At 67.7% G+C, this 228,018-nt stretch carries 198 protein-coding genes, 1 other RNA gene, 1 pseudogene and 2 riboswitches (2 of these 202 cut by a window edge); of the genes and pseudogenes, 82 read left to right on the top strand and 118 right to left on the bottom strand.

What is annotated here, in order from left to right; all coding sequences use genetic code 11:
* On the bottom strand, positions 1-46 hold the 5' end (the start) of the coding sequence (gene msrA / locus BAY15_RS04430) for a peptide-methionine (S)-S-oxide reductase MsrA (protein ID WP_068854551.1). 605 nt of this gene lie to the left of the window's left edge; the window shows 46 of its 651 coding nt (coding positions 1-46); the start codon lies at positions 44-46; its stop codon lies off the left edge, out of view.
* A gap of 30 nt (positions 47-76) precedes the next feature.
* Complete coding sequence (locus BAY15_RS04425) at positions 77-343, bottom strand: DUF2007 domain-containing protein (protein ID WP_068849355.1); 267 nt, start codon at positions 341-343, stop codon at positions 77-79.
* A 73-nt stretch (positions 344-416) separates the two neighbouring features.
* Here BAY15_RS04425 and BAY15_RS04420 point away from each other — a divergent pair, with 73 nt between their 5' ends.
* From BAY15_RS04420 to rlmM, 3 genes are read left to right on the top strand one after another with little or no spacing between them, the layout of a single operon-like run.
* Positions 417-2,165, top strand: a complete 1,749-nt coding sequence (locus BAY15_RS04420) for a glutamine--tRNA ligase/YqeY domain fusion protein (RefSeq protein WP_068849354.1) — start codon at positions 417-419, stop codon at positions 2,163-2,165.
* A 28-nt stretch (positions 2,166-2,193) separates the two neighbouring features.
* A complete protein-coding gene (locus BAY15_RS04415) occupies positions 2,194-2,754 on the top strand; it encodes a nucleoside deaminase (protein ID WP_068849352.1) in 561 nt (186 codons plus the stop codon).
* Positions 2,755-2,778: 24 nt separating this feature from the next.
* Positions 2,779-3,825, top strand: a complete 1,047-nt coding sequence (rlmM, locus tag BAY15_RS04410) for a 23S rRNA (cytidine(2498)-2'-O)-methyltransferase RlmM (protein WP_068849350.1) — start codon at positions 2,779-2,781, stop codon at positions 3,823-3,825.
* A 39-nt stretch (positions 3,826-3,864) separates the two neighbouring features.
* Here rlmM and BAY15_RS04405 read toward each other — a convergent pair whose 3' ends face one another.
* The 4 genes from BAY15_RS04405 to ubiH all read right to left on the bottom strand — a co-directional run bounded on the left by BAY15_RS04405 (position 3,865) and on the right by ubiH (position 7,256).
* Positions 3,865-4,290: a hypothetical protein gene (locus BAY15_RS04405; RefSeq protein ID WP_068849348.1), complete on the bottom strand. Its 426-nt coding sequence runs from the start codon at positions 4,288-4,290 to the stop codon at positions 3,865-3,867.
* Between the two features lie 156 nt (positions 4,291-4,446).
* Positions 4,447-4,761: a hypothetical protein gene (locus BAY15_RS04400; RefSeq protein ID WP_141236301.1), complete on the bottom strand. Its 315-nt coding sequence runs from the start codon at positions 4,759-4,761 to the stop codon at positions 4,447-4,449.
* Between the two features lie 117 nt (positions 4,762-4,878).
* Positions 4,879-6,054, bottom strand: a complete 1,176-nt coding sequence (locus BAY15_RS04395) for a UbiH/UbiF family hydroxylase (protein ID WP_068849344.1) — start codon at positions 6,052-6,054, stop codon at positions 4,879-4,881.
* Complete coding sequence (gene ubiH / locus BAY15_RS04390; RefSeq protein ID WP_068854550.1) at positions 6,051-7,256, bottom strand: 2-octaprenyl-6-methoxyphenyl hydroxylase; 1,206 nt, start codon at positions 7,254-7,256, stop codon at positions 6,051-6,053. The genes BAY15_RS04395 and ubiH overlap by 4 nt, the downstream gene beginning before the upstream one ends.
* Positions 7,257-7,342: 86 nt before the next feature.
* Between ubiH and BAY15_RS04385 the strand changes: the two genes are divergently transcribed.
* The 9 genes from BAY15_RS04385 to BAY15_RS04345 all read left to right on the top strand — a co-directional run bounded on the left by BAY15_RS04385 (position 7,343) and on the right by BAY15_RS04345 (position 16,558).
* Complete coding sequence (locus tag BAY15_RS04385; protein ID WP_068849342.1) at positions 7,343-7,927, top strand: hypothetical protein; 585 nt, start codon at positions 7,343-7,345, stop codon at positions 7,925-7,927.
* A gap of 11 nt (positions 7,928-7,938) precedes the next feature.
* A complete protein-coding gene (locus tag BAY15_RS04380) occupies positions 7,939-8,493 on the top strand; it encodes a cob(I)yrinic acid a,c-diamide adenosyltransferase (RefSeq protein ID WP_068849340.1) in 555 nt (184 codons plus the stop codon).
* 28 nt (positions 8,494-8,521) lie between these two features.
* On the top strand, positions 8,522-9,433 hold the full coding sequence (locus BAY15_RS04375; RefSeq protein ID WP_068849338.1) for a histone deacetylase family protein: 912 nt from the start codon (positions 8,522-8,524) through the stop codon (positions 9,431-9,433).
* Positions 9,434-9,529: 96 nt separating this feature from the next.
* Positions 9,530-11,989: an LPS-assembly protein LptD gene (gene lptD, locus BAY15_RS04370; protein WP_068849336.1), complete on the top strand. Its 2,460-nt coding sequence runs from the start codon at positions 9,530-9,532 to the stop codon at positions 11,987-11,989.
* Complete coding sequence (locus BAY15_RS04365; RefSeq protein WP_068849334.1) at positions 11,986-13,338, top strand: peptidylprolyl isomerase; 1,353 nt, start codon at positions 11,986-11,988, stop codon at positions 13,336-13,338. Before lptD ends, BAY15_RS04365 begins: the two co-directional genes overlap by 4 nt.
* Positions 13,339-13,348: 10 nt before the next feature.
* Positions 13,349-14,329, top strand: coding sequence for a 4-hydroxythreonine-4-phosphate dehydrogenase PdxA (gene pdxA, locus BAY15_RS04360; protein WP_068849332.1), 981 nt, complete (start codon positions 13,349-13,351; stop codon positions 14,327-14,329).
* The gene (rsmA, locus tag BAY15_RS04355) at positions 14,326-15,141 is read left to right on the top strand and encodes a 16S rRNA (adenine(1518)-N(6)/adenine(1519)-N(6))-dimethyltransferase RsmA (protein WP_068849330.1); all 816 of its coding nucleotides are present in this window, start codon (positions 14,326-14,328) and stop codon (positions 15,139-15,141) included. Before pdxA ends, rsmA begins: the two co-directional genes overlap by 4 nt.
* A 21-nt stretch (positions 15,142-15,162) precedes the next feature.
* On the top strand, positions 15,163-15,546 hold the full coding sequence (gene apaG, locus BAY15_RS04350) for a Co2+/Mg2+ efflux protein ApaG (RefSeq protein ID WP_068849328.1): 384 nt from the start codon (positions 15,163-15,165) through the stop codon (positions 15,544-15,546).
* A 13-nt stretch (positions 15,547-15,559) separates the two neighbouring features.
* A complete protein-coding gene (locus tag BAY15_RS04345; protein ID WP_068849326.1) occupies positions 15,560-16,558 on the top strand; it encodes a symmetrical bis(5'-nucleosyl)-tetraphosphatase in 999 nt (332 codons plus the stop codon).
* A 528-nt stretch (positions 16,559-17,086) separates the two neighbouring features.
* On the opposite strand, the gene BAY15_RS04340 is transcribed toward BAY15_RS04345, so the two are convergent.
* From BAY15_RS04340 to BAY15_RS04300, 9 genes are all read right to left on the bottom strand, one after another.
* Positions 17,087-17,581: a dihydrofolate reductase gene (locus tag BAY15_RS04340; protein ID WP_068849324.1), complete on the bottom strand. Its 495-nt coding sequence runs from the start codon at positions 17,579-17,581 to the stop codon at positions 17,087-17,089.
* Complete coding sequence (locus tag BAY15_RS04335; protein ID WP_068849322.1) at positions 17,578-18,138, bottom strand: hypothetical protein; 561 nt, start codon at positions 18,136-18,138, stop codon at positions 17,578-17,580. Before BAY15_RS04335 ends, BAY15_RS04340 begins: the two co-directional genes overlap by 4 nt.
* Positions 18,135-18,929 (bottom strand): thymidylate synthase, encoded by a 795-nt coding sequence (locus BAY15_RS04330; protein ID WP_068849320.1) that lies wholly within the window; start codon positions 18,927-18,929, stop codon positions 18,135-18,137. Before BAY15_RS04330 ends, BAY15_RS04335 begins: the two co-directional genes overlap by 4 nt.
* Positions 18,926-19,822 carry a prolipoprotein diacylglyceryl transferase gene (lgt, locus tag BAY15_RS04325; protein ID WP_068849318.1) on the bottom strand — a complete coding sequence of 299 codons (897 nt, stop codon included), beginning with the start codon at positions 19,820-19,822 and terminating at the stop codon, positions 18,926-18,928. The genes BAY15_RS04330 and lgt overlap by 4 nt, the downstream gene beginning before the upstream one ends.
* Positions 19,823-19,873: 51 nt before the next feature.
* Complete coding sequence (locus BAY15_RS04320) at positions 19,874-20,362, bottom strand: TPM domain-containing protein (RefSeq protein ID WP_068849316.1); 489 nt, start codon at positions 20,360-20,362, stop codon at positions 19,874-19,876.
* Positions 20,362-21,243 (bottom strand): TPM domain-containing protein, encoded by an 882-nt coding sequence (locus BAY15_RS04315; RefSeq protein WP_068854549.1) that lies wholly within the window; start codon positions 21,241-21,243, stop codon positions 20,362-20,364. Before BAY15_RS04315 ends, BAY15_RS04320 begins: the two co-directional genes overlap by 1 nt.
* Positions 21,244-21,261: 18 nt before the next feature.
* Positions 21,262-21,903, bottom strand: a complete 642-nt coding sequence (locus BAY15_RS04310; RefSeq protein WP_068854548.1) for a LemA family protein — start codon at positions 21,901-21,903, stop codon at positions 21,262-21,264.
* A gap of 147 nt (positions 21,904-22,050) precedes the next feature.
* The gene (locus tag BAY15_RS04305) at positions 22,051-22,800 is read right to left on the bottom strand and encodes a TerC family protein (RefSeq protein ID WP_068849314.1); all 750 of its coding nucleotides are present in this window, start codon (positions 22,798-22,800) and stop codon (positions 22,051-22,053) included.
* A 39-nt stretch (positions 22,801-22,839) separates the two neighbouring features.
* Positions 22,840-23,220, bottom strand: a complete 381-nt coding sequence (locus BAY15_RS04300; RefSeq protein ID WP_068849312.1) for a diacylglycerol kinase — start codon at positions 23,218-23,220, stop codon at positions 22,840-22,842.
* 189 nt (positions 23,221-23,409) lie between these two features.
* Between BAY15_RS04300 and BAY15_RS04295 the strand changes: the two genes are divergently transcribed.
* Positions 23,410-24,138, top strand: a complete 729-nt coding sequence (locus tag BAY15_RS04295; RefSeq protein WP_068849310.1) for an SGNH/GDSL hydrolase family protein — start codon at positions 23,410-23,412, stop codon at positions 24,136-24,138.
* 249 nt (positions 24,139-24,387) lie between these two features.
* Here the strand turns inward: BAY15_RS04295 and BAY15_RS04290 are convergent, their stop codons facing one another.
* The 3 genes from BAY15_RS04290 to BAY15_RS04280 all read right to left on the bottom strand — a co-directional run bounded on the left by BAY15_RS04290 (position 24,388) and on the right by BAY15_RS04280 (position 27,260).
* A complete protein-coding gene (locus BAY15_RS04290) occupies positions 24,388-25,659 on the bottom strand; it encodes a sensor histidine kinase (RefSeq protein ID WP_068849308.1) in 1,272 nt (423 codons plus the stop codon).
* Between the two features lie 148 nt (positions 25,660-25,807).
* Positions 25,808-26,521 (bottom strand): response regulator transcription factor, encoded by a 714-nt coding sequence (locus BAY15_RS04285; protein WP_019182442.1) that lies wholly within the window; start codon positions 26,519-26,521, stop codon positions 25,808-25,810.
* Between the two features lie 73 nt (positions 26,522-26,594).
* Entirely contained in the window at positions 26,595-27,260 is a 666-nt protein-coding gene (locus tag BAY15_RS04280) for an arylesterase (RefSeq protein ID WP_068849306.1), read from the bottom strand.
* Between the two features lie 120 nt (positions 27,261-27,380).
* On the opposite strand from BAY15_RS04280, the gene BAY15_RS04275 reads away from it, so the two are divergent.
* The 3 genes from BAY15_RS04275 to BAY15_RS04265 all read left to right on the top strand — a co-directional run bounded on the left by BAY15_RS04275 (position 27,381) and on the right by BAY15_RS04265 (position 30,886).
* On the top strand, positions 27,381-27,980 hold the full coding sequence (locus BAY15_RS04275) for an ABC transporter ATP-binding protein (protein WP_068849304.1): 600 nt from the start codon (positions 27,381-27,383) through the stop codon (positions 27,978-27,980).
* A complete protein-coding gene (locus tag BAY15_RS04270) occupies positions 27,977-30,460 on the top strand; it encodes an ABC transporter permease (protein ID WP_068849302.1) in 2,484 nt (827 codons plus the stop codon). Before BAY15_RS04275 ends, BAY15_RS04270 begins: the two co-directional genes overlap by 4 nt.
* A 72-nt stretch (positions 30,461-30,532) precedes the next feature.
* The gene (locus tag BAY15_RS04265) at positions 30,533-30,886 is read left to right on the top strand and encodes a DMT family protein (RefSeq protein WP_068849300.1); all 354 of its coding nucleotides are present in this window, start codon (positions 30,533-30,535) and stop codon (positions 30,884-30,886) included.
* 11 nt (positions 30,887-30,897) lie between these two features.
* Here BAY15_RS04265 and BAY15_RS04260 read toward each other — a convergent pair whose 3' ends face one another.
* The 5 genes from BAY15_RS04260 to BAY15_RS04240 all read right to left on the bottom strand — a co-directional run bounded on the left by BAY15_RS04260 (position 30,898) and on the right by BAY15_RS04240 (position 36,150).
* Positions 30,898-31,821, bottom strand: coding sequence for a DUF6607 family protein (locus BAY15_RS04260; RefSeq protein WP_068849298.1), 924 nt, complete (start codon positions 31,819-31,821; stop codon positions 30,898-30,900).
* Positions 31,822-31,834: 13 nt separating this feature from the next.
* Positions 31,835-32,404: a Hemin transport protein gene (locus BAY15_RS04255; RefSeq protein ID WP_068849297.1), complete on the bottom strand. Its 570-nt coding sequence runs from the start codon at positions 32,402-32,404 to the stop codon at positions 31,835-31,837.
* Between the two features lie 5 nt (positions 32,405-32,409).
* Positions 32,410-34,611, bottom strand: a complete 2,202-nt coding sequence (locus tag BAY15_RS04250; protein WP_428999278.1) for a TonB-dependent hemoglobin/transferrin/lactoferrin family receptor — start codon at positions 34,609-34,611, stop codon at positions 32,410-32,412.
* A 160-nt stretch (positions 34,612-34,771) separates the two neighbouring features.
* Entirely contained in the window at positions 34,772-34,969 is a 198-nt protein-coding gene (gene hemP / locus BAY15_RS04245; protein ID WP_068849295.1) for a hemin uptake protein HemP, read from the bottom strand.
* A 206-nt stretch (positions 34,970-35,175) separates the two neighbouring features.
* Positions 35,176-36,150 (bottom strand): potassium channel beta subunit family protein, encoded by a 975-nt coding sequence (locus BAY15_RS04240; protein ID WP_068849293.1) that lies wholly within the window; start codon positions 36,148-36,150, stop codon positions 35,176-35,178.
* Between the two features lie 203 nt (positions 36,151-36,353).
* Here BAY15_RS04240 and BAY15_RS04235 point away from each other — a divergent pair, with 203 nt between their 5' ends.
* From BAY15_RS04235 to BAY15_RS04220, 4 genes are all read left to right on the top strand, one after another.
* The gene (locus tag BAY15_RS04235) at positions 36,354-37,652 is read left to right on the top strand and encodes a NupC/NupG family nucleoside CNT transporter (RefSeq protein ID WP_068849291.1); all 1,299 of its coding nucleotides are present in this window, start codon (positions 36,354-36,356) and stop codon (positions 37,650-37,652) included.
* Between the two features lie 25 nt (positions 37,653-37,677).
* Positions 37,678-38,634 (top strand): ribokinase, encoded by a 957-nt coding sequence (locus BAY15_RS04230; protein ID WP_068849289.1) that lies wholly within the window; start codon positions 37,678-37,680, stop codon positions 38,632-38,634.
* A gap of 423 nt (positions 38,635-39,057) precedes the next feature.
* The gene (gene dusB, locus BAY15_RS04225; protein WP_068854546.1) at positions 39,058-40,050 is read left to right on the top strand and encodes a tRNA dihydrouridine synthase DusB; all 993 of its coding nucleotides are present in this window, start codon (positions 39,058-39,060) and stop codon (positions 40,048-40,050) included.
* A 19-nt stretch (positions 40,051-40,069) separates the two neighbouring features.
* Complete coding sequence (locus tag BAY15_RS04220) at positions 40,070-40,894, top strand: methyltransferase domain-containing protein (RefSeq protein ID WP_068849287.1); 825 nt, start codon at positions 40,070-40,072, stop codon at positions 40,892-40,894.
* A 101-nt stretch (positions 40,895-40,995) separates the two neighbouring features.
* Here BAY15_RS04220 and BAY15_RS04215 read toward each other — a convergent pair whose 3' ends face one another.
* Entirely contained in the window at positions 40,996-42,039 is a 1,044-nt protein-coding gene (locus BAY15_RS04215; protein WP_068849285.1) for a metal-dependent hydrolase, read from the bottom strand.
* 257 nt (positions 42,040-42,296) lie between these two features.
* Here BAY15_RS04215 and metK point away from each other — a divergent pair, with 257 nt between their 5' ends.
* Positions 42,297-43,508 (top strand): methionine adenosyltransferase, encoded by a 1,212-nt coding sequence (gene metK / locus BAY15_RS04210; protein WP_068849283.1) that lies wholly within the window; start codon positions 42,297-42,299, stop codon positions 43,506-43,508.
* Positions 43,509-43,579: 71 nt separating this feature from the next.
* Entirely contained in the window at positions 43,580-44,083 is a 504-nt protein-coding gene (locus tag BAY15_RS04205) for an acyl-CoA thioesterase (RefSeq protein WP_068849281.1), read from the top strand.
* 161 nt (positions 44,084-44,244) lie between these two features.
* Here the strand turns inward: BAY15_RS04205 and ppc are convergent, their stop codons facing one another.
* Both ppc and BAY15_RS04195 read right to left on the bottom strand, forming a co-directional pair.
* A complete protein-coding gene (gene ppc / locus BAY15_RS04200) occupies positions 44,245-46,953 on the bottom strand; it encodes a phosphoenolpyruvate carboxylase (protein ID WP_068849278.1) in 2,709 nt (902 codons plus the stop codon).
* Between the two features lie 124 nt (positions 46,954-47,077).
* The gene (locus BAY15_RS04195; RefSeq protein ID WP_068849273.1) at positions 47,078-49,600 is read right to left on the bottom strand and encodes a S9 family peptidase; all 2,523 of its coding nucleotides are present in this window, start codon (positions 49,598-49,600) and stop codon (positions 47,078-47,080) included.
* A 126-nt stretch (positions 49,601-49,726) separates the two neighbouring features.
* A riboswitch (S-adenosyl-L-homocysteine riboswitch) is annotated at positions 49,727-49,814 on the top strand.
* A 32-nt stretch (positions 49,815-49,846) separates the two neighbouring features.
* Between BAY15_RS04195 and ahcY the strand changes: the two genes are divergently transcribed.
* From ahcY to ybaK, 3 genes are all read left to right on the top strand, one after another.
* Positions 49,847-51,292, top strand: coding sequence for an adenosylhomocysteinase (ahcY, locus tag BAY15_RS04190; protein ID WP_068849268.1), 1,446 nt, complete (start codon positions 49,847-49,849; stop codon positions 51,290-51,292).
* A gap of 140 nt (positions 51,293-51,432) precedes the next feature.
* Positions 51,433-51,960: a hypothetical protein gene (locus tag BAY15_RS04185; RefSeq protein ID WP_157771691.1), complete on the top strand. Its 528-nt coding sequence runs from the start codon at positions 51,433-51,435 to the stop codon at positions 51,958-51,960.
* A gap of 140 nt (positions 51,961-52,100) precedes the next feature.
* Entirely contained in the window at positions 52,101-52,571 is a 471-nt protein-coding gene (gene ybaK / locus BAY15_RS04180) for a Cys-tRNA(Pro) deacylase (RefSeq protein ID WP_068849264.1), read from the top strand.
* 2 nt (positions 52,572-52,573) lie between these two features.
* On the opposite strand, the gene BAY15_RS04175 is transcribed toward ybaK, so the two are convergent.
* Together BAY15_RS04175 and BAY15_RS04170 are read right to left on the bottom strand one after the other, a co-directional pair.
* Complete coding sequence (locus BAY15_RS04175) at positions 52,574-53,131, bottom strand: DUF3228 family protein (protein WP_068849262.1); 558 nt, start codon at positions 53,129-53,131, stop codon at positions 52,574-52,576.
* Between the two features lie 40 nt (positions 53,132-53,171).
* Positions 53,172-54,050 carry a TIGR01777 family oxidoreductase gene (locus BAY15_RS04170; RefSeq protein ID WP_068849260.1) on the bottom strand — a complete coding sequence of 293 codons (879 nt, stop codon included), beginning with the start codon at positions 54,048-54,050 and terminating at the stop codon, positions 53,172-53,174.
* Between the two features lie 120 nt (positions 54,051-54,170).
* Between BAY15_RS04170 and metF the strand changes: the two genes are divergently transcribed.
* Together metF and BAY15_RS04160 are read left to right on the top strand one after the other, a co-directional pair.
* The gene (gene metF / locus BAY15_RS04165) at positions 54,171-54,998 is read left to right on the top strand and encodes a methylenetetrahydrofolate reductase [NAD(P)H] (RefSeq protein WP_068854545.1); all 828 of its coding nucleotides are present in this window, start codon (positions 54,171-54,173) and stop codon (positions 54,996-54,998) included.
* A 53-nt stretch (positions 54,999-55,051) separates the two neighbouring features.
* Positions 55,052-55,639 carry a DUF4124 domain-containing protein gene (locus tag BAY15_RS04160; RefSeq protein WP_068849258.1) on the top strand — a complete coding sequence of 196 codons (588 nt, stop codon included), beginning with the start codon at positions 55,052-55,054 and terminating at the stop codon, positions 55,637-55,639.
* Here BAY15_RS04160 and BAY15_RS04155 read toward each other — a convergent pair.
* The 4 genes from BAY15_RS04155 to BAY15_RS04140 form a co-directional block, all read right to left on the bottom strand.
* On the bottom strand, positions 55,629-56,585 hold the full coding sequence (locus BAY15_RS04155) for a Nudix family hydrolase (protein WP_068849256.1): 957 nt from the start codon (positions 56,583-56,585) through the stop codon (positions 55,629-55,631). The two genes, BAY15_RS04160 and BAY15_RS04155, sit on opposite strands and share 11 nt — an antisense overlap.
* 95 nt (positions 56,586-56,680) lie before the next feature.
* A complete protein-coding gene (locus tag BAY15_RS19640; RefSeq protein WP_068849254.1) occupies positions 56,681-60,340 on the bottom strand; it encodes an autotransporter domain-containing protein in 3,660 nt (1,219 codons plus the stop codon).
* Between the two features lie 301 nt (positions 60,341-60,641).
* A complete protein-coding gene (gene secA, locus BAY15_RS04145; protein ID WP_068849252.1) occupies positions 60,642-63,377 on the bottom strand; it encodes a preprotein translocase subunit SecA in 2,736 nt (911 codons plus the stop codon).
* 164 nt (positions 63,378-63,541) lie between these two features.
* Entirely contained in the window at positions 63,542-64,492 is a 951-nt protein-coding gene (locus tag BAY15_RS04140) for a M23 family metallopeptidase (RefSeq protein ID WP_068849249.1), read from the bottom strand.
* A gap of 12 nt (positions 64,493-64,504) precedes the next feature.
* Between BAY15_RS04140 and BAY15_RS18780 the strand changes: the two genes are divergently transcribed.
* Entirely contained in the window at positions 64,505-64,945 is a 441-nt protein-coding gene (locus BAY15_RS18780; RefSeq protein ID WP_083214065.1) for a DUF721 domain-containing protein, read from the top strand.
* A 268-nt stretch (positions 64,946-65,213) separates the two neighbouring features.
* Here the strand turns inward: BAY15_RS18780 and lpxC are convergent, their stop codons facing one another.
* The 15 genes from lpxC to BAY15_RS04055 all read right to left on the bottom strand — a co-directional run bounded on the left by lpxC (position 65,214) and on the right by BAY15_RS04055 (position 81,937).
* A complete protein-coding gene (gene lpxC / locus BAY15_RS04125) occupies positions 65,214-66,125 on the bottom strand; it encodes a UDP-3-O-acyl-N-acetylglucosamine deacetylase (protein ID WP_068849244.1) in 912 nt (303 codons plus the stop codon).
* Positions 66,126-66,298: 173 nt separating this feature from the next.
* The gene (gene ftsZ / locus BAY15_RS04120; RefSeq protein ID WP_068849242.1) at positions 66,299-67,525 is read right to left on the bottom strand and encodes a cell division protein FtsZ; all 1,227 of its coding nucleotides are present in this window, start codon (positions 67,523-67,525) and stop codon (positions 66,299-66,301) included.
* Positions 67,526-67,686: 161 nt separating this feature from the next.
* Positions 67,687-68,922 carry a cell division protein FtsA gene (gene ftsA, locus BAY15_RS04115; protein WP_068849240.1) on the bottom strand — a complete coding sequence of 412 codons (1,236 nt, stop codon included), beginning with the start codon at positions 68,920-68,922 and terminating at the stop codon, positions 67,687-67,689.
* Complete coding sequence (locus BAY15_RS04110; protein ID WP_068849238.1) at positions 68,919-69,665, bottom strand: cell division protein FtsQ/DivIB; 747 nt, start codon at positions 69,663-69,665, stop codon at positions 68,919-68,921. The genes ftsA and BAY15_RS04110 overlap by 4 nt, the downstream gene beginning before the upstream one ends.
* The gene (locus BAY15_RS04105; protein WP_068849236.1) at positions 69,662-70,645 is read right to left on the bottom strand and encodes a D-alanine--D-alanine ligase; all 984 of its coding nucleotides are present in this window, start codon (positions 70,643-70,645) and stop codon (positions 69,662-69,664) included. The genes BAY15_RS04110 and BAY15_RS04105 overlap by 4 nt, the downstream gene beginning before the upstream one ends.
* Positions 70,642-72,078 (bottom strand): UDP-N-acetylmuramate--L-alanine ligase, encoded by a 1,437-nt coding sequence (gene murC / locus BAY15_RS04100; protein ID WP_068849234.1) that lies wholly within the window; start codon positions 72,076-72,078, stop codon positions 70,642-70,644. The genes BAY15_RS04105 and murC overlap by 4 nt, the downstream gene beginning before the upstream one ends.
* A 22-nt stretch (positions 72,079-72,100) precedes the next feature.
* A complete protein-coding gene (gene murG / locus BAY15_RS04095; RefSeq protein WP_068849232.1) occupies positions 72,101-73,186 on the bottom strand; it encodes an undecaprenyldiphospho-muramoylpentapeptide beta-N-acetylglucosaminyltransferase in 1,086 nt (361 codons plus the stop codon).
* Positions 73,183-74,508, bottom strand: a complete 1,326-nt coding sequence (gene ftsW, locus BAY15_RS04090) for a putative lipid II flippase FtsW (RefSeq protein WP_068849230.1) — start codon at positions 74,506-74,508, stop codon at positions 73,183-73,185. Before ftsW ends, murG begins: the two co-directional genes overlap by 4 nt.
* Positions 74,508-75,593 (bottom strand): phospho-N-acetylmuramoyl-pentapeptide-transferase, encoded by a 1,086-nt coding sequence (gene mraY, locus BAY15_RS04085; RefSeq protein ID WP_068849228.1) that lies wholly within the window; start codon positions 75,591-75,593, stop codon positions 74,508-74,510. The genes ftsW and mraY overlap by 1 nt, the downstream gene beginning before the upstream one ends.
* Positions 75,583-76,977 (bottom strand): UDP-N-acetylmuramoyl-tripeptide--D-alanyl-D-alanine ligase, encoded by a 1,395-nt coding sequence (locus tag BAY15_RS04080; protein WP_068849227.1) that lies wholly within the window; start codon positions 76,975-76,977, stop codon positions 75,583-75,585. The genes mraY and BAY15_RS04080 overlap by 11 nt, the downstream gene beginning before the upstream one ends.
* The gene (locus BAY15_RS04075) at positions 76,974-78,452 is read right to left on the bottom strand and encodes a UDP-N-acetylmuramoyl-L-alanyl-D-glutamate--2,6-diaminopimelate ligase (RefSeq protein WP_068849225.1); all 1,479 of its coding nucleotides are present in this window, start codon (positions 78,450-78,452) and stop codon (positions 76,974-76,976) included. The genes BAY15_RS04080 and BAY15_RS04075 overlap by 4 nt, the downstream gene beginning before the upstream one ends.
* Positions 78,449-80,296 (bottom strand): peptidoglycan D,D-transpeptidase FtsI family protein, encoded by a 1,848-nt coding sequence (locus tag BAY15_RS04070; protein ID WP_068849223.1) that lies wholly within the window; start codon positions 80,294-80,296, stop codon positions 78,449-78,451. The genes BAY15_RS04075 and BAY15_RS04070 overlap by 4 nt, the downstream gene beginning before the upstream one ends.
* Positions 80,293-80,556, bottom strand: coding sequence for a cell division protein FtsL (gene ftsL, locus BAY15_RS04065; RefSeq protein ID WP_068849221.1), 264 nt, complete (start codon positions 80,554-80,556; stop codon positions 80,293-80,295). The genes BAY15_RS04070 and ftsL overlap by 4 nt, the downstream gene beginning before the upstream one ends.
* Complete coding sequence (gene rsmH / locus BAY15_RS04060) at positions 80,556-81,521, bottom strand: 16S rRNA (cytosine(1402)-N(4))-methyltransferase RsmH (RefSeq protein ID WP_068849219.1); 966 nt, start codon at positions 81,519-81,521, stop codon at positions 80,556-80,558. The genes ftsL and rsmH overlap by 1 nt, the downstream gene beginning before the upstream one ends.
* 14 nt (positions 81,522-81,535) lie before the next feature.
* A complete protein-coding gene (locus tag BAY15_RS04055) occupies positions 81,536-81,937 on the bottom strand; it encodes a division/cell wall cluster transcriptional repressor MraZ (RefSeq protein WP_221414335.1) in 402 nt (133 codons plus the stop codon).
* 370 nt (positions 81,938-82,307) lie between these two features.
* Here BAY15_RS04055 and BAY15_RS04050 point away from each other — a divergent pair, with 370 nt between their 5' ends.
* Complete coding sequence (locus tag BAY15_RS04050) at positions 82,308-83,099, top strand: NRDE family protein (RefSeq protein ID WP_068854544.1); 792 nt, start codon at positions 82,308-82,310, stop codon at positions 83,097-83,099.
* Between the two features lie 90 nt (positions 83,100-83,189).
* Complete coding sequence (locus BAY15_RS04045; RefSeq protein WP_068849215.1) at positions 83,190-83,678, top strand: DM13 domain-containing protein; 489 nt, start codon at positions 83,190-83,192, stop codon at positions 83,676-83,678.
* Between the two features lie 53 nt (positions 83,679-83,731).
* Here the strand turns inward: BAY15_RS04045 and rnpB are convergent.
* Positions 83,732-84,083, bottom strand: an RNA gene (gene rnpB / locus BAY15_RS04040) — RNase P RNA component class A.
* A gap of 321 nt (positions 84,084-84,404) precedes the next feature.
* Positions 84,405-85,226 carry a 16S rRNA (cytidine(1402)-2'-O)-methyltransferase gene (gene rsmI / locus BAY15_RS04035; protein WP_068849214.1) on the bottom strand — a complete coding sequence of 274 codons (822 nt, stop codon included), beginning with the start codon at positions 85,224-85,226 and terminating at the stop codon, positions 84,405-84,407.
* Positions 85,227-85,294: 68 nt separating this feature from the next.
* Here rsmI and BAY15_RS04030 point away from each other — a divergent pair, with 68 nt between their 5' ends.
* From BAY15_RS04030 to BAY15_RS04015, 4 genes are all read left to right on the top strand, one after another.
* Positions 85,295-87,013 carry a penicillin-binding protein activator gene (locus BAY15_RS04030; RefSeq protein WP_068854543.1) on the top strand — a complete coding sequence of 573 codons (1,719 nt, stop codon included), beginning with the start codon at positions 85,295-85,297 and terminating at the stop codon, positions 87,011-87,013.
* Between the two features lie 4 nt (positions 87,014-87,017).
* Complete coding sequence (locus BAY15_RS04025; RefSeq protein WP_068849211.1) at positions 87,018-87,398, top strand: YraN family protein; 381 nt, start codon at positions 87,018-87,020, stop codon at positions 87,396-87,398.
* A gap of 42 nt (positions 87,399-87,440) precedes the next feature.
* Positions 87,441-88,826, top strand: a complete 1,386-nt coding sequence (locus tag BAY15_RS04020; RefSeq protein ID WP_068849209.1) for an FAD-binding oxidoreductase — start codon at positions 87,441-87,443, stop codon at positions 88,824-88,826.
* A 260-nt stretch (positions 88,827-89,086) separates the two neighbouring features.
* Entirely contained in the window at positions 89,087-91,519 is a 2,433-nt protein-coding gene (locus BAY15_RS04015) for an autotransporter outer membrane beta-barrel domain-containing protein (RefSeq protein WP_068849207.1), read from the top strand.
* A 16-nt stretch (positions 91,520-91,535) separates the two neighbouring features.
* On the opposite strand, the gene thiL is transcribed toward BAY15_RS04015, so the two are convergent.
* The 5 genes from thiL to BAY15_RS03990 all read right to left on the bottom strand — a co-directional run bounded on the left by thiL (position 91,536) and on the right by BAY15_RS03990 (position 95,377).
* Entirely contained in the window at positions 91,536-92,507 is a 972-nt protein-coding gene (gene thiL / locus BAY15_RS04010) for a thiamine-phosphate kinase (RefSeq protein ID WP_068849206.1), read from the bottom strand.
* Between the two features lie 19 nt (positions 92,508-92,526).
* Positions 92,527-93,006 (bottom strand): transcription antitermination factor NusB, encoded by a 480-nt coding sequence (gene nusB / locus BAY15_RS04005; RefSeq protein WP_068849204.1) that lies wholly within the window; start codon positions 93,004-93,006, stop codon positions 92,527-92,529.
* Positions 93,003-93,470 (bottom strand): 6,7-dimethyl-8-ribityllumazine synthase, encoded by a 468-nt coding sequence (ribH, locus tag BAY15_RS04000; protein ID WP_068854542.1) that lies wholly within the window; start codon positions 93,468-93,470, stop codon positions 93,003-93,005. The genes nusB and ribH overlap by 4 nt, the downstream gene beginning before the upstream one ends.
* Positions 93,471-93,653: 183 nt before the next feature.
* On the bottom strand, positions 93,654-94,769 hold the full coding sequence (gene ribB, locus BAY15_RS03995) for a 3,4-dihydroxy-2-butanone-4-phosphate synthase (RefSeq protein WP_068849203.1): 1,116 nt from the start codon (positions 94,767-94,769) through the stop codon (positions 93,654-93,656).
* Positions 94,766-95,377, bottom strand: a complete 612-nt coding sequence (locus BAY15_RS03990; RefSeq protein ID WP_068849201.1) for a riboflavin synthase — start codon at positions 95,375-95,377, stop codon at positions 94,766-94,768. The genes ribB and BAY15_RS03990 overlap by 4 nt, the downstream gene beginning before the upstream one ends.
* A 76-nt stretch (positions 95,378-95,453) precedes the next feature.
* A riboswitch (FMN riboswitch) is annotated at positions 95,454-95,598 on the bottom strand.
* A gap of 154 nt (positions 95,599-95,752) precedes the next feature.
* Here BAY15_RS03990 and BAY15_RS03985 point away from each other — a divergent pair.
* From BAY15_RS03985 to BAY15_RS03975, 3 genes are all read left to right on the top strand, one after another.
* A complete protein-coding gene (locus tag BAY15_RS03985; RefSeq protein ID WP_068849199.1) occupies positions 95,753-96,385 on the top strand; it encodes an outer membrane beta-barrel protein in 633 nt (210 codons plus the stop codon).
* Between the two features lie 209 nt (positions 96,386-96,594).
* Positions 96,595-96,861: a hypothetical protein gene (locus BAY15_RS03980; RefSeq protein ID WP_068849197.1), complete on the top strand. Its 267-nt coding sequence runs from the start codon at positions 96,595-96,597 to the stop codon at positions 96,859-96,861.
* Positions 96,861-97,190, top strand: coding sequence for a helix-turn-helix domain-containing protein (locus tag BAY15_RS03975; RefSeq protein ID WP_068849195.1), 330 nt, complete (start codon positions 96,861-96,863; stop codon positions 97,188-97,190). Before BAY15_RS03980 ends, BAY15_RS03975 begins: the two co-directional genes overlap by 1 nt.
* Positions 97,191-97,281: 91 nt before the next feature.
* Here BAY15_RS03975 and ribD read toward each other — a convergent pair whose 3' ends face one another.
* The 5 genes from ribD to BAY15_RS03950 form a co-directional block, all read right to left on the bottom strand.
* Complete coding sequence (gene ribD, locus BAY15_RS03970) at positions 97,282-98,364, bottom strand: bifunctional diaminohydroxyphosphoribosylaminopyrimidine deaminase/5-amino-6-(5-phosphoribosylamino)uracil reductase RibD (protein ID WP_083214064.1); 1,083 nt, start codon at positions 98,362-98,364, stop codon at positions 97,282-97,284.
* Positions 98,365-98,471: 107 nt separating this feature from the next.
* Positions 98,472-98,993 (bottom strand): transcriptional regulator NrdR, encoded by a 522-nt coding sequence (gene nrdR, locus BAY15_RS03965; protein WP_068849191.1) that lies wholly within the window; start codon positions 98,991-98,993, stop codon positions 98,472-98,474.
* 93 nt (positions 98,994-99,086) lie between these two features.
* A complete protein-coding gene (locus BAY15_RS03960) occupies positions 99,087-99,530 on the bottom strand; it encodes a hypothetical protein (protein WP_068849189.1) in 444 nt (147 codons plus the stop codon).
* Positions 99,530-100,783, bottom strand: a complete 1,254-nt coding sequence (glyA, locus tag BAY15_RS03955; RefSeq protein WP_068849187.1) for a serine hydroxymethyltransferase — start codon at positions 100,781-100,783, stop codon at positions 99,530-99,532. Before glyA ends, BAY15_RS03960 begins: the two co-directional genes overlap by 1 nt.
* 119 nt (positions 100,784-100,902) lie before the next feature.
* Positions 100,903-101,367, bottom strand: a complete 465-nt coding sequence (locus tag BAY15_RS03950) for an RcnB family protein (RefSeq protein ID WP_068849185.1) — start codon at positions 101,365-101,367, stop codon at positions 100,903-100,905.
* 233 nt (positions 101,368-101,600) lie between these two features.
* Between BAY15_RS03950 and ettA the strand changes: the two genes are divergently transcribed.
* Positions 101,601-103,265, top strand: a complete 1,665-nt coding sequence (ettA, locus tag BAY15_RS03945; RefSeq protein ID WP_068849183.1) for an energy-dependent translational throttle protein EttA — start codon at positions 101,601-101,603, stop codon at positions 103,263-103,265.
* Between the two features lie 460 nt (positions 103,266-103,725).
* Complete coding sequence (locus BAY15_RS03940) at positions 103,726-105,042, top strand: NCS2 family permease (protein ID WP_068849181.1); 1,317 nt, start codon at positions 103,726-103,728, stop codon at positions 105,040-105,042.
* 34 nt (positions 105,043-105,076) lie between these two features.
* On the opposite strand, the gene pncB is transcribed toward BAY15_RS03940, so the two are convergent.
* From pncB to purL, 17 genes are all read right to left on the bottom strand, one after another.
* Positions 105,077-106,252 carry a nicotinate phosphoribosyltransferase gene (pncB, locus tag BAY15_RS03935; RefSeq protein WP_068849179.1) on the bottom strand — a complete coding sequence of 392 codons (1,176 nt, stop codon included), beginning with the start codon at positions 106,250-106,252 and terminating at the stop codon, positions 105,077-105,079.
* A 124-nt stretch (positions 106,253-106,376) separates the two neighbouring features.
* Entirely contained in the window at positions 106,377-107,213 is an 837-nt protein-coding gene (locus BAY15_RS03930; protein WP_068849177.1) for a glycosyltransferase family 2 protein, read from the bottom strand.
* Positions 107,210-108,070: a glycosyltransferase family 2 protein gene (locus BAY15_RS03925; RefSeq protein ID WP_068849175.1), complete on the bottom strand. Its 861-nt coding sequence runs from the start codon at positions 108,068-108,070 to the stop codon at positions 107,210-107,212. Before BAY15_RS03925 ends, BAY15_RS03930 begins: the two co-directional genes overlap by 4 nt.
* Before the next feature lie 43 nt (positions 108,071-108,113).
* A complete protein-coding gene (gene gspD, locus BAY15_RS03920) occupies positions 108,114-110,321 on the bottom strand; it encodes a type II secretion system secretin GspD (protein ID WP_068849173.1) in 2,208 nt (735 codons plus the stop codon).
* 9 nt (positions 110,322-110,330) lie between these two features.
* Positions 110,331-111,149 carry a general secretion pathway protein GspN gene (locus BAY15_RS03915; protein WP_068849170.1) on the bottom strand — a complete coding sequence of 273 codons (819 nt, stop codon included), beginning with the start codon at positions 111,147-111,149 and terminating at the stop codon, positions 110,331-110,333.
* Positions 111,139-111,867, bottom strand: coding sequence for a type II secretion system protein GspM (gene gspM, locus BAY15_RS03910; protein WP_068849168.1), 729 nt, complete (start codon positions 111,865-111,867; stop codon positions 111,139-111,141). The genes BAY15_RS03915 and gspM overlap by 11 nt, the downstream gene beginning before the upstream one ends.
* The gene (locus tag BAY15_RS03905) at positions 111,842-112,999 is read right to left on the bottom strand and encodes a PilN domain-containing protein (RefSeq protein WP_068849165.1); all 1,158 of its coding nucleotides are present in this window, start codon (positions 112,997-112,999) and stop codon (positions 111,842-111,844) included. Before BAY15_RS03905 ends, gspM begins: the two co-directional genes overlap by 26 nt.
* Complete coding sequence (locus tag BAY15_RS03900) at positions 112,996-113,856, bottom strand: general secretion pathway protein GspK (protein WP_068854541.1); 861 nt, start codon at positions 113,854-113,856, stop codon at positions 112,996-112,998. The genes BAY15_RS03905 and BAY15_RS03900 overlap by 4 nt, the downstream gene beginning before the upstream one ends.
* Entirely contained in the window at positions 113,853-114,485 is a 633-nt protein-coding gene (locus BAY15_RS03895) for a type II secretion system protein J (protein ID WP_068849163.1), read from the bottom strand. Before BAY15_RS03895 ends, BAY15_RS03900 begins: the two co-directional genes overlap by 4 nt.
* On the bottom strand, positions 114,482-114,904 hold the full coding sequence (xpsI, locus tag BAY15_RS03890) for a type II secretion system protein XpsI (protein ID WP_068849161.1): 423 nt from the start codon (positions 114,902-114,904) through the stop codon (positions 114,482-114,484). The genes BAY15_RS03895 and xpsI overlap by 4 nt, the downstream gene beginning before the upstream one ends.
* Positions 114,901-115,404, bottom strand: coding sequence for a type II secretion system protein XpsH (xpsH, locus tag BAY15_RS03885; protein ID WP_237334314.1), 504 nt, complete (start codon positions 115,402-115,404; stop codon positions 114,901-114,903). Before xpsH ends, xpsI begins: the two co-directional genes overlap by 4 nt.
* Positions 115,405-115,416: 12 nt before the next feature.
* On the bottom strand, positions 115,417-115,851 hold the full coding sequence (gene gspG / locus BAY15_RS03880; RefSeq protein ID WP_068849158.1) for a type II secretion system major pseudopilin GspG: 435 nt from the start codon (positions 115,849-115,851) through the stop codon (positions 115,417-115,419).
* Positions 115,852-115,894: 43 nt separating this feature from the next.
* Positions 115,895-117,115, bottom strand: coding sequence for a type II secretion system protein XpsF (xpsF, locus tag BAY15_RS03875; protein ID WP_068849157.1), 1,221 nt, complete (start codon positions 117,113-117,115; stop codon positions 115,895-115,897).
* A 2-nt stretch (positions 117,116-117,117) separates the two neighbouring features.
* On the bottom strand, positions 117,118-118,851 hold the full coding sequence (gene gspE / locus BAY15_RS03870) for a type II secretion system ATPase GspE (protein WP_068849155.1): 1,734 nt from the start codon (positions 118,849-118,851) through the stop codon (positions 117,118-117,120).
* 117 nt (positions 118,852-118,968) lie between these two features.
* Positions 118,969-120,822 carry a S8 family peptidase gene (locus BAY15_RS03865; RefSeq protein ID WP_068854540.1) on the bottom strand — a complete coding sequence of 618 codons (1,854 nt, stop codon included), beginning with the start codon at positions 120,820-120,822 and terminating at the stop codon, positions 118,969-118,971.
* Between the two features lie 128 nt (positions 120,823-120,950).
* Complete coding sequence (locus tag BAY15_RS03860) at positions 120,951-129,596, bottom strand: ESPR-type extended signal peptide-containing protein (protein WP_068849153.1); 8,646 nt, start codon at positions 129,594-129,596, stop codon at positions 120,951-120,953.
* A gap of 460 nt (positions 129,597-130,056) precedes the next feature.
* A complete protein-coding gene (purL, locus tag BAY15_RS03855; RefSeq protein ID WP_068849151.1) occupies positions 130,057-133,941 on the bottom strand; it encodes a phosphoribosylformylglycinamidine synthase in 3,885 nt (1,294 codons plus the stop codon).
* A 310-nt stretch (positions 133,942-134,251) separates the two neighbouring features.
* Between purL and BAY15_RS19655 the strand changes: the two genes are divergently transcribed.
* The 3 genes from BAY15_RS19655 (at position 134,252) to BAY15_RS19105 (ending at position 138,121) form a co-directional block, all read left to right on the top strand.
* Positions 134,252-136,354, top strand: coding sequence for a glycosyl hydrolase family 18 protein (locus tag BAY15_RS19655; RefSeq protein WP_068849149.1), 2,103 nt, complete (start codon positions 134,252-134,254; stop codon positions 136,352-136,354).
* Positions 136,355-136,631: 277 nt separating this feature from the next.
* Positions 136,632-136,874, top strand: coding sequence for a hypothetical protein (locus tag BAY15_RS03845; protein ID WP_068849147.1), 243 nt, complete (start codon positions 136,632-136,634; stop codon positions 136,872-136,874).
* A gap of 107 nt (positions 136,875-136,981) precedes the next feature.
* Complete coding sequence (locus BAY15_RS19105) at positions 136,982-138,121, top strand: hypothetical protein (RefSeq protein WP_157771690.1); 1,140 nt, start codon at positions 136,982-136,984, stop codon at positions 138,119-138,121.
* Between the two features lie 42 nt (positions 138,122-138,163).
* On the opposite strand, the gene BAY15_RS03830 is transcribed toward BAY15_RS19105, so the two are convergent.
* Complete coding sequence (locus BAY15_RS03830; protein ID WP_068854539.1) at positions 138,164-138,940, bottom strand: DsbC family protein; 777 nt, start codon at positions 138,938-138,940, stop codon at positions 138,164-138,166.
* Between the two features lie 167 nt (positions 138,941-139,107).
* Between BAY15_RS03830 and BAY15_RS03825 the strand changes: the two genes are divergently transcribed.
* A complete protein-coding gene (locus tag BAY15_RS03825) occupies positions 139,108-139,908 on the top strand; it encodes a hypothetical protein (protein WP_068849141.1) in 801 nt (266 codons plus the stop codon).
* Between the two features lie 21 nt (positions 139,909-139,929).
* Here BAY15_RS03825 and xerD read toward each other — a convergent pair whose 3' ends face one another.
* Positions 139,930-140,904 carry a site-specific tyrosine recombinase XerD gene (gene xerD, locus BAY15_RS03820; RefSeq protein ID WP_068849139.1) on the bottom strand — a complete coding sequence of 325 codons (975 nt, stop codon included), beginning with the start codon at positions 140,902-140,904 and terminating at the stop codon, positions 139,930-139,932.
* Between the two features lie 70 nt (positions 140,905-140,974).
* Here xerD and BAY15_RS03815 point away from each other — a divergent pair, with 70 nt between their 5' ends.
* Positions 140,975-141,448, top strand: coding sequence for an RDD family protein (locus tag BAY15_RS03815; protein WP_068849137.1), 474 nt, complete (start codon positions 140,975-140,977; stop codon positions 141,446-141,448).
* Between the two features lie 306 nt (positions 141,449-141,754).
* Here the strand turns inward: BAY15_RS03815 and lptG are convergent, their stop codons facing one another.
* Both lptG and lptF read right to left on the bottom strand, forming a co-directional pair.
* On the bottom strand, positions 141,755-142,861 hold the full coding sequence (gene lptG / locus BAY15_RS03810) for an LPS export ABC transporter permease LptG (RefSeq protein ID WP_068849135.1): 1,107 nt from the start codon (positions 142,859-142,861) through the stop codon (positions 141,755-141,757).
* On the bottom strand, positions 142,858-143,937 hold the full coding sequence (lptF, locus tag BAY15_RS03805; protein ID WP_068849134.1) for an LPS export ABC transporter permease LptF: 1,080 nt from the start codon (positions 143,935-143,937) through the stop codon (positions 142,858-142,860). The genes lptG and lptF overlap by 4 nt, the downstream gene beginning before the upstream one ends.
* A 104-nt stretch (positions 143,938-144,041) precedes the next feature.
* Here lptF and BAY15_RS03800 point away from each other — a divergent pair, with 104 nt between their 5' ends.
* The 3 genes from BAY15_RS03800 (at position 144,042) to BAY15_RS03790 (ending at position 148,843) form a co-directional block, all read left to right on the top strand.
* Positions 144,042-145,532, top strand: a complete 1,491-nt coding sequence (locus tag BAY15_RS03800; protein ID WP_068849132.1) for a leucyl aminopeptidase — start codon at positions 144,042-144,044, stop codon at positions 145,530-145,532.
* Entirely contained in the window at positions 145,519-145,944 is a 426-nt protein-coding gene (locus BAY15_RS03795) for a DNA polymerase III subunit chi (protein ID WP_068849130.1), read from the top strand. The genes BAY15_RS03800 and BAY15_RS03795 overlap by 14 nt, the downstream gene beginning before the upstream one ends.
* Positions 145,945-146,017: 73 nt before the next feature.
* Positions 146,018-148,843, top strand: coding sequence for a valine--tRNA ligase (locus BAY15_RS03790; RefSeq protein WP_068849128.1), 2,826 nt, complete (start codon positions 146,018-146,020; stop codon positions 148,841-148,843).
* A gap of 69 nt (positions 148,844-148,912) precedes the next feature.
* Here BAY15_RS03790 and rimI read toward each other — a convergent pair whose 3' ends face one another.
* From rimI to pssA, 3 genes are read right to left on the bottom strand one after another with little or no spacing between them, the layout of a single operon-like run.
* The gene (rimI, locus tag BAY15_RS03785) at positions 148,913-149,410 is read right to left on the bottom strand and encodes a ribosomal protein S18-alanine N-acetyltransferase (RefSeq protein WP_068849126.1); all 498 of its coding nucleotides are present in this window, start codon (positions 149,408-149,410) and stop codon (positions 148,913-148,915) included.
* Complete coding sequence (locus BAY15_RS03780) at positions 149,407-149,892, bottom strand: hypothetical protein (protein WP_068854538.1); 486 nt, start codon at positions 149,890-149,892, stop codon at positions 149,407-149,409. The genes rimI and BAY15_RS03780 overlap by 4 nt, the downstream gene beginning before the upstream one ends.
* A gap of 5 nt (positions 149,893-149,897) precedes the next feature.
* On the bottom strand, positions 149,898-150,677 hold the full coding sequence (gene pssA / locus BAY15_RS03775; RefSeq protein ID WP_068849124.1) for a CDP-diacylglycerol--serine O-phosphatidyltransferase: 780 nt from the start codon (positions 150,675-150,677) through the stop codon (positions 149,898-149,900).
* A 101-nt stretch (positions 150,678-150,778) separates the two neighbouring features.
* Between pssA and BAY15_RS03770 the strand changes: the two genes are divergently transcribed.
* From BAY15_RS03770 to BAY15_RS03760, 3 genes and pseudogenes are all read left to right on the top strand, one after another.
* Positions 150,779-151,159 carry a DUF4124 domain-containing protein gene (locus BAY15_RS03770; RefSeq protein ID WP_068849122.1) on the top strand — a complete coding sequence of 127 codons (381 nt, stop codon included), beginning with the start codon at positions 150,779-150,781 and terminating at the stop codon, positions 151,157-151,159.
* Positions 151,160-151,282: 123 nt separating this feature from the next.
* A complete protein-coding gene (locus BAY15_RS03765) occupies positions 151,283-152,974 on the top strand; it encodes a proline--tRNA ligase (RefSeq protein WP_068849120.1) in 1,692 nt (563 codons plus the stop codon).
* Between the two features lie 154 nt (positions 152,975-153,128).
* A pseudogene (locus tag BAY15_RS03760) lies at positions 153,129-153,500 on the top strand (H-NS family nucleoid-associated regulatory protein); the annotation flags it as partial.
* 99 nt (positions 153,501-153,599) lie between these two features.
* Here the strand turns inward: BAY15_RS03760 and BAY15_RS03755 are convergent.
* Positions 153,600-154,859 (bottom strand): threonine/serine ThrE exporter family protein, encoded by a 1,260-nt coding sequence (locus BAY15_RS03755; RefSeq protein ID WP_068849116.1) that lies wholly within the window; start codon positions 154,857-154,859, stop codon positions 153,600-153,602.
* 81 nt (positions 154,860-154,940) lie between these two features.
* On the opposite strand from BAY15_RS03755, the gene BAY15_RS03750 reads away from it, so the two are divergent.
* The 4 genes from BAY15_RS03750 to BAY15_RS03735 are packed head-to-tail and all read left to right on the top strand — an operon-like array spanning position 154,941 to position 158,487.
* Positions 154,941-156,053: an ABC transporter permease gene (locus tag BAY15_RS03750; protein ID WP_068849114.1), complete on the top strand. Its 1,113-nt coding sequence runs from the start codon at positions 154,941-154,943 to the stop codon at positions 156,051-156,053.
* Complete coding sequence (locus tag BAY15_RS03745) at positions 156,053-156,883, top strand: ABC transporter ATP-binding protein (protein WP_068849112.1); 831 nt, start codon at positions 156,053-156,055, stop codon at positions 156,881-156,883. Before BAY15_RS03750 ends, BAY15_RS03745 begins: the two co-directional genes overlap by 1 nt.
* Positions 156,884-156,886: 3 nt before the next feature.
* The gene (locus BAY15_RS03740; RefSeq protein ID WP_068849110.1) at positions 156,887-157,813 is read left to right on the top strand and encodes an MlaD family protein; all 927 of its coding nucleotides are present in this window, start codon (positions 156,887-156,889) and stop codon (positions 157,811-157,813) included.
* Positions 157,810-158,487 carry an ABC-type transport auxiliary lipoprotein family protein gene (locus tag BAY15_RS03735; protein WP_068849108.1) on the top strand — a complete coding sequence of 226 codons (678 nt, stop codon included), beginning with the start codon at positions 157,810-157,812 and terminating at the stop codon, positions 158,485-158,487. Before BAY15_RS03740 ends, BAY15_RS03735 begins: the two co-directional genes overlap by 4 nt.
* On the opposite strand, the gene BAY15_RS03730 is transcribed toward BAY15_RS03735, so the two are convergent.
* Entirely contained in the window at positions 158,465-159,055 is a 591-nt protein-coding gene (locus BAY15_RS03730; RefSeq protein ID WP_068849106.1) for an alpha-ketoglutarate-dependent dioxygenase AlkB family protein, read from the bottom strand. The genes BAY15_RS03735 and BAY15_RS03730 overlap by 23 nt on opposite strands.
* A 33-nt stretch (positions 159,056-159,088) precedes the next feature.
* Between BAY15_RS03730 and BAY15_RS03725 the strand changes: the two genes are divergently transcribed.
* The 3 genes from BAY15_RS03725 (at position 159,089) to BAY15_RS03715 (ending at position 163,317) form a co-directional block, all read left to right on the top strand.
* Entirely contained in the window at positions 159,089-160,141 is a 1,053-nt protein-coding gene (locus tag BAY15_RS03725) for a DUF4034 domain-containing protein (protein ID WP_157771689.1), read from the top strand.
* Positions 160,142-160,252: 111 nt separating this feature from the next.
* A complete protein-coding gene (locus BAY15_RS03720) occupies positions 160,253-162,313 on the top strand; it encodes a glycoside hydrolase family 99-like domain-containing protein (protein ID WP_068849102.1) in 2,061 nt (686 codons plus the stop codon).
* Between the two features lie 38 nt (positions 162,314-162,351).
* Positions 162,352-163,317 carry a UDP-glucuronic acid decarboxylase family protein gene (locus tag BAY15_RS03715; RefSeq protein ID WP_068849100.1) on the top strand — a complete coding sequence of 322 codons (966 nt, stop codon included), beginning with the start codon at positions 162,352-162,354 and terminating at the stop codon, positions 163,315-163,317.
* Positions 163,318-163,408: 91 nt separating this feature from the next.
* Here the strand turns inward: BAY15_RS03715 and BAY15_RS03710 are convergent, their stop codons facing one another.
* The 7 genes from BAY15_RS03710 to BAY15_RS03680 all read right to left on the bottom strand — a co-directional run bounded on the left by BAY15_RS03710 (position 163,409) and on the right by BAY15_RS03680 (position 168,437).
* Positions 163,409-164,023 carry a hypothetical protein gene (locus tag BAY15_RS03710; RefSeq protein ID WP_068849098.1) on the bottom strand — a complete coding sequence of 205 codons (615 nt, stop codon included), beginning with the start codon at positions 164,021-164,023 and terminating at the stop codon, positions 163,409-163,411.
* The gene (locus BAY15_RS03705; RefSeq protein ID WP_068849096.1) at positions 164,020-164,412 is read right to left on the bottom strand and encodes a GtrA family protein; all 393 of its coding nucleotides are present in this window, start codon (positions 164,410-164,412) and stop codon (positions 164,020-164,022) included. Before BAY15_RS03705 ends, BAY15_RS03710 begins: the two co-directional genes overlap by 4 nt.
* On the bottom strand, positions 164,396-165,358 hold the full coding sequence (locus BAY15_RS03700; RefSeq protein WP_068849094.1) for a glycosyltransferase: 963 nt from the start codon (positions 165,356-165,358) through the stop codon (positions 164,396-164,398). Before BAY15_RS03700 ends, BAY15_RS03705 begins: the two co-directional genes overlap by 17 nt.
* Positions 165,342-166,577, bottom strand: a complete 1,236-nt coding sequence (locus BAY15_RS03695; protein ID WP_068849092.1) for a hypothetical protein — start codon at positions 166,575-166,577, stop codon at positions 165,342-165,344. Before BAY15_RS03695 ends, BAY15_RS03700 begins: the two co-directional genes overlap by 17 nt.
* Positions 166,546-166,962: a hypothetical protein gene (locus BAY15_RS03690; RefSeq protein ID WP_068849090.1), complete on the bottom strand. Its 417-nt coding sequence runs from the start codon at positions 166,960-166,962 to the stop codon at positions 166,546-166,548. Before BAY15_RS03690 ends, BAY15_RS03695 begins: the two co-directional genes overlap by 32 nt.
* 115 nt (positions 166,963-167,077) lie before the next feature.
* Entirely contained in the window at positions 167,078-167,704 is a 627-nt protein-coding gene (locus tag BAY15_RS03685; RefSeq protein ID WP_068849088.1) for a CoA transferase subunit B, read from the bottom strand.
* Position 167,705: 1 nt separating this feature from the next.
* The gene (locus BAY15_RS03680; protein ID WP_068849086.1) at positions 167,706-168,437 is read right to left on the bottom strand and encodes a CoA transferase subunit A; all 732 of its coding nucleotides are present in this window, start codon (positions 168,435-168,437) and stop codon (positions 167,706-167,708) included.
* Between the two features lie 124 nt (positions 168,438-168,561).
* On the opposite strand from BAY15_RS03680, the gene BAY15_RS03675 reads away from it, so the two are divergent.
* Both BAY15_RS03675 and BAY15_RS03670 read left to right on the top strand, forming a co-directional pair.
* Positions 168,562-169,911, top strand: a complete 1,350-nt coding sequence (locus BAY15_RS03675) for a phosphomannomutase/phosphoglucomutase (protein WP_068849084.1) — start codon at positions 168,562-168,564, stop codon at positions 169,909-169,911.
* A gap of 11 nt (positions 169,912-169,922) precedes the next feature.
* Complete coding sequence (locus tag BAY15_RS03670) at positions 169,923-171,326, top strand: mannose-1-phosphate guanylyltransferase/mannose-6-phosphate isomerase (protein ID WP_068849082.1); 1,404 nt, start codon at positions 169,923-169,925, stop codon at positions 171,324-171,326.
* A 19-nt stretch (positions 171,327-171,345) separates the two neighbouring features.
* Here the strand turns inward: BAY15_RS03670 and BAY15_RS03665 are convergent, their stop codons facing one another.
* Genes BAY15_RS03665 through rfbB form a run of 5 tightly spaced genes read right to left on the bottom strand, consistent with a single transcriptional unit; the run spans position 171,346 to position 176,154 of the window.
* Complete coding sequence (locus BAY15_RS03665; protein ID WP_068849080.1) at positions 171,346-172,713, bottom strand: hypothetical protein; 1,368 nt, start codon at positions 172,711-172,713, stop codon at positions 171,346-171,348.
* A 22-nt stretch (positions 172,714-172,735) separates the two neighbouring features.
* The gene (gene rfbD / locus BAY15_RS03660) at positions 172,736-173,650 is read right to left on the bottom strand and encodes a dTDP-4-dehydrorhamnose reductase (protein ID WP_068849078.1); all 915 of its coding nucleotides are present in this window, start codon (positions 173,648-173,650) and stop codon (positions 172,736-172,738) included.
* Positions 173,647-174,204, bottom strand: coding sequence for a dTDP-4-dehydrorhamnose 3,5-epimerase (gene rfbC / locus BAY15_RS03655; RefSeq protein WP_068849076.1), 558 nt, complete (start codon positions 174,202-174,204; stop codon positions 173,647-173,649). Before rfbC ends, rfbD begins: the two co-directional genes overlap by 4 nt.
* Positions 174,201-175,088 (bottom strand): glucose-1-phosphate thymidylyltransferase RfbA, encoded by an 888-nt coding sequence (gene rfbA / locus BAY15_RS03650; protein WP_068849074.1) that lies wholly within the window; start codon positions 175,086-175,088, stop codon positions 174,201-174,203. The genes rfbC and rfbA overlap by 4 nt, the downstream gene beginning before the upstream one ends.
* A 10-nt stretch (positions 175,089-175,098) precedes the next feature.
* Entirely contained in the window at positions 175,099-176,154 is a 1,056-nt protein-coding gene (gene rfbB / locus BAY15_RS03645) for a dTDP-glucose 4,6-dehydratase (protein WP_068849072.1), read from the bottom strand.
* Positions 176,155-176,407: 253 nt separating this feature from the next.
* Here rfbB and BAY15_RS03640 point away from each other — a divergent pair, with 253 nt between their 5' ends.
* The 14 genes from BAY15_RS03640 to BAY15_RS03575 all read left to right on the top strand — a co-directional run bounded on the left by BAY15_RS03640 (position 176,408) and on the right by BAY15_RS03575 (position 191,464).
* The gene (locus BAY15_RS03640) at positions 176,408-177,154 is read left to right on the top strand and encodes an electron transfer flavoprotein subunit beta/FixA family protein (RefSeq protein WP_068849070.1); all 747 of its coding nucleotides are present in this window, start codon (positions 176,408-176,410) and stop codon (positions 177,152-177,154) included.
* On the top strand, positions 177,154-178,092 hold the full coding sequence (locus tag BAY15_RS03635; protein WP_068849068.1) for an electron transfer flavoprotein subunit alpha/FixB family protein: 939 nt from the start codon (positions 177,154-177,156) through the stop codon (positions 178,090-178,092). Before BAY15_RS03640 ends, BAY15_RS03635 begins: the two co-directional genes overlap by 1 nt.
* Positions 178,093-179,061: a lysylphosphatidylglycerol synthase transmembrane domain-containing protein gene (locus tag BAY15_RS03630; protein WP_068849067.1), complete on the top strand. Its 969-nt coding sequence runs from the start codon at positions 178,093-178,095 to the stop codon at positions 179,059-179,061.
* A gap of 124 nt (positions 179,062-179,185) precedes the next feature.
* A complete protein-coding gene (locus BAY15_RS03625) occupies positions 179,186-180,604 on the top strand; it encodes a UbiA family prenyltransferase (RefSeq protein WP_068849065.1) in 1,419 nt (472 codons plus the stop codon).
* A complete protein-coding gene (locus tag BAY15_RS03620; protein WP_068849063.1) occupies positions 180,601-181,908 on the top strand; it encodes an FAD-binding oxidoreductase in 1,308 nt (435 codons plus the stop codon). Before BAY15_RS03625 ends, BAY15_RS03620 begins: the two co-directional genes overlap by 4 nt.
* A gap of 2 nt (positions 181,909-181,910) precedes the next feature.
* Positions 181,911-182,642 carry an SDR family oxidoreductase gene (locus BAY15_RS03615; protein WP_068849062.1) on the top strand — a complete coding sequence of 244 codons (732 nt, stop codon included), beginning with the start codon at positions 181,911-181,913 and terminating at the stop codon, positions 182,640-182,642.
* 1 nt (position 182,643) lies between these two features.
* Positions 182,644-183,588, top strand: a complete 945-nt coding sequence (locus BAY15_RS03610; RefSeq protein ID WP_068849060.1) for an NAD-dependent epimerase/dehydratase family protein — start codon at positions 182,644-182,646, stop codon at positions 183,586-183,588.
* A gap of 29 nt (positions 183,589-183,617) precedes the next feature.
* A complete protein-coding gene (locus BAY15_RS03605) occupies positions 183,618-185,753 on the top strand; it encodes a hypothetical protein (RefSeq protein WP_068849058.1) in 2,136 nt (711 codons plus the stop codon).
* A complete protein-coding gene (locus tag BAY15_RS03600; RefSeq protein ID WP_237334313.1) occupies positions 185,711-187,111 on the top strand; it encodes an NAD(P)/FAD-dependent oxidoreductase in 1,401 nt (466 codons plus the stop codon). The genes BAY15_RS03605 and BAY15_RS03600 overlap by 43 nt, the downstream gene beginning before the upstream one ends.
* Before the next feature lie 5 nt (positions 187,112-187,116).
* Positions 187,117-187,506, top strand: coding sequence for a GtrA family protein (locus tag BAY15_RS03595; protein ID WP_068849054.1), 390 nt, complete (start codon positions 187,117-187,119; stop codon positions 187,504-187,506).
* A 25-nt stretch (positions 187,507-187,531) separates the two neighbouring features.
* Entirely contained in the window at positions 187,532-188,650 is a 1,119-nt protein-coding gene (locus BAY15_RS03590; protein WP_068849052.1) for a glycosyltransferase, read from the top strand.
* Positions 188,647-189,600 (top strand): lysylphosphatidylglycerol synthase domain-containing protein, encoded by a 954-nt coding sequence (locus BAY15_RS03585; RefSeq protein ID WP_068849050.1) that lies wholly within the window; start codon positions 188,647-188,649, stop codon positions 189,598-189,600. Before BAY15_RS03590 ends, BAY15_RS03585 begins: the two co-directional genes overlap by 4 nt.
* Positions 189,601-189,618: 18 nt before the next feature.
* The gene (locus BAY15_RS03580) at positions 189,619-190,428 is read left to right on the top strand and encodes a class I SAM-dependent methyltransferase (RefSeq protein WP_157771688.1); all 810 of its coding nucleotides are present in this window, start codon (positions 189,619-189,621) and stop codon (positions 190,426-190,428) included.
* A gap of 43 nt (positions 190,429-190,471) precedes the next feature.
* Positions 190,472-191,464 carry a glycosyltransferase family 2 protein gene (locus BAY15_RS03575; RefSeq protein ID WP_068849046.1) on the top strand — a complete coding sequence of 331 codons (993 nt, stop codon included), beginning with the start codon at positions 190,472-190,474 and terminating at the stop codon, positions 191,462-191,464.
* Positions 191,465-191,475: 11 nt separating this feature from the next.
* On the opposite strand, the gene BAY15_RS03570 is transcribed toward BAY15_RS03575, so the two are convergent.
* The 12 genes from BAY15_RS03570 to BAY15_RS03515 all read right to left on the bottom strand — a co-directional run bounded on the left by BAY15_RS03570 (position 191,476) and on the right by BAY15_RS03515 (position 206,146).
* Positions 191,476-193,962: a hypothetical protein gene (locus BAY15_RS03570; protein WP_068849044.1), complete on the bottom strand. Its 2,487-nt coding sequence runs from the start codon at positions 193,960-193,962 to the stop codon at positions 191,476-191,478.
* Between the two features lie 45 nt (positions 193,963-194,007).
* The gene (locus BAY15_RS03565; RefSeq protein ID WP_141236281.1) at positions 194,008-195,147 is read right to left on the bottom strand and encodes a glycosyl transferase; all 1,140 of its coding nucleotides are present in this window, start codon (positions 195,145-195,147) and stop codon (positions 194,008-194,010) included.
* A 5-nt stretch (positions 195,148-195,152) separates the two neighbouring features.
* Positions 195,153-196,019 (bottom strand): hypothetical protein, encoded by an 867-nt coding sequence (locus BAY15_RS03560; protein ID WP_068849040.1) that lies wholly within the window; start codon positions 196,017-196,019, stop codon positions 195,153-195,155.
* On the bottom strand, positions 196,016-198,286 hold the full coding sequence (locus tag BAY15_RS03555; RefSeq protein WP_068849039.1) for a glycosyltransferase: 2,271 nt from the start codon (positions 198,284-198,286) through the stop codon (positions 196,016-196,018). The genes BAY15_RS03560 and BAY15_RS03555 overlap by 4 nt, the downstream gene beginning before the upstream one ends.
* An 89-nt stretch (positions 198,287-198,375) precedes the next feature.
* Positions 198,376-199,134, bottom strand: a complete 759-nt coding sequence (locus BAY15_RS03550; protein ID WP_068849037.1) for a class I SAM-dependent methyltransferase — start codon at positions 199,132-199,134, stop codon at positions 198,376-198,378.
* Positions 199,124-200,461 carry an ABC transporter ATP-binding protein gene (locus BAY15_RS03545; protein ID WP_068849036.1) on the bottom strand — a complete coding sequence of 446 codons (1,338 nt, stop codon included), beginning with the start codon at positions 200,459-200,461 and terminating at the stop codon, positions 199,124-199,126. Before BAY15_RS03545 ends, BAY15_RS03550 begins: the two co-directional genes overlap by 11 nt.
* Positions 200,451-201,239, bottom strand: a complete 789-nt coding sequence (locus tag BAY15_RS03540; protein WP_068849034.1) for an ABC transporter permease — start codon at positions 201,237-201,239, stop codon at positions 200,451-200,453. The genes BAY15_RS03545 and BAY15_RS03540 overlap by 11 nt, the downstream gene beginning before the upstream one ends.
* Positions 201,240-201,308: 69 nt before the next feature.
* A complete protein-coding gene (locus BAY15_RS03535) occupies positions 201,309-202,490 on the bottom strand; it encodes a cystathionine gamma-synthase (RefSeq protein ID WP_068849032.1) in 1,182 nt (393 codons plus the stop codon).
* A gap of 130 nt (positions 202,491-202,620) precedes the next feature.
* On the bottom strand, positions 202,621-203,991 hold the full coding sequence (locus BAY15_RS03530; protein ID WP_068849030.1) for a pyridoxal-phosphate dependent enzyme: 1,371 nt from the start codon (positions 203,989-203,991) through the stop codon (positions 202,621-202,623).
* Between the two features lie 210 nt (positions 203,992-204,201).
* Positions 204,202-204,426, bottom strand: coding sequence for a YdcH family protein (locus BAY15_RS03525; RefSeq protein ID WP_068849028.1), 225 nt, complete (start codon positions 204,424-204,426; stop codon positions 204,202-204,204).
* Between the two features lie 425 nt (positions 204,427-204,851).
* The gene (locus tag BAY15_RS03520) at positions 204,852-205,748 is read right to left on the bottom strand and encodes a hypothetical protein (protein WP_068849026.1); all 897 of its coding nucleotides are present in this window, start codon (positions 205,746-205,748) and stop codon (positions 204,852-204,854) included.
* A complete protein-coding gene (locus tag BAY15_RS03515) occupies positions 205,745-206,146 on the bottom strand; it encodes a DUF4398 domain-containing protein (protein WP_068849024.1) in 402 nt (133 codons plus the stop codon). The genes BAY15_RS03520 and BAY15_RS03515 overlap by 4 nt, the downstream gene beginning before the upstream one ends.
* A gap of 98 nt (positions 206,147-206,244) precedes the next feature.
* Between BAY15_RS03515 and BAY15_RS03510 the strand changes: the two genes are divergently transcribed.
* Complete coding sequence (locus tag BAY15_RS03510; RefSeq protein WP_068849022.1) at positions 206,245-207,375, top strand: PilT/PilU family type 4a pilus ATPase; 1,131 nt, start codon at positions 206,245-206,247, stop codon at positions 207,373-207,375.
* A gap of 239 nt (positions 207,376-207,614) precedes the next feature.
* Here the strand turns inward: BAY15_RS03510 and maiA are convergent, their stop codons facing one another.
* Together maiA and BAY15_RS03500 are read right to left on the bottom strand one after the other, a co-directional pair.
* Positions 207,615-208,283: a maleylacetoacetate isomerase gene (maiA, locus tag BAY15_RS03505; RefSeq protein WP_068849020.1), complete on the bottom strand. Its 669-nt coding sequence runs from the start codon at positions 208,281-208,283 to the stop codon at positions 207,615-207,617.
* Positions 208,280-209,269 (bottom strand): fumarylacetoacetate hydrolase family protein, encoded by a 990-nt coding sequence (locus tag BAY15_RS03500; protein ID WP_068849018.1) that lies wholly within the window; start codon positions 209,267-209,269, stop codon positions 208,280-208,282. Before BAY15_RS03500 ends, maiA begins: the two co-directional genes overlap by 4 nt.
* A gap of 491 nt (positions 209,270-209,760) precedes the next feature.
* On the opposite strand from BAY15_RS03500, the gene BAY15_RS03495 reads away from it, so the two are divergent.
* Positions 209,761-211,182: a DEAD/DEAH box helicase gene (locus tag BAY15_RS03495; protein WP_068849017.1), complete on the top strand. Its 1,422-nt coding sequence runs from the start codon at positions 209,761-209,763 to the stop codon at positions 211,180-211,182.
* Between the two features lie 54 nt (positions 211,183-211,236).
* Here the strand turns inward: BAY15_RS03495 and BAY15_RS03490 are convergent, their stop codons facing one another.
* Together BAY15_RS03490 and BAY15_RS03485 are read right to left on the bottom strand one after the other, a co-directional pair.
* Entirely contained in the window at positions 211,237-213,801 is a 2,565-nt protein-coding gene (locus tag BAY15_RS03490) for a M14 family zinc carboxypeptidase (protein WP_068854537.1), read from the bottom strand.
* Between the two features lie 30 nt (positions 213,802-213,831).
* Complete coding sequence (locus tag BAY15_RS03485) at positions 213,832-216,498, bottom strand: TonB-dependent receptor (protein WP_068849015.1); 2,667 nt, start codon at positions 216,496-216,498, stop codon at positions 213,832-213,834.
* A 152-nt stretch (positions 216,499-216,650) separates the two neighbouring features.
* Between BAY15_RS03485 and queD the strand changes: the two genes are divergently transcribed.
* Entirely contained in the window at positions 216,651-217,004 is a 354-nt protein-coding gene (queD, locus tag BAY15_RS03480) for a 6-carboxytetrahydropterin synthase QueD (RefSeq protein ID WP_068849013.1), read from the top strand.
* A 458-nt stretch (positions 217,005-217,462) separates the two neighbouring features.
* On the opposite strand, the gene BAY15_RS03475 is transcribed toward queD, so the two are convergent.
* From BAY15_RS03475 to BAY15_RS03465, 3 genes are all read right to left on the bottom strand, one after another.
* Positions 217,463-218,551 carry an alpha/beta fold hydrolase gene (locus BAY15_RS03475; protein WP_068849012.1) on the bottom strand — a complete coding sequence of 363 codons (1,089 nt, stop codon included), beginning with the start codon at positions 218,549-218,551 and terminating at the stop codon, positions 217,463-217,465.
* Between the two features lie 392 nt (positions 218,552-218,943).
* Complete coding sequence (locus BAY15_RS03470; protein ID WP_068849010.1) at positions 218,944-220,443, bottom strand: sensor histidine kinase; 1,500 nt, start codon at positions 220,441-220,443, stop codon at positions 218,944-218,946.
* Positions 220,440-221,162: a response regulator transcription factor gene (locus BAY15_RS03465; protein WP_068849008.1), complete on the bottom strand. Its 723-nt coding sequence runs from the start codon at positions 221,160-221,162 to the stop codon at positions 220,440-220,442. Before BAY15_RS03465 ends, BAY15_RS03470 begins: the two co-directional genes overlap by 4 nt.
* 146 nt (positions 221,163-221,308) lie before the next feature.
* Between BAY15_RS03465 and msrB the strand changes: the two genes are divergently transcribed.
* The 4 genes from msrB to BAY15_RS03445 all read left to right on the top strand — a co-directional run bounded on the left by msrB (position 221,309) and on the right by BAY15_RS03445 (position 225,978).
* Positions 221,309-221,848 carry a peptide-methionine (R)-S-oxide reductase MsrB gene (msrB, locus tag BAY15_RS03460; RefSeq protein ID WP_068849006.1) on the top strand — a complete coding sequence of 180 codons (540 nt, stop codon included), beginning with the start codon at positions 221,309-221,311 and terminating at the stop codon, positions 221,846-221,848.
* 52 nt (positions 221,849-221,900) lie between these two features.
* Positions 221,901-223,679 carry a cytochrome c biogenesis protein DipZ gene (locus BAY15_RS03455; protein ID WP_068849004.1) on the top strand — a complete coding sequence of 593 codons (1,779 nt, stop codon included), beginning with the start codon at positions 221,901-221,903 and terminating at the stop codon, positions 223,677-223,679.
* A gap of 14 nt (positions 223,680-223,693) precedes the next feature.
* Entirely contained in the window at positions 223,694-224,431 is a 738-nt protein-coding gene (gene msrA, locus BAY15_RS03450; RefSeq protein ID WP_068849002.1) for a peptide-methionine (S)-S-oxide reductase MsrA, read from the top strand.
* A gap of 116 nt (positions 224,432-224,547) precedes the next feature.
* Complete coding sequence (locus BAY15_RS03445) at positions 224,548-225,978, top strand: PLP-dependent aminotransferase family protein (RefSeq protein WP_428999277.1); 1,431 nt, start codon at positions 224,548-224,550, stop codon at positions 225,976-225,978.
* A gap of 3 nt (positions 225,979-225,981) precedes the next feature.
* Here the strand turns inward: BAY15_RS03445 and bioD are convergent, their stop codons facing one another.
* A complete protein-coding gene (gene bioD / locus BAY15_RS03440; protein WP_068849000.1) occupies positions 225,982-226,665 on the bottom strand; it encodes a dethiobiotin synthase in 684 nt (227 codons plus the stop codon).
* 86 nt (positions 226,666-226,751) lie between these two features.
* On the opposite strand from bioD, the gene BAY15_RS03435 reads away from it, so the two are divergent.
* Together BAY15_RS03435 and BAY15_RS03430 are read left to right on the top strand one after the other, a co-directional pair.
* On the top strand, positions 226,752-227,234 hold the full coding sequence (locus tag BAY15_RS03435; protein WP_068848998.1) for a GAF domain-containing protein: 483 nt from the start codon (positions 226,752-226,754) through the stop codon (positions 227,232-227,234).
* Positions 227,231-227,596, top strand: coding sequence for a TfoX/Sxy family protein (locus BAY15_RS03430; RefSeq protein WP_068848996.1), 366 nt, complete (start codon positions 227,231-227,233; stop codon positions 227,594-227,596). The genes BAY15_RS03435 and BAY15_RS03430 overlap by 4 nt, the downstream gene beginning before the upstream one ends.
* Here BAY15_RS03430 and BAY15_RS03425 read toward each other — a convergent pair.
* Positions 227,593-228,018 carry the 3' portion of a histidine phosphatase family protein gene (locus BAY15_RS03425; protein WP_068848994.1) on the bottom strand. It continues 159 nt past the right edge of the window, so only the last 426 of its 585 coding nucleotides appear in the window; its start codon lies off the right edge, out of view; the stop codon is at positions 227,593-227,595. The two genes, BAY15_RS03430 and BAY15_RS03425, sit on opposite strands and share 4 nt — an antisense overlap.

The raw sequence follows: 228,018 nt of genomic DNA, 5'->3' as shown, positions 1-228,018 counted from the left end.
CTTCCGGGCGCGGCAGGCGCTGCTTGAACGCCCCGATACTCAACAGGCCCTTGGCAATCCCCAACATGGCGCTCTCCTAGGCCGGCAACAGGCCGGCGCTTTCGTCACCGTCGAATATGGGGTCATCCTGAGGCCCGCCCAAGTCCAGCCCGGCCACGATCTGCTCCGCCTCCGGGCGGGCCAGGTCCGGAACGCAGACCCGCAGCACCCCGAACAGCGGCAGCTCGCCCATCCCGCCCAGCAGCGACTCACCGAAAACGAAGGCCGGAATCCCGGCCGCCTCCAGCGCGTGCTTGACCAGATGGGCGTCGAACAGGTTGTCGGCCTGGTAGATCACGTGCATGGGGCGCCTCCCGGGGGGTTCTGGGGGCAGCATACGTTAGACTGGCAATCTTTCTGCCTTCTGCCTGCGCATCATGTCCGAGCCTACTGCCGCCCCCATCGACGCCCTTCCGGAAACCCACGAAAAGCGGGATTTCATCCGTCAGATCGTCCGCGAGGACCTGGCCGCCGGCAAGCATGCCGCGATCAAGACGCGCTTCCCGCCCGAGCCCAACGGCTACCTGCACATCGGCCATGCCAAGTCGATCTGCCTGAACTTCGGCATCGCCGGTGAGTTCGCCGGCGTCTGCAACCTGCGCTTCGACGATACCAACCCGGCCAAGGAAGACCCCGAGTACGTGGCTGCCATCCAGGATGACGTGCGCTGGCTGGGCTTCACCTGGAACGAACTGCGGCATGCCTCCGACTACTTCGACGCCTACTACCTGGCCGCCGAAAAGCTGATCCGCGACGGCAAGGCCTATGTCTGCGACCTGTCGGCTGAGGAAGTGCGCGCCTACCGCGGCACCCTGACCGAACCCGGCCGCCCCTCGCCCTGGCGCGACCGCAGCGTGGACGAAAACCTGGACCTGTTCCGCCGCATGCGCGCCGGTGAGTTCCCCGACGGCGCGCGCACCGTGCGCGCCAAGATCGACATGGCCAGCGGCAACATCAACCTGCGCGATCCCGCGCTGTACCGCATCAAGCACGTCGAGCACCAGAACACCGGCAACGCCTGGCCGATCTACCCGATGTACGACTTCGCCCATGCCCTGGGCGATTCCATCGAAGGCATCACCCACTCGCTGTGCACCCTGGAATTCGAAGACCACCGCCCGCTGTACGACTGGTGCGTGGACAACGTCGACTTCGCCCATGACGATGCGCTGACCGCGCCGCTGGTCGAACGCGGCCTGCCGCGCGAAGCTGCCAAGCCGCGCCAGATCGAATTCTCGCGTTTGAACATCAACTACACCGTGATGAGCAAGCGCAAGCTGATGGCGCTGGTCACCGAACAGCTCGTCGATGGCTGGGAAGACCCGCGCATGCCGACCCTGCAGGGCCTGCGCCGCCGTGGCTACACCCCGGCCGCGATGCGCCTGTTCGCCGAACGCGTGGGCATCAGCAAGCAGAACTCGATGATCGACTTCAGCGTGCTCGAAGGCGCGCTGCGCGAAGACCTCGACAGTGCCGCCGCGCGCCGCATGGCCGTGGTCGACCCGGTCAAGCTGGTGCTGACCAACCTGCCCGAGGGCCATGCCGAAACGCTGACCTTCTCCAACCACCCCAAGGACGACGCCTTCGGAATCCGCGAAGTGCCGTTCGCGCGCGAACTGTGGATCGAGCGCGAAGACTTCGCCGAGGTGCCGCCCAAGGGCTGGAAGCGCCTGGTGCCCGGTGGCGAAGTGCGCCTGCGCGGCGCCGGCATCATCCGCTGCGATGAAGTGATCAAGGATGCCGACGGCACCATCACCGAACTGCGCGGCTGGCTGGATCCCGAATCGCGTCCCGGCATGGAAGGCGCCAACCGTAAGGTCAAGGGCACCATCCACTGGGTCAGCGCCGTGCACGCCGTGCCGGCCGAAATCCGCCTGTACGACCGCCTGTTCTCCGTGCCCAACCCGGACGATGAGTCCGAAGGCAAGACCTACCGCGACTACCTCAACCCCGAGTCGCGCCGCACCGTCACCGGCTACGTCGAACCGGCCGCGGCCACCGCCGCGCCTGAACAGTCGTTCCAGTTCGAGCGCACCGGCTACTTCGTCGCCGACCGCCGCGACCACACCGCCGCCGCCCCCGTGTTCAACCGCAGCGTCACCCTGCGCGACACCTGGTCGGCGTAAGCCCCACCGCATTCGAAAGGTTTGTCCCATGCTGTACGCGCAAGTCCACCTCACCCTGCCCGCCTGGATCCATGACCAGATCGACCTGGCCCGTGCGTATCCCGGCGATGCCGCCAAGGTCGCCCTGGCGATCGAACTGTCGCGGCTGAACGTCGAGGCGGAAACCGGTGGCCCGTTCGGCGCCGTGGTGTTTGGTCCGGACGACCGCGTCATCGCGGCCGGCGTCAACCGCGTGGTGCCGCACAGCACCTCGCTGGCGCATGCCGAGAACATGGCTTACATGCTCGCCCAGCAGCGCCTGCAGAGCCCGCGCCTGAACGACGTGCTGTCGCCGATCACCCTGGCCACCTCCTCGCAGCCGTGCTGCCAGTGCTATGGCGCCACCATCTGGGCCGGCATCGACCGGCTGCTGATCGGCGCCAGCGCGCAGGATGTGGAAGAACTGACCCCGTTCGATGAAGGTCCGCTGCCGGCCGACTGGATCGGCGAACTCAACAAGCGCGGCATCGAGGTCGTGCGCGACATCGAACGCGACGCGGCGCGCGCAGTGCTGCGCCAGTACGGGGAGATCAACGGTGCGCATTACTGATACCCACGCCATGGGCGTGCGTCGATGAGTGGCCTGCTGTGCCTGTGCCGGCAGGGCTTCGAGCCCGAACTTGCCGGTGAACTTGCCGAGCGTGCCGCCTACGCCAACATCGCCGGTTACGCCCGTACCCAGCGCAACGATGGCTACGTGCTGTTCGCCACCGACGAGGGCGCCGCGCTGTCCAAGGCGTTGCCCTGGCGTTCGCTGATCTTCGCCCGCCAGAAACTGGTGGTGCTGGCCGAGCTGCGCGAGCTGGATCCAACCGACCGGATCACCCCGATCCTGGCCGCGCTGGACGGCCAGCAACGCTTCGGCGACATGTGGGTGGAACATCCCGATTCGGACGAAGGCAAGCCGCTGGCCGGCCTGGCCCGCGCCTTCGGCAATGCCCTGCGCCCGGCGCTGCGCAAGGCCGGCCTGCTCACCGACAAGCCCAACACCAGCCTGCCACGCGTGCATGTCGTATTCGTTGACGGTCGCCATGCGTTTGTGTGCGTGGCCGATACCCGCGACAGCGCTCCCTGGGCACTGGGCATACCACGCCTGAAGCTGTTGCCCGACGCGCCGTCGCGCTCGGCGCTGAAGCTGGACGAAGCGCTGCTGACCCTGATGAGCCCTGAAGAGCGCGAGCAGCTGGTCAAGCCCGGCATGCGCTCGGCCGACCTGGGCGCCGCCCCGGGCGGCTGGACCTGGGTGCTCACCCGCCAGCACATGCACGTGATCAGCGTGGACAACGGCCCGCTGCGCGAGCACGTGCTGGAAACCGGCCTGGTCGAACACCTGCGCGCCGATGGGTTCCACTGGCAGCCCGAGGCGCCGCTGGACTGGATGGTCTGCGACATGGTCGAGCAGCCGCGCCGCGTGGCCGAGCGCATGGCCACCTGGTTCCGCGAGGGCTGGTGCCGGCACGCGATCTTCAACCTCAAGCTGCCGATGAAGAAGCGCTGGGACGAAACCCGGCTGTGCCTGGAGCTGTTCGAAGCGCAGGCCGGGCGACCGCTCACCCTGCGCGCCAAGCAGCTCTACCACGACCGTGAGGAAATCACGGTACTGGCGTGGACCGGGCGATGAAGGACGCGCGGCAGCGCTGGCTGCTGCGCTGAGAAGGGCTCAGCCCCTGGCGGGCCCCCGGAAGTGCTGCAGGCTGCGGGTCAGTTCCAGCGCTTTGTTCAACTGATTCAGGCGGTCATTGTTCCAGCTGTCATGTGGCCCAGAGGCCAACCGGGCGGGACCGCGCTGGCGCTCGAGGTCGCGCTGCAGGGATTTGAGGCTGTTCAGCAGGAGCTTGGCCTGGCCCTCGGTCGGCGCGGCGGCGCCCTTGGAGCGGGCAAATTTGTCCAGGTTCACCTGGGCCCGAAGGCCATCCTCGCCCCGGCAGCCGATGCCGTACTGGTGGCACCTGTTGTTGATGTGCGTGATCAGTCCATTGAAATCCCTGGCGGCCGCCTCGGGATGGGCAACGATCGCGCGCACGGTCTTTTCAGCGTTGAACGACGCCGGCCGGAAAAGCTGGTTGAGAACCTCGGCAATGCTCATGATTCTTCCTCGAGAAGGGGAGCGACGCGTCCGCACCCGTTACGGTGGAACGCCTCCAGACCCGTTCAGTCTGCTGAAACGCAGGGGCCACCCACTTTCAAGAATCAATCATCCCGGGCTCGTCGCGCCAACGCGGGGGCCTCACCGCCGCACGCATCAGCCCTGGCGACGCCGGTTCAACGCGAGGCACTGCTTGACCGGGATACCCTGCTTGTGGGACAGCAACAGCTTCACGAAGTACTGGCAACTGTCGCGATCGACGTCGTCCTGCCGCACGGCCGCCACCGTGTGGACCTCACCGCCGACCGCGCGGGCCTCCGGGATGTCACGCAGCGGCTTCGACGCCACACCACGGTTGTGTATGGTGGTGAGCTGCAAGCCAAGCCTGCCAGAGACGCCTTGCGGAGCGCGGCCGAACATGCGGTTCGCCGACGACGGCTGTTGGGTACGATCAAGGGGCGAAAGTGCCATGGGGGAGTTCCGGAAGATGGGAAGCGCGACGCGCTGTCGAGGCCGGACAGCGCCAGCCGCGCCACAGTCTGCGCAGTGGCAGCCCAGCCCACTTCCAGATTTCGATCTCCCCGGGACCTACAGCCCCGCCGCGCGCTTCCACAGTGCCGACACCAGTGGCGGCAGGCGGCCCACGCCGCCCAGCGCGCAGCCACGCGCCAGCGTCAAATGCATCTCGTCGTTGGAGAAAATGGTGTTGATCGCGTCAAAGCCATAGGCCGACACCGTGTTCTCGCTGCGGCGTTCGCGTGCCCAGCGCTGCAGGCGGTCGGGCGAAGCCCAGTCCTGGCGTCGCTGCTGCGCACGCAGCACCGTGGCATGCAGCGCCGCCACATCGCGCAGGCCCAGGTTCACGCCCTGCCCGGCCAGCGGATGCACCACATGCGCGGCATCGCCCAGCGCCAGCACGCGGCCTGCCACGTAGGCACTGGCCAGCTGGCGGCGCAGCGGGAAGGCGGCGCGCCGCGAGGCCAGGGTCATCGCGCCCAGCCGGGCGCCGAAGGCGCGGGTCAGCTCGGCGTTGAAGGCGGCCTCGTCCAGCCCCAGCACGCGTTCGGCCTCCGCATCAGGGAGCGTCCACACGATGGAGTTGCGGTGCGTGCCGGCCGGCAGCACCGCCAGCGGCCCGGTGGTCAGGAAGCGCTGCCAGGCCGTGGCCTGGTTGTCCTGTTCGGTATCGATGTAGGCGACCACGCCGCGCTGCGCGTACTCCTGGCGGCTGACCTGCACGCCGGCCAGGCGGCGCAGGGTCGAGTCCGCGCCGTCGGCGGCGATGGCCAGCGCGGCGTCCAGCCGGCGCCCGTCCTCCAGCCGCACGCGCACGCCGTCGGCATCCTGTTCGAGCCCTTCCACCCGTGCCGGGCAGCACAGCTGCACACCCGCCGCCGGCAGGGCCGCCCACAGCCGGTCCACCAGCAGGTCGTTTTCCACGATCCAGCCCAGCTGCTCACGGCCCAGGCGGTCGGCATCGAACTGCAGTTCTTCACCGCCGGCGGCGTCCCAGACTCGCATGCGCCGGTACGCGCAGGCGCGCGCGGCCAGCACCGCCGGCCATACGCCGAGCGTACGCAGCAGCTTCGCGTTGTCAGGCGCGAACGCATACACCCGCAGGTCCGGCTGCTGCGGCTGCCACGCTGGCGGTTCGCGGCCTTCGACCAGGGCGACCTCCAGCCCGGCATCGGCCAGCGCCAGCGCGCAGGCGGCGCCCACCACGCCGCCGCCCACCACGATCACATCGCGCGCGCGCCGGCTCATGCGCCGGCTCCCCGGCACAACGCCGGGACCTCGCCGCGGAAGCCCATGGCACCGCCGACCAGCATCGACTGCATCGAGGTCGCCTGCGCTGCCAGCAGCCCGAGACTGCGCAGCGGGCGCATCAACGGCGCGGGATTGCTGGTCAGCCGTGCCAGCCCGCCGGAGAAGGCGATGGTCTGGCGGCGATCCTCGTCCCGGCGCGCGACATGCGCCTGCAGCAGCGCATCGCTGCCCACGTCGTCGGCCGTTTCGATCAGCTCGGCCAGGGTCAGCGCGTCGCGCAGGCCCAGGTTGAAGCCCTGCGCGCCCAGCGGATGGATGGTCTGCGCCGCATTGCCCAGCAGCACCGCGCGCTCGCCCACCAGTCCCTGCGCCAACACCTGCACCAGCGGGTAGGCACTGCGCGGGCCGCTTTCCAGCAGCCGCCCCGCGCGCCAGCCGATGGCCTGCTGCAGGCGCGCCAGCCAGGCCGCGTCGTCCAGTGCCAGCACCGCATCGGCCTGGTCGCGGGCCACGCTGTGCACCGCCCCGTAATGGCGGTCGCCCCGCGGCAGCAGGGCGGTCGGGCCGGTATCGGTAAACCGTTCGAACGCGGTGCCGTCCGGCGCGCGCGCCGAGCGGACGCGGGCCACGAACAGGGTCTGCTGGAAATCATGTTCGTCCACGCCGATGCCCAGCCCCTCGCGCACGCCACTGCGGGTGCCATCGGCGCCCACCACCAGCCGCGCCAGCAGGGTGCGCTCACCGGCATCGTCTGCGATCACCACTTCGCGGCAGCCATCGATCGTGGCGCCCAGCCGCACGAACCGCGCTGGCCGGTACCGGGTGAGGCGGCGCAGGCCCTGCAGGCGGGTTTCCAGTGCCTGGCCGAAATCGCGCGCCACCACCACCTGGCCGAACCACGGGCGATCGTACTGCGCAGCGTCCATCTGGACCCGGCCGAAATCACCGGCGCGGGTGACCTGGATGCGGGTGATCGGCCCCACCGCCGAGCCCAGCAGCGGCATCACCCCCAGCGCGGTCAAGGCATTGACCGTGGCGGCGGCAAAACTGAGGTTGCGCTGGTCGAACACCGGCGGCAGCGCGCCGGGCGGCGCGATCTCGACCAGCCCGACATCGCGGCCGGCCCGGTCCAGGGCAATGGCCAGGCTGGCCCCGACCAGGCCGCCGCCCACGATCACTACGTCATGACGTTCACTCATGCCGCCCATGATAGTGCGTGCGGCCCGGCTACGCCCCGTGGCGGCAGGCGCTAGAATGAACGCTGGACTCCCGACGCCTGCCCCCCATGACCCCTACCGCCCAACGCGCCTTCATCCTGCTCGTGCTCGTGCTGCTGATGGCGGCGACCCGGGTCAATCACTTCGCGGCGATCCCCGACGCGTCGTGGGCGGTGTTCTTCATTGCAGGCTTCCACCTGCGCAGCTGGACGCGCTGGGCCTTCCCGCTGCTGATGGTGCTGGCGATCGTGATCGACGTGCTGGTGATCCGCGCCAGCGGCATCGGCTACTGGCAGCACTACTGCGTCTCGCCGGGGACCGCACTGCTGGTGCCGGCCTACTTCGCGATGTGGGCCGGTGGCGCGCTGCTGCGCCAGGGCTACCACGGCGCGGACTGGACCGCGCTGGCCAAGGGCTCCGTGCTGCTGCTGGCGGCGGTGGCGGTGTGCCACCTGTTCGCGCAGAGCGGCTTCTACTGGACCAGCGACGTGGTCGCCGCCCCCACGCTGCAGGGCTGGGCACGCAACTATGCGGACTGGTTCCTGCCCTACCTGCGCACCGCCGCGATCTACGTCGGCCTGGCCGCCGCGCTGCAGCTGGCCACCGAACAGGTGGTCAAGCTGCTGCACGCCCGCCGCGACGCGCTGCACTGAGCCCGGCACGCATGGGCAACCGGCTGTCGCGCATCTACACCCGCACTGGCGATGACGGCAGCACCGGCCTGGGCGACGGCAGCCGGGTCGCCAAGGATGCGGCACGGGTCAACGCCTTCGGCAGCGTGGACGAGGCCAATTCGGCGCTCGGCGTGCTGCTGGCGGTGGCGCTGCCCGATGACGTGCGCGCCCTGCTCACCACCGTGCAGCACCAGCTGTTCGACCTGGGTGGCGAGCTGTGCATTCCCGGCCATGCGGCAATCCAGGCGGGCGACGTCGCGGCACTGGAGCGCCACCTGGACCACTACAACGCCGACCTGCCCGCGTTGAAGGAATTCATCCTGCCCGGTGGCGGCGAAGCCGCCGCACGCTGCCATCTGGCCCGCACCATCGTGCGCCGCGCCGAGCGCGAAACCGTCACCCTGGCCCGCCAGGAGCCGGTGCGCGCCGAAGCGCTGCACTACCTCAACCGGCTGTCGGACCTGCTGTTCGTGCTGGCCCGCGTGCTCGCCCGCGCCGACGGCCACGGCGAGGTCCTCTGGCAGCATACCCGCCGCCACGGCTGAGCCGCCCCCGCCCCGGAACCCCGTCCGCATGCTGGTTTTCACCCACCCCGCCTGTCTGCAACACGATCCCGGGCGCGGCCACCCCGAATGCCCCGAACGCCTGCAGGTCGTGCTCGATGCCCTGCGTGCCAGCTACCCCGACCAGCTGGACTGGCGCCAGGCGCCGCCGGCCAAGTTCGGCGAGCTGGCGCGCGTGCACGACAGCGCGCTGATCGACCTGGTGCTGGCGCCACAGACCGAACCGCTGCGCCTGATCGACATGGACACGATGACCTCGCCCGGTTCGGCCAGCGCCGCGCTGCATGCCGCCGGCGCCGGCGTGGCCGCGGTGGATGCCGTGATGCTGGGCGGGGATCCGGTGGCGTTCTGCGCGGTGCGCCCGCCCGGCCACCACGCCACCGCGACCACGGCGATGGGGTTCTGCCTCTTCAACAACATCGCTATCGCGGCCGCGTACGCGCGCGACCGCTATGGGCTGGAGCGGATCGCGGTGGTCGATTTCGACGTCCACCACGGCAACGGCACCCAGGACATCTTCGTGGCCGACCCGCGCGTGGCCTACTACAGCACCCACCAGGCCGGGCTGTTCCCCAACTCGGGCCTGCGCCGCGACCGTGGCGCGGGCAACCTGCTCAACATCCTGCTGCCACCGGGCAGCGGCAGCTTCCGCTTCCGCAACACCTGGGCCGACGAGATGCTGCCGGCCATCGACGATTTCCGCCCGCAGCTGCTGCTGGTCTCGGCGGGTTTCGATGCCCACCTGCGCGACCCGCAGGCCGACCTGATGCTGGAAACCGAGGATTTCGCCTGGATCACCGCCGAGCTCCGCCGCCTGGCCCGTCGCCATGGCGGCGGCCGCATGGTCTCCATGCTGGAGGGCGGATACGACCTGCAGGCGCTTGCCGAATGCTCCGTCGCGCACGTAGGCGCGCTGCTGTGAGATGAACCTGAACCCTTGGCTGCAGCAAGCCTTCATTGCCCCTATGCAAGGGATGGGGCAAGCTACGATCCGTTTTCGTCCGAATCCGAATCCCGCGTGCGCCGAGCCCTCCGCCTGCTGCCTCTCCCCCTGAGCATCGCCATCTGCCTGCCGGCCATGGCCGACGACAAACCGGTGAACTGGGGCTTGTGCCCGGTGACCGATGTCCTGCCCGCCTTCCAGGACGCCCCTGTGGCGGACAAGGCCGCGGCCGAAACCCGCGACCAGCAACCCACCGATATCGAAGGCGACGCGCTTAGCGGTACCAGCACCGTGCCGCAATACCAGGGCAACGTGGCGCTGAAGCGTGGCGACCAGTTCCTGGGCACCGACCACCTGAGCTTCGACACCGAAAGTGGCAACTACATCGCCGAAGGCAATGTGCGCTACCAGGATTCGTCGATCCGGATGACGGCCAAGCGCGCCGAAGGCAACCAGGAATCGGACACGCACAAGATCAGCGACATCCAGTACCAGCTGGTGGACCGGCGCGGCCATGGCGGCGCAGACTCGATCGACCTGCAGGGTTCGGTGGGCCAGATGCACCGCTCGACCTATACCACCTGCGACCCCTCGCAGCCGGTGTGGAAACTGTCCGCGCCGCAGATCGACGTGGACAATGACGAAGGCTTCGGCACCGCCCGCAACGCGGTGCTGCGCATCGGCAACGTGCCGGTGCTGTGGGCGCCGTACTTCAAGTTCCCGATCGACGACCGTCGCCAGACCGGCCTGCTCTACCCGCAGCTGGGCATGTCCGGCCGCAACGGCTTCGATTATGCCCAGCCGATCTACTTCAACCTGGCGCCGAACTACGACGACACCCTGACCCCGCGCTACATGAGCAAGCGCGGCCTGATGCTCGACAACGAGTTCCGCTATCTGTACGACGGCGGCCGTGGCGAACTGCAGACCGCCTACCTGCCCAATGACAAGCTGCGCGACCGCGACCGCGGCCAGGTCGAATACCAGGGTTACCACAACATCGACCCGCACTGGCAGGCCCGCGCCAACATCGCCTGGGTCAGTGACGAGCGGTACACCGAGGACTTCTCCAGCAAGCTTCTGGGGGTGACCACCTCGAGCCTGCAGAGCCAGGTCGGCATCTACGGTACCGGTGAAAACTGGACGGCCGGGCTGATGGCCGACTACTGGCAGAACACCGATTACACGCTGACCGACGCGTCGCTGCCCTACTCCCGCCAGCCGCGCCTGTTCGCCACATGGGACAAGCCGCTGCTGCCGTGGCTGGAAGTGGGGGTGTACGCCGAGGCGGTGCACTTCACCCATGACGACGTCGACCAGAAGGTCGTGGATGCTGACGGCGAATACATCCGCAATGGCGTGGTCACCCCGTACTTCAACGGTTCGCGGCTGGATGTAAAGCCTTACGTCACCTTCCCGTTCGCCGGCGCATCCTGGTATGTCACCCCGACCCTGGCGTACCGCTACACCGGGTATGAGCTGGACCGTGGACTGGCCGACCAGACCCGGTTGCAGGCATTGACCGACGCAAATGTCGATCTGGGCACGCTCACCCCCGACCAGCTGCGTGGCAACACCTCGCCGCACCGCGGCGTGCCGATCGCCAGTCTCGACGCAGGCATGTTCTTCGACCGCGAGACCACCATCGGCGGCACCTCGTACCTGCACACGCTGGAGCCGCGCCTGTTCTACCTGCGCACGCCCTACCGCGACCAGAGCGATCTGCCCATCTTCGATACGCGCGACTTCACCTTCAGCTGGGGCCAGCTGTTCCGCGATTCGCGCTACACCGGTGCTGACCGCCAGAACGACGCCAACCAGCTGACCATGGCGCTGAGTACCCGCTTCATCAACCAGGAAACGGGCCGCGAGCGCTTCTCCGCCAGCATCGGCCAGATCCTGTATTTCGACGATTCGCGGGTGACCCTGCCGGGCACCACCTCGCAGGTGGAACAGGGCAAGTCGGCCTGGATCGCCGATACCAATTACGCCATCAACGACCGTTGGAACCTGGGCGCCACCTACCAGTGGGATCCCAAATACAAGCGCGAGGACCTGGCCAGCGTGCGCGCGCGCTACCTGATGTCCAACGACGGCATCATCAACCTGACCTACCGCCACCGTCTCAACACGGCCGCCCCGGCGACGGCGACCAAGGAAGAACGCACCCTGCTGGAGCAGGTGGACCTGTCCTTCCTGTACCCGATCAACCAGACCTGGAGCCTGGTGGGGCGCTACTACTACTCCATCGAAGACAAGGCGCCGCTGGAAATCATCGGTGGCGTGCAATGGGACAGCTGCTGCCTGGCGGTCCGCGCACTGGCCCGCCGGTACGTGCGCAACCGCGAAGGTGAGCTGAACAATTCCTTCCAGATCGAGTTCGTGCTGAAGGGCCTGAGCTCCATCGGCCAGAACACGGACCGCACTTTGCGCCGTGCTATTCTCGGGTACTACCGAGACGACCTCTATCTCGTGCCGCCCGCCAACACGGGCGCCCCCACGCGCGAAGACTACGATCCCAATCTGATCCCATGACCAAGACCTTCCCCGTCCTACTCGCCTCCCTGATCGCGGTCAGCACCGTTTCCGCGCCGCTGCAGGTGCTGGCCCAGCAGAGCCAGTCGCTGGACCGCATCGCCGCCATCGTCGACGAGGATGTCGTGCTGCAGAGCGAGCTGGACCGCGCCATCGTGAACATCAAGGCCCAGTACGCCGGCCGCGAAGGCCAGCTGCCGCCGGATGACGTGCTCAGCCGCCAGGTGCTCGAGCGCCTGGTGCTGGTCAAGCTGCAGGTCACGCGCGCCGAAGGCAGTGGCATCAAGGTCAGCGACCAGGAGCTCAACCAGGCCCTGAACGCGATTGCCCAGCAGAACGGGTCCAACCTGGACGCCCTGCGCCAGCGCCTGGCCGCCGATGGCGTGGATTTCAACGACTTCCGCAGCTCGGTCCGCGATGAAATCACCGTGCAGCGCCTGCGCCAGAGTTTCGCCCAGAGCCGCATCAGCGTCAGCGAGGGTGAAGTGGATGCCGCGCTGAAGCAGGAAGCCACGGCAGGCACCCAGTACCACCTGGCCCACATCCTGATCGCCCTCCCCGAAGGCGCAACCGCCGAGCAGATCGCCACCGGCCAGCAGAAGGTCGACGGCGTGAAGGGCCTGCTGGACAAGGGCGAGCTGGACTTCAACGCGGCCGCCGTCCGGTACTCGGACAGCCCCAACGCGCTGGAAGGCGGCGACCTGGGCTGGCGTTCCCTGGATGAGATTCCCGGCGCGTTCGCGAAGATGATGAGCGGCATGAAGGCCGGCGACGTTGTCGGCCCGCTGCGCGGCCCGAGCGGTTTCCAGCTGCTCAAGTTGGTGGAAGTGCGCGACGCCAGTGCCGCCACCACCGGCCAGACCATCACCGAATACCACGGCCGGCACATCCTGATCCGGGTCAACGACCAGCAGGACAACGCCACCGCCAAGGCCAAGATCGACTCGATCCGTGCACGCATCGCCGGCGGCGCCGAGTTCGAGGCCGAAGCCAAGGCCTCGTCCGAGGACACCAACAGCAAGGGCCAGGGCGGCGATCTGGGCTGGTTCCCGGCTGACGCGTTCGGCCCGGACTTCGGCAAGCAGGTCACCGGCCTGAGCGACGGTGGCGTCAGCCAGCCGTTCCGCACCGACGCCGGCTGGCACATCGTGCAGCGCGTGGCGACCCGCCAGACCGATTCGGGCACCGACAACAAGCGCGCCCAGATCCGCGAGACGATCGGCCGCCGCAAGCTGGAAGAAGAGTACAACCGCTACCTGCAGGAACTGCGCGGCGAAGCCTACGTGGACCTGCGCACCCCGGCAGCGGCCCCGGCCACTGCTCCGGCCCCGGCCGCGACCAAGCCCTGAGGCACTGGCAATGATCCCGCAGCTCGCTCTGGTACCGGGCGAGCCCGCCGGGATCGGTCCTGAACTCTGTCTTCGCCTGATCCAGCAGCCGCGCACCGATTGCCGGCTGCTGGCCTTCGCCGACCCGGATACCTTGCGGGCGGCCGCAGCGGCGCTGTCGCTGCCATTGAACCTGCTTCCTGAAGATGCCATCGCCCGCCAGCCGGGCGATCTGCCGTTGCGCGAGGTCCGCAATGCGGCCCCCTCACGCTTCGGCCAGGCCGACCCGGCCAACGCCGGCGCGGTGATCGGCGCCCTGCTGCAAGCGGGCAAGGCCTGCCTGGACGGCCACCTGCACGGGGTGGTCACCGGCCCGGTGCACAAGGCGGTCATCAACCAGGGCGGGATCGCCTACAGCGGCACCACCGAACTGTTGGCCGACCAGGCCGGGGTGGAGGTGGTGATGATGCTGGCCAACGACATCGTCCGCGTGGCGCTGGCCACCACCCACCTGCCGCTCCGCGCGGTGGCCGATGCGATCACTGCGGACGGCCTGGCGCGTACGCTGCGGATCGTGCACGGTGCGCTGCGTGGGGCATTCGGCATTGCCGCGCCGCGGATCGCCGTGCTCGGGCTGAACCCGCACGCGGGCGAAGACGGGCACCTGGGCCGTGAAGAACTGGACCTGGTGATTCCGCTGCTGGCGCGGCTGCGCGCTGAAGGGATGGACCTGATCGGCCCGCTGCCGGCCGATACTGCCTTCCTGCCGCAGAAGCTGACCGGGTTCGACACGGTGCTGGCGATGTACCACGACCAGGGCCTGCCGGTGCTCAAGTACAGCGGTTTCGAGCAGGCAGTGAACATCACCCTGGGCCTGCCCTACCCGCGCGTGGCGGTTGACCACGGCACCGCGCTGGACCTGGCCGGGCGCGGCACCGCCGACCCGTCCAGCCTGCTCGCCGCCACGCAGTGGTGTGCCCGGCTGGCGCGCCAACGTACACTGGTGCCATGACTTCCCCGCATTCCCCCTCGGCCGCCGGGTTTACCGCGCCGGCCAAAAAGCAGCTGGGCCAGCACTTCCTGGCCGATCGCACTTACATCGACAAGATCGTCCTGGCAGTCAACCCGAAAGACGACGACCGCCTGGTCGAGATCGGCCCGGGCCAGGGCGCCATCACCCTGCCGTTGCTGCGCCGCCACCCGCGCCTGACCGTGATCGAATTCGATCGCGACCTGATCGCGCCGTTGACCGCCGCCGCTGAGCCGCTGGGCGAACTCACCATCATCCACCGCGACGTGCTGCAGGTGAACTTCACCGAACTGGCCGGCGACGGCCAGATCCGGCTGGTAGGCAACCTGCCCTACAACATCTCGTCACCGATCCTGTTCCACGCGATGGACCATGCGGCGGCGATCCGCGACATGCACTTCATGCTGCAGAAGGAAGTGGTGGACCGCATGGCCGCTGCGCCGGGCAGCAAGGTCTACGGCCGGCTCAGCGTGATGCTGCAGGCGTGGTGCAAGGTGACCTCGCTGTTCGTGGTGCCGCCGGGCGCGTTCCGTCCGCCGCCGAAGGTCGATTCGGCCGTGGTCCGGCTGGTGCCGCGCGATCCCGACACGGTGGGCATCATCGACCGCCGTCGCTTCGCGGACGTGGTTCGTGCCGCCTTCGGCCAGCGCCGCAAGACGCTGCGCAACGCACTGAATGGGGTGGTGACGCCCGAGCAGTTCGAAGCGGCCGGGGTGCGCAGCGATGCGCGCGCCGAGCAGCTGGAAGTGGCGCAGTTCATCGCGTTGGCGAACGTGCCGCGCGCGGAAGATTGAAACTCCCTCTAAACTGCCTGCATGAACGACGCTGCACACTATGCGATCTCGGTCGAGGTCGCCCCGCGCTTCCTCGATGACCAGTCCACGCCCGAGGACGGGCGTTTTGCGTTTGCCTACACGATCCGCATCCATAACGCCGGCCGCGTGGCCGCGCGGTTGGTGGCCCGCCACTGGCGGATCACCGACGGCAACGGCCGGGTGGAGCATGTGGACGGCGATGGGGTAATCGGCGAGCAGCCGCGGCTGCGCCCGGGTGAAGACTTCCGTTACACCTCCGGTGTCATGCTGGAAACCGAACACGGCACGATGCAGGGGCATTACGACATGGTGGCCGACGATGGCACCGAGTTCGCTGCCCCGATCGCGCCCTTCGTGTTGACCATTCCGCGCACGCTGCACTGATGGAGGCGCACGCATGAGTGTCTGGGCCATCGGCGACCTGCAGGGCTGTTACGACGTCACCCAGCGTCTGCTGGAAAAGATCCGCTTCGACCCGGCGGTGGACAAACTGTGGTTCTGCGGCGACCTGGTCAACCGGGGCGGCCAGTCGCTGGAAACGCTGCGACTGGTGCATTCGCTGCGCGATCAGAGCGTGGTGGTGCTGGGCAACCATGATCTGTCGTTGCTGGCCGTCGGTGCGCGCACCGAGGAAGAGCAGCGCAAGGTCAATCCGGACCTGCTGCGGATCGTGCAGGCCGAGGACCGCGACGTACTCCTGGAATGGCTGCGACTGCAGAAGCTGGTGCACGTGGACCGTGAGCTGGGCTGGATGATGGTGCACGCGGGCCTGGCCCCGAAGTGGACCACGCAGCTGGCCGAGAAGCACGCACGCGAGGTGGAGGTGCAGCTGCACGGCAGCGGCTACCGCAAGCTGTTCCGCAACATGTACGGCGACAAGCCGGGCTGGTCGCCCGGGCTGGCCGGTTACGACCGTTCGCGGGCGATCATCAACCTGCTCACGCGCATGCGCTACTGCACGCCGCGCGGGCGGATCGGGATCGAGGACAAGGGCACGCCGGGCACGCAGGAGCAGGGGCTGTATCCCTGGTTCGAGGTACCGGGCCGGGTCGAGCGCGATCTGAAGATCGTGTGCGGCCACTGGTCGGCGCTGGGCCTGACGATCACCCAGGGCGTGCATGCGATCGATACCGGTGCAGTGTGGGGCGGCAAGCTCACGGCACTGCAGCTGGACACCGAAGAACTGCGCGTGGTGCAGGTGCCGGGCCGCGATGTGCCCAAGCCGGTTGCACCGCCGCGTCCGCAAGCACGGCGTCCGGCCGGCGAAGGTAATCCGGGCAACGGCAACAGCAACGGCCGGCCGCCGCGTGGTCCGCGCCAGAATCACCAGCAGCAGCCGCGTCGTGCGCGTGAGCCGGCTGGGAATGCGGGCGACGGTAGCCCGACTCCCGCGTAAAGCCAAAGCCCTGGTCTGCGAACGTATCTGCGCTGGGCCGGCGGTGGCGGGGGTACGGGGGGCGCCGTGAACCCCCCTCCGGGGTCCGGCCCAGCCGCCAGCGGCTGTGCGTTCAGTCGCACGCGAGGCAGTGCCTCGCAAGCAGTGCGCCTTCACCCATGGGGGCTCTTGCGAAACATCCATGTTTCGCAAAGCCCCCGTACCCCCGCCCCCGCCGACCCATTGACGGTTGGTTGGTGGCCTGGGGAGATCAACGGCGGATTCGATCATTTCCATGCGTTACCGCGCGTTGATCTGTTCACGGCAGTCGTTCGGGAACCGACCCTACGTGCATCGCGCGCTTCGCTTTTTCTGTGGTCACCTGCCAACTGTCGAAGGCCGGCGGCGGTGGGTTTGCGGGAGCGTAGAGCGCCATGGATGGCGCGAACGAGCCCCCATGGATGGGTTCACGGCGTCTCCCGCAAACCCACCGGCGCCGGCCAAGCCAGACACCCTCGCAGGCGAAGGCTGTTGCTGTTGCCGTTGGCTTTACGCCTTCCGCGCGTAATCCACGAAATCGAACGCAAATGCATGTCGCGCATCAGCGGCATGATGCTCGCGCGCTGTTTCAACCCACAGCTGCGGGTCGACCGGCGGGAAGTGGGTGTCGGCCTGGACGCGGGTATCCACCCAGGTCAGGTGCAGGTCGGTGGCCTGCGCCATGGCGAGGCGGTAGATTTCGCCGCCGCCGATCACGCACAGTTCGTCTGCGCCGGCAGCGGCCGCGAACTGCAGTGCTTCGTCGATGGTGGCCACCGCCTGCATGCCCTCGAACGGTACCTGGCCCGAACGGGTCAGGACCAGGTTCGGGCGTCCCGGCAACGCGCGGCCCAGCGACTGCGCGGTCTTGCGGCCCATCAGGATCGGCTTGCCGATCGTCAGCGCCTTGAAACGCTTGAGGTCGTCCGGCAGCTGCCAGGGCAGCTGGTTGGCATGGCCGATGCCGTGGTCGTGGTCGAGTGCCGCAACAAGAGACAGCTTCACGTGCCAGCCTCCGGTTCCATCCGCGCCGCGTCGCAGTGTTGCTGCGCGCTGTTCACTTCGGCCAGTGCCTTCTGCAGGCCCGGGTCGGCGTCCATCATGCTGTCGGCCGCTTGGGTGAGCCGGGCCATGTGCGCGTCCTGCGCCGCCTGCAGGCCGGGGGCCGACATCACCTCGGCGTTCAGCACGCCGAGCTCCTCGTCCCCGCTTCGGTCCAGGAAGGCCTGCAGCTGCTGCGCCGACCAGGCACTGCCGAGCAGTTGCTCGAAGCCGCGCTGGTAGGCAGGGTCGTTGAATGTTTCCTGCATGAAGCGCACCAGCGCGGTCGACATGCTGGCCACCGCCGCGCGCGTTGCCGGCTCGCATGCGGCCGGCAGATCGCCGGGCAGGAACCCCGCACCCAACCCGTCCGCCATCATCGCAACATTGTTGTTGACCTGGCGCAGCACGATCTGCGCATTGACCTGTGCGGCCAGGTTCCCGGGGGAATCGGCTGCGGCCTGTGCCAGTACCGGCAACAGCAACAGCATCAGCAGGGCGACCCGAAGCGCCCGCCTCATACCGCCACCGGCGCCTTGATCGCCGGGTGCGGGTGGTAGCCGTCGATGCGGATGTCATCGAACTGGAAGCCGAACAGATCGGTCACCTCCGGATTCAGCCACAGCGTGGGCAGCGCGCGCGGTTCGCGCGCGAGCTGCTCGCGGGCCTGTTCGTAATGATTGGAATACAGGTGCGCGTCGCCCAGCGTGTGCACGAAATCGCCCACGCCCAGCCCGGTGGCCTGCGCCACCATGTGGGTCAGCAGTGCGTAGCTGGCGATGTTGAACGGCACGCCCAGGAAGATGTCGCCGCTGCGCTGGTAGAGCTGGCAGCTCAGCTTGCCGTCCACCACGTAGAACTGGAACAGGTTGTGGCAGGGCATCAACGCCATCTGCGAGAGCTCGCTCACGTTCCAGGCGCTCACCACCAGCCGCCGCGAATCCGGGTTGCGCTTGATCTCGTCCACCAGCCACTGCATCTGGTCGATGCTGCCGCCGTCGGCGGTGGCCCAGCTGCGCCACTGCTTGCCGTAGACCGGGCCGAGGTCGCCGTTCTCGTCGGCCCACTCGTCCCAGATCCGCACCTGGTTGTCCTTCAGGTAGCCGATGTTGGTGTCGCCCTTCAGGAACCACAGCAGCTCGTGGATGATCGAGCGCAGGTGCAGTTTCTTGGTGGTGACCAACGGGAAACCGTCGTTGAGGTTGAAGCGCATCTGCCAGCCGAACACGCTGCGCGTGCCGGTGCCGGTGCGGTCCGATTTTTCCGTGCCGTGTTCGAGCACATGCTCGAGCAGGTCCAGGTAGGCTTTCATGCCTTGCTCCCAGCCGTGGCGGGGGTGACCGGCAGCACCGGCTGCAGCACCGGCGCGCGGCGCGACAGGGCCAGCAGCACCAGGCCCAGCACCACCAGCGGCAGGCTCAGCAGCTGGCCGCGGGTGAACCAGTCAAAGGCCAGGTACACGCCGTTGTCGGGCATGCGCACGAATTCCACCGCGAAGCGGAACACGCCATACATCAGCGCGAACAGGCCCGAGACCAGGTAGCGGTGGCGCGGCGTGGCCGACACCGCCCACAGCACCACGAACATCACCAGCCCTTCCAGCAGCGCTTCGTACAACTGCGAGGGGTGACGGGCGAACTGATTGAGTGCGCCGGTGGCGAACTGCTCGCGCAGCGCCGGCATGTCCAGCTGGTTCAGCGGTGACGGCAGGCCGGAGGGAAACACCACGCCCCAGGTGCCGTCGGTGTACTTGCCCCACAGCTCGGCGCCGATGAAGTTGCCGATGCGGCCGAAGCCAAGGCCCAGCGGTACCAGCGGCGCCATGAAGTCGATGGTGTCACCCAGGTGCAGGCGGTGTTTGCGCGACCAGTACCACGAGGCGAACAACACGCCCAGCAGGCCGCCGTGGAAGCTCATGCCGCCATCCCACACCTTGAACAGCAGCAGCGGGTTGTGCAGGAAATCGCCCAGCGCGTAGAACAGCATGTACCCCACGCGGCCACCCACCACCACGCCGAGCATGGCGTAGAACAGCAGGTCGGAGAAGCCGTTGGCATCCACGCCCGGCAGCCGCCCCGCCGCGATGCGCCGCCGCCCCAGCCACCAGGCCGCGGTGAAGCCGAGCAGGTACATGATGCCGTACCAGTGCACCTTGACCGGCCCAAGCGAGATGGCGATGGGGTCGATGTCGTGGAGATAGATCATGGGCAATGCCTTGCAGGTAAGCGGCTATTCTCGGGCCAGCGCCGCCGTACCTCAACCAAGGAACTGCGGGGTATTGGGCAGGGCGTCATCCTTGGACCCGCTGCCGGGTGGATAGTGCCCCGCCAGTATGTCCGATACCTCGGCAATGGCCAGCAGCACCGCGTCCTGCAGGGCGCCCTCGCGCAACTGCTGCTGCATGTGCGCACACACCGCCTGCCACTGCGCTTCGCCCACCCTGCCGCGCAGGCCGCGGTCGGCTACCAGCTCGATGGCGTGGTCGGCCAGCAGCAGGTAGACCAGCACGCCGTTATTGTTCTCGGTATCCCAGGTGCGCAGCTGCGCAAAGGCATGCTCGGCCCGCTGCCGGGGCGTAACGCCCTGCCACAGCGCGGTCATGGGCAAATCCGCTTCCACCGCGAACATGACCTGGCCGCCGTGGCGGCGCTCGCCGCCGGCAATGGCGTCCGTGATGGCCTGCAGCGCGTCCGGCGGGAAGGTCCGCTGCAGCGAAGGTGCGAACAGATGGCGCCAGACGCGCATCACCATCCTCCCGAGGCGCCACCGCCTCCGGATCGTCCACCCCCACCGCCCCAGCCGCCACCGCCACCGCCGAAGCCACCGCCTCCACCACCCCAGCCTCCTCCGCCGCCAAAGCCACCGCCGCCCCAGCCGCTGTTGCGGGCGAAGCGGCCGACCCGGCCGGAGGAGAAGCCCACGAACAGGCCGATCAGCCCGGCCAGGCCACTGGCCAGCCACAGCGAAGTGAACAGGAAGGCAGCCACCGCTGCGCCGCCACCGCCCAGCAGCGCGCGCACCGGGCGCGGCAGCCAGCCCAGCAGGGCGCGGGCGAAGGTGCCCACGAAGAAGCCGATCACCAGTGCCAGCGTGAAGCCATCGCCGCCACTGCCACGGGGTTCACGGTGGGCACTCACCGGCGCCGGCAGTTCCTCACCGTCGATCAGCTTCACCAATGCGGCGCTGCCGTCGACCAGCCCGCCGGCGTAGTCGCCGCTGCGGAAGCGCGGGGCCAGGTATTCTTGGATCACCCGGTTGGCGATGGCATCGGGAATGGCGCCTTCCAGCCCGTAGCCGGGCTCGATCCGCACCCGGCGGTCATCCTTGGCCACCACCAGCAGCACGCCATCGTCCACGCCGCTGCGGCCGATCTTCCACTGCTCGAACACCCGCTGGGTGTACTGCTCGATGGTTTCCGGCTGGGTGCTGGGCACCATCAGGATCTGCAGCTGGCTGCCCTTGCGCTGCTGCAACGCCAGCGCCTGGGCCTCCAGCGCCTGTTTCTGCGCGGCATCCAGGGTGCCGGTGGTGTCCACTACCGGCGAGGTCATCGGCGGAATCGCCGCGTCAGCCTGCGCCCAGGCCGGCACGGCCAGGCACAGGCACAGCAGCAACCAAGCGCGCAGTAGCGGGGTGTTCACCGGTTACTGGGCCGGTGCCGGAGCCTGCTGCGGCGGCGGCGCGGGCGCCGGGGCCGCTGGCTGCGCACCGAACTTCACCGCAGGCGGCTGCGAGATCTGCGCTTCATTTTCCACCGTGAAGTTCGGCTTTTCCTTGTAGCCGAACAGCTTGGCGGTGATCAGCTGCGGGAACGAGCGGACGTAGGTGTTGTAGTCCTGCACCTGCTGGATGTAGCGGCCGCGCGCCACGGTGATCCGGTTCTCGGTGCCTTCCAGTTGCGCCTGCAGGTCGCGGAAGCCCTGGTCGGATTTCAGGTTCGGGTAGTTCTCGGTCACCACCAGCAGCCGCGACAGCGCGCCACTGAGCTCGCCCTGCGCCTGCTGGAACTGCTTGAGCGACTCGGCGTCATCGGCATTCACGTTGACCTGGCCCACCCGCGCGCGGGCATTGGTCACGTCAGTGAGCACCTGGCGCTCCTGGTTGGCATAGCCTTCCACGGTCTGCACCAGGTTGGGGATCAGATCGGCGCGGCGCTTGTACTGGTTGAGCACCTCGGCCCAGCCGGCCTTGACCTGCTCATCCTTCTGCTGGATCGAGTTATAGCCACAACCTGACAACAGGCTGGCCAGCAGGGCCAGCAGGATCAGTCGGGGAGAAATACGCATGGCCGGCTCCGGATCGGGGTGGACGCGGCCGGAGAATGGCATGAATAGGGGTTAATTCCCCGTTAGTGTGTCCGGGAGTGACGACCAACGGTCGTCACCTGCCGGGTGGGTCCGCGCACCCATTGCCGGTGGATCCGCAGGCCGGTTTCACCAATTGCCGGCGCCCGGCACGTGGTGGGCCACCGCGCGGCGGCGCATCAGCAGGTTCAGCCACTCCACCAGCACCGAGAAGCCCATGGCGGCATAGATGTAGGGCTTGGGCACGTGCACGTCCAGGCCGTCCAGGATCAGCACCGCACCGATCAGCAGGATGAAGGCCAGGGCCAGCATCTTCACGGTCGGGTTGGCGTCGATGAAGCGGCCCAGCGGGTTGGCCGCCAGCAGCATGACCGCCACCGACAGCAGGATGGCCGCGACCATCACCGGCACGTGGTCGGCGATGCCGACCGCAGTGATCACCGAATCCAGCGAGAACACGATGTCGATGATGGCGATCTGCGCGATCACCATGCCGAACACGGCCGAGGCCTTGGTGGTGGTGGGATCTTCGTCTTCGCCGCCGGTGATCAGCTCGCGGATTTCCATGCCGCCCTTGATGATCAGGAACAGGCCGCCGAGGATCAGCACCAGGTCGCGGATGGAGATGCCCATGCCGGCCACGGTGAACAGATTGGCCTGCATGTGCGCCAGGTAGGCCAGCGACACCAGCAGCAGGATGCGGGTGATGCACGCCACCGCGATGCCCAGCTTGCGCGCGAACGGACGACGCGATTCCGGCAGTTTGCTCACGGCAATGGAAATGAACACCAGGTTGTCGATGCCGAGCACGATTTCCAGCGCGCTCAGGGTCAGCAGGGTCAACCAGACGTTCGGGTCGGACAGCAGTTCAAGCAACATGGACCTGGATCCTTACTAAGGGGAAGAACGGGGGGCGCGTCAGAGCACGCGCGGCGCCAGGACCAGGCCCCAGCACAGCAGAACATTCATCATCAGCACGAACACCGCCGCCGAGCCCATGTCCTTGGCGCGGCCGGCCAGCTCGTGGAATTCGGCGCCGTAGCGCTCGATCACCGCTTCAATCGCCGAATTGGCCAGCTCCATGGCCAGTACCAGCAGCATCGAACCGATCATCAGCGCGCGCTCGACCGGGGTCTGCCCCAGCCACAGCGCCAGCGGTGCCAGCACGACCAGCAGGTAGACCTCCAGCCGGAACGACGACTCGTGCAGCCAGGCCGCCCGCAGGCCCTGCCAGGACCACACCGCCGCCTTGAAGATGCGCTTGGGGCCGCGCGGCATGTGCCCGGTTTCATCAGCCACGCAGGGTCACCCCATAGCGGAAAACAAGGCAGGACGGCAGGTGCGGGGCACGACAAGGGGTCATGGGCAGCGCGGGAAGCGGTGGACAATCCGCCATTTTGCCACAAGGGTGGCGGCGCCACCCGGCCGTGCCGGGCGTTGGCCGGCCCACCCGGCCTAGAATGACCCTACGCATCAAAGGAGTCGTTCATGTCCCAGCGTTTCGCCCGCCCCCTGCTGCTCGCCCTGGCGCTCACCGCCAGCCTGCCCGCCCTGGCCCTCACGCCCGCCCCGGTGCCGGCCCCGCCGCAGGTCCCCGAACAGGTCTCCAACGTGGCCTGGGCCGGCGACATGGCCGCCTTCGCCAAGGCCGACGCCGCCAGCCCGCCCCCACGCGGCGGCATCGAGTTCATCGGCAGTTCCTCGATCCGGATGTGGGAAAGCCTGGCGGCCGACTTCCCCGGCCAGAACGTCTTCAACCGCGGCTTCGGCGGCTCAGAAGTGCGCGACAGTACCTGGTACGCCGACCAGATCGTGATTCCGTACGCGCCGTGCAAAGTGTTCTTCTACGCCGGCGACAACGACCTCAACAGCGGCCGCACACCGACCCAGGTCCGCGACGACGTGGTGGCGTTCGTGCAGCGCGTGCACCGCGACCTGCCGAAGACCACCGTGGAGGTCATCTCGATCAAGCCCAGCCCGTCGCGCGCGCAGCTGCTGCCGGCGGTGGTGGAAGCGAACGGATTGATCCAGCAGGCGCTGGCGAAGCTGCCGAACACCGGCTACACCGACATCTACACCCCGATGCTGGGCGAGGACGGGCAGCCACGCGCGGCGCTGTTCCGCGAAGACATGCTGCATATGAAGCCGGAGGGGTATGCGATCTGGCGGAAGGCATTGGCAAGCAAGGTGCAGTGTGGTGCAACGGTAAAGCGGTAACAGCGCACGTTGTTTTGAGGTCATGCGTTAAAGGGCCGATCAGCAGAGTCGGCAGTCGTTTGGGAACCGACCCTACCGCGCTCGCACACCATCGAGGGGAGTGGCGGGGGTGGGTTTGCGGGGGTGTGAGCCGCATGGATGCGGCGACCAAGCCCCCAAGGATGGGTTAACGGCGCCCCCCGCGGGCCCACCCCCGCCGCTCACCTGCACGCGGGCAATGGAAACGCCGTTGCTCTGCGCTTTTACGCGTCAGCGATAGATGATCGTGGCCTGGGTGCCGACCCCGGGTTCGCTGGTCAGGGCGATCTTCCAGCCGAAGCGGTCGCACAGGCGGCGCACGATCGACAGGCCCAGGCCGGTACCCTGCGGGCGGCTGGGTTCGGCGCGGTAGAACGGCTCGAACGCGCGCGACAGCGCTTCGGCCGACATGCCGATGCCGGTGTCGCGCACCACCACCCGGTCGTCCAGCACGTCCACGTCGATACGGCCTTCGTCGGTGTAGCTGCACGCGTTGCGCAGCAGGTTGCTGACCACCACCTGCAGTACCCGCGGTGGCGCGTGCAGGTGCACCGGTGCCTCGCTGTGCAGGTGGATCTCCACCGGCCGGCCCGCGATCAGCTCGCGCGCGTTGTCCACTTCGTAGCGCACGATCTCGTTGACGTCGAACAGTTCGATCTGCGGCTCCACGTCCGCCTCGCGTGCCAGGATCAGGAACGCATCGATCACCGCCTCCATGTCGCGGCCCGCGCGCTGGATGCGGTGCAACCCGCGACGCAGCCGCGGCGTCATGTCCTGGTCGCCCAGCGCCATGTCGCTGGCCACCCGGATCACGGTCAGCGGCGTGCGCAGTTCATGGCTCGCATCGCGGGTGAAGTTGCGTTCGCGTGCCACGTGCGCGGTGACCCGCGTGGCCAGCGAATGCAGGGCCGCCGCCAGCTGCCGCGTTTCGCCCTGCATGTCCGCCGGCAGCTTGTCCGGTGCCAGGTCCGACGCCTCCGGATGGCCCGGGTTCCAGCGCGACACCCGCCGCGCCAGCCAGTTCACCGGCGAGACCAATCGCTTCGACGCCCGGTAGGTGATCCACGACGCGCCATACACCGCCAGCAGCGTCAGCAGCACCGGCACGATGCCGAACCAGAACGCCAGCATCTCCGCGCGCGAACGCAGGAACACCAGGTACAGCTGCCCTTCCGGGCGCGCATCGACCAACACCAGCTGGTCGTCTGCCTTCAACTCGTGGAAGCCCGGCGCCAGCGTGCGCAGGTTGGGCGGCAGGCTCAGCGCCGATTGCCCGGCCTCCAGCAGGTAACCGCGGATGTTGCGCGTGTTCGGCGGCGGCTGCGCGGGCGAGGCCGCGTGCAGGTCCCAGAAATATGTCGCTTCTTCCTGCAGCGCGCTGCTGACCAGGCTGTGCTTGATCACCAGCGAGACCAGCCACGCGCCCAGCAGGATGCCCAGGCTGGCCAGTACGGCCTGCAGGATGAAGACAATGCGGATCTTGCGCGGCAGACCGTGCGGCATTACGAAGTCCAGGTCGAGTCGCCGCGATTATAGGAAAGCGCGCCGTTATTCCATCGTGCAAGCAACGGCGATGCCCCGGCAAGTGCCGGGGCATCGTGTACATCGGGGCCGCAAGCCCCCACCATCGTGCGCCCTGCGCTGTGGCGCATCAGCTCATCGGCTGGGCGATATCGGCAATACGGTAGCCGGCGCTCTGCACGGTGTGCAGCAGCGGACGGTCGAACGGCTTGTCGATGATCTTGCGCAGGTTGTACAGATGGCTGCGCAGCGTGTCCGAATCCGGCAGCCCGTTGCCCCAGATCTCGCGCTCGATTTCCTGGCGGGTCACCACGCGCGGCGATTCGCGCATCAGGATGGTGAGCAGGCGCAGGCCGATGGGCGACAGCTGCAGCTCGGTGCCCGCACGCGTGGCGCGCATGCTGACCGGGTCCAGCACCAGGTCGGCGACCTTGAGCACTTCCGATCCCACCTGGCGGCGTTCGCGCCGGATCAGCGCGCGCAGGCGGGCTTCCAGCTCCTGGATCGCAAACGGCTTGGTCAGGTAATCGTCGGCGCCGAAGCCCAGGCCGGTGAGCTTGTCGTCGAGCGTATCGCGCGCGGTCAACATCAGCACCGGCGTCGACTTGCGCGCATCGTTGCGCAGCCGGCGGCAGACTTCGATGCCGTCCAGACGCGGCAGCATCAGGTCCAGCACCACCACGTCGTAACTGTTTTCAGCCGCCAGACGATAACCGTCCAGCCCGTCCTGGGCGTAGTCCACTTCGAACCCGCGGCCTTCCAGGTATTCCCCGATCATCTCGGAGATATTGCGGTTGTCTTCGACCACCAGCACCAGGCCGGAGGTTTCCTTTGTCTGACGCATGGGAGTCCCTCTTTCTTCAGCTTTGTGAAACATGCCGGATCGTCGGTGGAGGCGATGTGAAGCCGCTCACGGATCAGTTCGGCGGCTCATTCAACAGGGGTTTGAGCAGCGGCCAGACGTTGTCCAGCACCTTCGGCTGGGCCTTGGCGGTGGGGTGCAGCCCGTCGCCCTGCATCAGCCCGGGCTGCAGGGCCACACCCTCCAGCAGGAACGGCAGCAGCGCCACCTTGTACTGGCTGGCCAGGCCCGCATACACCTGGCGCAGGCGGTCGCGATAGGCCGGGCCGTAGTTGGGTGGTACATCGATGCCCAGCAGCAGCACCTTGGCGCCGGCCTTCTGGCTGGCCACGATCATCTTTTCCAGGTTGCCGCGCAGCTGCGCCGGGCTCAGCCCGCGCAGCGCGTCATTGCCGCCCAGTTCGATCACCACCACCGACGGCCGATGCTTCTCCAGCAGGGCCGGCAGCCGGGTCAGTGCGCCGGCCGTGGTTTCGCCGCTGATGCTGGCATTGATGACCGTCGGCGGCGGCGTGATCTGCTGGCTAACCCGCTGCTGAAGCAGGTTCACCCAGCCCGATGCGGCCGGGATATTGTGGGCGGCACTGAGGCTGTCGCCGACCACCAGCACCGCGTGCCGGGTGTTGGCACCTTTGGCACATGCCAGCGCAGGCAGCAGCAGCAACCCTGCCAGCAGCAAGAACACCTGGGCCGCCCGGCCCGCCCATTTTGCTCGGTACATTGGAGAATCCTCATCGACAGCCTGTCCCCCCGCAGCGCGCCCGTCGCCATCGCCGCCCACAACGTGGGCAAGTCCGCACGTGGCCCGGAGGGTGAAGTCCACATACTGGACAACATTGACATGACCGTCCATGAAGGCGAGAGCGTCGCCATCGTCGGCGCGTCTGGATCGGGCAAGACCACCCTGCTCGGGCTGCTGGCCGGACTCGACCTGCCCAGCCGCGGCGACATCGCCCTGGCCGGGGCCACGCTCGGCGCGCTGGATGAGGAAGCCCGCGCGCAGCTGCGCGCGCGCGAGGTCGGCTTCGTGTTCCAGAGCTTCCACCTGCTGCCGGCGCTGACCGCTGAAGAAAACATCGCGTTGCCGCTGGAACTGGCCGGGCGCGAGGATGCGGCGCGGGTGCGCGAGGTGCTGGCGCAGGTCGGGCTGACCCACCGCGCCCGCCATTACCCGCGCCAACTGTCCGGCGGCGAGCAGCAGCGCGTGGCGCTGGCGCGTGCGTTCGTGGCACGGCCGCGCATCCTGTTTGCCGATGAGCCCACCGGCAGCCTGGACCAGGCCACCGGGCAGCAGATCAGCGACCTGCTGTTCGCGCTCAACGCCACCAGCGATACCACGCTGGTGCTGGTGACCCATGACCTGCGCCTGGCCCAGCGCTGCGAGCGCATCTACCGGCTCGACGGCGGCCGCCTGGTCGATGCCGGCGGAATCACCGCATGAACGTGCTGCGCCATGCCGGGCGTGCGCTGCGCCGGGAATTCCTCGCCGGCGACCTGCTGACCGTGTTCGCCGCGCTGGTGCTGGGCGTGGCGGTGATGACGGCGGTGGGCACGCTGGTCAACCGGGTGACGTTGGCGCTGACCAGCAGCGCGGCGGAAATGCTCGGTGGCGACCTCGGGCTGGGCGGCCGCGAGGACGTGCCACAGGCCTTCGCCGACGAGGCGCGCGCGCGTGGGCTGGCCAGCACGCGCATGGTCAGCTTCCCCAGCGTGCTGTTCCATGGCGATGAAAGCCAGATGGCCAACATCAAGGCGGTCAGCGACGGTTATCCGCTGCGCGGCGAACTGCGGGTCAGCCGCGCCCCGGGCGGCGCCGGCGAAGTGGCCGGCACCCCGGCGGCAGGCGAGGCCTATGCCGACCCGCGCCTGATGCAGGCGCTGGGGCTGAAGGTGGGCGACGCCCTCGAATTCGGCGCCGGCACGCTCACCGTGACCCGCGTGCTGCAGGCCGAACCGGATACCTCCGGCGAGCTGATGCAGCTGTCGCCGCCGCTGCTGGTCAACCGCATCGACGTGGACCGTGCCGGCCTCCTCGGCCCGGGCAGCCGCGCGTCGTACCGGATGATGTTCGCCGGCGACACGGCCGCCATTGCCGATTTCCGCGGCTGGCTGCAGCCGCGCGCCAAGGGCCTGCGCATCGTCGGCATTGCCGATGCCCAGCGTGGCGTGCGCGGCGCATTCGACCTGGCCGGCCGCTTCCTGTCGCTGGCTGCGCTGCTGGCGGTGCTGCTGGCGGGCGTGGCCACCGCGCTGGCCGCCAACCGCTTCGCGCTGCGCCGGATCGACCAGGTGGCGGTGCTGCGCTGCCTGGGCGCGCGCAATCGCGACATCCTCACCGCCATGGCGCTGCAGCTGGTGCTGCTGGCCATCCCGGCCTGCCTGGTCGGGATCGGGCTGGGCATGGCCGCGCAGGCCGGGCTGGTGCAGGCGCTGGGCGGGCTGATTCCGGGCCGGCTGCCGTTGCCGCAGGCCGCGCCGGCGCTGAGCGGGGCGGGGATCGGGCTGGTGCTGCTGCTGGGTTTCGGCCTGCCGCCGCTGTTGCGGCTGCGCAAGGTGCCGCCGATGCGCGTACTCAACCGCAGCTTTGCTACCCTGCCGCCCAGTTCCCTGCTGGTGTATGCCGCCGCGCTGGCGGCCACCGTGGCGCTCACCGTGCAGGCCACCGGCGATGTGCGGCTGGCCGCCTGGGTGCTGGGCGGGCTGGCCGCGCTGGCGTTGCTGGCAGGTGCGGCCGGGGCCACCCTGCTGTGGCTGCTGCGCGGGCTGCAGCCGCGCCTGCGCGGGCGCTGGAAGCTGGGTCTCGCCGCCCTGACCCGCCGCCGCGGGCTGGCGGTGATGCAGCTGGTGGGACTCTCGCTGTCGCTGTGCGCCCTGTTGCTGCTGTCGGTGATCGGCCCGGGGTTGTTGGCGCAGTGGCGCGACCGCCTGCCCAGCGATACCCCGAACTATTTCCTGATGAACATCCAGCCCGAACAGCGCCAGGCGGTGCTGGCCGCGCTGGACGGCCTGGGCGTGGATTCGCCCGGGATCGAGCCGTTCAGCACCGGCCGGCTGCTGGCCGTCAACGACAGGCCACCGCAGCGTCAGGAACGCGAGGACAACAACAACGACGATGACGATGCCAACCGCCCGGTCAACTTCTCCTGGCGGCATGATTTCCCGCCGGCCAATACCCTGTTGAGCGGCCGGTATTGGGCCGCAGGGAGCACCGCTGCCGAAGCTTCGATCGAACAGGGCTGGGCCGAACGCTACGGGATGAAGCTGGGCGACACGGTTACCCTGCAGATGGGCGAGCAGGAACGGCGCTTCACCGTGACCAGCATCCGCAAGGCCGACTGGGACTCGTTCCGGGTCAATTTCTTCCTGCTGCTCAATGAAGGGGCGGTGGGCGACGCGCCGTACAACCTGATCACCGCCTTCCACCTGCCGCGCGAACAGGCCCCGGCCCTGGCCGGGCTGACCCGCCAGTACCCGAACATCTCACTGCTGGATATCGACAGCATCCTGCAGCGGGTGCGCGAGGTGGTGGACCGGGTCAGCCAGGCCGTGCAGCTGGTGATGGGCTTCAGCCTGCTGGCCGGAGTGCTGGTATTGCTGGCCGCGTTGCAGGCCACCGCCGGTGAACGCCGTTACGACAGCGCGGTGCTGCGCACGCTGGGCGCCACCCGCACCCAGCTGCGCGGCGCGGTGCTGGTGGAATTCGGCGCGCTGGGTCTGCTGTCTTCGCTGCTGGCGGTGGGCACGGCGGCACTGCTGGGCAGCGTCGTGGCCCGCCAGGTATTCGAACTGCAGCTCAGCCCGCCGTGGGGCCCGCTGCTGGCCGGAGGGGCACTGGGCGTGGCGCTGAGCATGCTGGCCGGCTGGTGGGGCACCCGACGGATCCTGCACACCCCGCCGGCGCTGGCCCTTCGCGAGGCATGAACGCGATTGATGACACCGGCAGGGGTCGGCGCTAGGTATGCTGCCCGCCCCTGCCCCCTGAGAATGCCCGCGATGCCCGGCACGTCGTTCACCGCTTACCTGTACCCCGTGTTGCTGCTGCTGGGCAGCAACATCTTCATGACCTTCGCCTGGTACGGCCACCTCAAGTACAAGAGCGCCCCACTGATGATGGTGATCCTGGTCAGCTGGGGCATCGCCTTCTTCGAGTACTGCCTGCAGGTGCCCGGCAACCGGCTGGGCAGCGCGGTGTACTCGGCCCCTCAGCTGAAGGGCATGCAGGAAGTGATCACGCTGGTGGTGTTCGCGGTGTTCTCCGCGTTCTACCTGGACCAGCCGTTGAAGTGGAACCATTACGCCGCGTTCGGATTGATCGTGGTGGCCGCGTTCCTGATGTTCAAGGAATGACGGCGCAGCCGTCATTTGGTTTCCACCCACTGCCTGAACACCGCGTCGATCTGCGCGTCCTTGACCTGCTTGCCGTCCTGCAGGTCCTGCGCCTGGGTGAACAGCGGAATGATCATCGCCATGCCATCCGGCTTGGTCTTGAGGTGTACGCCCGGCGCCTGGCCGAGGAAGCCGTCCCAGCGGGCGCGCACCTTGGCCCAGTAGTCCGCCGTTGCGGCCCAGTAGTCGTAGGCCGGCTTGAAATCGACCTCGGTGGTGCGGTTGTAGTCGTTGAAGCCGAACTCACGCGCGATCTCCTGCTGGCTGCCGTCGGCGCCGCGCAGGATCTTGGTGTTGAACTGTTCGTGGGTCCAGCCGTTGGGGGTGAGCGTGTGCCGGTTGATCACCGCCAGCGCGTTGTAATCGCTGCGGCGGGTGTATTCGCGGCGCGGCAGTGGCCGCCAGCTGAGGTCGCTGGTCCAGGTGGCCACGCCGTTGCGGTAGTCCCACCGGCCGGTGCCGCAGTAGCGCGGGGCATCGCTGACTTCATACACGCACTGGGTCCACGCGCCGGCGTTCACCGCCGGATCGATCGCACGCACCTGCCAGGTCTGGTCGGCGCTGAACTCGAACCGGTTCGGCGCCTCGTACACCCAGTCCTGCCGCCAATGCTTGGTCACGTGGCCGCTCTTGCCGTCCACCAGCAGGTGCTGGAGCACGATCCGCTTCGGGCTGTCCTCGACCACGATCACCACTTCGTTGCCGCCGCTGCGCACGGCCGGCGCGCGCTCATAACCGGGCTTGAGCAGCACGGTTTCATCGAAGGCGAAATCGACGATGTACTCGCCCTTCATGGCCAGGATGCTGGCGTGGTCGCGCTGCAGGTCGGAGGGCTGGGCGTGGGCGATGCCGCTGGCGGCAAGCAGCAGCCACGCGCTGGCTGTCTGGAATGTCATCGACGAAGGTCCCTCAGGAAGGTCGGGTGGAAGAAAGTTGGACAAGCGGTACGACGTTGGACGCATCGACCCACAGCTCGCCGTCGGCGCCCTCGACCCGCGCGATGCGCCGCGCGGCGGTAGCGCCCAGCACCGAAAGCGAGGCCACGCTGGCGGCCAGTGCCTGGCCGTTGCGCGCGTGCAGGCGCAGCGCGCACATGCGCCAGGGCTCGCCGCCGAGGCGCGTGGCCAGCCGGCGCCACAGGCGCTCGGCCACGCCGCCCTCATTGGCCGGCTCCGGGCGCGCCGGGAACGCCGATACCAGGCGGTCCCAGGCCAGGAAATCGCTGTCGGGCAGCAGGTACAGCCGCCAGCAACAGCGTCCGCGCGCATCGGAGAAGCACAGGCTTTCGCGGATGCCTTCGCTGTCCATGCCCTGGCAGGCATGGGCCGAAACGGCATGTTTCCAGCCGCCCAGCTCGCTGCTTTCGGGGCGGTACAGACACAGCACCGTGCCCAGTGCCGCCAGCTGTTCCGGGGATGGCAGCTGGCCAGGGCGCAGGTACCGGTCTGAGGTTCGCAGTGCGGAAAGGGCTCGGCTCATGATGGCTACCAGCTCACGGCAAGGCTGGCCGAGACGTTCCGGCCAGGGTTGGTGTAACGGTCGATCACCGTGCTGCTGGAGGCCAGCGCGGAGGTGATCGCGGAGTAATCGATGTAGGTGCGGTCGCCGAGGTTGAACACGCCTACGTTGACCTTGGCGCCGGGGGCGAAGTCCCAGTGCGCCACCAGGTCCAGCACCCCATAGCCGGCCGGGCGGAACGCGGTGGCGCTGGCCATGCGGTCCTTGCGCCTGGCGAACGTGCCCAGCAGCTCCACGCCCCACGCATCTCGGTCGAAGGCGACGCCGAGCGTGCCGCGCAGCGGATCGATCGACTCCAGCGGCACGTCTTCGGTCTTGTCCTGCCCGCGCGACCACGCCACCGCGCCGTTCAACGACCAGCCGGCCAGCGCGGTGCTGAGTTCGCCGAACTCGACCCCCGCCTTCAGTTCAGTCCCGAAGATTTCCGCGTCGGCGATGTTCTGCGACTGGAACACGATCAGCCCCTGCGGGTTGATGCCGACCTGGCGCTGCGACTCGATGAAGTCCTTGTAGTCGTTGTAGTAGCCGCTCAGGCTGACGTACGCGGCCTTGCTGACATAGCGCAGACCCAGTTCCAGGCCATCACTGGTTTCAGGCTTGAGGTCGGGGTTGGGAATGGCGGTGTAACCGAACATCACGTTGGTGAAGCCCAGATTGACGTCGTTGTACGGCGGCGAACGGAAACCGTGCGAGTAGCCGGCGAACAGCGACCAGTCATCGGCGAAGCGCCACACCATGCCCAGCTTCGGCGACACGCTGGTCTTGGTCAGGTCCGATACCGGCATGCCCGGGTTGTCGGCGGCGAAGATCGGGTCCACGTCCGGGCGCAGTTCGTAGTGGTCCACGCGCACGCCCGGCACCAGCGAGAAGCGGCCATCGGCAAAGCGCATTTCGTCCTGCACGTACAGGCCGAGCTCGGTGGTTCTGCTGATGGGGAAATCGCGCACGGGGAACGCATCGGGCAGGATCGTGGTGCTGGTCTGGCCGTTGGCCAGGACCTGGTAGCCGTCGCGCTTCTGCCGCGTTTCGGTCCAGGCACCATCGAAGCCATAGGTCAGCGCGTGCTCGACCGTGCCGGTCTGCAACGCCTTGTGGAAGACCGCCTGCAGGCCGTACACGCGCTGGTCGAAGTTGAATTCACGGTGGCGCGTGCTGCGGTTGGCGCGCTGCTCATCGGTGCGCTGAGTGGTTTCGCTGTCCTGCCGGTACAGCTGCCAGGACAGGCTGTCGGCGAAGCCGGCGGCCAGGTTGTCCATCTCGTGCGCAAACGACACCCGCGCGCGGGTCTGGTGGTCGCGCGCCTGCATGCCGGTGGTGGTGGTGTGGTCGATGGCCGACAGCACGTCGGTGTCCACGCTGTCTTCGTTGCCTTCCACCGTCAGCCGGAAGCGCTGGTCTTCGCTCGGCGCATAGACCAGCTTGCCGAGCACGCTGCGGCCATCGCGGTCCTGCGGGTTGGCGGCGGTGCGGGTGCGGTCGCTGCTGCGCACATCGCCCATGCTTTCGGTTTCCTGGCCCTGGCGATGGTTGACGTTCACCATGCCGCTCCAATGGTCGCCGCCAAAGGCGGTGGTGACGCTGCCCAGCAGGCCGTTCCATTCGCCGTCATAGCCGAATTTCAGGCCGACGTAGCTGTTCTTGCCGTCCTTCAGGTAATCGGCCGGGTCCTTGGTGACGAAGGCCACCACCCCGCCCAGTGCATCGGAGCCGTACAGCGCGCTGGCCGGGCCGCGCACGATCTCGACCCGCTTGAGCGTTTCCAGGTCGGTGAAGTTGCGGTTGGCGTCGGAGAAGCTGCCGATGCTGAAGGCCTTGGGCATGGCGATGCCGTCGGTCTGGATCAGTACGCGGTTGCCATCCAGCCCGCGGATGCGGAACCCGCCCAGGCCGAAGCGGGCCGGGCTGCTGGTCACCGAGATGCCCGGCTCGTAGCGGACCAGGTCCTTGATGCTGCGCACAAGGTGGTCATCCAGCTGCTCGCGGTCGATCACATCAACGGTGGCGGCGACGTCGCTGAGCGCACGTTCGGTGCGGGTAGCGGTGACCTGCACGCGGTCGAAGTCGCGCGCGTCGGCACCGGCATCGGGGGTGGCAGGGGCAGCAGCGTGGGCGGCGGCCATGGGCAGCGCCAGCCACAAGGCAAGGCTCAGGGCGGTAGGACGGGTCATGTGGGTGGGCAGGGTCGGCTGGACGCGGAAAGAGACCCCCGACAGACGCCAGGGACCAAGCGGTCGCAGGCGACGTGCCGAGGGGGAGAGAGCAGTGCAGGGGAGTTCGCGCGGACCCGCGCGGTGACAGGGACCGCCTGGAGCCGGCCAGCGGCCGGCGCTACTTGGTCAAAATGAGCTTGTCGTTGCTGGTGTGGCGCAGACGATAGAAGCGGTCGCCGTGCTGGATCAGGATTTCGCGGCGACCCTTGAGCAGGGCCTCGCTGTCGATCACTTCTTCGGCCGGAACGGCGCGGACCGGGCGGTCGCGCAGGGTCAGCGTTTCGGGGCGCAGCAGTACAGCGGCTTGAGTGTTCATTGTCTGGACTCGTGCGAGGGACGAGTTAGATGATAATGATTCTCAGTTCACAATCAACAACCATTCTCATGTTGATTGATGAAATTAATGATCGATTTTTGGAAATCGATTGATGCTGCCTATCGGCAGGGCCCCTCCCTGCCCGGCTGTACGTGGGCATCAGGCACCTCGGAGCCACGCAGGGCGGGGCTCTACCGGCCGTCAGGTCAGGGCGCGAAGAGCGCCTCCACCCTGCTCCAGTCCGCTTCGGCCACCTGTTCCAGCACCTCGAGGGCGCCCAGGTTCTGCTCCAGCTGGCTCACCCGGCTGGCGCCGAGGATCACGCTGGAGACGTTCGGGTTGCGCAGGCACCAGGCGATGGCCAGCTGCGCCGGCGACTGGCCCAGCTCGGCAGCCAGCGCGCTGTAGGCGCGCACCTTTTCCAGCCGGGCCTCGGCCGAATCGCCCAGCACCAGCTCGCGGAGCCAGCCCATCTGGGCCTGGCCCAGCCGCGAATCCGGATCGAACCCGCTGTTGTACTTGCCGCTCAGCAGCCCCGAGGCCAGCGGCGAGAAGATCGTGGTGCCCAGCCCCGGGTCGGCGTACAGCGGCGCGTACTCGCGCTCGACCCGTTCGCGGTGCAGCAGGTTGTACTGCGGCTGCTCCATCGTCGGCAGGTGCAGGTGGTGGCGGCGCGCCACGTCCACCGCTTCCTGGATCTGCGCGGCCGACCACTCCGACGTACCCCAGTACAGCACCTTGCCCTGCCGGATCAGCGTGTCCATGGCCAGCACGGTCTCGGCGATCGGGGTGTCCGGATCCGGCCGGTGGCAGTAATACAGGTCCAGGTAGTCCACTCGAAGGCGCTTGAGCGCGGCGTGGCAGGCATCGGTCACGTGCTTGCGCGAGAGGCCGTGCTGGGTCGGCCGGGGCTCGTCCACCGCGCCGAAGAACACCTTGCTGGACACGCACACCCCATCGCGGGGCAGGCGCAGGTCGGCGATCACATCGCCCATCACCTGCTCGGCGCGGCCGCGCGCATAGCCCTCGGCGTTGTCGAAGAAGTTGATCCCGTGGTCCCAGGCACAGGCAACCAGGTTGCGGGCCTCGTCACGGCTGATCTGGTCGCCGAAGGTGACCCAGGCCCCGAAGGACAAGGCCGACAGCTTCAGCCCGGACGAGCCCAGGCGGCGGTAGTGCATGCGTTTTCTCCTGCTGGATGGCTGCGCCAGGACACCGGGGCGCGGCCGGAATGAGTCGCATCAGTGTATCGCCCGGCGGGCCCGAACCCCTGTGGATACTTGCCCGATCGCGGCCGATCGGCCCCCGCACGCTGCTTTTCCTTGCCCCGCCCCTGCCGCTGCTCTAGGCTTCCCGTTTTTCGCGGCGCCCTAGGGGAAGTCTGATGGTCGAAGGTTTGGGCAGGATTGGCTTCGGCCTGTTCGGGTTGGCAGTGCTGATCGGCATCGCCTGGCTGTTCTCGAACAACAAGCGTTCCGTCGACTGGCGGCTGGTGATCACCGGTATCACCCTGCAGATCGCCTTCGCCGCGGTGGTGCTGCTGATGCCCGGTGGGCGCGAAGCGTTCTCCCTGCTCGGCGACGGCTTCGTCAAGGTGCTCAGCTTCGTCAACGAAGGCTCGCGCTTCATCTTCGGCAGCCTGATGGACACCAACCAGTTCGGCTTCATCTTCGCCTTCCAGGTGCTGCCGACGATCATCTTCTTCTCGGCGCTGATGGGGGTCATGTACCACCTCAACGTGATGCAGCTGATCGTGCGCGGCATGGCCTGGGCGATCACCAAGGTGATGCGCGTGTCCGGCGCCGAAACCACCAGCGTCTGCGCCAGCGTGTTCATCGGCCAGACCGAAGCGCCGCTGACCGTGCGCCCGTACATCGCCAAGATGACCCAGTCCGAGCTGATCACCATGATGATCGGCGGCATGGCGCACATCGCCGGCGGCGTGCTGGCCGCCTACGTCGGCATGCTGGGCGGCAACGACCCGGTGCAGCAGGCCTTCTACGCCAAGCACCTGCTGGCCGCCAGCATCATGGCCGCCCCGGCCACCCTGGTGGTGGCCAAGCTGCTGGTGCCCGAAACCGGCACCCCGCTGACCCGTGGCACCGTCAAGATGGAAGTGGAGAAGACCTCCAGCAACATCATCGACGCCGCCGCCGCAGGCGCTGGCGACGGCCTCAAGCTGGCCCTGAACATCGGCGCCATGCTGCTTGCCTTCATCGCCCTGATCGCCCTGCTCAACGCCCCGCTGACCTGGTTCGGCGAAATCACCGGCCTGCAGGCCATGATCGGCCGCCCGACCGACCTGTCGACCATCTTCGGCTACCTGCTGGCCCCGATCGCCTGGGTGATCGGCACCCCGTGGGCCGATGCCACCACCGTCGGCTCGCTGATCGGCCAGAAAGTGGTCATCAACGAGTTTGTCGCCTATTCCAAGCTCTCCGAAATCGTCAACGGCCAGGTCCCCGGCGTGTCGCTGTCGGCTGAAGGCCGCCTGATCGCCACCTACGCCCTGTGCGGTTTCGCCAATTTCAGCTCGATCGCCATCCAGATCGGTGGTATTGGTGGGCTGGCACCGGAACGCCGCCACGACTTGGCCAAGTTCGGCCTGCGGGCCGTGCTGGGCGGTACCATTGCCACCTTCATGACGGCGACCATCGCCGGCGTGCTGACGCATTTCAGCTGATATCCGTTCCCGAGAAACAGTCTTTATGAGTAGCAGTGTCGTCGTTGTCGGTTCCTTCAACGTGGATCATGTGTGGCGTTGCGAATCGCTCCCGGCCCCGGGTGCGACCATCGCCGGCCGCTACAGCACCGGCCCCGGCGGCAAGGGTTTCAACCAGGCCGTGGCCGCCCGCCGTGCCGGCGCCCCGACCACGTTCCTGTGCGCCCTCGGCGATGACGCCGGCGGCGCCATGGCCCGTGGCCTGGCCGAACAGGACGGCTTCGCCCTGAGCGCCGAAGCCAGCACCGAGCCCACCGGCACCGGCGGCATCTACGTCGACAGCCGCGGCCGCAACACCATCGTGATCGGCCCCGGCGCCAACGCCGCGCTCAGCACCGCCTACATCGACCAGCAGCGCGCGCTGCTGGCCGGGGCCAAGGTCGTGCTGGCCCAGCTCGAATCCCCGGTCGAAACCATCGAAGCGGCCCTGGCCATCGCCCGCGAAGCCGGTGCCACCACCGTCCTGAACGCCGCCCCGGCCGACGCGCCCTCCAGCATCGGCCTGCTCAAGCTTGCCGACGTGCTGACCCCCAACGAAACCGAATTCGCCGCCCTGCTCGGCCGCCATGTCGGCGAACGCGTCGACGCCGACGACGTTGCCGCCCTCGACGGCGCCAGCCTGCACGCCCTGTGCCGCAAGCTGGTCGGCAACGGTACCGTCGTGGTCACCCTCGGCGCCGTCGGCGTATTCGTCTCGCACGCCGAAGAGAACCTGCGCGGCGACACCCAGCCCTACTACCGTGTAGGCGCCGAACAGGTCCAGGTGCTCGATACCACCGGCGCCGGCGACGCCTTCAACGGCGCCCTGGTCGCCTCCCTGGCCCAGGACCCGGACGCCGCCTTCGCCCGCCATGTCCGCTTCGCCAACCAGTTCGCCGGCCGCTCCACCGAAAAGGAAGGCGCCGCCGTAGCCATGCCGCATTACACGCCGGCGGACGTGTAAGACGGCACGACCAACGGTCGTGCTCTACCAAAAACCGGCGCCAAGGCGCCGGTTTTTTTTTGCCTCTGCATTTGACGTTCGTACCGTCACCGACAATGTCTCAAAGGCAGGTCGGGGTGGGTTTGCGGGGGTGTGAGCGGCATGGATGCCGCGACCAAGCCCCCAAGGATGGGTTCACGGCGTCCCCCGCAAACCCACACCGACCTGCCAAGCCGTGGGACCCGGCAGAGCCGACGCCGTTGATCTTGCTTATTGCCACAGGTAACCCCCAACGATCCCGCAGCCATGGGGGCGCGGGAAGCAACCGTCAAGCATCTGCTCATGCCCGTACGGCATCAGGGCCTTCCGGATCGGCCTGAATGTGGGGCCGGATCACAGGGGTCTGCTTGGTTGCCGGCCATGAGCCGGCACTACAATGCCCGCATGCAGATTGGTCCCTACAACATCCAGCCCAACGTGGTGCTCGCCCCCATGGCCGGCGTCACCGACAAACCGTTCCGGCTGCTGTGCAAGCGCCTGGGCGCGGGTCTGGCTGCCTCGGAAATGACCATCTCCGATCCGCGCTTCTGGACCACCCGCAAATCCATTCACCGCATGGACCATGCTGGCGAACCCGACCCCATCAGCGTCCAGATCGCCGGCACCGAACCCCAGCAGCTCGCTGACGCCGCCCGCTACAACGTCGACCACGGCGCCCAGATCATCGACATCAACATGGGCTGCCCCGCCAAGAAGGTGTGCAACGCCTGGGCCGGCTCCGCCCTGATGCGCGACGAAGACCTCGTCGCCCGCATCCTCAGCGCCGTCGTCGGCGCCGTCGATGTCCCCGTCACCCTCAAGATCCGCACCGGCTGGGACTGCGACCACCGCAACGGCCCGCGCATCGCCCACATCGCCGAAGACAGCGGCATTGCCGCGCTTGCCGTGCATGGCCGCACCCGCGACCAGCATTACACGGGCAGCGCCGAGTACGAGACCATCGCCGCCATCAAGGCCGCCCTGCGCATCCCCGTGATCGCCAACGGCGACATCGACTCCCCGCAGAAAGCCGCCCACGTGCTCGCCCAGACCGGCGTCGACGCCGTCATGATCGGCCGCGCCGCACAGGGCCGCCCCTGGATTTTCCGCGAAATCGCCCACTACCTCGCCACCGGCACCCTGCTACCGCCGCCCAGCCTGCACGAAGTGCGCGACATCCTGCTCGGCCACCTGCATGCCCTGCACGACTTCTACGGCGAACCCCAGGGTGTGCGCATCGCCCGCAAGCACCTTGGCTGGTACGCCAAGGACCGCCCCGAGAATGCCGCCTTCCGCGCCGTCGTCAACCGCGCCGAAGACGCTGCAGGCCAGATCGCCTTGACCACCGACTACTTCACCGCACTGGCCGCCGGCGAACCGCTGTCCTCCGCGGCCTGATCCACCCCAAGTGACCGCCATGACCCCGATTGCCGCCCCCACCTACCTGCACGGCTTTTCCAGCACCGAACAGCATCGCCTGGTCACCCAGGCCCGCCTGCTGGAATCGTCCATCTTCAACAACATCGACTACAGCGGCGCCCAGCGCCTGCTTGAAGTCGGCAGCGGCGTTGGCGCGCAGACCGAAATCCTGCTGCGCCGCTTCCCCGAACTGCACGTCACCGGCGTGGACCTCAGCGAAACCCAGCTGGCCACCGCCCGCCAGAACCTCGAGAAAACCCCATGGTGCAGCGAGCGCTACACCCTGCTGCAGGCCGACGCCGGCAACCTGCCGTTCGGCGCGCGCGAATTCGATTCGGCCTTCCTGTGCTGGGTGCTCGAACACGTGCCCTCGCCGGCCCGCGTGCTCAACGAAGTGCGCCGCGTGCTGGTGCCTGGCTCGCCCGTCTACGTCACCGAAGTGATGAACGCCTCGTTCCTGCTCGACCCGTACTCGCCGCACATCTGGCGCTACTGGATGGCCTTCAACGACTTCCAGTACGACCATGGCGGCGACCCGTTCGTCGGCGCCAAGCTCGGCAACCTGCTGCTGGCCGGCGGCTTCCGCGACGTCCACACCGAGATCAAGACCATCCACCTGGACAACCGGGAACCGGCCCGGCGCAAGACCATGATCGCCTTCTGGGAACAGCTGCTGCTGTCGGCCGCCGACCCGCTGCTGGAAGCCGGCCTGGTCGACCAGGAAACCGTGGACGGCATGCGCCGCGAGTTCAGCCTGGTGCAGAACGACCCCAACGCCGTGTTCTTCTTCTCGTTCGTGCAGGCCCGCGCGACGGTTTACTGAAAGAATGGCGGGTGCTGCTGACGGTGGTAGAGCCGACTGTCAGTCGGCTGCTCGCCGGCGCGCTACGCGCAGCCGACTAACAGTCGGCTCTACCCGTTGGCTTACCGGCCCTGCGTCTGCGGGGCGTGCCAGATGCGTTGCCACATCGCCCCGAGGCGGCGCTTGGCGCGGGCCCGGCCCTGCTCGCCGTCGTACGCCGGGCGCAGCTGCCCGGGTGGGATCGCCACCCAACGCTCGCCCTCCGCACGCGCCACCGCGAAGGTGAAGGTGTAATCCGGTTCCAGCCCCATGCGCAGATCACTCAGCTGCAGCTGGCCATCGACCACCTGCGCGCGCATGAAGCCCCGGTTGAACCAGTTCAATCGGGCAACGGCGGGAATGTGCGCGGCCTGGCGCAGCGCCTGCACGTTCGAGGGGAAGCCGCGGAACGTCATCGAGCCCCTGTCGGCCGCCAGCGAACGCTCGCCGATCACATAGCCGCTGGGCGTCATCGCCACCACCTGCCACAGCAGCGTGTTGAACGGCGTGGCGACCGAGAACCGGGGTGCATCGCCCAGCCCCATCGCCGCCAGCGCACGGTCGGCTTCGCGGTCGACCTGGTGCTTGGCCAGCAGCGACCAGCCCAGGTACCCGGTGCTCAGCACCAGCCCCGCCAGCAGCGCCTTCTGCGCCAAGGGGCGGCTGCGCGCAAACCATGCCACCGCGCAGCCCAGCAGCAACCACACCGTGTACAGCGGGTCGATGATGAAGACGCTGGACCACATCGTCGGCGGCGGGGTGAACGGCCACCACAGCTGGGTGCCGTACACCGTGAACGCATCGAGGAGGGGATGGGTGATCAGCGCCAGCAGGATCGCCCAGAACCAGCGCGCGGGTGCCTGCGCCACCCGGCCGTGGCCAAAGCGCTTGAAACCCCACCAGATCAACAGCGCCACCCACGGCAGCACCAGCAGCGAGTGGCTGTAGCTGCGGTGCTCGGTCATCAGCGCCACCGGGTCGGTGGCGGTGAAGGCCAGCAGCAGGGCATCCAGGTCCGGCAGGGTGCCCAGTGCGGCGCCGGCAAGCAGCGCGGCGCGGCGGTGGCCGGCAGGGGCGATGGCGGCGGCTACGGCGCCGCCCAAGACTATCTGGCTTAGGGAATCCATCCGGCGATGGTACGGGACGGCGGCGGGTTTACGGGTGCAGCCGGGCGCAGGGGCATGGCGCGCGGGCTGGGCGGCGTTGTCACGCTGGTGGAACACTGGGCCCCGAGGCTGGGGGTCAATCGCGCTGCGGCGGCCTTTCACGGTGGGCACGCCGGCTTAACCACGGGCAACCCCCGCTGGGCCACAATGCAATGGCGCGACTTGCCGTGTATCATTCGCGCCCATCTTTCCATCCGAATCAAAGGATATTACGCCTGATGTCCAGCTACCTGTTCACCTCCGAATCGGTCTCCGAAGGCCATCCGGACAAGATTGCCGACCAGATCTCCGATGCGGTGCTGGACGCGATCCTTGCCCAGGACCAGCGCGCCCGCGTGGCCTGCGAAACCATGGTCAAGACCGGCGTGGCGATCGTGGCCGGTGAAATCACCACCTCCGCCTGGATCGACCTGGAAGCGGTGACCCGCAAGGTGATCCTGGACATCGGCTACGACAGCTCCGACGTCGGCTTCGACGGCGCCACCTGTGGCGTGCTGAACCTGATCGGCAAGCAGTCGCCGCACATCGCCCAGGGCGTGGACCGCAAGAAGCCCGAAGAAATGGGCGCTGGCGACCAGGGCCTGATGTTCGGCTATGCGACCAACGAAACCGACAGCTACATGCCGGCCGCGATCCACCTGTCGCACCGCCTGGTCGAGCAGCAGGCCAAGATCCGCAAAAAGAAGAACTCGCCGCTGTCGTGGCTGCGCCCGGACGCCAAGAGCCAGGTCACCCTGCGCTATGAAAACGGCGAAGTGTCCGCCATCGACGCCGTCGTGCTGTCGACCCAGCATGCCCCGGGCATCAAGCAGAAGGACCTCATCGAGGCCGTCCGCGAAGAAATCATCAAGCCGGTGCTGCCGGCCAAGTGGCTGCACAAGGGCACCAAGTTCCACATCAACCCGACCGGCAAGTTCGAGATCGGCGGCCCGGTGGGCGACTGCGGCCTGACCGGCCGCAAGATCATCGTCGACACCTACGGCGGCTGGGCCCGTCACGGTGGTGGCGCGTTCTCGGGCAAGGATCCGTCCAAGGTCGATCGTTCGGCGGCTTACGCGGCCCGTTACGTGGCCAAGAACGTCGTGGCCGCCGGCCTGGCCGACCGTTGCGAAGTGCAGGTCTCCTACGCCATCGGCGTGGCCGAGCCGACCTCGATTTCGGTCACCACCTTCGGCACCGGCAAGATCAGCGATGACAAGATCGAAAAGCTGATCCGCAAGCATTTCGACCTGCGCCCGTACGGCATCATCAAGATGCTGGACCTGATCCACCCGATGTACCAGCAGACGGCGGCCTACGGTCACTTCGGCCGCAAGCCGAAGGACTTCAGCTACCTCAACGCTGCCGGTGAAACGGTGAACGCAACGGCCTTCTCCTGGGAGAAGACCGACCGCGCCGCCGCCCTGCGCGCCGATGCGAAGCTGAAATAAGGGCCCCCCGCCCGCGCAGCATGTGGAACCGACGGCCCGCGAATGCGGGCCGTCGTCGTTACAATCCCTGCATGCCTACCGATATCAAATCCCACCAGCTGACCATGACCGTGCTGATGTCGCCGGAAATGGCCAACTTCTCCGGCAAGGTCCACGGCGGGGCGATCCTGCGCCTGCTCGACCAGGTCGCCTATGCCTGCGCCAGCCGCTATGCCGGTCGCTACGTGGTCACCCTGTCGGTGGACCAGGTGACGTTCCGCGAACCGATCGCGGTGGGCGAACTGGTCACCTTCCTGGCCTCGGTGAATTACACCGGCACTTCGTCGATGGAAGTCGGGGTGAAAGTGGTGGCCGAGGATATCCTCAAGCGCAGCGTGCGCCACGCCAACAGCTGCTTCTTCACCATGGTGGCCGTCGATGACGACGGCAAGCCGACCCCGGTACCGCCGTTGCAGCTGGAAACGAGCGACCAGCGCCGCCGCCAGGCTGCCGCGCTGCTGCGCCGGCAGCTGCGCGCGGAGATGGAGCAGCGCCAGCGTGAGTTGCTGGCGTCCAATCCGCCGTCGCCCGAGTAAGCGTCACGACCAACGGTCGTGACCTACCGGCGGTCGCGTATCTGACCACTGCGCGATCCTGGTAGGTATCGCAAGGAACGGCGAGCCGTTCCTAACGTCGCTTGCGACGGCCCGAAGGGTGCCCGCCCAACGGGTGGGCATACCGTTGGTCGATACGTGCGTTACCCGGTGTTCTGGACGCCCTGGGAGACGCCGTTGACGCACGCCACCAGCGCGCGCAGCACTTCGTCATCCTCGCCGCCGCTGTCGCGCCAGCGCCGCAGCAGGTCCACCTGCAGCACGCTGATCGGGTCGATGTAGGGATTGCGCAGGCGGATCGACAGCGCCAGGCGCTGGTCGTGCTGCAGCAGTTCGTCCTGCCCGGTGATGGCCAGGATCTGCCTGCCGGTGAGCGCCAGTTCGTGCTGGATCTGCGGGAAGAACCGGTCGTGCAGCGGTCCGGCCAGCTGCGAGAACTGCTCGGCGATGGTGATGTCGCCCTTGGACAGCACCATCGCGATATCGTCCAGGAAGGTGCTGAAGAACGGCCAGTCGCGCGCCATCTCCTGCAGCGTATCCGCATGCCCGGCATCGATCGCCGCCTGCAGTCCGCTGCCCACGCCATACCAGCCCGGAATCACCGCACGCGCCTGGCTCCAGGCGAACACCCACGGAATCGCGCGCAGGTTGGTCAGCGCCGCGTCCTGGCCGAGCCGCCGCGAGGGCCGGGAGCCCAGCGTCATCCGCTCGATCACGTCGATCGGGGTGGCCTGGCGGAAGTACTGCATGAAATCGGGCTGGCCGACGAATGCCCGATAGGCCTCCGCGCTTTTCCGCGCGACCAGGTCCATCACCGGGCGCCACTGCGCCTCGCGCGGTTCGGGTGCACGCGGGCGCAGGCTGGAGCGCAGCACCGCACCGGTGGACTGTTCCAGCGAGCGCAGCGCCAGCGCGCGGATGCCGTACTTGCGGTGGATCACTTCGCCCTGTTCGGTCACGCGCAGGCGGCCATCGATGCTGCCACGCGGTGATGCATCCACCGCATCGGTGGTCTTGCCACCGCCGCGGCTGATCGAGCCGCCACGGCCATGGAAGAAGGTCAGCCGGATACCGCTCTCCGCGGCCACCTCCAGCAGCTCCACCTGGGCCCGCTGCAGGCCCCAGCGCGAGGCGGCGATGCCGCCGTCCTTGCCGCTGTCCGAATAGCCCAGCATCACCATCTGCACATCGTCGCGCGCGGCCAGGTGCGCGCGGTACACCGGATCGGCCAGCAGGTCGCGAAGCGTATCCGTGCCGCGCTGCAGGTCGTCCACGGTTTCGAACAGCGGCGCGATATCCAGCGGCACCGCACCGGCGTCGTCCACCAGTCCGCCACGTCGCGCCAGCGCCAGTACGGCCAGTACATCGCTGCGGTCATGCGCCATGGAAATGATGTAGCTGCCCAACGCATCGGCGCCGTGGCGGCGGCGGGCATCGGCCAGTGCGGCGAACACCGCATCAAGGCGTTGACCGCCCTCTTCGGTGCTGGCGGGTAGTGCCTGCTCACCGCTGGCGAACGGCGACAACCGCTGCGCGCGCGCGATCGCATCGGCCGCGTCCCAGGCGTCCTGGCCGTCCAGTACGCTGGCCAGCGCGCGCCCATGCACGCTCGACTCCTGGCGCACGTCCAGCCGCGCGAGATGGAAGCCGAAGGTGCGTACCCGCCACAACAGCCGGCGCACCGCGAAGCCACCGGCGTGGTCGCCCTTGTTGGCATGCAGGCTGTCGAGGATGAGGGTGATGTCCTCCTCCAGTTCCTGCGGCGAGGCGTAAGCGCCCTCGGTATCTTCCAGCGTGGCCTGCACCCGCGCGCGCATGCGGTCGTTGAGCAGGCGGTAGGGCATGTCGGCATGCCGCGGGCGCGAAACCACCTTCGGCAGCAGCTGCTGGTAGTGCGCCACCCGAGCCTCCAGCGCGTCACTGACCGCCACCCGCTCGGTGGACTGGCTGAGCAGGCTGGCCAGCTGCAGCAGGTCCTTCTGGTAACGGCCCAGCACGGCCTGGCGCTGCGCATCGAGGGTGTTGCGGATGGTGCCGGCATCCACGTTCGGGTTGCCGTCCATGTCGCCGCCCACCCAGGTGCCGAAGCGCAGCAACCGGGGCAGCGGCACGCTGTCGCCGTAGGTATCGAGCAATGCCTGCTGCAGCGATTCGTACAGCACCGGGATTACCCGGTACAGCACTTGCACCAGGTAGAAGCCGACGTGTTCGCGCTCGTCGTCCACGGTGGGACGCACCGGTGAGGAATCGGTGGTCTGCCAGGACGCGGTGAGTGCCATGCGGAAGCGCGCCGCATCGGCCGCGGCTTCGCCTGGGGTGCGCTGGCCGTCGAGGTTGTCGACCAGGCTGGCCACCATCAGCTGTTCTTTTTCCAGCAGTGCGCGGCGCACCGCTTCGGTCGGGTGCGCGGTGAACACCGGCTCGATGTCGATGCGCGGCAGCCAGCTGGCCAGCTCCTCCAGGGTGACGCCCTGCGCCTTGAGCTGCTGGAGTGCATCCTGCAGGCCATCGGGCTGCGGCGCGGTACCGGCGCGCTGGTAATCGCGGCGTCGGCGGATGCGGTGCACCCGCTCGGCGATGTTGACCACCTGGAAGTAGGTGCTGAACGCACGCACCATCGCTTCGGCGCGTTCGGGCGGCAGCCCGGTCAATGCATCGTTGAGGTCGGACAGCGGCGCCTCGCTTTCACGGCGCGCGATGGCGCGGGTGCGCACCTGTTCCACATCATCGAAGAACTGCGTGGAGACCTGCTCGGCAAGCAGGTCGCCGACCAGTGCGCCGAGTCGGCGCACGTCGTCACGCAGGGGAATGTCGGGGGTGGCAAAGACGATGCTGCTGCGGTACTCGTTCATCTGCGACGCACTGGCCTCGGGAACGGAATCGCATCAAGCCTAACCCAGATTGCGCGGCAATCCCTGCCGCGCAAATGGTTTCAATTGCATGTGTTGCAGCCGCCGGGCAACGCCCGGCGCGGCATCATTTGATCTTCATGCCCGGCCCGATGGTCTGCTCCAACCACCGCTCGCTTTCCGCCAGCATGGTCATCAGCGACTCACGCGCGCGGTAATGGTGCGACTCGTTGGGCAGCATCACCAGCCGCGCCGTACCGCCCAGCCCCTTCACCGCCGCGAACATGCGCTCGCTCTGGATCGGGAACGTACCGGAATTGTTGTCGTCCCCGCCATGGATGAAGAGGATCGGATCCTTGATCCTGTCGGCGAAGTTGAACGGCGACATCTTCAGGTACACGTCCTGCGCCTGCCAGAAGTTGCGCTCCTCGGCCTGGAACCCGAACGGGGTGAGCGTGCGGTTGTACGCACCGCTGCGCGCGATACCGGCCTTGAACAGCCGCGTATGCGCCAGCAGGTTCGCGGTCATGAACGCCCCGTACGAATGCCCGCCAATGGCGATGTGCTCGCGGTCGGTCACCCCTCGCCGCACCACTTCATCCACCGCCGCTTCGGCGTTGGCCACCAGCTGGGGCAGGTAGGTATCATTGGGTTCCTTGTCGCCTTCGCCGATGATCGGCATCGACGGACTCACCAGCACCGCATAGCCCTTGGCCAAAAACGCCTGCGGGCCCCAATAACCGATGGCGTTGAAACGATAGGGCGAATCGGTCACCTGGCTGGCCGCCGCAGCGGTCTTGAACTCACCCGGGTAGGCCCACATCAGCATCGGCAACGGGCCGTCCTTCCTGGCGTTGTAGCCCGGCGGCAGCATCAGCGTCGCGGTCAGGTCGACACCGTCGTTGCGCTTGTAGCGGATCTGTTCCTTGCTCACCCCGCGCAGCTGCGGCAGCGGATGCTCGAAACGGGTCAGCGCGCGCGGCGCGGCGGTGGCATCGGCCAGCGACTGTACGAAGTAGTTGGCCGGCGTATCGGGCGACTCGCGGGTGAGCAGCACCGAGGTGCCTTCCTGGTCGAGCAGTGCCTGCGGCAGCGAATAGGTCGGCGCCTGCGAATGGAACAGACGGGTGGCGGTGCGGCTCTCGAGGTCGAAGCGGTCCACGAACGGTCGGTCGCCTTCCGGCGAAGCACCCTGGCCGATCAGGAAGATGCCGCGCCCATCGGCGGTGATCTGCAGGCGCGAACGCCCGTTCACATCGCGCACCAGCGCCGGCTTGCCGGGATCGTTGTAGCGGTCCTGCGATGAACGCTCGGACAGCAGCTGCGGGGCCTGGTCGAGCTGGTCCGGCGCGATTCGCCACTGCTTGACCACGCGCGATTTCCACCACGACTCGTTGAGCAGCGCCAGGTCGCCCCGGCCCCACTGGATACCGGCATAGCGGCTGCCCAGCTGCGCCAGCGTCACTGGCGGCGCCTCGAACGGCGCGGCCTGCATCAGCACCGCATCGCGCACCTTGGAATCGCGGGCCGGATCGCCGCCGTCCTGCGCTTCAGCCCAGACCAGCGTGGCCGGCGCATCGGCGCGCCAACTCACCTCGCGCACCCCGGTCGGCACCGCGTCGTTGCCGGTGGGCAGGCCCTCCACCAGCGGCAGGGTGGCCACGGTGTGCTGCAGCCGGCCATCGGCGGCGGACAGCACTTCGATGCGGCGCGGGAAATCATCGGCCGGCACCAGGTAGGAATACGGACGCTGCACGCGCTGGGCCAGCACATGCTGGCCGTCGGGCGAGATGCTGACGTCCAGGTAGACGCCGGCGCTGGACAGCGGCGCGGTCACGCCATTGAGCGCCACGCGGACCGGCTGCGAGCTGGCGTAATGATCGAACAGGCGCGCATCGGCTTCGTTGCTGAGCAGGTCCTGGTAGGTGCGGATCGCACGCACGCCGGCGTCGGCCTGGGTCTGCTGGATCGCCGGGCCGGTCGGGATGCCACCGGCGGCGGGCGCCGGGCCCTGGCCCTTGACCTGCTGGGTGACCACCAGCCCGCGGCTGTCGGGCAGCCAGTCGTAGCCGCTGCCGAACACGGTGTTGAGATCGGCCAGCAGGCGGCGCGCCGTGCCGCTGGCCACGTCGATGATCCACAGCTCATTGGCACCGCTGGCGGCATGCACCTGGTTGAAGGCCAGGTACTGCTGGTCCGGCGACCATGCCAGCGAGGCCACCGACAGCGGCTGCGGCAGGCCGGTGACCTGGCGCTCCTTGCCGTCGGCGATGTTCATCAGCCACAGCTTGTCGGCGAAGGTGAAGGTGCTGGCCGAATACGTGGCCGGGTTGATCCGCACGCCGGCCAGCTTCAGCTCGGGCTGGGCCACCTCGTTGATCGAAGGCAGCGGCGGGGTCTGCAGCAGGGCGGCGATATCGCGGCGCGGCGACAGGCTGAGGGTGGGCGCCCGCGGGGCGTTGGCCACCGCCTGCAGCGCCGCCGACGGCAGCTGGTAACCCTGCCCGGCCGGGGCCGCAGTGGCCTGGGGCGCCTTTTTGCCGGCCGTGGGCGTTGCCGCCAGCGCCAGCGGCGCCACCGCCAGCAGTGCCATGCCCACCATCAGCCGGCTGCTCCAGCGCGCGCGGCGCGTACGGTCAGTGCCTGTCATCTTCCCACCCCATCCTGTGCAAACCTTGGACCTTAACAGCGGGGCGCGATTTGCCCCCCTGCCGATGGTTGGGGGCGTACGCCGATTCATGCCCGGGCGGTGCGCCGGGATATAATGGGCATCCCCTCCACCGAGGGGCGCTGCGACCGCTGCCGGACCTGTTCCGCACGGCCAGGCTCGGTGGCAGGGCTGGTTCCAACGGCGCCCGGCGAAGACGAGCCATTCGTCCATTACCGGAGCTTTTGCATGAACGCTGTTGCCAAGACCTTCTCCACCGAAGGTGATTACAAGATTGCCGATATCTCGCTGGCCGACTGGGGCCGCAAGGAACTGGATATCGCCGAGCACGAAATGCCGGGCCTGATGTCGATCCGCCGCAAGCACGCCGCCACCCTGCCGCTGAAGGGCGTGCGCGTGACCGGCTCGCTGCACATGACCATCCAGACCGCCGTGCTCATCGAAACGCTGAAGGACATCGGCGCCGACGTGCGCTGGGCTTCGTGCAACATCTTCTCCACCCAGGACCATGCCGCTGCGGCGATCGCCGCGTCGGGCACCCCGGTGTTCGCCTGGAAGGGCGAGTCGCTGGAAGAGTACTGGGACTGCACCCTGGACGCGCTGACCTTCACCCTGCCCGACGGCACCCTGACCGGCCCCGAACTGGTGGTCGATGACGGTGGCGATGTCACCCTGCTGATCCACAAGGGCTATGAGCTCGAGAACGGCAGCACCTGGGTCGACGAAAAAGCGGCCTCGCACGAAGAACAGGTCATCAAGGACCTGCTCAAGCGCGTGGCCAAGGAACGCCCGGGCTACTGGGCCCGCGTGGTCAAGGACTGGAAGGGTGTGTCGGAAGAAACCACCACCGGCGTGCACCGCCTGTACCAGCTGGCCCAGGCCGGCACCCTGCTGATCCCGGCGATCAACGTCAACGACTCGGTCACCAAGTCCAAGTTCGACAACCTGTACGGCTGCCGCGAGTCGCTGGCCGATGGCCTCAAGCGCGCGATGGACGTGATGCTGGCCGGCAAGGTCGCCGTGGTCTGCGGCTACGGTGACGTGGGCAAGGGCTGCGCCGCGTCGCTGCGTGCCTACGGCGCGCGCGTGGTGGTGACCGAAATCGATCCGATCTGCGCCCTGCAGGCGGCGATGGAAGGCTTCGAGGTCAACACCATCGAATCCACCCTGGGCCGTGCGGACCTGTATGTCACCACCACCGGCAACAAGGACATCATCCGCATCGAGCACCTGAGCGCGATGAAGGACCAGGCCATCGTCTGCAACATCGGCCACTTCGACAACGAAATCCAGGTCGATGCGCTGGTGGGCTTCCCGGGCGTGCAGCACATCAACATCAAGCCGCAGGTGGACAAGTACGTGTTCCCGAACGGCAACGCGATCTTCCTGCTGGCCGAAGGCCGCCTGGTCAACCTGGGCTGCGCCACCGGCCACCCGAGCTTCGTGATGTCCAACTCGTTCGCCAACCAGACCCTGGCCCAGATCGACCTGTGGGCGAACAAGGACAGCTACGAGAAGAAGGTGTACCTGCTGCCGAAGAAGCTGGACGAGGAAGTGGCGCGCCTGCACCTGGAAAAGATCGGCGTGAAGCTGACCACCCTCACCAAGGAACAGGCCGATTACATCGGCGTGCCGGTGGAAGGTCCGTTCAAGCCGGAGCATTACCGCTACTGATCGGACGGTTGCCGACTGACAGTCGGCACTACCGGATACCACGGGCGCCTTCGGGCGCCCGTTTTCGTCATGCGAGCTTCACATCCGCGCCGGGATCATCAGCGCGCGGGGGAATATCTGGGTGCATTCCGGAGATTTCCATGAATATCAAGTTCCTAGTTCCCGCACTGCTGGTGCTGTGCGGTGCCGCTTGCATGTCCCCCGTCCACGCCGCCGACTATCGGTGCATGGTGTTTTCCGGTGCAGATGGCAAAACGCCGGAAGCGAGCTCCAACGCGGACGGGAAATACGCCATCAAGGCGGCCGACCTGAAAGCAGCGGAGGCCGGTGCGCTGGCTGCCGCCACGCGCTACAAGAAGAACAGCGTCACGCTGACCAAGGCCCAATGCGATGCGGTGGCAGGGGCATCGAGCACGGCAACGTCGGCACCGGCCACGACAACCGATCCGACGCCAACGGCTCCATCTGCCCCAGCGACAGGTGCAACCAAGGACTACCGGTGTGCCGTGCACGATGCGGATGGCAATGTGCTCAAGGGCGAGGCGGAGGGTTACTTCCAGGTCGCTGCCAGCAACGGTGACGTGGCCGATGGCTTGGCAAAAACCAAGGCGGAAGCGAAGTACGGGGCCGGGAAGGTCGACCATGTCGATTGCGCGCCCATGGGTTGAGGTTGCATTCCTGCTGCTGGCGGCCCCAGTGCCGGCAGCAGCGGGATAGACCCCTACCTGGAACCGCCCCCGATAGTCCGGGTCAAGATTCTGCGGTCGCGCCCACGCTAAGGTAGTGCGACCACGCCAGCTGCATGACCATGACCCCGGCCATCAATCTGCTCAAGAAGCACGGTATCGCCCACCGCGTGCTTGCCTACCACCATGATGCCAACGCCGCCTCCTATGGCGGCGAAGCGGCGGAGCAGCTGGGGCTGGACCCCGCACTGGTGTTCAAGACCCTGCTGGCCAGAACCGAAAAGCACGAGCTGCTGGTGGCGATCGTGCCGGTCAGCGGCACGCTGGACCTGAAGGCGCTGGCCGAGGCGGCGGGCTGTAGAAAGTGCGAGATGGCGGCGGTGGACGCGGCACAGCGCGCCACCGGCTACCTGGTCGGCGGAATCAGTCCGCTGGGCCAGAAGAAGAAGCACCGCACCTTCATCGATGCCAGCGCGCAGGCGCTGCCGGTGATGCACGTCAGCGCCGGCCGACGCGGGCTCGAGGTGGCGTTGGCGCCGGCCGATCTGGTCGCGCTGACCGAAGCAGAAATGGCGGGTATCGGTCGGCCGTAACCTTACGGCCGCCAGTTCGCGTGGCTTTCCCAGTACGCCACGGCGCGCTTGTAAGCCTCACGATCCAGCGGCACACCGGAGCCGCCCTCTTCCACCCCCAGCGCATTGCGCATCATGGTGATGGGCGCCATCGGCACTTCTTCCGGTTCGGCGGTGTAGATGCAGCCGACGATGCCCCAGTCCGCTTCGATCGGCGAGCCTTCCTTCGCCAGTTGTTCGGCGCTGTACAGGATGACCACCAGGTAGTTCGCGCGCGGCGACTGCACGCCCTCGAACCAGCGCACCAGCACCGGCAGTTCGTCGCGGTTGCGCGCCTCATAGGCGCTGCGCAGCTGGTGGCGGTTGGCATCGGTGACCGGCACGGTCAGGCAGCGCGTGGACGTCCAGTTCTCATACACGAACAGCTTGCAGAACGGCGCGTAGCCATCGAGCACCTTGAACGGCGCGTGCGCGTTGAGGTGCGCCTGGAACTGCTCGGCGGTGCAGTCCTGGATGGTGTTGCCACGGGGCACGCGCGGGAACAGACGGGGGCGGGCGAATTCGGTAAGGACAATCGACATGGCGTACGCAGCTGGAGACAGGCGCACAGGGTAACCGCCCTCAGCCGAGGATCGCGCGCAGGGCCGCTTCCAGTGTCGGGTACCGGAACCGGTAGCCTTCCTGCAGCGCGCGCGCCGGCACCACGTTCTGCCCGGTCAGCAGCAGGCCCGCCATCTCGCCGAAGGCCAGTTTCAATGCGAATGCCGGCGTCCGCACCCACGCTGGCCGCTTCAGCACATGCGCCAGGGTGCGGACGAATTCCGCATTGGTGACCGCCGCCGGCGCGGTGCCGTTGCAGGCGCCACGTGTTTCGGGATCGGCCAGCAGCCACAGGATCAGCCCCACCAGGTCGTCGCGATGGATCCAGCTCATCCACTGCATGCCATCGCCCATCGGCCCACCCGCGCCGATCCGGAACGGCGGCAGCATGCGCGCCAGCGCACCGCCCTCGCGGTCGAGCACAATGCCGGTGCGCAGCAGGCAGGTGCGCACGCCCAGGTCTTCGGCCTTCAGTGCCTCGGCCTCCCACCGCCGGCACAGCATGGCGGCGAAGTCATGCCCCGGCGAGGCCGCTTCATCCAGCGGGGTGGCATCACGCGGCCCGTAGTAGCCGATCGCCGAGCCGGACACCAGCACCTGCGGGCGGGTCGGCAACCCGCGCATCCAGTCCAGCAGGGCCCGGGTGGTGCCGATGCGTGACTCGAGCATGGCCTGCTTGCGCGCCGCGTTCCAGCGGCCTTCCACCAGCGGTTCACCCGCCAGGTTCACCACCGCATGGACCGGGCCCACATCGCCCAGTGCACCGACGTACTGCACCCCGGCTTGGCCGGGCCGACCCGGGCTGCGGGTCAGCACCGTGACCCGGTGCCCGGCCGCCAGCAGCCGCTGGCACAGGCGCTGGCCGATGAAGCCGGTGCCGCCGGTGATCAGGATGTCCATGCGTGCTCTCCTTGGGGAAGGCCACTTTACCCGCCCGGGTGTAAACGCAACGCCCGCCACCTTTTACATTCATCGCGATGAAGCGATATGATGGACCCACATCCGCTGCCGCCGCCGCCCATGACCGCCCTCAGCTTCGAGTTCTACCCACCCAAGACCGACGACCAGCGCGCCCAGCTTGACCGTACCGCGGCCAAGCTCAAGGCGTACGCGCCGGAATACGTGTCCTGCACGTTCGGCGCCGGCGGCTCGACCCTGAGCTACACCTCCGAAACGGTGCGACACCTCAAGCAGCACCACGGCTTCGAGGCCGCGCCGCACCTGTCCTGCGTGGGCGGCAGCCGCGAGGAGATCCGCGAACTGCTCAAGCTGTACCGGGCCATCGGCTGCAGGCGGATCGTGGCGCTGCGCGGCGACCTGCCCTCGGGCATGGGCCATCCCGGCGACCTGCGCTACGCGTCGGAACTGATCGCCTTCATCCGCGCCGAGCACGGCGACGCCTTCCACATCGAGGTCGGCGCCTACCCGGAAACGCACCCGCAATCGGACGACGCGCTGCGCGACCTGAGGTACTTCAAGGCCAAGATCGACGCCGGTGCCGATGCGGCCATCACCCAGTACTTCTTCAATGCCGACGCCTATTTCCACTTCGTGGACGCGGTGCGCAAGCTGGGCGTGCAGGTGCCGATCGTGCCGGGCATCATGCCGATCTCCAACTTCAGCCAGCTGCGCCGCTTTTCCGAACAGTGCGGTGCCGAGATCCCGCGCTGGATCGGCAAGCGCATGCAGGCCTACGGCGACGACGCCGATGCGGTGCGCGCCTTCGGTGCCGAAGTGGTCGCCCAGCTGTGCGAGCGGCTGGTGGCCGGCGGCGCACCGGGCCTGCATTTCTACACCCTCAACCTGGCCAAGCCCACCACCCAGGTATTGAAGCTGCTGGGCCGCTGAACATCGCGCACGCCATTGCTTGCAGATAACGCGCGTCCCGCTACCCTGCTGCGATGAGACCGGTCGTTCCGTTGCTGCTGTCGCTGTGCATGCTGTGCTGGGCCCCCTGGGCGCAGGCACAGGCGCAGCGCGTGAACCGTTGCACCACTGCACAGGGCGAAACGGTGTTCACCGACCGCAGCTGCGATGCGCTGGGCGCGACGGCGCGGATGCCGCCGCGTGGTGATTCGGTGGGCAATACCGGCATCTACCGCGCCGGCTGCGCGCGCCGGTTGAGCGAGCTGACCGGGCAGATCCGCGATGCGGTGAGCCTGCAGGACGTCAACCGGCTGTCGTCGATCTACCTGTGGGGCAACGTCTCCAATGCCGCCGCCAACCAGATCATCGGGCGACTGGAATCGGTGGTGCAGCGGCCCCTGCTGGATATCGCCCCGGTATACCCGGAGGTCGCCGCGCCGACGCCGCTGCCGGTCGACCCGAACGCGACCCTGGTCGAGGCAGTGGAAGCGGCCGCGCCGCAGGCCAGCCGGCCGCGGCCGATCGGGCTGCGGCTGGAGCAGACACTCGGTACGACGGCCACGCCGGCGCGGACGGTGTTTGGACTGCGCCGTCAGTACGGCTGTTTCTGGATCACCCTGTAGGCCACAACGCGCGGATGGCGGCGATGCCCTGCGCGCCGTGGCGGCGCGCCTGGGTGATGTCGTCCGGGTGCAGGCCGCCCAGCGCGTACAACGGCAGCGAGACCTGTGCGCGCAGGGTTTCAAAGGCGTCCCAGCCCATCGGCACGCTGCCGGGGTGGCTGTCGGTGGCCTGGACCGGGCCGAGCACGGCGAAGTCACAGCCCAGTCGTTGCGCGGCCTGCAGCTGGGCCAGGTCGTGGCAGGACGCGGCCACCAGCTGGTCGGCCGGCAACGGCCGCGCCTCCAGCTGCAGCAACTGCTCGCCGCCCAGGTGCACGCCCACGCCAAGCCGGCGGGCCAGTTCGATATCGCGATTCAGCAGCCACTGCACCCCGCCGCGGTGCCGGGCCACGGCCTGTTCGGCCAAGGCGATGCGGGCCTGGCTGTTTGGCGTGCGCAGCTGCACGCGGCGCACGCCCGCCTCCAGCGCACGCGCCAGCCGTGCGTACCAGTCCTGGTGCGCGGCATCCTCGTCGGTGTCCGGTTCGGGGGTGATCAGGTAGCGGTCCGGGTGGCGCAGCGCGGCCACCACCGGCAGATCGGCCGGCGGCATCGAATAGCGCGACAGCTTGTCCGGCGCCACCCAGGTGATGGCCTGGCCTTCGCGGCCGCGAGGTGAGCCCTTCCAGCTGCGGATGTGCCGCACTTCCAGGCGCAGGTGCTTGTCCGGGTAGAGCTGCGGTACGTCCATGATCCAGTCGCCGACCTCGGCCTCGATCCCCAGCTCCTCGCGCAGTTCGCGCACCAGCGCCTGCTCGGAGCTCTCGCCCTCTTCGCGCTTGCCGCCCGGGAATTCCCACAGGCCGGCCATGTCGCGGTTCTCGGTACGGCGGTTGAGCAGGATGCGGCCGCGGGCGTCGGTGATGACGCCGGCCACGACGTGGATCGATCGTTTGGGGGATGGCATGCGACCAGAATGCCCAATCGGCCCGTGCATGCGCAATGCCGTACAGACGAAGGGCCCCATGCGGGGCCCTTCGGGTGGATCAGGCGGTGGGTCGATCAGAACACCACGTTCCAGTTCAGCTGGGCGCCCACTTCACGCTGGCCATCGCCGGCACGGCCCTGCGCGAACATCGACAGGCGGCTGTTGTCCGACGTGTTCAACGACACGCCCAGTTCGGCGATGCCCACGTTGCGCGCCAGCGGCAGGCCGCTGACGGTGAAGCTGTCACTGCCGGCCACGAAGCGGTTGCGCGAGTCGGCACGCAGTTCGCCGGCCGCGTTCTGCCAGGCCAGGCCGGCCTCCAGGCGGGCGCCGTCGGTCTGGCCACCGCTGATGTCCCACGCGGCGCGGATGCCGGCCGTGGTGGTCCAGACCTCATCCTTGCTGGATGCCACCGACAGGGCTGCGGTGCCGCCGGTTTCCGTGGCGGCCTCGCTCGACAGGCGGGTGTAGGCCACGGCCAGGTACGGGCTCAGGGTCAGCGCACTGAGCTGGATGTCCCAACCCCCTTCAGCAAACGCCTGTACCGAATGAGCGTCATGCTGGCTGCCCAGGCTCTGTTCCCAGGACGTGCCGGCACCCAGTTCACGGCGGGTATCCACCTCGTAGTCGGCGTAGCTGGCGCCGCCGTTGATCCAGGCCTGCTCGCCACGGAAGCCGGCGTACAGGCCACCGTGCACCGCGTCGACCTCGGTGATCGCGTTGCGGTCGCGGATCTGCTGGCGCAGCGATTCCGGGCCACCGGCCACGCCGACGGTCCAGCGGTCGCCGAAGGTCCAGTCGTAGCCCACCATCAGGCCCTGGCGGGTTTCCTGGGTGCGCGAGGCGGTGCCATCGCTGTCCTGGCGCTTGGAGGCGCCGCTGCCGGCCACCCACACCGAGGAGCCGTTGAGCTTGGTGTCCGGCGCCGGGCGCAGGCGCTGGAAGATCCCTTCACGCAGGAAGCGGTCATCCAGCAGCAGCGCACGGTTGCTGGCGTGCAGTTCGCCGCCGAGGTCATCGAAGGCAACCAGCGCACCGGCCTCATCGAGCATCAGCAGGCCGTTGTAGAGCGCCAGCGCGTCGCCGGACTGCTGCAGCGAATCCAGCGCCGCGGCGGTGGCGCGCTGGTTGCCGGTGACGGCGACGGCGCCGAAGACGATCGGTGGGGTCACGCCCGGGGTGCCGGGGAAGCCCGGATCCACTGGCGTGCCGGGATCGACCGGGGTGCCCGGATCGACGGGCGTGCCCGGATCAACCGGGGTACCCGGGTCGACCGGATCCACCGGGGTCACCGGCGTGTTGACCGCGATGGTCAGCACGACCTGGTTGCCGGTCTGGGTCAGGGTTGGGGTGATGAAGGCCGAGCGCGAGATCACATCGTCGAAGCCGCCATTGATGCCGCCGGCCACGTCGAGGATCGCGTAGGTCTGGCCGTTCTGGTAGCTGGCATTCGGGTCCAGCCCGGTCACGCGCACGCCGGTGGCACCGGTGCTGCCGGCGATGCCGACGCCATGGCCGATGTAGGCCTTGCCGGTGACGGCAACCCGGTCGGACTGGCCGTTGCCAAGCAGGTCCACGTCGTAGAAGGCCTTGTCGGCCACGCTTTCGGGCACCGCGCCCGCGGCATTGATGTACAGGTCACCGTTGATGGTGAGCGTGCCGATGCCGGCATCACCCGGCGACAGCACGCCGCCATTGAAGACCTGGGTGGTGCCCACGGTCGCATTGCCGGCGAGCATGCCGCCATTGCGCACCATCACGTTCGAGCTGCGCACCACGCCGGTACTGCTGCCGTAGTTGATGGTCTGGTCGAAGCCGGAGTTGCCGTTGAGCACCAGGGTGCCGCCGGTGACCTCGATCTGCTGTGCAGCAGCCTGGCTGGTACCGGTATAGCTGCGCCCGGTGTACATGTCGCCATCGATGCGCAGCGTGCCGCCGTTGACCGTGACCTTGCCCCCGAAGTCGGCCAGGTCGCCGGTCAAGGTGGTGGTGCCGGCCACGCTGGTCACGCCGCCGGTGGTGCCATTGGTACTGCTGACGGTGTTGGCCAGGCTGATGTCGCCGGTGTGGTTGAACACCAGCGCGCTGAGCGCACCGTCCATGACGATATCGGCCGCGCCCAGTTCGCCGGCCGCTTCGGCCGCCGCCCAGGTCGGGGCGCCGTCGGCGACCGACCAGGTATCCAGGCCGCCGCCCACCACGACAAAGCCCAGGGTGCCCAGCTTGAGGTCCCCGCCGGCGGCAACACGGCCGCCATTGGCCACGTTGAGGATGCCGAACGGTTCGCCGACCAGGTGGCTGCCCACCGTGACGTCGCCGGTGGCCTCAATGGCCGAACCCGCGCCGCTGACGCGGACCTGCTCATCGACCGCGCCGATCTTGAAGGTCATGGTGTTGGCGCCGCCGGACACCAGCAGCGTGTCGGTGCCGATCACCGCACCGTCCAGCACGTCCACGCCGGTGCGGATGTCCAGCTCGCCCTGGTTGGTCCAGCGGCTGCCGGCACCGGTGAGGGTGGCGGTACCGGTAGCGCTGAGCGAGTCGCGGATGCGCGCGGTGTTGGACTGGATCTGGCCGCCGTTCTCCACCAGCAGCTGGGTGCTTGCAATGATCCGGTCGCCGCTCAGTACCGAACCGGCGCCGGTCACTTCAATGCGGCCGGTGCGTGCGGCGGTGCTCGGCAGGCCCTGGTTGTCTTCGGCGGTCACGTTGCCGGTCACGGCCACCAGCGCGCCATCTTCGATGCGCAGCAGACCGTCGCCGTTGCCGGACACCCGCAGGGTATCGGTGGTGACCGTCGAACCTGCGCCGCTCACCAGAAGCGAGCCGCTGGCCTCCTGTGCTTCACCGATGCTGACCAGCTGCGACGCCAAGGTGCCGCTGTTGCGGACAATGACTTCGCCCTTGCCACTGGCGGCAGCACCGATGAGCACGTCGCGCCCGGCGGTCACGCCACCATTGTTGATGAACAGCGCGCCGGTACCGCCCTCACCGACGCGCAGGTCATTGCCGGTGACCAGCAGCTGGCCGCCACTGGTGACGTTGATGGTGCCCGTGCTGCCGACCTCGGTACCCACGCTCATGCCAAACGAATCGCCGATAGGCGGTGCCTGCAGCGTGGTCTCCACGCGGGCACCATTGCGGATGGTGAGCATGCCACTGCCTTCGCGACCGACCAGAATCTGGCGGGCGGTAAGCAGTGCGTCGGTGCCATCGACCTGGCCGATGCCGCTGGAACCGGCTGCATAGCCGAACGACAGCGTCGAGCCCAGGGTGGCCTTTGCGCCATCGTAAAGACGCAACGCGCCGGTGCCTGCTTCACCCACGCGCACGACGGCGCTGTTGACGGTCAGCGACGAGGTCGGCCCGAAGATCTGCAGTTCGCCATTGCTGCCGGCAAGCGTACCCAGCGAGACCAGGCCGTTGGAGGTGAACGTGCCGCCGTTGCGCAGCTGGACTTCCACCGCGCCGTTCGGGCCGACGCGGAAACCATCGACATAAGCGCGCGGATCGGTGACGGTCTCGCTCGCATCGAAGTCATACACCGCCGCGAAGGCGGTAGGCAGCGAGGCGGCCGACAGGCCGAGCGCAACCAGCATGGCAGCGCTCAGCGGCGAACGCCGGCGGCGGCTGTCGGTCGCGGGAGAGGAGGAAGAGGGGGACGTGGCGAGTTCGGACGCGACCTGCATCAGGCCGGTGGTGCGGTTGAACACCAGGCGATAAATCCTGTTCATGAAACTCCATGGATGGCGACTCAGGGGAAACGCGACGCTGCCGCAGCCTGCGGAGCGCAATGCGCGTCGAGCCTGCCCCGAATGCAATGCATTCGCGACAGTGCTGAACACGTTAACCCTCTGTCGTATATCCACACGTGGGTCGCATCTGACACTCGCGTGGGGATGCACCACGCTTCCGTGTCAGTTTTCTCTGAAAGGTCCACATCGGGGACTTCGGTCACAGATCGATGCCAACAATCGCTTGCGTCCTGCGAACAGAGATCAAAAAAAACCCCGCTTCCGCGGGGCTTTTTTCTGATCAGCTCAACTGGCCGTGGCAGTGCTTGTACTTCTTGCCGCTGCCGCAGGGGCATGGATCGTTGCGGCCGACCTTGGGCTCTTCGCGGGTCACCTGGCCGACGACGCCGCTGCGCTGGGCTTCCACGTCCGCCGCCTCTTCGTCGGCGCCGTAGCCGCCCACGTTCTGGTGCTGGAACTGCGACTGCAGCAGGCGCGCTTCGGCCTGCTGGCGTTCGGCTGCTTCCAGCGCCGCCACTTCTTCCTCGCTGCGGATGCGCACGCGCGCCAGCAGGGTCACCACTTCGCGCTTGACGTTCTCCAGCATTTCCGAGAACAGCTCGAAGGCTTCCTTCTTGTATTCCTGCTTGGGCTGCTTCTGTGCGTAACCGCGCAGGTAGATGCCCTGGCGCAGGTAATCCATGCGGGCCAGGTGCTCCTTCCAGCTCTGGTCGAGCACGGTTAGCATGACGTGCTTCTCCAGCGCGCGCATGGTCTCTTCGCCGACGCCGGCTTCCTTCTGCTCGAAGTGCTCGTCCACGCGGGCCTGCACCTTGTTGGCGATGGCTTCGGCGTCGAGTTCTTCGTGTTGCTTGACCATGCCGGTGACGTCCATCTGCACGCCCAGGTCGGAGGCCAGGGTGGCTTCCAGGCCCGGCAGGTCCCACTGTTCGTCAATCGAGTTCGGCGGCACGAAGCGGGCCACGATGTCGTAGATCACATCGCCGCGGATGCCGTCGACGTTGTCCTTCACCGACTCGGCGTCCAGCAGCTCATCGCGCTGGGCGTAGATCACCTTGCGCTGGTCGTTGTTGACGTCGTCGAAGTCCAGCAGGTTCTTGCGGATGTCGAAGTTGTGCGCTTCGACCTTGCGCTGCGCCTTTTCGATCTGGCGGCTGACCAGGCGGTCTTCGATGACGTCGTCTTCCTTCATGCCCATCATGCGCATCGCCTTCTGGACCCAGTCCGAGGCGAAGATGCGCATCAGGTTGTCTTCCAGCGACAGGTAGAAGCGGGACGAACCCGGGTCACCCTGGCGGCCGGAACGGCCACGCAGCTGGTTGTCGATACGGCGCGATTCGTGGCGCTCGGTGCCCACGATGTGCAGGCCGCCGGCGGCCTTGACCTGGTCGTGGCGGACCTGCCAGTCGGCCTTGACCTTGGCGCGCTGCTCGGCGGTGGCATCTTCGCCCAGCGCGTGCAGCTCCGCTTCGTGCGAACCGCCCAGCACGATGTCGGTACCACGGCCGGCCATGTTGGTGGCGATGGTCACCGCACCGGGCATGCCGGCGTTGGCGATGATGGTCGCTTCGCGGTCATGCTGCTTGGCGTTGAGCACTTCGTGGTGCACGCCGGCCTTGCGCAGGTGCTCGGACAGCATTTCCGAGGTTTCGATCGAGGTGGTGCCGACCAGCACGGGCTGGCCGCGCTTGTTGCATTCCTGGATGTCGGCCAGCACGGCGTTGAACTTGCCGTTGCGGTTGAGGAACACCTGGTCCGGCGAGTCCTTGCGGATGGTCGGGCGGTTGGTCGGGATGACCACCACTTCCAGGCCGTAGATGCTCTGGAATTCGTAGGCTTCGGTGTCGGCCGTACCGGTCATGCCGGACAGCTTCTTGTACATGCGGAACAGGTTCTGGAAGGTGATGCTCGCCAGCGTCTGGTTCTCGCGCTGGACCGGCACGCCTTCCTTCGCTTCCACCGCCTGGTGCAGGCCATCGGACCAGCGGCGGCCGGCCAGGGTACGGCCGGTGAATTCGTCCACGATCACCACTTCGCCATCACGCACGATGTAATCGACGTCGCGCTGGTAGATGGCATGCGCGCGCAGGGCGGCATTGAGGTGGTGGACCACGGTGAGGTTCTGCGCCGCGTACAGGCCTTCGGTTTCGGCGCTGAGGATGCCGGCTTCGACCAGCAGCTGCTCGGCGTGCTCCATGCCCGCTTCGGACAGGTGCACCTGCTTGCCCTTCTCATCGACCCAGAAATCGCCCTCGCCTTCTTCGGCTTCCTGGCGGATCAGGCTGGGCACCACGCGGTTGACGCGGATGTACAGCTCCGGGGAATCGTCGGCCGGGCCGGAGATGATCAGCGGGGTACGCGCTTCGTCGATCAGGATCGAGTCGACTTCGTCGACGATGGCGTAGTGCAGGCCACGCTGGTAACGGTCGGCCCGCGAGAGCGCCATGTTGTCGCGCAGGTAGTCGAAGCCGAATTCGTTGTTGGTGCCGTAGGTGATGTCGCTGGCATAGGCCTCGCGCTTGTCGCTGTGCGGCATGCCCGGGTAGACCACGCCGACGCTCATGCCCAGCCAGTTGTACAGCTTGCCCATCTGCGCCGAGTCGCGGCGGGCCAGGTAGTCGTTCACGGTGACCACGTGGACGCCCTTGCCTTCCAGCGCGTTCAGGTACACCGGCAGCGTCGCCACCAGGGTCTTGCCTTCACCGGTGCGCATTTCGGCGATCTTGCCCAGGTGCAGGACCATGCCGCCGATCAGCTGGACGTCGTAGTGGCGCATGCCGAGCACGCGGCGGCTGGCTTCACGGCAGACCGCAAAGGCTTCCGGGAGCACCTTGTCCAGGGCTTCACCGTCGGCGATGCGCTGCTTGAACTCCGGGGTCTTGGCCTTGAGCTGCTCGTCGGAGAGCTTTTCGATGTCCGGCTCCAACGCATTGATCTTGGCGACGATGCGGTTGAGCTGGCGCAGCTGGCGTTCGTTACGACTGCCAAAGACGCGGGTAAGCAGGCTGTTGATCATTGAAGGAACCGGTTGGAATGAGACGCCCCAACGGCGACGCTCCCTCGGGAGCCGCCCGCCGCAAACGAAACAGGGCGCATCGCGCCCTGTCTATGGCAACACCCATTGTAGCTTGGGACGAGGGCACTTGGTTTCAAGCGCCCGCGATCCGCCAGATGGCGCCCTCAGCCGCGGGAAACCCGCCCGACCGGGGTGTTGCCGCCATCGCCCAGGAACTTGCGCGGGTTGACCACCTGGCCGCGTTCCCAGACCTCGAAGTGCACGTGGGCACCGGTGGAACGGCCCGTGGAACCGGCCTTGGCCACTTCCTGGCCGGCCCGCACCAGGTCGCCCGGCTTCACCACCAGGCGCGAATTGTGCGCATAGCGGGTCACATAGCCATTGCCGTGGTCCACGTCGACCACGTTGCCGTAGCCGCCCTTCACGCCGGCGAAGCTGACCACGCCATCGGCCACGGCCATCACCGGGTCGCCGACCTTGGCATGGAAGTCGATGCCCTTGTGGTTGCCGCGACCGCGACCGAACGGGTCGTTGCGACCACCAAAGCTGGAGGTGATGTAGCTGTTGCGGATCGGCATGCGACCCGGCACGGCGTCCTGCTCCAGCTGGTGGTCGAACATCAGCGATTCCATCACCGACAACTGGCGGCCTGAAGCAGCGAAGCGCTGCTCCAGCACCTGTAAGTCGGCGTTGACCGCGCTGACCGGGATGTCCTGGGTCGGGCCAGGCTCGCCTTCACCGAGGCCGGGGGTCTCGTTGAAGTCGAACTCGCCGTCTTCCAGCTTGCCCATCTGGGTGAGCCGTTCGCCCAGCGCATTGAGCCGGGTCGCCTGCGCCTGCAGCTCGCCCATGCGGGCGGCCAGGGCGTTGACCTGGGTCTGGGCGTCCTTGCGGGCCTGCGCCAGGTCGCGTTCCTGCTGGGCGACCTTGGCGTGGAGCCGGGAATCGTTGAACATGCTGCCACCCAGACCGGCACCGAAGCCGATCAGGCAGCCCAGCCCGAGTACGCTGCCCAGCAGGGCGCGGGGCCTGTCCTCGAAGTAGAAACGCAAACGCGCCAGCGGCGTCTTGGCCTGTCCTTCACGCGTTTTGATTACGATCTTTTTGAATGCCATCAGTGAGTTTTCATGTCTGAGCCGAAATCCAGTGCCCGTCCTGCGTCAACGCCGAAGCCGGCGCTGGATGCAGTCATGGGTGACAAAGCTGGCAATCCGCTGCGTCGTGCCCTGTGGCTCGATGCGCTGGACCGTCAGTTGCGCCCCCATTTGCCGCCCACCCTGGCCACCCGTTGCCGGTTGGCGAATGTGAACGGCGAACACCTCGTTTTTCTCGTCGAATCCCCTGTCTGGCACGCCAAAGTGCGGCTTGCCGAGGCTCAGTTGATCGACGCGGCCCGGTCCATCGGGCTGAAGGTCACCAAGGTGACCGTCAAAACCGCGGCTGCCGCTCCTCCACGCTCCCCAGCGATCGATAACAGGAATGGCCCCCACGCAGTTTCAGCCGCCACGCACAAAGGGCTACGCGACGCGTTGGCCTGTCTAAAGGACGTGGATTCGACCAGGTCCTGAAGCCATCGGGGCATCCCGCCCCTTCCCTACCGTCGTCACGATCACGTGAATCTGGTTGGGAGCCGGCGGCCATCGTAGCCGTGCTGGGTCGTCCAGTCGTTAGTCTTTTATTAAAAGTTCGTTAAATTCAGCTCGAAACCGGATCGGGTTCACAAAAACGTGACCCAGGTACGTACACGGTTCATTGACGTCAACATCACGCCGCGCACACCGCCGAAAACGACGAACGGCGCCCAAGGCGCCATTCTTTTCCAATCATTTCAACGAGTTAAGCGTATGCGGGGGCGCCGTAGACGACCGGCACCACGCTGCTGGGTGCGTCATAGCTCACCCACTCCCAGGCGGTGGCATCGGCCAGCAGGGCCCGCACCAGCTTGTTGTTGAGCGCGTGGCCGGACTTGAAGCCCTCGTAGGCGCCCAGCACCTGGCCGCCGGCCAGGTACAGGTCACCGATCGCGTCGAGGATCTTGTGGCGCACGAATTCGTCGGCGTAACGCAGGCCGTCGTCGTTGAGCACGCGGAATTCGTCGAGCACGATGGCGTTGTCCATCGAACCGCCCAGGCCCAGGTTGCGCTCGCGCATGTACTCCAGGTCACGCATGAACCCGAAGGTGCGCGCGCGGGAGATTTCCTTGGTGTAGGCGGCGGTGGAGAACTCGATCTCGGCGCGCGACTGCTTGGCCGGGATCATCGGGTGGTCGAACTGGATCGTGAAACCGAGCTTGTAGCCTTCATACGGCTCGAAGCGGGCGACCTTGTCGCCTTCGGTGACTTCCACGGTCTTGAGAATGCGGATGAAACGCTTGGGCGCGTCCTGTTCGGCGATGCCTGCCGACTGCAGCAGGAACACGAACGGGCCCGAGGAACCGTCCATGATCGGCAGCTCGGCCGAGGACAGCTCCACGATGATGTTGTCCACACCCAGGCCGGCCAGGGCCGACATCAGGTGTTCGACGGTCTGGATCTTGGCGTCGTTGCACGTCAGCCCGGTGCACAGGGTTACTTCGGTGACCAGGTCCGCACGGGCCGGCACTTCCACCACCGGGTCCAGGTCCACGCGCCGGAACACGATGCCATGGTTGACCGGTGCCGGGCGCAGGGTCATGTAGACCTTGTCACCGCTGTGCAGGCCAACGCCGGTGGCGCGGATCGTGTTCTTGAGGGTGCGTTGCGGAATCATGGGGGCCAGCCGGGGGAAAGCGCGCAGTCAACGCGACAGTGACAAACAAGAATAACACGCACTACCACCGCTCCTTTCTGAACCGGGGGCGGCAGACTGCCGGGCCTATCCTGGCCCGGCAGCAAGGGACATGGAGGCGCTTACCGGGGAGGACAAGACCCCGGCCGCGTTCCTCAGTCCGCCTGGCGGCGCAGGAACGCCGGGATGTCCAGGTAATCGTTGGGCAGCTCAGCCGCGGCCGGACCCGAGGCCGACGGTGCGGACGGGGCCACGGTGTCGGCGCTCGGACGGCGCAGGCCCAGGCCCATGCCGCCGACCGCCTTGGACACGGCATCGCCGCCGTTGTCGAAATCGCCGAACTCCGGCTGGCCGGTGGTGGCGTTGCGGACCAGCTTGATCGGCGCGCGCTCGCCCGGACGCTGGGACTTGGCGGCCACGGCACGGTTCAGGCCGGTCGCAACCACGGTCACGCGGACTTCGTCCTGCATGTCCGGATCCAGCACGGTACCGACCACCACGGTGGCGTCTTCGGAGGCGAAGCCATCGATGGTACGGCCGATCTCGTCGAACTCGGCCATGGTGAAGTCGGCGCCGGCGGTGATGTTGACCAGGATGCCGTTGGCACCGGCCAGGTTCACATCGTCCAGCAGCGGGTTCTGGATGGCGGCTTCGGCGGCGGCCTGGGCGCGGTCATCGCCACGGGCGGTGCCGGTACCCATCATCGCCAGGCCCATTTCGGACATGACGGTGCGCACGTCGGCGAAGTCGACGTTGATCAGGCCCGGGCGCACGATCAGGTCGGCGATGCCCTGCACGGCGCCCTGGAGGACGTCGTTGGCGGCACGGAAGGCCTGGATCATGGTGGCGTTGCGGCCCAGCACGGTGATCAGCTTTTCGTTCGGGATGGTGATCAGCGAGTCGCAGTGCTGGCTCAGTTCCTCGATGCCCTTCAGCGCGACCTGCATGCGGCGGCGGCCTTCGAACGGGAACGGCTTGGTGACCACGGCGACGGTCAGGATGCCCATCTCCTTGGCCAGTTGTGCCACCACCGGTGCAGCGCCGGTGCCGGTACCACCGCCCATGCCGGCGGTGATGAACACCATGTCCGCACCCTGCAGGGCGTCCATGATGCGTTCGCGGTCTTCCAGCGCGGCCTGGCGGCCCACTTCCGGATTCGCGCCTGCGCCCAGGCCCTTGGTGACGTTGGTACCCAGCTGCAGCTGCAGCTTGGCACCGCAATTCTTGATGGCCTGCGAGTCGGTGTTGGCGGTGATGAATTCCACGCCGTCCACGCTGGTGCTGACCATGTGCGCCACGGCGTTGCCGCCGCCGCCGCCCACGCCGATCACCTTGATCACCGCATTGGGTGCCATCTTCTCAATCAGTTCGAAATGCGCCATGTCCGTGTCCTCGTTGTATCCGCTTGTGGTTGGCATGGGCGTGTTGGCGTCCTGCCTTCGCGCTGCATGTTGCCGTTGCGGCTGTGTGGGTTGTGTGTTGCTTTTCTGTTGCGCCGGCGGGGGCCGGTTTGAAACACGCGTCGCCGCGTTGAGGTGCCGCGTCAGAACTCGCCGCGGAACCAGGTTTTCAATTTGTTGAACATGCTGCCTGCGCGCCCGGTGGGCAGCGACGGGCGGCGCGGGTGTTCGATCTGGCTGCCCATCAGCAGCAGGCCCACGCCGGTGGCATGCACCGGGTTGCCGACCACTTCGCCCAGCCCCGTGACATGCTGCGGAATGCCTACGCGTACCGGCATCTGCAGCATTTCCTCGGCCAGTTCGACCACGCCTTCCATCTTCGAGGCACCGCCGGTGAGCACCATGCCGGCGCGTACCAGTTCCTCGAAGCCGGAACGGCGCAGTTCGGCCTGCACCATCTCGAAGATTTCCTCGTAACGGCCCTGCACTGCCTGCGCCAGCGCGTGGCGCGGCATGCGGCGCGGCGGACGGTCGCCCACGCTGGGCACCTGGATGCTTTCCTCGGCGGTGGCCAGCTGGGCCAGCGCGCACGCGTAGCGCACCTTGATCTGCTCGGCTTCCGGGGTCGGCGTGCGCAGCATGTGCGCGATGTCGTTGGTGACGTGGTCGCCGGCGATCGGCAGCGAGGCGGTGTGGCAGATCGCGCCCTGCACGAACACGGCCAGGTCGGTGGTGCCGGCGCCCATGTCGACCAGCACCACGCCCAGTTCGCGCTCGTCGGCGGTCAGCACGGCCACGCTGGAGGCCAGCGAGGACAGGACCAGGTCATCCACCTGCAGGCCGCAGCGCTGCACGCACTTGCTGATGTTGGCCGCGGCCGACTGCGCGCATACCACCAGGTGCGCATGCACCTCCAGGCGCACGCCGGTCATGCCGACCGGGTTGCGGATGCCTTCCTGGGAATCGTCCAGCACGTATTCGCGCGGAATCGCGTGCAGGATCTTCTGGTCGGCCGGGATCGCCACGGCCTTGGCCGCGTCAAGCACGCGGTCCAGGTCGCCCCAGGTCACCTCACCGTCGCGGATCGGCACGATCCCCGGCGAGTTCTTGCACTGCACATGGTTGCCGGAGATGGAGGCATACACCGAGCGGATCTCGCAGCCGGCCATCAGCTCGGCTTCTTCCACCGCGCGCTGGATCGACTGCACGGTCGATTCGATGTCCACCACCACGCCGCGCTTGAGCCCGCGCGACTCATGCGAACCGATGCCGATCACCTCGATGGGATTGCCCGGCGAGTACTCGCCGACCAGCGCCACCACCTTGGAGGTGCCGATATCGAGCCCGACGATCAGCGATTTGTCACCCTTGCGATTCATGTCCTGTCCTGCGTGCGTTGCGCCACATTGGCCGGCGCGGCCGGGGCCGGGGGAGTACCCCAGCTCAGCGTGAAACCATTGGTGTAACGGAGGTCGGCGCGTTCGATCGGCGCCTGCTGGTTGGCCAGCTGCGGCAGCACGCGCACGAAGCGCTGCAGGCGCGAGCGCGCGTCATCGCGGCCGACCACCACTTCGGTGCCGTTGCTCAGCTGCAGCGACCAGCTGCCGCGCGCATCCATGCTGACCCGGGTGACATCCACCCCGGCCGGCGCGAACAGCGCGCGTGCGTCGTTGTACAGCGCCACTACTTCTTCGGTCTGCGTGTCCGGGCCATCCAGGTCGGGCAATGCCAGGTCTTGCAGCTTCTGGGGGGTGGCGAACAGCTTGCCCTGCTCGGACAGCAGCCGGTCCTTGCCCCAGCGCGCGAACGGCTTGTGCTCGACCAGGGTGATTTCCAGCACGTCGGGCCACTGCTTGCGCACCTGCGCGCTTTCCACCCACGGCAGCTTTTCGATGGCGTCCTGCGCGTCCTGCAGCTTTACCGCGAAGAAGCCGGACTTCGCATACGGCAGCACCACCTGCTGCAGCTGCTCGGCCGGCACCCGCTTGAATTCACCGTGCACGCGCAGCTTGGCCAACGGCCAGCGTTCGGCGCCGACCCAGCCGTTGAGCACCGCCACCACGGGCAGCGCTACCAGCGACAGGGCCAGCAGCCAGACGAAGATGCGCAGCACCGCGTTCATGCGTAGGTGGCCTCCGAGGTGCCGAAGCCTTGCGGCAACGTCTGTTCCAGCACGCGCCAGACCAGCTCTTCAAACCCGATGCCAGCCTGGCCAGCCGCCTTGGGCACCAGCGAATGGCTGGTCATGCCCGGCGCGGTGTTCACTTCGAGCAGGTAGAACGCGCCGCTGCTGCGGTCGCGCATCACGTCAACGCGACCCCAGCCACGGCAGCCGGCGGCACGGAACGCAGCCAGCGCGATCCGGCGGATCTCCGCTTCGTCGTCGCCTTCCAGGCCCGGGCACAGGTACTGGGTGTCTTCCGCAATGTACTTGGCGTTGTAGTCGTACCACTGGCCCTTGGGCACGATGCGGATCGACGGCAGCGCCTGGTCGCCGAGGATGCCCACGGTGAGTTCGTCGCCGACCACCATCTGCTCCATCAGCAGCTGGCCGTCGTAGCGGGCCGCCAGTGCGACCGCCTCATCCAGGCCAGCCTCGTCGGTGACCCGGCTGATGCCGACGCTGGAGCCTTCGTTGGCCGGCTTGACCACCACCGGCAGGCCGAGTTCGGCCGCCAGCGCATGGACATTGGTGCTGTCCACCTTCCGGTACTGCGGGGTGGGCAGGCCCAGCGACAGCCACACCTGCTTGGTGCGGATCTTGTCCATGCCCAGTGCCGAACCGAGCACGTCCGAACCGGTATACGGCACGCCGAAGGCTTCCATCAGCCCCTGCACGATGCCGTCCTCACCGCCGCCGTTGTGGCCGTGCAGGATGTTGAAGACGCGGTCGAAGCGCTTTTCCACCAGCGCCAGGGCCAGGGCCGGAATGCCGTCCACCGCGGTGGCGTTGACACCGCGCGCGCGCAGCGCCTCGATCACGTTGCGGCCGGAATCCAGCGACACTTCGCGTTCGCTGGAGGTGCCGCCCAGCAGCACGGCAACGCGGCCGAACACGGCCGGGTCGGTGGTGCGCAGCGGCGGGAAGGTCAGCGTGCTCATGCGGCGGGTGCCTCGCTGAAGCCATCGGTGGCGACCAGGTGGGCAACGTGGCCGATGTCGCCCGCGCCCATCATCAGCAGCAGGTCGCCGTCCTGCAGCACGTCAGGCAGCACGTGCTGCAGTTCGGCCGCCTGGCCGACCACGACCGGTTCGCTGCGGCCGCGCGCGCGGATGGCGCGGGCCAGCGAGCGCGAATCGGCACCGGGAATCGGCGCTTCGCCGGCCGGGTAGACCTCGCTCAGCACCAGGGCGTCCACTTCGGACAGCACCGCGGCGAACGCGTCGAACTGGTCACGGGTACGGCTGTAGCGGTGCGGCTGGAACGCCACCACCAGGCGCTGCGACGGCCAGCCGCCACGCGCGGCGGCGAACACCGCAGCCAGCTCACGAGGGTGATGGCCGTAGTCGTCGATCACGCGCACCTTGGCGCCGGTGCGGGTGGTGACGATGCCCAGGTCGTTGAAGCGGCGACCGATGCCGGCGAAGCTTTCCAGCGCGCGGGCGATCGCATCCGGGGCGACGCCCAGCTGCCAGCCCACCGCAGCGGCGGCCAGCGCGTTGAGCACGTTGTGCGTGCCCGGCAGCGCCAGGGTCACCGGGTAGCTGCTGCCTTCGGGCAGACGCAGGGTGAAGCGCATGCGCGGCCCATCCTGGACCACGTCTTCGGCGCGCACGTCCGCATTGCTGCTCATGCCGTAGCTCATGACATGGCGCGGGGTCTGTGCGGCCAGCGCGGCCACTTCCGGGTCGTCGATGCACAGCACCGCCAACCCATAGAACGGCAGGCGCTGCAGGAATTCGGCAAAGGCGGCCTGCACGCGGGAGAAGTCGTTGCCGTAGTTCTCCAGGTGGTCCGCATCAATGTTGGTGATCACCGACACCAGCGGATTCAGGCGCAGGAAGCTGCCATCGCTTTCGTCGGCTTCGGCCACCAGCCACTGGCCACTGCCAAGCTTGGCGTTGGCACCGGCGGCCAGCAGCTGGCCACCGATCACGAACGTCGGGTCCAGCCCGCCTTCGCTCAGCACCGCCGCGGTCAGGCTGGTGGTGGTGGTCTTCCCGTGCGTGCCGGCCACGGCGATGCCGCGGCGGAAGCGCATCAGTTCGGCCAGCATGGCCGCGCGCGGCATGATCGGAATGCGCTGGCTGCGCGCTTCCATCAGTTCGGGGTTGTCCTCGCGGATCGCGCTGGACACCACCACGCAGTCGGTGCCCAGCACATTGGCGGCCGAATGGCCGCGCATCACGCGCGCGCCCAGCCCCGCCAGGCGACGGGTGGCGGCGTTGTCGGCATTGTCCGAACCGGACACCTCATACCCCAGCGTCAGCATCACTTCGGCGATGCCGCTCATGCCGGTGCCACCGATGCCGACGAAGTGCACGCGCGGGAAGGCGCGCACGAGGTCATTGGTGTCGTGCAGGCGGCGGATCATGCGCGGCCTCGCGTAACGGTGTTCATTTGGATTCCTCGAGAATGATGTCGGCGATGCGCTCGGCGGCATCGACCTTGGCCAGGGCACGCGCGGCGGTTGCCATCTGCATGCGGCGGGCGGAATTTTCGGACAGATCGCGCAGTACGTCCTGCAGGCGCGTGGCCAGCATTTCGTCCTGCTTCAGCAACACGGCCGCACCACGTTCGACCAGGTACTCCGCGTTGCGGGTCTGGTGATCGTCGACGGCCGCCGCGAACGGCACCAGCACGCTGCCCACGCCGACCGCGCACAGCTCGGCCAGGGTGGACGCGCCGGAGCGGCAGACCACCAGGTCGGCCCAGGCGAACGCTTCGGCCATGTCGGCGATGAACGGCTCGACGCGCGCAGTGACACCGGCATCCTGGTACGCCTGCAGCGCTTCGGCGTGCAGCTTTTCACCGCTCTGGTGGCGCACGTCGACCGCGATGCGACCGACCAGTGCGGCGAGTGCCTGGGGCACGGCGTTGTTGAGGGCACGCGCACCTTGGCTGCCACCGAGCACCAGCACCCGCAGCGGGCCTTCGCGACCGGCGAGGCGCTGTTCGGGTCCGGCAATGGCGGCAATCTCGGCCCGCACCGGGTTACCGACCGCTTCTTCGCGCTGGGCGAAGCTGCCCGGGAACCCGGTCAGCACGCGGCGTGCGAAGCGCGACAGCACGCGGTTGGTCAAGCCCGGCGCGCGGTTCTGTTCGTGCACCAGCAGCGGCAGGCCGTGCAGGCGTGCGGCCAGGCCCCCGGGACCGGAGGCGAAGCCGCCGAAGGCGATCACCGCGCGCGGCTGGCGGTCGCGGATCAGGAAGCCGGCCGAGCGCACGGCGCGCAGCAGGCGGCCAGGCGCGGTCAGCAGCGCCAGCTTGCCCTTGCCACGCAGGCCGCTGATCGCCAGCGTGTCGATATGAATGTCGTGCTGCGGCACCAGGCGCGTTTCCATGCCGCCGATGCTGCCCAGCCAGGTCACTGGAATGCCGCGTTCGCGCAGCACCTTGGCCACGGCCAGGCCGGGGAAGATGTGGCCGCCGGTACCGCCGGCCATGATCATCACCGGACGCGGGGAATGCTGGGCGTTCATCCCATCCTCCCCAGGGTCGGCTCGATCCGCTGCTGCATGCGGCTGGTCCCACGCGGGGCGCTGTCGCGCTGCGCGGAGGCACGTGCGTTGCTTTCCTGCATGGCAGCGGCCACGGCGCTGGCACGGGCCGGCGCATCGACCGGCGCGGCATCATCCAGTTCCGCCGCGCCCATGCGCACGGCCTGGCGGCGCTCGGCACGGTCCAGTTCGTAGGACACGCGCAGCAGCAGGCCCATCGCCACGCAGGTCATCAGGATGCTCGAACCGCCAGACGAAATCAGCGGCAGGGTCAGGCCCTTGGTCGGCAGGATGCCCAGGTTCACGCCGATCGAGACGAAACTCTGCATGCTCACCCACAGGCCGATGCCGAAGGCGATGTAGCCGGAGAAGTGGCGCTTCATTTCCACGCAGCGCATGCCGATCCAGAACGCGCGGCCGGCCAGCAGCGCGTACAGCGCCACGATCAGGCAGGTGCCGACGAAACCCAGTTCTTCGGCGGTGACCGAAAAGATGAAGTCGGTGTGTGCTTCCGGCAGGTAGTACAGCTTCTGCACCGAATTGCCCAGGCCCACGCCGGTCCACTCGCCACGGCCCACCGCCATCAGCGCGTTGGACAGCTGGTAGCCGTCGCCCTGCTGGTCGGCCCACGGGTCCCAGAACGAGGTGATGCGGCGCATGCGGTACGGTTCGATGATCGCCAGCGCGCTCATCGCCACCAGGCCGAACACGATCGGCATCGACATGCGCGGCAGGTTCACCCCGCCCAGCACCAGCATGCCGGCGGTGATCGCCAGCAGCAGGGTGGAGGAACCGAAGTCGGGCTGCAGCAGCAGCAGCACCACCAGCGCGCCGGCCACGCCCAGCGGCTTGAGCATCGCCGGCCAGGTCGCGTTGACCTCGTCACGGAAGCGCACCAGGTAGCTGGACAGCCACACGATGTAGAGCACCTTCACTGCTTCGACGGTCTGGAACTTGGAGAAACCGAGGTTGATCCAGCGCCGGGCGCCGTTGACGCTGCTGCCCAGGCCGGGAATGAACACCACCACCAGCAGCGCGAAGCAGCCCAGCAGCAGCATCTGGTTGTACTGCTCGATGCTCTTGAGCTCGGTGCGCATGGCCAGCCCGGCCAGCACGATGCCCACCGCCAGGAAGATCAGATGGCGGTTGAGGTAGTAGAACGGGCTGCTCATCAGGGCGATCGAGCTCGACGCGACCATCACCACGCCCAGCCCGGTGAGCGTGATGATCGCGCCCAGCAGCCACTTGTCGAAGTGGCCTCCGATGGCTTCAAGGCGGGTTGCCTGGCGCGACAGGTCGTTCATCAGCGGACCTTCAACGTGGCCAGGCCGATCAGCACCAGCACCACCGAGATGATCCAGAAGCGCACGATCACGCGCGGCTCCGGCCAGCCCTTGAGTTCGAAGTGGTGGTGGATCGGCGCCATGCGGAACACGCGCTTGCCGGTCAGCTTGAACGAGGCGACCTGGATCATCACCGACAGCGTTTCAATCACGAACACGCCGCCCATGATCACCAGCACCAGTTCCTGGCGGGTGATCACCGCGATGGTACCCAGCACCGCGCCCAGCGCCAGCGCGCCGATGTCGCCCATGAACACCATGGCCGGGTAGGTGTTGAACCACAGGAAGCCCAGGCCCGCGCCGGCGATCGCCGCGCAGATGATCACCAGTTCGCCCGCCCCGGGGATCTGCGGGATCTGCAGGTAGTTGGAGAACACCACGTTGCCCGAGGCATAGGCGAACACGCCCAGCGCGCAGGCCACCAGCACCGTGGGCATGATCGCCAACCCATCCAGGCCGTCGGTCAGGTTGACCGCGTTGGAGAAGCCGACGATCCAGAAGTAGGCAATGGCCACGAAGCTGATGCCCGCCAGCGGCAGCGCCACCGACTTGAACATCGGGATGTAGAAGGTCAGCGCGGCCGGCACGTCGGCGGTGTAGAACAGGAACAGGCCGGCGGCCAGGCCGAAGATCGACTGCAGCAGGTACTTCCAGCGCGACTTCAGGCCGTTCGGGTCGCGGCGCACGATCTTGATCCAGTCGTCGTACCAGCCGATGGCGCCGAAGCACAGCATCACCGCCAGCACCACCCACACATATCGGTTGCGCAGGTCCGCCCACAGCAGCACCGACAGGGTGATGGTGAGCAGGATCAGCGAACCGCCCATGGTCGGCGTGCCGGCCTTGGAGAAGTGGGTCTGCGGGCCGTCGGTACGGATCGGCTGGCCGCCCTTGAACTGGGCCAGCTTGCGGATCATCGCCGGGCCCAGCCACAGCGACAGGAACAGCGCGGTAAGCGCGGCCAGGATGCCTCGCAGAGTCAGGTAGCCGAACAGCCCGAACAGGCTCTCCAACTGCTGCAACCATCGGGCCAGTTCAAGCAACATGGGGGGTTTCCTCTCCTCGCGCCAGCAGCGCTTTTACAATCTTGTCCATGGCGCTGCCGCGCGAGCCCTTGACCAGGCAGCGCACGCCAGCATGCAGTTCGTCGGCCAGCGCGGCAGCCAGCGCGTCGTGGCTCTGGAAATGACGGCCACCGTCGCCGAACGCCTGCGATGCCGCCGCGCTCAGCGTGCCCAGCGTGTACAGCCGCTTCAGGCCGGCGTCGCGGGCACGGCGCCCGGCCTGCGCATGCAGTGCCTCGCCATCCGGGCCGAGTTCGCGCATGTCACCCAGCACCAGCCAGGCCTCGTCCTTCGACGCGGCGAGCGCATCGATGGCAGCGGCCAGCGAACCGGGGTTGGCGTTGTAGCTGTCATCGATCAGCACGGCGCCATTGGGCAGCCGGTGCGCGATCTGGCGGCCCGGTACCGGTTCGGCACGGGCCAGGCCGGCAGCAATCGAAGCCAGGCCGATGCCCGCCGCCAGCGCCAGCGATGCGGCGGCCAGGGCGTTGCTGACGTTGTGGCGGCCCGGCAGCGCCAAGGCGATATCCACGCTGCCGGCCGGGCTGACCAGCAGGAACCGGCTGCCGTCTGCGGTGGCGCGGATGTCCTGCGCGGTCACGTCGGCGCTGTGGTCCAGGCCATAACGCAGCACGCGGCTGCGCGGCGGCTGGCCGACGATGTGCTGTTCAAACCAGATGCCGAAGGCGTCATCGGCATTGATCACCGCTACGCCATCGGCCGGCAGTGCGGCGTAGATGGCGCCCTTGGTGCTGGCCACGCCCTGCAGGCTGCCCATCCGCTCCAGGTGGGCCGGGGCGATGTTGTTGACCAGCGCGTACTGCGGGCGCGCGATGTCGGTGAGGTAGGCGATGTCACCCGGCTTGCCGGCGCCCATCTCGTAGATGGCGTAATCGGCATCTTCCGGCGCATCGATCACCGCCAGCGGCAGGCCGATCTCGTTGTTGCGGTTGCCGGGGTTGGCATACACCACCGCGCGCTGCTCGCGCGCGACCTGCTGCAGGATCGCCAGCAGCAGGCTCTTGACGCTGGTCTTGCCGTTGCTGCCGGTGATGGCGAACACGCGTGCGGCGCGGTCGCGCTGCATGCCGGTCGCGATCCGGCCAAGCGCATGCTCGCTGTCGCCGACCACGATCTGCGGCACGGCCACGTCGAGCAGGCGTTCGACCAGCATCGCGCTGGCGCCACGGGCGACCGCGTCGGCAGCGAAATCATGGCCGTCGAAGCGCTCGCCACGCAGTGCCACGTACAGGCTGCCCGGCGCCAACGTGCGGGTGTCGTTGCTGATGGCGTCGATGGCGGTGTCATCGCCATGGATGTCACCCCCGGCCCAATGGGCGATCAGCGAGAGCGGCGTGCGCTTCACAGGATGGCCTCCTTGGCGCTGAGCGCGGCAGCGGCCACCAGGGTGTCGTCGAAGTCGTGCTTGACCCCGCGCACTTCCTGATAGGGCTCATGGCCCTTGCCGGCCAGCAGCACGATGTCGCCAGGGCCGGCCAGCTTCACCGCCAGGCCGATCGCGCGCGCGCGGTTGCGCTGCACGGTGACCGCGTCGGGGGCAGTGAAACCAGCCAGGATGTCGGCGACGATGGCGTCACCATCCTCGCCGCGCGGGTTGTCGTCGGTGACGATCACCTGCTGGGCCAGGCGTTCGGCGATGGCCGCCATCTGCGGGCGCTTGCCCGCGTCGCGTTCGCCGCCGCAGCCGAACACGCAGAACAGCCTGCCCTGCAGGTGGCCCTGCAGGCTCTGCAGGGCCTGCTCCAATGCATCGGGGGTATGCGCGTAATCGACCACCACGGTCGGCAGGCCGCGTTCGCCGCCGAGGCGGTTCATGCGCCCGGCGATCGGCTGCAGCTGCGACACCAGCGCGGCGATCGCCTCGGGGGCATGGCCCAGCGCATGCAGCACACCGGCCACGGCCAGCAGGTTGTCCACGTTGAAGCGGCCCAGCAGCGGCGACTGCACCGGGTGGCGTGCACCGTCGACCACCAGGTCGAAGGCGATGCCACGGCCATCGAGCTTGAGCGAGTCGGCGCGCAGCGTGGCCTGCTGCGCACCGCGCGAGCTGACCCCGATCCGGGCGACGCCGGCATCGACCGTGCGCAGCATTTCGCTGCCGAAGCTGTCATCCAGGTTCACCACCGCGGCCTTCAGGCCGGCACGGTGGAACAGCTTGGCCTTGGCCGCGCCGTACTGCGCCATGTCGCCGTGGTAATCGAGATGGTCGCGGGTGAGGTTGGTGAACACCGCCACGTCGTAGTGCACGGCATCCACGCGGCCCTGGTCGAGCGCATGCGAGCTCACTTCCATGGCCACCGCCCTGGCGCCCTGGTCACGCAGCTGCGCCAGCACTTCATGCATCTGCAGCACCAGCGGCGTGGTGAAGCCGGTCGGCACCACATCGCCGTACAGACCCACGCCCAAGGTGCCGATGCTGCCACTGGCGGTGCCGAGCAGGTGCCAGGCCTGGGCCAGCAGCTGCACGGTGGAGGTTTTTCCGTTGGTGCCGGTCACGCCGACCATGGTCATCGCGCGCGAGGGCTGGCCATGGAACTGGTCGGCCATGGCGCCCATGCGCGTGCGCAGGCCCGGCACGGCAATGGCATCGGCCGGTGCCGGCAGCTCCGCCGGGGCCGGCGGTTCGAACAGGATCGCGGCCGCACCGGCGGCGCGGGCCTGGTCGACAAAGCCCAGCCCGTGCGCGCCGAAGCCGGCGATCGCGACAAAGGCATTACCGGGGCGCACCGCGCGGCTGTCCAGCACCAGGCCGGTGATGGAGGGGTCGTGGCTCAGCACCACATCGGGAAGCAACTGCGAAAGCAACATCATCTGGCTCATTGCGTGCCTCCCTGCGCGGGCGGCAACGTGGCGTGCGCGCTGGGCAGCGCGGCATCGAATTCGGCGGCGGCGTCCGGGGCAACGACCGCCTCGGCCGGCGGCGGGGTCGGCAGCGAGGAGGCGGCGTGGCCCATCTTTCCGGACTGCTGGGCCGCCAGCCAGGAATCGATGTCGTCCGGCGGCACGTCCATCAGGCGCAGCGCGCCTTCCATGACGTTGTGGAACACCGGGGCGGACACCAGGCCGCCGTAGTACTTGCCGGCCTGCGGGTCGTTGATGACGATCACCGTGGCAAAGCGCGGGTTGCTGGCCGGCACCACGCCGGCGAACAGCGCGTTGTAGTGGCCACGCTCGTAGCCGCCAGGGCCAGCCTTGCGCGCGGTACCGGTTTTGCCGGCCACGTGGTAACCCAGCACCGCCGCCTGCTTGGCGCCGCCCTGGGTGACCACCGTTTCCATCATCGCCACGACCTCTTTGGCGATGTTCTCGTCGATGATCTGCTTGCCTTCGTTGCGCTGGCCCTTGACGAAGGTCGGCGCGATCAGCTTGCCGCCGTTGCCCAGCGCCGAGTACGCCGTGGCGATCTGCAGCGGGGTGACATTCAGGCCATAGCCGTAGGACATGGTGGTCTTTGACGACCCGCTCCAGCGCGCCGGGCGCGGCAGCACGCCGGCCGATTCGCCGGGGAAACCGCTGTGCGGGGCACTGCCATAGCCGAAGCTGTGGACGTGGTCGTAGAACACCTGGTCGGGCATCTTGGCCGCGATCTTGGCCGCGCCGATGTTCGAGCTGCGGGTGATCACGCCGGTGACGTTGAGCACGCCGTTGTTCCGCGGCACGTCCTTGATGGTGTAGCGGCCGATCGCCATGTAGCCCGGGTTGGTATCGACCGTGGTGTCCTTGGTGACCACGCCGGACTGCAGCGCCGAGGCGATGGTCAGCGGCTTCATGGTCGAACCCGGCTCGACCAGGTCGGTCACGGCGCGGTTGCGGCGGGTGTCCGGCGCCGCGCCGCCCACCGCATTGGGGTTGTAGGTCGGCAGGTTGACCATGGCCAGCACTTCGCCGGTGGCCACGTCCATGATCACCATCGAACCGCCCGCGGCCTTGTTCTCGATCAGCGCGTTGCGCAGTTCCTTGAACGCCAGGAACTGGATGCGACGGTCGATGCTCAGGGTCAGGTCCTTGCCCGGTTCGGCGGCGCGCAGCAGGTCGCTTTCGACGGTCTCGCCCTTGCGGTTGCGGATCACCCGCTTGGCGCCGGCCTTGCCGCGCAGCCATTCGTCGAAGGCCAGCTCCAGCCCTTCCTGGCCGCGGTCGTCGATGTTGGTGAAGCCGAGCACGTGCGCCATCGCTTCACCCTGCGGGTAGAAGCGGCGGAACTCGCGCTGCGAGGCCACGCCCGGGATCTTCAGGGCAACCACCTTCTCGGCGTCGTCGGGATTGATCCGGCGGCGCAGGTACATGAATTCCTTGTCCGCCTTCTGGCTCAGCTTCGAGGTCAGCTCGTCCAGCGGCATGCCCAGCGCGGTGGCCAGTTCCGGAATGCGGTCGGGCGAGCGCATCAGCTCCTGCGGGTTGACCCAGATCGAGGCAACCGGGGTGGACACCGCCACCGGTTCGCCGTTGCGGTCGGTGATCATGCCGCGCGAGGTGTTGATTGGCAGCTCGCGCAGGTAGCGGGCTTCGCCCTGGCGCTGGTAGAAATCGCTGTTGATGATCTGCACGTAGGCGGCGCGGCCGACCAGCGACACCGAGCACAGGCCCAGCGCCAGGCCGACCCACTTCAGGCGCTGGCGCAGGTTGAAGGCGTTGCGGGTGCGGTTGCGGCCGGTCTTGTTCATGGCCGTACCACCACGACATCGGCCGCTTCGGGGAACTTCATGCCCAGCCGCTCGCGGGCCACGCGGTCAACCCGGGTGGCTTCGGCCAGGGTGGCCTGTTCCAGCTGCAGGCGGCCGAATTCAATGTTCAGTTCGTCGCGGGCGCGCTCCACGCGCGACAGCTCCACGAAGGTCTGCCGGTGGCGGTGGCGCATGAACACCACCCCGATCGCCGAGGCGATTGTGCAGGCCAGCAGCACGACCAGCAGCAGGCGGCTCATCACACCACCCCGCGCTTTTCGGCCACGCGCAGCACGGCGCTGCGCGAGCGCGGGTTGACCGCCAGCTCGTCGTCCTCCGCCTTGATGGCGCCGCCGATCAGGTCCAGCGTCGGCACGAACGCCGCCAGCTCGGGCAACCGGCGATTGGTCGGCGGGGCCTTGGCGTGGCGGTTCATGAACTGTTTGACGATGCGGTCTTCCAGCGAATGGAAGCTGATCACCGCCAGCCGGCCACCCGGCTTGAGGCGCGCCATCGCCGCGTCCAGGCCAGCTTCAAGATCGGCCAGTTCGCGGTTGATGTGGATGCGGATGGCCTGGAAGCTGCGCGTGGCCGGGTGGATCTTGTCTTTGCCACGCGGCATCACCGAAGCAATCAGTTCGGCCAGCTCGCCGGTGCGGGTGAACGGCTGCTTGTCGCGGCGGGCGATGATCGCCCGGGCGATGCGGCGCCCCTGGCGTTCTTCGCCATAGGTCCACAGCACATCCATCAGCTCGCGTTCTTCGACACGGTTGAGCCACTGCGCCGCGCTTTCGCCACTGTCCGGGTCCATGCGCATGTCCAGCGGGCCGTCCTTGCCGAAGCTGAAACCGCGCTCGGCCACGTCCAGCTGCGGCGAGGACACGCCGAGGTCGAACAGCACCCCGTCCAGGCCGTCGGCGGTTGCGTTCCAGTGCAGCAGGTCGGCGAAACTGCCACGGAAGATCGAGACGCGCGGGTCCGGCGCGAAATCACGCTCGGCTACCGCGATTGCCTCCGGATCCTTGTCCATGACCAGCAGCCGGCCTCCAGGACCGAGTTGCTCGAGCACGCCGCGGGCGTGACCGCCACGACCAAACGTGCCATCGAGATACGTTCCGTTTTCGATCACCCTCAGGCCGTCCAGGACCTGCGTGTACAGCACCGGCAGATGGCCCGCCGGCGACTGCGACACCGGAAGGTGACCGGCCTGCGCGCCTCCGCGCACCCGGGCACCCCGGGTCACAACTTCAGGTCGAGCAACCCATCGCCCAGATCCTCGTCAGACAACGTCTGCTGGATCAGTGCGCGATGAGCCTGCTCGCTCCACAATTCGAATTTGTCGCCCATGCCGAGCAACACCGCCTTCTTTTCAATGCCAACAGCGTTGCGGTGGCTTGCCGGGATACTGATGCGGCCGTTGCCATCCAGCTCCAGATGCGCGGCCGAACCGACCAGCTTCTGTTGCAGCAGGCGCACGACGCGCTGTGTGTTGGGCTTGGACATGACGTCGTCGCGGACCCGTTCCCACTCCTGCTCGGCATACAGCCACAGGCAGCCGGACTCGAAAGGGTTGTAGGTCAGGACCAGGCGGTTGTTGCTCACACGCGCGACGAGGTCGCGATGCGCGGTGGGAACCGCCATGCGTCCTTTATCGTCAACCGTGATGGCCGTCTCGCCCTGAAACACGACGCGTACACCTTTCCTTCGCCTGGATGAAACATTGAACCACGAAAAACCACAAAAAACCCGGTTTCCCCTCTGTTGCCCACCTTAGCAGTGCCGATTGGGTTGTCAACAGTTTTGCGAAGGGGAAATCACCTTGGACATCAAGGGCTTGCAGCAATGTTTAGAGACTTGTTCAAGGCTTATCCACAAGTTGCTGTTTCGTCTCATTTTTTGAGATTGGGGCGAAGTTCAGGGGTGTGGAGGTGGCGTGAAACATCCCCGCGCATTCATCCGCCCCCATGTCCCAAGCGACCCGTTGCTGCGCAAAACCGGCACAATGCCGGGCATGTGTCTGCTTGCCTTGGCCTGGAAGGTCCACCCCCGCTGGCAGTTGCTGATGGCCGGCAACCGCGATGAATTCCATGCACGCCCCACCGCCGGGTTGGCGGCGTGGCCCGCACCGGACCTGGGCGTGCTGGCCGGGCGAGACCTGCGTTCGGGCGGCACCTGGGCCGGCGTTGGCCTGGATGGCCGGATGGCGGTGGTGACCAACGTGCGCGACCCGCTGGCCCGGCAGACCGGCCCGTCTCGCGGTGCACTGGTGGCCGACTACCTGCGCGGTACCGGGTCTGCGGCCGCCTTTGCCGACGCGCTGGCCGGCAACGCCCCGGCCTTTGCTCCGTTCAACCTGCTGCTGGCCGATCGGGACAGCTGCCAGTTCCTGGGCAACCACCCGCTGCTGCGGCAGACCCTGGCGCCGGGTATCCACGGCATGTCCAACGGCCCGCTGGACGCGCCATGGCCCAAGACCCTGGCCTTGAATGCCGCCCTGCAGGACTGGGTGGACGCCGGCCGCGAGGACCTGGCGCCGCTGTGGGCGGCACTGGCCGACGAGAACCGCGCTGCCGACGCCCGCCTGCCCGACACCGGCATTGGCCTGGAGCGGGAGCGCTGGCTGTCGGCCGCCTTCATCCGCAGCCCGGAGTACGGCACCCGGGCCAGCACCGTGATCGCACTGGATGCGCAGGGCCAGGGCTTCATCCGCGAGCGTCGGTTCGACCCGTCGGGCGCGTGCGTGGGGGAAACCGCGCTCACGGTCGGCCCGCCCGGGCCGCTGCCCCGCCCCGCTGCAGGGTGAATGAAGCGGGGCACGGCCCGGATCGATCCGGCCCGCTCGTCGCTCTTGTCTGGTACCGGCGCAGTTGGCGCCCTCCAGCCGAGACCCTTGATGAATCGACGACTTAGCCTTTTCCTGGCCACCCACGTGCTGACCCTGGCAGCAGGCTTCGGCAGCGGGGTATACCTGTTGCCCATCCTTACCGCACCGGATGGGCCCAGCGCGTCCAGCGTTGCCGAGGCGATGGCCAACAGCACCCATGAAGCCCGCTTCCGCCGCGACCTCAAGGGCAGTGACGCGGTGCATTGGGCCGACGGCAAGGTCAGCGTGAGCCACAGCCAGATCGCCTTCGATGGCCGCATGGCCCCCGGCCCGGATTACAAGGTGTACCTGTCGCGCGAATACGTCGACACCCGCGGCGATTTCCTGCGGATCAAGCAGGACGCCACGCTGATCGGTGACGTAAAGACCTTCAACCGCTTCCTGCTGGAGGTGCCCGACCACGTCGACATCGACGACTACACCACCGTGGTGGTGTGGTGCGAAGCGTTCAGCCAGTTCATCTCGGCGGCCCAGTATCGAATGGGCCCGCAAGCCTGACGAACGAGGAGCCCCCTTTGCTGAGGGGGCTTCTTCGCCGTCGGCGGAAAAAGCGGCAGAGCCGGCCGATAAGCCGGGTTTTGTCGTGGACAGTCATTCTTCTAGGCGCCACGTCACCGTGGCGCTCAAGCAACCTACCCGGTCCCGACGCGGGCCGCGCCATGAGGACCCTATTTGGTCTTGCTCCAGGTGGGGTTTGCCGTGCCGGTCTGTTGCCAGACTCGCGGTGCGCTCTTACCGCACCATTTCACCCTTACCGGCTCCCCGAAGGGAACGTAGGCGGTATCTTTCTGTTGCACTTTCCGTCGGCTCGCGCCGCCCAGGCGTTACCTGGCACCTTGCCCTGCGGAGCCCGGACTTTCCTCGGCATTCCCGAAGGAATGACGCGACTGTCTGGCCGGCTCTGCCGTGGGTAGTCTACCACCGTAACGGATGCTGGCCCCTGGTTGATTGATACCGATCCCAATGGGCCCGTATCAATTCGTAGCGCCGGCCGTTGGCCGGCTGCTCTTCGTGCCGGCGTCATGAACCCTGACCGGCGGCTTCGGAACCTTTGAACGCCGGGGCGTTGGCCGCAGTTGTTGCGTTACCGTCTCCGGGCGCTTGAGCCGCGCTGCGCGCGGTGTCCGGCCAACGGCCGGGGCTACGACGTGTTACGTAACGTCCGCAGGTCGGGATCAATCAGCCAGCCGCCCGGAAATTTCCACGAATCCATTGCGATGCCGTTTACGAGCCGTACAACGCTTTTCGCGGGGCGCCGGTGAGTTCGGCGGCGAGTTTGGCGGCTGTCGACGGCGGCAGGTGTTCGCTGAGCTTGGCGTACAGGCGGCGGCCCTGCGCGAGCTGGGCTTCTTCGTCGTTGGCCGCGCCCTGCACCATCACCACGAATTCGCCTTTGCGCTGGTTGTCGTCGGCTTCGACCTGCTGCAGCAGGCTGGCCAGGTCGCCGTCGAGCACAGTCTCGAACAGCTTGGTCAGTTCGCGCGCCAACACTGCAGGCCGTGTCGGGCCGAATGCGGCAACCATGTCTGCAAGCGACTCCGCGATGCGGTGTGAGGATTCGTAGAACACCAGCGTGCGGGTTTCCCCCGCCAGCGCCTGCAGGCGTTCGCGTCGGCCGGACCCCTTGGACGGCAGGAAGCCTTCGAAGGTGAAGCGGTCGCTGGGCAGCCCGGCCACGCTGAGCGCGGCAATGGCCGCACAGGCGCCGGGAACCGGACTGACCCGGATGCCGGCCTCGCGCGCGGCACGGACCAGCCGGTAGCCGGGGTCGCTGACCAGCGGCGTGCCGGCATCACTGACCAGCGCCAGCGATTCGCCCGCCTGCAGCCGCGCCACGATGCGCTGGGCCAGCACCTCTTCATTGTGGTCGTGCAGCGCCACCAGCGGCTGCTGGATGCCGAAGTGGGCCAGCAGCTGGCCGCTGCGGCGGGTGTCCTCGGCGCAGATCGCGGCCACCGAACGCAGCACCTCCTGCGCCCGCGGCGTCAGGTCGGACAGATTGCCGATCGGGGTGGCAACGACATACAGCGTGGGGACAGCACTCATCGCAACGGCACTCACAGGTCAAGGGTAGAATCCTAACGTGTACGAGCCACCCTCGAATGGACCTGATGATGAACAAGCCCGCCGCACGCATCTCCGCCCTGTCGTTGTCGCTGCTGCTGCTTGCCGGCTGCGCCACGACCAGCCTGACCAGCGCCCCGGAATCGCCGGCGCAGAGCCAGGCGCTGGCGCTGATCGACCAGGGCAAGCCGCGTGACGCCGCCGTACAGCTGGAGGCGCTGGCCAACACCCTGCGCGGCAACGCCCGTGGCGCCGCGCTGGCCGATGCGGCCTTCGCCTGGCGCGAGGCCGGCGACAACGCCCGCGCGCGCAGCCTGCTGGCCCAGGTCACCGCGCGCCAGCTCAGCGGCGCCAGCCTGCAGCGCTTCCAGCTGACCAGCGCCGAGCTGGCCCTGGCCGACAAGCAGCCGGCCCAGGCACTGGCGTTCCTGAACGAATCCTCCGACACCGTCTCCGCGCCGCTGCGCACGCGCTGGCAGCTGGCGCGCGCCAACGCGCTGCAGGCCACCGGCGATGCAATGGGTGCGGCCACCGAACGCGCCCGGGCGCACGCCGCGCTGACCGGCCAGGCACGCACCGACAACCAGCAGGCCATTGCCGGCCTGCTCGGCACGCTGGACGATGCCACCCTGCGTGCCCGCGCGGCCGCGCTGCCGGCCAACGAGCCGCTGTACAACTTTGCCGGCCGCGCCCTGATCGCACGTGGGCTGCCGCTGCCGCGCCCGTTCGACCGTGATGGCGTGGCCCAGTTCGACACCAGCAAGCGTCCCGCGGCGATGAGCGATGGCTACCGCCCGCCGGTGAAGATGGCCGTGCTGCTGCCGCTCAGCGGCCGCCTGGCCACCGCCGCCCAGCCCGTGCGCGATGGCCTGCTCAGCGGCTACTACGGTGAAAGCCGGCAGCGCCCGGATATCCAGTTCATCGATACCGCCGGTACCCCGGCCGGCGCCGTGGCCGCGTATGACAAGGCCGTCGTTGCCGGCGTGGACTTCATCGTCGGGCCGCTGGGCCGCGATGAAGTGGACGCCGTGTTCGGCCGTACCGAACTGCCGGTGCCGGTGCTGGCACTGAACCGCGGCAAGAGCAGTCCGCCGGCCGGCAGCGCCGGTTTTTCGCTGGCGCCGGAAGACGACGGCATCATCGCCGCCGAGTACCTGCGCAGCCGCGAACGCAGCAAGGTGCTGGTGCTTCACAGCAACGACGACAACGGCCGCCGTACCGCCGCCGCCTTCCGCGAGCGCTTCACCCAGCGCGGCGGCCAGGTGCTGGCCACCGTGGGTGTGAACGACACCGTGGGCGACATCGGCGCGCAGGTACGTGCCGCCGGCGCGGTGGACGGCGTGCTGATGGCGGTGAAGGCACCGCAGGCGCGCGCGCTGGCCCCGCAGCTGGCGCTGGCCGGCGTGGGCGGCGCCACCCGCGTGGGCACCTCGCAGCTGACCCTGGGCACCGGCAAGCCGGAAGAAGACATGGCGCTGGACGGCATCGTCTACCCGAACGAAGCCTGGAACGTGCGCAGCGTGGCCGGCCTGCCCTCGGCCGCGACCGCCGGGCAGATCCTGCCGACTGCGCGCGGCGCGGCCGGTCGCCTGTTCGCGTTCGGTTTCGACGCCTGGAAGATCAGCGCCTACCTGGACAAGGTCGCTACCGAGGGCGGCCTGGCCGGTGCCACCGGCACCCTGTTCCTGGACAGCAACGGCAACGTGCTGCGGGTGCCGGCGTGGTCGACCTTCAGCGGCGGCCGGCCGATGCCGGTGAGCAACAACTAAGGCCATGCCCACCCAGCGGGCGCAGCGCGGGGCGGCGGTGGAAACCGCCGCGCTGGCGCACCTGCGGCGCGCCGGGCTTGTTCCGGTTGCGCGCAACGTCCGCTACAAGGGCGGTGAGTTGGACCTGGTGATGCGCGATGGCGACACCACTGTGTTCGTGGAAGTGCGCTATCGCGCCACCGCCGATTTTGGGGGTGGCGCTGCCTCGGTGGACCTGCGCAAGCGACGTAAACTGGTGTTGGCCGCACAGCTGTTCCTGCAGTCGCATCCCACGCTGGCGCAGGGACCCTGCCGTTTCGACGTGATTGATGCCAGTGGCGACCCACCCCGCCTGGACTGGCTGCGCGACGCCTTCCGTCTGGAAGACTGCGGTTTCGATCGATGACTATGAGGGCCGCCCAACGGGCGGCGCTACCGGATGGCTGCAATGACGACGACCCTGCCTGCTGAATTCTCCGCCACCCTGCAGGCGCTGCTCGGTGAGGATGGCTGGCGCACCGATGCCACCACGCTGGCTGCGCATGCACAGGACAACTCCTGGCGGCATGCGCTGCCCAACGGCGTGGCGCTGCCGCGCAACCGCGACCAAGTGCTGCAGATCGTGCGCGCCTGCCGCGCACACGGGGTGCCGGTGGTGGCGCGCGGCGCCGGTACCGGCACCACCGGTGCGGCCGTACCGGTCAACGGCAGCATCGTGCTGTCGTTCGCGCGCATGGACCGCATCCTCGACATCCAGCCGGGCAACCGCTGCGCGGTGGTGGAACCGGGCGTGCTCAACGGCGACCTGCAGCACGCCCTGGTCGGGCACGGGCTGTTCTGGGCACCGGATCCGTCCAGCGCCGATATCTGCAGCATCGGTGGCAACCTGGCCTGCAACGCGGGCGGCCCACGCGCGGTGAAGTACGGTACCAGCCGCGACAACGTGCTTGGGCTGGTTGCGGTCACCGGCGCCGGTGAACTGATCCAGTGCGGCGGCGCCTATACCAAGGACGCCACCGGCTACGACCTGACCCACCTGCTGGTGGGCAGCGAAGGCACCTTGGCGCTGATCGTGGAAGCCACCTTGAAGCTGACCCCGTTGCCGGTGGCCCAGGCCGGGCTGCGGGTGCTGTACCGCGACGCGAACGCGGCGGCGGCGGCGGTGTCGCGGCTGATGGGGCAGCCGGTGGTGCCGACCCGGCTGGAGTTCATGGATGCGCGCAGCCTGGAGCTGCTGCGCCGCAATGGCGCGGAGGTGCCGGAGGCCGGCGCGATGCTGCTGGTCGAAGCCGATGGAGACCACGACACCCTGCCCTACCTGCTGCAGGCCTTGGCCACGGCCGCCGAAGGCGACGGCATGCTGGCGCTGGACGTGGCAATGGAAGGCAGCGCACGCGAGAAGCTGTGGGCGGCGCGCAAAGCGCTGTCACCCGCGCTGCGCAGCATCGCGCCGGGCAAGATCAACGAAGACGTGGTGGTGCCTGTGTCGCGCATTCCGGACCTGGTGGCCGGTGTGCAGGCACTGGCGCAGCAGTACACGCTGACCATCGTCACCTTCGGCCATGCCGGCAACGGCAACCTGCACGTGAACATCCTGTACCACCCCGACGACGCGGACGAGAACGCGCGTGCGCAGGCGGCGTTACCGAAGATCTTCGAACTCACCCTGGCGCTGGGCGGCACGCTGTCGGGCGAGCATGGCATCGGATTGGCCAAACGCGACTTCATGACGCAGGCATTTACGCCGGCTACGTTGGCGGCGATGCGCGCGATCAAGCACGCGCTCGACCCGGACGACATCCTCAATCCGGGCAAGGTCCTGCCGCCGCTGTAACCGACGACGTTTTCGCCACGTCGTCGCAAAGGGCGGAGCGCGTCACGCGCAACGTGTGATGCTTTGCAATTCCTTGCATGGGCCACGCGCGCATCGCTGCGCATTCTTGTCGCCCCTTGGACACCCGGCCCGCGCAGCAGCGTGCTACGCGACCGGCCTGCCTGCATTCCAACGCCGTGCCGATGGTCGGGTGTCCCTCTGCCCTCCGACCAGAACGCCCGACGATCATGCCAAACCGCCCCTCCTCCGCCCGTGTTTCGATGCGCCCGCTCGCATCCTCCCTGATGCTGGCCCTGCTGATGCTCCCACCGAACGATGCCAGCGCGCGCGAAATCGACGGCGAAGCGCACGAAGTCACGCAGGGCGATCCCCAGGAATGGTGGCAGCTGACCAACGGCGCGGACCTTCTGGTCAATGGAGGCAGTACGTACAGCATCAGCGCACGGGACGGCAGCACGGTCAGGCTGGAGACTGCACAGGTCGAGCGCGGCCATTCCAACCCTGAAGCCATCGAACTTCGTGGTGGCTCCACGCTGCTGGCCAGTGCTTCGCGCATCGACGACGGCGGCATCCGCTCGTGGGACAGCTCCACCGTGTACCTGGGCTACAGCCGTCTCTCCATTGGCGAGGAGGCCCCCGAGTCCGTCCCGACGGTCGGCATCATGATGATCGACAGCACCGCCGACGCCCGGGTGACGCTGGATGCCTCGACCCTCCGCGTGGTGGACAGGCCGGACGACGCGCATTACGCCACCGGCATCGGCATTCGCCACGGCGCGGGCGTGGTGGAACTGCTGAACGGATCGCACATCGATGCGGGCAACGTCGGGGTGATGCTTCACGACAGCCGTGGCGACGGCCGCTTGATCGTCGAGGATTCGACGATCCTTTCCCGCCGCGGTGCGGCGATCGAGGTCCTGGATGCCAATCACACCTATGACGTGCGCATTGCCAACGACGCCCGCCTCACCGGTGGCGACGGTCATCTGCTGCGCGTGCGCAACTCGGCCGATGCTGCAGGTGCCGGCCAACCGCATGTCAACGTGGTGGTCGACAACGCACGTCTGCAGGGTGACATCACCCTCGATGACAGCGCCGCCGGCGGGCGTATAGACCTGCTGCTGGAGAACAACGCGCGCATCGAGGGCCGCCTGTCCAACGTGACCTCGGCGGGCATCGGCAGCGGCAGCACTTGGCTGCTGACCGGCGACAGCAGCGTCGGCCACCTGCAGCTCGAGGGTGCCGGCACGGTTGCGCTGGGCAGTGGCGCCGCATTCAACACGCTGAGCGTGGACGAATTCGTGGGCAACGGCGGCACCCTGGCCTTCAACACCATGCTCGGGGACGACGCCTCAAGCACGGACCGACTGGTCATCAGCGGCAACGCCAGCGGCCAGGCCAACGTGCGCGTGCTCAATGTGGGCGGCGCGGGAGCGAAGACGGACCGTGGCATCGCGCTGATCAACATCGGCGGCGAATCCAACGCGCAGTTCGACCTGATCGGGCGTGCCGTCGGCGGCCAGTACGAGTATTTCCTGGTCAAGGGCATCGACGGCAGCTGGTACCTGCGGTCGGAGGGTGGCCCCACGCCGGATCCGTGCGACGTTGATCCCAGCCTGCCCCAGTGCGAGCCGATTGATCCGATTGATCCAGTCGATCCCGTCGATCCGGTGGATCCGGTAGATCCGGTAGATCCGGTAGATCCCGTCGATCCAGTGGATCCGATCGATCCCGATGAGCCCGTCGATCCCGTCGATCCCGGACAGCCGGGTCCCGTGCTTCGCCCCGAGACCGGCGCCTACCTGGCCAACCAGTTCGCGCTCCACCACCTGCTGCGCCACAGTGCGCGCGAGCGCACCGCGCAGCACGCGTCCACCCGCGGGAACGTGCGCGCCTGGGCGACGCTGGATGGAACCCATACCCGCCTGGGCGCGGTCAAGGACCAGCTTGCCCTTGACGTGGACCGCTCGCGCCTGCTGGTCGGCACCGACATCGGCGCGTTCGCTGCCGACCGGGGCCGCGTGGGCGTGATGCTCACGGCCGCCCGGTCGCAGGCGACCTCGCGCTCGTCCCTCACCGGCTACCGCGCACGCGGCAAGGTGGAAGGCGGCGCGGCGGGCGTGTATGGCAGCTGGCGCAATGACGCCGTGTCCGTGGATGCATCGGTGCAGCGCGGAAGGTTCCGCAACCGCGTGGAAGGCGATGGCCTGGAGACCGAGCGCTACGACGCGGACCTGTGGCAGTCGTCGCTGGAAGTCGGCTACCGCCTGGATATCGGTCGCATCGGCGCCACGGCGCTGAGCCTGCAGCCGGAGCTGCAACTGGTCCATACCGATGCTGCCATGGACGCGCATCGCGAGCGCAACGGCACCACGGTACGCAGCCTGGGCGACCACGGCCTGTCCGGCCGGCTGGGCATGCGCCTGGAAGGCGCGCCCGACGGCGGCAGTGGCGCCGTGTCCCTGCAGCCGTACGCAACGGTGAACTGGTACCGCGACGGGGCCGGCAACGGCATCGCCTTCGACGACGAGACCCTGCGCGCCAGCACCCCGCGCAACCGCTACGCGCTCGGCGCGGGTGCCCGCGTCGGTGTCGGCCGGGGCGTTTCGGCATGGGGCGGACTGGCGCTGACGCGCGGCGATGGCGGCTACCGCGAAGCCGCCGCGCAGCTGGGGCTGTCCTGCGACTGGTGAGCGCTTCGGCCCGGCGCTACAGCTCGGTGAAGTGCTCGTAGCCGCGATGGCCGGTGGTTTCGCCACCGGCATCCACCCCCTGGCCTGCCACGATCGCGCCGATACGGGTGAGCGGCAGCGCCAGGCGCGCGGCGATGGCCTCGACCGCCCCCCGTTGCGCAGCGGCGGCGGTGAAGCAGAGTTCGTAATCGTCGCCGCCGCGCAGCGCGGCCTCGCGCGCATGGGTCAGGCCCACCCGTGCACGCGCTGCGTCGGACACCGGCAGGCGCTCGGGGTCCACGCGCGCGCCTACGCCACTGCGTTCGCAGATGTGGCCGAGGTCCGCCAGCAGGCCATCGGAGATGTCGACGGCCGCGTGCGCCACGCCTACCAGCGCGGCGCCGAGGGCGACCCGCGGTGTGGGCCGGGCCAGGCGCTGGCGAAGGTAGTCCACCGGCGCATCTTCAGCGGGCCGACGCACGTCGAGGGTTCCCCCCTGCCAGGCGCGCAATGCCACGGCGGCGTCGCCGAGCGTGCCGCTGACCCAGACATCGTCGCCCACCTGCGCGCCATCACGGCGCAACGCCGCACCCGGCGCCACCTGCCCCATCGCGGTCACCGACAGCGACAACGGGCCACGCGTGGTGTCGCCACCAACCAGCACGATGTCATGGGCGTCGGCCAGGGCAAAGAAGCCATCAGCGAAGGCATCGATCCAGTCCGGATCGGCGTCCGGCAACGACAGCGCCAGCACGCACCAGGCCGGGCGTGCGCCCATCGAGGCCAGGTCGGACAGGTTCACCGCCAGGGTCTTCCAGCCGATGTCATAGGGCGGGGTTTCAGCCGGGAAATGCACGCCGCTGTTGAGGGTATCGGCGGTGACCACCAGCTGCTCGCCGGCACGCGGCTGCAGCAGCGCGGCATCGTCGCCGATGCCGAGCACCACATCGGCACGCGCGCGGGTGCGCGTGCGGATGCGTTCGATCAGGGAGAATTCGGCGAGGGACATGGGCGTTCCCCGACCCGGCTCAGTGCCCGCTTTCGACCTTGCGCCACTCCACCGCAGCGCGATCCAGCACGCCGTTGACGTAGGTGTGGCCGTGTTCGGAACCAAACTTCTTGGTCGATTCGATCGCTTCGTTGATCACCACGCGGTACGGCACGTCCATGCGGTAGCGCAGCTCGAACGCGGCCACGCGCAGCGCGGCACGCTCGATGGCGTCCACTTCCTCGATGCCGCGGTCCACGAACGGATCCAGCGCCTCGTCGAGGTCCTTGCGGTGGTCGAGCACGCCGCTCACCAGCGCCTCGAAGTACGCCAGGTCGGCGATTTCGCGCGCCTGCTCGTGGGCGAACTGGGCGATCAGGGCCTGCGCGTTGCCGCCGGAGATCTGCCAGGCGTAGATCGCCTGCAGGGCACGACGACGCGCGCGCGAGCGCAGCACCGGGTCGATGCCATCGCGGCGGACCGGCTTGCCGGAGGGCTTGCCCGGGTTTGACTTGTTCACGGCAACTGCTCCAGAAGATTGACCATTTCCAACGCCGTCAGTGCGGCTTCCTCACCCTTGTTACCGTGGCTGCCACCGGCGCGGGCCTCGGCATCCTCGGCGCGTTCGACCGCCAGCACGCCATTGAGCACCGGCACGCCGAAATCCAGCTGTACACGCATCAGGCCTTCGGCGCAGCGGTCGGCCACGTGTTCGTAGTGGCGGGTGTCGCCACGGATCACACAGCCCAGGGCGATGATCGCGGCATGTTCGTGCGCCGCCGCCAGGCGCGCGGCCACCAGCGGCAGTTCCCACGCGCCCGGCACCCGGATCACGTCGATGGCCGCTTCCTGGATCCCGTTGCCGGCCAGGCTCTGGCGCGCGCCGGCCACCAGCACGTCGGTGATGCGGGCATTCCAGCGGCTGGCGAGGATGGCGAAACGGGCCTGTTCCGGTGTCCGGAGATCGCCTTCGTAGTGGCTCATGATCGGCGTGGGGTCCATTTAATAGATGAATATTCTAGCGCATGGCCGCGCGTAGCCGGATTGCGGCACGCTGCGGGACGGGTCGGGTGGAAAAGCCCCCTGAGTCAGGGGGCTGCCGCAAAGCGGCGGGGGTCTGGGTGATGGTAAGAGGGGCCCGCGGTTTGCGAAGCAAATCGTGGGGCGTCAGCGCGCATGCGATGACGGGCTCCCCACCGTTTCGATGATCTCCAGGCCGTAGCCGGCCAGGCCGATCTGGCGGCGCGGGGTGCCCAGCACGCGCAGCTGGCCCAGGCCCAGGTCGGACAGGATCTGGGCGCCGGCACCGTTGCGGCGCCACTGGCTCACGTCCTTGTCCTTGCCCGGAGTGACCGGCTGCGGCTGCTGGCGCAGGCGGGCCAGCAGGCTGTTGCTGTCACGCGGGGCCGACAGCACCACCATCACGCCGCGTTCGGCGGCCGCGATGGCGCGCAGGGCGTCAGTGGACGCCACGCCGAAATCGTCGCGCCGCCAGTGCAGCAGATCGGCCAAGGGGTTCTCCACCTGCACCCGGACCAGGGTCGGCTGGGTGTCGGGCGTCCCGCGGACCAGGGCGAAATGCAGGTCGTGCGCGATCCGGTCGCGGTAGGTCACCAGCTTGAACGGGCCGAATTCGGTGTCGATCTCACGCTCATCGACCCGTTCGACCGTCTTCTCGGTGGCCAGGCGGTAGGCGATCAGGTCGGCGATGGAGCCGATCTTCAGGCCGTGCTCGCGCGCGAACACCTCCAGCTCCGGGCGGCGCGCCATGCTGCCATCGGGGTTGAGGATCTCCACCAGCACCCCGGCCGGCTCCAGCCCGGCCAGCATGGCCAGGTCCACACCCGCTTCGGTATGGCCGGCACGGGTCAGCACGCCGCCCGGCTGGGCGATCAGCGGGAAGATGTGGCCCGGCTGGTGCAGGTCGGCCGGCTTGGCATCGGGCTTCACCGCCGTGCGGATGGTATGCGCGCGGTCGTAGGCCGAAATGCCCGTGGTGACGCCTTCAGCGGCCTCGATACTGACCGTGAAGTTGGTCTGGAACTGGGCGGTATTGGCCTGCACCATCGGCGCCAGGCCGAGGTCGGCGGCACGTTCGCGGGTCAACGGCAGGCACACCAGGCCACGGCCGTGGGTGACCATGAAGTTGATGTCAGACGGCTTGACCAGTTCGGCGGCCATGATCAGGTCGCCTTCGTTCTCGCGGTCTTCGTCATCGACGATGACCACCATGCGGCCCAGGCGGATGTCCTCGAGGATCTCGGGGATGGGAGCGAAATTCATGCGCGGGTGTCCTGTACCTGGGGGGCGACCAGCCGTTCGACGTAACGGGCGACCAGGTCGATTTCGAGATTGACCGCACTGCCCACGCCGGTGGCGGCAAAGGCGGTGTTGGCCACGGTATGCGGGATCAGCGCGACCTCGAAGCCGGCGTCATCCACCTCGTTGACGGTCAGGCTGACCCCGTCCACGCAGATGGAGCCCTTCTTTGCGATATAGCGCAGCAGACCGGCCGGCGCGGCAAAGCGCCAGCGCTGGGCGCGCGCGTCCCCATGGATGGACAGCACCTGGCCGAGGCCGTCCACATGGCCGCTGACCAGGTGGCCACCGAGGCGGTCGGTCGGGCGCATGGCGCGCTCCAGGTTGATCACCGCACCCGGCGCCAGCTGGCCCAGCGTGGTCAGGCCCAGGGTCTCGGTCGAGGCATCGGCCTGGAACGAAGTGGCATCATGGGCGATGACGGTCAGGCACACGCCGTTGATGGCGATGCTCTCGCCCAGCTGCACGTGCTCGAACGGCAGGCTGCCGACGTGGAAGGTGAAGCGGACATCGCCGCCGAGGGGATCGCGTGCGGCCACATGGCCGACGCCTTCGATGATTCCAGTAAACACTAACGTTCTCCGCGAAAAGTGAGCGAAAAACGCCGCAAGGCAAACAGGCGGGCGCAGGGCCATGCAGGCCCTGTAGCACCGTCTTCTTTCATCCGGACTATACCGTCGGCTCCGGCATCGGACCGGATCTGCTGACCTTCCGGCGGGGCCGGAAGCGCTCGCGGGCTCGTGCTTGCGCACCTACCGCCGGTGGGGAATCGCACCCCGCCCTGAAGACGTTTGTATACCGGCGAACCGGCGCGGCCATTGTACCAGCGCTGGCTGAGCGCTCGCTTTCTGTAAACAATTTGTTAAGATGCGCCGCGCGGCGATGATCGCCGCCCTGCCGCCCACGACGGGCTGGCTGAAATGGACCTCACTTTCCAAGGAATTCCGATGCGCAAGATGCTCGTCCTGGCCGCCGCCCTGCTGGCCGCCGCTCCGATGGCCGCCTCTGCTGCCGATGCCATGAGCTACACCTACGTTGAAGGCGGCTGGGCCCAGCTGCAGGTCAGCACCCCCGGCAGCAACCCCAAGCTGGACGGCGGCTTCATCCGCGGTTCGTTCGCCATTGCCGAGCAGGTGTACGTGTTCGGCGGCTACAGCACTGTTTCCGAGACCTACCACCTGGAAGACAGCATCGGCGAGTACCGCATCAAGAACACCATCGACCAGCCGGAGGCAGGCATCGGCTACCACATGCCGTTCACCGACCGCCTGGACTTCACCGCGGACATCGCGTGGATGCGCATCAACAACGAAGTGAAGTTCGAAGACGGCGAGTTCAGCGAAACCGAGAAGGTGCATACCAATGCCGGCCGCGGTTCGCTGGGCCTGCGTGGCAAGCCTTCGCGCGCGACCGAGGCCTGGCTGAAGGCCGGCTACATCGACGGCAGCGACATGGACGGCGAGTGGATCGGCACCCTGGGCGGCCAGGTCAGCTTCAACCGCAACTGGGGCCTCATCGGCGAAGTCCAATACTTCGACGACATCACCCAGTACTCGGTCGGCGTGCGCGCCAGCTTCTAAGTTACTGATCGGGCAGCGCTAACCCGCGCCATGATCGACGGGCCCCGCAAGGGGCCCGTTTTTTTTGGGCAAGCGGTGGCCACCTATCGCTTTCCGGAACTTGATCGAATACTCGAAAAATACACAGAGTGAGGTGTGAACGGCTGCCCCTTCTGGTGTGATGGTACAAGGTAAGGTGGCTGGCAACCCTACGCAGATAACGTATACTTATGCACGCCGTGTTCGTGGAGATGCCGGCGTTCTCGCGCCACCGTGCCGCCTACCTCGACAACGATGGGCTCTGCGCGCTTCAGCAGTTCCTGCTGCGGGCGCCGGAGGCTGGAGACGTGATCGTAGGCACTGGCGGTCTCCGCAAGCTGCGCTTTTCCGACGACCGCAGGCAGCGTGGCAAGGGCGTCCAGGACGACCTGGACGCGATGCAGAAAAGACTGCTGAAAAGAATGCTTGAGGCCGAACTTCTGGCGAGGACCACATGATGAAACGCGACGTATTTGCCGAGCTTGTCGAAGGGCTGCACGCGCTGGAGGACGAGCGCTCGGGGAAGAGCACGCTGCGCACGCACAAGGTTCGACTGCAGCCGTTGCCCCCGCTGCATGCGGGAGAGCTGGTCGCGATCCGTGAACAGCTGAACATGTCACGGCCGGTGTTTGCCATGTACCTGCGTACCAATGCTCGCACGCTGGAGAACTGGGAGCAGGGCCGCGCGCGTCCCAACGCGCAGGCATCGACCCTCATTCGACTGGTGCAACAGTTTCCACAGACCGTTCGCCACCTGGAGGCGCTGCAGCCGGACGTCGCCTCCTGATCTGCCCGCCGCCGTGCGGCGCCACCCGACCAACGGTCGGGTGCTACCGGCCTACCCGAGGCGTAGTGCCACGCCCTGCGTGGCAGAAGCCTCACACGCGCAGCAACAGCCGCAGATCGGCCCCCACCTGCCGCTGATCGACGACCCGCAGCCGTCGCTGCTGCGCCATGTCGTGAATGCCCAGGCCGCCCAGCAGCGGCCGGCCATGCTCTCCCAGCAGCGTGGGCGCCTGGTACAGCAGCAGCTCATCGACCCAGCCGCCGGCCAGCAGCGCGCCGGAAAGCGTGGCCCCGGCTTCGGTATGCACTTCATTGATGCCGCGTCCGGCCAACAGCGCCAATACGGCACCCAGATCCAGTCGCCCGTCCTGGCTGGGCACGCTGGCAAACTCGGCATCGGCCGCATCGGGCGGGCTCACCGACGCATCGTGCAGGTACAGGGTCGGCGCCCCACCCTCGCGCACCCGCGCGCATTCGAGCGACCGAAGGCGCGTATCGAGCACCACCCGCAACGGCGGCATGACCTCGGTATCGGCCAGCCTCACGGTCAACTGCGGGTCATCGGCCAACACGGTATCGGCCCCGGTCAGGATCGCACCGGCACGTGCGCGCCAGCGCTGCACGTCCGTGCGGGCCGCGCCGCCGGTAATCCACTTGGAGGTGCCATCGGCCATCGCCGTGCGCCCGTCCAGGCTGGCGGCCAGCTTCACCCGCAGCCACGGCCGGCCACGTTCAACGCGCGACAGGAAGCCGCGATTCAACTCACGCGCCTGCGCCGCCATCAAACCCTCAGCCACCTCGATGCCCGCCTCGCGCAGCAGCACGAAGCCGCCGCCATCCACCTTGGGAAACGGGTCGCGCATGGCCGCCACCACCCTGGCTACCCCGGCCTCGATCAATGCCAGCGCGCACGGCGGGGTGCGCCCGTGATGGGCGCAGGGTTCCAGGGTCACGTAGGCGGTGGCACCCCGCGCCTCCTCGCCGGCCTGGCGCAGCGCGAACACTTCGGCGTGAGGGCCACCGGTGCGCTGGTGCCAGCCCTCGCCGACCAACCGGTCGCCGTGCGCGATGACGCAGCCAACCATCGGGTTGGGCCGGGCGGTGAACCGGCCGCGTTCGGCCAGGCGCAGCGCGCGGGCCATGTGCAGATGATCCAACGTGGAGAACTCGCTCATGGCGGGCATGGTAACGCCAACCCCCGGTAGAGCGGACTGGTAGAGCGGACTGTTAGTCCGCTGCTTCGGCAAGAAGCGGATCAAGAGCAGCGGACTAACAGTCCGCTCTACCCCTTCTTTTTCTTGGTCAGGGCGATCACATCGCCCAGCAGCTGCAGCTGTTCGGTACTGGACGGCAGCTCGCGTTCGAGCTTCTCGATTTCCTCGCGGAAATCAGCCACGTCCTCGAAGCTTCGGTAAACCGACGCAAACCGCACGTACGCCACATGATCGAGCTTGCGCAGTTCGTTCATCACGAACTCGCCGACCTTGATCGACGGAATCTCGCGCTCGCCGCACATGCGCAGCTGCTGCATCACCGCGCGCACCGCCAGTTCGATCTTGTCTTCGGGCACCGGGCGCTTCTGCAGCGCGCGGTCGAAACCCACCCGCAGCTTGCGCGCATCGAACTGCTCGCGGCTGCCATCGCTTTTCACGATCGCCGGCAGCTTCAATTCGATGGTTTCCAGGGTGCTGAAGCGCTCGCTGCAGGCCTCGCACTCACGCCGACGGCGGATCGTCGCACCGTCTTCGGAGACGCGCGAGTCGATCACCCGGGTATCGGCATGCTGGCAGAACGGACAGTACATGGAACGCCTTGCATCGGAGAAACGTCATGCCGTGGTCACGGCAGCGTCGCAACGGTACCTGAGAAGACCCCGGCGTACAAATCGCGATGTCGATCAGGATTCGCCGGCAGCGGCCGGAACCGTCCGCAACCAGAGCAGATGCGCGCTGCAGACCAGCAGCGGCGGACCCACGATGAGATAGCCCAGCGCCCGCCACGAGCTGCCGGAAAGCGAGTTGTAAGCGACCAGTGCGACCACGCCCAGCGCGGCCACCACGCCCAACCCCAGCCCCAGCCACGGCAGCAGCCCGGTGTTGCGCAGGGCGGTTCGCCCCCTGCGCAGGTAGACCACGCTCAGCCAGGCCCAGCCCAGCAGGCCACACACCCCGGCCAAGGCCCATCCCAGCAGGAACAGGCCTTCACGATTGGCCATGTAGCCGTGGCGGTCGAAAAAGACGTACAACGCCAGCCCGGCCACGCCGCCACCGGCGACCAGCGCGGGCAACCCCAGCAGCAGCGCCTGCGCGATGTACAGGCGCCGCTGCAGGGTCTCGCCCATTACCCGTAGACCGGGTACTTGCGGCACTGCGCGCTGACCGCATCGCGCACGCGGGCGATCACCGCCTCATCGGCCGGGGCGTCCAGCACGTCGGCGATCCAGTTGGCCAGGTCGACGCAGTCGGCTTCCTGGTAGCCGCGGGTGGTCACCGCCGGGGTGCCCAGGCGCAGGCCCGAGGTCACGAACGGCGAGCGCGGGTCGTTGGGTACCGAGTTCTTGTTGACCGTGATGTGGGCCTTGCCCAGCGCGGCTTCCGCATCCTTGCCGGAGACGTCCTTGCCGATCATGTCGACCAGCATCAGATGGTTCTCGGTGCCACCAGAGACGATCTTGTAGCCACGCGCGATCAGCGTGGTGGCCATCGCCTGGGCGTTCTTCACCACCTGCTGCTGGTAGGCCTTGAAGCCCGGCTCCAGCGCTTCCTTGAAGGCCACGGCCTTGGCCGCGATGACGTGCATCAGCGGGCCGCCCTGGATGCCCGGGAACACGATCGACTGCAGCTTCTTCTCGATCTCTTCGCCGGCGCCCTTGGCGATGATGATGCCGCCACGCGGACCGCGCAGGGTCTTGTGCGTGGTGGAGGTGACTACGTGCGCGTGCGGCAGCGGGCTCGGGTACACGCCGGCGGCGACCAGGCCGGCCACGTGGGCCATGTCCACGAACAGGTAGGCACCGACCTTGTCGGCGATGGCGCGGAAGCGCGCCCAGTCCACCACCTGCGAATAGGCCGAGAAGCCGGCCACGACCATCTTCGGCTTGTGCTCCAGGGCCAGGCGCTCGACCTCGTCATAGTCGATCAGGCCCTGCTCGTTCACCCCGTACTGCACGGCGTTGAACAGCTTGCCCGAGGCGTTGACCTTGGCACCGTGGGTCAGGTGGCCACCGTGGGCCAGGCTCATGCCCAGGATGGTGTCGCCCGGCTGCAGCAGCGCGAAGTACACCGCCTGGTTGGCCTGCGAGCCACTGTGCGGCTGCACGTTGGCGTAGTCGGCATCGAACAGCTGCTTGAGGCGGTCGATCGCCAGCTGCTCGGCGATGTCCACGTATTCGCAGCCACCGTAGTAGCGCTTGCCCGGATAGCCTTCAGCGTACTTGTTGGTCAGCTGGCTGCCCTGGGCTTCCATCACCGCCGGGCTGGTGTAGTTCTCGCTGGCGATCAGCTCGACGTGGTCTTCCTGGCGCTGGGTTTCGGCGGCGATGGCCTTGGCCAGTTCGGGATCGTAGGTTTCGATGCGGACGTCACGCGGGAACATCGCTTACTCCAGGCAGAAGGGGGAAACAGCGGGCCCCTGATTGTAAGCGGCCCTGGGGGGCCACGCGAAAAAAAAGCGCGCCCTGGGGCGCGCTTTCGGTTTGGGGCCAGGGCCCCGGGTTACCGGTTGTTGATCACGTAGTCGGCGATGATGCCGGTGGCGATGGCGACCAGCAGCAGGTTGCCACGGTCGTCGCGGATCCAGTGGTGGTCACGCGGCGGGCGCCGCACCGAGTAGCGGCTGTAGTCATTGACCACGTAGACCGGGCCCCGGTAGTACTCGTTGTAGCGGTGGCCGCGGGCCCAGCCGTAACCGCGGCCCGGGGCCGGCCGGTAGACCACGCGCGGCGGCGGTGCCGGGCGGTAATAGCCCCGGTTGTCGTAGTAGCGGCGGTCGTGGTGGGCTTCACGGCGGTCGTCGCGCCAGTCGCGGCGGTCGTCGTGGCGGTCATGGCGACGGTCATGACGATCATCATGGTGGCGGTCGTGGCCACGGCCGCGATGGTCGTCAGCGAAGGCCGGGGCGATGCTGCCCAGCGCGAGCAGCGAGGCCACGGTCCCGACCACAATTCGATTCATGCGCATGTCTGGCCTCGCTTGGTGAGTGATGGCTCCATCATGCTGACGTCGTCTGAACGGTTTCCGGCTGGAAACGGTTTCCAATTCAATCGCTTTGACGACCCATTCAGGCAGCGGCAAGGCCCGCCCCACGGGCCGGCCGGCGGGGGTCACCGCTTCGGGCTATAATTGGCGCCATCCCTTTTCATCTGTGCTTGTTCCTGACGGAACGGGCGCAGGGTTGCGCCTTCGGAGAGCTCATGTCCTCGCAATACATCTACACCATGAACAAAGTCAGCAAGGTGGTCCCGCCCAAGCGGCAGATCATCAAGGACATCTCGCTGTCGTTCTTCCCGGGTGCCAAGATCGGCCTGCTGGGCCTGAACGGTGCCGGCAAGTCCACGGTGCTGAAGATCATGGCCGGCGTGGACACCGATTTCGAGGGCGAAGCCCGCCCGCAGGCCGGCATCAAGGTCGGCTACCTGGCACAGGAACCGGAGCTGGACCCGACCAAGACCGTGCGTGAAGCGGTCGAGGAAGGCGTGGGCGAAGTGCTGCAGGCCCAGGCCGCGCTGGACGCGGTGTACCTGGCCTATGCCGAGGAAGGTGCCGATTTCGACAAGCTGGCCAAGGAACAGGAGCGCCTGGAGGCCATCCTGGCCGCCGGTGACTCGCACACCCTGGAAAACCAGCTGGACGTGGCCGCCGATGCGCTGCGCCTGCCGCCGTGGGATGCCATCGTGGGCAAGCTGTCCGGTGGTGAGAAGCGCCGCGTGGCGCTGTGCCGCCTGCTGTTGCAGAAGCCGGACATGCTGCTGCTCGACGAACCGACCAACCATCTCGACGCCGAGTCGGTGGAATGGCTGGAACAGTTCCTGGCGCGCTATACCGGCACCGTGGTGGCGGTCACCCATGACCGCTACTTCCTGGACAACGCCGCCGAATGGATCCTGGAACTTGACCGCGGCCGCGGCATTCCGTGGAAGGGCAACTACACCGACTGGCTGATGCAGAAGGACGAGCGCCTGAAGCAGGAAGACAACCAGGAGAAGTCGCGCCAGAAGGCGATCCAGAAGGAACTGGAGTGGTCGCGCCAGAACGCCAAGGGCGGCCGCACCAAGGGCAAGGCCCGTCTGGCCCGCCTGGAAGAGCTGCAGTCGGTCGATTACCAGAAGCGCAACGAAACCAATGAAATCTTCATCCCGCCGGGCGAGCGCCTGGGCAATTCGGTGATGGAGTTCAAGAACGTGTCCAAGAAGTTCGGCGACCGCCTGCTGTTCGACGAACTGAGCTTCCTGGTCCCGGCCGGCGCGATCGTGGGCATCATCGGCCCCAACGGTGCCGGTAAGTCGACCCTGTTCAAGATGATCACGGGCCAGGAGAAGCCGGATTCCGGCGAGATCGTGGTCGGTCCGACCGTCAAGCTGTCCTACGTGGACCAGAGCCGCGACGCTCTGGAGGGCAACCACAACGTCTTCCAGGAAATCGCCGGCGGCCTGGACATCCTCAACATCAACGGCATCGAGATCCAGTCGCGCGCCTACATCGGCCGCTTCAACTTCAAGGGCCAGGACCAGCAGAAGCTGGTGGGTTCGCTGTCCGGTGGTGAGCGTGGCCGCCTGCACATGGCCAAGACCCTGCTGCAGGGTGGCAACGTGCTGCTGCTCGACGAACCGTCGAACGATCTGGACATCGAAACCCTGCGTGCGCTGGAAGATGCGCTGCTGGAATTCCCGGGCAACACGTTCGTGATTTCGCATGACCGCTGGTTCCTGGATCGCATCGCGACCCACATCCTGGCGTTCGAAGGCGATTCGCACGTGGAGTTCTTCCAGGGCAACTACCGCGAATACGAAGAAGACAAGCGCCGCCGCATGGGCGACGACGCCGCCCCGAAGCGCCTGCGCTTCAAGGCGCTGAAGTAAGAAGGAAAAACGGCCGCGCTCGCGCGGCCGTTTTGCATTCTGGTGTTTACGGCAGCGTCTCTGTTGCGGCGTGCAGGGAGGCCGTCGGGCAGCCCCTTACGGGACACGCCGTAAACCCATCCTTGGGGGCTTGGCAAAAACATCCATGTTTTTGACAGTCCCTACAGGGGCTGCCCGCCGGCCTCCCTCGAAGATTGGTCGCGTGCGGACAGGAAGAGCAAATACGCATGGCGTGTCCCTACGCAGCACGCATGGAAATGATCGAAACGGCATTTGATTTTCCATGGCCACCGACCGTATCCGGGAGGGCCGGCGGGTGCGGGGGTACGGGGGCTTTGCGAAACATGGATGTTTCGCAAGAGCCCCCATGGAAGGGTTCACGGCGCCCCCCGTACCCCCGCACCCGTCGGCCCTCAGCCAGAGATGCACCAGACGAAGGCTCTTGATTTGGACCCCCGCCATGAAACTGCTTGAAAACCTGTTCCAGCTCAAACAGCACGGCACCACCGTGCGTACCGAACTGCTGGCCGGGCTGACTACGTTCCTGACGATGTCCTACATCGTCTTCGTCAATCCCGACATCCTGTCCACCACCGGCATGGACCCGGGCGCCGTGTTCGTCGCCACCTGCCTGGCCGCCGCGCTGGGCTCGCTGGTGATGGCGTTCGCCGCCAACTTCCCGGTGGGCATGGCGCCGGGCATGGGCTTGAATGCATTCTTCGCCTTCACCGTGGTCGGTGCCGCCGGCCTGCCCTGGCAGCAGGCATTGGCCGCCGTGTTCATCTCCGGCCTGGTGTTCCTGGCGCTGTCGCTGACCGGCGTGCGCGCCTGGCTGGTGGCCGGTATTCCGGCCTCGCTGCGCGCCTCCATCGTCGCCGGCATCGGCCTGTTCCTGGCCATCATCGCCCTGCAGAAGTCCGGCGTGATCATCGCCAACCCCGACACCCTGGTTGCGCTCGGCCCGCTCAACACCGCCCCACCGCTGCTGGCCCTGGCCGGCTTCCTGCTGATCGCCATCCTCGAAGCACGTCGCGTGCGCGGTGCCATCCTGATCGGCATTCTTGCCGTCACCGGCGCCGCCTGGCTGCTGGGCGCCGTGCAGTACCAAGGTGTCATCTCGCTGCCGCCCAGCCTGGCGCCCACCTTCCTGCAGCTCGACCTGCCCGGCCTGCTGCACCACGACGGCGGCGCGCCCATTGCCGTGCTGCTGCAGGTGGTGCTGGTGTTCGTGCTGGTTGAAGTGTTTGATGCCACCGGCACCCTGTATGGCGTGGTCGGCCGTGCCGGCCTGCTCAAGCTGCCGGGCGCCCAGAAGCGCTTCGGGCGTGCGCTGCTGGCCGACAGCACCGCCATCGTGGCCGGCTCGCTGCTGGGTACCAGCAGCACCACCGCCTTTGCCGAAAGCGCCTCCGGCGTGCAGGCCGGTGGCCGTACCGGCCTCACCGCGCTGGTGGTGGCCGCGTTGTTCCTGGCCGCACTGCTGTTCTCGCCGCTGGCCGGCATGGTGCCCGGCTACGCCACCGCACCGGCGCTGTTGTTCGTGGCCGGGCTGATGCTGCGCGAACTGGTGGACGTGGACTGGAACGACCTCACCGAGTCCGTGCCCGCTGCGCTGTGCGCGCTGGCGATGCCGTTTACCTATTCGATCGCCAACGGGTTGGCGTTCGGCTTCATCGCCTATGCCGTGTTGAAGGCCGGTACCGGGCGCTGGCGCGACGTGCATCCGGCGGTGTGGCTGGTGGCTGGGTTGTTCGTTCTGCGCTACGCGCTGGAATGATACAGAGCGTCACGACCAACGGTCGTGACCCGCCTCATGCCGGCGGCAGCTCGAATACCTGGCGCAGGTAGGCCAGGTAGCCCGGGTCGTCGCACATGCTCTTACCCGGCGAATCGCTGAGCTTGGCAACCGGCTGGCCGTTGCAGCGGACCATCTTGATCACGATGTTGAGCGGGGTCGGGCCCAGGTCGTTGGTGAGGTGGGTGCCCACCCCGAACGCGACCTGGCAGCGGCCACGGAAGTAATCGAACAGGCGCATCACCTTTTCGATGTTGAGCCCGTCGCTGAACACCAGCACCTTGCTGCGTGGGTCCACGCGGCGCTCCTTGAAGTGCGCCAGCATCCGGTCGCCCCAGCTGAAGGGGTCGCCCGAATCGTGGCGCACGCCATCGAACAGCTTGCAGAAGTACATGTCGAAGTCGCGCAGGAACGCGTCCAGCCCGACCACGTCGGACAGCGCGATGCCCAGGTCGCCGCGATACTCGCGCGCCCACGATTCCAGCGCCGCCACCTGTGAATCGCGCAGGCGCGGACCCAGTGCCTGGAACGCCTGCAGGTACTCATGGGCCATGGTGCCGTGCGGGGTCATGCCGTACAGCCGCGCGAAATGCACGTTACTGGTGCCCACGAACTGGTCGCCCAGCGCATCGCGCAGCATCGGCAGCATGCGTGCGTGCCAGTCGCGCGAATAGCGGCGGCGGCTGCCGTAGTCGGCAATGCGGCACAGCTCGAAGCCCGGTGTGTCGCGCAGCAGCGCGGTCTTGGCCTGCAGGCGACGCTCGCCTTCGGCGAAGTCCGGCGTGCTGGTGTTGCGGAACCAGACCTCGTTGATGATCGCCAGCAGCGGCACTTCGAACAGGATCGTGTGCAGCCACGGCCCGGTGATGTCCAGCTCGATCTCACCCGGCACGGCCTGCGACGGGCGCAGGTCGATGTACTTGCGGTCCAGGTGGAACAGGCCGAGGAAGTCGGCGAAGTCCGGCTTCACGAAGCGCAGCCCGCGCATGTAGTCCAGCTCTTCGGCGCTGAAGCGCAGGCTGCACAGATGATCGATTTCGGCGTTGATCTGATCGACGAACGCCGCCAGGTCGATGCCCGGCGTGCGGCACTTGAACCGGTACTGGACCTGCGCGCCGGGGTGCTGGTGCAGCACCGCCTGCATCATGGTGAATTTGTACAGGTCGGTGTCGAGCAGGGACTGGATGATCATGCCCGGATTATGCGCCTGCGAGCATGTAGCGACCAACGGTCGGTACCTACCGGCGCCATCCGCCATCGGCGCGTCCCCATGTCCGCCCCCCCCGGCAGGTGCCCACCGCTGGTGGGCACGCGTTTCAGCGACCGCGCAGCAACCGTGGCACCTGGGCCGCGGCGTGCGCCCAGATCGCACCCCACACGGCCGCCTGCACCAGCAGGTTGCGCCGCGGCGCCTCGAACCGGCGGAAGTAACGCCACAGACCGCGATGCTTGTGCCATTCCACGAAGAACGGCCGCGAACGGCTCGACACGCCGCGCACATGCACCACCTGCAGGTCATTGGCGATGGCCACCACCGCCCCGGCTTCGCGCGCGCGGCGGCACAGGTCCAGGTCTTCGGCATGCAGGCGGTAGCCGGCATCCCAGCCGCCGATGCGGTCGAACAACGCGCGCGGCATCAACAGCAGCGCCCCGGACAGCGCCGGCACCGTCTGCAGCACCTGCGTCGGGTCAGCCGGGATGGCCAGCTTTGCGCCCTGCCCCGGGTGGCGCAGCATGGCGCCGAAATCGGGATCGCGGCGGCGCACCGCTGCATCGGGCTGGCCCTGCTCGTCCACCTGCTCCACGCCCAGCACGCAATCGCCCAAGGCCTCTCCGCGCGCGCGCAGCTGCGCCAGCGTACCGGCCTGGACCATCAGGTCCGGGTTGATGAAGGCCAACCACGGCGCCCGGCTGTCGGCAACGCCCTGGTTGTTGGCGGCGGCGAAGCCCGGGTTGTCGGGGTTGGCGATGAAGTGCAGGCGCGGGTCGGCAGTTGCATGGCGCTGCACGATGTCCAGCGTGCCATCGTCGGAATTGTTGTCGACCACGCGGATCTCGGCGACCTCGTCGGCCGCGCGCAACCGCGTCAGGCATTGGTCCAGCGTGCTGGCACTCTGGTAGCTGACGATGATGACGGCAATGCAGGGATTCAAGCAGGCGGCTCCGGAGCGGTTGCGGCGGGCGATCCGAACAGATCGCCCTGCGACCGGGGCATTATCGCCTGCTGGTGCAGGCGCTGCAGGTCCTGCCTGACCTGCAGCAACGGGTCGCCCATCAGGAAGCCGGCCAGCCGCGGCTGCCAACTCGGCCAGCGCGTGCCCAGTGCTTCCAGGTCACCGTCGTGCGCCTGTGCTTCACCGTCGCGCGCGACATAGGCATTGGCACACAGCGCGTTGCGCCAGCCCAGCCCGGCCATGCGCAGGCTCAGGTCGATCAACGCCGCGTTCCAGGATCCATAGCTGTGCATGTCCAGGCCGCCGGCCTTGCGCCGCGCGTTGGCCCGCAGCAGGACCGCGTGGGTCACCGCCGAGGGCAGTTCGGGGTCGAGGGTCGGCAGTGCGGCGCAGGCCTGCGCCATCGCGTCCAGGTCGTCCGGCACCGGGTTGATCTCGCCCAGCCGTGGCCAGGCCGCGGTTTCGCCGGCATTGCACCAGGGCGTGGCCGAACCGATCGAGGCATCGCGCGCGAAGCAGGCATCCAGCTGCTGCAGCCAGCCCGGCGCCGGTACCGCATCGGGCGCCAGCACCACCACCTCACTGCCTTCGCAGGCGCGCAGCATTTCATCCAGGTGCGCCACTTCGCCGATGGCACGCGCGCGTCGGGTGTACTCGGCGCGCAGCGGGGTGCTTTCCAGCCAGTGCGCGATCACCGCCTGCGCACGCGGCCCGGCCTGGCCATCGTCGGCCAGCCACACTGGCGTCTGCGCCGGCGTGCCGGCATCCAGCGCCGCCAGGCAGCGGTCCAGCGCGCTGTCATCGACCCCGATCGGCAGCAACACGATCGTTCCCATCCGTCCCCCTGTGTGCGGCGTCGTGACCGCAGCGTAGCAGGACTCAGCGCTTGGGGCGGGACGGGAACGGTTCCATGGCGCGGAAGCGGTTGCTGTATTCGTCGGTCAGGTTGCGCGACTCCTGCGCGTTGCGCACGATGGTCGGGGTCAGCAGCACGATCACCTCGGAGCGGTCGGTGTTCTGGGTCTTCCTGCCGAACAGCGCGCCGAGCACCGGGATCCGGCTCAGGCCCGGCACGCCGTTGGCGCCGTTCTCGTCCGAATTGGTGATCAGGCCGGCCAGCATGATGGTGTCCCCGCTCTGCACCGCCGCCTCGGTCGAGATCTTGCGGGTGTTGATCGGCGGATTGCAGGTGGTGCGGGTGGCGTCGCAGCCGGACGGGATGGCGCCGGCCGAGCTCACTTCCTGCACGATGTCCAGGAACACCACGCCGTCGCGGGTGATGCGCGGACGCACCTTGAGGATCACGCCGGTGTCCAGGTACTGCACCTGGCTGTAGGTGTTGTCGCCGCCCACGCCGGTGTTGACCGACACCGAGTTGATCGGGATCTGGGTGCCGACGTTGAGCGTGGCTTCGGCATTGTTGCGCACGAAGATCGACGGAGTCTGCAGCAGGCGCAGGTTGCTCACCTTGTCCAGTGCGGTCACCACCGCGGCGGCGTTCTTGCCCAGGAAGGTCCAACCCAGGCCGCCTTCGCCTACCCGCCCGGAAATGCTGCCCCAGATCGAGCGGCCCAGTGCGCTGGGCAGGTCGATGCCGCTTTCGGTCTTGCCGGTCGCCACCGCCTGTTCGAAGAACCAGTTCACGCCATAGGCGAGGTCGCCGGTGAGCGAGACCTCGGCGACCTGCGCTTCGATGTGCACCTGCATCGGCATCACATCGAGCTTTTCAATCACTTCACGGATCGAACGCCACGCCTGCGGGGTGGACCGCACCAGCAGCGTGTTGGTTTCCTCCACCGCCGACACGCCGACCGAATCGCCCTGGATTTCCAGGTTGAAACTGGCGTTGCCCGGCTGCCGCTGCGGCAGGTTCATGGTGCCGTCGCCCATGCCGCCGGTGCGGGTGGTGCCGGTGTTGCCGGTGTTGCCGGTGCTGTTGAGGCTGTTGCCATTGGTGCCGTCGCGGCTGCCCAGCTCCTGCACGTTGGCGCCGGGCGCCAGTGAGCTGCTGCCGCCACGGCCCCCGCGGCTGTTCTCACTGGCGAAGGCTTCGGCCAGGCGCTCGGCCAGGTCCTTGGCTTTGACGTAGCGCAGTTCGTAGGAGAACAGCCGGGCGCTGCCGCCGGCAGTATCGATGCGTTCCAGCCACTGCTGGATCTGGTCCAGGTAACGCGCCTGCGGGGTGATCACCAGTACGGCATTGGCGTTCTCCAGCGGCAGGAAGCGGAACATGCCGGCGCTGGGGGTCTTGCTCTCCTCGCCGAACACTTTCTCCAGGTCTGCCGCGACCTGCTCGGCCTTGCCGGTCTGGATCGGGAACACGCCCACGGACATGCCCGACAGCCAGTCCACATCGAAGATCTCGACCGTGCGCAGGTAGTTTTCCAGCTCGCTGCGGGTACCGCCGAGGGTGATCACGTTGCGGCCGCTGTCGACGTTGACGATCGCGTTCGGCCGCGCGTACGGCTCGAGCACTTTCTTCATTTCGGTGGCGGAGATGTACTGCAGCGGGATGACGCGCACTTCGAAACCGCGCGCATTGGCGGCCGGCGCGGTGCTCGGTGCGACGGTGCCGGCCAATGCCTGGTCGGCGGCCACGATGTTGTAGCGGCCGCCGCTGTAGACCATGCGCGCGTTGTTCCAGCCCAGCACCATCTCCAGCAGGTTCAGCGCCTGCGCCGAGGACACCGGCTTGGGCGTGGCCAGGGTTACCGTGCCCTGCACGCCGGGCGCGATCACGTAGTTCTGGCCGAGCATGTCGCCCAGGATCGCCTTGACCACCGCGTGCACCGATTCACCTTCGAAGTTGAAGGTGGCGGTGCCGGTGCTGGCCTGCGACAACGCCGGCGACGGCGCGGCGGCGGCACTGCGGTTGATCATCGTGCCGCTGCCGCGGCGGATCACCGGCTGTGGTGCGCCGTCGGCGTTCAGCGGCTGCGCGTCCACGCCGTCGTGCGAGCCGTCGCCGGCCACCACCTGGTGCTTGCCATCAAGGACCGCGTCGCGGCGCACTTCGGGACCGGGCACGGAGGCGCAGCCTGCAAGCAGGGCCACGGCGAACGACAGGGAGAAAAGACGCAATGTCATGCTTTCACTCTATTTGGTTTGGCCGGAGCCGCCCGCGGGCGGCTGCTGCGACTGTTGCTGCTGCAATTGCTGGCGACGCGCCTGGATGCGGGCGCGGATGGCTTGCATCTGTTCTTCGCTCGGGCCCTGCGTGGCCGGCTTCTGCGCTGCGGCAGCGGCCGCATTCGCCGCAGCATTGGCGGCGGCTTCCGCCGCTGCCTGCGCCGCTGGCGGCGGAGCGCCGGTGAAGTTCGTCGTGGGTCCGCGGCCTGCGTTCTGCGCGGGCGCGGGAACCGGCGGGCGCGCGCCATTGGCCTGGCCTGCGCCGGCGGCGGTGCCCAGCACGGTCGGCGGTTCGCCGCCCTGCCCGCTGAAGGTCACCAGTTCCAGGGTCTGGGTGCCGCCGGGTCCGGTGACGGTGGCACTGCGCGGCTCCAGCGCAAGCAGCTGCCAGCCGTTGACCGCATCGCCGTTGAGGCGCAGGCGCAGCGACTGCTTCTGGTCAGTGGTGAGGATGGCCATGCCGAATTCGGAGGTGAGCAGCACGCCGGTCAGGGTGACCGCGCTGGCGCTGCTGCCCGGCTCGCTGCCGCCCAGCAGGTACGGACGCGGCTTGCGGTCTTCGGCGAACAGCGGCCGCGCGCCGATGGCGGCATACGCCTCGGCCGAGGCGATCCGTTCCGGCGCGGCCGCGGCCAGGGTCGGCAGCGGCGGTGGGGCCCGGTCGCCGGCACCGGCCGGGGCGATGCGACCGCCCACGCCGAACAGCGTGGCGATCCAGATCGCGGCGGCCCAGGCGGCCACGCCGCCCAGCCACCAGCTGCGCAGGGGGGCCAGTTCAATCTTCATGGGTGCCCTCCTCGACCGGTTCGGCCGTGCCGGGGTCGGTCGGGGCGGCCATCGCCGAGCCGACCGGTTCCAGCCCTGCCGGCGCGGGTTCGGGTGCAGGCTCGACCGGCGCGGCGGCCGCATCGCTGCCTGCACCGGGGCGGAGGTAGCCAACCAGTTCGAAGGACACGTCCAGTCCGGTGCCGGTCTCGTTGGGCGAGGCCTGGAAGCGCTGCGCCAGCAGGTTGAGGTTGTTCACGAACAGGCGCGGGCTGCCGGTTTCCAGGGTGTGCAGCACCGCCGCCATTTCCGGCACGCCACAGCGCAGGCGGACCTGCAGGGCCACGCGCGGGAACTGCGCATCGCGCGCGGTGTCGGTCAACGGTGAGCGGTTGCTGATGGTGCAGCTGCGGTTGCCAGGGCTGGCCGACGCGACCGCATCCTGCAACCGGCTCGACAAGGCGGCGGCGGCCGATTCAGCAGTGGGTTCGCGCAGGAAGCCGGGGCGCCCTTCCAGTGCCGCCTGCACCTGCTGCAGGCGCTCTTGCACGGCGGTGCGCTGCTGCAGCTGGGACTGCACGCGCTGCTCGCGTTCCTGCAGCTCGGCAATGCCCTGGTTGATGTCCAGCAGCGGCCGGGTGAACCACGGATGCACCAGCAGCAGGTAGGCCAGCGCGATCACCGCCAGCAGCAACGCCAGTGCCAGCCAGCGGTCACGGCGTGTTGGCGGCATTGCCATCGGCAACCTCCGGGGCGGGCGTGGCGGCGGCCGGGGCACCGGGCAGCGGCTGCAGCTCGGCGGTGAGGGTGAAGCGGTCACGGCCGGCGGCGCCGCCATCGGCCTGCAGCACGCCGGTCAGGTTGACCTTGCGCCACAGCGGTGAATCCTGCAGCAGGGAGACCAGCTGCGAGGCCTCGCGGCTCAGTCCGATCAGCTGCAGCGTGTTGCCTTCAACAGAAAGTTTTTCCAGGTAGGTGCCATCGGGCAGCAGCCGGGTGAGTTCGTTCCACAGCTCCACGGTGCTGGCATGTTCGGCGCGCTTGCCTTCCAGGAACGCGGCGCCATCGACCAGCTCCTGCAACTGCTGGCGCTGCGCGGCGACGCGGCGCGCGTCGTGTGCGGCGGCATCGACCTGCCCGCGCAGGCGATCGGCGGCGGCCTGGCGGTTGTCCAGCAGCTGGGTCCCGGCCAGGGCCAGCAGCACCACGGTGGCCACGGCGAGCAGCAGGTTCCAGCGCCGCATCGGGTCGTGGGTGACCCGGCGCTGGGTCGGCGGCAGCAGGTTCACGCCCAGCGGCTGCCCCGTGCCATCGTCGGCATCCACGCCGGCCAGCTGCTGCGCCCAGCTGCCGGCCTGCTGCGACCACTGCTCCAGCGCCTGGCGCGGAATGACCACCAGTTCCACCTGCAGCTGGCCGTCGGGCAATGTGTCCAGTTCGCGGACGTCGTAGTGGACCTGGCTGGCCTCGAACGGGGTCTGCCGGTCGATCTCGAAGCCGACCACGTCGCGCAGGCGCGGTGCAGCGGCGGCCGGCAGGCGCAGCGGGCGGCGCAGCACCGCGGCGGCCGGCAGCACCCAGTGCCGTGGCAGCGCGCGCAGGCGCGCATCCAGCACCCGCTCCAGGTCGGCCGGCGTGGTGGGCCACGGCAGTTCGGCCACGGCCTGCAGCTGGGTCGCGGTATCGCGGCGCAGCACCAGCTGTTCGGCATGCCGCGACAGCAGCAGGCGCGAACGCGACCAGCCCATGGCCCATTGCCAGCGCAGCGGCAGCCAGGCCAGCAGCGAACGCCGCCACCAGCGCAGGCCATTGCCCACGCCGGGCGCGAACCGTCCCCGTGCCTGCACCAGACTGTCCCGCCATGCCGTCATCGTGCTGCCATTCCCTGTTCCCAGCGAAGTACTGTGTAAGCCGTTCCCGGCGTGCCTGCCGCGCCCATGCGCACTACCGCACGCAACACCGAAACCCGTCCGCGCTCATCCAGCGCGCGGCTCTCGATACTATAGGTGCCGCTGCCACTGGCAAGCGCGCCGGTCACGTTTTCGTCGCCGGCCGCTTCGGCCCGCTCGCGTTCGGCCAGCAGGCGTTCGGCATCCAGCCCGAGCGCGTTCAACACCGGCCCGGCCGCGAACCGGGGATCCGGACGCGACTGCCGACTGTACAGGGTCAGCATCGGTTCCATCCGTTCATAGAGGTCGGCGTCCATGCCCAGCACCCGCTGCAGCTCGCCGAGCGTCTCGAAGCGCCCGTTGCGCGCGCCATACGGGAGGCCGGCCGCCTGGTAGTCGGCGGTCTCGGCACCGCCGCCGGGCTGTTTGAGGCTGTCGGGATCGCGCCAATCGGCGATCGCACCCGCCAACTGCTGGGCGCGCCCGGGTTCCACCTCCAGCGCGCGCAGGAACGCGGTCAACAAGGCGGTATCGGCCAGGTTGAGGTTGATCTTGCCGTTCTCGTCGATGATCCGCAGGTCGATCTGGCGGCCATCGAAGGTCCAGCGATAGCGGCGGCCATCGGCCTGCCACGGCGGTTGCAGCGCGGAGGGGCGCAGGCGGAACAGGGCGTACTCCAGCCCGGCGCGTGCATGCTCCTGGCCGATTGCATCGTCACCGATCACCCGCTGCTGCAGGTGCTCGATGCGCGCGCTGAGCGCGAATGCGCCGACCACGGCGGTGAGCAGTGCGATCAGCCACAGCACCAGCACCAGCGCGGCACCGCGCGCGCGCCTCACGAGCGCGGCCCGCGCGACTGCGACAACGCGGCCACCATCGGCGGCCATGCCGGGCCCTGCTGCGGCACGATGCGGATCTCCACCAGCAACGGCAGCCGCCGGGTGTCCTCCCAGCGCGTCTGCCAATCGCCCAGCTGGCCGCTGCGCGGATCGATGCCGCGGTAGCGGAACGCGACCTCGCGCAGCGCGTCGGCCAGCAGTTCCGGCGCGCGCGGCGGGGTTTCGTCGATGCGCTCGCCGTTCTGCACCAGGGTCAGTGCAACGTCCAGCCGCAGTGCATCGCCGTTGCGATTGACCTGCAGCTCATGCACGTAGGGCCCACCCCGGCCGAGATAACCCGGCAGTTCGGACACGAACAGCATGCGCTGGGGCTCGCCTTGGAAATACAGCGGTTCGCGGGTGGGATCGGGCGGCTCGGCGGCGGTGGGCAGCGCCATGCTGAGGCGGCGGCGCAGGAAGCCTTCCACCGCGCGCATGCGCTCGTTCTGCGCAGCCACGCGCTCGCCCCGCTGGGCGATGTTCATCGCCGAGCGCACGGTGGCGAAGGCCAGCGCCAGCCCGCCGACCAGCAGCACGGTGGCCAGCAGCACTTCGATCAGGGTGAAGCCGCGTGCGCCGCGCCGGCTCATCGCGGCGCCTCGGGCGTGTTGGGCAACAGCCGCAGCGAACGCCACTGCAGGCGTTCGCCGTTGCCTTCGCCCCAGCGCACCTGCAGGGTCAGCTGGGCCAGGGTCGGCCCGCTGACGGTAGTGGCAGCGGCCTGGGGCAGCGCACTGGCGCGCGCATCCACGTACGGCTCCACCTGCAGCTCCCAGCGGTAGCGGCCGTCTTCCCAGTCGCCCTGCGAACGCCCTTCCTGCAGCGGTTGTTCGATGCCGGTCGCGGCCAGCAGCGACTGCGCGTGCAGCATCGCGCGGGTGCGCAGGTCGGCGTTGTGCACCTGGCGTGCGGCCCCGGACAGGCTGCCCAGCAGCAGCGTCAACGCCAGTGCCAGCAACGCGAAGGCGACGATCACTTCGAGCAGCGAATAACCACGCTGGTGCTTCATGGCGCGCCCCGCACTGGACCCGAGCGCACTTCGCCGGTGATCCAGCTCACGTCGATGCGCCACAGCGCATCGCGTACACCCAGTTCAATGGTGCCGCCACTGGAGCCGCCGTCGGGATGGAAGGCGATGCCGCCCTTGCCGTTGGCCACGCCGGCGACCTGGGCGGCACCCCGGAAATGGACCTCGAGTGCAGCGGGCAGGCTGCCGTGGCGGCCGTTGGCGGCTTCCCAGGTGCGCGCCTCGGGATCGATCAGGAAGCGCTGGCGTTCCCCGGTGGCAATGGCCTGGGTGCGTGTGTAGCGCAGCTGGCTGGCCACTTCCTTGCCGGCATTGCGCAGCCGCACGCCGTCGATGCCGCCGTTCATGGCCGTGGCGGTGAGCACCCCGATGATCGCGATCAGGGCCACCACCAGCAGCATTTCCAGCAGTGAAACGCCGCGCACGGCACGCCGTCGCGACAGCGCGTGCGGGCGTCGTGTCCAGCGTGGCGGGGCAGGCATGCGCAAGCGCGCTTACTCGTACTTGATGTCCGCGTCGTAGCTGGTGCCACCGACCTTGCCATCCTTGCCCAGGCTGATCAGGTCGAACGGCTGGCCTTCGCCCGGTGCGCGGTATTCCAGTGCGTTGCCCCACGGATCGTTCAGCTCGCTGGCCTTGGCATACGGGCCCAGCCAGCCGTTGCTGCCGCCCGGCTGGGTGACCAGGTCGTCCAGCTTGGCCGGCAGCTTGCCGGTATCGAGCTGGTAGTTCTCGATCTTGCCGGCCATGGTCTGCACCTGCGATTTGGCGATGTTGGCCTTGCCGCGATCGGCGCCACCGAGCACGCGGCTGCCGACCAGGGTGAGCACCGCGCCGATCAGCACGATGACGATGATGATTTCCAGCAGGCTCATGCCCGACTGGTTGCGCGGCGAGGAAAAACGGACCAGCTTGCGACGGTGGATCATGGAAGCTCCTTGCAGCATGTCGGAACGAAATGCGCCACGGCGGTCAGCCGATGGCATTGGTGAGGTCGTACAGCGGCACCAGCACGGCCACGATCACCAGGCCGACCACCGAGGCCAGCACCAGGGTGATCACCGGCACCAGCGCCGACAGCAGCCGATCGATGGCACGCGCGGTTTCCTGTTCGAAGGTATCGGCGGTCTTGAGCAGCATGACATCCAGCGCGCCGGATTCTTCGCCGACCTGGATCATCTGCAGCGCAAGCCGGGGAAAGCGCTTGCCCTTGGCCAGCGAGGCGGACAGGCCGTTGCCGTTCTTGACCTCGTCGCTGGCCGCGTCCACGTCGGCGGCCAGCGCGCGGTTGCCCAGTACGTTGCGTGCGATGCCCAGGCCAGCCAGCAGCGGCACGCCGTTGCGCAGCAGCGTGCCCAGCGTGCGCGCCAGCCGTGCGGTTTCCAGCTTGGCCACCAGTCCGCCGATGCCCTTGCGCTGCAGCAGCCAGCCATCCAGCGCCAGGCGCGCCGCCGGCTGGCGCAGCTTGCGTTCGATCACCAGCAGCGCCAGCGCCGGCACCACGATCATCGCCAGCCAGCCCTCGCGCACCACCAGGCCAGCAGTGAGCACCCACTGGGTGAACCACGGCAGCGCCACATCCAGGCTTTCGTACATCTGCGCGAACTGCGGCACCACGTAGCCCAACAGGAACAGCAGCGCCCCGCCGACCACCGCCAGCAGGATCGCCGGGTAGATCAGCGCATTGATCACCCTGCCCTTCAGCTCCTGGCTGCGCTCCAGGTAATCGGACAGCCGCTGCAGGGTGTCGTGCAGGCTGCCACCGGCTTCACCGGCGCGCACCATGTTGATGTACAGCCGCGAAAACAACCCGTGCTGGCGTTCCAGCGCGGTCGACAGCGCGGCACCGCCGCGCACCACGTCGCGGATGTCGGTGATCACCCGCCGGCTGCGTTCGTCTTCGGGCAGTTCCAGCAGGATGGTCAGCGCGCGGTCCAGTGGCTGGCCGGCACCGAGCAGGGTGGCCAGCTGCTGGGTGAACTGCACCAGCGCGCCACCGTCGAAGGGCTTGCGCCGCAGCAGCGCCGCCCACGGGGTGCCGCCCGCACCGCCCTCGCTGGCCAGCCGCGCTTCCATCGGCAGATGACCTTGGTCCTGCAGCCTGGCGGCCACGTCGGCTTCGCTGGCAGCCTCCATCTGGCCGTCGAACAGTTCGCCGTGTGCGTTGAGGGCCTTGTAGCGGTACTGCGCCATGCTCAGCTTTCCTCGGTCACGCGCAGCACTTCTTCGAGCGTGGTGTGGCCCATCAGCGCCTTGGCCAGGCCATCCTCATACATGGTGCGCATGCCGGCGGCGCGGGCGATCTGTTCCACTTCGCCCATGCCGGCGCGGCGCATCACCGCGCGCCGCAGCTCGTCGTTCATCACCAGGAATTCCATGATGGTGGTACGCCCGAGGTAACCGGTCGGCGCGATCGCCGAGGGCTGCGCGCGGTACAGGTAGATGTCTCCTTCCGGCTGCAGGCGGCGCAGCCCGAACTTGTCGATCTCCTCCGGTGAGGCCAGGTAGCGCAGCGCGTGCTGCGGTTCCAGCCGGCGCACCAGGCGCTGGGCCAGGATGCCGTTGATGGTGGAGGTGAGCAGGTAGTCTTCCACGCCCATGTCGAGCAGGCGGGTGATGCCGCCGGCGGCGTTGTTGGTATGCAGCGTGGACAGCACCAGGTGGCCCGTCAACGCGGACTGGATCGCGATGCGCGCGGTTTCCAGGTCGCGCATTTCGCCGATCATGATGATGTCCGGGTCCTGGCGCACGATGCTGCGCAGCGCGTTGGCGAAGTCCAGACCGATCTGCGGCTTGGCCTGGATCTGGTTGATGCCTTCGATCTGGTATTCGACCGGATCCTCGACGGTGATGATCTTTACATCCGCGGTGTTGAGCTGGCTCAGCGCGGTATACAACGTGGTGGTCTTGCCCGAGCCGGTGGGGCCGGTGACCAGCAGGATGCCGTGCGGCTGCTCGAGCACTTTGCGGAACTGCGGCAGGAACGTATCGGTGAAGCCGAGCCGGTGGAAGTCGAACACCACGGTGTCGCGATCGAGCAGGCGCATCACCACGCTTTCGCCGTGCGCGGTGGGTACGGTGCTCACGCGCAGGTCCAGCTCCTTGCCCTGCACGCGCAGCATGATGCGGCCATCCTGCGGCAGGCGGCGCTCGGCGATGTTCAGCCGCGCCATGATCTTGATGCGGCTGATCACCGCAGCGGTGAGGTTGGCCGGCGGGCTTTCGCCTTCGATCAGCACGCCATCGACGCGATAACGCACCTTCAGCCGGTTCTCGAACGGTTCGATATGGATGTCCGACGCGCGCAGTTCCACCGCACGCTGGATCACCAGGTTGACCAGGCGGATCACCGGCGCTTCGGAAGCCAGGTCACGCAGGTGCTCGATGTCGTCGACCACGCTGCCTTCGCCGTCAGCGGTTTCGATGATGGCGCCCATCGCGCTGCGGCCCTGGCCGAACCAGCGTTCGATGACGTCATCGATCTCCGAGCGCAGGCCCACGTGCAGGTGTACCGGCACCGCCATCGCCAGCTGCACCGCATCGGCGGTGTACGGCTCCTGCGGGTCGCTCAGCCACAGGTCGAGCACGCCGTCGTGCAGCGCCAGCGGGCAGGCATGGAATTGTTTGAGGAAGCGCAGCGACAGCGGCAGCGCATCGATCAGGGATTCGGGGGGCGCTTCGGGCACGCTCTTGCCCTCCAGCAGCGGCAGCCCCAGCACCTCGGCGCAGGCCTGCGCGTGGTCGCGCTCGGACACCAGGCCCAGCCGCACCAGCAGCGGCAGCAGGCTGCCACCGGCTTCGCGCTGCAGCGGCCGCGCGCGGGCCAGGTCGGCCTCCTTCAGCCGCCCGTTGCGTAGCAACAGCGCCACGATGCGGGTTTCCGCATCCATGGCTGACTCTTCAGCAAGATCGTGGGTTACCGCATTCACGAAAGCTCTCCTGGCGACCCGCAGACTTTAGCAGTTCGCCGTGATGCCACATGCGGTGGTGGCCAATGAAAAACGGGAGCCCGTCACATGACGGGCTCCCGCAGTTCTTCCCGGCTGTTACTGGACGGCCTGGATGCTCACGTTGCTGTAAGCCGATTCACCCACCAGCTTGATGTAGTAGGTGCCCGCCACCGGCGCGGTGAAGCGAACGGTTTCACTGTTGCCCGGACGCGCGGACTTGGCATCGAAGTCGGTCGCGGTCGGCTCGGCGCCGGCGCTGACGTACAACGACACGTTGCCGCTGCCGCCGTAGGTGAGGACGCTGAGCGTCTTGCCCGCGGTCGCTTCGAAGCTGTACAGCGTTTCACTGCCACCGGCACCGGTCAGCCCGCTGACCGCCACGCGGTTGGTGAGCGGCGTCGCATCCGGCGCGCAATCGACCGTGCACGGTTCTTCCAGGGCCTTGTCCAGTGCACCCTTGGCGTCGACGATGCCGCTGCCGATCGGGGTGGCCGCCGGGATGGTCACCGGGAAGTTGCGTGCGCTCTGCTTGAGGAGGCTCTCCAGCTGCGCCGGGGTCAGCGGGTCCTTGCCGGCCGAGGCCAGCGCGCCCTGTACCAGTGCGGCCACGGCGGCCACGTGCGGCGAGGCCATCGAAGTGCCGCCCATGCCCATGTAGCTGTAGGCACCGGAGGTCGGGGTGGTCAGGCCGTTATAGCCGGCCTGCCAGACGTAACCGCCCGGGTTGCCGTCGACGCCACCGCCGCCGCCCGGACCGGACAGGTCCACGGCCGCGCCGAAGTTGGAGTACGACGCGATGCCGCCGGTGATGCGGGTGGCACCCACGGCGATCACGTTGGCGCAGCTGGCCGGACGGTAGCCCGAGGCATTGGAGGCCTGGTTGCCGGCGGCCACCACCACGGTGGTGCCGCGCGAGACCGCGCCGTTGATCGCATCCTGGTAGGCCGGGTCGCACGCGCCGCCGCCGCCCAGGCTCATGTTGATCACTTCGGCCGGGTTCGGGTTGGCCGGCACGCCGGCTACGGTGCCACCGGAGGCCCAGGTGATCGCATCGGCGATGTCGGACAGGTAGCCGCCGCACTTGCCGAGCACGCGCACCGGCAGGACCTTGGCCTTGTAAGCGAGGCCGGCCATGCCGACGGTGTTGTTGGTCGCTTCGGCCACCGTGCCCGACACATGGGTGCCGTGCCAGGAGCTGTCTTCGGCCAGCGAACCGGCGTAGCACTCGTTGTCGTTCTCTACCCAGTCGCCGTAATCCAGCGCGCCGGGCACGCGTTCATCGGTCGGACGACGCGAGGTCTCGGCGTCGCTGATGAAGTCGTAGCCTTCCAGCAGCGTGCCGGCGGCGAAGTCCGGGTGCTGCGGCAGGATGCCGGTGTCCAGCACCGCCACCACCACGCCCTCGCCCTGGGCCACGTCCCACGCGGCCGGCGCGTTCACGCCACCGGTGGCGCTGTGCAGGTGCCACTGGTACTGCGCGTAGTACTGATCGTTCGGCACCAGCTGCGCGGTTTCCTTGGCGCGCAGGTCGGCGCGCTGCAGCTTGACGTCAGCCGCGGCGTACTGGACCGACGGATCGGCCTGGATTTCCTTCAGCACCTTCTGCAGATCGGCCTGGCTGAGCTTGCCCTGCAGGCGGATCACATCGGCACCGGTGCCGAGCCGGCGCACTACCTGCGGGCTGGCTGCCGCGGCACGCGCGGTGGTGGCGCCGAGGCTGGCGCGCGAAACCGCCGAGGTCACCGTGGCCAGCTTGGCCGAGCGGTCGGAGGCCGCAGCGGTACCGGTGCGGTACTTGACGATGATGCGTTCGGAACCCTGTTGGGCGGTGCTGGCCTGCTTCGCCGGTTCCTTGACCGGCAAACCGGCGGCATAGGCGCTGGCGCCCACGGACAGCGACAGCACGGCGGCTGCCAGCACGTTGATGCGAAGGTTCTGCTTCTTGGTCACGGTGTAATCCTCTTCAAGGTCATGGATCAAACGACTGTTCAGGCCAACACTCCATGCGGAAACCCCGGCCGGCCCTGGCCAGGGTCTCCGTGACCCGCCCCCTCAGGCCTTGCATTGCATCGGGCGCGTTACCAGCCGAAGCCGGCACCCACGCCCACCGAGCTGTCATCACTGCTGAATGCGCCGCCGACAGTGACCGTGGCGCGGTCGCTGAGGGCACGCTGGTAGCCCAGCGACAGCGCCGACTCGCCGCTCTGGAAGCCGACACCGACACCGACGCGGTTCTGCGTGCGGATGCCGGCGGCACTGGTGGCCATGTTCAGCATCGCGGCGTTCATCGCGCCCTGGCGGTCGATGCGGCGGTCCTGGTGGCGCAGGCGCTCATCGATTTCGCCCTTGTAGATGTCGAAGCTGTCGGCCATCGCGCTGTAGCGCTGGTCGGTGTAGCTGTTGGCGGTGGCGATGCCACCGTCCAGCTGGCCCTTGTTGACCGCATCGGTGGCTGCGCTGCCGGCGCCCACGTTGGTGACCTGGCGTTCGGCACCGACGGCACCCACCGAGACCGTGTCGGCGCGGTCGGCGACCGAGCCCTGGCCCAGCGCGACCGAGTTGGCGGCCGTGGCGCTGGCCCCCTGCCCGATCGCGGTCGCCGAGGCGCCGCTGGCCACGGCACCGTCGCCCATCGCCACCGAGGTGACCGGCGCGACGGCGGCCGCGACCGGCTGCGGCGCACCGACACTGGCCGCGGTCGGCGTGCCCTGCACGACCGGGGCATCGGCACTGGCCACGCGGGCGGTGTCGGTGCTGGCGGCGGTGGTTTCGGCCGTGGTCGCCGCCGTATCGGAAGCCTCGGGCGTGGCCGCCACGCTGGCGGTGGACACCGACGCGGAGCGCGCACGTGCCGCGTTGCTGCTGCCACCGGCCACGCGCTGGTCGATTTCGCTGACCTTGGCATCCAGCGCCCCGAGCGCGTCACCCACGTTGTTGTAGGTGCTGCCCTGGATCACGTAGTTGGGCGCGACGAACACGCCCTGCATGCCGACGCTGGCGCCGCCGCCGAGGAAGCTGGCGGTGTCGGTCAGGGCCTGGAACAGCTGTCCGCCGTTGACGGCCTGGCGGCTGCCGCTGGCGATCGAACCGGTGGCGACGTTGTCCAGGGTGGTGCCCTCCACGCCCGACAGGGTGAGCCTGTCGCGGCTGCTGTCGTCGTAGGTCAGCGCGTTGGCGGTCACGTTCTCCACCGAGCCGATGCGGTCATCGATGTCGCCGACCCGGGTTTCCACTGCGCCCACGCGCTGGTTGGTGGTGTTGAGCTGGCCGCCAGTGACCGCATCGGTGCTGCCTGCGGCGACACGACCGGCCGCGACGTTGACGATGCGGCGGGTGGCCGGCGAATCGGTACCGTTGCCGCCACCGACCGAGACCACGTTGGCCTCCACCGCACGCGACCCTGCACCCAGCGCCACCGAGTTGGCACCGGACGCACCGGCAGCGGAGCCGATGGCGATGCCGTTGGCGCCGTTGCTGACGAAGGCACCGTTGCCCACGGCCACGCCGTTGGTGGCGTTGGTCGAGGCCAGGCGGCCGACCACGGTGCTGTTGTCACCGCGTGCCGAGGCATCCGCACCGAGCGCCGTGGCGCCGGTGGCCGACGCGGTTGCCGCGGTACCCACCGCGCTGCTGCGGGTGCCGCTGGCGGTGGCGCCCGAACCGGCGGCCAGCGCATCGGTGCCGCTGGCGTTGGCCACGCCGCTGCCGCTGGCGTCGAAGTGCTGGCCCACGGCATCGGCGGTCGCCGCGACGCTGTCCAGTTGCGCCTTGTTGACCGCATCGGTGGCATTCACTGCCGCACCGACATTGGTGATGCGGCGCGTGGCCGGACCAGTGGTGCCGTTGCCGCCACCGACCGAGACCACGTTGGCTTCGGTGGCACGCGAGCCTGCGCCCAGTGCAACGCTGCCGGTGCCGCTGGCCCAGGCGCTCTTGCCCAGTGCGGTGGCGTTGATGCCGCTGTAGGCGTAGCTGTCCTGGCCGATCGCCGTGGAGCCGGCCGAGGTCGCCCAGGCCAACTGGCCGACGGCAGTGGTCTGTGCAGCGGTGGCCCAGGCGCTGGCGCCGCCGGCGAAGCTGTTGGCGCCGCTGGCCTGCGCGCTGTTGCCGATGGCGATGGCGTACGCGCCGGAGGCGGTGCTGCCCCAGCCGAAGGCGGAGGCGTAGTCGCCGCTGGCTTCGGCACCGTAGCCGAGCGCGGTGGTGCGCAACCCGCTGGCGGCACTGAACGCACCCACCGCCGTGCTGTAGTCGCTGCCCGCTTCGGCGCTGTAGCCGACGGCGGACGACTGCAGCCCGGCCGAGGTGGCGCCGGCACCGCTGGCGGTGCTGAACACCCCGGTAGCCTGTGCGCCGGCACCCAGTGCGGTGGCGCCGGTGCCGCTGGCACTGGTGGCCTTGTCGAGCAGCACGTTGCCGTTGGCATCTTCGTAGTACAACGAACCACCGATCGCGGTGGCCGAATCGGCGGTGGCCGAGGCGTTGTAGCCCGACGCCGAAGCGTACCGGCCTGAGGCCAGCGAACCGCTGCCGTAGGCCGACGCGCCGGTGCCGAACGCGTTGGACGCTTCGCCTGCCGCCGTGGCATAGGTGCCATCGACATAGCTGCCCACGTCATCGCCATTGCCGCTGCCGGAAGCCTTGAAGTAGCGGTTGGTTTCCTCGGCGGTATCGGCCACGGCGTTGAGCTGGTCGAGGTTGACCGCGTCGGTGCCTTCGGTACCGGCGGCCACGTTGGTGATCTGCCGCTGCGCAGTGGCGGTGCCAACCGAAACGCTGTTGTCGCGGTCCGCACTGGAGCCTGCGCCCAAGGCCACGCTGTTCACGCCGGTGGCGGTGGCGCTTTCGCCCAGCGCGGTGGCGCTGGCGGCATCGGCCCACGAATTCCAGCCGACCGCGGTGGCGTAGTCATCGGTGGCCCAGGCACCGGCGCCGAAGGCCGATGCACCCGTGCCTGACGCGCGCGCCGGAATGAAGCCGAAGAACGTACTGCCACCGACCGCGACGCTTTCGTCGCCGGTGGCTTCACTGAACTCACCCACCGCGACCGCGCTGGCACCGGACGCCGTGGCGGCTGCACCCACCGCGGTTGCATAGGCATTGGAGGCGACTGCGCCATAACCCAGTGCCGAGGACAGCTCGCCGGTGGCTTCGCTGTACCCGCCGAACGCCGATGCACCGGCTTCCGACGCCGTGGAGCGGAAGCCGTTCGCCGTGGCCTGCTGGCCCGACGCGATGGCTTCGCTGCCGCCGGCCGTGCTGTACGCACCGGAGGCCTGCGCACCGGCACCCACCGCGCTGGCACCGATCTCGCTGGCGGCGGCACCGTTGCCGATGGCCACGCTGTTTTCGCCGGTCGCCTGGGCCTCGCTGCCCAGCGCGGCCGCACCTTCGCCGGTGGCGAGCGCGTTGAAGCCGATGGCGGTGGCATTGTTGGCCAGCGCGTTGGCACCACTGCCGAGTGCGCTGGCGCCATCGCCGATCGCATTGGACGCTTCACCCGCCGCCAGTGCGTTGTCGCCTTCCACATAGGCACCGGCATCGCTGTCGTCGCTGCCGCTGGCCTGGAAGTACTTGCTGGTGGTTTCAGCCACCGCAGCCACTTCCTTCAGCTGGGCCACGTTCACCGCATCGGTGTCTTCGGTACCGGCACCCACGTTGGTGATCTGGCGGTCAATCGCGTCATGGACCACGCCGGCCGCATCGGTCCAGGCCTCGGCCGCACCGACCGAGACCGTGTTGGCACGGTCGGCCAGCGTGCCGGCGCCGAGAGCGACACTGTTGTCGGCGTCCTTGGTGGTCCAGGTGTTGCTGCCCACCACGGTCGAGTTCACCGCCTGCGCGTAGCTGTTGTAGCCGACCACGGTGGCACCATCTTCGGTGGCCCACGCCTCGCTGCCGACGGCCGTGGTCTGGATGCCCTGGGTGCTGCTGTTGGCATCGGCGCCGGCCAGGGCGTTGAAGCCGACCGCCACGCCGTTCTGCGCGGTGGCCGCGTTGTTGCCCAGCGCCACGCCGTACTCGCCGGCATTGGCCTGCACGCCGAACGCCGCACCGGCCACGTTGGCACGCGTGCCCTGGCCCACTGCGGTGGCTACTTCGTCCGCGTAGCTGTAGGTACCGATCGCGGTGCCGAAGAAGGCAGCCGTGGCGCCCGCGCCGAACGCACTCGCGGCCCAGCCGTCGGCGGTGGCGAAGTTGCCGATCGCCGTGGTTTCGCGACCCAGCGCCCACGCGCCGTAACCCACTGCGGTGGATGCCAGGCCACTGGATTCCGCGCCCGCACCGACCGCCACCGAGCCGAAGCCCTGCGACAACGCGCCGCCGCCGATGGCGATGGCGGCGCCGCCACTGGCAGTGCTCAGGTCACCGAGGGCGACCGCGCCCTGCCCGCTGCTGGCCGCGTTGCTGCCGATGGCAACCGCATAATCGGCGGTCGCCGTGGCATTGAAGCCCACTGCCGTCGCCTCGTTGGCAACCACCGTGCTGCCCGCACCCAGCGCGGTGGCGCCGTTGCCGATGGCATTGCTGGCCTCACCGGCCGCCAGCGCATCATCGCCGTCGACGAAGGCACCGGCATCGCTGGCATCGCTGCCGCTGGCCTGGAAGTACTTGCTGGTGGTGGCGGCGGTATCGGCCACGGCGTTGAGCTGGTCCAGGTTGACCGCATCGGTGCCTTCGGTACCGGCGGCCACGTTGGTGACCTGGCGCTCGCTGCCGGCGCTGCCGACCGACACGCTGTCGTCGCGGTCGGCGATCGAATCCGCACCGAGCGCCACGCTGTTTTCGCCTTCGGACGTCGCCGCGTTGCCCAGCGCGGTGCTGTTCAACCCGGGCGACCACGCACCACCGCCGACGGCGGTGGAATAGTTGCCGGAAGCTTCGGTCGGCAGCAGGCCGAACAGCGCACCGCCGATGGCCACGCTGTTGGTGCCGCTGGCCAGGCTGCCCTGGCCGGTGGCGGTGCTGTAGGCACCGGTGGCTTCGGCGTCGCCACCGAGCGCCACGCTGTTGGAACCGGTGGCCTGGGCGAAGCTGCCCAGCGCGGTGGCGTTGAACGCGGTAGCGGCGGCATAGCCACCGATCGCGGTGGTGTAGCCGGCAGTCGCTTCCGAGGCGAAGCCGTAGCCGGCCGACAAGGTGCCGCTGACCACGCTTTCCGCGCCGACCGCAGTGGCGCCCGAACCGCTGGCGGTGCTGTAGTAACCCAGCGCCACCGATTCCTCACCGGCCGCTTCGGACAGCGCGCCGCTGGCGAGGCTGCCGGCGCCCGAGGCGATGCTGGCCGCGCCATTGGCAGTGCTCTGCTCGCCCGAGGCGAGGCTTTCGGCACCGTTGGCGGTGGCGTATTCGGCAGTGGCCTGTGCATCGGCACCGGCGGCGGTGGCATTGCCTGCGCTCGCAAGTGCATTCAGGCCAACCGCGGTGGCGCCATCGGCGAGCGCGAACGCACCGCTACCGACGGCCGAGGCGCCGGTGCCGCTGGCGAAGCTGCTGGAACCCACTGCCGTGGCGTAGTCGCCATCGGTCGCAGCGTTGGAACCGGCGGCCACGCTTTCTTCGCCACCCACTACTGCCACGCCATCGCCGCTTGCCTGGAACTTGTCGGTGGCGGCCGTGAGCTGGTCGACGTTGACGGCATCGGTACCTTCCGTGCCGGCCGCGACCTGGGTGATCTGGCGCTGCTGGTCGTCATTGCCGACCGACACCGTGTAGGCACGGTCGGCACGCGCGCCGGCGCCCAGCGCCACCGCGTTGGCGGCACTGGCGTTGCTGCCCGCACCGATGCCGATCGCGCTTTCGCCGCCGGCCACGACATTCGTGCCGATGGCGATGGTGTTGATGCTGTTGCCCAACGCCTGGTAACCCACCGCGACGCTGTTGTCACCGTAACCGAACGCGCCGCGGCCGAGCGCGGTGGCGCTGTTGCCGCGCGCCCAGCTGTTGTAGCCGATCGAGGTGGCGCCGCTGCCGTCCGCCCAGGCCGCATAGCCGACGGCGGTGGCGTTGGCCTCGGTGGCCCACGCGCTGGAACCGAACGCGGTGGCACCATCGCTGGTGGCCCACGCATAGGCACCGGTGGCGGTGCTTTCGCTGCCGCTGGCGAAGGCGTTGTCGCCCTGCGCCACGCTGTACTCACCCGTGGCGCGCGACTTGTAGCCCTGCGCCAGGCTGTTGTCGCCGGTGGCCTGTGCGCCGCCGCCGTACGCGTTGCTCTGCGCGCCGGTGGCCTGTGCACCTGCACCGACGGCAACGGCATCCTGCGCGGCGGTGGTGCCCACCGTCACCGCGTTGCCATCGGCATCCACGATCGGCGAGTTGTACTGGTCGTAGGCCTGGCCGACGCCACCAATGGCGACGCTGCCGTTGCCGGTGGCGGCGACATTGCGGCCCACGGCCAACGTGTCATCGCCCACTGCAGACGCACCGTTGCCCACCGAGGTGGCGCCTGCGCCGATGGCATTGCTGGCCTCGCCTGCAGCGAGCGCGCCGTCGCCATCGGCGAACGCGCCCACGTCGCTGTCCTGCGAGCCGTTGGCCTTGAAGCGATAGGCGGTGCCGTCCGCAGTCCCGGCGACGGCATCCAGCTGCGCCTTGTTGACCGCATCGGTGGCTTCGGTGCCGGCGGCGACATGGGTGATCTGGCGTTCGTTGCCGACATCGCCGACCGACACCGTGTTGTCGCGCACGGCGGTGGAATTGGCGCCCAAGGCGACGCTGTTGGCGCCGCGCGCGGTGCTGTAGAAGCCGACGGCCGTGCTCAGTTCGCCACTGGCCCAGCTTTCCGCACCGAGTGCGGACGCGCCTTCGCCCGGTGCGTAGGCGAAGTAGCCCACGGCGGTGGCTTCTGTGCCCGAGGCTTCGCTGAGCGTGCCGTTGGCCACGGCGTAGTCGCCGCTGGCAATCGCACCGGCGCCGACCGCGGTGGCGGCCTCGCCACTGGCCTGGGTGTCGACGAAGAAGCCCAGGCCGGGAATCAGGTCGACCGGACCGCCGATGGCGGTGCTGCTGGTGCCGCTGGCCGCGCTCTGCGTGCCCACCGCCGTGGCGTAGTCGCCGGTGGCATTGGCCACCGCGCCGAACGCCGACGACTGTGCGCCGGCCGCATAGGCGCCGACGCCATACGACGAGGCGGCAAAGCCCGCCGCTTCCGCGCTGGCGCCGACGGCGGTGCCGCCGACGCCGGCGCTGGTGGCGCCGGTATCGACCGGCACGCCGCCGTTGGTGATCAGCGGGTTGCCGTCTTCATCCACGGCAGTGCCGCCCACCGCCACGCTGCCCGGGCCGTTGGCCTGCGCGTTGGTGCCGAAGGCGGCGCTGTTCTGGCCGCTGGCCAGCGCGTTGTAGCCCACCGCGGTGGCGTTCTGCGCCACCGCCGTGGCGCCGCTGCCGAGCGCGGTGGTGCCGGTGCCGAGCGCATTGGTGGCTTCGCCCACGGCCGTGGCGTTGTCGCCGTCGGCAAAGGCGCCTGCGTCGCTGTCGGCGCTGCCGGTAGCCTGCACGTACTTCGCGGTGGTGCCTGCCACCTCGCCCACCTCGTCGAGCTGGGCCTTGTTCACCGCATCACCGGCTTCGGTGCCGGCGGCGACGTTGGTGATCTGCCGTTGCAGGCCGTTGTCGTTGCCGACCGACACGGTGTCCACGCGATCGGCGTAGGAGCCTGCACCCAGCGCGACGCTGCCGACCGCAACCGCTGCGGAGTTGGAACCCAGCGCCGCACTGAAGTCGGCCACCGCCGTGCTGAACGCACCCACCGCAATCGAGGCTTCGCCGCCGCTGCCGGCGCCGCGGCCGAGCGAGGTGCTGCCCGCGCCGATCGCCAGTGCACCGCCACCAATGGCGGTAGCGCCATCGGCGCTGGCTTCGGCCAGCCCGCCAATGGCGGTGGCTGCGCCATTTTCGCTGGCGGCAAACGCGGACGCGCCCAGCGCCACGTCACCCAGTCCGAACGCCATCGCGCTCTGACCCACCGCAACGGTGGCATCGCCGATGGCCAGGCTGTTCTGGCCGAATGCGCTGCCGCCCAGGCCGGCGGCAACGGCATCGCTGCCTACCGCCGTGGTGGCGTTGGCCAGCGCCTGGCTGTTGCGGCCCAGCGCGGTGGCGCCGTCGCCGTCGGCATTGGCACTGGCGCCGGCAGCGAGTGCGCCTTCGCCTTCGATGCGGGCTGCATCGCTGTCGTTGCCTTCGCCGTCCGCCTTGAAGTAGCGCGTTGCGCTGGCGGCCGTTGCAGCAACGGTGTCGAGCTGCGCCTTGTTCACCGCATCGGTGGCCGCAGTGCCGGCGGCCACGTTGGTGACCTGGCGTTCCTTGCCGGCATCACCGACCGACACCGTGTTGGCGCGTGCAGCGCGCGAGCCGGCGCCGAGCGCCACGCTGTTGGCCGCCGAGGCGGTGCTGTTGCTGCCGATGGCCACGGCGTTCGCGCCCGATGCGGTCGCATTGCCATCCACCACGCAGCTGTCGATCACGTTGCTGTTGAGCACCACGCAGTTGGCATTGCCGCCCACTTCCACTGACTGCGCATGCGCGTCGGACATCGCCCCGGTCATGCCCAATCCAAGCGTCAACGCAATGGCGGCCGAGAGCACGGCGCCACCGCGCGTGGCGGAAGATCGTCGCTGATCGATGACCACGCCCGGGGTCTGGCTGCTGGCGAGTTCGGAGGCAACGACCATCTGCCCCAGTGCTTTGTTCCAGACCTTGCGATAAATCCGATTCATCGATGCGACTCCTGGTTGGCTGGTTTTGGGCAAAGCGACGCCAACGCCAGGCCGCGTGGCCCAACGTCCCCTGGGGGCGTTTTCCGCTTGATTTACTGCGTTGTGCCGGATGGCGCGCTATCGGCGCGATCAACGAACAGAGAACTCGCCATCCTTGCGGTTGATTCCGAACTGAACGATTGCAAACTGAGAACTCAGTGTTAACGCACGGTTTCCATGGCGTCAAGACTTTGACAGACGAAAGTGTTCGAACGCGCAAGGCGTCACACATTCGACTATTCATCAACGCATTTTGTTAGATCGATGTGAGCATTCGCCATCACGCGACTTCACACATGTAACGCGCTGTAACTCGTTGGCTGTGCTCGACTTGAACGCCACCCAAAAAAAACCGCCGAACAGGTCGGCGGTCTTTTTTCACTTCTCTTTCACTCGTCTTTCACGCGACGTGCACCGCCGTTCAGCCGCACCATACTCTTGCGTTGCGGAACATGCGCAGCCACGGCGAGTCGCCGTTCCATTCCGCCGGACGCCAGCTGAGGTTCACCGCGCGCGGGGTGCGCTCCGGGTGCGGCATCATGATCGTCACGCGGCCATCGGTGGTGGTCAGGCCGGTGATGCCATCGGGCGAGCCGTTCGGGTTCAGCGGGTACTGGGTGGCCACGTTGCCGTCGCCATCGACATACCGCAGCGACACGCGGGCGGCGGCCTGGTCGACGGCATTGGCGAACACCGCCTGGCCTTCGCCGTGCGCCACCGCCACCGGCAGGCGCGAACCGGCCATGCCACGCAGCAGGATCGACGGCGATTCGACGATCTCCAGCAACGCGGTGCGGGCTTCGAACTGCTCGCTGCGGTTGCGCCGGAACTGCGGCCAGTGCTCCGCACCGGGGATGATGTCCTTGAGCTGGCTCAGCATCTGGCAGCCGTTGCACACGCCCAGCGCGAAGCTGTCCTGGCGGGCGAAGAAGCCGGCAAAGGCATCACGCAGCGCGCTGCGCTCCAGCACCGAGGTGGCCCAGCCGCGGCCCGCACCCAGCACGTCGCCGTAGCTGAAGCCGCCACAGGCGGCCAGGCCGGTGAAATCGGCCAGGTCGACGCGGCCGGCGATCAGGTCGCTCATGTGCACGTCCACGCTGCGGAAGCCGGCGCGTTCGAAGATGTTGGCCATTTCGATCTGGCCGTTGACGCCCTGCTCGCGCAGCACCGCCACGCGCGGACGCGCGCCGGTGTTGATGAACGGCGCTGCCACATCCTCATTGAGGTCGAAGCTGAGCTTCGGCTTCAGGCCCGGCGCGGTGAAGCTGCGCGCGATGGCGCGCTCCTGGTCGGCGTTGTCGGGGTTGTCGCGCAGCTTCTGCATGGCGTGGGTGACCGACCACCAGGCATCGAACAGCGCTTCCCAGCGCCATTCAACCAGGCTTTCGCCCTGCAGCGACACGCGCACCACCGGGGCGGTGGTCGGGCGGGCGATGCGCTGGGCACATTCGGTCAGCGCGTGGCGCTCCACCAGGTCGGCGAAGGCCGCGCGGTCTTCGCGGGCGATCTGCACCACTGCGCCCAGCTCTTCGTTGAACAGGCTGCGGAACGGATCATCGCCCCACGCATCCAGGGTGATGTCCAGGCCCTGGCGCGAGGCGAAGGCCATTTCGCACAGCGCGGCGAACGCGCCGCCGTCGCTGCGGTCGTGATAGGCCAGCAGCAGGCCGGACTGGCGTGCGTCGCGGATCAGTTCGAAGAACGCACGCAGGCGCTGCGGATCGTCCAGGTCCGGCACGGCACCGGCGAACGCCGGCAGCGCGCTGTGGTCGGCGTGCACCTGGGCCAGGATCGAACCGCCCAGGCGCTGCTTGCCGGCGCCCAGGCCGATCAGCCAGAGCTCGCTTTCCGTCTCGCGGTCCAGCAGCGGGGTCAGCTGGGTGCTGGCATCGGCCACCGGCGCGAACGCGGTGATCACCAGCGACACCGGCGACACCGACTTGTGCGCCTCACCGGCGTCGTGCCACTGCGCCTGCATGGACAGCGAGTCCTTGCCGACCGGGATGCTCAGGTCCAGCTGCGGGCACAGTTCCATGCCCACTGCGCGCACGGCGTCGTACAGCAGCGCGTCTTCGCCGTTGTGGCCCGCCGCGGCCATCCAGTTCGCAGAAAGCTTCACCGTTTCCAGCGCATCGACCGGGGCCGCGCACAGGTTGGTGATCGCTTCGCCCACCGCCATGCGCGCCGAGGCGGCGGCATCGAGCAGCGCCAGCGGGGTGCGCTCGCCGATCGACATCGCTTCGCCGGCCAGCGTATCGAAGCCGGCCAGGGTGATGGCAACGTCGGACAGCGGCAGCTGCCACGGACCGATCATCTGTTCGCGTGCGGTCAGGCCACCGACGCTGCGGTCACCGATGGTGACCAGGAAGTTCTTCGACGCCACCGACGGGTGCGCCAACACGCGCAGGCCTGCCTCGTGCAGGTCCAGGCCAGCGGTCTTCAGCGACGGCCAGCGCGGCGCCGGCGGGTGCGCGGTGTCGCGGTGCATCTTCGGCGGCTTGCCGAACAGCACGTCCATCGGCAGGTCGATCGGGGCGTCGGCCGGAATGTTGCCGACCGTCGCGCCATAGGCGACCACCAGGCGTTCTTCGGCCGTGGCCACGCCGACCGCGGCGAACGGGCAGCGCTCGCGCGCGCACAGCGCGGCGAACTCGGCCAGGCGCGCCTGCGGCACGCCGAGCACATAGCGCTCCTGCGATTCGTTGCACCACAGCTGCATCGGCGACAGCGACGGGTCATCGGTGGGCACCTTGCCCAGGTCGATCACGCCGCCCACGCCGGAGTCGTGCAGCAGCTCGGGAATCGCGTTGGACAGGCCACCGGCGCCGACGTCATGGAACCAGCGGATCGGGTTGTCCAGGCCCAGCGCGACGCATCGGTCGATCACTTCCTGGCAGCGGCGCTCCATTTCCGGGTTGTCGCGCTGCACGCTGGCGAAATCCAGGTCCTCGGCGCTTTCGCCGGAGGCCACCGAACTGGCCGCACCGCCGCCCAGCCCGATCAGCATGGCCGGGCCGCCGAGCACGATCACCGCATCGCCCGGCTGCAGCTTGAGCTTTTCGACCTGGACCTGGTCGATCGCACCGAGGCCGCCGGCCAGCATGATCGGCTTGTCGTAGGCGCGGGTCAGGCCGTCACCTTCGGGCAGCTCGAAGCTGCGGAAGTAGCCCAGCAGGTTCGGCCGGCCGAATTCGTTGTTGAACGCGGCGCCGCCGAGCGGGCCTTCCAGCATGATGTCCAGCGCCGGCGCCATGCGCGGGTTCAGCGCGCGCGGCGCCTCCCACGGCTGCGGCAGGGTCGGGATGCGCAGGTGCGAAACCGAGAAGCCGGTCAGGCCGGCCTTGGGCTTGCCGCCGCGGCCGGTGGCGCCTTCGTCGCGGATCTCGCCGCCGGCGCCGGTGGAGGCGCCCGGGAACGGCGCGATCGCGGTCGGGTGGTTATGCGTTTCCACCTTGATGCAGAACGCCGAATCGACCACCGCTTCGCTGCGGTACTCGCCCGTGGCCGGGTCCGGGCGGTAGCGCGCGGCCGGGAAACCGGCCACCACCGCCGCGTTGTCGCTGTACGCGCTGAGCGTGTGCTGCGGAGTCTGCTGGTGGGTGTTCTTGATCATGCGGAACAGCGAATGGGCCTGGTCGGCGCCATCGATGGTCCAGCTGGCATTGAAGATCTTGTGCCGGCAGTGTTCGGAGTTCGCCTGCGCGAACATCATCAGTTCCACGTCCGACGGCTTGCGGCCCAGCTCGCCGAAGCGCTGGCGCAGGTAGTCGATCTCGTCCTGGGCCATGGCCAGGCCCAGGCGGCGGTTGGCCGCTTCCAGGTCTTCCAGCGCTACCCGCTCCAGCTCGCCACGGGCCGGCGCGGTGAACAGCGCCTGGGCCTGGGCGGCATCGTCCAGCACCGACTGGGTCATCGGGTCGTGCAGCGCGCGGATAACCGCCTCGCGCGCGGCCGTGTCGGCCGGCCAGCCGGCCAGGTCGATGCGCAGGCCACGTTCCACCCGGCGGATCGGCTGCCCGGCGCCACGCACCAGTTCGGTGGCCTTGCTCGACCACGGCGACAGCGTGCCCAGGCGCGGCACCACGAAGCGGCTGATTGCCCCGTCCTCGCGTACTGCCGGGGCCGGCTCGGCTTCCAGGATCCGGGTCAGGACCACCGGGTCCGGGGCGGCATCGCCCTCGGTCTGGATGAAGTACACATGCCAGGCACCGGTAATGCGCAGATCGGCGGCCAGGGACTGGAGGCGGGATTCAAGACGTTCGCGGCGGAACGGCGAAAGGGCGGATGCGCCCTCGAGGACCATCATGTCCGGGGAACCGTGGTTGGGAACGGGGCCCACTATTGTACCGGTCCGTGCCGGCCGGTGGTCGGTCCCGGGGTCGGTTGCAGCCCGGTCCGCGTGCTCCGCCCGAACGAACCGGCACCCCGAACCTTGCGCTGGCGCACGGATTGGGCGGGCAAACCATGACAACGTTGCCACCACCTGCCCGGCACACCGCCGGCGGGCCCCGCGTCCGCCCCCTCTGCTGTTGCCGGCCTCTCTCACCGGCCCCGGACCTGCTGCAACGCTGGCGACACCCTGCCGTCCAGCGCCCACCACCTGATCGGAGTACGACATGGCTGACCCGATTGCGCGCAGTACGGTGACATCGTTATCTCCCCGCCGCCCCGCCCGGCCCCGCCGCTGGCTGCTGGCCCTCGCCCTGGGTTCGGCGGCCCTGAGCCCCGGCCTCGCCCTGGCCGCCAGTTGTACCGGCGTGCCGGAGTGGAACGGCAACGTGATCTACCTGGCCGGCAGCACCCTGCAGAAGGGCGGCGTGCTGTACCGGGCCAACCAGGACATCTGGAATGCCCCGCCCGACCACCCGGCCGGTGCGCCGTACTACACCAACCTGGGCGCCTGCGACAGCGGCGGCAGCAACCAGCCACCCAGCGTCAGCCTGACCTCGCCGGCCAACGGCGCCAGCTTCAGCGCCGGCAGCACCATCACCGTCAGCGCCAACGCCAGTGACGCCGACGGCAGCGTGAGCAAGGTCGAATTCTTCCGTGGCGGCACCTCGCTCGGCATCGACACCAGCGCGCCCTACAGCGTGAGCTGGGCCAACGCGGCGGCCGGCACCCATACCTTCAAGGCCGTGGCGACGGACAACAACAACGCCGTGACCTCGTCGGCCACGGTCAGCGTGACCGTCAACGCCGCCAGCAACGACACCACCCCGCCCAGCGTGCCGGGCGGCCTGTCGTCGCCGTCCAAGACCGCCACCACCGTCAACCTGGCCTGGAGCGCGGCCACCGACAACAGCGGCGGCAGCGGCGTGGCCGGCTATGACGTGTACCGCAACGGCACCCTGGTCGGCTCGCCCAACGCCACCCAGTACACCGATGGCGGGCTCACCGCCAGCACCGCCTACACCTACGCCGTGCGGGCCCGCGACAACGCCGGCAACGCCTCGGCCCGCAGTGCCACCATCAGCGTGACCACCAGTGCAGGGGGCGGCAGTGGCGGCAACAAACGCGTCATCGGCTACTTCACCCAGTGGGGCATCTACGGGCGCAACTACCGGGTCAAGAACATCGACACCAGCGGTTCGGCCAGCAAGCTGACCCACATCAACTACGCCTTCGGCAACGTGCGCAACAACCGCTGCGAAGTGGGCGTCACCCAGGCCTCCGACCCGAACACCGGGGTGGGCGGCGATGCGTTCGCCGATTACACCAAGGCGTTCCAGGCTGGTGAAAGCGTCAGCGGCAGCGCCGATACCTGGGACCAGCCGCTGCGCGGCAACTGGAACCAGCTCAAGCAGCTCAAGGCCAAGCACCCGAACGTGAAGGTGCTGATCTCGCTCGGTGGCTGGACCTGGTCGCGCGGCTTCTCCAGCGCGGCGCAGCCGGCCAACCGCCAGGCGTTCGTGGCCTCGTGCATCGACGCCTACATCAAGGGCAACCTGCCGGTGACCGACGGTGCCGGTGGCGTGGGCGCGGCGGCAGGCGTGTTCGACGGCATCGACATCGACTGGGAGTACCCGGTGGCGTGCGGCATTGCCTGCGGGACCCCGGCCGACAATGCCAACTTCACCGCGCTGATGGCCGAATTCCGCCGCCAGCTCGATGCGGTGCGCCCGGGCCTGCTGCTCACGGTGGCGGTCGGTGCGGGCATCGACAAGATCCGCGTGACCGATCCGGCGGCGTATCACCCGTACCTGGATTTCATCAACGTGATGACGTACGACTTCCACGGCGCGTTCGATCCGAAGACCGGGCACCATTCGGCGCTGTTCGATTCGCCGGCCGATCCGTCCACCGGTGATGTGAAGCTGTACAACAGCAACGATGCGATGGAAGCCTTCCTCGCCCGCGGGGTGCCGGCCAGCAAGCTCAACCTGGGCATCGGCTTCTACGGCCGCGGCTGGACCAACGTGCCCAACGTCAACAACGGGCTGTACCAGACCGGCACGGCCGCACCGGGTACCTACGAGGCGGGCATCGAAGACTGGAAGGTGTTGAAGAACCTCAACCATCCGGTCTTCACCGACGCCACCGCGCGGGCCACCTGGAGCTACAACGGCACCACGTTCTGGAGCTTCGACACACCGGCGATGGTGACCGAGAAGATGGGCTACGTGAAAACCCAGGGACTGGGCGGTGCGTTCTTCTGGGAGTTCAGCGGCGATGACACCCAGGGCACGCTGGTGAACACGATCAGCAATGGGTTGAAGTAAGCGGCAGCGCGCCCGGAGCGGCATCGCTCCGGGCGCTTCGTTTCGTATTGTCCATGTCGCGACCACCGCAAAGTGAATCGTTTTTGAAAGTAGCGGCCAAGTGCAGTAGACAGAATGATGCGGTCAACGACTCAGCCCTCCTCGGGATGCCCGCATGCCCAGCCCGCCTGTCACTGCTGCCAGCACAGCCGCTACCGTTACCCGGTTGCACACCTTCTCCAGTGTCCCGCCACCGGTTCCGCCGCGCCCGACCGCGTCACCGGCAGCACCGCCTTCCGTGACGCTCGGCAGCGTCGCGAACCAGCCCACCCCGCTACGCGATCGGACCAACACCATCGAGGGCTGTCCCGATGCATCTCTCGAAGATGACGCTTGGGGCAGTGACTTCGATGATGTGGCCTACACCGAAACGGAGTTGGCCGAATTCGATGTGCGCTTTGCGCGCGAGGCGCTGGATATAGCCAACGCGCAGCGCCACTGGTTTGCGCCGCCCACGCAGGAAAGGGTCAATCGCGACTGAGGACGACGCAGCCGTGCGCACGCGCACGGGCTTGAGCATTTTCTGAAAGCCGTCGGGGACCGCCATTCAATAATGGCGGTCCTTTCCCTTATGGCGCATTGCATCCCATGCGGACCCCTACCGCCCTGCTGCGCATTTGCGCTTTACTCGGCAACCAGAACGCCAGAGAAAAGGTCTCGATCCGGGATCAGCTCAAGCCACTCACGCTCAAACAGATCCGCAACCACCTGCCCACCGGATGGTCGCGAGCACCCCGCATCGATCCCGGCGTTGTGGTCACCCTTCCCCGCGCCAGGCTCACAGCACTGCCACTTCAGCCGGAGCGGCATGAAGCGCCGCAGCAGGTTCAACCGTGCTCCCCAACGTCCGTTTCCAACCGTCTCGCGTGCATCGTCACCACCAAAGGCACCAGCTGGTTGCACCACGGACCGGGCGCGCGCATTCCGGTGCCGAAGAGCGGCAATGAACGTCATCCCCTGGGCTTCGATCAAGCAGGTCTCACCTCCCAACCATCGGTGGCAATGGATGCATTGGATCGACAGGCCGCCGCGCTTGTTCAAGGGGAGAAGGACCTGGGCAGCTTCTTCGGCGAAGTGGATGGGTACGATGCCGAAGCAATCGATGTCGCCAGCCCTCTGACCCTTGCCAACCAGATCGACGATACGACCTCGGCCGACGCCAATGACGCTGAATCACCGTCGTTGCTGAGCGACAGCGATTCAGATGACGAGTGGGATCCAGTCTCGGCTGAGGAACGCATCGCTGCCGACGTGCGGTTCGACAAGGAGACACGCGAAATCGAGGCATTCGAGGCAATGTTGAACGCCTTCAGCGACGACAACGCTGCGCCTGCGGTCGACATACCGCCGCCTCCGCCGCTGCCTCCTGCGACCGGCACTCCCGGTCCGCCATCGCCGCGGCCATCTCCGGGCAGGATGGCACACGCCCTGTTCTCATCCCCTTCCCACGACGATCTGATGGCAGACATGCTCATCGCGGTTGCACAACGCCAGGCGCGCCAGGCGAGCGTGGAAAGCACCGTCTCTAGCGCCGCCAGCCCATCCCCTTCTAGCGCCACCAGCCCTTCCCCGTTGCGGGTCGCTGCAGGCTTGGTCAAGGGCTTCGAGCTGATGACGGACAAGCACAAGGAATCGCTGTCCGGCTACAGCTCCGATTCTGGCCGCGGCAGCCATCTGCTTGATGCAGGCGCGGACTCCGACCACGGCTGGAGCGATTCCGAAGCATGACGATGCGGTTCGCCCCGAGGGTGATCCCGGGGCGGTTGGGGCTCAGTTGGCCTGGCGCTCCAGCGCCTTGAGCAGCTGTGCCGGCGGCACGTAGCCGCCCAGCTGGGTCCCGTCGGCGGCGAACACCGCCGGGGTGCCGCTGACGCCCACCTGCTGGCCGAGGTTGTACTGCATGGCCACCGGGCTGGTGCAGTTCTTCGGCGCAACCGGCTGGCCCTGCTTGGCGCTGGTCAGCGCCTTGCGGCGGTCGCTCGCGCACCAGACCGAGATCATGTCGGTGAAGTCCTTGCTGCCCGGGCCCATGCGTGGGAACGCCACGTACTCCACGGTGATGCCCATGCGGTTCAGCTCGGGAAGATCCTGGTGCAGCTTGCGGCAGTACCCGCACTCGATGTCGGTGAACACGGTGAGCGTGTGCTTGGGATTGGCCGCGGCGAACACGATGCGGTCACCGCGCGGCACCTTGTCCAGCAGCTGCTTGCGGTAGGCCAGCAGGCCGGCGCTGCTGGCCGGGGCGCGGTTCTGGATGTCGTACGGCTGGGACTGCATCAGGTAGCGGCCGTCGTCGGACACGTACAGCACCTGCCCGCCCACCAGCACTTCGCGGAAGCCCGGGAACGGGGCCGCGCCGATGTAGTCGGGCTTGAACTTCGGGTCCAGACCGGCCAGCGCGCTGCGCACGGTCTGGTCGGCGTTGGCATTGGCCGGCGCGGCGCTGCTGGCCGGCTGGGCGCCAGGCTTGGCGGCCGGCGGCGCCGGCTGGGCGCAGGCGGTCAGGCTGAGCGCACCGCACAGCGCCACGGTAAGGACTCGAAGCATCTGCAGTTCCACGGTAAAAGGTGCCCGATTCTCGCACAGCCGCTCCCGCGGCGACGTCACGGCGGGCGCCTTCGGCCCGCCTGCGGGTGCGGCGAGGGAATCGTGAAAGCGCTCGCCCATCAGTGCGTGCACGCTCGCTGCCCCTCCGTCCGCCCTGCCCCTTTCCCGTGCATTCCCTTTCATCGATCACGCTTTCGTTCAAGGCCCATGTCCTCCGCCGCACCTCCGCCCGCGTGGCGCTGGCGGCCGGTTCCGACGACGGCGTGCGCTTCCATCGCGCCATGAACAGCATCCAGAACAGCGAAGCCCGGCTGTCCGGGCGTTTCTGGAGCGGCGCGCTCAGCGCGCCGAAGCTGGTGGACCGCGCCGCCCACCTGGCCCGGCTGCGTGAGCAGCTCATCCCCTCCCACCACGTCGCCGACCGCGTCGAGCGGCTGGAGCAGGTGCTGAACCGGTGTGGCGACCGTCGGCCGCGCTGGGTGTCCAACACCGGGCCCCGCGCGCAGGCCATGCAGGCACTGGTCTCGCCCGATGCGGTGCTCGGTCGCGCGCGCGCTGCACTGGCCACGCTGTTCTGGCAGGGTGAGCTGACCACGCTTCCTGACTTCAAAGCCGCTTACCTGCGTGCCAACCCACCGGACATCAATGACCCGGACCGTGCGGCCGACCTGCACCGCGCCGCCATGGAGGAGCTGTACGCACAGGCGCCAGCGGTGGAACACGACGGTCAGAAAGCGCTGCTGTTTTCTTTCGGGGCCCGCGTGGCGCCCCAGCACCGTCCTTCGGTTGCGTCGCTGTCGCCCAGCCGCGCTTCGCGCAACGACGCGGTCAACGGGTGGTGGAACACCGCGATGCTGGTCGATGCGTCGGCGGGTTCGGACAGCGACGAGGTGTCCGACGACGGCAGCTGCAGCACCGCCTCCACCGCCTGGGTGGCGATCGGCGAGCCCCGGGAAAGCTACGCCTGAGCGGCACAGCGCCGTGCGCCACTACCCTCTGGGATGGTGGCGCGCGTGCAGCTTCTGCAGGTGCTCGCGTGCCACCAGCGTGTAGATCTGGGTGGTGGACAGCGAACTGTGGCCCAGCAGCATCTGCAGCGCGCGCAGGTCGGCGCCACGGTTGAGCAGGTGGGTGGCGAAGCTGTGGCGCAGCCCATGTGGGCTGATCCGCACCGGGTCGATCCCGGCCAGCGCGGCGTACTTCTTCACCAGTGACCAGAACTGCTGGCGGCTCAACGGCTGCAACGAGGGTTCCAGGAACAGCGGCACCTCGCCGTCGCGCGCCGGCACGGTGCGCGTGCCGACCAGCTGCGGCCGTGCTTCGCGCAGGTAGCGCTCCAGCCAGTGCTGGGATTCCTCGCCCAGCGGCACCAGCCGTTCCTTGCTGCCCTTGCCGGTCACCCGCAGCACGCCCTGGCGCAGGTTCACCGCGTTGGCCGGCAGCTCCACCAGCTCACTTACGCGCAGGCCGGCGGCGTACATCAGCTCGAGCATGGCGCGGTCGCGCAGGCCCAGTGGCTGCGCCACCTCGGGTGCGGCGAGCAGCGCATCGATCTGGCTCTCGGCCAGCGCCTTGGGCAGCAATCGTGGCAACCGGGGCGGATCAAGCAGCGCGCTGGGGTCTTCGCTGCGCTGTCCGCGCCGCACTGCATCGGCGAAGAACGCGCGCAGCGCCGACAGCAGCCGCGCGTTGCTGCGCGGCGACCAGCCGTGGCGCGCGCGCCAGGCCAGGTAGTCGAACAGGCCGGCGCGGTCGATCCCGGCCAGCCCGTTGCCGGCGCCGTCGCGCCAGCGGGCCAGCCCTTCCAGGTCGCGCCGGTAGCTGTCCAGGCTGGCCCGGGCCAGGCCCTGCTCGGCCCAGACCGCGTCGAGGAAACGCTGGATGTGCGCGTTGTCGTCACCGCGCAGTTCGGGCAGGTGCTGCACCAGCTGGCGGCGCGCGGCGGGGGTGGCGGTGTCGGACATGCCCACAGGATACGGAGACGGGGCCGCGCCGGCCATCCACAGCGGACGCCGGCGCGGGTATGCTCGGCGCATGAGCGCACCTACCGCTGTGGCCACGGATACCGCCCGCCCTGCATCGCTGCTGGTGTGGCGGCTGCTGGCGCTGCTGTACGACTTCTTCCCGGCGCTGGCGCTGTGGATGCTGGTCGGCGCGCTGTTCACCGCCGGCTACGCGGCCGGCCACGCCGCGCGCGACAACATCGCGCCGTTCAGTGCGCTGCAGTGGCTGCTGTGGGGGTGTTGCTGGGTCGTGACCGGCGTATATGCGGTCGAAAGCTGGCGGCGCGGTGGCCAGACGTTGGGCATGCGGCCGTGGCGGTTGCAGGTGGTGAGGGCCGATGGGGGTGCGCCTACGCTGGGGCAGTTGTGGGTGCGTTATGCGGTAGGAACCGTGTCGGTGCTGCTGGCCGGGTTTGGGATGTGGTGGGCGTTGGTGGATCGGCAACGGCTGACGTGGCACGACCGGGCAAGCGGCACCCGGTTGTTGCGATTGCCGAAGCGATAAGAACGCGGCGCAGACCGCCTCGGCCGACCAACGGTCGGCGCTACCGGGCAGGTCAACGTTCGTTGGGGGTTCGCAGGGGCTCGTGTTGCATTGGCGCCATGCATCCGGAGCCGATGGTGAACCATCGAAATGCAACCGGCGCCCAGGGTTGATTGATCCCGATCCCAATGGGCCCGTATGAATTCGTAGCCCCGGCCGTTGGCCGGAAACCGCGCGCAGCGCGGCTCAAGCGTCCAACACCGATCCAACGCCGGTTGCGACCACCCCACCGACGTTCAGACCCAACCGAAGCCGCCCGTTACCCCATCACCCCGACTTGCGCCGGAACAGCATGCCCGATACCACCAGCATCACGATCGGCGGCAGTGCGTAGGCGATGCGGTAATCGAACTTCAGCGCGCCGGCCATGCGCCCGAAGAACAGCTGCAGCAGCCAGAAGCCCAGCGCGAACAGGATGCCCAGGAACAGGCGCTTGCCCATGCCGCCGCTGCGCAGCGAACCGAACGCGAAGGGGACGGCGGCCAGGCACAGCGCCAGCACGTTGAGCGGGTAGAACCAGCGGCTCCAGTAGATGTCCTCGTAATCGCGCGCGTCCAGCCCGTTGCGCTTGCGGTACTCGATGCTGGTGCGCAGGTCGCGCGCGGCCAGGTTGCGCGGCTTGGAGAAACCGGCGGCCAGCGCGCCCGCATCCAGCTTGGAATCCCACTTTTCGGTGTCCACGGTGGTACGGGTGGCCGAACGCTCGCCGAAGGTATCGCGGCGCACCTTGTTCAAGGTCCAGCCGTCGGCCGTGTGCTCGACCGTGCCGGCATGGGTCACCGACGCTATGTTTCCGTCCGTTGCGATCTGGTAAAGGCGCACGTCGCTGAGCACCAGCCGCGTGCCGCCACCGGGGAGCAGCTGCTCTTCGCCACTAGTCGCGGTAAGGAAGGTGTCGCCTTCACGTACCCAGATGCCCGCGTATCGCGACGCAGACAGGTTCTGCCCCGACTTCGCACTGGCCCGGATGCTGTCGGAGCGGTTCTGCGCCCACGGTGCCAGCGTCTCGCCGTTCACCACCATCACCGCCGTCATCAGCGACAACGCGATCGCCACCGAGGCACTGAGCCGCTTGCGCGACAGCCCCAGCGCGCGCAGCGCGGTGAGCTCGGACGTGGCGGCCATCTGGCCCAGCCCCATCAGCGCACCGATCACCGCTGCGGTCGGGAAGAACGTGTAGGCCCGGCGCGGCACGGTGTACAGCACCGAGGCCGCCGCATGGCCGAGCGTATAGCCGCCCTTGCCCACGTCCTTGAACTCGCCGGAGAACGCCATCACCACGTCCAGGCCGACCAGCACGGCCCAGGTCAACAGCACCGTGCCGAACACCGCCCGGCCCAGGTAGAAATCAAACCGCATCGGGTGGAGCTTCATGCGGTCCTCCGCGGGCGCGAGAGCTTGCCGTCGCGCAGGTACATCCAGATGGCCAGCGCCAGCAACGGCAGGCTCAACCACCACAACCCCACTGTCGCCGGCACCTTGCCGTCCGCGATCCAACGGGTACCAATGAACATCAGGTTCATGCCGACCATGTAGGCAAGGAAGGCGAACATCATCCTGCCGTACCGCTGCTGGCGCGGCGAACTGCGCGCAAGCGGCAGGGTCATCAACGCAAACGCCAGGGCGATCAGCGGAGGGGTGATGCGCGAGTGCAGCTGCGCCTGGGCTTCCGGCCGGGGGTCGCCGAACAACCGGCCGGTCGGCAGCAGCTCGGGGTCGTTTTCGTCGCGGGTGATGGCGCCATCGGGCAGCGCAACGTCGTTGCGGACGAAGGTCATCAGCCGGTAATCCAGCGCGCCGTTGGCCGGGCCCTCGATCTGGTGGCCGTCATTGAGCTGCAGGTAGCGCTGGCGGTCGCCCTCGAAGAACATCTTGCCGGTCGCGGCCGACATCACCTCGATACGGTCGCCGCGGCTGCGCTGGACGAAGATCCGCCCCAGCCCGCTGCCGTCGGCCGAGACCGAGGACAGGTAGACCACCCCCCCATTGGACAGCATGGTGAACTTGCCCGACTCCAGCCCGGCCATGACCAGGCTCTTGTTGGCGTCTTCAACCATCTGCTCACTGGTCCGGTCGGCCCACGGGCCCAGCCACAGCGAGCACAGGGCGATCAGACCGACCACCGGCAGCACCAGCATCAGCACCGGCCGCAGCAGCCGCCTGGGGCCCACGCCAATGGCGGTCAGCACCGCCATTTCCGAATCCCGGTACAGCCGCGCCGTGGCCAGCAGCAGGCCCAGCATCAGCGCCAGCGGCAGGATCAGCGGCATGTAGACGATGAACTGCAGGCCCAGCTGGGAGAACAGCAGGCGGGCAGGCAGGCGGCCGTCGGCGATGTTGCCGAGGATGTCCACCAGCACGCCGCCCACGCTTACTACCAGCAATACGATCAGGGTGGCCAGAAAACTCTGGACGAAATCACGCAGGAGATAGCGATCGAGCTTCGACATGGGGCGGTGGTTTAAACTCTCGGATTCGTTCGCGTGGCTGCCCAGTCTACTGACGGGACGTAAACAGTTCGCGATTGTACGTTTTTGCCAACGGAATCTGATCAATGGCCCTGGAATTCACCCTGAACCACGCTGCCCCGGCCTCGGCCGAGGTCGACTGCGTCATCGTTGCCGCCTATGCCGACCAGACCCTGAGCCCGGCGGCACAGGCCCTGGACGCCGCGTCGGGCGGCCGTCTGACCGCCCTGGTCGCCCGCGGCGATGTCAGCGGCAAGACCGGCGCCACCACCCTGCTGCATGACGTGCCCGGCGTGAAGGCCCCGCGCGTGCTGGTGGTCGGGCTGGGCGAGCCGGCCAAGTTCGGCGTGCCGCAGTACCTCAAGGCGGTGGGCGATGCCAGCCGCGCGCTGAAGACCGGGGTCATCCGCCATGCGCTGTTCACCCTGGCCGAGATCGAGGTCAAGGGCCGCGATGCCGCCTGGAACATCCGCCAGGCCGTGATCAGCGCCGACCACGCTGCCTACCGCTACACCGCCACCCTGGGCACCAAAAAGGCCGAGGCCCCGGGCCTGGCCACGCTGGCCATCGCCGGCACCGACAGCCAGGCGCTGACCCAGGGCCAGGCCATCGCCGCCGGCGTGCAGCATGCCCGCGAGCTGGGCAACCTGCCGCCGAACCTGTGCACCCCGGCCTACCTGGCCGAATCCTCGGTGGCCTTCGCCCAGGCCCATGCCGGTGCCGAAGCGGAGATCCTGGACGAGACCCAGATGGAAGCGCTCGGCATGGGTTCGCTGCTGGCCGTGGCCCGTGGCTCGGCCAACCGCCCGCGCCTGGTGGTGCTGAAGTGGAACAACGGCGGCGACGCCAAGCCGTACGTGCTGGTCGGCAAGGGCATCACCTTCGATACCGGCGGCGTGAACCTGAAGACCCAGGGCGGCATCGAAGAGATGAAGTACGACATGTGCGGTGGCGCCAATGTCATCGGCACCTTCGTCGCGGCGGTCACCGCCAAGCTGCCGCTGAACCTGGTGGTGGTGGTCCCGGCGGTGGAGAACGCCATCGACGGCAACGCTTACCGCCCGTCCGACGTGATCACCTCGATGTCGGGGAAGACCATTGAAGTGGGCAACACCGACGCCGAAGGCCGCCTGATCCTGTGCGACGCGCTGACCTACGCGCAGCGCTTCGAGCCGGCCGCGCTGGTCGACGTGGCCACCCTGACCGGTGCCTGCCTGGTCGCCCTGGGCCACCAGACCGCCGGCCTGATGACCAAGCACGACGACCTGGCCAACGAACTGCTGGCCGCCGGCGAACACGTGTTCGACCGCGCCTGGCGCCTGCCGCTGTGGGACGAATACCAGCCGATGCTGGATTCCAGCTTCGCCGACGTCTACAACATCGGCGGCCGCTGGGCCGGCGCGATCACCGCCGGCTGCTTCCTGTCGCGCTTCACCGAAGGCCAGCGCTGGGCGCACCTGGACATCGCCGGCGTGGCCAGCGACGAAGGCAAGCGCGGCATGGCCACCGGCCGCCCGGTCGGCCTTCTGACCCAGTGGCTGCTCGACCAGGTCGGCCACGCCCATGTCGCGGGCTGATTTCTACCTGATCGCCAAGCCGCGGTTCCTGACCGAACCGCTGCGCCTGGTCTGCGAACTGGCCCGCAAGGCCAATGACGCCGGGCTGTTCACCCTGGTGCTGGCGCGCGACCAGGCCCAGGCCGAGGAGCTGGACGAGCTGCTGTGGTCGTTCGACGACGATGCCTACATTCCGCACCAGATCGCCGGTGAAGACGTGGACGAGGAAGAGGCGCTGGTGCTGATCGCCGTGCCCGGTACCGACGCCCCGTCGCGCCCGCTGGTGATCAACCTGCGCGACGACCCCTACCTGGGCGCCTGCGACCGGGTGCTGGAAGTGGTGCCGGCCGACCCCGAAGCCCGCGAGCCGCTGCGCGAGCGCTGGCGCCAGTACAAGGCGCTGGATTTCGACCTGAACAAGTACGACATGTAAGCCCGGCCCGGCACCCTTGATCGGTGCCGCCGGTGCCCTGATCCTTTACCGATTGCCTCCTGGTTGCCCCCGCATGACCCAACTTGCCTCCAGCTACGACCCCAAGACCTTCGAAACGGAGCTGTACGACTCCTGGGAGAAGGCCGGGCACTTCAAGCCGTCCGGCAAGGGCGAGCCGTACACCATCCTGCTGCCGCCGCCGAACGTGACCGGCACGCTGCACATGGGCCATGCCTTCCAGCAGACCCTGATGGATGCGCTGGTGCGCTACCACCGCATGCGCGGCTACGACACGTTGTGGCAGGTGGGGACCGACCACGCCGGCATCGCCACCGAAATGGTGGTGTCGCGCAACCTGGCGCTGGCCGGCAACGGCGAGAGCCGCGATTCGCTGGGCCGCGACGGGTTCATCGAAAAGGTATGGGAATGGAAGGCGCAGTCGGGCGACATCATCGAGCGCCAGATGCGCCGCATGGGCACCTCGGCGGACTGGTCGCGCAGCACCTTCACCATGGACCCGCAGCCGTCCGAAGCGGTGGTCGAGGCGTTCCTGCGCTGGCATGAGCAGGGCCTGATCTACCGTGGCCAGCGCCTGGTCAACTGGGACCCGGTGCTGAAGACCGCCATTTCCGACCTGGAAGTGGAAAGCGTGGAGGAAGACGGCTTCCTGTGGTCGATCGCCTACGCGCTGGAAGACGGCGCCAGCTACGAGCATGTCGAGCGCGACGCCGACGGCAACGAGACCCTGCGCGAAACCCGCCGGTATCTCGTCGTCGCCACCACCCGCCCCGAAACCCTGCTGGGCGATACGGCGGTGATGGTGCACCCGGAAGACGAGCGCTACGCGCACCTGATCGGCCGCAGCGTCACCCTGCCGCTGACCGGGCGCAGCGTGCCGGTGATCGCCGATGACTATGTCGACCGCGCGTTCGGTACCGGCGTGGTCAAAGTCACCCCGGCGCACGACTTCAACGATTACCAGGTCGGCCTGCGCCACAACCTGCCGATGATCAACCTGTTCACCCCGGTGGCGGCGATCAACGACAACGCCCCGGAAAAGTACCGCGGGCTGGACCGCTACGAAGCGCGCAAGGTCATCCTGGCCGAACTGGAAGAACAGGGCATCCTGGTCGAGACCAAGGCGCACAAGCTGCAGGTGCCGCGCGGCGACCGCACCCAGCAGGTGATCGAGCCCTACCTGACCGACCAGTGGTTCGTGAAGATGGATGTGCTGGCCCAGCGCGGCCTGGAACTGGTGGAAAACGGGTCCATCCAGTTCGTCCCGGCCAACTGGATCAACACCTACCGCCACTGGATGGAAAACATCCAGGACTGGTGCATCAGCCGCCAGCTGTGGTGGGGCCACCGCATTCCGGCGTGGTTCGACGCGGCCGGCACCTGCTATGTGGGCCGCGATGAAGCGGACGCGCGCGCGCGCGCCGGGCTGGGTGCCGATGTGGTGCTCACCCAGGACAGCGACGTGCTGGAAACCTGGTTCTCCTCGCAGCTGTGGCCGTTCTCCACCCTGGGCTGGCCGAACGAACAGGCGATGGCCGAGCGCGGTTTCGAGCGTTACCTGCCGTCGTCGGTGCTGATCACCGGCTTTGACATCATCTTCTTCTGGGTGGCCCGCATGATCATGGCCACCGACAGCTTCACCGGGAAGATCCCGTTCAAGGACGTCTACATCACCGGCCTGATCCGCGATGCGCAGGGCCAGAAGATGTCCAAGTCCAAGGGCAACGTGCTCGACCCGCTGGACATCATCGACGGCATCTCCATCGACGACCTGGTCGCCAAGCGCACCACCGGGCTGATGAAGCCCAAGGACGCGCCGAAGATCGAGAAGCAGACCCGCAAGGATTTCCCGGACGGCATCATCGCCCACGGTGCCGACGCGCTGCGCTTCACCATCGCCGCGCTGGCCACCCATGGCCGCGACATCAAGTTCGACATGAGCCGCGCCGAGGGTTACAAGAACTTCTGCAACAAGCTGTGGAACGCCAGCCGCTTCACCCTGATGAACACCGAAGGCGTGCAGTTCACCGGCGTGCCGCAGCCGCGCACCGATGCCGAGCGCTGGATCCTGGCGCGCCTGGCGGCGGTGTCGGCCGAAGCGCAGGCGCACTACGCCAACTACCGCTTCGACCTGCTGGCGCAGGCGCTGTACGAGTTCGCGTGGAACGAGTTCTGCGACTGGTTCCTGGAACTGACCAAGCCGGCGCTCAACGGCGACAACGCCGAAGACGCAGCGAGCACCCGCCACACCCTGCTGTACGTGCTGGAAGCGCTGCTGCGCCTGCTGCACCCGCTCACCCCGTTCGTGACCGAGCAGCTGTGGCGCCAGGTGGCGCCGCGCCTGGGCATTGACGGTGACACCATTTCGCTGCGCGCCTACCCGACCGCGGACGAATTCGCCGGCGATTACGCGCGTGCCGAGGCCGACGTGGAATGGCTGAAGTCGATGGTCAGCGCGCTCCGCCGCGTGCGCAGCGAACTGAACGTGCCGCCGGCCAAGCAGGTGGGCCTGCTGCTGCAGGGTGGCAGCGAGGACGACCGCAACCGCGTGGCCCGCTTAACCTCGTCGCTGTCGTTCCTGCTGAAGCTGGAGCGCATCGAGTGGTTGGCCGGCGATGCGGACACCCCGCCGGCCGCCACCGCGATCGTGGGCGAGCTGAAGCTGCTGGTGCCGCTGGAAGGCCTGGTCGACCTGGGTGCCGAACGCGCGCGCCTGGACAAGGAAATCGCGCGGGTGGAGGCGGAAAAGGAAAAGAGCGCCACCAAGCTGTCCAAGTTCACCGACAAGGTGCCGGCGGCGGTGATCGAGCAGGAGCGCGTGCGCCTGGTCGACTGGACCGCGCAGCTCGAAGGCCTGGTCGCGCAGCGCGCGAAGCTGTAACGGGTTGGCGCGTGGCGACCAACGGTCGCCACCTGCCGGGATTCGCAGCCACGCAGGGCGTGGCTGCCTTTACAACGGCGGCATCGTCTGGATGTCGTCGTCGACCAGTTCGATCGCCATCACCAACGCGTCCTCGCGCCCATCGCGTGCGGGGTAATAGCGTGGGCGCCGGCCGATCTCGTTGAAGCCTTCGCTATGGTACAGCGCCACCGCCGGGGTGTTGGACGGGCGCACTTCCAGGAACACCCGGTGGGCGCCGTGCTCGCGCGCCAGCTTCACCAGCGCGCGGAACAGCCGCCGGCCCAGGCCACGGGTCTGGCAGGCCGGATCGATGCAGACATTGAGCACGTGCGCTTCGTCGGCGGCGATGCTCAGCACCCCATACCCCACCAGCACGCCGTCGTCGTCCAGCGCCAAGGCCGGATAACCGGCGCGCAGGCAATCGACGAAGATGCCGCGCGTCCACGGGAACGGATACCCGCGCAGCTCGATTTCCATCACCGCATCCAGGTCGACCTCGCGCAGCGCGCGCAGCCTCATCGGCCGCGGCGAACTGACCGCGCTCACCCGCGGCCCCGCTTGCGCAGTGCCCTCAACTGCGGCCACAACGCGCGCTTGGCGGCGGCATTGCCGCGCAGTTCGTCCAGGTTCCAGCCGGCCATCAGCGCCTGGGTGTCCGGATCATTGGGGTTGCAGCCCGAGGCGCGCAGCAGCGCGATCTGCAGCGGCGGCGGCATGCGGACGGCGGGACGGCGGGCGCCGGCGCGCACGGGCGCGGGAGGCGCTTCGGCAGCGGGCGCGGTGCGGCGCTGCGCGGCGGGAGCATCGTCGCTGGGCGCGTTGCCGCGCGCTGGCGGGGAAGCGTCTTCCATGCGCGGCGGTGCGTCGCGCCGTGGGGCGGGCGGAAGCGCCTGTTCGGTGGCGGGTGCCGCGCCGAGTTCGATCTGCACGTCCGGCGCCGGTTCAACGCTGCCGTCCACGAACACCGTGTAGCCCATCGCCTGCAGCCAGGACTGCTGCGCCGGGGTCCACAGTGACGGGTCGGCCAGGCTGCTCACGCGCCGGGCTCGGCCGTCTTGCGGGTGCGCTGCCACAGCCAGCTGACCGGCCCGGACAGGGCATAGATCACGCCGACCGCGAACAGCACGCGCGGCAGGTCGATGACCATGATCGCAATGGCGATCGGCACCAGCGCCAGCGCCAGGAACGGCACGCGATCGGCACGCGGGCCTTTCTCGCCGCTGCCCTTGAAGCTCCAGAAGCGGATCCGGCTCACCATCAGCAGCGCTGCCACCAGGGTCACGGCCAGCGCCACGTAGCGCAGCTCATTGCCATCCCAGCCCAGCTGGCCATCGGCAAAGGCCCACACGAAGGACATCATCAGCCCCGCCGCGGCCGGGCTGGCCAGGCCGATGAACCAGCGCTTGTCGACCACGCTGACCTGCGTATTGAAGCGGGCCAGGCGCAGCGCGGCGCACGCCGCATACAGGAACGCCACCGCCCAGCCGACCCGGCCGAGCACGGGGTCATCGAATTTCAGCCAAGACAGCGACCAGTGGTACATCACCAGCGCCGGGGCCATGCCGAAGCTGACCAGGTCGGCCAGCGAGTCGTACTGCACGCCGAACTCGCTGCTGGTCCCGGTCAGGCGCGCCACCCGGCCATCCAGGCCGTCCATGACCGCCGCCACGAACACGGCGATGGCGGCATTGACGAAATCGCCGTTGGCCGCCGCGATGATCGCGTAGAACCCGGCGAACAGGCCGGCGGTAGTGAACAGGTTGGGCAGCAAATAGATGCTGCGCGAGCGCGGCGGGGGTTTCATCTGATCCATGCCCGCCAGTTTAGTGGCTGCGGCCCGGTTTGGGGGGAGGCTTGCCAGCACGGGGCGGGAATGCTGCAATCGCGCCTCTGTCCCCGCTGCCCGGAGTTGCCATGCGTGCCCTGCCCCTCGTGTGCTGCCTGCTGCTGCTTGCCAGCGCTTCGGCCAGCGCCGGAACCGTCTACAAGTGGAAGGACGCCAACGGCGTAACCCAGTATTCGGAGAAGCCGCCCACCGGCCAGAAGGCCGAAGAGCGCAAGATCCAGACCCGCGACCCGGCCGGCCGCACCGCGGCAGCCGAGCCCGCCGCCGCCGAATCGGCCGACTGCACCACCGCCCGCACCAACCTGTCCCTGCTCAACGGCAAGGGCGCGGTGCTGCAGGACACCAATGGCGACGGCAAGCCGGATACCCCGCTGGATGACGGCCAGCGCGAAGCGCAGAAGACCTTGGCCGAAGCCGGCATCAAGGCGTATTGCAAGCCTGCGGCCTGACCGGTCTCCCCCCGACCAACGGTCGGGGGCTACCGAGGGGGGGCGGTGGAATTGCGGCGGATTGGGCACGTCGCCGGCCGGGCTGGCAGAATATTGCCTCCCAGCCGTTCAGCGAAGCCGACGATGCGCCTCTCCCAGTTCCACCTGCACACCACCAAGGAAACCCCCGGCGACGCCGAGCTGACCAGCCACCGGCTGATGCTGCGCGCGGGCATGATCCGCAAGCTCGCCTCGGGGCTGTATATCTGGTCGCCGCTGGGCCTGCGCGTGCTGCGCAAGGTCGAGCGCATCGTGCGCGAGGAAATGGAGCGTGCCGGCGCCATTGAATTCCAGGTGCCGACCATCCAGCCCAAGGACCTGTGGGAGGCCACCGGGCGCTGGGAAAAGTTCGGCCCGCAGCTGCTCAAGATCAAGGACCGCAAGGAGCAGGTGTTCTGCTACAGCCCCACCGCTGAAGAGGCCGCCGCCGATTTCGCGCGCCAGGAACTGAACAGCTACAAGCAGCTGCCGGTGAATTTCTTCCAGATCCAGACCAAGTTCCGCGACGAGATCCGCCCGCGCTTCGGCGTGATGCGCGCGCGCGAGTTCCTGATGAAGGATGCCTATTCCTTCCACCTGGACGATGCCTGCCTGGTGCGCGAGTACGAAAACATGAAGGCCGCCTATGCCCGCGTGTTCACCCGCCTGGGCCTGGACTTCCGCATGGTGCAGGCCGATTCCGGCGCGATCGGCGGCGACGCCTCGCAGGAATTCCACGTCATCGCTGATTCCGGCGAAGATGCGCTGGTGTTCTCCACCGGCTCCGATTACGCGGCCAACATGGAAGCCGCCGTCGCCGCTGCCCCGGGCCCGCGCCCGGCCGCCAGCGAAGCGCTGCGCAAGGTCGACACCCCCACCCAGAAAACCTGCGAGGCGGTCGCCGCCCTGCTCGGCCTGGGCCTGGAGCGTACCGTCAAATCGATCGCGATCATGACCGAAGCCGGCTTCGTGCTGGCGCTGGTGCGCGGCGACCACGACGTCAACGAAATCAAACTGGGCAAGGTCCAGGGCCTGCAGGGCTACCGCATGGCCGGTGAGGCGGAAATCGCCACGCACCTCGGCAGCGAACCGGGCTTCCTGGGCCCCCTCAACCCGGCCAAGCCGATCCGCATCGTGGCCGATCGCGACGTTGCTGCGATGGCCGACTTCGTCATCGGCGCCAACGAAGCCGGTTTCCATATTGCCGGCGTCAACTGGGGCCGTGACCTGCCCGAGCCGGAAGTGGCCGACATCCGCAATGCGAAGGAAGGCGACCGTGCCGCCGATGGTGGCGAACTGCGCGTGGCACGCGGCATCGAAGTAGGCCACGTGTTCCAGCTCGGCCGCCAGTATGCGCAGGCGTTGAATGCCACCGTGCTGGACGAAAACGGCAAGGCCGCGGTGATGGCGATGGGCTGCTACGGCATCGGTATCTCGCGCATCGTTGCCGCGGCGATCGAACAGAACCATGACGATGCCGGCATTATCTGGCCCGACGCGATGGCGCCGTGGCAGGTGGTGGTGTGCGTGATCAACCCCAAGCAGGACGACGCCGTGGCCAGTGCCGCTGCCGAACTGCTGGCCGAGCTGCAGGCCGCCGGCCTGGATGCCGCACTGGACGACCGCGGGCTGCGCCCGGGGTCCATGTTCGCCGACATGGAACTGATCGGCGTGCCGCACCGGGTGGTGGTGTCCGAACGCGGCCTGGCCGCCGGTACGTTCGAGTACCGCGCGCGCAGTGCCAGCGAAGCGGAGAGCCTGGACCGCGACGCGCTGATGGCCAAGCTGACGAAGTGATGACAGTGCCGGGTGGGATATCCCGGCATTTTATTGTCCCGTTTCCATTGATTATTTCTGCGCGCTGTGCATCTTCGAAATGAGAATGTATGCTGTTGCCGCGCCAAGGACTGGCTCAACCCCGTCCTTCTATTTTTAGATTCCGGAGCAGTTGATGAGTATTGACCTGAGTGGTTTGTCCGCCAAAGAGCTGGGCGCCCTGATCAAGAACGCCAAGAAGCAGCAGACGATCGTCGCCAAGCGCCCGGCCATCACCAAGGTCCGCGCACAGCTGACCAAGTTGGCCAAGGCAAACGGATACACCCTGGAAGAAGTGGCGGGCGTTGCCGCTCCCACCCGCGGCCGCGCCAGCAAGGCCGCCGGCGCAGCACCGGCCAAGGCCGTGCGCAAGCTGGGCAAGGTTGCCCCGAAGTACCGCAACCCGGCCAACCCGAAGGAAACCTGGACCGGACGTGGCAAGCAGCCGCGCTGGCTGGCCGCGCACACCACCAAGGGCAAGAAGCTGGAAGATTTCCTGATCAAGAAGTAAGCGATGCGCCGATGGCGCGCGCATTGAAACGCCGGCCGGGATGGCTGGCGTTTTTTTTTGGGTTACGTGAGCAGGCTTTCGGAAACTCTCAGAAACTCACAGATTCTTTCGCGCCGGCACCAGCAGGTTGCCGAACAATAATCCCGCCACGAGTGCCATTACCACGTTGAGCACGGTCATCAGCACGGTCTGGCCGGCACTCATGTCCTGCTGCTGCACCAACGTGAGCACGCCGCGCAGGCTGGTGCTGCCGGGCACCAGCATGATGATGCCGGGCAAGCGGATGATTGCGCCCGGTCGCTGCACCAGGCGGCCGAACAGGTTGCCTGCGGCGGTCATCACCATCGCCGACATGAAGATGCCGGCCGGCAGGCCCCACGCCTGGCCGGCAAACTTGGAGATCGCATAGCCGGCCACCGAGGCCGCGATCACCCACGGGTAATCGCGGCGGTGGGCCTTGAACAGCATCGCGAACGCGAACGCCGCGATCAGCAGCGCGCTCCATTCCACCCAGTCGGCCTGCGGGCGCGATGCGCGCACCACCGGGTCCAGCCCGATGATGCCCGACAGCGTCACCGCGATCACCGCGCCGACGGTGAGCTTGAGGATGGTGGTGATGGCGCCGGCAAAACGCGCGGTGCCCGATACCCAGTGCTGGCTGGCCAGTTCGTTGACCGCGTTGGTGAGCGACATGCCGGGCAACATCACCACCAGCGACGCGATGATGACGGTATTGAGGTTGAGCGCGCCCACGAACGAGGCCACCAGCGCTGCCACCGTACCGGCCAGCAGTGCCGCCAATGCCTCGCTGGCTTCGCGGCTGGCCGGGCGGCGGTCGGTGACCAGCGTCATCAGCCCGATCAGCAACCCGATCACCCCGGCGGTGGCGATATCCAGCCACGGCAGTTTCCACAGCCCGGCCACCCCGGCCGCGCCCAGGCTGTAGGACAGGATCATGCGGATCTTGCCGCGCCGGCCCGGGTCCTTGTCCAGCTGCCGCAGTGCGGTATGGCCCTGGGCGATGCTCATGGTGCCGTTGGCCACCGCTTCGGTGATCTGGTCGGCGATGCTGAGCTTGTGCAGGTCGTTTTCGCCCGGTGCCAGCCGGATAACGCGCGTGATGTCCGATGAACCGATGGCCTTGGTCGGGTCGCTGAAGCTCAGGATCAGCCCGGTCGGGTTCGACCACGGCTCGCAGTCCAGGTCCAGCCGCTGCGACAGCGCAACCACCGCCGCCTCCAGCCGCTGGGCCGTGGTGCCGTAGCTGTGCAGCCGTCCGGCGATCTCGGATACGAAGGCCACCCGCTGTGCGTAGGTGGCTGGAGGGGTGGCAATGGCGGGTGCGTCGGCAGACATGCGGCGTAGTATTACCCGATGTCGGGGCGCGCACACACTTGGCATCCACGCAGAAAGGTTATGCTGCATGGAGGACGCCCCATGACGCCAGACCAGACCCCCAAACTTGAACAGGATCCACAGGACCCCGGTCTCATCCGGTTGTCCGGGCAGTGGACCTTGCGCACCGCGCTGGACGCGGCCGAAGTGCTGCGCGCGGCACCGGAAAAAGTCACCGGCATCGATGCCAGCGGCATCACCCAGCTGGATTCGGCTGGCGTGCTGCAGGTACTGCGGGTGGCCCATCGCGCCGACCTGGCCGAGGATGCACTGACCTTCCGCGAGGACCACCGCGCGCTGGTGTGCACCATCGAAGAAGTGGCTGACGACCGCCCCAAGGCCAAGCGCGACTTCGGCGTGCTGGCCGCGCTGGAGCGGCTGGGTCGCAGCGTGCATGCCACCGGCCACAACATCGTGGCGCTGGCCAGCTTCCTGGGCGAGAACCTGGTCAAGGGCGGCCGCCTGCTGCGCGAGCCGCGCCGTTTCCGACTTACCGCCACCGTGCACCACATGGAGCAGGTGGGGCTGGATGCGGTGCCGCTGGTGGCGCTGCTGTCCTACCTGGTGGGTGCGGTGATCGCGTTCCTGGGCTCGACCATCCTGCGTGACTTCGGCGCCGAGATCTACGTGGTGGAGCTGGTCAGCATCGCCTTCCTGCGCGAATTCGCGGTGCTGCTTACCGCGATCGTGCTGGCCGGCCGCACCGCCAGCGCGTTCACCGCGCAGATCGGCTCGATGAAGGCGCGCGAGGAAATCGACGCCATCCAGACCCTGGGCCTGGACCCGGTCGACCTGCTGGTGCTGCCGCGCCTGATCGCGCTGCTGATCACCCTGCCGCTGCTGACCTTCGTGGCGATGATCGCCGGCCTGGCCGGTGGCGTCACCGTGGGCGCGTTCGACCTGGATATTCCGCCGCAGATGTACCTGGCGCGCCTGCACGACACCATTGAAGTGCGGCACATGCTGGTGGGCCTGTCCAAAGCGCCGGTGTTCGCCGCCGTGATCGGCCTGATCGGCTGCCTGGAAGGGCTGAAGGTGGAAGGCACCGCGCAGTCGGTGGGTGAGCGCACCACCTCCAGCGTGGTGCAGACCATCTCGCTGGTGATCATCATCGACGCGTTCGCCGCGTTGTGGTTCATGCACATGGATTGGTGATGACGACCACAGCCGCCCCTGATGAAGACACCCGCGTGGACCTGGCCGATGAAGACGGCCTGGCGATCCGCGTGCGTGGGCTGACCAACCGCTTCGGCAGCCAGACCGTGCATGACGGGCTGGACCTGGACGTGCGCCGCGGCGAGATCCTGGGCGTGGTGGGCGGCTCGGGTACCGGCAAGTCGGTGCTGATGCGCAGCATCCTGGGCCTGCGCCATCCCGATGCCGGCGAGATCGAGGTGCTGGGCGTGGATGCGCGCTCGGACAACCGTGCCGACCGCCTGCACATCGAACGCAACACCGGCGTGCTGTTCCAGGATGGCGCGCTGTTCTCGTCCATGACCGTGGGCGAGAACGTGCAGGTGCCGCTGAAGGAACACCACGGCGAACTGCCCGAGCGCTGGCACTACGAACTGGCGCTGCTGAAGGTGAAGCTGGCCGGCCTGCCCGCTGACGCGATCAACAAGCTGCCCTCGCAGCTCTCCGGCGGCATGCGCAAGCGCGCCGGGCTGGCGCGCGCGCTGGCGCTGGACCCGCCGCTGCTGTTCCTGGACGAGCCCACCGCCGGGCTGGACCCGATCGGCGCGGCCGCCTTCGACCGCCTGATCAAGACCCTGCAGGAAGCGCTGGGCCTGACCGTGCTGCTGATCACGCACGACCTGGACACCCTGTATGCGATCTGCGACCGGGTGGCGGTGCTGGCCGACCACAAGGTGATCGCCAACGCACCGTTGCATGAGATCGAACAACTGGAGCATCCGTGGATCCAGGAATATTTCCACGGACCGCGTGCGCGTGCTGCACGCGCCGCCAAGCAGAAGAGGGAGTAAGCCATGGAAACCAAAGCCAATTACGTACTGATCGGCGCGTTCACCCTGATCGTGGGGCTGGCATTGCTGGCCTTCGGCCTCTGGGCGGCCAAGTACTCCTCCGACCGCACCTGGACCGAATACCGGGTGGTGTTCCGAGAGGCGGTCACCGGCCTGTCGGTGGGCAGCCCGGTGCAGTACAACGGCATCGCGGTCGGCTCGATCACCGAACTGAACCTGGTGCCGGATGACCCGCGCCAGGTGGTCGCGCGGATCCGCCTGAACTCCAACACGCCGGTCAAGACCGACACCCGCGCCAAGCTGGCCATCACCAGCCTGACCGGGCCGTCGATCATCCAGCTCAGCGGCGGCACGCCGCAGGCGCAGGCGCTGACCGCGGTGAACAAGGACCCGGCGCCGATCATCCCGACCACGCCATCGGCGCTGCAGAACATCACCGACGTGGCCAACCGCATCGTCGAGCGCATGGACCAGGTGCTGAGCGACCGCAACGTGGCCAGCATCAATGCCACCCTGGCCAACCTGGAAACCATCAGCGGCGGCCTGGCTGACCGCGACCAGGGCACCCAGGCGCTGCTGCTCAGCGCGCGCGATGCCGCGCGCAGCCTGGACAGCACGCTGAAGACCACCAACGGCACCATCCAGCGCCTGGACACCAACCTGGTGCAACAGTTGCCGCCGATCCTGGACAAGCTGGAAACCACCCTGACCAAGCTCGATTCGGCGGCCGGCAGTGCCGATTCGATCCTCGGCGAGAACCGCGCGGCCATCAACAGCTTCGCCAACGATGGCCTGGCCCAGCTCGGGCCGACGTTGACCGAGCTGCGCGGGCTGATCCGCGACCTGCGCCGGGTCAGCGACAAACTCGACAACAACCCGGCCCGCTACCTGCTGGGCCGCGACGCGCCGAAGGAGTTCGAACCCAAATGAGCCGCTTCCCTCTCCTGCCCGCCTCCCTGCCCCGCCTGCTGTTGCCGGCGGCACTGATGATCGCGCTGGGCGCCTGCTCGTCGTTGCTGGGCGGCGGCGAGCGCAGCCAGGTCACCATCTACTCGCCCGTGGTGAAGATCCAGCCCGACCCGTCCTGGCCGAAGGTCGACTGGGCGCTGGTGCTGGTCAAGCCGACCGCCGCGCGCGTGGTCGACAGCCCGCGCATCAACGTGCGGCCGAACCCGGGCGAGCTTGAGGTCTACAAGGGCGTGAGCTGGGCGCAGCCGGCCACCGACATGGTCGACGACGCGCTGGTGCGCGCGTTCGAGGATTCCGGCCGCATCACCGGCGTGGCGCGTGCCACCACCGGCATCCGCGCCGACTACAAGCTGGCGTTGGATGTACGCCGTTTCGAATCCGATTACCGCGGCCAGCCGACCCCGACCGCCTTCATCGAGATCAACGCCAAGCTGATCCACGTGATCGACCAGCGCGTGGTCGCCGATCGCACGTTCCGCCAGGAGCAGCCGGTAGGCAGCACCGCCACCGGCGATGTCGCCCGGGCGCTCGAGCAGGGCCTCCAGGCGGTCACCACCGAACTGGTCGGTTGGACCCTCACCACCGGCCAGGCCGACAGCAAGACGGCCGCAGTCATCCCGACGCGGTTGCGTTGATCCAACGGAACGTGAGGTTGATGCGCTCGGCCAAGGGCCGGGCGCTTTTTGGCAGGGCGTGCTGATAGAAGGTCTGCGTGCGCCCGCCCATCACCAGCAGGTCGCCATGACCCAGGGTGACCTCCGCCTTGCGCGCGTGGTCGTCGCGCCGGCGCAGCAGGAACCGGCGGGCGGCGCCGAGGCTGAGCGAGGCGATCACCGGCGTGGGTCCCAGTTCGGGTTCATTGTCGCTGTGCCAGCCCATGCCGTCGTCGTTGTCGCGGTAGCAGTTGAGCAGCACGCTGTTGAATGGCTGGCCGCAGAAACTGCCCAACGCATCGCGGAGTGGGACCAGGGCGGGATGCCAGGCGTGCGGCACGAACTCGGTCCCCGAATAGCGGTAACGGGCCGCCGGGTCACCCATCCAGCAGCTCAGCCGCGGTGAATCCACCCGCCTGCCGAACATTTTGATCCTGTGCACCTCCCACGGCACCTCGCCGCGCAGCTGGCGCTGCAGCGCATCGGCGGCAGGTGCGGCCAACCAATGGCGGTGCCAGCGCACCTGGGCATCGGGAAGATGGAGGTCCATGGCGGCACGCTAGCATGGCCCGGATCGCGCCGCATGCGCCGCACCGGCCTCGGCTACACTCGACGGCTGTTGATCGCCAGGGGGGCGATGTCGATGTTCCAGAGATGGATTGCAGCCGTGGTTCTGCTTGTCGGGGTGGTGTCGGTCGTGCCCGTACGCGCCGATGAACACGCCGAGCGGGCGGAGGTAATGACGATGGTCGGCGCGCTGATGGAAGCCCGCGACTTCGAGACGTTGGAAGCATTGGCCGAGCAATATCGCAGCACCGAAGCACGTACCGGCAGTGGCGTCTTCATGCTGACCCAGTACTACGACGGCGTGTCGAACTACTTCAACACCCGCGATAGGGACGCTGTCATCTGGAACGACCGCGCCGCGCTGGCGGAGGCATGGTGGAACGCCTATCCGGATTCGCCGACGCCGCGCCTGGTTACCGCGCAGCTGCTGGCCAACACCGCTTGGAGCTACCGCGGCGGCGGCTACGTCCGAACCGTGCCGCCTGACCGCTGGGAAGCGTTCCGTCGGCAGAATGCCGAAGCCTTCGCGTTCATCAGCAAGCAGAAATCGGTTGCCGCGCGCGATCCCTACTGGTACGAGCTGACGCTGCGACTGGGGCAGCGCGACAGCATGGATGATGCGACCTACATGGCGATCTTCGATGAGGCCGTGGCACGGTATCCGCGCTTTTACCCGCTTTACTTCGGCGCCGTGAACAACTTCTCTCCCAAATGGGGTGGCAGTGCCGAAGCCATCGAGTCCTTTGCACGGCACGCGCTGAAGAAGGTCCGCCGCAAGGACCGCGCCGCTCTGTACACGCGGATCTACTGGGTAGCGTCGCAGAACCAGTACGGGAGCGATCTGTTCACCGACTCCTACGTGGACTGGCCACTGATGCGCCGGGGCATCGACGATGTGCTGGCCCGGTATCCCACCGACTGGAACCTGCAGAACTTCGCCTTCTTCGCCTGCCGCGCGCTGGACAAGCCCAAGACCCGGGAGCTGATGGGCCGGATCACGGCGCCGCCGGACGGCAAGGCCTGGGAGAGCGTGGAGGCGTACGAAAAATGCAGGGAATGGGCAGGGTGAACGCCCGGCGTTGGCAGGTTTGCCCCCGCGCGGTGAGTTGCAAGACAATGCCGGGTGTCACCTGCCACGCGACCCTTGAATGACCCTGCCCCTGCTGCCGCCCCGGACCCCATGAGCGCCGCCTCCCGCATCCGGCAGCAGGCATTCGCTTTCATGCGCGCGGTGTTCCGCCGCCTGCCGCTGCCCGAGGCCACCCGCGACCGGCTGCGCAACCGGGCATTGAGCCGGGTAGGCGACTGGAGCCCGCCGCCGCCGCGCGGCCAGGTACGGGCAGCTCGCCGAAGCGGGCGTGCACTGGTGCGGGCGGACGAAGCGGCCATCGGCCATGTGCCGGCCGGGCTGGCCGGCACCCTGCCCTCGCCGCTGCCGGCGACGCTGGTGGCGTTCTACCTTCCCCAGTTCCATCCGTTCGCACAGAACGACGCGTGGTGGGGCACCGGCTTCACCGAATGGCGCAATGTCACCCGCGCCCTGCCCCAGTTCGAAGGCCATGCCCAGCCACGGCTGCCGGCCGACCTGGGGTTCTATGACCTGCGAAACCCGCAGGTGATGCGCGACCAGGCACGGCTCGCGGCGGACCATGGCATTGGCGCATTCTGCTTCTACTTCTACTGGTTCTCCGGCCAGACCCTGATGGAGGCGCCGCTGCGCCAGTGGCTGGCTGACGCCAGCATCGCGCTGCCGTTCTGTCTGTGCTGGGCCAATGAAAACTGGACCCGGCGCTGGGACGGGCGCAACCAGGACGTGCTGATCGGCCAGCAGCACACGCCGGAAGACGACCTTGCGTTCATTGCCCATGTCGCCGAATACCTGCGCGACCGCCGCGCATTGAAAGTGGATGGCAAACCGATGCTGCTGGTGTATCGCCCGCAGCTGCTGCCCGATCCCAAGGCGACCGCCCAACGCTGGCGCGACTGGTGCCGCAACCACGACATTGGCGAGATCCACCTGGCCTACGTGCAGAGTTTCGAGCGCCCCGACCCCCGCGAGATCGGCTTTGATTCCGCCGTGGAGTTCCCGCCCAACGTGGTCAACCCGACCTCGTTGTCGGCCAACCAGCTCCTGATCAACCCCGACTATGCAGGTGATGTGCGCGACTGGCGCGAGCTGGCAGCAGAAAGCCTGGCTGCCCCCGCGCGGCCTTACCGCCTGCATCCCGGCGTCAACCCGGGGTGGGACAACGAAGCACGCCGTCCCGGCCGCGGCCGGGTACTGCTGCATGCATCGCCGCGCGCCTATGGCGACTGGCTGCACGCCACCATCCACGGCCGGTTGGCCGATACGCCGGTCGACCAGCGCCTGGTCTTCATCAACGCCTGGAACGAATGGGCCGAAAGCGCCGTTCTGGAGCCGGACCAGCGCCTGGGTCACGCGTGGCTGGCCGCCACCCGGCGCGCCCTGCAGTCCCGCCAGCCCGCGCCGCGCCGCCCCTGCGTGGTGATCCATGCCTGGTACCTGGAGGTGCTGGAAGAACTGCTGCAGCAGGTCGCTGCCAGCGGCATCGAAGCGCGGTTGCTGGTCACCACCACGCCGGACCGCGTGGAGGCGGTGCAGGCGATGCTCCAACAGGTGGGGACCGCCGCCGAAATCCTGGCGTACGACAACCATGGCCGCGACATCCTTCCCTTCCTGCACGTTGCCGACCGGCTGTTGAACGAGAACGAAGATCTGGTGCTGAAGCTGCACACCAAGCGTTCGACCCACCGCGACAACGGCAACCAGTGGCGGCAGGACATGCTCGGCGCGCTGCTGGGTGGCGAGCGTGCGCGCGCCATGGTGGCCGCCTTCCAGGCGGACCCCGGACTGGGCCTGGTCGCGCCCGCGGGGCATCTGCTGAACGCCGCCGACTATGTCGGCGGCAATGCAGAGGCACTGGCGTACCTGCATGCCCGCCTGGGCCTGCCCGCGGCGAAGAACGATGCCGTGTTCGCCGCCGGCAGCATGTATTGGGTCCGGCTGGCCGCGCTGCGGCCGTTGCTGGACGCGCACCTCTCGCCCAGCGAGTTCGATACGGAGCGGGGGCAGATCGACGGCACGCTTGCGCACGCGCTGGAACGGCTGACCGGCGCCACCGTCAACGCCGCCGGGTTCCGCATCTGCGATACCGTCACCGCACTGGGCGGCACCGCCCGGACGGATGCGGCAGCCTACCCCTACGCCCGGCCAGGCTGAGCGGCCTACAATCGCCGGCCACCCGCAAAGGATCAGCAATGAGAAGTCACGACAGCAGCAAGCGCGTCCTGGTTACCGGGGGCGCCGGTTTCCTGGGTTCGCACCTGATCGAGCGCCTGCTCGACCAGGGCCACGAAGTGGTGTGCGCGGACAACCTGTTCACCGGCACCAAGCGCAATATCGCCCACCTGCTGCCGAACCCGCATTTCGAGTTCCTGCGCCACGATGTGACCTTCCCGCTGTACATCGAGGTGGACGAAATCTGGAACCTGGCCTGCCCGGCTTCGCCGGTGCACTACAGCCATGACCCGGTACAGACCACCAAGACCTCGGTACACGGGGCGATCAACCTGCTGGGTCTGGCCAAGCGGCTGGACTGCCGGATCTTCCAGGCCTCCACCAGCGAGGTGTACGGCGACCCGAGCGTGCACCCGCAGCGCGAGGAGTACTGGGGCAACGTCAACCCGATCGGTCCGCGTTCGTGCTACGACGAAGGCAAACGCTGCGCGGAAACGCTGTTCTTCGACTACCACCGCCAGCATGGGCTGGACATCAAGGTGGCGCGCATCTTCAACACCTATGGCCCGCGCATGCACCCCAATGATGGACGCGTGGTGTCCAATTTCATCGTGCAGGCACTGCGCGGGGAGAACATCACCATCTACGGCGAAGGCCAGCAGACCCGTTCGTTCTGCTACGTGGACGATCTGATCGACGGCTTCATCCGCTTGATGGCCACCGACAAGGATTTCACCGGGCCCTGCAACCTGGGCAATCCGGCCGAGATGACCATCCGCGAACTGGCCGAGACCGTGATTGCCTTGACCAACTCGGGCTCGAAGCTGGTGTTCAAACCGTTGCCGCAGGATGACCCGATGCAGCGCCAGCCGGATATCACGTTGGCGAAGAGCAGGCTCGGCGGGTGGGAGCCTCAGGTGAAGCTGGAAGACGGGTTGCGGCGGACGATTGCATATTTTGACAATCTGCTGAGCGAATCCCGGTAGAGCCGTCTGTTGGACGGCTGCTTCAAATGGGTTGCGCGGCCCGTTGGGCGGCTGTTTCCTGGCGCGAAAGGCAGCGGACTGACAGTCCGCTCTACCGCCGCTGCTTCGTGAGGCCGCACTGGTAGGTGACGTCCTGGCGGCTGTGGCGGAACGGGTCGGTCAGGTCGTCGGAATACTTGCCCAGCAGCAGGCGCTGTTTTGGCAGGAAATGCTGGCGGTAGAAACGGCTCATGCCCGCCACGCGCCGGCCCTTGTCGGTCAGCAGCACGCAGCCGTTTTCGATGTGGATCGTGCCGGAGCTTTCCTGCTCCGTCAGGCGCACGTCCACCAGGCGATGCTCAACCATGTATTCCTTGGTGAACACGTCCTGGAAGGCGTCCTGGCGGATGCCCCCACCGCGCTGGTCGAGCTTCTCCAGGATGTAGAACGACAGCGAACGATCGATCACCGTCGGCACTGAAATGGCGAACGCGTAGCCACCGAGCAGCCACACCAGGACCAGCAGCACCTTCTCGGTCAGGGTGAAACGGCGCAGCGCAGGCAGCAGCAGCAACAGGCCGGCGAGCACGGCCGCCAGCACTGCATCGCCGATGGCCGCGTAGAACACCACGTCGACGCTGAAGAAGCGCACGTGCAGGAAGTGGATGCCCAGCAGCAGCGCCACGTAGAGGGCGGTGAGCAGCAGTGCGTTGCGCAGGGATTTCATGGCTTGAACACCAGCAGGCGGTTACCGAGGAAGGACAGGATGAACTGGATGATGCTGATCAGCACGAAGCCAATCCGGTAGTCGAACTTCAACAGGTCCGACCACAGCGCCATCAGGCCGCCGTTCAACAGCGCGATGGCGGCATACAGCAGCACGAACCGCCACAGCTGTTTGCTGGCGCGCGCCTGGGTGGCGGCGAACACGAAGAAGCGATTGCCCAGGAACGATGCCACGATCGCCACCGCTGCCGCCAGCAGGTTGGCCACGCCCTTGGACGGCACGTGCACCACTTCCACCAGCAGGCTCAGCACCGCGAAGTGCACGCCGGTCGCCACCAGCCCATTGATGACGTAACGCAGCAGCTGGCGGAGGTCAGCGCGGCGCGACATCGGCGGCAACCTCGATGACACCGGCCAGGTAGTCGCGGTAGGCACCCGGCTTCTGGATGCTGCCACGGACGATGCCACTGAGCATCAGTGTCATCAGGGTCAGCGTGCCGGTCTGCAGGAACACCAGGAACAGTACCCCCAGCGCCATCGAGAACCAACCCGGGGTGGCGTAGCCGGCCAGCTTGAGCAGGGTGGCCACCACCGCCAGCACGATCGAAGCGGAGGAGACCAGTACGCACATCAGGCCTACCCGCACCAGCACGTCCTCGGCGAACACCATCAACGCGCGGAACCCGTGCAGGGTGAGGCCGACGAAGTTCATCTTGCTGTGCCCGGCATAGCGCGGGCCGCGGTCGATCGGGCAGACGGCCAGGCGCAGCTTGCTGGCGATCAGTCCGGCTGCCACATGCGTCCAGACCTCGTGCATGGCATTGAGGCGATGCAGCGCGCCGACCTTGATCGCCATGAAGTTGCCGAAGCTGATCGTGCGCCCAGTCAGCAGCTGGAAAATGAACTTGTACACCACGTAGAAGGCACGGAAGCGCAGGGTCTCGACCCGGCTCCTGCGCCGCGCCACCGCAACATCCACCTCGTCGCTGCGCACCGCGTCCAGCAGGGTGGCGATTGTCTCGGGCAGGTCTTCGCCATCGGAATCCATCACGATGACCTGCCGGCAGTCGGGAAGATTCTCTTCCACATACCCCAACCCTACCGCGATGGCTTTCTGGTGACCGACGTTGCGGCGCAGTTTCAGCACCACGCCGCTGACGCCCGAGCGGGACAGCTGCGACGGCTGCAACGGCTCGCGGATGGAGCCGTCGTCCACCGCCACCACGTACACGCGGTCGCCGTACAGGCGTGCCAGTTCGCAGAACAACCGGGTGGAAGCCACGTGGTCTTCGTACACCGGGGTGACCACCACGAACGCATCAGCTGCCTTGTTCATTCCGTTCTCCTGCGGCAACGCGCGACGCGGCCGGGTTCCACTGGTCCACCATCACCAGCAATGCATACATCAACAGCAGCAGCACCGGCAGCACGGTCCGGCGCGCGCTCGTGGCCAGATGCCACTCCAGGTCGTGCGGGGTGCCCAGGTACACGGCGTACAGGACGCACGCATAGGCCACGGCCACCCCCAGTCCGGCCAGCGCGACCGGCGTACGCCAGGTGCGCGACCACAGCACCAGCATCAGCGCCAGCGGCACCCAGAAGATGCCACGCAGCAACTTCTGCACGATCAGCATGCTTTGCGCCAGATCCGGCAGGCGCGCCATCAGCTGGCCGCTGAGGTCGCTGGCGGCCAGGTCGTTGCTCAGGTGTGCGGCGGAAACCGCCAGTTTCCACGCCAGCAGGGGGAGCAGCGACAGCGCGAACGCCGCAGGGATGCCCCACGCCATGCGCCGCTCGCGCAGCAGGGTCACCGCCACGACGCCGACGGCGACGATGACCGCCAGCACCACGCCTTCGTTCTTGATCAGGCAGAGGATGGCCGACACCGCCGCGTATGCAGCCAGGTCGAACCAGCCACTTCCGCTGACGGGCGCACGCGCGGCACGCATCCCGGCGGCCAGCGCGGCTACCGCGTAGACCGCCAGCAGCGCGTCCATGTAACCGTCCACCAGGTAGCTGCCACCGACCTTCAGCAGGGCCACGGCGAACAGCCCGGCCACCCACCAGGTGCGCAGGCTGCGCGCGATCAACAACAGCGCCGGCAGCAACAAAAGCGTCGCCGCGGCCTTGGGGAAGATCTCGTTCCAATGGCCCACCACCTTCGCCGCGGTGGCCATCCAGACCGGCACCAGGGCCGGGTAATCGTTGTGGCTGAAAGGCGCGTAGCCATCGAGCTGGGTGTACAGCGACCCATCGAGGAAGATGCGCCGGGCATGGAACAACCAGATGGAGCGCGGGTCCCACCCATCCGACGGGCTGCCCAGGGCCAGCACCAGCAGCACCCCGATCACGCCCAGCATCCATGCCGCGCGGGCATCGCGCAGGGCCGACAGCGCCCATGCGGCGCAGCCAAGCACGGCAATGAACGCGGCCTGCGCCGGCAGTCCGACCCAGCCCAAGGCTGCAAAGGCATAACAGGCCAGCACGCCGGCCAGCATGCCCAGCGCGGCACCGGCGCCGGCGTCAGTGGCAGTCGACGAGGACAAGGCGCTCACCCCCTGCGATCCGGGTGCAGCCGGGACGCTGCGGTCCGGGCGTCTTCCACAGCATGCGGCCGTTGTCGGCCTCATGCAGGCGCATGGGATACAGGCCTTCCCACAGTCGCTGCTGCAGCAGCGAATCGTCCTTCAGGCCAGGCCCCAGCGCGAGCGGCACCCCGCGGTCATGATGCTGGGCAAGCAAGGTGCGGGCCTCCACCACTTCCGGCGGTACGGAGTGGATCCAACCGGCATCGGCAACGAATGCCTGGTTCAACAAGGCGCCACTGAAGTGCACATCCCTGGCAATGCCACGCAGCCCCACCAGCAGCAGCGCGCCGATCAGAAGGCCGACCAGCCCGTGCTGCAGAACGGAGAATTTCCCCTTCCCGGGTTTGATCACGGCAGCGTTCCAGGTTCAGCCAAGCCGGAAATTCTAGCATTGCGCCGATGACGCCCCGGAGCGATGCGCGCGGCAGGGTCGGCCTGCCGGTGTTCACCGGCAGGCGTGCGCCGGGTCAGCTGAAGCTGACGCCGGTCTTTTCCTTCAGCTCTTCATCGCTCACGCCGGGTGCCGCTTCGACGAGCTTCAGGCCCGCGTCGGTGATATCGAACACGGCCAGGTCGGTGATGATCCGGTCGACCACGCCCACGCCGGTCAGCGGCAGCGTGCACGCCGGCAGGATCTTGTGCTCGCCGCCCTTGGCGGTGTGCTCCATCAGCACCACCACGCGCTGCACGCCGGCCACCAGGTCCATGGCGCCGCCCATGCCCTTGACCATCTTGCCCGGCACCATCCAGTTGGCCAGGTCGCCCTGGTCGGTGACCTGCATCGCGCCGAGGATGGCCAGGTTGACGTGGCCGCCGCGGATCATCGCGAAGCTGTCGTGGCTGCCGAAGTAGCTGGCGCCGGCACGCGCGGTCACGGTCTGCTTGCCGGCATTGATCAGGTCCGCATCCACTTCCGCATCGGTGGGGAACGGGCCGATGCCGAGCAGGCCGTTCTCGGACTGCAGCCACACATCCACGCCGTCCGGAATGTGGTTGGCCACCAGGGTCGGCAGGCCGATACCCAGGTTCACGTAGGCACCATCGGTCAGTTCGCGGGCGGCGCGCTGCGCCATTTCATCGCGGGTCCATGCCATGTCAGTTGCCCTCCGCACGCACGGTGCGCTGTTCGATGCGTTTTTCCGGGGTCGGGTTGTGCACGATGCGGTGCACGTAGATGCCCGGCAGGTGCACCTGGTCCGGGTCGATGCTGCCCACCGGCACCACTTCTTCCACTTCCACCACGCACAGCCTGCCGGCCATCGCACAGGCCGGGTTGAAGTTGCGCGCGGTCTTGCGGAACACCAGGTTGCCGGCCTCGTCGGCCTTCCACGCCTTGACCAGCGCCACGTCGGCGCGCAGCGCGGTTTCCATCACGTAGTGCTTGCCGTCGAATTCGCGGGTTTCCTTGCCCTCGGCCACCACGGTGCCGTAGCCGGTGGCGGTGAAGAAGGCGGGAATGCCCGCACCGCCGGCCCGCAGGCGCTCGGCCAGGGTGCCCTGCGGGTTGAACTCCAGCTCCAGCTCACCGGCCAGGTACTGGCGTTCGAATTCCTTGTTCTCGCCCACGTAGGACGAAATCATCTTCTTGATCTGGCGCGTTTCCAGCAGCTGGCCCAGCCCGAACCCATCCACGCCGGCATTGTTGGAGATCACCGTGAGGTCCTTGACCCCGGTGTCGCGCAGCGCGGCGATCAGCGCCTCGGGAATGCCGCACAGGCCGAAGCCGCCGACGGCCAGGGTCTGGCCATCGGCCACCGCACCCTGCAGCGCTTCGGCGGCGCTGGCATAGCGTTTGCCGCGCCGGCCGTTGTCTGGGGACTTGCTCATCTACGCCCTCACCTCGTTGATGTAAGGACCCATTGTAGCCATTGCCGGTAGCGTCCCCGGCTGAAAACGCTTCCCATACATCGCAGCGGCTAAACTCGCCTACTGACTACAGAAAGGACCCCCGATGACCCTCCCCGCATTCAAGGCGTATGACATCCGCGGCCGCGTGCCGGACGAGCTGAACGAAGACCTGGCGCGGAAGATCGGCGTGGCACTGGCGGCCCAGCTGGAGCCGGGCACCGTGGTGGTCGGCCATGACGTGCGCCTGACCAGCCCCGCCCTGCAGGACGCCCTGGCCGCCGGCCTGCGTGGCGCCGGGCGCGAGGTGCTGGACATCGGGCTGTGCGGCACCGAAGAGGTCTACTTCCAGGTCGACCACCTCAACGCCGCCGGCGGGGTGATGGTTACCGCCAGCCACAACCCGATGGACTACAACGGCATGAAGCTGGTCAAGCAGCAGGCCCGCCCGATCAGTTCGGACACCGGCCTGTTCGCCATCTCCGATGCCGTGGAAGCCGATACCGCGCCGGCCGCCGAGCCCAAAGCCGGCATCCAGTCGCATCCGGACAAGCGCGCATATATCGAGCACCTGCTGAGCTACGTCGACCGCGCCGCCCTGAAGCCCCTGAAGTTGGTGGTCAACGCCGGCAATGGCGGCGCTGGCACCATCGTCGACCTGCTGGCCCCGCACCTCCCGTTTGAATTCGTGCGCATCGCACACGAACCGGATGGCAGCTTCCCGAACGGCATTCCCAATCCGCTGCTGATCGAGAACCGGGAGATGACCGCGCAGGCCGTGCTCGAACACGGTGCGGACTTCGGCATCGCCTGGGATGGCGATTTCGACCGCTGCTTCTTCTTCGACCACACCGGCCGTTTCATTGAAGGTTATTACCTGGTCGGCCTGCTGGCCAAGGCCATTCTGGCCCGCCAGCCCGGCGGCAAGGTGGTCCACGACCCGCGCCTGCTGTGGAACACCGTGGAGATGGTGGAAGATGCCGGTGGCCAGGCCGTGCTGTGCAAGAGCGGGCATGCCTTCATCAAGGAAAAGATGCGTGCCGAGGATGCCGTGTATGGCGGCGAAATGAGCGCGCACCATTACTTCCGTGAGTTCGCCTACGCTGATTCCGGCATGATTCCGTGGCTGCTGATTGCCGCGCTGGTGTCCGAAACCGGGCTTTCGCTGGCCGACCTGGTCGAAGAACGCATGCAGAAGTTCCCCTGCAGCGGCGAGATCAACTTCAAGGTCAGCGACGCCAAGCTGGCGGTGGCGCGGGTGATGGAGCACTTCGCCGCGCACGGCCCGACCCTTGACCATACCGATGGCATCAGCGCGGATTTCGGCCAGTGGCGCTTCAACCTGCGCAGCTCCAATACTGAGCCGCTGCTGCGCCTGAACGTGGAATCGCGAGGCGATGCGGCACTGCTGCAGCAGCGCACCGATGAGATCTCCCAGCTGCTCAAGGCATCCTGAGGCACAGCCTGATGAACGACATCCTTCCGGTCATCCTGTCTGGCGGTTCCGGCACGCGGCTGTGGCCGCTGTCGCGCGAAGCCTACCCCAAGCAGTTCCTGGCACTGGCCGGTGAGCAGACCATGCTGCAGGCCACGTGGCAGCGTGTCGCGCCGATCGCCGGCCGGGCGCCGCTGGTGGTGGCCAACGAAGAGCACCGCTTTGTTGCCGCCGAACAGCTGCAGCAGCTGGGCGTGGAGCCGCAGGCGATCCTGCTGGAACCAGTCGGTCGCAACACCGCGCCGGCCATCGCAGTCGCCGCACTGGAAGCCACCCTGGAAGACGGCGACCCGGTGCTGCTGGTACTGCCATCGGACCACGTGATCGCCGATGAAGCGGCCTTCCGCGCGGCGGTGCTGAGCGCCCTGCCTGCCGCGCAGGAGGGCAAGCTGGTCACGTTCGGCATCGTGCCGACCGGGCCGGAGACCGGCTATGGCTACATCAAGGCCTCCTCGGGCGGCGCGGTGCGGGCGGTCGACCGGTTTGTCGAGAAACCTGACGCAGACACCGCACGGCAGTACGTCGAGTCGGGCGAGTACTTCTGGAACAGCGGCATGTTCCTGTTCAAGGCCTCCCGCTACCTGGCCGAGCTGGAGCTGTTCCAACCGGACATGCTGGCCGCCAGCCGCAATGCCTGGCAGCTGGCACGGCGCGACACCGACTTCACCCGCCTCGACAAGGACGCCTTTGCCGCGGTGCCGGCAGATTCCATCGATTACGCGGTGATGGAAAAAACCGCCGATGCCGTGGTGGTGCCGCTGGACGCGGGCTGGAACGATGTGGGCTCGTGGACCGCGCTGCGCGACGTATCGGCGCAGGACGCCGATGGAAATGCCCACCACGGCGATGTCATCGCCATCGACTGCCGGAACACCTACGCCTACGGCGAGCGCCTGATCGCGCTGGTCGGGCTCGACGATGTGATCGTGGTGGAGACCGACGATGCGGTGATGGTGGGCCGCAGCGACCGCATGCAGGAGATCAAGCAGGTGGTGGCCCGGCTCAAGGCCGAGCAACGGCCCGAAGCCACCTGGCACCGCAAGGTGTACCGCCCGTGGGGTGCCTACGATTCAATCGACAACGGCGAGCGGTTCCAGGTCAAGCGCATCACCGTCAAGCCGGGCGGCACGCTGAGCCTGCAGATGCACCACCACCGCGCCGAGCACTGGGTGGTGGTCAGTGGCACCGCCGAAGTGACCCGCGGCGACGAGGTGATCCTGCTGGGCGAAAACCAGAGCACCTACATTCCGCTGGGCGTCACCCACCGGCTGCGCAATCCAGGCAAGCTGCCGCTGGAGCTGATCGAGGTGCAGTCGGGCAGCTACCTGGGTGAGGACGACATCGTGCGGTTTGAGGATACCTACGGGCGCAGCTGAGCATGCCGCAGCGGCACGCTCAGTGCGAAGACACCTGCTCGCGTACGACGGCGGGCAGGATCCGGCGAAGGTCCGGGTGGTCCAGGTGCCGCTTCAGCTGTTCGGCATCGGGATAGGGCAACTCGAAGTCGCCTACCTCCAGTGCCTTCGGGTCACCGCTGGCGAGGTAACGCACCACGTTGGCCTGCAGCAGCTCGCTTGCCACCTTGAATGCCTTCGCCCGCTTGATGTCCTTGGAAACCTGGCTAAGCGAGCCGCCTGCGAACAGCAAGGCAAACAGCACCACCACCGACCGCGCCGCGATGCGACGCGGCGACGGCGTCGACAGCAGGCCCCACAGCTGCAGCGCGAACCAGGCGTTGCCGACCACGCCCGGCACCAGCAGCTCGGTGTAACGCGACGCGGGCGGATGCATGCCGTCGTGACCGCGTCCGTAGCCGATCGACAGCGCCTGCAGGGCCGACCAGATGCACAACCCGGCCATGAACAGCGCGGTCGGGCTTGCTTTGCGCAGGATCAGCATGCGCGAGACCATCACCACCGAAGGCAGCCAGACGATCACGAACAGCCCGTTGGAGCGCCCGGGCCATGCCAGGACATGGCTGGCCGCCAGCAGCAGTTCGCCCACGCTGTGCGCGCGCATCCCGCTATGCGCCGCGGGTATCGGCAACAGCAGGTAGGCGACCACCGCGATGACCGCCAGCGCGGCCGTGGCGGCCAGTGCCGGCGCGCGCCGCCCCGGCAGGCACAGACAGGCAAGCACGCAGACCGCGCCCGCGGCGACCGCCGTCAGCAGGCCCGAGGCCATGGTGACGATCGCCAGCACGCTCAATGCCATCGCAGCGAGCAACGCGCCGGGGCGCTGGTGATGCCTGGCCACCAGGGCAATGGCAACCACGCTGGACAGGATCAGGAAGTAGAACTGGCTCTGGAAACCGACCAGGAAGTTTTCGCGGGCGAACGGCAGCACCGACAGCAGCAGCACCACCAGCATCATCAGCCAGCGTTTGCCTGCCGATGCCTCATCGCGCGTTGCCTGCCATACCAGCAGGGCGGGAATGAAACAGAACAGCACGGCCGTGATGCGTGCTTCGTAGACGTTGTTCCACTCGCCGGTCACCAGGTAGGACGCCAGCGCCACCAGCCGGGTGGGCAGGATCCGGTGTTCGTTGTGCGGGTAGAGCAGCGTGTCCCACTGCAGCGTTCCCTCCAGCCATGGCCGCAGCGCGGTCGCCCATTCACCGTCCCATTGATCCCAGAACGGCATGGGCGTGCTGAAGCACTGGACGTACAGCAGCCGGGCAAGCAGTGCCAGGACGCCCGTGGCGAGGGCAAACGAAAGCGGGGACGGCCGCAGCCGCCCCGGGAGGTCTTTATCGTGGGTCATCCGTGTTTCCGAGCGTTCCCGTTCAGCGCGTGGCGGTGCCTGCCGGGGCAATCCCGGCCATCACCTGCTTCAGACCGTCCTGCCAGGAGGGCAGTTGCAGGCCGAAGTCCTGCTGCAGTCGGCCATTGTCGAGCACCGACCAGGCCGGGCGCTTGGCCGGCGTCGGGTAGTCGGCCGTGCTGATCGCCTCCACCACCGGCACCCGTGCCAGCACGCCGCCCGCCTGTGCCTGGGCGAAGATCGCCTCGGCAAAGCCATGCCAGCTGGTCTGGCCACTGGCCGTCAGGTGCCAGGTCCCGGACAACCGGCCCGGGTGCTGAAGCACCTGCGCGGTGACATCGGCGATCAGGGCGGCGGGGGTCGGGGTGCCGACCTGGTCGGCGACCACGCGCAACACCTCGCGCTCGGCCCCCACCCGCAGCATGGTGCGCAGGAAGTTGGCGCTGTGCGAGGCATATACCCAGGCGGTGCGGAAGATCAGGTGGCGGCCGCCGGCGGCACGCACCGCGTCCTCGCCCGCCAGCTTGCTCTGCCCGTACACGCCCAACGGTGCCGTGGCGTCGTCTTCGAGGTACGCACGGCTGCCCTGGCCATCGAACACGTAGTCGGTGGAGTAATGCACCAGCGGTACACCCGCGGCAGCGCACCACCGCGCGATCACGCCCGGTGCGTCGGCGTTGGCCCGCCACGCGGCGTCGCGGTCTTCTTCGGCCCGATCCACGGCCGTGTACGCGGCGGCGTTGACCACCACGTCAGGCTGGACCCGGTCCAACAACGCAGCCAGGGTCGCGGGCTGGTTGAAATCCGCAACGTCGCAGGGGCTGCCATCAGCAAGGCTGCCACTGCGGGTGGTCGCGGTGACCGTCCCGAGCGGCGCCAGCGCGCGCAGCAACTCCTGGCCAAGCTGGCCATTGGCGCCGAAAAGCAGCACGTTCATGGCGTATAGACCGGCAGACGGTCCTCGGCGATGTCCTTCAGGAACGGCGCTGCCTCATCCTTGGCCGACAGGGTCGGGCCACTGATCGGCCAATCCACGCCGATGTCGGCATCGTTCCAGCGCACGCCGGCGTCGAAGTCCTTCAGGTACACCTCGGTGCACAGGTAGCTGAACACCGCGCGCTCGGACAGCACGGCAAAGCCGTGCGCGAACCCTTCCGGGATCCAGAACTGCTTCTTGTTTTCCGCGCTCAGCACGACCGCTTCCCACTGGCCGAAGGTCGGCGAGCCACGACGGATGTCGACGGCGACGTCGTAGACCTCGCCCTCAAGCACGCTGACCAGCTTGCCCTGCGGACGCGGCCACTGGTAGTGCAGCCCACGCAGCACGCCCTTGGCGGAGGTGGACACGTTGCTCTGCACGAACTTCGTCGGCAGGCCATGCTGGCCGAACCGTTCCGCATTCCAGGTTTCAAAGAAGAACCCGCGCTCGTCGCCGAACACGGCCGGCTCGATCACAACGCAGCCCGGCAGCTTGGTCTGGATGATTTTCATGGCACCACTCCACGCACGGCCAACGCGTGCAGATACTGGCCGTAGCCATTCTTGATCAACGGCGCGGCAAGCGCCTCCAGCTGTTCGGCGCTGATCCAGCCCTGGCCGAACGCGATTTCTTCCGGGCAGCAGACCTGCAGGCCCTGGCGGGTCTGGATGGTTTCGATGAAGTTCGACGCCTCCAGCAGCGACTGGTGCGTACCGGTATCCAGCCACGCATAACCGCGACCGAGGGCTTCCAGGTGCAGATTTCCCTCGCGCAGGTAGCGCTGGTTCAGATCGGTGATCTCCAGTTCGCCACGCGGCGACGGCTTCAGTTCGGCGGCATGGTGGCTGGCGTTGCCGTCGTAGAAGTACAGGCCGGTGACCGCATAGTTCGAGCGCGGGTTGGCCGGCTTTTCAACCAGGTCGATGACCTTGCCGGCCTTGTCGAATTCGGCCACACCGTAACGCTCGGGATCGTTCACCCAGTAGCCGAACACGGTTGCACCGCTGTCGCGCTGGTCGGCGTTGCGCAACACTTCACGCAGGCCGTGGCCATGGAAGATGTTGTCGCCCAGCACCAGGCAGCTAGGCTTGCCGCCGACGAAATCCTTGCCGATCAGGTAGGCCTGCGCCAGCCCATCGGGGCTCGGCTGCACGGCGTATTCAATGTTCATGCCCCATTGCGAACCATCGCCCAGCAGTGCCTGGAACAGCGCCTGCTCGTGCGGGGTATTGATGATCAGCACATCGCGGATTCCCGCCAGCATCAGCACGCTGAGCGGGTAGTAGATCATCGGTTTGTCGTACACCGGCAACAGCTGCTTGCTGACGCCTTTGGTGATCGGATACAGGCGGGTGCCGGAGCCGCCCGCCAGGATGATGCCTTTACGTTGCGTCATGGGAATCCCTTTAGGCCGTGGTGCCGATACGCTGCAGGCGGTAGCTGCCATCGAGCACGCCGTTGACCCATTCCTGGTTGTCCAGGTACCAGTCCACCGTGAAGGCGATGCCCTGCTCGAAGGTGTATTCGGGCTCCCAGCCCAGCTGGTCTTTCAGCTTGGAGGCATCGATCGCATAGCGGCGGTCATGGCCGGGGCGGTCGGCAACGTAGGTGATCTGGCTGCTGCGCGGCTGGCCGTCCGCGCGCGGACGACGGGCATCGAGCAGCGCGCAGATCGCGTGCACCACTTCGATGTTTTCCTTCTCGGAATTGCCGCCCACGTTGTAGGTCTCACCCACCTGGCCCTTGGCCAGTACGGTACGGATCGCCTCGCAGTGGTCGGACACGAACAGCCAGTCGCGTACCTGCTTGCCGTCGCCGTATACCGGCAGGGGTTCGCCGGCCAGCGCCTTGGCGATCACCAGCGGGATGAGCTTTTCCGGGAAGTGGTACGGGCCGTAGTTGTTGGAGCAGTTGGTGGTCAGCACCGGCAGCCCGTAGGTGTGGTGGAACGCACGCACGAGGTGATCCGAAGCCGCCTTGGAGGCCGAGTACGGCGAGTTGGGCGCATACGGCGTGGTTTCGCTGAACTTGCCGGTCTCGCCCAGCGTGCCGTAGACCTCATCGGTGGACACGTGCAGGAAGCGGAACGCCTGGCCCTTGTCGGCCGGCAGCGCCTTCCAGTAGTCGCGCACGGCTTCGAGCAGGCCCAGCGTACCGACCACGTTGGTCTGGATGAAGGCACCGGGCCCGTCGATGGAGCGGTCCACGTGGCTTTCAGCGGCGAAATTCAGCACGGCGTCGGGCTGGTGTTCGGCCAGCAGGCGGGCCACCAGGGCCTGGTCGCCGATGTCGCCTTCAACGAAGACATGCGCGGGGTTGCCCTCCAGCGACGCCAGGGTCTTGAGATTGCCGGCATAGGTCAGCGCATCAAGGTTGATGACCCTGACACCTTTGGCGACCGCCTCGAGAACAAAGTTACCGCCGATGAAGCCGGCTCCGCCGGTGACAAGCCATGTGGGCACTACCCGTTCTCCTTTTTGGTTAGCTGGACAGGATACAACGCCGGACCTTTTACAGCGTCGCCCGAAGGTGAATGGGCCCGCGTCGTTTGTGCGGCGCAGCAATGGCCGGCACCCACCATACGCATTCGCATGGTTGGCCGGAGGCAGTTAGAATCGCGGTCCCACCCCCCGAACCGGTTGCTGTTTGCGGAACCGGACGTTCCCCCTGATTTTGAGCCGGCCAGCGGTCGGCACTACAAGGATCCCGCACCAGATGAAAATCCTCGTCGCGTACAAGCGCGTGGTGGACTACAACGTCCGCATTCAGGTCAAGCCGGACGGTTCCGGCGTGGTCACCGACGGCGTCAAGCTGTCCCCCAATCCGTTCGATGAAATCGCGCTGGAAGAAGCCCTGCGCCTGCGCGACAAGGGCATCGCCACCGAAGTGATCGTGGCCTCCATCGCCCCGTCCGACGCCCAGGCGCACCTGCGCAACGGCCTGGCCATGGGCGCCAACCGCGCCATCCACGTGGTCACCGACCAGGCCATCCAGCCGCTGACGGCCGCGCGCACCCTGCTCAAGCTGGTGGAGAAGGAACAGCCGGACCTGGTGATCCTGGGCAAGCAGGCCATCGATGACGATGCCAACCAGACCGGCCAGATGCTGGCCACACTGTGGGGCCGCCCGCAGGCGACGTTCGCCAGCAAGCTGGACATCGCCGACGGCAAGGCCACGGTGACCCGCGAGGTCGACGCCGGCCTGGAAACGCTGGAAGTGGACCTGCCGGCCGTGGTCACCACCGACCTGCGCCTGAACGAGCCGCGCTTCATCAAGCTTCCCGACATCATGAAGGCCAAGGCCAAGCCGCTGGAAACGCTGCAGCTGGCCGACCTCGGGGTTGACGCCGCCGATACCTTCAAGACCACCCAGTACGCCGCGCCGTCCAAGCGCAGCAAGGGCGTGATGGTCAAGGACGCGGCCGAACTGGTTGCCGCACTCAAGCAGAAGGGGTTGCTGTAATGACCAAGATCCTCGTTGTTGCCGAACACCATGACGGCAAGCTCAACGCCGCCACCGCCAAGACCGTGAGCGCGGCCGCCGCCATCAGCGGCGCCAGCATCGACGTGCTGGTATTGGCTGCCGACCCGGCCGCCGTTGCGGCCCAGGCCGCCGGCCTGGCCGGCGTGGCCAAGGTACTGACCGTGGCCAACCCGGCCAATGCGCAGGCGCTGGCCCAGGTACTGGCCCCGCAGATCGCGCAGCTGGCCAAGGGCTATACCCACGTGTTCGGTCCCTCGACCACCTTCGGCAAGGACCTGATGCCGTGCGTGGCCGCCCTGCTGGGCGTGAACCAGGTTTCGGACCTGATGACGGTTGAAGGCAGCCACAGCTTCAAGCGCCCGATCTACGCGGGCAACGCGATCATCACCGTGGACGTGCCGACCGACCAGATCGTGGTCGCCACCGTGCGCGCGGCCTCCTGGCCGGAAGTCGCCAGCGGCGGCAGCGCCCCGGTGGAAGCGGCCAGCGTGGACGCGGCCCTGCCGACCCACACCCGTTTCGTCGGCCTGGCAGCCGGTGCCACCGACCGTCCGGACCTGCAGAGCGCCAGGCGCGTGGTCTCCGGTGGCCGTGGCGTGGGCTCGGAAGAGAACTTCAAGGTGATCTTCCAGCTGGCCGACAAGCTCGGGGCAGCCGTGGGTGCCTCGCGCGCCGCCGTGGACGCCGGCTATGTGCCCAGCGACCTGCAGGTCGGCCAGACCGGCAAGATCATCTCGCCGGAGCTGTACGTGGCGGTCGGCATCAGCGGTGCCATCCAGCACCTGACCGGGATCAAGGACGCCGGGACCATCGTGGCGATCAACAAGGACCCGGATTCGCCGATCTTCGAAATCGCCGACATCGGCCTGGTGGGTGATCTGTTCACCCTGCTGCCGGAGCTGGAAGCGGCGCTGTAAGTGACCGAGGGCACCTCCCCCGCTGCGCCCGCCCCGCCCCGTCGGGGCCGGGCACTGGGATGGTTGGCCGGCATCGCCAGTGTGTACCTGCTGGCGCTGTGGTACCTGGACCGCGACAAGCATGTGCTGTCGCGGCTGGGCGATCTGGCAGGCCCGCTGGCGGTCTGCGCGCTGCTGGTGTTGTGCAGCTACCTGCTGCGCTATCAGCGCTGGCATGTCCTGCTGCGTGTGCAGGGGCACCCGGTCGCTTCGTGGCGGGCGGGGCTGGTCGCCTATCTCGCCGGTTTTGCCTTCACCGCCTCGCCGGGCAAGGCCGGTGAGCTGCTGCGTATCCGCTATTTCTCGCGGCTGGGTATTCCATCGCGCGCCACGCTGGCTACGTTCGTGTATGAGCGCGGGCTGGACCTGGCCGTGATCACCCTGCTCGGCACCGGCGCAGCAGGCCTGGTGCCCCTGTTCGGTGCGCTGACCGGGATTGTCATGGTCCTGCTGGTGGGATTGTGTCTGCTGGCCGCCTGGCCGCGCCTGCAGGCGCTGGCGCGGGCGGTGATCGCGCGGCTTCCCGGGCCACGCGTACGCCAGCTGTGCGGGTTCCTGCTGGATGGGGTGTGTGGCCTGCGCCCGCTGCTGCGACCGGGCCTGACGCTTGCCAGCACCGCCTACGGTGCGGCGGCATGGTTGCTGACGGCTGCCGCGTTCGCCTGGCTCTGCCATTGCCTGGGGATCGCCCTGTCCTGGCAGCACGCGCTCGCTATTTACCCACTGGCCATGCTGGTGGGCGCCCTGTCCTTCGTGCCGGGGGGCGTGGGCACCACCGAAGCGGCCATCGTGCTCATGCTGACCAGCACCGGCGCCGGGCTGGAGGTCGCCGTGGCGGCGGCCATCGGGATCCGGTTGGCCAGCCTGTGGCTGGCCGTGGTGGTGGGAATGCTGGCCATGGGGAGCCTGGAGGCACGCCCGGACCCCTGAAGAGACGCGCATTCCCGGGCTTAAACCAACCAGATGCGACGCTATACTGTGCGGTCAATTTTCATGGATGAGACGCCATCGCCATGTACAGCCCCGGTTCGTTCGACGCAGGAGTCACCCCGTTTTGAAATCCCAGAACCGCGCACTCTGTGTCGACCTGGACGGCACCCTGCTCCGCTCCGACATCCTGTATGAATCGCTGCTGGCATTGCTGGCGCGCAATCCGCTGTACGTGTTCCTGCTGCCGTTCTGGCTGCTGGGTGGCAAGGCGGCGGTCAAGCGCCAGCTGGCCTCGCGTGTCCAGCTGCCCGCCGACACGCTGCCCTACGACGAGCGCGTGCTGGAGATCCTGCGCACCACGACGCAGCGGCCGCGCGTTCTCTGCACCGCCTCGGACCAGCTGCTGGTCCAGCCGATCGCCGACCACCTGGGCCTGTTCGAGGAGGTGATCGCCAGCGACGGCCACACCAACCTGTCCGGCCACAACAAGGGCAAGGCACTGGCCGAGCGCTTCGGCGAACGCGGTTTCGACTACATGGGCAACGGCCGGGTCGACCTGCAGGTGTGGGCGCATGCTGGCGGCGCCATCGTGGTCAACAACGGCGAGCGCCTTGCGCGCGATGCTGCCCGCCACACCGAGGTGCTGGCCCACCTGCCCGCCCGCAACGGTGGCCTGCTGACCTGGATCAAGGCGCTGCGCATCTACCAGTGGCTGAAGAACCTGCTGGTGCTGGTGCCGCTGCTTACCGCGCACCGCTTCCTCGAACCGGCTGCGGTGCTCGATGCCGGCATCGCCTTCCTGGCATTCGGACTGTGCGCATCGGGTGTGTACCTGCTCAACGATCTGCTCGACCTGACCCCCGACCGCATGCACGCCCGGAAGCGCAAGCGGCCGTTCGCCGCCGGTACGCTGCCGCTGCTGCATGGCCTGCTGGTGGCGCCGCTGCTGACCGTACTCGGTTTCGCCCTGGCGTGGCTGTGCAGTCCGGCGTTTGCCGGCGTGCTGCTGTGCTACTACGTGATGACGCTGGCGTATTCGCTCAAGCTCAAGCGCATCGTGATGATCGATGTGGTGCTGCTGGCGGCGCTGTACACCGTGCGCATCATCGGCGGCACCGTCGCAATCGGGTCGGAGCTGTCGTTCTGGCTGCTGGCGTTCTCCATGTTCGTGTTTCTCAGCCTGGCCATGCTCAAGCGCTACACCGAGCTGGCCGCCGCCCTGGCCAGCGGCAAGGAGATGGCGATCGGCCGCGGCTACGCGGTGGCGGACCTGCCGCTGGTGCAATCGCTGGGTGCCGCAGCCGGCTACATCGGCGTGCTGGTGTTCGCGCTGTACATCAACAGCCCCGAAAGCCTGGAGCTGTACAGCAACCCCAAGGTGCTGTGGCTGCTCTGCCCGATGCTGTTGTACTGGATCAGCAGAATGTGGATCGTTTCCCACCGCGGCGACATGGATGACGACCCCATCGTTTTCGCTGCCATGGACCGGGTCAGCCAGGTGGTCATCGCCCTGTGCGTGGTCATCGTGCTCGCCGCGATATGAGTTCGGCACGCGGCCAGTCGTGGGGGCGCTATCCGCGCGCGCAGCAGACGCTGCTTGCGCTCAGCGACCGCGCCGCCGCCCTGCCGCCGGTGGCCGGCAGCATGTTGCCCCACGGCAATGGCCGCAGTTACGGCGACAGCTGCCTGAATCCGGGCGGCACGTTGTTGATGACGCGCGCACTGGACCGCTTCATCGCGTTCGATCCCGCCACCGGCGTGCTGCGCTGCGAGGCGGGCGTGACCCTTGCCGAGATCATCGAGCTGGCGCTGCCGGCCGGCTGGTTCCTGCCGGTCACCCCGGGTACGCGCTACGCGACCGTGGGCGGTGCGATCGGCAATGACGTGCATGGCAAGAACCATCACCGCGCCGGCAGCTTCGGCCACCACGTGCGCTGCCTGGAGCTGCTGCGCAGTGATGGTGCGCGGCAACAGCTGGATGCACACGACGCCAGCGGCCTGTTTGCGGCAACGATCGGCGGACTGGGCCTGACCGGCCTGGTCACCTGGGCCGAGCTGCAGCTGCGCCGCGTCCCCGGCCCGTGGATCGAGACCGAATCGATCCGCTTTGATGGGCTGGATGAATTCTTCGAGCTGTCGCGCCAATCGGCCCGCGACTTCGAATACACCGTCGCGTGGATCGACTGCCTGGCCAAGGGCAGGCAGCTGGGCCGCGGCCATTTCCTGCGCGGTGACCATGCCGCAGGCAACGCGCAGGCGGCCACGCCGCCAGGCGCGCCACGCCGCAGCATGCCGCTGGTGCCGCCGGTATCGCTGGTCAACCGGCTGACCCTGAAGCCGTTCAACACCCTCTACTACTGGCGGCAGCCCGCCCGGCGCAAGCGCCACGTCAGTCACTTCCAGAGCTACTTCTATCCGCTGGATGGCATCAACCACTGGAACCGCATGTACGGTCCGCGGGGATTTCTGCAGCACCAGTGCGTATTGCCGCCCGAGGTCGCGCGCGATGCCACGGCGGCACTGCTGTCAGAGATATCGCGCAGCGGGCGCGGTTCGTTCCTGGCCGTGCTGAAGGAGTTCGGCAACCGTCCGTCGCCGGGCATGCTGTCCTTTCCACGCCCCGGCACCACGCTCGCGCTGGACTTCCCCAACGACGGCCCGGACGTGTTCCGGATGCTGGAGCGGCTGGACCGCATCGTCGCCGAGGCCGGTGGCGCGGTCTACCCGGCCAAGGATGCGCGCATGAGCGGAGCGCTGTTCCGCCAGGCCTATCCGCAGTGGCAGTCCTTTTCCCGATTCATCGATCCCCGTTTTTCATCCGGCTTCTGGAGCCGGGTCATGGAGTGAGCATGCAGAAGATCCTGATCATCGGTGCGACATCGGCGATCGCCGAAGCCGTCGCCCGCGTTTACGCCACACGCGCCGCGGCGGTGTTCCTGGTAGCACGCAATGCGGCCCGGCTGGACGTCATCGCCGACGATCTGCGCGTACGTGGCGCCCGGCAGGTGGATTCGGCCGTGCTGGACGTCAACGATCTCGGGGCCCACGCCGCCGTGCTGGATACCGCGTGGGCCGCGCTGGGTGGGATCGACACCGTGCTGATCGCGCATGGCACCCTGCCCGACCAGGCCGCCTGCGATGCCTCGGTCGACGTTGCGCTGCAGGAGTTCGCCACCAACGGCACTTCGACGATCGCGCTGGCGGCAGCACTCGCCCAGCGGCTGCAGAGCGGCTCGACCCTGGCCGTGATTTCCTCCGTCGCCGGTGACCGCGGCCGTGCCAGCAACTATCTGTACGGCAGTGCCAAGGCGGCGGTCAGCGCCTACCTGAGCGGGCTGGGACAGCGCCTGGGCGCCACCGGGATCAACGTACTGACGATCAAGCCCGGCTTCGTCGATACGCCGATGACCGCCGCGTTCAAGAAGGGCGCGCTGTGGGCCACCCCGGACAAGGTGGCCACCGGTATCGCCCGTGCGATCGACAAGCGCCGCCCGGTGGCTTACCTGCCGGGCTTCTGGTGGGCGATCATGTTCGTCATCAAGTCCATCCCTGAATTCGTATTCCGCAGGATCAAGCTCTGACATGACCGACAAACACGCCAAGATCGTCATTACCGGTGCGGCCGGGCTTGTCGGCCAGAACCTGATCGTCGAGCTCAAGCAGCAGGGTTACAGCCAGCTGGTGGCCATCGACAAGCACGCCCACAACCTGGCCATACTCCGCGAACTGCACCCGGACGTGCGCGCGGTCGACGCCGACCTCGCCCTGCCTGGCCCGTGGGCGGCCGAGTTCGAAGGCGCTGCCTGCGTCGTGCAGCTGCACGCGCAGATCACCGGCAAGACCAATGACCTTTTCGTGCGCAACAACATCACCGCCACCGGGCACGTTCTCGCCGCCACCCGGGCCGCCAACGTGCCCTACATGGTGCATATCAGCTCGTCGGTGGTGAACTCGGTGGCGGTGGACGACTACACCACCACCAAGCGCGACCAGGAAGCAATGGTGGTGTCCAGCGGACAGCGCCACTGCGTACTGCGGCCCACGCTCATGTTCGGCTGGTTCGACCCCAAGCACCTGGGCTGGCTGTCGCGCTTCATGGCACGCACGCCGGTGTTCCCGATTCCCGGCGATGGCAGGTTCATGCGCCAGCCGCTGTATGAGCGCGACTTCTGCCGCTGCATCGCCAGATGCATCGAGACCGAGCCGGACGGCAAGGTGTTCGACATCGTCGGCGACACCCGCGTGGACTACGTGGACATCATCCGGACCATCAAGCGGGTCAAGAACCTGCACACGCTGATCGTCCACATCCCGATCGGCTTCTTCGCCTTCCTGCTGCGCACGTTCGCCCTGTTCAGCGCCAAGCCGCCGTTCACCGCCGATCAGCTCAAGGCGCTCAGCGCCGGCGACGATTTCAAGGGCGTGGATACCGAGGCGGTGTTTGGCGTACGCCAGACCCCGTTCGAAGAAGCCATCCGCGAGAGCTACACCGACCCGCGCTACAGCCATATCGTGCTGCGTCGTTGATGATGAACCATCCAGCAAAGGATAGTACGTTGAACCCAACCGCCTCCCCCCGCTTCACCCACCGCCTCAACGGGCTGCTCACCGTGGTGCTTGGGCTGCTGGCCATAGCGTATGTGTGGCTGGCCGTGGTCGGAGCCAGGCAGAGCTACACGCCGGTGCCGCTCACCGACATGTGGGATGGCACGGTTGATTTCTATCGACGCGTGAGCGCGGGGGATGCCGGCATATGGCTGGCCGGGCACAACGAACACCGCATCGTGCTCGCACGCGTGCTGTTCTGGCTGGACATGCGCCTGTTTGGCGGAAGTGCGGTCTTCCTCATTGTTGCCAACTATCTGCTGGTGGCCACCAGTGCGCTGGTCATGTGGCGGTTCCTGCGTGCCACGATGCCACGCCACGAAGATGCGATGCTGCGCGCCGGCACCTTCCTGTTCCTGTTGGCCTGGTTGTTCAGCTGGTGCCAGGAAGGAAACCTGACATGGGGCTTCCAGAGCCAGTTCATCCTTGCCCAGCTGCTGCCGCTGGCCGCACTGCTGGCGCTGTACCACGCCAGCGTGTCGACCTCCTCCAGCCGACGCTGGTTCCTGTTGTCGGTGCTGCTGGGCGTTGCCTCGCTCGGCACCATGGCCAATGGCGTGCTCACCCTGCCGATCCTTGCCGCGTACGCGGCGATCACCCGGCAGGGGTGGCGCCGCTTCCTGGTGCTGGTGGGTCTGGCCCTGATCATGGGTGCCGCCTACCAGCGTGGCCTCGCCACCGGCGATGGTCCCTCGAAACTTGAGCTGCTGCGCCAGCAGCCCTACCAGTACGTGCGCTTCCTGCTGCTTTACCTGGGCAGCCCCTTCTACTACATCGCCCGCAACGTGACCCCGCACGCGCGGGAGGTTGCCGCAGCGATGGGCGCCCTGCTGGTCATCGGCTCCGCCCTGGCGGCGCTGGTCCACCTGCGCCGTCCGCAGGGTCGCCATGCGCAGTGGGCGCTGGTGATGTTCCTGGTCTTCATCGGTGGAACCGCAGCAGGCACGACGCTGGGACGCGCCGCCAGTGGTGAGATCCATGCCCTGGCCAGCCGCTACACCACCCCGGCGGTGATGGCCTGGGCCGCGCTGGCAATCTGGGTGGTGTCCTTTGTCGCCCTGCGCGGCCGCCGCTGGCATGCCGCCGTGCTTGTGCTGATGGCCGGCGCGCTGGGCGTGGGGATGATCGAACAGAAGCACGCCCTGGACGACCAGGCCGACAAGCACTACGAGCAGTCGCTCGCGGCCGTTGCGATGGGACTTGGCATTGCAGACGATGCGCAGGTACAGATCATTTTCCCCTTCACCGAGAACGCGCTTCGCCTGGCCCGCGACGCCGCCGGGGCAAACCTTTCAATCTTTACTGCCGCGCCGTGGCAGGCAACACCCACGGTGATCGGCAGCAGCGCACCCGCGCTGCCGGGCGTGGTGTGCCGGGGCAACATCGATGAATCCCGCGAAGCACCGTCCCAGCAGGACTACGTCAGGATCCGTGGCTGGCTGGACGGGCCTGCGCCGGACACCGAGGGCGGCGCGCTGCGCGTGGTTCGCGACGGCAAGGTGGTCGGCTACGGGTTGATCGGTCATTCGCGACCGGACGTCGCCGAAGTCACCGGCGCGGCAGCGGCCGCGCGCGCGGGCTTCGTTGCGTATGTCCCCCGCGACCAACTGGGCCACCCGCTGGTACTGCTGGGCGCCGGTTGCCAGCTGCCGGCGGTCGCTCCGGTCATGGCGTATCGGGAGACGGTGGAAGTGCCGGCGCCCGGCACGAAGATCATCACCGAAGCTGCCGTGACGCCGGGCCATCCGTGGTTGGGCAAGGATTTCCATGTCTCGTCCTACCCGGGCATGAAGATCATGGCCAGCCTGGTGCGAGGCGATTCGGACAAGGGCACGCTGCGCTTCACCGCACACCCCGGTGATGCGTTCTACTACCGTTCCGGGCCGACCGTCGGCCGCCAGGTGATCCAGCTTGACGATGGCCGGCTGGGCAGTGCCAAGCTGCCGCTGGCGGAACAGGAGTGGGTCCGCCTGTCGCTGGATGCGCCTTCGCTGCCGGAAACCTTCACCGTCACGCTGGTCGATGACGGTGACGGCTGGGGCGAATGGTCGGCCATTGCGGTGGTTGCAGCGGCACCGGCCAACTGAATGACGGTCGAGGCGACCGCCTTACATATTCACGGTGCCGCACCTGGCGACACCCTTACGAGGTACTGATCATGGGCAAGAAAGTTGCCGTCCTCGGCGCCGGTCCAATGGGCCTGGCTGTCGCTTACCAGCTGGCCCGGGATGGGCATCATCCGGTGATCTTCGAAGCTGACGACCGGGTGGGCGGCATGACCGCCTCGTTCGATTTCGGCGGCATGCAGATCGAGCGCTATTACCATTTCCATTGCATTTCCGATGCTGACTTCCTGGCCGTGCTCGACGAGCTTGGCCTGGCGTCGCGCATGCGCTGGACCGAAACACGCATGGGCTACTGGTTCGGCAAGCAGTTGCAGGCCTGGGGAAACCCGGTGGCGCTGCTGCGCTTCAAGGGCCTGGGCTGGATCGCCAAGTTCCGCTACGGGCTCCACGCCTTCCTGTGCACCCGGCGCCAGGACTGGAAGCCGCTGGACCATGTCGAAGCCTCCGGCTGGATCCGGCGCTGGGTGGGTGCGGAAGCCTACGAGACCCTCTGGCGCAAACTGTTCGACTACAAGTTCTACCACTACGCAGACAACCTGTCGGCGGCATGGATATGGAGCCGTATCCGCCGGATCGGGCGTTCCCGTTACAGCCTGATGCGCGAGAAGCTGGGCTATCTGGACGGCGGTTCGTCGACCCTGCTCGATGCCCTGCATGCGGATATCGTCAAGCACGGCGGCGAGGTGCGACTTTCCTCGCCCGTGCAGCGCATCGTCATCGAGGACGCGCGGGTGCAAGGGGTCCAGGTAAATGGCGAGGTACTGCCCTTCGACACCGTCGTCTCGACCGTGCCCCTGCCCTTCGTACCCCGGATCGCGCCCGATCTTCCTGCTCCGATCATCGCGCAGTTCGAGAAGCTGAAGAACATTGCAGTGGTCTGCGTGATCGCCAAGCTCCGCCGGCCCGTGTCGGCCAACTTCTGGGTGAACACCAACGACCCGGACATGGATATCCCGGGCATCGTGGAATACACCAACCTGCGCCCGATGGATGCCCACATCGTATACGTCCCGTTCTACATGCCGGGCGAGCATCCCAAGTACGCCGAACACAACGACGCGTTTGTCGACAAGGTGAAGCGCTACCTGCGCATGATCAACCCGGCGCTGGTGGAAGAGGACTTCATCGACGTCCGGGTCAGCCGTTACCGTCACGCCCAACCTATCTGCGATCCGGGCTACCTGGATGACCTGCCGCCGCGCAAACTGCCGGTTGCCGGTCTGTGGGTGGCAGATACGTCGCATTACTATCCGGAGGACCGGGGCATTTCCGAGAGCATCGGGTTCGGCCGGATGATGGCCCGGGAAGCAGTGGAGTAAGCGGCATGGTTTCCCGCCAGTTCATGATGTTCCTCCTGGTCGGTGGCGTGGCTGCGCTGGCCAACTTCCTGTCGCGCATCCTGTACAGCCACTGGCTGGATTTCACCCCGGCCATCGTCCTTGCCTACATTACCGGGATGGTGACAGCCTTCGTGCTGTCCAGGATGTTCGTGTTCAAGGAAAGCACCCGCCCCCTCCACCATTCGGCGTTCTACTTCGTACTGGTCAACCTGTTCGCCGTGGCCCAGACCTGGATCGTTTCCATGGTGCTGGCATTCCACGTGCTGCCGTGGCTGTCCATCGACGTCCTTCGGATGGAAATCGCCCATGCGGTCGGTGTCGTCGTTCCGGTGTTCTCAAGCTATGTCGGGCACAAGTACCTCTCCTTCCGCTGATCGCAGCCGCGCCGCCCGGCGGCGCGTGCTGCTGTGGGGAACGTACGATACCGGCAAGCCGCGCGTGCGCATCCTGGTTGACGGGATGCGCGCCAATGGGATCGAGGTCGATGAGGTCCATGCCGATGTCTGGAGCCAGGTCAGCGACAAATCACAGCTGCGGGGCATGGCCGCACGCGTGGGCATCCTCTGCCGCATGCTGCGCGCGTATCCGGCGCTGATCTGGCGGCTGTTCCGCGCGGCAAGGCCGGACGTGGTGATGGTTTCCTATCCCGGCCCCCTCGACCTGCTGGTCGCGGGCGTGGCGGCGGCACGCTGGAAGGTGCCGCTGCATTTCGACGTCTTTGTGTCGCTGTACGACACCATCGTGCAGGACCGCCGGCTGCTTTCCCCCGGTTCGGCCGCCGCTCGCGTACTTCACCGCCTTGAAGGTTTCTGCCTGCGTCGTGCCGACCTGGCCTTCATGGATACCGAAACGCATGCCCGTCGAATCGAGTCGCTGTTCGCGCTTGCCGCTGGCAGCGTGGGCAGTGTGTGGGTCGGCGCCGAACTGGATCGGTTTCCGGCGCTGCCCCCGCGGCAACGCCTGCCCGGCCAGCCGCTGAGGATGCTCTTCTACGGCCAGTTCATTCCACTTCACGGGCTGCCCACGATCATCGAAGCCGCGCGCCTGCTGCGCGATGCGCCGGTAGAGTGGATCATCGTGGGACACGGCCAGGAAACGGCACGCATCGACGCCATGCTCGAGGCCGATCCCTTGCCGCAGGTGCAACGCGTGCACTGGGTCGCCTATGAGCAGCTCATCGAGCAGATGACCGACGCAGACGTTTGCCTCGGCATATTCGGCACATCGGACAAAGCCGCCAGCGTCATACCCAACAAGCTCTTCCAGATCGTGGCCGCTGGCAAACCCTTCATCACCCGGGATTCGGCGGCGATCCGCGAGCTGTTCCCACACGCCCGGGCCGATGCGGTGCTGGTGCCGGCCGGCGATGCCGCTGCACTGGCCGATGCCGTGCTCGGCATGCAGCATCTGCACAGCGGGGCGAGCGCCCACGCGGATCTGCGTGACCGGATCGGGGCAGGAGCAGTGGGCGCGCAGTATCGGGCCCTCATCGACGGGTTGGACGTCTCCACCGGATGAAAAAGAACCTGCTGCGACTGTTGAATGTGCTGATCGGCACGGCTGCGGTGGCCGGTTTCTCGGCCTACGCCTGGCATGCCGCTGACGGCATCGACTGGACGCGGCTGGGAACGCCCTCTGCGCTGCTGGGCATCCTGGCGGCAGGCGTGGCCTCGGCGCTGATCATTCCACTCAGCGCCTTTGCCTGGATGCGCATGCTGCGCTCCTGCGGCGTCCACCGGCCATGGGGCCAACTGGCCACCATCATGGGGCTGACCCAGCTGGGCAAATACCTGCCCGGCAACGTGGCACAGCACATCGGGCGCCTGTCGATGTCGCTCAAGGCCGGTATTCCCGCCGTACCGTTCACCACGACCGTCGTATCGGAGAGCCTGCTTGCGATCCTTGCCGCCGTGTTCTTCGGTGCGCTTGCCTGCGCGCTGGGTGGCGCACAGGTGGTCGCGACCGGCGTGCTGGCAGACACCGCGCCTGAACACCTGCTGCCCCTGCTGCTGCTGGCCAGCATCGCACTCATCGGCATCGTGGCTGCCAGCCCACGACTGATCAATCGCATCGCGGTGCGGCGCCTGGGCAGCGTCGGCGCGCCCGTTCCGGCGGCGCGCGCATTGATGCTTGCCTTCACCTGCTATGTCGGAAATTACCTCGTCCTGGCGGCGGGGATCTGGCTGCTGTCCCACCTTCTGCTGGAGAACCCGCCCTCGGCGTGGTTGCTCACCGGTGCATTCGCGCTGTCGTGGATCCTCGGCTTCCTGCTTCCCGGTGCTCCCGCCGGGTTGGGCGTGCGTGAGGCAGCAATGCTGGGTATCCTACAGGCCGCCGGCGGCGGGCCCGAGCTGTTGCCACTGGTCGTTGCCCTGCGCATGTCGACCATGCTGGGGGACCTGCTCTGCTTCGCCGTCGCGCTGCTGGCCGTACGGACCCTGCGTACACCCCCCGATGAGAACCCCTGACGAGTAGGGAGCAGCGCTGTGCAACTGGAACCAACCGGCGAACGGATGATGGTCGATGACTACCAGGCGACCGCCGAGGACCGACTGATCTACCATCTTCATATCGAAACCTATCGGTTTGCCGAGGCATACACGCGCGGAAGGCGGGTGTTGGATTTCGGATGTGGTAGCGGCTACGGCTCGGCCATGATCGCCCGGTCGGCACTGCATGTCACCGGCGTGGATGTTGCCGCGGATGCGGTGGCGTATGCCGCCGAACGACATGGATCGGACAACCTGGACTTCCAGCACGTCACCGCCGACGGCGGACTGCCGTTTGCCGATGCCTCATTCGACACCGTGCTCTCGTTCCAGGTCTTCGAGCACGTCGAACATGAGCAGCGCTACCTGCAGGAGATTGCCCGCGTTCTCGTCCCGGGCGGAACCCTGTTGCTGGTGACGCCGGATCGTTCCACGCGGCTGCTTCCCCTGCAGCAGCCCTGGAACCGCTGGCACCTGCGCGAATACAGCGAGCGCTCGCTGCGACAGCAGCTGGTCCAGCAGTTCGACGACGTGCGCATTCTCGGGATGGGCGGCGATGCCGCTACCATCGGCATTGAACTGCGCCGCTGCCGGCGGATGATGTGGCTCAGCCTGCCATTCACCCTGCCTTTCTACCCACGCGCCCTGCGCGTTGGCCTGCTCAACCTGGTGCACCGCTTCAAGGCACGACCGGCGGCTGGAACGCCGACCGATCCTGCCGTCTTCGCGCCGGGTCCGGTCCGCATCGCGGCAGGGTTGTCGCCCTCGCTCAACCTGGTGGCGGTCGTCCGCAAACGCCAGGCCTGATCACGATGCACCCTGCACCTCCCTCCGACATGGCACTCACCCGATGAAACTTCACACTGCAGCCCCTGGGGCACTCCGGAAGAAGGTGCTCGTCATCCAGATTCCCTGCCTCAACGAAGCAGCCACCCTGAAGATTGCCATCGATGCACTTCCGCGTCAGGTGCCGGGCTTTGACGAGGTCAAGATCCTCATCATCGATGACGGGTCCACCGATGGCACCTCCGAGCTGGCGCTGCGTCTGGGCGTGGACCATATCGTGCGCCACCCCGTGAACCGTGGCCTGGCCACCGCCTTCATGTCCGGACTTGAGGCGGCGTTGTGCCTGGGCGCCGATGTGATCGTCAACACCGATGCGGACAACCAGTACTGCGCCGACGACATTCCGCTGCTGACCCAGCCCATCCTCGAGCACCGCGCCGACATGGTGATCGGCGCGCGTCCCATCGATGAGACCGAGCACTTCTCGTTGATCAAGAAGAAGCTGCAGCGAATCGGCAGCTGGGCGGTACGCATGGCCAGCCAGACCGATGTGCATGACGCACCCAGCGGGTTCCGCGCGATCTCGCGCGAGGCAGCGATCCGTATCAACGTCTTCGGCGGCTACACCTACACGCTGGAAACGATCATCCAGGCAGGCCTCAGCGGCCTGGTGGTGGCGTCGGTTCCGATCCGGACCAATGCAGACCTGCGCCCCTCCCGACTGGTCAAGAGCATCGCGTCGTACGTGGTGCGTTCACTGGTCACCATCGCCCGGGTACTGATGATTTACCGCCCGTTGCTGGTGTTTTCCCTGCTCGGTGCGGTTCCGCTTCTGCTGGGACTGGTCGGCGGCCTGCGCTTTGCCTGGTTCTACGCAATCGGGGAAGGCGGCGGCCATGTCCAGTCCGTAGTGTTCAGCGCGTTCTGCCTGACACTGGCCGCCATCATGTTCACCATCGGGTTGATCTCCGACCTGATAGCGACCAACCGCAAGCTGTCCGAGCGGATCCTGCGCCACGTCCGCCAGGTCGAACACCGGCTGGAACAGCTGGAGTAGCACGCCGGCGATCAGGCGCCCCGTGCACTACCCGTGTCGGCATGCCGTCGCCGCCGAAGACCCAGCATCACGGCGACCAGCAGCAGGACCGATCCCAGCATGATCCAGCCGCCAACGATCAACGCACGCGGCTGGTAGCGCGCCGTGATGACAGCGCCGGGTTGAACGGCAATCGCCGGCAACGTGCCGAAGTACTGCTGCGGTTGAGCCCGGTTGCCGTCCACGGAAAATTCCCACGATTCGGATGCCGCCATCGGCAGTACGACGTATCCGGATCGGCTGCCGGTGTACTGCAGGGTCCATCCGTCCGAGAAGTTGCCCTGCACCCGTACCGCTTCGGCAGCGTGCGCCGCAGGCGCTTGATCCAGCGAATCCAGGAAATAGGCACCGGCTGGGGCATCCCTGTTTTCCAGCAGTACCAGGCCTGGCGCCTGCGCTGCCACCGCCCAGCCTGCAAGCCCGGGGCCCTCGGGCAGTATCCGCAGGATGAGGCAGCCCGGCGCACGCGCAGGCTCGACCTGCAACGCGCAGTTGGCGGCCCCGCCAGGCCGGTACCAGGCCGTGATGTTTTCGTTGGCAGCCGCGCCCTCATGACGGAGGGTCAGCACAACGCGCTGCTGCGCAGGCGTTACCGCCGGGGCGAAATGAAAACGCGCCATCTCCCCGTCCACGATCGAACCGGCCGGCAGGGTGGCTTCTGCAAGGACCGAGCCCGGTTTCTCCGGATCGAGCAAGCTCAAGGTCACGCTGCCATGCAGGCCACTGCCGCCGTAGGTGGCCAGGCGCAGCTCGACATCGGACAGGGTGAAGTGGGCAGGCAGGTCCACGGACTGGCTCCACGCAGCGGTTCCCAGCGCGGGAAGGGCCTCCATGGGCGCAGGCCCGGCCGGATACTCCGGCACCCACGCCTGGGCCAGCAGCCGCTCGTCGCCCAGCACGTACTTCACGGCCATGGCGCGTATGGCCGGGCTGTCCAGCTGGATGGCATCGGCGCCGATGATGGACGCCGTAGGCGTGGTGAACGGGTCGCGCACCGCCTGTGCCAGCAACCGTTTCACGGCGGCGGTCTTGAAGCCATGCCCATACCATTCCGGAACGCCATAGGCCCCGAGCGTGCCGCTGACGAGGTAATTCCCGTCCGCAATGACGTAGGTGAACGGCAGGAGGCCAGCCTGCACCTGGGCAATCTGCCGGGTGGGCGGGAACATCAACGCGGCCGGCACGGGTCCGTTGAAGCGGCGGAACATCGTGCCGAGGTCCACCACCTGCACCACCAGCAGCGGGACGGTCAGCAGCAGCGCCATCCAGGGGCGCTGGATCCGGCGCAGCAGCAAGGCCAGTGCGCTTGCGGCCAGCGCGGCCAACGCGATATCCAGCAGCAGGATGCCGCGCGCCCAGCCATTGCCACCCAGCCCCGGAACCCAGCCGAGCCATGCGGGCGGAATGAGCTGGAACACCAGCACCGATGAGATCACCAGCAGCAGGCTGGCCAGTACCAGCACCGGCTCGAGCCGACGGGGCCTGATCCAGCGGAGCAGTGCGGCCGCCGCCAGCAGCAGGCCGAGGCCGCCCACGTACATGTGCGATTCGACCTGCGGGCTCTGGCGGGCGATGTGCGGCAGCAGCCGCACCGCGTCGGTCAGCAGCCGCAGCGGGCTGCCCCCCGTCCGCGCGGCAGTGTCGATGTGGGCCAGCCACGTGGCCAGGGCAATCAGGGGAATGGCCGCAAGGCCAGCACCCAGCGCAAGCGCGCCGAACATGCCAGCCAGGCGACGGTTGCCCGGCTGGGGCGCCATCCGCCACAACACCAGTGCGTACAGCACTGCCGCGCCGAGGCCGAGCTGCGCCACGAATGGAAATCCGCCGAGCAGCAACAAGGTGGTGAGCAGGGTCATCGCCGCAAAGCGCCATGCGCCCGGGCGTTTCCACCAGCCTTCCACCGACCACAGCAACCAGCACACCCACACCGAGGTACTCATGTGTGGCCAGTAGAGCCAAGCGGCATGGAAACCGCACAGCATCACCGTGACGCCGCCAAACAGGGCGGGCAGCGTACCCAGCGACCGCCGCAGCCAGAACCATGCGCCGAGGCCAGCCATGACCAGATTGAACAGGGTGGCAAAGTAGAAGCCGCTGGACGCACTGGGCGCGGCAGCGAAAATCGCGAACGCCGGAGTCAGTTGCGAACTTGCCAGGTTGTGGATGCCGGGCTCACCACCGCCGGGCAATGGGTTCCACAGGGGAACCCGCCCCTGCCGAAGTTCGCCACGGGCAAACATCCAACGCGGCACCATGGCATCTAGAACGTCGGTCCGCTCGCCGTTGCGAACCTCGACCGGACCGTATTCCTGCGACCACCCCTTGGAGGCAACCAGCAGATCGTAGGGTCCCACGGTCTGCTGCGCGAAGGGGTTGGCGCCCAGCACGGCCATCCCGACCGCAACGAAAAAGGCGATGGCGGCCGCCACGCCCCAGCAGCGCCGCTGCCTGTCGGTCATGCTCCAGCGTCCCCCATCCATTGCCTGCCCCCCGGCCGCCGCCACTCAGCCGCGGAGTCGCCGGATCACCGATGCGGGAACCACGGCGCGGACCAGCGACGCCAACCCCGGGCTGCGGCGGACGAAGCGTTCCAATGCGGAGTACGACGGATTCAGCGCGATCTCATCCGGCGCCGAATCGAAGTGGGCGATCACCGCTTCATACTGGTCGTACGGGTGCGGAATCATCCGCTTCAGCGCCGGCTGGCTGCGGTAGTAACGGCGCCAATCGGCCGGGATCTTCCTGCCGTTGGCGAACACACCGTACTTGTCCGGCAGGCCAGCGGGATTCTTCAACCGCTCCAGCTCGCTGGAGTACCACCGGGTCATTTCCAGCAGCGTGGCGTTGCCGGCATCGTGCTTGCCGAGCATGTGCTCATGCGTGCCGATGTCGAAGCCGGAGAAGTGGTAGAAGCGCAGCGGGTGGCTTCCGTTGACCACGATCGTGCCATCGGCGCGGGTGCTGACCTGGCGGTAGTACAGGTTCCAGGTGGCCACGTTGTACGACGGGACACGCATGATGCCCAGCGTCTGGAAGAAGCACGGCGCCAGGTCGACCCACTTTTGGTCGGTGAACAGGCCACGCTGGTTGTCGTCGAAGCAGTAATCGCGGCAGCGGTCCTGCCACCACTGCAGGAATGCCGGGCCTTCGCCCACGCGCGTCAGCGCCAGGAAGCCCAGGTTGAACACGCCATGGCGCAGGCAGCCCAGCATTTCACCGTCGTGCAGGTCGTCGGTGTCCACGGCGGGAACCGATACATGGGGCGTGAGGATGATCGGATGCGTGACCATCTGCTGTTCCAGCTCTTCCATGCGCGCGTACAGCACGGTGTCTGGATCCTGGTAGACGACGTTGGCGAACCCGTACTGCTTGAACAGATGCGAGAAGGCGAACGGCTTGACCGCCGTGCACAGCTCCACCACGGTGTGGTCGAACAACCACGACTGCAGGTCGCCCACCCCTTCCACCACGTCTTCGGGGGTAAGGACAATGTCGAAGTCCGAATAGTCCAGCGCCGGATCCTTGTGGTCGCTCAACATCAGGGCCATTTTGGCCTCAGGGTGATGGCGGCGCACGGAGGCGGCAAGAATGCGCGCCTTGGGCAGGTAGCCATTGTTGATGGACGTGAAAATACATTCGATCATGGTGGTCACTTCTTCATAGTGTCGCGAAGGCGGCGCACCAGCGGCAGCAGGCCGGTGGCGCCAAGAGTGGTCCGGACGGTATTGCGCCACGCCGGGGAGCCCACTGGCATGGACTGGCCACGGAGCTCGCTGATTGTACGCTTGAGCGCAGCGATTTCATGCTGCAGCTCGGTGTTCTGCTTCTTCAGCAGGACCGGATCGGTGATGCTCCACTGGCTGGAGATGCCGGCCACGGCACGCTGGTAGAACCGGTCCTCCTCGCTCATCACGGAGGTGTCCTGGTACCAGGGAAGGTGCAGTGCCGAATAGGGAGGCGCTGCCCGGATCGATCGCCACCAGCGCTCCTCCGAGCAGTCCACGCCCGGCCGATACAACGCGAAGGTAGTGTCCAGGGCGCTCTCGTAGTTGCCGTCATCGAGAAGATTCACCCAGAACGGCGCCTCCCACTCCAGCACTTCCTGTTTGAATGCATAGTGGTCGGGAAGATCGTTGATCCGCAGCGACAGGCCAGCCTTGGTATGGCGCGGGTAGCGTTCCAGCATCTCGTCGAGATGGCTGGTGATGTCGGCAGGGCAATCGTCGGCGGGAACCACGTCGCTGTCATTGAGGATGAACTTCTCACGCTCGATGATCTTCTGGAACCGACCCGACTTCCACAAGGCCAGGTGGCCAAGGTTTTCGGTCAAGCGCACGACATTGTGCGGCGACTGCCCGAGATAATCCTTCAGGGGCTCGTAGGTCGACGCATTGTCAATAATGGTGATGTTCTGGAAATCCAGCGACTCCAGTCGATCGATCACCTGGCGGATATAGGCCACCCGGTTGAACGAGATAATGAAGACCGGCACGGTCTTGTTGCACAGCGAACTCATACGTCAACTCCATAGACGTCATATCCATCAGCCAGCACCAGGGCGCCCAGCAGGCGCTCCATGATGTGCTCCAGCCCTCCTTCAACTTCCCGGCTGTCCAGACTGAACTCGTCAAGGCTGAGCTGGTCCAGCAGCGGCCTGAGCACCGAACTGCGTACCCAGAACATCGTTCCCGCTACGAACGGCAGGCCCTGGGGCACGCCGAACCTTTCATACACTGCCTGGCTGAGGGCGGCATTGGCATCACCGACATTGGTGATGAATGGACGCGCGCCGACCATGCCGATCGCCGGATCATCATTGAACAGCTTGAGAATCGTATTGATCTGCCATGCGCTGCCGGCGAGCGGCTGGATCAGCTCACGCCGCCATTGCTCACCATCGCGGATTTCGGTACCAAACAATGCGGAAATAGCCTGGAAATATGTCTCGGCATTATGACTCTTCTTGGAGTGCAGTTTCAGCACAAGATCCGAATCCAGCAGGGCGCCTTGCTGAATGGCCGCGACCAGTCCGCCGACGTCCTTGCCGCGATTGGGTACGACCAGCACGCGCAGGTCGATACCCCGGTCCACAATGGGGACCAGTGCCTGGGCCATGTCCTCCCGGCTCCACGGCCCGGTGATCACAACCCGCTCCAGACCCGGAATGCGAAGCGCATCGGCGATCAGCTCCGGCGCAAGATCCAGATAATAGACATGCAGGTGCGCGGCGATTCTCGGCTCCATCGGGGCCATCGGCATCGGGTCGCGGGGAAGCACGCGGACGCTGCCCACCGGCATGCCGCCCGAGAGGAAATTGATGGATTCATTGATCCGGCGCTGGCTGCGCACTGCGCGCATGACCCGCTGGATGAAGGCACGCGATCGGCTGTCAGGCGGCCGACCGACCCGGTCGCGCCCCTCGAGGTGATCCAGCATCCGCACCTCACGGCACCGGGCCTGGTCGCGCTGCACCCGCGCGTGGATGCCCGACGCATAGGACCGCTGCAGCTGCGCCTGCACTTCGAGGCTCTCGACCACCACGGCCCGCAGCTCCCGTCCTGCCGCTTCGCGCTGCTCCAGCAGCGCCTGCTCCGAGCGCTCGCGCTGGCTCGTCAGTTCCCGCTCGGCCTGCTCGCGCTGGCTGGCCAGTTCGCCTTCGGCATGCTCGCGTTGGCCGGCCAGCTCGCCTTCGGCGCGCTCACGCAGGGCGGCCAGTTCGCGCTCGGACTGCTCCCGCAGCGCCTGCTCCTGGAGCGCACTCTGCTGCTCCTTGGCCAGGATTTCGGCCCGGAGCGCTGCCTGGGTGCTGGCGGCGCCGGCTTCGCATGCCTGCAGCTCCGCCCGGTACTGGGCCTGCACCCGTTTGGCTTCGGCGCGCTCGGCCTCGACCATCTCCTGGCGCTGGTTGATCAGCGCAGCCAGGCCGTCGCGATCTTCTTCCACGGCCTCGAACGAAGCACGATAGTTGCGGATCTGCCCCTGCAGGTAGCGGCGCAGCAGCCGATCATGCCGGTGGTGGCTCAGCAGCAGGCTTTCCGGGGCGCGCAGGCGCCGCCTGTATACCTGCCGGGTGATCAGCTGCGCCTCGACCGCCGCGCCGGGCATGCCGCTCAGGATCGCGTTGTTGCCGTGCAGGCGGTAGCGAAGCAGACGCTCGTCGACGAACCCGACGCGCACGCCCTTTTCGTCTACGCAGCGCAGCACATAATCCCAGTCCAGGTTGTAACGGAAACGATGGAACGTTCCCACCTTCGTCAGGAGCTCTCGACGGAACAGGAAATTGGACGTTGAAACGGTCAGGTTGCCGTACAGCAGTCCATCGGCCACGCCATGCGTCCGCACGCGCTCGCGCATGCGTTCGGTGCTGAAGTTCCACCAATGCGCCGCATCGTTGATCTCGGCACCGTCGGCATCGATCAGCTGGGAGTCGCTGAACAGGAAGTTGTCACCGCTTTCTTCCGCGGCCGCCAGCATCCGCTTCAGGCGGCTGGGATGCCAGATGTCATCCGAATTAAGAATGGCCAGCCACGGGGCGGTGGCCCGCGAGAGCCCATGGTTGATCGCCGAATGCGAACCGCCATTGGGCTGGGTGTGCACGCTGACGCGTGCATCTTCCGCTGCCAACCGCTGCATGCGTTCCACCGAGTCATCCGATGAGCCGTCATCGATGACGATCAGTTCAACCTGCACGTCCTCCTGGGACAGCACCGAACGCGCCGCTTCTTCGATGAAGCGGGCGTGGTTGTACGAGGGAATGATGACGCTAACGTCGGGAGCCGGCATAAGGAATTCCGAGAACGCTGGATCAGGAGGGGTCATTCATGTCTGGTCATCGGCGGGACGCCCGCGGCGACGGCCACCGGCGTCCGGCTTCAGCAGGCGGCGGCCGCGTCGCGCCACGCTTGCAGTGCCGCTTCATCTGGAACGTCGAGAATCCTCGGCGCCGCGCTCACGCGCGCCTTCAGCACATACTGGAAAACGTTCGCCGTGGGGTGACCGTTGAAAAGGACCCTCAAAGGCTCCGGAAGCACCTGCCAGTACTCGGTGAACTGCTCGTGCCAGCCGCCGGCATCCACCGTTTCGCGATGGGTGACCTCCAGACCGACGCGATTAAGCATGCGCTCCATCGAATTCCAGGTGAAGAAACGCAGGTGCGTCTCGTCCAGCAGGCCGGTAGGCGTGTAATCGAACCGCCCGGCAAGAAGCGCAGCAATAATGCCGGCATGCCCGGCATTGGGGAAGGAAATGACCACCTGTCCGCCCGGTGCCAGCATCGGAACCAGCTGGCGCAGCGTTTCTTCCGGATCCCGCAGGTGCTCGATCACGTCGGCCGAGACGATGACATCATAGGCATCGGCAACTGCCGCCTGCCACTGCTGATCCTCCAGGTTGCCCACGTACAGGCGGTCCAGCCACGGCCGCGCGCGTTCGGCGCTGGCGGCGTCGATCTCCACGCCCGTCACCCGGCACCGCTGGGCCTGGCTGAGCTGTCGGGAAATCACGCCGTAGCCGCACCCCAGCTCCAGTACCCGGTGGTCCACACCGACCAGCCTGGCGATCCGCGCGGCGGTACTCCCACCATCGGGGTCGAAGGCGTAATCATACGGCGACTGCCGTTCTTCAATGCTCATCGGAGCCCACCTCGATACCGATCTCAAGCATCGGAACACCCACCAGGCCGGTCGAGACGCTGGTGGAAACCGAGCGCACGATCAGCACATCGTGGCCCCAGTACAACTGCTGGTGGTCCACCTGGGTGCCGCTGGCAATGGCCACGTCGAAAGCGTAGTCGCCCACCGGCAGCACCGGCATCGGGAAAGTGAACACGGCGCGGAAGACCTGGTCGCGGCTGACGCCAGGAGGCGAATCCAGGTAGGTCAGGTAGGTGTTGTCGCCGAACAGGGTCTGGCCATGCTTGTCCTTGAGGAAGAAGCCGACAATCGGCTGGGCGATCTCGGCGCTCGCCCGCGCCTGGATGACCAGCGAAACCATCTCCCCACCCACCACCCACGACAGCGGGCGCTGCTCGCTGTCCTCCAGCACCACCTGGGTCAACTTCACGCCGCCGACGCCGAACGAGGCGCCCTGCGGATCGAAGTGGAAGACCTGGATGTCATTTCGCAGGCCACTGGCATTGATCATGCTCTTGCGCTGGTCACGCCAATCGGCGGCGCCGAGCACATCGCGCACGGCGTGGTCGGCAGCCGGCGCGGCCTGGGACTGGTTGAACAGCGAGGCCAGGTACTTTTCGGTAACGGATTTGGCATCACCAATGGCCATCACGTGGCCGTGGTCGATCCACATGGCCTGGTCGCAAAGGCTTCGCACCGCGCCGCTGTCGTGGCTGACGAAGACCAGGGTGCCACGCGCCTTGAATTCGCGCAGCCAGCGCATGCACTTCTGGGTGAACTGCGCGTCGCCCACCGCCAGCGCCTCGTCGATGACCAGGATGTCGGCGTCGACATGGGTGATGACGGAGAAGGCCAGGCGCACGAACATGCCGCTGGAGTAGGTCTTGACCGGCCGATCGATGAACTCGCCGATTTCCGCGAACTCGATGATCGAAGGCAGCCGCTCGGTGATCTCCGCCGTGGTCAGGCCATAGATACCACCGCTGAGGATCGCATTCTGGCGCCCGGTGAATTCCGGATTGAAGCCGGCACCCAGCTCCAGCAGCGCGGCCACCTTGCCGGTCCTCTCCACCGTGCCGGTGGTCGCCTCAAGCGTTCCACAGACAATCTGCAGCAGGGTTGACTTGCCCGAGCCGTTCTTGCCGATCACGCCGAAGGTGGTGCCTTTGGCGATCGCGAAATCGACGTTCTGCAGGGCCCAGAATTCGCGGTACAGGCGCTTGCGCGAGCCAAGCACCGACTGCCACAAGCGGTGAACCGGCTTGTCGTACATGTGGTAGCACTTGGATACGCCGCTGGCGCGGATCGAGATTTCTTCAGAGGACATCAGCAAAGCCTCCGCGCGCCTTCTGGAAGAAGGAATAACCCGACACCGCAGCCAGGATCGCCACGCCCAGGTAGATCGACAGCAACCCGAAGTCCGGCGTTTCGCCGAACATCAACGCACCCCGGCTTTCCTGCATCGGAATGGTGAGTGGGTTGAACATCACCCATGTCTGTACCGCCTTGGGCAATGCCGTGATCTGGTAGAACAGCGGGGAAAGGAACATGAAGGCACTGATCAGCAGGGTGACCATCTGGTTGATATCGCGGATATAGGTGCCCAGCGCGGCAAGGAACCACGCAGCGCCCAGCGTGAACAGAACCAGCGGGGCCATGATCACCGGAATCCACAAGCCCTCCCAGTGCAGCGGAGCCTTGAGGATGAACGCGACCACGATCAACACCAGGAACGCGATGACCGCATTGAACAGCGCCGTTGCCAACGTGACCGCAGGCAGCACCTCAAGCGGAAAGACCACCTTCTTCACATAGTTCGCGTTCGCCAGGATCAACGTCGGCGCACGCGTGATGCACTCCGCGAAAGTGTTGAACACGATCAGGCCAATGAACAGGGCGATGGTGAAATTGCCCTGGATATGATCGCCCGAGGACCAGCGGCTCTTGAACAACGTGCCAAACACGAACGAATACAGGGTCAACAGAAGCAGGTTCTGGATGACATACCACGACAGGCCGCCATACGACCCCTTGAAGCGCGACGCGACCTCACGCTTTGAAAGCGCCCAGAAAAGCTCCAGGCTCCTGAGCAATGCACCCGTCATCAGATTCCAACTCCCATATCCTGATTCAACACGCTTACCGACGTCCCGGTCAGCTTCATGCTGCTCATCTCAGCCCAATGCCTCTTCCAGATCCACCTGCAGATCCCCCAGCTCCTCCACCCCCACGCTCAACCGCACCAGCGCATCGCTGATGCCCAGCTGCTCGCGGCGCTCCACCGGAATGGACGCATGGGTCATCACCGCTGGATGGTTCACCAGGCTCTCCACCCCGCCCAGCGACTCGGCCAGGGTGAACAGTTCGGTCTTCTCGCAGAACCGCTTGGCGGCCTCGAAACCGCCCTTGAGGACGATCGACACGATGCCGCCGTAGCCGTTCATCTGGCGCGTGGCCAGTTCGTGCTGCGGGTGCGAAGTCAGGCCGGGATAGATCACCTTTTCCACTGCCGGGTGCTTTTCCAGCCACTGGGCCAGGGCCAGCGCATTGGCGCAGTGCGCCTTCATGCGCAGCGGCAGGGTCTTCAGGCCACGCAGGGCCAGGAAGCTGTCGAACGGACCCTGCACACCCCCGATGGAGTTCTGCAGGAAGGCCATCTGCTCGGCCAGCTCGGCGTTGTCGCCCACCACCACCATGCCGCCGACCATGTCCGAATGGCCGTTGAGGTACTTGGTAGCCGAGTGCAGGACCAGGTCCGCGCCCAGCTCCAGCGGGCGCTGCAGCATCGGCGAGGCGAAGGTGTTGTCCACCACCACGATCAGGCCACGGCGCTTGGCGATGGCCGCGACCGCCGCGATGTCCACGATCTTCAGCATCGGGTTGGTCGGGGTTTCTATCCAGACCATCTTCGTCTGCGGCGTGATCGCCGCCTCGAAGGCGGCCAGGTCGGTCAGGTCGACGAAGCCGAACTGCAGCCCGGCGGTGCGCTTGCGCACGCGCTCGAACAGGCGGAAGGTGCCGCCGTAGATGTCATCCATCGCCACCACGTGGCTGCCGGCGTCCAGCAGCTCCATCACCGTGGAGGTGGCGGCCATGCCCGAGGCGAAGGCGTAGCCGCGGCTGCCGCCTTCGAGCGAGGCCACGCAGCGCTCGTAGGCGAAGCGGGTCGGGTTGTGGGTACGCGAGTACTCGAAGCCCTGGTGTTCGCCGGGGCTGGACTGGGCGTAGGTGGAAGTGGCGTAGATCGGCGGCATCACCGCGCCGGTGCTCGGGTCGGGCGACTGCCCACCATGGATGGCGAGCGTGGCGAGAGCGAGCTGGCGCTTGGAGTGCCCGGAGGCTGCAGGATCGGACATGGGGTTCCCAGCGATTGAGAGCCCCAGACGGGGCCCACACTAAATGGAGCGGAAGTCTATCAGCGCCGGCTTAATCAGCCGTTGACTCTAATAAACGCAGGTTCAGAGCCGAACGTCGGCCATCGCGCCCTTATTGGACGCGACGACGCAGGTAGTTCAGCAGGTCGATCCGGGTGATCAGCCCCAGGAAGCTGCCGCCGTCCATGATGATGGCCACCTGGCCGCGATCGAACACCGGCAGCAGGGCTTCGATCGGCGATTTCACGTCCAGCCGGTCCAGCTTGCTGACCATGGCGGTGGAGACCTTGTCGCGGAACCGCGACTCGTCCCCGTACACATGCAGCAGCACGTCGCTCTCGTCGACGATGCCGACCAGCTGGTCGCCATCCATCACCGGCAGCTGCGACACGTCATACAGCTTCATGCGCTGGTAAGCGGTGGTCAGCAGGTCGTTCGGGCCGATCACCACGGTGTCGCGCTGGCCGTACGGGCGCAGGATCAGGTCGCGCAGGTCGCCGGTCTGCGGGCGCTCCAGGAAGCCGTTGTCCAGCATCCAGTAGTCGTTGTACATCTTGGAGAGGTACTTGTTACCGGTGTCGCAGACCAGCACCAGCACCTTCTTCGGGGTGGTCTGCTCCTTGCAGTACTTCAGCGCCGCCGCCAGCAGGGTGCCGGTGGAGGAGCCGCCGAGCACGCCTTCCTTGCCCAGCAGCTCGCGCGCGGTGTGGAAGCTTTCGGCGTCGGTGATGGCATAGGCCTTGGTGACCCGGCTGAAATCGGCGATCGAGGGCAGGAAGTCCTCACCGATGCCTTCCACCAGCCAGCTGCCCGACTTGTCGTTGAGCACGCCGTCATTGATGTATTCGGCCAGGATCGAGCCAACCGGGTCGGCCAGCACCAGCTCGGTCTTCGGCGACAGGGTGGAGAAGGCGCGCGACAGGCCGGTCATGGTGCCGGAGCTGCCGCAGCCGAACACGATGGCATCCAGGTCGCCGTCCATCTGTTCCAGGATTTCCGGGCCGGTGCCGAATTCGTGCGCGGCCGGGTTGTCCGGGTTGCCGAACTGGTTGATGAAGTACGCGCCGGGGGTTTCCTCGGCCACGCGCTTGGCCATGTCCTGGTAGTACTCGGGGTGGCCCTTGGCCACGTCCGAACGGGTCAGCCGGACTTCGGCGCCCATCGCCTTGAGGTTGAAGATCTTCTCGCGGCTCATCTTGTCCGGTACGACCAGGATGAGCTTGTACCCCTTCTGCTGGGCGACCAGGGCCAGGCCCAGGCCGGTATTGCCCGCCGTGCCTTCCACCAGCGTCGCACCCGGCTTGAGATCACCGCGCTGTTCCGCCGCCTCGATCATCGACAGGCCGATGCGGTCCTTGATGGATCCCCCGGGATTGGCGCTTTCGAGCTTCAGGTACAGCTCGCAGACACCGGTGTCCAGGCGCTGGGCCTTGACGATCGGGGTCTTGCCAATGAGGTCGAGTACGGAGGAGTGGATTGCCATCGGGTCACATCGATTCGCGCCGCAGGGCGGCCGGACCCCCGATTATCCGACAGATGGTAGAGACACGCCATGCATCCCTGGCCCTGAAAGAGCGACGCGGACGGCGCCCGTCGACGAGGAGACGGACGCCGCCCGCGGCGTTTGGCGGTGCCGGCGCTGGGCCGGCAGGTTCAGCGGCAGGTGCCGGGCGTGGGCCGGCACGATCAGGCCTTAGTGCACGGGGGAGGAAGACTCGTACATGCGCAGCAGGCGCTGCTTGGTGAGAAGCTTCTCACGCTTCAACTGGCCCAGAGTGAGGTCGCCTACCGGATTCACGCCCAACGCGGCATCCATACACTTCTTGTTCAACTTCTGGTGCCGTTCGTAAAGCTCTTTGAATTCCGGATCGCTCTTGCGGCGTGCGTCGATTTCACTCTGGGGCTGACCTTCAAACATGATGAACCTCCTATCGCGTCTACAGCACAAACAAGAACGCCCCGGCCGGTAAGGCACGGGGCGTTGCTTCGGGAGGAGCGCCGGCATCCACCGCGATCACGGCACAGCCCAGGCGCACGACCGGGATTGCCCGGCCTGCAGACTGCTCTGGTTCGTGCCCTCGATGCATCGGCCCGGCCCTCCAATCGTCCGGGTCGCGGAAGGCCACCCGGACAATCGACCCTACGCCTGCCCAAGGGCCGGTTCAAGGGTTTCGTTTGAAATCGCCGGTGCGCGCCAGTCGGGGTTCAGGCTGAACGCGCAGTTCAACGAAATTTAAACAAAAACAGGAGGTTGCGTCATTTTTACGCGGTCACGACCAACGGTCGTGACCTACCAATAGATGCAACCGGGTAGGTCATGACCGTTGGTCATGACACCGGCGATCACGGCGCGATGATGACCTCGGCCGAGCGGGCCTTGGTCGCCGCCGCCTTCTTGCCGCTGACCTGCAGGCGGCTGGCGCTGACGCCGGCGCCCACCAGGGCATCGCGCAGGGCTTCGGCACGCTGCTGCCCTACCCCGGCGGCGGCATCGTAGGCCTCGATCCGGACCCGGCCCTTCTTGCCGATGTTGAGGTACTCGGCCAGCGCCTTGGCCTGGCCCTTGGCCCCACCCGAGAGCGCGCCCTTGCCACTGGCAAAGGCATCGCCGGCGAAGGTGAACACCTCGCCGCGGCTGTCGAACTTCGACCCCGGCAGCTTGTTGCCCGAGACCAGTTCGGCCTCTTCGCGGGCCAGCTTGGCCGCGTTCTGCTGGGCCGCGCTCAGCCGCGCGGTCTGCTTGCCGGCCACGCTGGTCAGCGCGGTTTCGGCGTCCTGGCGGGCCAGCGCTTCGGTTTCGGCGGCCAGGCGCAGGCGTTCGGACTCCTCGGCCTGGATCTGGGCCTGCACGCGCAGCCGCTCGCTTTCCTGGCGGGCACGCTGGGCATCGCGGCGGCTGGCTTCGATCAGCAGGTCGCTGCGGGTGCGCTCGAGCGTGGCCACTTCGCGCTTGGCCAGGGCGGCGCGCACGCTGGTTTCGGCGATTTCGACCCGGCGGTCGGCCAGGTAGCGGGCCTGGTCGAGGTCGCGGCGCTTGGCATTGGCCAGCGCGGCGATGGCCTGCTGGGCCTGCAGGCGCTCATAGGCAGCCAGCTCGGCGGCATCCGGGTTGGCCTGGATCGCCATCAGGCGCTGGGTGAGCTGGGCCACGGCCGGGTCTTCGGCGGCGCCGGCCAGCGGCGACAAAGCCAGGCCGACGGCCAGCAGCAGGGGCGGGATGCGCAGGGCAGCGGCCTTCATCGGCGGTCCTCCCCGGCGAGCTCGCGTTCGAGCTGGGTCACCTCGTTGCGGCGCAGCTGCAGCTGGGCCGTGGCGGTGGCCTCCTCGCTGCGGGCGCGGGCCAGGTCGGCATCGGCGGTGGCGCGCACGGCCAGGGCCGGGGCGTTCTTGCGCTCGCGGCGGTCGCCCGCTGCGGCCTGGGCCTGTTCCAGGCCCTGGCGGGCCACGGCGATCAGGTCCGGGGCGTACTGGTCGGCGTCGGCCTGGGTGGCCTTGTCCACGGCCTGGCGGGCCTGCATGAGCTCGAGCGCGCCGTCCTGGGCCAGGGCCGGCCCGGCCAGTGCGAATGCGCACGCCATCACGCAACTCGTCAAAACTACATACGGGGTACGCCGCATTTGTGCGAAGCTAGGATTCATTGGGGGTGCCGTTCGCCTGAAGTAGGTGCGCGGCCATTGTCGGAAGCCTGCGGCGTGCTTGCAATGGCATGTCGCCGATTGTTGGGGAAACATTTCGCATGGATATCGGCTATTTCCTGAAGCTGATGACCGAAAAGAACGCTTCGGACATGTTCTTGACCACCGGCGCCCCGGTGTACATCAAGATCGAAGGCAAGCTGTACCCGCTGGGCAATACCGGGCTGCCGCCCGGGATGGTCAAGAAAATCGCCTATTCGTTGATGGACGAGGGCCAGGTGCCCCAGTTCGAACGCGACCTTGAGCTCAACATGGCCATCGCCCTGCCGGATGCGGGACGCTTCCGCGTCAACGTGTTCAAGCAGCGCGGCGAGGTCGGCATGGTGATCCGTGCCATCCGCAGCAAGATTCCCAGCATCGAAGAGCTCAACCTGCCCCAGGTCCTCAAGGACGTCATCATGACCCCGCGCGGGCTGGTGCTGGTGGTGGGTTCGACCGGCTCGGGCAAGTCGACCTCGCTGGCGTCGATGATCGACCACCGCAACAGCACCACGACCGGGCACATCCTCACCATCGAGGACCCGATCGAGTACCTGCACAAGCACAAGATGTCGATCGTCAACCAGCGCGAGGTCGGGCTGGATACCCATGCCTTCCACAACGCGCTGAAGAACGCGATGCGTGAAGCGCCGGACGTGATCCTGATCGGCGAAATCCTCGATTCGGAAACGATGGAGGCGGCCATCGCCTTCGCCGAAACCGGTCACCTGTGCCTGGCCACGCTGCACTCCAACAACGCCGACCAGACCATCGAGCGCATCCTCAACTTCTTCCCCGAGAGCGCGCACCGCAACGTGCTGATGAACCTCTCGCTGAACCTGCGCGCGGTGATTTCCCAGCGCCTGGTCAAGGGCCAGGATGGGCGCCGCCTGCCGGCCACCGAAGTGTTGATCAACACGCCGATGATCCGCGACCTGCTGCGCCGCGGCCAGGTGCACGAGATCAAGCCGGCGATGGAAGCCTCGCTGGAAGAAGGCATGGAGAGTTTCGACCAGTGCCTGTTCCGCATGGCCAAGGGCGGCATCATCGAGCAGGAAGAAGCGCTGCGTGCGGCCGATTCGCGCGATGGCCTGGCCCTGAAGTTCCGCCTGTCCGAAGGCGGCAGCGGCGAGCATGACCCGTACGCGGATTATTCGGCGGCGACCCCGGCGGCGATCACGCACGGATTCTGACGGAATCGGCGCCCGGCAACGGGCGCCAAGCGGCTTGGAACCGCCTGGGCCGGCCAACGGCCGGCGCTACCGGTATCCGAAGCCTTCGGTCGATTGATCCCGATCCCAATGGGCTCGTAACGGTTCGTAGCCCCGGCCGTTGGCCGGAAACCGCGCGCAGCGCGGCACAAGCGTCCGAACGCGGTACGGTTACCCATTGCGGCCAACTACCCGACGTTTAACGGCGCCGAAGCCGCCCATCACCCCGCGCAATCCACCTGGTTTTCAGGCCGCGCCGCATCGAACGCCGGCAATGCCAGGCACGCCTCGTCGATCCGCACCAGGGTCGGGTACGGGCCCAGATCCACGTTGAAGCGGCGGGCGTTGAACAGCTGCGGCACCAGGCAGCAATCGGCCAGGGTCGGTGTGTCGCCGTGGCAGAAGCGCCCGGTGTCCACCGACTCGACCAGCAGCCGTTCCATCGCATCGAAGCCGACCTGCATCCAGTGCCGGGTCCAGTCCTCACGCTCGGTCTGCGGCACGTTCCAGGTATCGCTGAAGAACTGCATCACGCGCAGGTTGTTGAGCGGGTGCAGGTCGCATGCCACCAGCTGTGCCAGCGCACGCACGCGGGCGCGGCCCGGGGCATCGTCGGGCAGCAGCGGCGGCTCCGGAAACACCTCGTCGAGGTACTCCAGGATCGCCATCGACTGGTGCAGCACCAGATCCCCATGCACCAGGGTGGGCACCAGCTCCTGCGGGTTGAGCGCGGCATACCCTTCGCTGTGCTGCTGGCCGCCGTCGCGGACCAGGTGCACCGGGGTGATCTGGTGTTCCAGGCCCTTGAGGTTCAGACCGATGCGCACGCGGTAGGCCGCGCTGGAGCGCCAGTAGCTGAACAGCTCGATGCGGTCGGCCGGGGTGTTCAGGGCCGTGCTGCCTGTTCGATGCGCTGTTCGATGGCGCCGAAGATGCTCTCGCCGGCGGCATCGAACATTTCAATGCGGACCACGTCGCCGAACGACATGAACGGCGTGCTCGGCTTGCCGTCGCGCAAGGTTTCCACGGTGCGCTGCTCGGCAAAGCAGGAGGCCCCCTTGCTGGTGTCCTCGTTGGCGATGGTGCCCGAGCCGACGATGGCACCGGCGCCCAGCGGGCGGGTCTTGGCCGCGTGCGCGACGAGCTGGGCGAAGTTGAACTGCATGTCCACGCCGGCTTCGGGCGCGCCGAACCAGGCGCCGTTGACGTGGGTGACCAGCGGCAGGTGCACCTTGCTGTCCTGCCAGGCCTCGCCCAGCTCATCGGGGGTGACGAACACCGGCGACAGCGCCGAACGCGGCTTGGACTGCAGGAAGCCGAAGCCCTTGGCCAGCTCGCCCGGGATCAGGTTGCGCAGCGAGACGTCGTTGACCAGGCCGACCAGCTGGATATGGCCGGCGGCCTGCTCGGCGGTGACCGCCATCGGCACGTCATCGGTGATGACCACCAGCTCGGCTTCCAGGTCGATGCCGTACTCCTCGCTGACCACCTTCACGGCATCGCGCGGGCCATGGAACCCGGCGCTGGTGGCCTGGTACATCAGCGGATCGGTGTAAAAGCTTTCCGGCACTTCTGCGCCACGGGCGCGGCGCACGCGCTCTACATGCGGCAGGTAGGCGCTGCCATCGACGAATTCGTAGGCGCGCGGCAGCGGCGCGGCCAGTGCCTGCAGGTCGATGTCGAACACGCCATCGGCGCTGCCGTCGTTGAGCGACTCGTACAACGCGTTCAGGCGCGGCGCCAGATGGCTCCAGTCTTCCAGGGCCTGCTGCAGCGTGGCGGCGATCCCGGTGGCGCGCACGCCATGGCGCAGGTCGCGCGAGACCACGATCAGGGTGCCGTCGCGGCCGCCTTCCTTCAAAGAACCAAGCTTCATGGGTGGGATATCCGGGGGATCGCAGGAAATAGGTTTCGAGTGTAACCAAATGCGCGGTCATGCCAAGTCGCAGTGCCGCAGAACGAACATAAACCATCCGAATGATGCTGATGTGGTCGCTCGCCAAGGTCGTCCGGCTGGGGGCCGGCCGCTACGAATTGCTACGGGCGCCGGGGAGGCATGGATACGTCGGGAGTCGCTTGTTCAACCTGAACGGGGGATTTGGCCTTGCGGGCGCGGTTCCGCTACACTATGCGGGTCTGCAGCGGCCGTCCGTTTCCCTTCGGGATCGCCGGCGATCGGGATTTCCGTCCCTCGCCCGCCCCCACTCCGACGCCATTCGTCATGCATTCCAGTCTGCGCACCGCGTGGGCTGCACCCAATTCTCGCAGCGCGGTTCACGGGAACGCTCCGAGTCAGCCGATCAACTCGATCTGCCTTGCGTCCGGCCATTCGGCCTGGCGTTACTTCGTCTTTGGAGCTTCCACCCGATGTCTTTTGAAAACCTGGGCCTTGCCCCGTTCCTGCTGCGCGCGTTGTCCGAGCAGGGCTATGAAAACCCCACCCCGATCCAGGAGCAGGCGATCCCGCTGGCCCTGGAAGGCCGCGACCTGCTGGCCGGCGCGCAGACCGGTACCGGCAAGACCGCTGCGTTCGGCCTGCCGCTGCTGCAGCACCTGGGCACCAACCCGCAGGCCGTGAACGGCCCGCGCAAGCCGCGTGCGCTGGTGCTGGCCCCGACCCGCGAACTGGCTACCCAGGTGCATGACAGCCTGCGCGGCTACAGCAAGTACCTGCGCATTCCCAGCGCCTGCATCTACGGCGGCGTCGGCATGGGCAACCAGTTCGACGTGCTGCGCCGTGGCGTGGACCTGCTGGTGGCCTGCCCGGGCCGCCTGATCGACCACCTGGAGCGTCGCAGCGTCGACCTGTCGGGCATCGAGATCCTGGTGCTGGACGAAGCCGACCGCATGCTGGACATGGGCTTCCTGCCGTCGATCAAGAAGATCCTCGCCAAGCTGCCGCGCCAGAACCGCCAGACCCTGCTGTTCTCGGCGACCTTCGAAGAGAGCATCAAGCAGCTGGCCTTGGAGTTCATGCGCGATCCGGCGCAGATCCAGGTCACCCCGAAGAACACGGTCGCCGAATCCATCAAGCACTGCGTGCACCCGGTTGACGGCCCGCGCAAGCGTGACCTGCTGCTGCACCTGCTGGCCCAGGACAGCCGCGAGCAGACCCTGGTGTTCGGCCGTACCAAGCACGGCTGCGACAAGCTGGCCACGTTCCTGGAGAAGTCGGGCATCAAGACCGCGGCGATCCACGGCAACAAGAGCCAGGGCCAGCGCCTGCGTGCGCTGGGCGACTTCAAGGCCGGCCGCGTGACCGTGCTGGTGGCCACCGACATCGCCGCGCGCGGTATCGACATCAACGAACTGCCGAAGGTCATCAACTACGACCTGCCGATGGTGCCGGAAGATTACGTGCACCGTATCGGCCGTACCGGCCGCAACGGCTCGACCGGCCAGGCGATCTCGCTGGTGGCCCAGGACGAAGCCAAGCTGCTGCGCCAGATCGTGCGCCTGCTGGACAAGGACATGGACATCCGCGACGTGCCGGGCTTCGAGCCGCAGACCCCGATCCGCTGGGGCAACAGCGCGCCGGGCAAGGCCGAAGTGCCGGGTGGCGATCGTTCGCCGCGCAAGCACGCGCGCCGTCCGCATGGCGAGGCCCCGCGCCACGCCCATGCCGGTGCCAAGACCGGCGGCGGCCAGCGTGACGGTGCTGGTCGCGGTGCAAGCCGTGGTGCCGGCAACGGTGCGCCGCGCGGTGGTGCGCCGTCGGGCCAGCGCCGTGGCGGTGGTGGCGGTGGTGGCGGCGGTCGCGGTCCGGGCGGCGGCAACCGCGCCGGCTGATCGTTTCGCCGGCTGCACAATGGAAAAGGGCGACGCATTGCGTCGCCCTTTTTTTTACCCGCGCGGCTTGGTCGGATTGAGCAGGTTGCCGAAGAACACCGCGTTCAACAGCAGCCGCTCGGTGCCGTGCCAGTACTTGCGATGCGCCGGGTCATCGGCGAACAGCACCACGTTGCCCTGCCCCTGCGGCGACACCAGCAGCCAGGCGGTGCCGGCCACGCGGCTGCGGTTGGCCTCGGACAGGTAGCCGTTCACCCGCGGTGACTCGTCAATGCGCACCACGGTCGAGAACGCATTGCGGCTGGGCTTGAAGCTGATCCCGTTTTCCTTGTTGATCGCCAGCTGGGTGCGCGGCAGGCCGAAGCCGAGCGGGTGGCTGGTGTCCACGTCGGCGCTGAGGATGTTGCCGCTCACCCGCTCGATGGCGGCGATGTCGCGCTGGTCGCCGAACGCGCGGCGCGCACCCTCGGGCTCCTTCTCTTCGGCGCCCAGCACTTCATCGCTGAGCTTCTGCTCGATCGCCCACTTGGCCGCGCTGCCGTAGGTCACCAGCGAACCGCCGGCGTTGATCCAGCGCTTGAGCGCGGCCACCGCCGTGGCATCCACGCCGCTGTAGGTACCGCCGGCCAGCACGATGGTGGTGTAGCGGTCCAGGTTGACCTTGCCCAGCTGCGCCGGGTCCAGCTTGCTGGCCGGCAGCTGCACCTGCTGGTCGAGCAGGAACCACGCCGAACCGATCTCGGTGGCGCTCACGCCCTCGCCCATCACCAGCGCCACTGCCGGCCTGCGCAGCGATTTGACGCTGTCGCTGCCCAGGTCGATGCCGCTGCGGCTCTGCCCACTGGCCAGGGCGTGCACCTGCACGCCGCTGCTGCGCGCCGCTTCATCCACGGCAGCGAGCAGTGCGGCGCCCGCCAGCGTCTGCCCGGCGACCGGCACCACCACGCTGCCGCGCGCGAACGCCTGCTCACCCGACGCGGTGGCGGCGGTGAACGGCTGGAACGCGGCGCGGGTCAGCACACCCTTGGCCTGCAGCGCGTACAGCGCGCGGCTGGCGTTGTAATCGCGCCAGTCGAACACGTAGGCATAGCCGGCCTGGCCACCGCTCACCCCACCACGGGCGGACGGCAGGCTAGTGATGCGCTCGCCGCCATCGACACGGCTGCGGCTGCCGGCGAACGCCACGCCGTAGGCCGGTGCGATGGCATAAGAGGTGCTGCCGTAGAACACGTCACCCTTGATCGGCGGGGTCTCGGCGAAGATCGAATGCACCAGGCGGAACTGCGGCTGCGCGGTGGGCACCACGTAGGCACTGCCCGGCTCGAAGCGCTGGCCGTCCACGGTGACCGCCTTGCTCAACGCCTGCACGGTGATCTGGTGCTGCAGCAGCAGGTCGAGCAGGCGCCGGGTCAGGCCCGGGTCGTTGGCATCGCCGAACACGAACGCCTTCAGCGGCTGCTGGTTGGCCTGCTTCACGGCGGACTGGAAGAATTCCTTCTGCAGCTTCAGCAGCCCGTCGCGCTCGGTCACCGCACCGCGCACGGTGCCCAGGCCGGTGGCGACCTGGTTGCGGATGGTGAACGGGAAGGTCAGCAGGCCATTGACCGATTCCTGCACGCGGCCACGCGAGCTGGCCTGTTCCACCGTGACACCGACCGCACCATGGAAGTCCGGATAGGTCGAGCCGTACACCGGCGAGAAATTGTCGAAATTCTCGCCGGTGTAGTACAGCGAGCCGAGCGCATCCAGTGCCTGCGCGTGGTACTTGGCCAGGGTCTTGTTGAACGCGTACGACGACGCCGGCAACAGCGGGCTGTGCATGCTCGCCGGAGACGGTTCGAAGTAGTAGGTGCTGTCCTTGCCCATCTCGTGGAAGTCGATCTGGACGTTGGGATACCACTGGTGGAAGTAGGCGATCTTTGGCCGCGTGTCCTGCTGGGTCAGTGCCAGCCAGTCGCGGTTGAGGTCGGTGAAGTAGTGGTTGGTGCGTCCCTGCGGGAAAGGCTCCACGTGCTCCTTGTCGGCCGGATCGGCCGATGCCGGCGACGAGGCATAGGCGTTGTGCCAACTGGCCGCACGGTCGCGGCCGTCCGGGTTCTGCGCCGGGTCGAACAGCACCACCGCCTGCTGCAGCCACTTGGCCGTATCGGCACTGCGGTTGGCCACCAGGTAGTACGCGGTGAGCAGCGCGGCTTCGCCACTGGAGGTTTCATTGCCGTGCACGCTGTAGCCCAGCCACACCACCACCGGGCTGTTGCCGGCCGCCGACAACGGCTGCGCCGGGTCGGCCAGGGTCACGTGCTGGCGGCGCAGGGTTTCCAGCTGCTGCTGGTTCTGCGCCGAGGTGACGGTGGCGATCAGCAACGGGCGGCCTTCGTAGCTGCTGCCGATCTGCTCGACCTTGATCTTGTCGGAGTGTCTGGCCAGCTCGTTGAAGTAGGCCACCAGTTGGTCGTGCCGGGTGTAGCGGCTGCCGATCTCGTAACCCAGGAACTGCTGCGGGGTGGGAATGGCCGGATCGAAATCGCCGCCCTGCGGGAAGAAATAGGCGCTCTGTGCGAACGCCGGCGCGGCCAGCAGCCACAGCGCCCCCACCACCCAGGTGATGGGGCGCGACAAACCATGGAACAAGGACACAGCAAACCCCTCTTAGAAGCGGTAATCGAAGCCGACGGTGAAGTAGCGGCCGCGCAGGTCGTACTGGCTGAAGTCGTACGGCGCGCGGATGCCCGGGAACGAGGCGTCGTACGGCGGTTCCTCATCGGCCAGGTTCTGGATCTTCGCGTACAGGGTCAGCTTCTCCAGCCCGGTGTAGGCCAGGTACAGATCGAACTGGCTGTACGAATCCACCCGGTCCTGCACGGCCGTGGCCGCGGCACTGGCCTTCTGGTCGTAGCCGCTGGTGTAGTACCAGGTCAGCGCGGTGCGGAAATCGGCGTAGCTCCAGTCCAGCGTGGTGGTGGCCTTGTTCTTGGGCAGGGTGGCGCCGAGGTTGCTGCCGGCGTAATCCACCAGCGGGCCGCCGACCACGGTGGGGCGGCTGTAGTCGCGCACGTGGGTGAACGCGGTGGACAGCGAGAAGTCACCGGCCGCTTCGGTCGGGAAGCGCTGGCGCAGCTCCACGTCGAAGCCCGAGGTCTTGAGCTCGCTCAGGTTCTGGTAGCGGTTGAACACCGCCAGCAGCTTGCCGCGCTCATCGCGGGTGACCGCGCCGGGTACATCGTTGGTGACCAGGGTCTGGGTGTTGTTGGTGCCCACCAGGTTTTCCAGTTCGATGCGGTAGTAGTCCACGCTCAGGCTGGTGTTGGACCACGGCGACAGCACCAGGCCCAGGTTGTAGCTCTTGGTCCGCTCCGGCTTCAGGTCGCTGTTGCCGACGGTGAAGAAGGTCGGGTTCTGGCGCGAGCCGGGCACGTCCGGGTCGCGCGGATCGATCACGCTGCCGTAGGCGATGCTGGTGCTGTTGGAGTTCTCCGACAGCGACGGCGCGCGGAAGCCCTTGGAGGCCGCGGCACGCACCAGCAGGATGTCGAACGGCTGCCAGCGCAGGCTCAGCTTGGGCGAGAATGCATCGCCGAAATCGCTGTAGTGGTCGGCGCGCGCAGCGGCCTGCAGCTCCAGGCGCTCGGCCAGCGGCACGTTTACTTCTGCGTAGGCGGCGGTGACCTTGCGCTCGCCGTGCACCTCGGCGATGGCCGGGCGAATCTGCAGGCCCGCATCGATCTGCCACGGGTTTTCCGAATCCAGCTTTTCGCGGCGCCATTCCAGGCCAGCGGCGAAGCCGATCGGGCCGGCCCAGGTGCTGCCCAGCCCGCCGGAGATCTTGGCGTCCACGCCCTGCAGCACGGATTCGGCCGGGCGCAGGGTGCTCAGGTTGATGCCGTCGATCACTGACTGCGGAGTGGCCGACGGATCGAGCAGGTTGTAGCTGCCGGTGGCCAGTGCATCGGCCAGGGTCCAGCGGTTGGCAAAGCCCCCGGAGACGGTTTCGCGCTCGCTGCTGCGCGCGCCGAACGCGCCCACTTCCCAGTCCCAGTCCTGCAGGCTGCCGCGCAGGCCGAACACGCCGCGGTAAGCGGTGGAGCGGTTGGTCTTGATGGTCGGGCCGAGGTTGAAGAAGGTGTACTCGATCGGGATGGCGCGGCCGTAGGGGTTGAACGGGCTGCTGGCCGGCAGGTTGGACGACACCGGCTCGGCCAGGCCGGTATCGGCGTTGAGCGCGAAGCGGCCGCTTTCCAGGGTGAAGAACGGGCTGCTGCCGAACCACGACACGCCCTTGATCTCGCTGTAGATCACTTCACCGAACGCTTCCACGTTGTCGTTCACCTTGAAGGTGCCGTTGACGTAGGCCTGGTAGCGCTTGGTCGAGGGAATCAGCGTCGTGTACGGGGCGAGGTTGTAGCCGCAGGTGTTGCCGGGCAGGCCGTCGATCGGCGCGCTGGGGACCAGCGTGGTGTTGTCCGGGCACTGCCCGTTGGCGTCGAGCATGGGCACCGAGGTGCCGTTGACCAGGAAGCGCGCGCCCTTGGCCGACCAGCCGTTCCAGCGGCCACCGGGCTTATCGGTGTAGATGCCGGACTTGGTGAGGTCACGCTGGTCCTGGTCCAGGCGCTCGCGGTTATAGCCTTCCAGGCTGACCAGGATGTTGTAGCCATCGGCGTCGAGGTCACCGATGCCACCGATGAACTTCAGGTTCTGCTCGTCCAGGCCGCCCTGGTCGGCGGTGCCGACGCTGCCGCCCAGTTCGGCACCCTGGAAGTTCTGCCGGGTGATGATGTTGACCACGCCGGCCACGGCGTCGGAGCCGTACACGGCCGAGGCGCCGTCCTTGAGCACTTCGATGCGCTCCACCGCGACCATCGGCAGCGCATTGAGGTTGACGAAGGTGTCGGAAAGGCCGCCGGCGGGGAAGCCGTAGTTGGCCAGGCGGCGGCCGTTGAGCAGCACCAGCGTGTTCTTCTGCGACAGGCCGCGCAGGCCGATGCCGGCCGAACCCGAGGCCCAGCCGTTGTTGGTGGTTTCGTTGTTGGCGTTGCCGGTGTTGGCCGAGATCGAGCGCAGCAGGTCGGCAACGGTGGCCTTGCCGGTGGCTTCGATTTCCTGGCGGCCGATCACCTGCACCGGGTTGGCGGTCTCGGTGTCGGTGCGCTTGATGTTGGAGCCGGTGACGCGCACCGCAGCCAGGGTGGTGCTTTCGCCGCTGGCGGAGGCGTCGGGGCTGGCATCGGGGCCAGCAGCGGCGTCGAGGGCAAACGCGGACAAAGGCGTAGCCAGGGCGGCGGAAAGGGCCGCCACAAGAAGGGTGTGCTTGGGCATGAACTCTATGGGGGTGGTGGACGACGAGTTCCGCAGTAGTCCATGCCAAGGGCTTAACGGGCCAATAACATCGCTTCATGCGGATATAACGAAAAGTAACATCTCTTCATCCGGATGGATATGTTTTTGTTGGATGGCCGTACAATGGGCCCATGGAAATCTTCAAAGTCTTTACCCTCGAAGCGGCCCACCACCTGCCCAACGTGCCGGCGGGCCACAAGTGCGCGCGCCTGCACGGCCACTCGTTCCGGGTGGAGCTGAAGGTCGAGGGCGAGCCGGGCGAACACACCGGCTGGATCATGGATTTCGGCGACGTCAAAGCGGCCTTCCAGCCGATCTACGACCGCCTGGACCACCATTACCTCAACGACATCCCCGGCCTGGAAAACCCGACCAGCGAACGCCTGGCGATCTGGATCTGGAACGAGCTCAAGCCCGCCCTGCCGGCGCTGAGCGAGGTGACGGTGCACGAGACCTGCACCTCCGGCTGCCGCTACCGCGGCTGAGCCACAGCCCCCAACCCGTTGTTTCTGAACGAATTTAAACTAATTCGGACCACTTCGGCAATGTATTGTTGCAATGCACCACGATCGGTGTATGCTGCATTGCATCAAACGGAATTTGCGTGGGTCCCTCCCCCCACGCAATCCCAAGACCCGACAGAACCCTCCCTCTGTCGGGTCTTTTTTTTTGGTTGTTTGATCCGGATCCACGGACGTCACGTAACAATCCGTAGCCCCGGCCGTTGGCCGGACACCGCGCGCAGCGCGGCCCAACCGTCCGAACTCCGTTACCCACCGATCGCATCCAACGCTCCGGCGTTTACACGTTCCGGAGCCGCCCGTCAGGCGTTCATGACCCCGGAACGAAGAGCAGCCGGCCAACGGCCGGGGCTACGAATTTTTACGCGCCCATTGGGATTGGGATCAATCGACCAGCGCATCCGGATGCATGATCGCAGTGGTTACCGCGCGAGCGGGCGCACGATCTGCACCAGGCTCAACAGCGTCTTGCCCGGCTCTTCCCACGGGACCATGTGCGCCGAATGTTCGAACCACACGCCCTGCTTGTACGGCGCCTGCACGGTGTTCAACCAGCGCTCGGTCGGCGCGGTGGGCGTGGTGTAGTCGTGGCGGCCCATGAACATCACCACCGGGATCGGGAAGCGGGTGATCGGGTTGAAATCCACCTTCAGCATCTGCGGCAGCAACGGCCCCAGCGACAGCACGCTGCCCTTGTCGATGTTGCAGCGGTCGGCGTCCGTGTAATCGGGCGAGAGCCTGGCCGCGCCGAAGTAATATTTGGAGTCATCGCGGTAGGCCGTCAGCCCCCCGTAGTACTGCGGCCACGTGCGCGCCGTGATGATCCGCTCGCGCGTGATCGGCGTGTTGCCCGGGTACGGCGCGATCGCCTCCAGTTCGGCCACCGCCTTGGCGTTGCCGTGTGCCTTCGCCTGCGCCAGTCCGTAATCGAAACTGATCTTCTCGTTCTCCACCTGGTTGATGATCTGCCCGATCCCAACGTACGCGTGGAACAGGTCCGGCCGTTTCAACGCCGCCTGCATCGCCACGATCGTGCCCCAGCTGTGCGCCATCAAGATCACCTTGCGCTGGCCCAGGTGCGTGCGCAGGTGCTCGGCCACCTCGATGGCATCTTCCACGTAGCGTTCAATGGTCAGCGTCGGCGCGATCGCGTCCGGCGACGCCTCCGCGTAGGTCTTGCCTGCACCGCGCTGGTCCCAGTCCACCACCGTGAAGTACTCCTCCAGCGGTCGCTGGAACTGCCACACGCTCGGCGTCACCGGGCTGGCCGGGCCACCGTGTACGAACAGGATCACCGGGTTGGCCCGGTCCTCGCCGCGGATCGTGAGCCACTGCTTCACCCCGCCGATCGGCGTGGCGTACTGTTCCTGGATGCCGTTCGGCGTGGTGATCCGCTGCAGGTCGCGTACCACCGCGCGCGCCGGTTCCAGCGCCGAGGTGTCCGGGCAGGATTGGGCGAATGCAGACGGGGTGGCGGACAGCAGCAGGGTCAAGCAGACGAGTGCGCGCATGAAACCTCCAGATGTGCGGGGCCTGTGGTGGGTTGATCCCAATCTACGGACGTTACGTAACAATTCGTAGCCCCGGCCGTTGGCCGGACACCGCGCGCAGCGCGGCCCAAGCATCCGGAGCACGGTATGCCGTCGCCGCGGCCCTGCATCCGGGTGTCAACCCAGAACGAAACCGTGTATCAGGCGCAATGAACGCCTGACGGCTTCTTCGGAACGTGTAAACGTCGGGATGATCGCCGCGAGCAATACGCAACCGGCTTTGGACGCTTGGGCCGCGCTGCGCGCGGTGTCCGGCCAACGGCCGGGGCTACGAATTGTTGCGTGCCCATTGGGATCGGGATTAACCAACCATGGGCCCGGAACCGTTACGGGCCCATTGGGATCTGGATCAATCAACCTTGGGCTCCGGATACATTCCCGGCAGACCCCCATGCACTCGGCAGCGAGAACACGAACAACGCGCCCTCGCGGCTGTCCAGCAGTTGGATCTCACGCTGGTGCAGCTGCAGGATGCGGTGCACGATCAGCAGGCCCAGCCCCCCGCTGTCCGGCCGCTGGCTGCCGAATGCCGGGGGCGTGTGGAACAGGTCCTCGCGCCGCGCCGCCGGAATGCCCGGGCCGGTGTCGGCCACGCTGACCCGCACCTCGCCCTGCGCCGCCTGCAGCGTCACCGTGATCCGGCCGCCTTCGGGCGTGTGCCGGATCGCATTGTCCAGCAGGTTGGTCAGCACCCGCTCGATCAGCGCCAGGTCCGCGTCCACCGCCGGCAGGCCAGGCGGAATGTCCGCCGCCAGCGTCTGCCGGCGCGCCTGCGCGGCCAGCTCGAATTTCTGGAAGACGTCCTGCACCAGGTCCGGCAGCGAGAACGCCTGGCGGTCCAGCACCACCCCGCCGTGTTCCAGCCGCGCCAGCTCGAACAGCGCCTGGGCCAGCCGGCCCACCTTGTGGCTCTGCGACAGCGCGATGCCCAGGTAGCGCTGGCGCTCTTCTGCGCTGAGCGTGGCGTCCTTCAACGCCAGCGTTTCCAGGTAGCCGTGCAGCGACGACAACGGCGTGCGCAGGTCGTGCGAGATGTTGGCTACCAGCTCGCGCCGCTGCAGGTCCTGCTGGCGCAGCTGCTGCCACTGCTCGCCCAGGCGCTGGCCCATGTGCCCGAAGCTGTGCTGCAGGATCGCCAGCTCATCGCGCTCACCCGCGCGCAGCGGCGTGGGCGGCAACGCCTGCGCCGGCGCCGCCGCATCCACGTCGAACGACTGCACGCGCCGGGTCAGCTGGCGCAGCGGCCGGGTCACCCAGCGGAACGCCACCGCACCGGCCAGCAGCCCGATGCCGGCCACGATCGCCAGCGACCACAGCGTGGTGCGCAGCGTGGCATTGGCCGCGATGTTGGCCGCCAGCGCCTCGCGCTGTTCGCCCACCAGCACCACGTAGATGTAGCCGGCCTGGCGCCCCTGCACGAACAGCGGGGCGGCGTTGAACACCTTGCGCCCGCGCGCGCTGCGCGGGTCATCGCCGAGGATCGGCAGCGGCTCGTCGCGCAGCAGTGCCTGCACCGGCGCCAGGTCCACGCGGTCGCGCTTGAGGTGTCCGGTGGGCGCATCGTGGCCGAGGATGCGGCCCTGGTCGTCCAGCAGGTACACCTCCACGCTGGGGTTGACCGCCATCAGCTTGCCAAACAGCGCGCGCACCTCGCCGGTGCGCATGCCGCCACCGTCCATCAGCTCGCCGCTGCGCGCGATGTGCTCGGCCAGCCCGCGCGACAGCCGCTGTACGGTTTCCTGCTCGTGCAGGCTGGTGCTGCGCATCTGGATCGCCATCAGCGCGCCGCAGCACACCAGCAGCAGCGCGAAGAACGCCACCGACAACCGCTGCGACAACGACAACCGGATCATGCCGCTGCACCCTCGCTGCCATCGACCAGCTTGTAGCCACGGCCCCACACCGTCTGGATGCGCTGGGGCGACGCCGGGTCGCGTTCGATCTTGTTGCGCAGCCGGTTGATGTGGGTGTTCACGGTGTGCTCGTAGCCATCGTGCTGGTAGCCCCACACCTGGTTGAGCAGGTCCATGCGCGAATACACCTGGCCGGGGTGGCGGGCGAAGAAGTACAGCAGGTCGAACTCGCGCGGGGTCAGCTCCAGCGCGCGCCCTTCCACCTGCGCGGTGCGCGCCACCGGGTCGATGCGCAGCCCGGCCACGGCCAGTTCACCGGCATCGATGCGCGCGTTCTGCGCCATCGCTTCCACCCGGCGCAGCAGCGCCTTGACCCGCGCCACCAGTTCCAGCATCGAAAATGGCTTGGCCAGGTAATCGTCGGCGCCCAGTTCCAGGCCCAGGATGCGGTGCACTTCGCTGGCGCGTGCGCTGGTGATGATGATCGGGGTGTAGCGCGCCATGCCCCGCGCGCGCCGGCAGATTTCCAGGCCATCCACGCCGGGCAGCATCAGGTCCAGCACCAGCGCGGACCACGGCTGCGCCTCCAGCAGGGCCAGGCCCTCGTCGCCGGTAGCGGCATGGGTGACCTCATAGCCCTCGTCGCGCAGGTGCATGCGCAGCAGGTTGGCGATGTGGACATCGTCTTCGACGATCAGGACGCGCTTGGCAGTGCTCATTGGCACGGTGACGGGCAGCAGGAAGGTGAACGCATTGTGGCCAGATCCGGACCTGAATGTGTCACGGAAAATTTAACCCTGCGTGAGGATTCGTTGACCGGGCCGGGCGCAGCATGGCCCCATCGTTTCCAGACCGGGAGATCGCCATGCGTTGTACCCGTCGCAGACTGCTCGGCATGGGCGCCATCGGCGCCGCGGCCGGGCTGTTCGGTTTGACCGCCTGCAGTGGGTCGGCCCCCGCCGCACCCGCACCCACGCGCCGCTTCGAGGTGATGCGCACCGATGCGCAGTGGCGCGAACAGCTCAGCCCGGCGCAGTACGCCGTACTGCGCCGGCAAAGCACCGAGCGCCCCTTCAGCAGCCCACTCAACAAGGAACACCGGCGCGGCACCTTCACCTGTGCCGGGTGCGCGCTGCCGTTGTTCTCCTCGTCCACCAAGTTCGACAGCGGCACCGGCTGGCCCAGCTTCTGGGCGCCGCTGCACGATGCCGTCGGCGAGGACCGCGACACCACGTTGGGCATGCTGCGCGTGGAAGCGCATTGCCGGCGCTGTGGTGGCCACCTGGGCCATGTGTTCGATGACGGCCCGCGCCCGACCGGGCTGCGTTACTGCATGAACGGCGTGGCGATGAACTTCGTCGCCGCTGACGAAGAGACACGCGTGCGGATACCCAACCGCACGTAACGCCGATGAAGCAGCCGGGCAGGGCCCGGCGCTACCCGATAAGGAACGTTCGATGATTCTGCTTGTACTTGCCTACCTGGGCGGTGTGTTGACCATTCTCAGCCCGTGCATCCTGCCGGTGCTGCCGTTCGTGTTTGCCCGTTCGGACCGCCCGTTCCTGCGCAGTGGCCTGCCGCTGCTGATCGGCATGGCGCTGATGTTCGCGGTGGTGGCCAGCCTGGCGGCAGTGGGCAGCCAGTGGGTCGCGCAGGCCAACCAGATCGGGCGCTGGATCGCGCTGGTGGTGATGGCGCTGTTCGCGCTCGCGCTGCTGTGGCCGGCGCTGGCCGACCGCCTGCTGTCGCCGTTCCAGCGGCTGGGCGCACGGCTCAGTGCGTCAGCGGACAAGGCCACCGACGCCGGGCGCGGCGGGGTGGGCACCTCGCTGCTGATCGGCGTGGCCACCGGCCTGCTGTGGGCACCGTGCGCCGGCCCGATTCTTGGGCTGATCCTCACCGGCGCTGCCCTGCAGGGTGCCAGCGTGGGCACCAGCGGGCTGCTGCTGGCGTATGCACTGGGCGCGGCCACCTCGCTGGCACTGGCGATCTGGATTGGCGGGCGTGTGTTCACCGCGCTCAAGCGGCGGCTGGGCGCGGGCGAGTGGATCCGCCGCGCGCTGGGCGTGGCCGCACTGCTGGCGGTGGTGGCCATTGCGATGGGCTGGGACACCGGCGTGCTCACCCGGTTGTCGTCGGTCAGCACCGCGCGGCTGGAACAGGGCCTGCTCGATACGCTGCCCGGCCAGGCGCCTGACGCCGGTCCCGCGATGATGATGCGCGCCGCCGATGCACCGGCCGGTGCCGAGCTGCCGGTGGAAGGCACCCTGCCTTCGCTGGACGGCGCCACCGGCTGGCTCAACAGCCCGCCGCTGACCGCCGAAGGCCTGCGCGGCAAGGTGGTGCTGGTCGATTTCTGGACCTATTCCTGCATCAACTGCCTGCGCGCCCTGCCCTACGTGCGGGAGTGGGAACAGCGTTACCGCGACCAGGGCCTGGTGGTGATCGGCGTGCATGCCCCGGAGTTCGCCTTCGAGCGCAACCTGGGCAACGTGCAGCGTGCGGTGAAGGAACTGAAGATCGACTACCCGGTGGCGATCGACAATGAGTTCGCGATCTGGCGCGGCTTCAACAACCGCTATTGGCCGGCGCATTACTTCATCGACGCGCAGGGCCACATCCGTGCGCACCACTTCGGTGAAGGCAACTACGCGCAGTCCGAACGGATCATCCGCCAGCTGCTGCGCGAAGCCGGTGCCACGCTGCCCGAGGAGCCCGCACAGGCCATGGCGATGGCCGCCAGTGCACCGCGCGCGGGCGTGGAACTGCAGGCCGACATGTCCAACCTCAAATCGCCGGAGACCTACCTCGGCTACTCGCGTGCGGAAAACTTCGCCTCGCCGGACGGCCAGCGCCGCGACGCACCCGCCGATTACACGCTGCCGTCGACGTTCGCGTTGAACCAGTGGGCCTTGTCCGGGCGCTGGACGGTGGGTAACGAAGACGCGCAGCTGCAACGCGCCGGCGGTCGTATCGCGTTCCGCTTCCACGCCCGCGACCTGCACCTGGTGCTGGCACCGGGTGCGGACGGCAAGCCGGTGCGGTTCCGGGTGCGCATCGACGGCCAGCCGCCCGGCGCCTCGGTTGGTGGCGATGCCAGCGCCGATGGCAGCGGCACGGTCGACGAGCACCGCCTGTACCAGCTGATCCGCCAGTCCGGCGATGTCGGCGAACGCACGTTCGAGATCGAGTTCCTCGATCCGGGTGTGCACGCCTATGCCTTCACCTTCGGTTGAACCAGGAGAACCCCATGCGCGTTTCCTTCGACAAACTGGTGGCCGGTGGCATTGCCGCCGCCGTTGCCGCGCTGACCATCAGTGCGGTGGTCAGCCTGGACCGCCCCGCATATGCCGCGCCGGCCGAAGCGGTGGTGGCGGTGCCGGCACCGGCGGGTGCGGCCGATCCGAAGCTGCCCGGCAAGCGCGCGCAGGTGGTGTTCGCCGGCGGCTGCTTCTGGGGCGTGCAGGGCGTGTTCCAGCACATCAAGGGCGTGGACAACGCGGTCTCCGGCTACATCGGTGGGCGCCCGGCCGACGCGAACTATTCGCGCGTCAGTAGCGGTGGCACCGGCCATGCCGAAGCCGTGCAGGTCACCTACGACCCCAGCCAGGTGAGCTACGGCCAGTTGATGCAGGTGTTCTTCTCGGTGGCGCACGATCCCACCCAGCTCAACCGCCAGGGCCCGGACCGCGGCACGCAGTACCGTTCGGCGGTGTTCGCCGATGATGCCGCGCAGCGCGATGCCACCCGCGCTTACATCGCGCAGCTGCAGAAGGCACGCGCGTATGCGGCGCCGGTAGTGACCACCGTGGACGGCGGCAAGCCGTTCGTTGCGGCCGAGGGCTACCACCAGAACTACCTGACGCTGCACCCGGAGTCGCTGTACATCCGTATCAACGACCAGCCCAAGGTGGCGGCGCTGCAGCGGATGTACCCGCAGCTGTACCGCGAGAAGCCGAGGCTGGTGTCGACCTTGTCAGCGAGGTAACGGATGGGACGGCGGTAGAGGCCGACCGTTGGTCGGTCTTCGCCGTGGGGATGCCAGGTTGCAAGGCATCCAGGGTACAGCGCACCATGCTGGCGACCCTCATGGTTACAGATTCCATGGCCGCCAACCTCTACCAATCCCTGGCCGACGAACTGGCCGACGCCATCCACGGCGGCCGCCTGCCGGCCGGTGCGCGCCTGCCGTCCCTGCGCGGCCTGGCCGCGCAGCGCCAGCTCAGCTTGAACACGGTCATCGCTGCCTACCGGCAGCTGGAGGACGCCGGGCTGGTGATGCCGCGGCCCAAGGCCGGGTTCGTGGTCAGCGCGCGCCTGCCCGAACCCACCCGCTCTCTGCGCCAGGCCCCGGCGCTGGCCACCACCCAGGCCCAGCAGCTGATGATGGCGCGCGTGCTGGAGGCGCAGCGGCAGCCGGGCATCGTCGACCTGGCCTTCGCCGGTCCGCGCGGCGAGCGCTTCTACCCCGCCGCACGGCTGGCCCGTGCCACCGCACAGGTGTTGCGGCGCACCCCGGCGATGGTGCGCACCTACGCGCGCCCCAACGGGGCCAGGCGGCTGTTGGAGCAGATCGTGCGGCGCGGCCCGCGGCTAGGCCTGCACACCACGGTGGAGCGGCTGGTGCTCACCCATGGCGCGATGGAAGCGCTGCAGCTGGCCCTGCGTGCGGTGACCCGGCCGGGCGATGCGGTCGGCATCGAAGCCCCCTCCTATTTCAACCTGTACCCATTGCTGGCCAACCTGGGCCTGAAAGCGATCGAGCTGCCCACCGACCCGCGCGAGGGGCTGGACGTGGATGCGGTGGAAGCGCAGCTGCAGGAAGGCGCACTGGCCGCCATTGTCGCGATGCCCAGCGTGCACAACCCGCTCGGCTGCACCCTGCCGGTAGCGGCCAAGCAGCGCCTGGCGGCGCTGGTGAACCAGTACCAGGTACCGCTGATCGAAGATGCGGTCTATGCCGAACTGCAGTACCAGGAGCCGCTGCCGCCGTTGTTGAAGGCGTTCGACGAGGACGGTTGGGTGATCGTGGTCAACGGTTTTTCCAAGACGCTCGCACCGGACTACCGTATCGGCTGGCTCGATGGCGGGCGCTTCGCCGCCGACATCCAGCTGCTGAAGTTCCAGTCCACCGGCGCCGAATCGCAGCTGCTGGGCGAGGCGGTTGCCGCGTTCCTGGAAGCGGGCAGCTACGAACACCACCTGCGCGGGCTGCGCCGGCTGTACCGCGAGCAGGTCGGGCGCGTGCGTGCGCTGGTGGCCCAGCACTTCCCGCCCGGTACCCTGGCCACCCAGCCCAGCGGCGGTTTCCTGCTGTGGATCGAACTGCCGGCGGGCGTGGACAGCAGCGTGCTGTTCGAACAGGCGCTGGCCGAGGGCGTGGTGTTCATGCCCGGCCAGGTGTATTCGCGCGGGGCCCGCTACCGGCACTGCCTCCGGCTGTCGTGCTGCCAGGAGCTGGACGCGCGCTACGTGGACGCCATTGCCAGCGTCGGCCGGCTGGCCACTGCCCTGCTGGCGCAGGCGCGCGGCTGACCCTCAGCCGAGCAGGTGGCGGGCCAGCTGCGCCGGATCGGCGCCCGGTGCGTACGGCAGCCGCCCCCAGAACGGCATCGGCAGGCGCGCGCGCAGCAGCGCCACGTTGTCGTCGATGCGCTCCATCTGCGGGTCCACCTCGTTGGCGATCCAGCCGATGCAGGTTGCACCGCTGGCGCTGATTGCCTGCGCGGTCAGCCGCGCGTGATTGAGACAGCCCAGCCGCAGGCCCACCACCATCACCACCGGCAGCTGCAGCGCCTGCACCAGGTGCGACTGGTCCAGCGTGGCCGACAGCGGTGCCAGCCAGCCGCCCACGCCTTCCACCACCACGGTGTCGGCCTGCGCGCGCAGGCGGGCGAACGCCGCCTCGATCGGATCCAGTGACAGCGTCACCCCCGCCGCCTCGGCGGCCAGTTCCGGCGCCAGCGGCAGCGGCAGTGCGTAGGGGTTGAGGTCGGCATAGGCCGGGGCCGGGTCGCTGGCGGCCAGCAGGGCGGTGGCATCCTCGTTGCGCAGGCCCTCGACGGTCTGCTCGCAGCCGCTGGCCACCGGCTTCATGCCCACCGCGCGGTGCCCGCGTTGGCGCAGCGCGTGCAGCAGGGCGCAGCTGCTGAAGGTCTTGCCGATGCCGGTATCGGTACCGGTGACGTAGAACGCGGCGGGCGGGGCAGAAAGCGATGACATGGCCGGACCGATGAACAGGGGCGCCCATTATCAGCGTTCCGCCGCCGGTGGGTCCGGCCGCCGGCCGCGCTTGCTAGACTGCGGCCATGTTCGATACTTCCACGCTCACCGGCAGCAAGCCGGAACAGTACGGCCAGCTGCTGGCCCAGGCCCGTGCCCTGGTGCACGGTGAACGCGACCGCATTGCCAATGCCGCCAATCTGTCAGCGCTGGTCTACCACGCGCTGCCGCAGCTGAACTGGGTGGGTTTCTACCTGTTTGATGGCACTGAACTGGTGGTCGGCCCGTTCCAGGGCCTGCCGGCCTGCGTGCGCATTCCGCTGGACAAGGGTGTGTGCGGCGCGGCCGCCTCGCAGCGGGTAACCCAACGCATCGAGGACGTGGACGCCTTCCCCGGCCACATTGCCTGTGATTCGGCCTCGCGCTCGGAACTGGTGGTGCCGCTGGTACACGGCGACACCCTGATCGGCGTGTTCGACCTGGACAGCCCGGTGCTGGCCCGTTTCGATGCCGATGACCAGGCCGGGCTGGAAGCCATTGCCGCGGTGTTCGTCGAGGCCTTGGGATGAGCACCAAGCTGCGCAACATCGGCCCCAAGAGCGCGGCCTGGCTGCGCCAGGTCGGTCTGCGCACTGCCGAAGACCTGGCCGCGGCCGGGTCGGTGGGCGCGTTCGTGAAGGTACGCCGCGCCGGCTTCAAACCGAGCCTCAACCTGCTCTACTCGCTCGAGGGCGCGCTGCAGGACTGCCACTGGCAGGAACTGCCCGAAGCGCGCCGCGCCGAGCTGGTGGCCGAATACGACGCGATCATCGCCGACAAGCCGCTGAAGAAGGCGCCGCCGGCCTCGGGCCCGGTGTATGACCGCACCGTGGCCAACGATGACGAAGGCGACGGCAGCGACGCCGCGTTCGACACCGACGACGACCGCTAGGGCGACGCCTGCTGCAACTCCAGTAGTTCCCCCCACAGCTCCCCGTCGTCCCGCTCCACCCGCAGCTGCAGCCGCGTACCGTGGTCGATGCGCAGCGCCCAGCACATCGCCATCGGCAGCCCGCACACCTGCGACAGCACCATCCGCAGCGGGCCACCATGGCTGACCACCAGCGTTGGCACCGGTTCGGGCTCATCCAGCAGCCGATGCAATGCGCGCGCGATGCGGCGCTCGAAATGCCCCCAGCTTTCGCCATGCGGCGGCGGGTTCGCATGCGGGTCCAGGTGGAATGCCTGCAGCGCCTGCATCGGCAGCGCCTGCAGCGGCTGGCCGTCCCAGTCGCCGAAATCCAGCTCCTCCCACTCCTCGTCCGCGATCACCTCCAGCCCGCGCGGCAGCGCCAACGCAGCGGCGGTGTCCAG

The sequence above is a fragment of the Stenotrophomonas rhizophila genome, assembly GCF_001704155.1.
GTDB classification, from domain to species: domain Bacteria; phylum Pseudomonadota; class Gammaproteobacteria; order Xanthomonadales; family Xanthomonadaceae; genus Stenotrophomonas; species Stenotrophomonas rhizophila_A.
This window is presented reverse-complemented; position numbering and strand designations above follow the sequence as displayed.

What these genes read in the sequence shown, in the direction of transcription:
- BAY15_RS04425 (WP_068849355.1), bottom strand. Translation starts at nt 343, where the DNA reads ATGCACGTGATCTACCAGGCCGACAACCTGTTCGACGCCCATCTGGTC.
- BAY15_RS04420 (WP_068849354.1), top strand. Translation starts at nt 417, where the DNA reads ATGTCCGAGCCTACTGCCGCCCCCATCGACGCCCTTCCGGAAACCCAC.
- BAY15_RS04415 (WP_068849352.1), top strand. Translation starts at nt 2,194, where the DNA reads ATGCTGTACGCGCAAGTCCACCTCACCCTGCCCGCCTGGATCCATGAC.
- rlmM (WP_068849350.1), top strand. Translation starts at nt 2,779, where the DNA reads ATGAGTGGCCTGCTGTGCCTGTGCCGGCAGGGCTTCGAGCCCGAACTT.
- BAY15_RS04405 (WP_068849348.1), bottom strand. Translation starts at nt 4,290, where the DNA reads ATGAGCATTGCCGAGGTTCTCAACCAGCTTTTCCGGCCGGCGTCGTTC.
- BAY15_RS04400 (WP_141236301.1), bottom strand. Translation starts at nt 4,761, where the DNA reads ATGGCACTTTCGCCCCTTGATCGTACCCAACAGCCGTCGTCGGCGAAC.
- BAY15_RS04395 (WP_068849344.1), bottom strand. Translation starts at nt 6,054, where the DNA reads ATGAGCCGGCGCGCGCGCGATGTGATCGTGGTGGGCGGCGGCGTGGTG.
- ubiH (WP_068854550.1), bottom strand. Translation starts at nt 7,256, where the DNA reads ATGAGTGAACGTCATGACGTAGTGATCGTGGGCGGCGGCCTGGTCGGG.
- BAY15_RS04385 (WP_068849342.1), top strand. Translation starts at nt 7,343, where the DNA reads ATGACCCCTACCGCCCAACGCGCCTTCATCCTGCTCGTGCTCGTGCTG.
- BAY15_RS04380 (WP_068849340.1), top strand. Translation starts at nt 7,939, where the DNA reads ATGGGCAACCGGCTGTCGCGCATCTACACCCGCACTGGCGATGACGGC.
- BAY15_RS04375 (WP_068849338.1), top strand. Translation starts at nt 8,522, where the DNA reads ATGCTGGTTTTCACCCACCCCGCCTGTCTGCAACACGATCCCGGGCGC.
- BAY15_RS04365 (WP_068849334.1), top strand. Translation starts at nt 11,986, where the DNA reads ATGACCAAGACCTTCCCCGTCCTACTCGCCTCCCTGATCGCGGTCAGC.
- pdxA (WP_068849332.1), top strand. Translation starts at nt 13,349, where the DNA reads ATGATCCCGCAGCTCGCTCTGGTACCGGGCGAGCCCGCCGGGATCGGT.
- rsmA (WP_068849330.1), top strand. Translation starts at nt 14,326, where the DNA reads ATGACTTCCCCGCATTCCCCCTCGGCCGCCGGGTTTACCGCGCCGGCC.
- apaG (WP_068849328.1), top strand. Translation starts at nt 15,163, where the DNA reads ATGAACGACGCTGCACACTATGCGATCTCGGTCGAGGTCGCCCCGCGC.
- BAY15_RS04345 (WP_068849326.1), top strand. Translation starts at nt 15,560, where the DNA reads ATGAGTGTCTGGGCCATCGGCGACCTGCAGGGCTGTTACGACGTCACC.
- BAY15_RS04335 (WP_068849322.1), bottom strand. Translation starts at nt 18,138, where the DNA reads ATGAGGCGGGCGCTTCGGGTCGCCCTGCTGATGCTGTTGCTGTTGCCG.
- BAY15_RS04330 (WP_068849320.1), bottom strand. Translation starts at nt 18,929, where the DNA reads ATGAAAGCCTACCTGGACCTGCTCGAGCATGTGCTCGAACACGGCACG.
- lgt (WP_068849318.1), bottom strand. Translation starts at nt 19,822, where the DNA reads ATGATCTATCTCCACGACATCGACCCCATCGCCATCTCGCTTGGGCCG.
- BAY15_RS04320 (WP_068849316.1), bottom strand. Translation starts at nt 20,362, where the DNA reads ATGCGCGTCTGGCGCCATCTGTTCGCACCTTCGCTGCAGCGGACCTTC.
- BAY15_RS04310 (WP_068854548.1), bottom strand. Translation starts at nt 21,903, where the DNA reads ATGCGTATTTCTCCCCGACTGATCCTGCTGGCCCTGCTGGCCAGCCTG.
- BAY15_RS04305 (WP_068849314.1), bottom strand. Translation starts at nt 22,800, where the DNA reads ATGTTGCTTGAACTGCTGTCCGACCCGAACGTCTGGTTGACCCTGCTG.
- BAY15_RS04295 (WP_068849310.1), top strand. Translation starts at nt 23,410, where the DNA reads ATGTCCCAGCGTTTCGCCCGCCCCCTGCTGCTCGCCCTGGCGCTCACC.
- BAY15_RS04290 (WP_068849308.1), bottom strand. Translation starts at nt 25,659, where the DNA reads ATGCCGCACGGTCTGCCGCGCAAGATCCGCATTGTCTTCATCCTGCAG.
- BAY15_RS04285 (WP_019182442.1), bottom strand. Translation starts at nt 26,521, where the DNA reads ATGCGTCAGACAAAGGAAACCTCCGGCCTGGTGCTGGTGGTCGAAGAC.
- BAY15_RS04280 (WP_068849306.1), bottom strand. Translation starts at nt 27,260, where the DNA reads ATGTACCGAGCAAAATGGGCGGGCCGGGCGGCCCAGGTGTTCTTGCTG.
- BAY15_RS04275 (WP_068849304.1), top strand. Translation starts at nt 27,381, where the DNA reads ATGACCGTCCATGAAGGCGAGAGCGTCGCCATCGTCGGCGCGTCTGGA.
- BAY15_RS04270 (WP_068849302.1), top strand. Translation starts at nt 27,977, where the DNA reads ATGAACGTGCTGCGCCATGCCGGGCGTGCGCTGCGCCGGGAATTCCTC.
- BAY15_RS04265 (WP_068849300.1), top strand. Translation starts at nt 30,533, where the DNA reads ATGCCCGGCACGTCGTTCACCGCTTACCTGTACCCCGTGTTGCTGCTG.
- BAY15_RS04260 (WP_068849298.1), bottom strand. Translation starts at nt 31,821, where the DNA reads ATGACATTCCAGACAGCCAGCGCGTGGCTGCTGCTTGCCGCCAGCGGC.
- BAY15_RS04255 (WP_068849297.1), bottom strand. Translation starts at nt 32,404, where the DNA reads ATGAGCCGAGCCCTTTCCGCACTGCGAACCTCAGACCGGTACCTGCGC.
- BAY15_RS04250 (WP_428999278.1), bottom strand. Translation starts at nt 34,611, where the DNA reads ATGACCCGTCCTACCGCCCTGAGCCTTGCCTTGTGGCTGGCGCTGCCC.
- hemP (WP_068849295.1), bottom strand. Translation starts at nt 34,969, where the DNA reads ATGAACACTCAAGCCGCTGTACTGCTGCGCCCCGAAACGCTGACCCTG.
- BAY15_RS04240 (WP_068849293.1), bottom strand. Translation starts at nt 36,150, where the DNA reads ATGCACTACCGCCGCCTGGGCTCGTCCGGGCTGAAGCTGTCGGCCTTG.
- BAY15_RS04235 (WP_068849291.1), top strand. Translation starts at nt 36,354, where the DNA reads ATGGTCGAAGGTTTGGGCAGGATTGGCTTCGGCCTGTTCGGGTTGGCA.
- BAY15_RS04230 (WP_068849289.1), top strand. Translation starts at nt 37,678, where the DNA reads ATGAGTAGCAGTGTCGTCGTTGTCGGTTCCTTCAACGTGGATCATGTG.
- dusB (WP_068854546.1), top strand. Translation starts at nt 39,058, where the DNA reads ATGCAGATTGGTCCCTACAACATCCAGCCCAACGTGGTGCTCGCCCCC.
- BAY15_RS04220 (WP_068849287.1), top strand. Translation starts at nt 40,070, where the DNA reads ATGACCCCGATTGCCGCCCCCACCTACCTGCACGGCTTTTCCAGCACC.
- BAY15_RS04215 (WP_068849285.1), bottom strand. Translation starts at nt 42,039, where the DNA reads ATGGATTCCCTAAGCCAGATAGTCTTGGGCGGCGCCGTAGCCGCCGCC.
- metK (WP_068849283.1), top strand. Translation starts at nt 42,297, where the DNA reads ATGTCCAGCTACCTGTTCACCTCCGAATCGGTCTCCGAAGGCCATCCG.
- BAY15_RS04205 (WP_068849281.1), top strand. Translation starts at nt 43,580, where the DNA reads ATGCCTACCGATATCAAATCCCACCAGCTGACCATGACCGTGCTGATG.
- ppc (WP_068849278.1), bottom strand. Translation starts at nt 46,953, where the DNA reads ATGAACGAGTACCGCAGCAGCATCGTCTTTGCCACCCCCGACATTCCC.
- BAY15_RS04195 (WP_068849273.1), bottom strand. Translation starts at nt 49,600, where the DNA reads ATGACAGGCACTGACCGTACGCGCCGCGCGCGCTGGAGCAGCCGGCTG.
- ahcY (WP_068849268.1), top strand. Translation starts at nt 49,847, where the DNA reads ATGAACGCTGTTGCCAAGACCTTCTCCACCGAAGGTGATTACAAGATT.
- BAY15_RS04185 (WP_157771691.1), top strand. Translation starts at nt 51,433, where the DNA reads ATGAATATCAAGTTCCTAGTTCCCGCACTGCTGGTGCTGTGCGGTGCC.
- ybaK (WP_068849264.1), top strand. Translation starts at nt 52,101, where the DNA reads ATGACCCCGGCCATCAATCTGCTCAAGAAGCACGGTATCGCCCACCGC.
- BAY15_RS04175 (WP_068849262.1), bottom strand. Translation starts at nt 53,131, where the DNA reads ATGTCGATTGTCCTTACCGAATTCGCCCGCCCCCGTCTGTTCCCGCGC.
- BAY15_RS04170 (WP_068849260.1), bottom strand. Translation starts at nt 54,050, where the DNA reads ATGGACATCCTGATCACCGGCGGCACCGGCTTCATCGGCCAGCGCCTG.
- metF (WP_068854545.1), top strand. Translation starts at nt 54,171, where the DNA reads ATGACCGCCCTCAGCTTCGAGTTCTACCCACCCAAGACCGACGACCAG.
- BAY15_RS04160 (WP_068849258.1), top strand. Translation starts at nt 55,052, where the DNA reads ATGAGACCGGTCGTTCCGTTGCTGCTGTCGCTGTGCATGCTGTGCTGG.
- BAY15_RS04155 (WP_068849256.1), bottom strand. Translation starts at nt 56,585, where the DNA reads ATGCCATCCCCCAAACGATCGATCCACGTCGTGGCCGGCGTCATCACC.
- BAY15_RS19640 (WP_068849254.1), bottom strand. Translation starts at nt 60,340, where the DNA reads ATGAACAGGATTTATCGCCTGGTGTTCAACCGCACCACCGGCCTGATG.
- secA (WP_068849252.1), bottom strand. Translation starts at nt 63,377, where the DNA reads ATGATCAACAGCCTGCTTACCCGCGTCTTTGGCAGTCGTAACGAACGC.
- BAY15_RS04140 (WP_068849249.1), bottom strand. Translation starts at nt 64,492, where the DNA reads ATGGCATTCAAAAAGATCGTAATCAAAACGCGTGAAGGACAGGCCAAG.
- BAY15_RS18780 (WP_083214065.1), top strand. Translation starts at nt 64,505, where the DNA reads ATGTCTGAGCCGAAATCCAGTGCCCGTCCTGCGTCAACGCCGAAGCCG.
- lpxC (WP_068849244.1), bottom strand. Translation starts at nt 66,125, where the DNA reads ATGATTCCGCAACGCACCCTCAAGAACACGATCCGCGCCACCGGCGTT.
- ftsZ (WP_068849242.1), bottom strand. Translation starts at nt 67,525, where the DNA reads ATGGCGCATTTCGAACTGATTGAGAAGATGGCACCCAATGCGGTGATC.
- ftsA (WP_068849240.1), bottom strand. Translation starts at nt 68,922, where the DNA reads ATGAATCGCAAGGGTGACAAATCGCTGATCGTCGGGCTCGATATCGGC.
- BAY15_RS04110 (WP_068849238.1), bottom strand. Translation starts at nt 69,665, where the DNA reads ATGAACGCGGTGCTGCGCATCTTCGTCTGGCTGCTGGCCCTGTCGCTG.
- BAY15_RS04105 (WP_068849236.1), bottom strand. Translation starts at nt 70,645, where the DNA reads ATGAGCACGCTGACCTTCCCGCCGCTGCGCACCACCGACCCGGCCGTG.
- murC (WP_068849234.1), bottom strand. Translation starts at nt 72,078, where the DNA reads ATGATCCGCCGCCTGCACGACACCAATGACCTCGTGCGCGCCTTCCCG.
- murG (WP_068849232.1), bottom strand. Translation starts at nt 73,186, where the DNA reads ATGAACGCCCAGCATTCCCCGCGTCCGGTGATGATCATGGCCGGCGGT.
- ftsW (WP_068849230.1), bottom strand. Translation starts at nt 74,508, where the DNA reads ATGAACGACCTGTCGCGCCAGGCAACCCGCCTTGAAGCCATCGGAGGC.
- mraY (WP_068849228.1), bottom strand. Translation starts at nt 75,593, where the DNA reads ATGTTGCTTGAACTGGCCCGATGGTTGCAGCAGTTGGAGAGCCTGTTC.
- BAY15_RS04075 (WP_068849225.1), bottom strand. Translation starts at nt 78,452, where the DNA reads ATGAGCCAGATGATGTTGCTTTCGCAGTTGCTTCCCGATGTGGTGCTG.
- BAY15_RS04070 (WP_068849223.1), bottom strand. Translation starts at nt 80,296, where the DNA reads ATGAACAAGACCGGCCGCAACCGCACCCGCAACGCCTTCAACCTGCGC.
- ftsL (WP_068849221.1), bottom strand. Translation starts at nt 80,556, where the DNA reads ATGAGCCGCCTGCTGCTGGTCGTGCTGCTGGCCTGCACAATCGCCTCG.
- BAY15_RS04055 (WP_221414335.1), bottom strand. Translation starts at nt 81,937, where the DNA reads ATGGCGGTTCCCACCGCGCATCGCGACCTCGTCGCGCGTGTGAGCAAC.
- BAY15_RS04050 (WP_068854544.1), top strand. Translation starts at nt 82,308, where the DNA reads ATGTGTCTGCTTGCCTTGGCCTGGAAGGTCCACCCCCGCTGGCAGTTG.
- BAY15_RS04045 (WP_068849215.1), top strand. Translation starts at nt 83,190, where the DNA reads ATGAATCGACGACTTAGCCTTTTCCTGGCCACCCACGTGCTGACCCTG.
- rsmI (WP_068849214.1), bottom strand. Translation starts at nt 85,226, where the DNA reads ATGAGTGCTGTCCCCACGCTGTATGTCGTTGCCACCCCGATCGGCAAT.
- BAY15_RS04030 (WP_068854543.1), top strand. Translation starts at nt 85,295, where the DNA reads ATGAACAAGCCCGCCGCACGCATCTCCGCCCTGTCGTTGTCGCTGCTG.
- BAY15_RS04025 (WP_068849211.1), top strand. Translation starts at nt 87,018, where the DNA reads ATGCCCACCCAGCGGGCGCAGCGCGGGGCGGCGGTGGAAACCGCCGCG.
- BAY15_RS04020 (WP_068849209.1), top strand. Translation starts at nt 87,441, where the DNA reads ATGACGACGACCCTGCCTGCTGAATTCTCCGCCACCCTGCAGGCGCTG.
- BAY15_RS04015 (WP_068849207.1), top strand. Translation starts at nt 89,087, where the DNA reads ATGCGCCCGCTCGCATCCTCCCTGATGCTGGCCCTGCTGATGCTCCCA.
- thiL (WP_068849206.1), bottom strand. Translation starts at nt 92,507, where the DNA reads ATGTCCCTCGCCGAATTCTCCCTGATCGAACGCATCCGCACGCGCACC.
- ribH (WP_068854542.1), bottom strand. Translation starts at nt 93,470, where the DNA reads ATGAGCCACTACGAAGGCGATCTCCGGACACCGGAACAGGCCCGTTTC.
- ribB (WP_068849203.1), bottom strand. Translation starts at nt 94,769, where the DNA reads ATGAATTTCGCTCCCATCCCCGAGATCCTCGAGGACATCCGCCTGGGC.
- BAY15_RS03985 (WP_068849199.1), top strand. Translation starts at nt 95,753, where the DNA reads ATGCGCAAGATGCTCGTCCTGGCCGCCGCCCTGCTGGCCGCCGCTCCG.
- BAY15_RS03980 (WP_068849197.1), top strand. Translation starts at nt 96,595, where the DNA reads ATGCACGCCGTGTTCGTGGAGATGCCGGCGTTCTCGCGCCACCGTGCC.
- BAY15_RS03975 (WP_068849195.1), top strand. Translation starts at nt 96,861, where the DNA reads ATGAAACGCGACGTATTTGCCGAGCTTGTCGAAGGGCTGCACGCGCTG.
- ribD (WP_083214064.1), bottom strand. Translation starts at nt 98,364, where the DNA reads ATGAGCGAGTTCTCCACGTTGGATCATCTGCACATGGCCCGCGCGCTG.
- nrdR (WP_068849191.1), bottom strand. Translation starts at nt 98,993, where the DNA reads ATGTACTGTCCGTTCTGCCAGCATGCCGATACCCGGGTGATCGACTCG.
- BAY15_RS03960 (WP_068849189.1), bottom strand. Translation starts at nt 99,530, where the DNA reads ATGGGCGAGACCCTGCAGCGGCGCCTGTACATCGCGCAGGCGCTGCTG.
- glyA (WP_068849187.1), bottom strand. Translation starts at nt 100,783, where the DNA reads ATGTTCCCGCGTGACGTCCGCATCGAAACCTACGATCCCGAACTGGCC.
- BAY15_RS03950 (WP_068849185.1), bottom strand. Translation starts at nt 101,367, where the DNA reads ATGCGCATGAATCGAATTGTGGTCGGGACCGTGGCCTCGCTGCTCGCG.
- ettA (WP_068849183.1), top strand. Translation starts at nt 101,601, where the DNA reads ATGTCCTCGCAATACATCTACACCATGAACAAAGTCAGCAAGGTGGTC.
- BAY15_RS03940 (WP_068849181.1), top strand. Translation starts at nt 103,726, where the DNA reads ATGAAACTGCTTGAAAACCTGTTCCAGCTCAAACAGCACGGCACCACC.
- pncB (WP_068849179.1), bottom strand. Translation starts at nt 106,252, where the DNA reads ATGATCATCCAGTCCCTGCTCGACACCGACCTGTACAAATTCACCATG.
- BAY15_RS03925 (WP_068849175.1), bottom strand. Translation starts at nt 108,070, where the DNA reads ATGGGAACGATCGTGTTGCTGCCGATCGGGGTCGATGACAGCGCGCTG.
- gspD (WP_068849173.1), bottom strand. Translation starts at nt 110,321, where the DNA reads ATGACATTGCGTCTTTTCTCCCTGTCGTTCGCCGTGGCCCTGCTTGCA.
- BAY15_RS03915 (WP_068849170.1), bottom strand. Translation starts at nt 111,149, where the DNA reads ATGAAGATTGAACTGGCCCCCCTGCGCAGCTGGTGGCTGGGCGGCGTG.
- gspM (WP_068849168.1), bottom strand. Translation starts at nt 111,867, where the DNA reads ATGGCAATGCCGCCAACACGCCGTGACCGCTGGCTGGCACTGGCGTTG.
- BAY15_RS03905 (WP_068849165.1), bottom strand. Translation starts at nt 112,999, where the DNA reads ATGACGGCATGGCGGGACAGTCTGGTGCAGGCACGGGGACGGTTCGCG.
- BAY15_RS03895 (WP_068849163.1), bottom strand. Translation starts at nt 114,485, where the DNA reads ATGAGCCGGCGCGGCGCACGCGGCTTCACCCTGATCGAAGTGCTGCTG.
- xpsI (WP_068849161.1), bottom strand. Translation starts at nt 114,904, where the DNA reads ATGAAGCACCAGCGTGGTTATTCGCTGCTCGAAGTGATCGTCGCCTTC.
- xpsH (WP_237334314.1), bottom strand. Translation starts at nt 115,404, where the DNA reads ATGCCTGCCCCGCCACGCTGGACACGACGCCCGCACGCGCTGTCGCGA.
- gspG (WP_068849158.1), bottom strand. Translation starts at nt 115,851, where the DNA reads ATGATCCACCGTCGCAAGCTGGTCCGTTTTTCCTCGCCGCGCAACCAG.
- xpsF (WP_068849157.1), bottom strand. Translation starts at nt 117,115, where the DNA reads ATGGCGCAGTACCGCTACAAGGCCCTCAACGCACACGGCGAACTGTTC.
- BAY15_RS03860 (WP_068849153.1), bottom strand. Translation starts at nt 129,596, where the DNA reads ATGAATCGGATTTATCGCAAGGTCTGGAACAAAGCACTGGGGCAGATG.
- purL (WP_068849151.1), bottom strand. Translation starts at nt 133,941, where the DNA reads ATGATGGTCCTCGAGGGCGCATCCGCCCTTTCGCCGTTCCGCCGCGAA.
- BAY15_RS19655 (WP_068849149.1), top strand. Translation starts at nt 134,252, where the DNA reads ATGGCTGACCCGATTGCGCGCAGTACGGTGACATCGTTATCTCCCCGC.
- BAY15_RS19105 (WP_157771690.1), top strand. Translation starts at nt 136,982, where the DNA reads ATGCGGACCCCTACCGCCCTGCTGCGCATTTGCGCTTTACTCGGCAAC.
- BAY15_RS03830 (WP_068854539.1), bottom strand. Translation starts at nt 138,940, where the DNA reads ATGCTTCGAGTCCTTACCGTGGCGCTGTGCGGTGCGCTCAGCCTGACC.
- xerD (WP_068849139.1), bottom strand. Translation starts at nt 140,904, where the DNA reads ATGTCCGACACCGCCACCCCCGCCGCGCGCCGCCAGCTGGTGCAGCAC.
- BAY15_RS03815 (WP_068849137.1), top strand. Translation starts at nt 140,975, where the DNA reads ATGAGCGCACCTACCGCTGTGGCCACGGATACCGCCCGCCCTGCATCG.
- lptG (WP_068849135.1), bottom strand. Translation starts at nt 142,861, where the DNA reads ATGAAGCTCCACCCGATGCGGTTTGATTTCTACCTGGGCCGGGCGGTG.
- lptF (WP_068849134.1), bottom strand. Translation starts at nt 143,937, where the DNA reads ATGTCGAAGCTCGATCGCTATCTCCTGCGTGATTTCGTCCAGAGTTTT.
- BAY15_RS03800 (WP_068849132.1), top strand. Translation starts at nt 144,042, where the DNA reads ATGGCCCTGGAATTCACCCTGAACCACGCTGCCCCGGCCTCGGCCGAG.
- BAY15_RS03795 (WP_068849130.1), top strand. Translation starts at nt 145,519, where the DNA reads ATGTCGCGGGCTGATTTCTACCTGATCGCCAAGCCGCGGTTCCTGACC.
- BAY15_RS03790 (WP_068849128.1), top strand. Translation starts at nt 146,018, where the DNA reads ATGACCCAACTTGCCTCCAGCTACGACCCCAAGACCTTCGAAACGGAG.
- pssA (WP_068849124.1), bottom strand. Translation starts at nt 150,677, where the DNA reads ATGGATCAGATGAAACCCCCGCCGCGCTCGCGCAGCATCTATTTGCTG.
- BAY15_RS03770 (WP_068849122.1), top strand. Translation starts at nt 150,779, where the DNA reads ATGCGTGCCCTGCCCCTCGTGTGCTGCCTGCTGCTGCTTGCCAGCGCT.
- BAY15_RS03765 (WP_068849120.1), top strand. Translation starts at nt 151,283, where the DNA reads ATGCGCCTCTCCCAGTTCCACCTGCACACCACCAAGGAAACCCCCGGC.
- BAY15_RS03755 (WP_068849116.1), bottom strand. Translation starts at nt 154,859, where the DNA reads ATGTCTGCCGACGCACCCGCCATTGCCACCCCTCCAGCCACCTACGCA.
- BAY15_RS03750 (WP_068849114.1), top strand. Translation starts at nt 154,941, where the DNA reads ATGACGCCAGACCAGACCCCCAAACTTGAACAGGATCCACAGGACCCC.
- BAY15_RS03745 (WP_068849112.1), top strand. Translation starts at nt 156,053, where the DNA reads ATGACGACCACAGCCGCCCCTGATGAAGACACCCGCGTGGACCTGGCC.
- BAY15_RS03740 (WP_068849110.1), top strand. Translation starts at nt 156,887, where the DNA reads ATGGAAACCAAAGCCAATTACGTACTGATCGGCGCGTTCACCCTGATC.
- BAY15_RS03735 (WP_068849108.1), top strand. Translation starts at nt 157,810, where the DNA reads ATGAGCCGCTTCCCTCTCCTGCCCGCCTCCCTGCCCCGCCTGCTGTTG.
- BAY15_RS03730 (WP_068849106.1), bottom strand. Translation starts at nt 159,055, where the DNA reads ATGGACCTCCATCTTCCCGATGCCCAGGTGCGCTGGCACCGCCATTGG.
- BAY15_RS03725 (WP_157771689.1), top strand. Translation starts at nt 159,089, where the DNA reads ATGCGCCGCACCGGCCTCGGCTACACTCGACGGCTGTTGATCGCCAGG.
- BAY15_RS03720 (WP_068849102.1), top strand. Translation starts at nt 160,253, where the DNA reads ATGAGCGCCGCCTCCCGCATCCGGCAGCAGGCATTCGCTTTCATGCGC.
- BAY15_RS03715 (WP_068849100.1), top strand. Translation starts at nt 162,352, where the DNA reads ATGAGAAGTCACGACAGCAGCAAGCGCGTCCTGGTTACCGGGGGCGCC.
- BAY15_RS03710 (WP_068849098.1), bottom strand. Translation starts at nt 164,023, where the DNA reads ATGAAATCCCTGCGCAACGCACTGCTGCTCACCGCCCTCTACGTGGCG.
- BAY15_RS03705 (WP_068849096.1), bottom strand. Translation starts at nt 164,412, where the DNA reads ATGTCGCGCCGCGCTGACCTCCGCCAGCTGCTGCGTTACGTCATCAAT.
- BAY15_RS03700 (WP_068849094.1), bottom strand. Translation starts at nt 165,358, where the DNA reads ATGAACAAGGCAGCTGATGCGTTCGTGGTGGTCACCCCGGTGTACGAA.
- BAY15_RS03685 (WP_068849088.1), bottom strand. Translation starts at nt 167,704, where the DNA reads ATGGCATGGACCCGCGATGAAATGGCGCAGCGCGCCGCCCGCGAACTG.
- BAY15_RS03680 (WP_068849086.1), bottom strand. Translation starts at nt 168,437, where the DNA reads ATGAGCAAGTCCCCAGACAACGGCCGGCGCGGCAAACGCTATGCCAGC.
- BAY15_RS03675 (WP_068849084.1), top strand. Translation starts at nt 168,562, where the DNA reads ATGACCCTCCCCGCATTCAAGGCGTATGACATCCGCGGCCGCGTGCCG.
- BAY15_RS03670 (WP_068849082.1), top strand. Translation starts at nt 169,923, where the DNA reads ATGAACGACATCCTTCCGGTCATCCTGTCTGGCGGTTCCGGCACGCGG.
- BAY15_RS03665 (WP_068849080.1), bottom strand. Translation starts at nt 172,713, where the DNA reads ATGACCCACGATAAAGACCTCCCGGGGCGGCTGCGGCCGTCCCCGCTT.
- rfbD (WP_068849078.1), bottom strand. Translation starts at nt 173,650, where the DNA reads ATGAACGTGCTGCTTTTCGGCGCCAATGGCCAGCTTGGCCAGGAGTTG.
- rfbC (WP_068849076.1), bottom strand. Translation starts at nt 174,204, where the DNA reads ATGAAAATCATCCAGACCAAGCTGCCGGGCTGCGTTGTGATCGAGCCG.
- rfbA (WP_068849074.1), bottom strand. Translation starts at nt 175,088, where the DNA reads ATGACGCAACGTAAAGGCATCATCCTGGCGGGCGGCTCCGGCACCCGC.
- BAY15_RS03640 (WP_068849070.1), top strand. Translation starts at nt 176,408, where the DNA reads ATGAAAATCCTCGTCGCGTACAAGCGCGTGGTGGACTACAACGTCCGC.
- BAY15_RS03635 (WP_068849068.1), top strand. Translation starts at nt 177,154, where the DNA reads ATGACCAAGATCCTCGTTGTTGCCGAACACCATGACGGCAAGCTCAAC.
- BAY15_RS03620 (WP_068849063.1), top strand. Translation starts at nt 180,601, where the DNA reads ATGAGTTCGGCACGCGGCCAGTCGTGGGGGCGCTATCCGCGCGCGCAG.
- BAY15_RS03615 (WP_068849062.1), top strand. Translation starts at nt 181,911, where the DNA reads ATGCAGAAGATCCTGATCATCGGTGCGACATCGGCGATCGCCGAAGCC.
- BAY15_RS03610 (WP_068849060.1), top strand. Translation starts at nt 182,644, where the DNA reads ATGACCGACAAACACGCCAAGATCGTCATTACCGGTGCGGCCGGGCTT.
- BAY15_RS03600 (WP_237334313.1), top strand. Translation starts at nt 185,711, where the DNA reads ATGGTCGGCCATTGCGGTGGTTGCAGCGGCACCGGCCAACTGAATGAC.
- BAY15_RS03595 (WP_068849054.1), top strand. Translation starts at nt 187,117, where the DNA reads ATGGTTTCCCGCCAGTTCATGATGTTCCTCCTGGTCGGTGGCGTGGCT.
- BAY15_RS03585 (WP_068849050.1), top strand. Translation starts at nt 188,647, where the DNA reads ATGAAAAAGAACCTGCTGCGACTGTTGAATGTGCTGATCGGCACGGCT.
- BAY15_RS03575 (WP_068849046.1), top strand. Translation starts at nt 190,472, where the DNA reads ATGAAACTTCACACTGCAGCCCCTGGGGCACTCCGGAAGAAGGTGCTC.
- BAY15_RS03570 (WP_068849044.1), bottom strand. Translation starts at nt 193,962, where the DNA reads ATGACCGACAGGCAGCGGCGCTGCTGGGGCGTGGCGGCCGCCATCGCC.
- BAY15_RS03565 (WP_141236281.1), bottom strand. Translation starts at nt 195,147, where the DNA reads ATGATCGAATGTATTTTCACGTCCATCAACAATGGCTACCTGCCCAAG.
- BAY15_RS03560 (WP_068849040.1), bottom strand. Translation starts at nt 196,019, where the DNA reads ATGAGTTCGCTGTGCAACAAGACCGTGCCGGTCTTCATTATCTCGTTC.
- BAY15_RS03555 (WP_068849039.1), bottom strand. Translation starts at nt 198,286, where the DNA reads ATGCCGGCTCCCGACGTTAGCGTCATCATTCCCTCGTACAACCACGCC.
- BAY15_RS03550 (WP_068849037.1), bottom strand. Translation starts at nt 199,134, where the DNA reads ATGAGCATTGAAGAACGGCAGTCGCCGTATGATTACGCCTTCGACCCC.
- BAY15_RS03545 (WP_068849036.1), bottom strand. Translation starts at nt 200,461, where the DNA reads ATGTCCTCTGAAGAAATCTCGATCCGCGCCAGCGGCGTATCCAAGTGC.
- BAY15_RS03540 (WP_068849034.1), bottom strand. Translation starts at nt 201,239, where the DNA reads ATGACGGGTGCATTGCTCAGGAGCCTGGAGCTTTTCTGGGCGCTTTCA.
- BAY15_RS03535 (WP_068849032.1), bottom strand. Translation starts at nt 202,490, where the DNA reads ATGTCCGATCCTGCAGCCTCCGGGCACTCCAAGCGCCAGCTCGCTCTC.
- BAY15_RS03530 (WP_068849030.1), bottom strand. Translation starts at nt 203,991, where the DNA reads ATGGCAATCCACTCCTCCGTACTCGACCTCATTGGCAAGACCCCGATC.
- BAY15_RS03525 (WP_068849028.1), bottom strand. Translation starts at nt 204,426, where the DNA reads ATGTTTGAAGGTCAGCCCCAGAGTGAAATCGACGCACGCCGCAAGAGC.
- BAY15_RS03520 (WP_068849026.1), bottom strand. Translation starts at nt 205,748, where the DNA reads ATGAAGGCCGCTGCCCTGCGCATCCCGCCCCTGCTGCTGGCCGTCGGC.
- BAY15_RS03515 (WP_068849024.1), bottom strand. Translation starts at nt 206,146, where the DNA reads ATGAATCCTAGCTTCGCACAAATGCGGCGTACCCCGTATGTAGTTTTG.
- BAY15_RS03510 (WP_068849022.1), top strand. Translation starts at nt 206,245, where the DNA reads ATGGATATCGGCTATTTCCTGAAGCTGATGACCGAAAAGAACGCTTCG.
- BAY15_RS03500 (WP_068849018.1), bottom strand. Translation starts at nt 209,269, where the DNA reads ATGAAGCTTGGTTCTTTGAAGGAAGGCGGCCGCGACGGCACCCTGATC.
- BAY15_RS03495 (WP_068849017.1), top strand. Translation starts at nt 209,761, where the DNA reads ATGTCTTTTGAAAACCTGGGCCTTGCCCCGTTCCTGCTGCGCGCGTTG.
- BAY15_RS03485 (WP_068849015.1), bottom strand. Translation starts at nt 216,498, where the DNA reads ATGCCCAAGCACACCCTTCTTGTGGCGGCCCTTTCCGCCGCCCTGGCT.
- queD (WP_068849013.1), top strand. Translation starts at nt 216,651, where the DNA reads ATGGAAATCTTCAAAGTCTTTACCCTCGAAGCGGCCCACCACCTGCCC.
- BAY15_RS03475 (WP_068849012.1), bottom strand. Translation starts at nt 218,551, where the DNA reads ATGCGCGCACTCGTCTGCTTGACCCTGCTGCTGTCCGCCACCCCGTCT.
- BAY15_RS03470 (WP_068849010.1), bottom strand. Translation starts at nt 220,443, where the DNA reads ATGATCCGGTTGTCGTTGTCGCAGCGGTTGTCGGTGGCGTTCTTCGCG.
- BAY15_RS03465 (WP_068849008.1), bottom strand. Translation starts at nt 221,162, where the DNA reads ATGAGCACTGCCAAGCGCGTCCTGATCGTCGAAGACGATGTCCACATC.
- msrB (WP_068849006.1), top strand. Translation starts at nt 221,309, where the DNA reads ATGCGTTGTACCCGTCGCAGACTGCTCGGCATGGGCGCCATCGGCGCC.
- BAY15_RS03455 (WP_068849004.1), top strand. Translation starts at nt 221,901, where the DNA reads ATGATTCTGCTTGTACTTGCCTACCTGGGCGGTGTGTTGACCATTCTC.
- msrA (WP_068849002.1), top strand. Translation starts at nt 223,694, where the DNA reads ATGCGCGTTTCCTTCGACAAACTGGTGGCCGGTGGCATTGCCGCCGCC.
- BAY15_RS03445 (WP_428999277.1), top strand. Translation starts at nt 224,548, where the DNA reads ATGGCCGCCAACCTCTACCAATCCCTGGCCGACGAACTGGCCGACGCC.
- bioD (WP_068849000.1), bottom strand. Translation starts at nt 226,665, where the DNA reads ATGTCATCGCTTTCTGCCCCGCCCGCCGCGTTCTACGTCACCGGTACC.
- BAY15_RS03435 (WP_068848998.1), top strand. Translation starts at nt 226,752, where the DNA reads ATGTTCGATACTTCCACGCTCACCGGCAGCAAGCCGGAACAGTACGGC.
- BAY15_RS03430 (WP_068848996.1), top strand. Translation starts at nt 227,231, where the DNA reads ATGAGCACCAAGCTGCGCAACATCGGCCCCAAGAGCGCGGCCTGGCTG.